The sequence below is a fragment of the Sphingomonas adhaesiva genome (assembly GCF_036946305.1).
GTDB classification, from domain to species: Bacteria; Pseudomonadota; Alphaproteobacteria; order Sphingomonadales; family Sphingomonadaceae; genus Sphingomonas; species Sphingomonas adhaesiva_B.
The window spans coordinates 1-227,295 of record NZ_JAQIJJ010000002.1; the positions used below are offsets into that span (position 1 = coordinate 1).

The window sequence follows — 227,295 nt, forward strand, 5'->3', positions numbered from 1 at the left end:
GGCGGGGATCCATTCGCGCAGGTGGTCGCCAAGAGTCGGACCGGCAGCGGCAATGGATTCCTGCCTTCGCGGGAATGACGGCCAAGAGACGAACAACAGGGAGACGGATGTGACCAACCCTTGCGAGATCGCGTGGTTCTCGCGCTGTGCGACGACGATTACGAGTTCCTGGGCCAGCCCGACCCGCGGCTGCAATCCAGCTGGGAGCATTGCCGCGACATCGTGATGCAGGCGGAAACCGGCGGGTTCGACAATATCCTGCTGCCGTCGGGCTATGCGCTCGGCATCGATACCACCGCGTTTGCCGCCGCGATCGCGACGCTGACGCGCAAGATCCATCCTCCTTATGGCGACCCGCATCGGCGAGACATGGCCGCCGCAGCTGGCGCGCCAGATCGCGACGATCGACCGCATCTCCGGCGGGCGGCTGAAGATCAACATCATCTCCTCCGACATGCCCGGCGAGACGCTGCATCGGCGCCGCGCTATCGCCGCACGGTCGAGGCGATGGAGATATTGAAGACGATGCTCAACAGCGAGCATCTGAACCATCAGGGCGAATTATGGAAGCTGGACATCGATCCGCCGCGCGTCGGCACCGTGTCGGGCAAGGCGCCGCCGCTGTATTTCGGCGGCCTGTCGCCGGACGCGCGCGATGCCCGCGGCGCGGGCGTGCGACGTGTTCCTGATGTGGCCCGACAAGAAGGAGAATGTCGCCGCGATCATCGCCGACATGAAGGACCGCGCGGCGACATACGGCCGCGAGCTGAAGTTACGGCTATCGCGCGCACGTCAATCGTCCGCGAGACGGAGGCCGAGGGCGCGCACCTATGGCCGACCGGCTGTTGTCGAAGCTGACGCGCAGCAGGGGGCGGAAATCCGCGCCAAGTCCGCTCGATTCGACCTCGGTCGGGGTCGCGGCGCAGGCGGCGCTGCGCGAGAATGCGGCGGACGACGGCTATGCCCGAGGAGAATTCTGTGGACCGGCGTCGGGCGCGCGCGCTCGGGCTGCGGCGCGGCGATCGTCGGCGATCCCGATCAGGTGCTCGCCAAGCTGGAGATGTACCGCGAGATGGGAATCGACGCGTTCATCCTGTCCGGCTACCCTCATGCCGCCGAAGCCGATCTGTTCGCGCGCCATGTGCTGCCGAATATCGACCACGCACCGCTGTAAGGGGAAGACGACGTGAACGACGCGGGACGAAGCCATTGGTGGTCGGGATCGGCGGCAACCGTGGGCGGCCCCTCCTCCACCGAACATGCGGCTGCGCATCGCGCTCGCCGCGGCGGAGGCGGAGGGGTATCGCACGCGCCTGTTCGGCGGCGAGGCGCTGGGGCGGCTGCCGCTGTACGATCCGCGCGCACCGGAGCGCACGCCCGAAGAGCAGGACTTCGTCGCGGCGGTGCGCGATGCGTCGGCGGTCATCATCGCCAGCCCCGGCTATCACGGCAGCATCTCGGGCGTGGTCAAGAACGCGCTCGACCTGCTGGAGGAAACCGCGAAGGACGCGCCGCGCCCCTATCTGGGCCGACGTGCCGGTGGGGCTGATCGCGACCGCTTATGGCTGGCAGGCGACGGGGTCGACGATCGCGGCGCTGCGCTCGATCGTCCACGCGCTGCGCGGCTGGCCGACGCCGTTCGCCGCCGCGGTCAATTCGGCACAGACGAAGTTCGATGCCGACGGCGGCGCGAGCGACGCCGCGGTGGTCGAGCAGCTTCGGCTGGGTCGGCAGGCAGGTGGCGCGCTTCGCCCCGGTTGCGGCCAATGCCTGACCGGCGTGACGCGCTCCGCCTGATCGGGCTGGGCGGCGCGGGGCTGGCGACGGGCGCGGCGGCGCAGACCATCGATCTGGGCTTTGCGGGCGGCACCCGCGCGCTGTCGGGCGACTGGCCGCAGAAGGGCACGATGATCGTCCTGCGCGAGCGCGCGCCGCTGCTGGAAACACCGATGGGCGCGATGGATGGGGAGGTCTTCACCCCCAACGACCGCTTCTTCGTGCGCTGGCATTATGCCGACATCCCGCTGTCGGTCGATCCGGGCACGTTCCGCCTGCGCGTCGGCGGCGCGGTGCGCAAGCCGCTGGCCCTGTCGCTCGACGCGCTGCGACGGCTGCCGCGGTATGAGATCGCGGCGGTGAACCAGTGTTCGGGCAATTCGCGCGGGCTGTTCACCCCGCGCGTACCCGGCGCGCAATGGGGCGATGGCGCGATCGGCAATGCGCTGTGGACGGGCGTGCGGCTGCGCGACGTGCTCGACCTCGCCGGGGTCGCGCCGGGCGCGGTCGAGGTGCAGGTCGCCGGGCTCGACCGCCCCGCCGCCCGGGCGCGCCGTGGTTCGCCAAATCGCTCGCCATCGACCATGCGCGCGACGGCGAGGTGATGGTCGCCTTCGCGATGAACGGGCAGGCGCTGCCGCTGCTCAACGGCTTTCCGCTGCGCCTCGTGGTGCCCGGGCTGGTATTCGACCTATTGGATCAAGGCGCTCGACCGGATCGAGGGTGCTGACCGCGCCCGACGCGGGTTACTGGATGGCCAAGGCGTATCGCATCCCCGCGACGCCGGGGGCGAATGTCGCGCCGGGATCGAAGGACTTTCCCACCGTACCGATCGGGAAGATGGTGCCGCGCGCCTTCTTTCACCGGCCCGGCGGGCGATGCGAAGGTGGTGGCGGGCGATCCCTTCTACGTCCGCGGGCTGGCGATGGGCGGCGCGCATGGCGTCGCGCGGGTCGATCTGTCGATGGATGCGGGGCGCGAACGTGGCACGCGCTTCGCTTGGACCGGATCTTGGCAAATATGGCTTCCGGCTGTGGGAGGCGACGCTGCCGGGCTGCGGCCGGGTCGGCTATCGGCTGTGGGCGCGCGCGGCGAACACCGCGGGCGAGGTGCAGGGGATGACGGCAATCTGGAACCCGGGCGGCTATATGCGCAACCCCGCGCCATCGATCGCGGTGCATGCGGCATGAGGGCGCTGTTGTTGCTGCTGCCGCTCGCCGCCTGCTCGGCGCAGCCCGATGCGCCGGCCGCGAACACCGCCGCGGTATCGTCGATCCAGCTGCCGGCGGAGACCGCCGCGCTGCCCGCCACGCCGGCGGGCGAGCTGCTGACCGCACGCTGCACCGCCTGCCACTCCGGCCGACCTCATCACCCGCCAGCCGCCGCTGGATGCCGCCAAATGGCAGGCAACGGTCACCAAGATGCGCGAGGCGTACAAGGCACCGATCGCGCCGGCGGAGGACAAGGCGCTGGTGGCGGCATTGCTGGCGGTGCAGGCGGGACGTTGATCCGCCGCCCCGGATCACGTCCGGGGTGACGACCATATGCCGTGCACCAGCGCGACATATTCCTCCCCGATCACCGCCGGATCGAACTGCCGCAGGTGCGCCGCCACCGCCGCCGCGGGCGGGCGCGGGATCGTTCCCGCCACCATCGCGCGCATCGCCGCCGCCAGCCCCGCGACGTCGCCCGGCGCGACCAGCGTCCCCAGGTGGCCATCGTCGAGCAGCTCGCGCGGCCCGCTGGGGCAATCGAACGAGGCCACGGGGCAGCCGACCGACAGCGCCTCCGCCAGCACCAGCCCGAAGCCTTCGTTGCGCGACGACAGCACGAACCCCGCGGCGCGCGCCATATAGGGGCGCACGTCGGGCACGAACCCCGGCATCGCCACGTCGTCCGCGACCCCCAGCGCGCGCGCCTGCGCCTCCAGCGCGGCGCGCAACGGCCCCTCGCCCCAGGATCAGCAGCGTCGCCCGCCCCGCCAGCCCGGCGGCGTGGAAGGCGCGCAGCAGCGTCGCCTGATCCTTTTGCGCCACCATCCGTCCGGCGTTGACGATCACCGGGCGTGCGAACAGCGCCTCATGTGCGGGATCGATCGCGCCCGCCGCCGCGCGCCTCGGGCAGCGGGTTGTAGATCGTGTGGACGCGGTCCCGCCGGCAGCGCGAACTGCCGCACCACCTGTGCGGCGAGATCGCGCGAGACGGCGTGCGCGGCCACCACGTCGCGATACAGCCAACGCTCCGGCGCGTAGCCCAGCAGCCGCGCGGGGCCAGAAGCGGGCGCGGCGCGGCACCTCCAGCGCATTGTGGACGCTGATCGCGAGGCGCAGCCACGGTCGCCGCTTCGCCGCCAGCCCGGCGATCATCTTGGCGCTGTGGACGAACGCGAACAGCAGGTCGGGACGCGCCGCGTCGACATAGCGCAGCAAATGCGGGAAGGCTGAGCAGCTCGTTGGGCGCGCCCAGGTCGACGCCATGCGCGCGATAGACCGGATGGTTCGCCAGCGCGCCGTCCGCCACCGCGACCACCAGATCGGCGTCGATCCCCGCCGCCGCCAGTCGCCCGGTCACGAACAGCGCGATCCGCTCTGCACCGCCGCCGGCCAGCGACGGCAGGAAGATCGCGACTTTCATGAATCAGGCGGTTAGCACCGGGCGGCGTGACGACCAAAGCCATCGCGATCCTGCTCCACGATTTCAACGCCGGCGGTACGGAGGCGACCGCCTTCCGCCTCGCCGCCGAGTGGATCGCGCTGGGGCATCGCGTCACGATCGTCGCGGGGGCGGCGCGGGGGCGATGCGCGACCGGCGTGCCCGCCGGGGGCGACGGGTGCGCCTGCTGTCGCCCGAAGTGCCGCGCGGCGCCACTTCGCGGCTACGGCTGGGCGCGGCGATGGCGCCGGTGCTGCGCGAGGGTCGCGCCCGACGTCGCCTATCTGACCGGCAATTTCCATTTCTGGCTGGCACCCGCGCTGCGGCGTGCGCTGCCGGACCTGCCGATCGTGGCGAAGATCAGCAACCCGCTACTCCCCGACCTGCCGCGCGCCGTCTCCCCGGTTACGCGCGCGGTGCTGCGCCGCCTCACCGATCCGATCGACGTCCTCGTCGCCATGTCCCCCGAACTCGCCGAGCGCGACCGCGTGCTGCTGCCCGGGCGCCCGATCCGGATCGCGCCCGAGCCCAATCTCGCCACCGGCCACATGCCGCTGCCGCGCGACGCGCCACCACCAGTGCCGCACATCCTCGCGATCGGGCGGATGGAGCGGCAGAAGAACCTCGCGCTCGCCTTGCGCGCCTTCGCCGACCTGCACCGCGAGCGCGTGGCGCGGCTCACCATTCTGGGTGACGGGCCGGAACGACCGCGGCTGGAGGCGCTCGCGCGCCGCCTGGGCATCGCCGACGCCGTGGCGATGCCCGGCTTCGCGCCCGATATCGCGCCCGATCTGGCGCGTGCCTCGCTGCTGCTGCTCACCTCGCGCTACGAAGGCTTTCCGGCGGTGCCGGTCGAGGCGCTGGCGGCGGATGTCCCCGTCGTCGCGACCGATTGCTCGCCGGTGCTGCGCGGGCTGCTCCCCACCCCGCTTCACGGCCGGGTCAGCGCACGGGCCACCCCTGCCGCGCTGGCGACGGCGATGCGCGACACGCTCGCGCAGCCCTTCACCTCCTGCGGGGTGCGTCCCCATATCGTCGCCGGCTACACCGCTGCCGCCGCCGCGCGGCGCTATCTGGAGATCTTCGATGACGCCATCGCCCTCCACCCCGACACGGCCCCTTGTGTTGCCCGATAGCAACACCATCTGACACCCAAGAGCAACAGGGCCTACAGATGAACCTAGAGAAATTCACTGACCGCGCACGCGGCTTCCTCCAGTCGGCACAGACCGTCGCCATCCGCCTGTCGCACCAGCAGATCGCGCCCGAGCATCTGCTGAAGGCGCTGCTGGAGGACGAGCAGGGCATGGCCTCGGGGCTGATCCAGGCCGCGGGTGGTGATCCGCGCCGCGCGCTGACCGAGACCGATGCCGCGCTGGCGCGCATTCCCGCCGTCTCCGGCTCGGGCGCGCAGAACCAGCCGGGGCTGTCGGCGGATGCGGTGCGCGTCCTCGACCAGGCCGAGCAGATCGCGCAGAAGGCGGGCGACAGCTATGTCACCGTCGAGCGGCTGCTGGTCGCGCTCGCGCTGTCGCTCAACACCGCGGCGGGCAAGGCGCTGAAGACCGCCAATGCCACTCCCGAGGCACTCAACGCCGCGATCGTGCAGCTGCGCGGCGGGCGCACCGCCGACACGCAATCGGCGGAGGATCGCTACGACGCGCTCAAGAAGTTCGCGCGCGACCTGACGCAGGCAGCGCGCGACGGCAAGCTGGACCCGGTGATCGGCCGCGACGAGGAGATACGCCGCACGATCCAGGTGCTGGCGCGCCGCACCAAGAACAATCCCGTGCTGATCGGCGAACCCGGCGTCGGCAAGACCGCGATCGCCGAGGGCCTCTCCCTGCGCATCGCCAATGGCGACGTGCCCGACGGGCTGAAGGACAAGACGCTGATGGCGCTCGACATGGGCGCGCTGATCGCGGGCGCGAAATATCGCGGCGAGTTCGAGGAGCGGCTGAAGGGCGTCATCGACGAGGTGAAGGCGGCCGAGGGCGACATCATCCTGTTCATCGACGAGATGCACACGCTGATCGGCGCGGGCAAGTCGGACGGCGCGATGGACGCGTCCAACCTGCTCAAGCCCGCGCTGGCGCGCGGCGAGCTGCATTGCGTCGGCGCGACCACGCTCGACGAATATCGCAAACATGTCGAGAAGGACCCCGCGCTCCAGCGGCGCTTCCAGCCCGTCTTCGTCGGCGAACCCACGGTCGAGGATACGATCAGCATCCTGCGCGGGCTGAAGGAGAAATACGAGCTGCACCATGGCGTGCGGATCACCGACGGCGCGCTGGTGTCGGCGGCGACGCTCAGCAACCGCTACATCACCGACCGCTTCCTGCCCGACAAGGCGATCGACCTGATGGACGAGGCCGCCAGCCGCATCCGCATGGAGGTGGAGAGCAAGCCCGAGGAGATCGAGACGCTCGACCGCCGCATCCTGCGCCTGAAGATCGAGCGCGAGGGGCTGAAGCGCGAGACGGACGCCGCCTCCGTCGACCGGCTGGAGACGCTGGAGGGCGAACTCGCCAATTGGGAACAGCAATCGGCGGAGCTGACCACGCGCTGGCAGGCCGAAAAGGACAAGATCGCGGGCGAGGCGAAGCTGAAGGAACGGCTCGACGCCGCGCGACTGGAACTGGAGCAGGCACAGCGCAGCGGCGATCTCGCCAAGGCGGGCGAGCTGTCCTACGGGCGCATCCCCGCGCTGGAGCGTGAACTGGCGGAGGCCGCGGCCGGCACGCAGGGCGCGATGCTGCGCGAGGAAGTGACCAGCGACGATATCGCGGGGGTCGTCAGCCGCTGGACCGGCGTCCCCGTCGACCGGATGCTGGAAGGCGAGCGCGAGAAGCTGCTGCGGATGGAGGAGGTCATCGGGAAGCGCGTCATCGGCCAGGCCGATGCGGTGCGCGCCGTCTCCACCGCGGTGCGGCGCGCGCGCGCCGGGTTGCAGGATCCGAATCGGCCGCTGGGCAGCTTCCTGTTCCTGGGGCCTACCGGCGTCGGCAAGACCGAGCTGACCAAGGCGCTGGCCGAATTCCTGTTCGACGACGCCAATGCGATGGTGCGCATCGACATGAGCGAGTTCATGGAGAAGCATGCGGTCGCGCGGCTGATCGGTGCGCCGCCGGGCTATGTCGGCTATGAGGAAGGCGGCGTCCTGACCGAGGCGGTGCGGCGCCGGCCGTATCAGGTCGTGCTGTTCGACGAGGTGGAGAAGGCGCATTCGGACGTCTTCAACGTGCTGCTGCAAGTGCTGGACGACGGTCGCCTGACCGATGGGCAGGGGCGCACGGTCGACTTCTCGAACACGCTGATCATCCTGACCTCCAACCTCGGCAGCCAGTATCTGGCCAACATGGGCGAGGGCGAGGACGTCGCCAGCGTCGAGCCGCAGGTGATGGACGTGGTACGCGCGCATTTCCGTCCGGAGTTCCTCAACCGGCTGGACGAGATCATCCTGTTCCACCGGCTGGGGCAGGCGCACATGGGGCCGATCGTCGACATCCAGGTCGGTCGCGTCGGCAAGCTGCTGGCGGACCGCAAGGTGACGCTGGACCTGACCGATGCCGCGCGCGCGTGGCTGGGCCGGGTCGGCTACGATCCGGTATATGGCGCACGGCCCCTGAAGCGCGCGGTACAGCGCCACCTGCAGGACCCGCTCGCCGAGTTGATCCTGCGCGGCGAGGTGAAGGACGGCGCCACGATCCACGTCGACGAGGGCGACGGGAAGCTGGCGCTGTCGGTGGGGTGATCGCTCGGGCGGTTTCCCCGCGGGGGCGGGGATGACGGCGTGGCTGGGACACGCCTTCCCCTGTCCACCGCCCTTCACCTGTGTCATGGAGCGGGCACCATGACCTATCTTCCGACCCGCGCATGACCAGCATCGGCATCTATGGCAGCAACGGCCGCATGGGCCGCGCGATCGCAACGATCGCGGAAGGCGAAGGCGCCGCGGTCGCGGGCGGGGTGGACGCAGGGGGCGATCCGCTGCCGCTGGCGCAGGCCGCCGACGTGCTGGTGGATTTCTCCACCCCCGCCGCGCTGGAGCCGCATCTCGCCGCCGCGGTCGCGGCGCGGACGCCGATCGTCATCGGCACCACCGGGCTGCTCGCCACGCATCAGGCGCTGATCGAACAGGCCGCGGACGAGATCGCAGTGCTCCAGACCGGCAATACGTCGCTGGGCGTCACGCTCCTCAACATCCTGGTGCGCGAGGCCGCGGCGCGGCTCGGCCCCGATTGGGATATCGAGATCGCGGAGATGCACCACCGCCACAAGGTGGACGCCCCGTCGGGCACCGCCTTGCTGCTGGGCGAGGCCGCCGCGGCGGGGCGCGGCACGCGGCTGGCGGAGGTGCGGGTCGACAGCCGCGCCGGGCTGGTGGGTGCGCGCAGCGAGGGGACGATCGGCTTCGCCAGCTTGCGCGGCGGATCGGTGGTCGGCGACCATATGGTCGTCTTCGCGGGCGAGGGCGAGCGGATCGAGATCGGCCACCGTGGCGAGGATCGCAGCATCTTCGCGCGCGGGGCGGTGAAGGCGGCGCTGTGGCTCGCCGGCCGTGCGCCGGGGCGCTACGCGATGGCGGAGGTTCTCGGGCTTTGAGGAAGGCGGACGTCGTCGAATTCTATCGACGGCTTGCGGAAGCCAACCCGCACCCGGAAACCGAGCTGGAATCGGTCAATACCTATACGTTGCTGGTCGCGGTCGTGCTGTCCGCGCAGGCGACCGACGCCGGGGTCAACAAGGCGACGCGCGCCTTGTTCGCCGAGGTCGACACACCCGCGAAGATGGTCGCGCTGGGCCTGGACGGTCTCAAGCAGCACATCAGGACGATCGGCCTGTTCAACACCAAGGCCAAGAACGTCATCGCGCTCAGCGAGGCGCTGATCGCCGACCATGGCGGCGAGGTGCCCGCCGACCGCGACGCGCTGGAGAAGCTGCCCGGCGTCGGGCGCAAGACCGCCAATGTGGTGATGAACGTCGCCTTCGGCGCGGAGACGTTCGCGGTCGACACGCATATCTTTCGCGTCGGCAACCGTACCGGGCTGGCGAAGGGGAAGACGGTGCTGGCGGTGGAGAAGGCGCTCGACAAGGCCACCCCCGCGCCGTTCCGCGTCCATGCGCACCATTGGCTGATCCTGCACGGCCGCTATGTCTGCAAGGCGCGCAAGCCCGAATGCTGGCGATGCATCGAGATCGACCTGTGCGCGTTCAAGCCCAAGACGCCGGCACCCGCCGCCCGGACCGCCGGCAAGGGAGAGTGACCATGCGTGCCCCGATCCTCCTCGCCTGCGCCGCCGCGGCCGCATTCGCCGCCCCCAGCGTCGCGCGCGACCGCAACGCCGTTCCCGCCGCGACGCCCGCGGGCAAGCCGCAGTCGTGCATCCCGATCCAGTCGATCCGCGAGAGCCTGGTGCGCAACGACCGCGTCATCGACTTTCGCACCAACGGCAACCGCTTCTACCGCGTGACGCTGCCGCAATCCTGCCCCGGGCTGGGGTTCGAGCGGCGCTTCTCCTACGCCACCTCGCTCAGCCAGCTGTGCGCGCAGGACATCATCACCGTGTTCACGCAGACGCCGCCGATGCGCGGCGCCAGCTGCGGCCTCGCCCCGTTCCAGCCGGTGACGATCGCGCGCACGCGATAAAAGCAGGGTAGCGCCGCGTTCGCGCGCCTGCTACGCGACGCCCCAGGCACCCGTAGCTCAGCTGGATAGAGCGCTGCCCTCCGAAGGCAGAGGCCACAGGTTCGAATCCTGTCGGGTGCGCCAGCTTTTCCGCCGAATTGTAAAACCGGCTTCGCCTTCCTGTCTCCGCAACCGTCTCCGTTACCTTTGCGGCGGTGCTCGATGATGGCGGCTCGGTGCAACCTGGCCGGCTTCGATTTGATCGAGGCGCGGATGGCTTGCGCATATGCGCGCCGTACCGACGGATGGCCCGTGGGCCACATCCTACGTGATCGTGCATGGTCGTGCGCGACGCCAACGGTTCAAATTGTCGAAGGTGATCGTAAGCTCGGCGAGCGTCGCTTTGTGGTGCACACCCTCTTCCCGTTCCTGCGAACGGATCAACGCTATCGGTCAACGGTGCCTCTCACATTGATGCAGGCACGGCGTTACGCCTTCGCGCGCCTTCGCGATCTATCGCCAGATGGGAGCATTCGTCCCAGTAGCGGCCCGGGCATCGAATGGTGCCGCGGCGGCGAGCATATCGGCTTTGAGGTTCTACGATGACCGCCGGCAGTGAGATGCTGCACGCGGCGTTGGAGTATGCGCGCCGCGGCTGGCCGGTGTTCCCGTGCAACGCGCGGGACAAGACGCCGCTGGTGAAGGCCGATCGCGATGCTGCCGGTAAGCCGATCAAGGGCACTGGCGGAGTGAAGCAGGCGACAACCGACGTCGAGAAGGTCGCAGCGTGGTGGAGGCGCTGGCCCAGCGCCATGATTGGTGTCGCCATGGGCGAAAACGGGCTGTTCGCGCTCGACTTCGACCCGCGCACCGATGAAGCGACCGGCGAAGAATGGACGCTCGAGCGCCTGAAGGCCGAGTTGGAGACGCAGATCGGCGCATCGCTGCCGGCGTCGCTTGCCGTTCGCACGCCGAGCGGCGGAGTTCACGTCTATCTGTCGCAGCCCGCTGAGGGTGCTTCTATCCGCAACCGCGGCAATCTGCCTCGTCACGTCGACGTGCGCGGCGCCGGTGGCTACGTGATCGCGCCTCCGAGCCGGATGATCGATGGTCGCAGCTACCGTTGGCTCCGCGACGATCGGGATGCGCTGATTGCGGAGCCGCCAGCCGGGCTGGTGACGGTTCTGCGTGCCAAGGGTGCCAAAGGTAATGGTCAGTCAGCGAAGCCACAGGGGGATGGGGTAGAGCGCTATGCGTTGGCGGCGTTGGACAGTGAATGTCAGGCAATCCGTAGCGCGGAGGCGGGCAAGCGGCAGGACGCGTTGAATCGCGGTGCGTTTGCAGTTGCGCAGTTGGTGGCGGCCGGAGCGCTGGCGGAACCGTCCTCGCGTATGGCGGTGCTAGCAGCTGCGCTGGCGAACCCTGGAAAGGATGATCAGAGCGCGATCGAGGCCACGGTAGATAGCGGTTGGGCGGCAGGCCTAGCCGCGCCACGCGATCTTACCGGCATCGGCGAGCGGGCGAGAACACCCTATCGCCAATTGTCGATCGGAAAGCCGGCACGATCGGCGCAGCAGGATGCCGGCGAACCGGACGGAGGTGCGATCCATCGTCGGTGTTGCCTGTACCCGATGACGGACTTGGGAAATGCCGAGCGTTTCGCCGAGCGTTACGGCGACCGGGTGCGATACGTCGATAAGATGGGCTGGGTCGCATACGACGGCCGACGTTTCATCCTTGACGGTGCAGAGGCGCTGATCGGCGGATGGGTGCACGAGACGGTCCGAGCAATCCGAGACGAAGCGCGCGTCATGCGCGACAGCGGCCGGCGTGATCTCGGTCAGGTCGACGCACTGGACGATCTGTTCGAGGAGAAGAAGGACGGTAGCGAGGTGCTGCTATCCGACAAGCTATTGGCGTGGGCGCGAGCATCGGAGAGTGCGACCAAGCTCGGTTGCATCGCGGGCATAGCCAAGAACCTGTCGGGTTTCGGCATGACGGTGCAGCCCGAGCATCTGGATCGCGACCCGTTCCTCATCAATGTACAGAACGGCACGCTGGAGCTCGTCTTTCACGAGGATGCGCCGGAGCCGTTCGCACAGCTGCGCTTGCGGTCGCATGATCCGCGCGACCTCATCACCCGCGTCATGCCGGTCGAGTATCGACCCGGTGCGCAGTGCCCGATCTACGATCGCTTCCTTGCCCGTGTGCAGCCGGATGAGGCTATGCGCTTGTTTCTGCACCGCTGGGGCGGTCTGTCGCTGACGGGCGATGTGTCCGAACAGAAGCTGGTGTTCCATCATGGTAAGGGCGCGAACGGGAAATCGACGCTGGTCGATACCTGGGCGACGATCGCGGGCGACTACTCCGGCACAGTGCCGATCGAGACGTTTCTCGATCAGGGTCGAAAGCGAAAAGGATCAGATGCCTCGCCTGATCTGGCCGCGCTGGTGGGTGTGCGAATGCTGCGCACCTCCGAAGCCGAGCGGAACGCGAAGCTAGCCGAGGCGCTCATCAAGCTGGCGACCGGTGGCGAGCCGATCCCGGTGCGTCGGCTGATGCGCGATCCGTTCGACCTCTATCCAGCGTTCAAGATGACAATCTCGGGCAATTACTTCCCGACGATCACCGGATCGGATGACGGCATATGGCGGCGCGTGGCGCTGGTGCCATGGAACATCCAGATCCCCGACGCGGAGAAGGATCGCCAGCTGGGTGCGAAGATGCGCCGTGAGGCGAGTGGCATCCTGAACCGCCTGCTGGATGGGCTGATCGATTGGCGGCTCCGTGGGCTGCAAGAGCCTGACATCGTGCGCACCGCGACGGACGACTATCGGAAGGATAGCGATCCGCTGGGGCGATTCCTCACCGAATGCACCGCGGACGACACGGAGGCGAAGACCAAATCGTCGGTCCTTTATGGCCTCTACGACGCCTGGAGGGCTGCCGTTGGCGAGAACCAATGGACGCAGAAAGGCTTCAGCCTTGCGATGCTCGATCGCGGTTACAAACGCCGTGAGAACAGGGGGATGCAATGGCTTGGCATCCGAATGACGCGGACGGTTAGCGACTTCGAGCAGGCGTCCGACGAAGCTGGCGGTGGTCAGCGATACCATTCCCCGCGCCCCTTGGAGGATGCCGATGACATGCCATTGTAATGCCCTGTTCAAGGGTTCGTTCAAGGGTCATTCAAGGGTCTGTTCAAGGGTGAACCCCGCAGAAATCTGCGGTTCTTCAAGGGTGTCAAGGGTTGCGTGCAACCCTGTGCGTAGCATGTGCGCACATGCGCGCGCGCATGTGCATGAGTATGACTTACACCAATCCTTGAAATCCTTGACACCCTTGTATCTTGTTGAGGAATTTGTAGTTGTTCCAAATACTTACATAGTCCCGCAGGTTCAAGGGACGTGCAAGGGTTGCGGCGATCTGTTCAAGGGTGTCGTCAACCGGCTCGCAGATCGCTTTGCGGCTGACCATGCAGGTCGTCTGTGCTTCTGCCGCACACAGCGGCGCTGGTTCATTCGTGAGGGATTGGCGTGGTTTTGCGACACGCGCCAGTTGTCGTTCAACCTCGCAAGGATCAGCGTGCGCGAGGCGAACATGGGCGCTCGATATGGAAGCGCTGCTGTCACGCAAAAGGTTTTGCGGCGCGCGTCTTTCGACAGCCGGCTGCAATGTGAGGGCTGGTGTCGGATGGCAGCGGCGGGCGACATGGCGCCTAGCACCCCCGGGGGGGGGGGGGTCGAAATCCCAAGGGGGCGCCGCCACCCGGACCACTCATGCTCTCACGTGGAGATTTTTTAATCGTGCAGCGGAATTTCAGGGACGTGGGCATGCTCTCCGGGCCGCTGTAATTGCGCTCTTCCCTCATTCCTTCGGCGCGCAACCTTCCGGGTGGCTTCGCGTCCAGCGAGCCGCTGGGGCGATCGGTGAGCATCCTCCGGTATGCATGTCGCATCGACTGAAAAGGGTGCTGGTCGCCACGATTAATTTCCGCCGATGCCTCGGAGGCGAAATTGCGCACCGGTAGGCTGCGGCAGCTGGTGGCGGAGCCGGGCATGCCCTCCGAGCCGTCGATCCGCTCGCTGATCCGTTCGCGGGCCGATTTCCCGATCCTCGAAAGGGCTGACGGGTCGCACGGCTACGTCTTCGATCTGGACGCGGCCAGTGACTTCGTCCGCGCGCACTGGCGCGACAAAAGGGGGCTGTCTCGAACCGTCCCAACGACGCCGGCCCCTGCGGCCCCAGCGACTGGTGGCGCTACGCGAACCGGAAACCTGTGGGACTTGGCGGCCCTGCCCGGAATGCCATCTCAGCCGACGTTGCGCGCGTTCATCGACGCCCGGATGGATTTCCCGGTCATCACACGAGGCGGCAGGGGGCGTAGCTATCTGCTCGACCTAGACGCAGCAGCTGCCTTCGTGCGCGAGCATTGGAAAGATCGTCGCGCCGACCGCGCGGTCTGCGCATCGCCTGTCGGACGGTCCCGCCCCGGCGATCAGAAGGCGCAAGCTGATCTGCCGGATTTGTTCGCCAGCCTTACCGACGAGGGGGGCAGTGATATGACCTCCCCGGAGCGACGTAGCGCGACTATCGCGCCATCCGTGCGCGATCTTCGCGCAGCACGCGACTTCCTGCGAACAGATCGATGCGGACCGGGCGAGGTAGTGGCCGTCGCGATTGACGCGATCCTTGCCGGCGCGGACCCGAACCGTGCGCTGGGCTTGCGAGGGCATGCAGGGCAGCGATCGGCGCTGATGCTGGACCGCCTTCGGGAACGGAACCGTTTGATCTGCATGCTAGCGCGTCAGCATTTCGACGCGCTGTCGTTGAGCGATCAGGCGCGCGAGGTTGTTGCCGCGGCGTCGGCGTACTGGCGGCGGGCGGCGCGATTGGACACTGGCCTTGCGAGCATGCCGGCGAGCTACGCCGGCACACCGCGGGAATGGCTGTTTCAAATCGCTCGACTGCCGTCCGACGTGCCTAGTGTCCGGACCGTTCGAGCGATCCTGTCATCTGAGCGCCAGCACGTAGGCTGATGGCATTCGGCTCCGTCTATTCCCTGCCAGCGAGTGGACCGATGGGAGGGTTCGGACAGGCCCCGCAACAGGAGGCGAGAATGAGTGCTGTGTTGGGAAAAGCAGCGATGGTGGTGGGCGCGGTGGCGCTTGTGGCGACAGGCGTAGGCGCAATCGCCGGGGCGGCGGGCCTTGCCTCACTCGCGGGGACCGCCGCCACGGTGGCGAAGCTTGCTGGCGTGACCGCAGCAGCGCTGTCGGCCGTATCGCTGTCCACCCGCCAACTTCCGCCCGTGACGGGCACCCAGACTGCATTCAGCGCCAACCCTGATGACGGGCTACCTCTCATCATCGGACGAACGGCGGGTCGAGGTCGCGTCTCGTGGAGGCCATTTCCATGAGCGCTATCGCCATGTTCACAGCGGCGGACGCGTCCTCGATCTACCTCATAACAGACGGGGCCTATTACGACGCGGATGGCCGCGTGCGCGCCAGCAAGTCCAAGGTGACCAAATCCGATCGCCTGCGCATGGCGGTGGCAGTCACAGGCAATGTCGACAGCGGAACGGTGGCGCGCCATCTCGCGTCGGCAGAGACGCAGCGAGAGGCGTTGCAGCGCGTGCCCTCGATCACAAGCAACCTTCACGCCGCTAACGCATACCTATGGCCGCACGACGACGACGCCTGGCACCTTCACCTGATGCTGTTCGTCGCAACGTGGAGCGAGGATCGCGGCGCGGAAGGATGGGTATGCGCTTCCGGCCGCGACTGGCTGGGCGACGATTACGTGCCCGGCTCGCTCGCTGGGGTAAGCGAGCTTTCGTCCCCGCCGATCTCGGACGGCGCGTGGCTGCCCCGCGATCCCGACGAAGGCGCGCGCCGCGTGTTGACCGGGCAGCGGCGATGCATCGATGTGTTCAATGGGCAATGCTGCGTTGGCGGGTTCGGTGAGTTGACGACGGTGGATGGGGATGGCGCGCGAACGGTTCGGCTGCTCGAATGGCCGGACCGGATCGGGGAGCGCATTAGCCTACAAAGTGACGTGGCATGAGCGGCGTCGCCAACGCAGTCGGCAAAGTGGCCGGCGTGGTAGCCGCGGGCGCGCTGGTCGTCGGCGCATTCGCGACCGGGAACCCCGGTCTGGTGGCCCTTGCTGCAAAGGTCGGGTCGATTGCGAGCATCGCCAGTCCTGTCGCTGCCACCAGCCTTCCGGTGCCGAGGAAACCGCTCATGACAGCCATCAACATTTTCGAGGATGGCCATAACGCCTACATCCTTTCCGACACGGCCGTACTGGACGCGAGCGGCAAGGTTGCGTGCTTCGCCAGCAAGGCGTTTGCCTTTCCCGAAGTCCGTATGGCGATCGCGGTCAGCGGTCGCCCGATCATGGCGCCGCTGATCTCGGCCATGGACCGGCATATCCGCGTGCCCACACCCGCGGCGTTCCTCGCAGGCATTCCGGAGGCGTTCGCGGACGTCATGAGGGAGGTTGCGAAGGCCAACCCTGCTGCCGAGGCGACCGGAGGGAACGCCACGCGCCTGTGGATTGCGTCATACGACATGGTGGCTGGCCGCCCGCGGTTACACACGCTCGGCAACAGCCACATCGGCGGTGCCGCGCCTCTGTTGCCGGGCGCGATGAGCGAGATCCGCGACGGTCACAGCAGTCCGCCATTCGACCCCGCGGTTCTGCCGTTCGGCTACATCGCAAACCCAAAGAAAGACGGGCGGCGGGTCATCGAATCCCAACGTCGCTGGCGCTTTCCGGAATATGCCGCAGGCTACGGAGTGGGAGGCCACGCCGAACTTTATACGATCGGTCGCGCGGGTGTGACCTTCGACCGGGTGGCTACATGGCCCCAAGATCGGGTCGGCAAAAGAATCGACGCATAAGGCGGCGAAGATTGCGAGTGGCCGGCTTCGGCAATATCCGCCGTGCGCCAGTGCGATCGATCCTCTCGGCAACTTGCCATCGCGAACCGTAATGGCACCCGGCTCCGCCTATTCGCTGCCAGCGAACGGCGGGATGAGGGATTACGGACACGGGCATTTCCGAGGAGAGCATTGTGGTTTGGTCGGAGAACACTCTCAACGCAGCGGCAGAGCGTATGGACGATTCGCGTGATTTTGCGGTCGGCGTCGCGACGTCATCGCGCGAAAACTACGTGGCAAGGCGACATGCTTTGCAGAAGCGGATCGGATTGGCCATCACGCCTCTGGCCGGCCACGCCGACTATGCCGAACTGGCGGCCAAGCACCTGGATATCGCCAATCGCCGGGCGAAGATCGAGCGGGATGTGCAGAGTGCGCGCACCGAACTGGCGCGAGGAATGGTCGCGTTTCAGAACAGCGGCATCGAGGATGCTGCGCAGGCTATCATCGAGGGCCGCGATGGTGAGGCGTTCCAAGGTTTCGAGGAATTGAGGGCGCGTGCGGCACGGCTTCAGGAGGAAATTAAGGCGTATTCGGAAGCGCTTCGGATCGTGAAAGGTCAGATGGACGCAATCGCCGCTGAGCGTTCGATCGACGCAGCGGAAGCCGCAGCGCCACATCATCGGAAAGTGGTCGCCGAGATCGCTGATGCTTGCGCGATGCTGATCCGAGCGCTGTCCGATGAGAGCATGATCCGGGACATGGTGACGGCCGCCGGCTACGATGCGCGACTGCCGATCTTCAATTTCGACGCCTCGCCGGCCGTGCTGGAGAGGCATGCTCGCGAGTATGTCGGATGACGTGGGACGTCGGCATTCAAGGATATGCCGCGCAATGGGATGTGGTGACGCAGCCGCTTCGATGCCCTCTCACGGGCGCAGCAAGATCACCCGTCCGCTTTGAACGAAACTGCTTCGTGTACGACCCTGCCGAGGTCGAAATCTGGTTCATGCATAGGCCGCTCCAGTCCTACGGCGAAGGTCACGCGCTGGGATTGGAGATCTGGGAAGACGGCTACGGCTTGGCGTTCTCGTTCAAGCCTCCCCAGTCGGCGCGTTCTTTGGTTCGCGGCATTCAGGATGGTCGCTACAGCGAGTGTTCTGTGGGCTTCTCGTACAAATCGCAGGGCGTGGGCGCGTTCGATAGCGTCGATTGGGCGAGGGTCAGAGAGATCAGCATAGCCCCGCGTGGTGCATGCCCCGGAACGCAGTGCTGGACCTCTCACACCCCGCTAAACCGGTTATCGCCCGCTGCGGCAGCGCTCGCACCGCGCTGGCATGCCGGTCGTCTTCAATCGCTGCTGGCGGAAGGCGAGCGCATCATTCGCGCGGGGCAATCCTGAAATGGACGTTCCCGCGCATGCCGCCTTGTGGGCTATGCATCGTCACGCCCTCATGTCGTTGGCTGTCCGGCAGCAGCTGGCGACCATGCTACCGGAGACGCTATTGCAACTGGCAGGTGCGGTTGGGGCATCGGCTCGCGCTACAGCCATTCCGGGGGCAACTCGCCACGGCACCGTTCTCATCCTGCCCATAGTCGGCGTTCTCGCCCCGGCCGGCATGATGACCGGAGGCACGACATACGACGCGATCGAGAGCCAGGTGCGCAACGGCGCGGCAGATCGACAAATCACGGCCATCGTCCTCGACGTGCGAAGTCCCGGCGGGATGGTGTGGGGATGCGCAGAGGCGGCGGATGCGATCTATGAGACGCGCGCGATCAAGCCTATCGTGGCGGTGGCCAGTCCGTACAGCTTCTCCGCTGCTCATTGGCTGGCAACGCAGGCGGGCAGCTACTTCGCCACCAAATCGGGTGAGGTGGGGTCGGTGGGTGTCCGGTCGGGTCACGTCGACATGTCCGGCTTTGAGGGCAAGATCGGCGTCCGCACGACGGTGATCGCATCGTCACCGGAGAAGATCGCGGCACACCCCTACGCACCGCTCAGTGACGAGGATCGCGCGCAAATCCAGGCGTCGGTTGATGAGCAAAGCGGCGCCTTCGTCCGTGCGATTGCGCGCGGACGTAATATGAGAGCTGAGGCGGTTCACACCGTTCACGGATCCGGCGCGACGTTCTCCGCTCGACGCGCGCAAATTGCTGGAGCAATCGACGGTATCGCCTCGCTTCGCGACGCCGTGAGCAGCTGCACCGGTTCGCGGTCGCGCTCGGCTCTGATGCGGCGGCAAGCGGAGGCCATGGAGCAATCGCTGAAGCTGTAGCTTGCGCGTTACAGACCAGGTGGCCGGTGGCCGGGGGCTGAACGGATCAGGCTTGAGCGCCGCACCGGCCGCCTTAGGTGAGGCGGCAGAGGGTGCTGGTGGCGCGCCAAGTTGGGGCATGCCTGATCCGATCGGAGTGCAGCCGGGCGGCGAGGTTGATCGAGGTCCATGGTGACGCGGGCATGTCAGACGCGCATCCGAGTGGTGACGTCAGCCGGGCACGCTGGCGCTGGCGCGTCAATCGACGTGGCCGGGCAGGCTTGAGCGCCGCATTACTTGCTTCCGGCGCTGCGGCCGGCAGATGCGTCCCGCCGCCCGCACGCCTGAACGGCCGGACCGTATCCGGGTTGCGAGGTTGATCCATACTCGTGCTGACCCGGGCATGGCGGGGGTGCGCCTCGAAAGATTACGTCGGCCGGATGCGCTGGCGCGCCGCTGTGGCGGCCGAGGGCCTTGCGGCTGCGGGCGTGTCGGGCGCGCACTCGAGTGGCGACGTCAGCCGGGCGCTCTTATGCTGCTGGCGGCGATCGGGGCGGCCGGGCAGTCCTGAGCGGCGAACTGGTCGCCTCCGGCGCCCCGGCAGGCGAGAGCCAGCCTGTGCTCTGCCGCGACGATCGAAGTGGCTTGTCAGGCCCAACAAAGAAGCCGTCGTCCGCGGGAGCGCGTACCTGAGGTCAGGCCGGCTCAGAGACATATGTGGTGGACGTCCAGCAAGAGGGTAGATGCCATCTTTACGATCGATCTACAGAACGGTCGTTTTATAGACGCGAGGATGAGCGAGATTTTGCGGTACGCAAGTGTCAGCTGGGGCAATCAGCATATAGCCGCACAACGCCCGTGGTTTGAACAGGCCGGCGCCATCGGTGCTCCACTATTTCTCTGACGAGACGCACGCCGTTCAGTCACAGCCGTTTTCCATCTTCTCGTTTTGCAAACGCCCAACCCATTTCGAATGCTCCGTCGAAATGAGCGATTCGATCCGCTCTACCAGAACCTTGAACGCTGCCGAATCATCGATGTCGTCGTAGGGCCCAACCCTGCCCAAATACGTATACTTCTCGTGACGAAGGGCCTCGCAGGTGGAGCGGTACGTAACCCAGTTGTGCTGCCATTGATTAAGTTGTTGAACCGCTTCTATCACCACAATGAGCCCACCTAGAGTGGCGGCAGCCACATTCAAGCCGTAAAGCGCGCAAATTGGAATGGATGAGGCAACTAGGACCTTACCGATAGTAGCACGCTTATGCCAAGCCTGCGCCGAACCGGACTTTGAATCATACCAGCTTATTTGGCTTTCAAGGCGAGCATAACCACTGTCAGGTTCGGTATGCACTTCAGCCACCATTATGCACCTATCTTTCGCATAAGTGCCGGAACATCCCAGACATCCCAGCTGGCTCCGATATCCCTCATAGGCTGAGGCAGCGTGATCGCCTGTGTAAGGCCGGGAACCCCCATTCCGATGATCTGATTGCCCTTAGCAATGCTTTCCCGAAGCTCCCAAGCAACCCATTCGCTGGTGTGGGTCAAACGGTTAAGAATGCATACTGTCACAGAGGTACGAAGAATCTTCTGCCTTATTCTTGATCTGATGTAGGCAGCGTTCGTGCTGTTGTATGCTGACCGAACAGACTCGTCGTAAAACTCTAGATCATAGTTGGGATTCGCCGCGAGAAGACGCAGGCCATTTACCTGCGGCTTGTCCTCAATCCGAAAGCTTATGAAAACGCGCTTCATTCCCCGCCTCAAATCCGATTCGACAGGCAATCCTGACACATCGAACGGGTCGCAGAAAGCGCCCGGAGCACTAAGTACCGGCCAATGCGGTCTGCACGTTCGCGGCTATCGCGGGCAGTCCAGCCAACTCAGCGATAATGGAGTCCACCTGTTTTCGCTCGGATATGAAGCTGTGGATCCCATGCAGCGTGATGCCGCGCCCCGGCCACGTAGCGTGATGGATGGTGATTCCCATCGCCGCAGCTACGCGCATATCCGCCCCATGTGGGGCAACCCCGGTCAGTTGCTCGAACCGCTTCCACGCATCATCGAGCGCCGCACCGAATGAAGCCGCTTCGCGCGACGTCATTTTCCAGAACGTGCCATTGTGACGGCGGTCCACCCCAGGGAAGTAGACGCTGGTGCCAAAATCAGACGGCGTGACGATTAGGCTGCCACCGAGATGCGGAAGCCGTTTTTCCCATTTCCATGTCATCACACCCTCCGAGTCGATCGGGCAAGAGTATCGGCGGCCACATCTGTGTGAAACACTCGCTGTAGCGTTAGCGCAACTCGGCATAGATCGGTCAACCGTCATTGCGAGATGAAGCGGCTGGTCGTCGCGCGCCCCGCCTGATCGCGGGCGTGTATCTCATCCGCCGCGCGGGCGGTGACGCGACGTCACGTCACGATTAGGGGCGACCTTCCGCAGCGCCTCGTTCATGCGCGATTGCCAGCCGAGCCGGTGGCACGCCAGGGAGCCAGCACGTCGTTATTCAGCCGCGGCGCGACCTGCGTGTTGTTCGAAGTGGTGGCCCCCTTCGGACGGCTGCCGTTCGGGAAGGCAGCGGCGAACGCCGGGAAGTCGCTGATGGGGCGGCCGCGGGCGAAGTCCTCCGCGGTCCATTCGGGGTTGGCGTCGTCAAAGACGACCGGGGGCATATCAGAGGTCATGGCGGCGCATCTTCTGCAGATGAGCGCGGCGCAGGTTGATGACGCGGACGACGCTGTTGCGCATCGTCACCCGCCGAGCAATAGCTCACCCCGCCAATCGTGCCGTACAGGCGGAAGCGCGGTTCCTAGAACCGATCGTCCTGCACGAACACGATCCCGGCCACTCAGGCGGCGCCTGCGGGCTGCGCTGGACGCTACGCGCTCGTACTTAAGCGAGTCCAACCGTCATCGAGCGTCGTCAATTTCCAGATCATCGCGGCTGCCTTGTTTGGGAAGTCGATCCGCAACGAGTGATCCGTCTGCATTCGCACAGGCGCGTCGACCTGGTCTGCCACGCGACGCCTCTCAATGCGCAGGTCTGTCCCCTTGGGATAGGGGCGGGTGAATCGTACCGTCATCGATCTGTCCTATGGTGCGACTTTGCGAAGCGCTTCGTTCATGCGCGACTGCCAGCCGGAGCCAGTCGCCCGAAAGCGCGCCAACACGTCCTTATCGACGCGGATCGTGATGCGTTCCTTGTCCGACCCCGGCGGGCGACCGCGGGGCTTTGCGAACGCCGCCAGCACCTCCGGGGGCAGTACCTCCGCGGCCGGGCGAGCGCGGGCGAAATCCTCGTCGGTCCATTCGGGGTTGTCGTCATCGAACACAACGGGGGGCTTGTTAGAGGCCATATCGGCGCATCTCCTTTGCGTGGGCGCGGCGGTAGCTGATGACGCGGACAGCGCCGTCTCGGACGGTGAAGACGAGGCAACGAGCTTGCCCGGCGGCGTACCCAAATGCCCGGAAGCGATCCTCGCCATACTCGCGGCGATTGTCGATGGCGACGGCTGCCGCGGCCAGTTCGAACCCGGCGGCATCTGCCAGCGACAAGCCATGCTTGGCGATGTTCGCAGCGTCTTTCGCAGGGTCGAAAACGATGTTCACGTTTTTATTGTATGCACAAAAATGGCTGCACGCAATGAAGAAGTTGAACAGAATAGTTGCGCTGAACGCTGGGCACCGATCATCGGGGCGGCGGATAGCCTCCCGAAGGCAGCGGCCTTCTGGCGATCCGCTCGCGAGCAGTCGGGGGAGCGTAAACACCTCCACTCCCCTGTGGCCGGCAACCAAGTGCCTGAAACAGGTCAGGACTATCGCTGCGTCGCGGATGCGCACTGAGCATATCGTGCTGGATGGCCAAGCAACGGTGGTCGTTTGCGTGTACCGACTGCTTGTCTGGCCTTAGTAGCTCGTCGAAGATCGTTCCCGCTGACAGCAAGATGATAGCCAGACACAAGCCACGCCAGCCCCGGCCTTCAACAAAGGAGAAAAGGGTTTCCAGCGCAATGAGCGTCGCGACTGCCACGCCCGCCAAGCCAGCGCGGGTGTCAATGGAAGCCGCGGCTATGTCTGGTTGCAAGAAGAACGCCAGCAGGAGGGCGGGCACCCCATAAATCGCAACGATTTCACGGCGAACTTCATTAGATGATCGATCCATGTGACACGCCCTCTGCGAGCGAAGTGGATGGCACGCCATGCCGGCTCATGAAAACCGGAAAGCAAGGTCGCCAGAACGCTCTAAGAAGAAATAGATAGCGCTAGGCCGCCACGTTCGGCACGCTCGACGGAACATGACGCTATCATCCGACACCTCTTGGGCTGATGCCGTTCAAGCGCTTGTCAGTCTAGCCGCGTTTTTTGCGCTTCCAGCTGCTGCGACCACCGTTTGGAGGTGGTGGCGTTATAGCATCAAAGTCACGATGACGCCAATCGACCCCGGCTTCCATGGCAGCTCTAACACGTGGCAGATTGAAATACTTAATCGATCCTTTAGCAAGATTCATAGCTTCGCAGCGATCGTCATTCCTCGACGCCCTGGTATAAATATCGTTTTCGCGACCATCCAAGGCTCTAACGACGGCGGCTTTTACATGAAGGAAGCAAAGCTCTCTGATGGAGCGTTTAGCTTCGATATAGAACGCATTGGCCCGAGAAGAAGAAAGCACTTTCTAGTTCGCGCCACTGGAACTACTGAATTACTTGCCCAAGGCACAAACATAGCCACAAGAAATCGTAGATCTTATAAGGCAGGCACCGCCTCTCCTTCTGATATACTGATCACATCCCACCTCCGCTTGATGATTTTGATGCTCTACTTCGTTCTTGGCACTCTGGTCGTGATCGGTCGACTCTTATATCTTGGGACCTGAATATTTTCGCCAAAGGCGACAATTTATAGCTTTGCCGATTGATCCCACGGCGATCGGCGAGAGGCGGCATTTCGAGGCCAAGGGAACTGAGGGCGGTTTTGACCGGCTCGGCGTCGACCATGCCCGCTTAACCGACCGATATCGTCGATACGCGAAAGATTTTGCGTAAGCTGAACGATGTGTCGTTGGGGCCTGATGGAAGGACGGCAGCATCAATGCGGCGGCATGTCGCGCGGAAGCGATCCCCTTGTGGGAGGATGGCTTGCGCTTAGTGTTCTGAAAAGGCACATAGTCCGTGGGCCTGAGAAACCCGGACCAGTGATAGCGATCGAACCGGTTGGCGCCGGACCTCGATCGTGACGGCAAGCTTGGCGGCTTTGCCTGCGGTTGCGCTTGGCGGCGCACCGACTTCGGCTTCGTAGCCGGGGTCGACGTGTCATGTCCAGCGCGTAAGCGTAAAAGACGTCGGGCTTGTCTCACTGGCAGGTTTCTCAACCCCGGCGACCGGCCGAACCGGTCAACGGCCCTGAGAAAGCCGTGTGCCAGTGAGACGAAATCATGTTCATGGAGAAAATCCCACCGCTAGACCCAAGCGTCGTGCGGGTGGTGCAGCGCGCGCGTCGCCTGGATCGCGCCCAGGTCGAATATGTCGTGGAAAGCCTGATTGCCGTGCTGGACGCGCGTGATGGCGACGTGGACCTTGAGGACAGTGAAGCCAGCGAATGGCAGGTCAACGATCGCGGCCGGCGGCTCGACTATCACAGCATCGGCCAGCATCGCGGCGACGACGATCCTGACACCTGCGATCGAGCATGGATCGAATGGGACGGTCGCGAGCCTTTCGCGAGGCGGCGTGCGCTGCACGAGCTGCTGGGCGACGGCGCCCACGAGGATGACGAGCCGAACGGCGATGAGTGCGACGGCAGCTGGCATGCGGAAGACGAGTTCATGGCGCATGAAGCCGCCGGGCCGGGCTGTGACCTGTCCGATCCGGGTGGCTGCGCTGTCGGTGAGGACGACGAGCCGGGGTGCCTCGAATTGTTCGAGTACCATCGCGTGCGGCTTCGCGCGGCGCGCTCCAGCAAGGACAAGACGTGGGGAGGTAGGGCCTACCGACTGCGCGACCACGACAGGCCGGGGCGGAGTGTGGCGTGGTGACGCCCGCGGAGGCTACCGTGGTCCGCAACATGGTGGATCACGCCGAGGGGCTGCGCCAGCTTTGCCAGCTGGTGGCCACCGCCCTCGATGCCGAGCCGGCGCGCGACGGCATCGGGCACGCAATCGAGGCGCTGGGCTGGATGGCGGGGGAAATCTCCGAGAACCTGTCCATTCTCGCCGATCCAGCAAAAGTTTGATGACCCTGCCCCGCTCGCGGCGCGAGCGGGGCGGCAGGAGCATTCCATGATTTATGGTTTTGACTTTTGCGACCTTTGGTCACATCATGGCTGCATGACGAAGTTGGTATTGTCTCGTGGCGATCTCGTGCAGCTGTCTGGCGCACCGAATGATGCCCTCACCTTCTGGCTCCGGCAGGGCCTGATAGTGCCTATTGAGGCCGCAGACGGTGCGAAGCGTCACCTCAGGTTCGAGCGTCACGAAGCTAAAATCGCTGCGATGCTGGCCAGCGGTCGCAGGGTCGGTCTCAACGTAGATGCCTTACGGGTGCTGTCGTCTGCGCTTCGAACCGCATTCGAATGGATTGAGGCCCACGCGGTTGAGCGGTCCGAATGGGAGGCTATGGTCGACGAAGAAAGCCGGGTGGCCGATTTGGCGCCTGGGCTTGCATCGCAGGATCTTCACAGGGAACCTACCGAGCGCATCAAGGCGCTCGTCGCAGACCTGCTTCAAGGTCCAAGAAACATTCGCGACATCATCTTTAATCTCCTGATCGTTGAGGGGGTGATTTCTCTGAACAGAGAAGATGATGATAGTTGGTCCATAGGGATGATGCCCGACAACGAAGGCAGCCTCCCGTTCGCGACCTGCGTACTTTTCGACATCAAGAAAACTATCGGAAGTATAGTTTGGACACGAGAGGTTGGACGATGAGTCAACTTCTCACTGATGCGCAGGTCGTAGCCGAATTTGGCTTACCGTCTACTCGGACATTACGGACCATGCGAGCGCAAGGACTTCCATTTCTAAGCTTCACCAAGCCCTTTTTATACGACCGCGAGGACGTGGAGCAGTTTATCAAAAATTCGAAAGTTATCACATGCCAAGAGCGAACCGCGGCGCATACCTTACCTTCGTCCGCAAACGGAACAGCTGGTACATCCAGTGGTACGAGAATGGCGCTAAGCGCCAGCGCAGCTGCAGCACGACAGACAGCACAGCAGCTGAAACGCAGCTTGCGACCTTCATCATCGAGCGCGCACGAATCGAACGACCAGATGGGCCGCGTGATCCCAGTCAGTTTCCCGTCGCCGACGCGCTAGCCCTCTACGGCGAGGAGCAAGCGCCACACACAGCCGCGCCGGCTCGGATCGGTTACGCGATTGACGCCCTGCTACCCTTTTGGGGCGAGACAATGGTGAGCGCCATCACGCAAGAGACTTGCCGCGCTTACGTCAAACAGCGGGCTCGATCAGACGCGACTGTCAGGCGAGAACTTGGCGTGTTGCGCGCGGCGCTGAACCTTTCGCATCGGTATGGCCGGCTAACCCGTGTGCCGCACGTCTTCCTTCCGCCTAAACCGGAGGGCAAGGATCGCTACCTGTCCCATGCGGAGGCGGCGCACTTACTCCATGCGGCGGTGCGAACTCGATCGGATACCCGCCTATACCTCCCGCTATTCATCGTCCTGGCGCTTTACACTGGCGCTCGAAAGGAGGCGATCCTCTCGCTTCGCTGGCATCAGGTCGACCTGGCCCGTCGCATCATCCACTTCGATAAGTCGGGCAAGCGCCAGACAGACAAGCGTCAGCGACCGGTTCCAATATCTGATCGGCTATTGACGTTCCTGACGCTCGCGAAGCGTAGAGGATCGGACCTTGGCTACGTCGTGCACCGCGATGGTGAAAGGATCATTGACATCGGCGACGCCCGCAACGGCAGCTTCGGTCGCGCGTGTAGGCGGGCCGGACTGACCGATGTCACTCCTCATACGCTTCGCCACACCTGCGGAACGTGGATGGCGCAAGGCGGCGTTGATCTTTTCATGATCGCCGGATGGCTGGGACACAGCGTCGCGAAGACGACGGAGCTATATGCGCATCACTCGCCGGAGTATCTTGCCAGCGCGCGCAAGGCGATGGATCGGCGGCCATGACACGTCTCCGCTTTGTCCCCGCTTCGTGCGTCGATTCACGGCTTGTTCCGGCCATTGACGCGAAGAAAAGGGGTGGAAATCCTCGTGCTTTGGGTCTAGGCGTGTTCTCCGAAGGCAGAGGCCACAGGTTCGAATCCTGTCGGGTGCGCCATGATATGGTTGCGGCCCCCTGGGCATTCGAAAGGTTTCGCCCATGGCCCGCACCGGCGCCGCGCCGCGCAACGTCGTCTTCATCAGCCGGCAGCGGCTGGTCGGCGCGACCAACGGCAGTTCGGCCTATCTGCTCGATCTGGCGAAGGCGGTGCGCGACGCCGGCTTCGTGCCGCATCTGGTGCAGCCGTCGCCTACCGTGGCGGGACGCTGGCCGGTGCTGTCGCTGCGCCCGGAGATGGACGTGTTCGCCAGCCACCGGATCCGCGGGCTGGTGCGCATCGGGCGGCGCTTCGTCACCCCCGCACCGCACGTCTATGCCGCGATCGCACGGTCGCTGGTGGCGAGCGCGGGGCGGCGGCTGGGGTTCAGCGGCGCGTGGACCGAGGATCGCAAGCTGCCCTATGCGGTCGCCATCCCCTGGACCGCGGCGGATCATCGCTGGCTGGCGCAGGCGGCGCGCGGCAAGGCGGACATCGCGATCGCGGACTACATGTTCTGCGCGGAGGGGATCGCCAGCCTGCCCGACCCGGCGGTGCCCAGCGCGATCGTGATGCACGACCTGTTCCACGCGCGCAAAGGCGGCGGCGCGGATTCGGTCGCGCTGGTGACCCGCGAGCAGGAGGTGACGATGCTGTCGCGCGCCGATGCGGTGGTCGCGATCCAGCCGGCCGAGGCCGCCTTCGTCGCGGAGCATGTGCCCGCCACGCGCGCGATCGTGGCGCCGATGGCCGCCACCCCGGTTGCAGCGCCGCAGCCGGGCGAGCATGACCGATTGCTGTTCGTCGGCAGCAACACCGCGCCCAATGTGGTCGGGCTGCAATGGTTCTTCGACGCGGTCTGGCCCGCGATCCGCGCCGCCTGTCCACAGGCGACGCTGGACGTGGCTGGCACCGTCGGCCGCGCGTTCGACAGCGCGCCCGAGGGGGTGCGGCTGCTCGGACTGGTCGACGATCTCGACCCGCTCTACACCCGCGCCGGGGTGGTCATCTCGCCACTGACCTTCGGGTCGGGGCTGAAGATCAAGCTGATCGAGGCGCTGGCGCGCGGCAAGGCGATCGTCGCCACCACCATCACGGTCGAGGGAGCCGAGCGCGAGACCGAGGACGCGGTCCACGTCACCGACGATGCCGCGCGCTTTGCCGACCATGTCGTCGCGCTCAACCGCGATCCCGCCGCGCGCGCCGCGCTGGCGCAGGCCGCGCTGACCGCCGCGCGCGACCATTATTCGGCGCAGAGCTGCTACGCCGCCTTCGTCGAGTGGCTGCGCAGCGCGGCGCGCTGAGACGTCACATGTTGCCGCGGCCGGTGGATACCACCTTCAATAGCCCGGCGAAGCACAGGAACAGCGATCCGATCCCGGCCAGCCCGACGCCCAGCGCGACGTTCATCTTCTCCTGATGCATCAACACCCAGTCGTCGCGCCCCGGCGTCACCGCGAACGCCCAGCCGATGAACAGCGCCGCGGCGATCCACAGCACGCCGCCGGTCAGCGCGAACAGCGTCGTCAGTCGCGACCGGCTGGTGTAATTGCGCCGCGTCATGCCCTCTCCTCCCCATAAAAGCCGGAACGCCGCGCTCTGATCGGCGCGGTCGCCCCGTTCTAAAACGTCAGCTGCGCGGACAGCAGCCCGCGGTTCTCCGTAAAGCCGAAGCCCTGCACCGGCGACGTGCGCAACTGATGGCTCAGCGTCGCGCGCAGCGAGAGGCGGCGGTTGACCAGATAGCGCGCGCCGAGGCGCCCGCCGAGTTCGTGACTGCCCGCGATCGGCCCGATCGGCTGAAGATCCGAATAGCGCAGATAGCCCGACAGGATCAGGTTGCGCAGCAGCTCATGATCGACCGAGGTGGTCAGCTCGGTCACCTGGTTGCCCGCGACGTTCACCTGCGCCGCCTCGTCGACGCGGCGATCCGCGGTCACCCGGATCGAGGTGAGCGGGGTCACGTTCCACAACAGGTCGCCGCCGAACGACAGGCCGTTGGCGCTGGACAGCCGCGGATCGGAATAACGCTGCGACAGATAGCCGGCTCGCAGCTCGCCATAGAGCAGGCTGGTCAGCTCGAAGCGGAAGCCACCCTCCACGCGCGCGCCGCGCGAATCGCGGATCAGCGCCAGTGGCTGCGTCGCGGTAGGACCATCGTCGGGATAGGCGTTGCGCTGCGCGGTCCCGCGCACCAGCGCACTCACCCCGGGGCGGAATTCATAGGCGATGGTCACGCCCGCGCTCACCGAGTCGACGTTGCGGAACGCCTGCGACGCGAACTCGCCGGTCAGCAGCGTGACATCGTCGTAGCGCAGCCGCGCCGCCGCGAAATTGGCGGTGACATCGATCCGCCCCAGCGACTGCTCCCCCGTCAGCGTGCCGCGCAGCCGGTCGTAGCGCAGCGGCGACCGCGCGCCGATCGGACTGTTGTAGCTGGTGCGGTCCTCCGCACGATGATCGGCATCGAATTGCGCGCTGACCTTCGTATCGCGCGAGATGTCGTAGCGGCCCGACAGCATCGTGCCATATTGCGTGACGTCCTCGCTCGGGACGCGCGCGTGGACGCTCTGGTCGACGAACACCTCGGTCGCCAGCGCATGGCGCGAGAAATTGGACTGCAACCGGGCGCGGCCCTGCACCAGCGCGAAGACGTCGCTCAGGCGGTCGTCGCGCGTCGCGCGGACGTTGTCGGTCGCGATCACGCTGGTCGTGAGCGAGGGGAAGAGGAAGAACGAGCCGATCCGTCCGCCGATCGGATAATATTCGGGGCGGATGCGATCGGCGACGCCGATATTCTCCGGCACCGTCTGGTTGGGGCCGGCATTAGGCTGCGCGGGCGGCAGGTTCTGCGCCGACGAGGGAGCGAGCGACTGGGCCGCCGCGGGCGTGCCCGCGATGGCGAGCGCCACCGTCCCCAACATCACCAAACGCGCCACTCGCTTTCCCCTTGTCGTCTCCGTCGCTTGTAGCGAACGGTGGCGGCCGACCACAAGCCGCCGCGACCGCGGCAAAGGTGGTTAACACGCGATCCACCGTCCCACGTAAGGGCATGTCAATGATGAAGGCACAGAAAGGATCGCGCCCCGTCAAAGGAACCGTCATGGCCCTTCCCCAGCGCCGCTCCTCCGCCGATCCGCGCCGCCGCCGCGCGTTGCGCCCCGGTCGCCTGCGGGCGGTGGGGATGGAAGGCGAGCTGCGCCTCGACGGATCGGCATCGCCCGCCCGCGCGATGCAGCACCAGCTGGTCCATCGCTGGGAACAGGGCGTCGTCGACGACACGTTCGGCCCGCGCTATTCGCGCGCAACGCGCGTCACGCTGCTGATGGGCAGCGCGACGATGCTGTGGGTCGGGCTAGTCATCGCGGTGCGGCTGATGCTCGGCTGACCGATGGCGGCGTCGTTCGGCCTGTGGTGGATCGCGCACAAGGGCGCGCTCGTTACCGCGCTCGGCCTGTCGCGCGACCTGCTGCACCTCGCGATCGGCGGGCTGGCGTTCGCCGTGTTGCTGGGCGTGCTGCGCTCGCGCGCGGGCGCATGGTGCGCGGTGCTCGCGATCGAGCTGACGAACGAAGCGGGTGACCTGATCACGGGGCTGGCGCTCAGCGGCGACGCACGCATCGGCGATACCGTCAGCGATATCGCGCTGACGCTGCTGGTGCCGACGATCCTGTGGTCGTGGCTGGTCGCGATCGATGCCTGGTTCCCGCGCGCGCACCGTCGCCTGGGCGCCACCCGTCGGCGGCGACGGGCCGGACGACGGCGCGCCGCGCGCCCCGCCGTCCTGCCCGCCTGACACCTGCCAGCCGCCCCCTACCAGCCGTCGAACACCGCGCGCACCGCATCGCGCAGGATGTAGATCCCGCCATAACCGGGCGAGGCGGTGTTGATCACGCCGGGATGCAGCCCGTCGCCCGTGGCGACGTCGGAGGTGGCACCCGTGGTGGTGAGGTGCTGGGACGTTGCCCCCGCCCCGCCGTTCCCGCTGATCCACAATCCGCCGTCGCGGGTCGGGACGTTGGCGGCGTTCACCTCCACCGCGTCGGCCGCCTCGAACACCCGATCGACGCCCACGATGTTGCCCGCCCGCAGCGCTGCATTGACCGTGGCGCGCGGTGAGGACGAACCGCCCACGAACCCACTGTTGGTGTGGACGGATTGCGCGCCCGCGGTGCGGAAGCCGTCGGTCGAGGTGGTGCGCGGGGTGAGCGTGGTCCAGGTCACCACCACGCCGGGCACCGCATTCTTGAACCCGCGCGCGATCGTCGAGATGTCGGCCTGGATCTGCGCCGCGCTGCGTCCCCCCGACACATCGTTGATGCCCCAGTCGCAGAAGACGTGGGTCACCCCGACCTTCGCCAGCAACGCCGCGCGCCGGGTGAACGCCGCCGGCAGATTGTACATCGCCGCCGTGCCCGAGATTCCCAGGTTGAGGACCGGGTAGCGGCCCGCCGCGGCCTTCGCGAAATAGCCGGCGTTGCCGTGACCGACCGCCGCCGGGTCGCTGGCGTCGTTCGCCCCCATGATGATGGAATCGCCGACCGCCGCGAAGGCGCGCGCGACCGGCGTCCCGTCGAACCCGGTCGCCTTCACCGCCACCGGACCATAGCCGCGCCGCGTCGCCGATGCGGTGGCGTTGGTGATCGTCCCGCTTTGCGTGCGGTCCACTCCGGTGTTGAAGTCGACCGCGTCGCCCAGCCCCGACGCGCCCGACGCCATGATCAGATAGGCTTGCGGCCAGCGCCCGCCCGACGCCACCGATACCCAGGTGCGCACCCAATAGAGTGCCCCCGCCGGGATCGGCGTCGCCAGCACCGCCTCGTCGCTTTCAGCCAGGCTGGCCGTGCCGCTCGCCGGGATCGCCACCGCCGCGGTGCCGCCGAAGGCGAGCGGGGTGAAGGTGCCGGCGGGATATTCGACCGCGGCCCGGACGGTGATGCTGTTGTAGCCGTCCTGCTCGCTCGTCGCGGTCGCCATCCAGTTGACGAAATAGGCACGCAGGCGGGTCACCGTCGCGCCGGTCTCGTTATAGCTGCCGATGCGCGCGTTGCTGTCGGTGTCGGTGCCGTCCGACCCGGTATAGCCGTTGAAGCCGGGCTGAGCGTGGCGCGACCCCATCAGCAGCGCCGCGGGCGCCGCCGCGGCCGTATCGTCGTTGCCAATCGTGGCGGTCGCGGTCGCCACGTCCAGCGGCACCGTCGCCGTCACCGACAACCGCAGCGTCTCGTCCGCCTCGACCACAGCATCGCCCGCGATCGACAGCGTCACCGTTTTCACCGTCTCCCCCGCCGCGAAGGTGCCGCTGCCCGAGGGCAGCACCCCGCCCGCGAAGTCGCCCGGATCGACCGGCGCAGCGCCGGTGCCCGCCACGCTCCAGCCGAACGCGACACTGCCCGTAAAGCCGTTGCGCGCCAGCGTGACCGTGAAGGTCGCATTCGTCGCGCCCCCCGTCCCCTCTGCGATCAGCGTCGGGCCGGTCACCGTCAATTGCGGCATCGTGCCGCCGCCGGCGCCACCGCGCCGGATCCCCAGGTCAAGCAACCCCATCGCTCACCACTCCCGGGCGGCGAAGCCCTGTCCCGTGGTCGCGCCGACGATCGACACCGCCCCCGCCGGCACGCCGTGGACCGGAAATTCGTAATATTGCCCCGCCGCGATGCGCAGCGCGGGCTGATCCGCCACCGCCGTACCGGTCGGGTTGATCCACAGGTCCGCCGCCGACACGTTCTGGACGAACAATCCGCGCCGCACCGCGTTGGCCGCCGCCAGCACCTGCGCGGTGCCGCCCGCCGCGATCGTACCCGAACGGTCGACATAGGCCACCGTCGTCGCGCGCATCGCCGCGGGCAGCGGGTGCGCATCGTCCACCGCGACCGCCACCGCACCCTGCGCCCCGAAACTCAGCGCCACGCTCGGCACATAGCCGGCCGGTACTTCCACCACGGGATTTCCCATCTGCTTTCCCTCCTCGATCGAATCAGACGTTCTCTCTTTGTTCCCATCGGGGTCGTGTAGGACAGCGCTTTTTTTTGCGGCGCGTGATCGGCGGAATGGCAGGCGGCAGTCGATGTCATCGCATGCTCACGCCATGTTAATCGCGTCCGGTCCACGATATAGGGCAAGACGGGCGGTCACGAGACGATAGGAACAGGGCATGACGCGGGTGACGAAGACGACGGGCGGGGCGATGCTGGCCGCGATGCTGGCGGGCGTGACGGCACCGATCGCAGCCACGGCCCAGACTGCCCCGACCGGCACCGCTCCGGTCGCCACCGCCCCGGCTGCCGCGGCGTCGATCCAGGCGCCCGTCGCGCGCGATACGGAAGCCGGCTATCGGCTGGGCGCGGGCGACAAGCTGCACATCATCGTCTTCGGCGAGGAATCGCTCACCGGCGACTTTTCGGTTTCCAACGGCGGCAGCATCGCCTTCCCGCTGATCGGGACGGTCGAGGCGAGCGGGCACAGCCTGGCCGATGTGCAGGAGATGATCCGCTCGCGCCTCGCGGCGGGCTATCTCAAGGATCCGCGCGTGTCGGTGGAGGTGATGGAATATCGCACCTTCTACATCCTGGGCGAGGTCAACAAGCCGGGCCAGTATCCGTATCGCACCAACATGACCGTCGAGCAGGCGGTGGCGACTGCGGGCGGCTACACCTATCGCGCCAATCGCAAGAAGTTCGTCATGTCGCACGACAATGACGGCAGCGAGACGAAGCTGCAGTTCAAGGACGCCGGCGGGCTGCGCATCCAGCCGGGCGACACGATCCAGATCCTGGAGCGGTTTTTCTGACGCTACGCCGAACGGAGGGTTGCCGCTGAGGCGGCAACAAATTTCCTTACAAAATCGTTATCATTCATGGCCCCTGTCCCAAAACGGGTCATCGCGTCCAAGCAACGCTCCGTCGTGCGCTCGCGACGATCAACAATGCTGTGCGCCCGTGCCATCCCTGCCCTCGGCACCGCAAATACGCGCGGTTACCCCCGTCATATCTCGTCCAAAATGGGTAGCTACACCGCCGGAAGGAGGAAGTAATCCCGATACTATAGCTCAAGGATACTCAAGATCGGACATAATCGTTAACAATTGTAATCTTCATACATCCAAGAAGATACACAATCTTCGCTCGTATATCACTCGATCTTCTATCGAGTATCTTTACGCGACAACGCTTGCGCCCCGCCATCGGCACCGCGTTTACCATGATCGAAAAGAGGCATACCTTCGGAACCAGCCCCACCGTCAGACATTCGACGACCATCGCGGTTAGCGAAATATGAAGATGGGCTTCAAAAGGAGGATACGACATGGCTCTCGTTGATGGTGTGACCACGGCTCCCGATTCGCGCGGCATCGTGCAGGGCAACGGCGGCGCACAGGACAAGGTTGCCGGTGGTTCGGGCAACGATCGCCTGCAGGGCAATGCGGCGTTCAACCAGATGTACGGCGGCGAAGGCAACGACACCTTCATCCTGTCGGCGAAAGGTGCCTATGGCGCTGGCGCGCATCAGGGCCAGTCGAGCGCGTTCGGTGACCAGTTCGCGTACATCACCGACTTCGGTGGCGCCGGCGGCTATTCGTCGACGAACAACGACTTCCTGGCCCTCTCCGGCTTCGGCAAGGCATCGACCCTGACGCTGGTCGACACCCATGCCTCGGGCACGCCGGGCGCGCTGCTGCTGCAATATGCGCTGACCGACAGCAACACCGGCGCGGTGTTCAACATCCTGATCAACTCGGTCAACGGCAAGACGCTCGGCCAGGGCGACTACGCCTTCTATTGATCGCCGACTCAGGTCGAACGAGGGGCGGGACAGCGATGTCCCGCCCCTTTCATTTGACCGTCAGCGGTGGTGCGGGCGGAACGGCACCAGCGTCGCACGCTCGGGATAACCGAAGGAACAGGCGCCACCGCCGCCGGTCGCGGACGACGCGGGGCGCAATGCCCCCGCCATCAGGTCGCCGACCCGCCGCGAGACCGCCGCCGCCCCCTGCGCATTGAGGTGCGCGGGATCCTGGAAGAAATCGCGCCGCGCCAGCAGGTCGTTGACCTCCAGCATCGGTCGCCCGGCATAAAGGCGCATGTCATAGGGCCGCGGCGGCATGCCATAGCCGGGCAGGTACAGGAAATAGACCGGCACGCCCGCCTTGTCCGCCATCTCCAGAATGCCGTTCAAATAGTGGCGCGGCACCGCATATTCGTAACGCTCCAGCGACTCGGGCAGCATGTGCAGGTTCTTGTTGTCGCGGTTCGCCTGGGCTGCCGCGTCCAACTCTGCCGGATCCATCGCCTTGGTCATCGGCGGCGACAGCGCGCGTCCACCGACGTTCACCACGCGCGTGTTGTTCACCGTCGAGCCGTCGTAATTCGCCCGATCGAACCGCGTCTTCAGCCCGAATTCGCGTGGCGCCAGCGATTCGACGCCCAATTGCACCTGCCGGTACGGCAGCCGGATCAGGTCGGCGACGTAATTCTGGTTAAGCAGCATCGGCGCGTCGAGCAGGTCGCGCGTTTCCGCGACATGGGAGAACAGCGGATGCGCCTTGCGCGTCTCGTTCTCGAACACCTCCAGCACGATCGCGCGCGGGCGCCGCGTGCGCAGCAGCTCGCGCGCCACCGCCCAGTGCATGTTGCGACCATAAGAGGGGATCGACAGGTTGGTGACGGTCAGGCAGCGCCCGTCCGGCGCACGCACGCCATCGGCGGCGATCTGCCGGGCGATCGCCAGGCCGTCCAGCCCGTTCATCGTGTGCGACGTGCCGATCAGCACCACGTCGGTCGGTGTCGGATCCGCATGGACGCGCTCGTACACCCAGCCCAGCCGGGCATAGGCCTCGGTCCGCACCGCCTGCCAGCGGACGAACGGATCGTGCGGGATCGCCGCCATCGCGACCAGCGACGCCGCCATGGTCGCCAGCCCGGTCGCGAACAGCTTCGCGGTGGAAACAATGGTCTGCATCGCGTGTCCGATCAGAAGTTGAAGTAGAGGAACACGCCCGGGTCGGGCAGCTTGGCAAAGGCGAAGGCGGCGATGCAACCCAGCGCCGCGGCGGCGACCAGCGGCGACGGCTGGCGCGCGACGGGGCGCAGCCCGTCATGCTCGATCGGCAGCCCCGGGGTCGATTCGGGATAGCGCACGATCTCCAGCACGTTGGGCAGGATGACGACGATCACGACACCCACCGCGACCGCGATCCAGCCGATCGTGCGCGCCACCAGGAAGCCCTGCACCGTGCCCGCGCCGTTCAGCCCCACCATGCTCGACAGCACCGACAGCGCGGAATGGAAGTTCTCGGCGCGGAACAGCACCCAGGCGACGATCACCGCCAGCATCGTGACCAGCCACCCGCCGACGCGCCGCGCGGCATTGTCGCCGGTGCCCATCACCGCGCGCCAGGCGTGGTTGACGATCAGGTAGAAGCCGTGGAGCGCGCCCCAGATCAGGAACGTCCAGTTGGCGCCATGCCACAGCCCGCCCAGCGCCATGGTGGCCAGCAGATTGCCATAGCGCCGCACCGGCCCGCGCCGGTTGCCGCCCAGCGCGATGTACAGATAGTTGCGCAGGAACCGCGACAGCGAGATATGCCAGCGTCGCCAGAAGTCGATGATGCTGGTCGATTTGTACGGCGAGGCGAAATTGACCGGCAGCAGGATGCCGAACATCAGCCCCAGACCGATCGCCATGTCGGAATAGCCGGAGAAATCGAAATACAGCTGAAGCGTATAGCCCAGCGCGCCTAGCCACGCATCGCCGGCCGACAGCAACGCGCCGTCGCGCACCGCGTTGAAGGTGGGATCCGCCAGCAGCGCGAAACCGTCCGCCAGCACCACCTTCTTCGCCAGCCCCATCACGAACACCGCGGTGCCGACCGTCACATACGACCGCGGCAGCCGCCCGGTGCCGGCGGCGGCGAATTGCGGCAGCATCTCCTTGTGGTGCGTGATCGGCCCCGCGATCAGGTGCGGGAAGAACAGCACGAACAGCGCATAATCGACGAAACTGTCCGCCGCCTTCCCGTCGCGCCGGCTCTCGACCAGATAGGCGATCTGCTGAAAGGTGAAGAAGCTGATCGCCAGCGGCAGGACGATGCGGCCGACATGCCAGTCGATCCCGGTCAGCGCGTCGACCGTGCTGACGAAGAAATTGGCGTATTTATAATAGCCCAGCAGCAGCAGGTTGGCGATCACGCCGACGCCCAGCAACATGCTGGCGCGTGTCCCGTGCCGCTCCATCACGCGGCTCCACCAGAAATTGACGACGATCGACCCGCTGACCAGGAAGACGTAGCGCCAGTCCCACCAGCCGTAGAAGGCCAGCGACGCCAGCACCATCCACGCCTTGGCCGCATATTGCCGCTCGGACAGCCGCAGCCAGTGATAGACGATCAGCGAGACCGGCAGAAACGCGAAGATGAAGACCAGCGACCCGAACAGCAATGTTGATGCCCCCCTCGGGCGTATGGTGCCGACGATCGGACGCACCGTTACCGGTGAGCACGCGATCCTCGCCTAAGTCCTCTTACCGCGGCGTTATCGCCCTCACCCTTCCGGCGCTACGCGCCTCCCTCCCTCTCCCGTTGGGAGAGGGAAAGCCAGGATGACGTCAGTGCTCGCGTCCGCTGCGCCACAGCGCCTGGTTCAGCGGCTCGATCAGATATTGCAGCATCGTGCGCTTGCGCAGCGGGATCAACACCTGGACCGGAAGGCCCGGCTTGATCCCCGCACCCGCCCCCTTCAGCTTCTTGACCTCCGCGATGTCGGTCGCCGGGACCGTCACCTCCCCGGTGTAGAAGCGCATGCCGGTGCGCTCGTCGCTGAAGCTGTCGGCCGACAGCCGCGACACCTCGCCGTCGAACACCGGCATGTCGCGCTCGTGCAGCGTGACGAAGCGGATCTCCGCCTTCTGCCCGACATAGACATCGTCCGCGTCATTGGGGTTGATCATCGCCTGGATCGTCAGCGGGGCAGCATCCGGCACGATCTCCATCAGCTTCTGCCCCGGTGCGATCACGCCGCCGACGGTGAAGACGTTGAGCCCCACCACCTGCCCGGTCGCAGGCGCGCGAATCTGCGTCTGGTCCAGCTGGTTGCGCAGCGCCTGCCACTTCGGCGCCAGCTCGCCCAGCTGCTCGTCGTTGCGGCGCAGGTCCGCCGAGACCTGTTGCAGGTTCTGCGAATCGAGCGCCAGCGCCTGCATCTGCGTCTCGCCGATCTGCTCGCGTGCGGCCGCGCTGCTCGACGACAGGCTGGCACGGTCGCTCGCCACGCTGGCGCGCGCGCGCTCCAGCTCGCGGACGCGGTTGATGCTGGCATAGCCCTTGTCGACCAGCGTCTGCATCCCCGCCAGCTGGTCGTCGAACAGCGCGCGCTGCTTCTCGTTCTCGGCCAGCTGCTCGCCGACGCCGCCGATCCGCTGGCGCAGCTGTGCCGCCTGTTGCCCCAGCACGCGCTTCTGCGCGCCGATCGCGCCGCGCCGCGTCGCCAGCGTGCTGACCTGGAGCCGCATCGCGTCGTCGGCCAGCTTCTTGTCCTCGCCGGTCAGCGTCGCGAACGACGCCGGCCGCGCGATCGAGGCCTGCCCGTCCCGCTCCGCCAGCAGCCGGGCACGCTCCGCCTGCAACTGGATGACCTGCGCCGCCAGCGCACGCTCGTTAGCGACCACTTCGGCGCCGGCCAGCTCGATCAGGACGTCGCCCGCCTTCACATGCTGCCCCTCGCGCACGTGCAGCGCGCTGACGATACCGCCGTCGCGATGCTGCACCGCCTGGCGGCTGCCGACGACGCTGACCGTCCCCTCGGCATAGGCCGCCGCATCCAGCCGGATGAAGGCCGCGAAGCCCAGGAACACGCCGAAGAACAGCAGCACGATCAGCCAGCCGACGCGGATGTCGCGCGCCTCCTGCGGATTGCCGACCTCCGGATCGGTACTGAGATAGCCGCCCGGCAGCGCCAGTTGGCCGGCGGAATTTGCGGGTACGATGTCGTTGGACATGATGGGTTACTCGGCCGCGTCGGCGGTGGTGGGGGCGGTGGTGGGGGCGGTTGAAGGAGCGTCGTTCTGACCGTCGGGCGCGGGCTTGGGACCGCCCGGACCGGGGTTCGGCGCACCCTGCGGGCCACCGGGTCCAGCGACGGTCGGCGGCGGGCCGTTGAGCTGGCCCAGCACGGTATCGCGCTCGCCAAAGTTCTGGACCGTGCCGTTGCGCATCACCAGCAGCTTGTCGGCATTGGCCAGGATGCCCGCACGGTGCGCGATCACCACCAGCGTCACGCCCTGCGCGCGCAGCTCGGTCAGCGCCTGCGACAGCTTCATCTCGCCATCGGCGTCCAGCGAGGCATTGGGTTCGTCGAGGATCACGATCGAAGGATTGCCGAACAGCGCACGCGCCAGCGTCACCCGCTGTGCCTGCCCGACCGACAGCCCGCCGCCATTCCACGCCAGCTCGGTGTCATAGCCCTTGGGCAGCCGCACGATGAAGTCGTGCGCACCGCACGCCTGCGCGGCGCGGATCACTTCCTCGTCGACCGACCCCGGCTCGACCAGTTCGGTGCGGAAGCGCGCGATATTCTCCTTGATCGTGCCGCGGAACAGCACCGGCTCCTGCGGGACATAGCCGATCGCGGTGCCCAGCTGCTCCTGCGACCAGGTGCGCAGGTCCGCGCCGTCCAGCCGCACCGCGCCCTGCGCGATCGGCAGCACGCCGACCATCGCCTTCACCAGCGTCGACTTGCCCGCGCCGCTGGGGCCGACCACGCCCAGCATCTCGCCCGGGGTCAGCGCGAAGGTGACGTTGCCGATCAGCAGCCGGTCGCCGCCCGGTGCCGCGACGCCCAGCCCCTCGACCGAGATCGCGCCGGTGGGCGTCGGCAGCGCGGTCGGGCTGCGCACGTCGCCGCGGCGTTCGAACAGGTCGATGATCTGGTTGTAGGCGGCGCGCGACTGGATCAGGTTCTTCCACGCGCCGTTGATGAGCTCGATCGGCTGCAACGCGCGCGAGATCAGCAGCGACGCGGCGAAGATCGCGCCCGCCGAGATCTGCTGCTCGATCGCCAGCAACGCGCCCAGACCCAGTGCCAGCGACTGGAGCAGCAGGCGGATCGCCTTCACGAACGAGGCATAGCCCGCGCTCTTGAAGTTCGCCTGCCCGACGATCGCGGTGCTCTCCAGCCGGTCGCGCAGGTGGCGGTGCATCACCGCCTGTCGCATCCCCAGCGCGCTGATGACGCCCGCCGACCCCAGCGAGGTATCGATCCCGGCATAGGCCAGCTGCGCGCGCTGGTTGGCCTCCTTGGTCGGCTCCGAGGTCGCGCGTTCGTTGAGCCACGACAGCCCCGCCAGCACGATCGCGCCGACCAGCGCCATCGCGCCCAGCGCGGGATGGATGATGAAGCAGACCGCGATGTAGATCGGTGCCCAGGGTGCATCGAACAGCGCCAGCACGCCGATCCCGGTCATCGTCTGGCGGAACACGTCGAACTCGCGCAGCACTACCGAGGTGCGCGCGCCGTTGGTGCCGACCGAGGTGTGGAGCAGCGCCTCCAGGATCGACGCCGACAGCATCCGGTCCAGCCGCGCGCTGGCGCGCACCAGCAGACGCGTGCGAACCAGGTCGAGCAGCGCGATGGTGGCGACCGCGGCGACGAAGATCAGCGTCAGCATCGCCAGCGTCACCGTGCCGCGGGTCGGCACGACGCGGTCGTACACCTGCAGCATGTACAGCGTCGGCGCGAGGTACAGGACGTTCAGGAAGGCGCTGAAAATCGCGGCATTGACGAAGTAGCGGCGACAGGCCGCCACCGCTGCCCGAACGGGCGCCGCCACCATCTTCCTGTTATCGATCGACATCCGTCTTCCCGTTCCTGCCGCGCCCCGCCGCGCATCCGTCGGCGGCAGCGATACGTCAGTTCACATAATAACCAGTGAACTTCTTGTGATAGCCATAGGCATCCGCATGCCCGGTGCTGGCATATTGGCGGATGTCGACCATCGACAGCGCCACGCCCGCGATCCGCGCATCGACCTGGTCCAGCGTGTCGATCGTCGCCTGCACCGCCTTCATCGCGGTTTGCCGCCACCGCGAGATGATGAGCGTGGCGTCGGCATGGCGCGCGATCGCGCGGGTATCGACCACCCCCAGCACCGGCGCGGTGTCGACGATCACCACCTCGAACTCCGCGCGCAACAGCCCGAACAGCCGCTCGACACGCTCGCTGGTCAGGTGATTTTCGGTGCTGGCGATCCCGGCGGTCGGCAGGATCATCAGGTCGGTCGCATTGTCCTTCACCAGCGCCTGCGACAGCGGCAGCGTGCCGTCCAGCACGCGCATCAGCCGTTCCTCATGTCCGGGCAGCAGCAGGTCGGTGACCGAGTGGCGGCGCAGGTCGCCATCGACCAGCACCGTCTTCGTCTTCCCCATCGCCAGCACGCGCGCCAGGCAGATCGACAGCGTCGTCTTGCCCTCGCGCGGCAGCGCGGAGGCGATCGCGACGACGCGCGACTGGCCTTCCTTGCGCCGCGTCGCGAACGCGCCGACCGATCGCAGCGCCTCCGCGAAGGAGGAGAAGGGATGCGTCAGGATATAGACGTGCGGCGGCGTCGAGCGATTGTCGCGCCCGACCGCGGACTTCAGGTCCGGGATCGCGCCGGCATAGGCGACGTCCAGCCGGTCCTCGACATCCTCGCGGGTGGAGATGCTGCCGTCGAGATATTCCGCCACCGCCACCGCGACCAGCCCGGCCGCGATCGCGCCGATCAACCCCATTATCAGCCCCAGCTTCATATTGGGGGAGCTGGGCGAATCGGGCAGCCGCGCCAGCGACGAAATGCTGGCGTCGGCCTGCGGCAGGTTGGCGGTCGCCGACGTCTCCTTCGCGCGTTGCAGGAACGCGGCGTAGATCGCGCGGCTCGCCTCCGCCTTGCGCTGAAGCTCCAGCAGCCCGACCTGCGCGGTGCTGTTCGCCACCAGCGCGCCGCGCGCCTGCCCGCGGCTCGCCTGGAGCGACGACAGCCCCTGCTGCGCCACCTCGACATTGGCGCGCAGCGTGGAGATGATGCGCTCGCGCTCCGCCGAAATCTGGCTGCGCACGTCGGCCAGGTTCTGCTGCGCCTTCTTCACGTCGGGGTGCAGGTCGCCATAGCGCGACTGGAGCGAGGCGAGCTGCGCGCTCGCGGTCGCCTCCTGCTCGCGCAGGACGCGGATCGTGTCGGACGCCAGCACCGCACCGATGTCGGCGCCGCCGCCGCGGCTCACCTGCCCGCGCGCCGCCGCCAGCTTGCCGCGCTCCTGCGCCAGCCGCGATTCGGCCTCGGCGATCTGCTGGTTGAGCTGCGACACCTCCTGCTCGGCCATGGTCGCGCCCTGCGCGCTCATCAGGTTGTTGGCGATCATGTAGCGCTGGACCGCGGCGTCGTCCGCCACCGCCTGCTTGCGCAGCTCGACCGCGCGATTGCCGACGAAGTCCGCCGCATTCTCGCTCAGATTCGCGCGGTGCGCCATCTGGATCGCGATGAACTCGGTGGCGAAGGCATTGGCGATCGCGGTCGCCTTGGCCGGATCCTTCGACTTGGCGGTGATGTCGATGACATAGGTCAGCCCGGCGCGGTTGACGTACACGTTGGCCAGCAGCGCGGAGGTCGCCGCCCGCTCGCGCGCATTGGCGCCGCGCTGGCCCTGCCCGTCCGGCGCGGCCGGCACCTCGTCCGCCACGAACTCGGGATCGCGATCCAGCTTCAGCCGGCGCACCACCGCCAGCGCGGTCGCGGGCGAGCCGATGATCTGCGTCTCGGTATCGACCACGTTGGTGTCCGCGGGCAGCCCCTGCACCACAGACTGCAGGTCGATCGCGTCGTTCTTGCGCGGCTCGATCAGGACGCGCGCGGTCGCGGTATAGCTGGGCGTCGCCAGCTTGAGCGCGACCACCACCGCGGTCAGCACCAGCAGCGCCGCACCGACGAACACCCACAGCCGGCGCCGGAACACCATCATCAGATATTTGGGATCGGGCAGCAGCGACCGGCCGGACCGTCCCCGCTCGCGCGAGAAGCCGTAATTGCGCTCGTCAGCCTCGGTCACGCTCGCCATGCCTCAACATACCTTCTCGATTGCGGTCGCAGCGAGCCGGGACAGGGTGCGGGCCGGACGGGCCGGACCGAATCGCGTCACGATCGCAAGCCTCCTTCGTCCGGAATCGCTTCCAGGCGATTGCCGCACACGCCATGCGGATATTGCATCACCCCGGGACCGGCAAGGAAAAGTCAAAGAAGACACCGGCCAACACCCCTGATCGCGGTAGCGCGATCGCGGCGTCGCCCCGGTTGTGGCGGCCCAATCCTTACCATGCGGTGTCCGCCACATGACCCGGCCGCCATATACGGCGGCAACAGGCAGGACGCGGATAGCCGTTCCATCATGAGACACCCCCCGCAGCATGGTCGCCCACCTGTCCCAATTTGGCAAGGACCGTGGCGTTAACCATGTCTGCGCCGTTGCGCGAATCGGCGCTCGCCGTGACCCCTCGTGACATCACAAGGACTTAGGGGGATCACAATGTCGCTTCTCGCCAACTGGCTGAACTCGGTCTTCGGCACCATCACGATCGGCACGCTGAAGTCGGACCAGATCTCCGGCACCGCTGGCAAGGACACGATCATCGGGCTGTGGGGCAAGGACTGGATCTACGGCGACGGCAAGCCGCAGCCGGGCATCGCCAAGGCCGATTTCGGCAGCGACGCGACGTGGCAGGCGCTGTCGTCGGACAAGACGTCGTTCGACCTGGTCGGCATGGACGTCAAGGCGACCGGCGGCGTGTTCAGCCACTTCCAGTTCGGGCAGGTCAACGCGCTGGGCATCCTGTCGCCCAACGACGATCCCACGAAGATCTACGCGCACGAGATCGACACCTATGTCGACGCCGCCGAGCACGTCACGATGAACTTCGAAATGGCGCAGTCGGCGGTCACCATCACGCTGCAGCAGATGTACAAGGGCATCTTCTTCAGCTGGGATCTGGTGCCGGAGAAGGTTGTCGCCACGGTGCAGTTCACCGACGGCACCTCGGCGCAGCAGACGGTGCTCGCGGTCGCCACCGCGCAGCCGGGCGAGGTGCAGCTGACGCTGAAGTCGGAGGATTTCGGCGGCCGCATGATCGCCGCGGTCGACCTGACCGCCAGCACGGAGCTGGCGCCGCAGCGCCCCGACCTGCCGGACGTGTACAAGAACTCCTATGACGCGACCCATCCCTATTCCACCTTCGTGCTGAAGGACGTCAGCTACCTCGCCGATCCGACCGCGTCGGTCGGCGGCAACGACAAGCTGTTCGGCGGCTTCGGCAACGACAAGCTGTGGGGCGGCGCGGGCGACGACTGCCTGGTCGGCGGCTGGGGCAACGACCTGCTGGTCGGCGGCTCGGGCAACAACACTTTGTGGGGCGGCGCGGGCTGCGACACCTTCGCGTTCGGCTGGCAGTCGAAGGGCTGCGACGTCGTGAAGGATTTCGAAAAGGGCTATGACAAGATCAAGCTGATGGACGGCATCACCATCCTGAGCATGGACTATTCGAAGGCCGGCACCACGCTGCACCTGTCGTCGGGCGGCAACGTCCTGCTGGCGGGCGTCAAGATCAACGACTGGCACACGATCATCTGATCCCGGCATCTGATCCCGGCATCTGATCCCGGCATCTGATCGGGTCGCCTGATCCAACCCGTTTCCCGGGGGAAGGCCCGTCGCGCGAACCATCGCGCGGCGGGTCTTTTTTTGAAGGGCGACAAGAAAGAGGACGGCGGATCGCTCCGCCGCCCCCTTTTCATATCGCGACGGGGCAAGGCGATACGGATCGCCCCGCCCCGCCCTCGCGTCACATCAGCCAGTTGCCCGACACGTTGCCGCTGGCGTCCAGATAGCCCTTCGCGGTCAGCGAGGCGATCGTCCAGTTCTCGATCGTCACCGAGCCGCCGGCAAAGGACACCCGCACCGCATCGACGGTGCCGTCGTTGTTGGTGTCGACATCGCCCAGCGTCCGCGCACCCGATGCGCCACCGCCGGTGGCGGCCAGCTTGCCCAGGAACGCGGTCACGTCGAAGTCGCCGCCCGGCACCGCCAGCGCGGCATCGGTGGTGAAGACGATCTTGTCGAGCAGCGGATCGAAATCGACGATCCGGTCGGCACCCGATGTCGCGGTGAAGAAGAACGTGTCGCGTCCCACGCCGCCACGCAGCGCGTCCGCGCCCGTGCCGCCGATCAGGAAGTCGTCGCCGTCGCCGCCCAGCAGGCTGTCCGCCCCGTCGCCGCCGAACAGCGCATCGTTGCCGGCATCGCCCTGGAGATAGTCGTTGCCGCCCAGCGCGACGATCACGTCGTTCCCCGCGCCGCCGATCAGGCGGTTCGCGACGTTGCTGCCGCTGACGATGTCGTTGAACGCGGTGCCGATCGCATTCTCGAACGCGTTCATCGTGTCGCCGGTCGCGCCCAGTCCACCGCGCCCGGTGGCCAGGTCGATCCGCACCGCCGCGATGTCGGTGGCGTAGCTGACGGTATCGATCCCCGCGCCGCCGTTCATCGCGTCCTTGCCGCCGCCGCCGTTGATGACATTGTCGCCGGCGTCGCCCTTGATGTAATCGTCCTTGGTCGAGCCGATGATGTTCTCGATACTGACGAGCGTGTCGTTGCCCGCCTTGCCGATCGTCAGGTCGATGTAGAGCCCCCTGGACGAGGTGACGAAGCTGGCGGTGTCCCTGCCGCCGCGGCCGTCGAGCACATTCGCCGCCTCGTTGGCGATCAGCAGGTCATCACCGCCGCCGCCGACCGCATTCTCGATGATCGTGTTGTACGCGATCGAGATGTTGTCCTTGAACAGCGAGCTGGTGATCCCATACTCCTTCTTCAGGTCTTCGTAGAAGTCGTATTGCGCCTGGGTGCGCGCGGGCAGCCCGGCGGCGGCGCGTGCGGCGTTGACCTCCTCCAGCGTCAGGAACTTCGCGGCCCCGCCGCCCGAGCTGAACGCGCCGGGGTTGAGGTCGATCGTCGACGGCGTGTTCCAGCCGGAGAAGTCGATCGTATCGTTGCCGCCCGCGTCGTAGATGGCGACGATCGGCCGCGTGTTCTGCGTGAAGTCGAACTCCGCACGCCCCGCGGTCGAGTTGAAGCCATAGACGGTGTTGCCGGTCCGCGTCGTCGGATCGGCACCATAGATGCGCTGGATCGCGGCGATGTCGTGGATCAGCGGGGTCGCGGCATAGGCGAAGTTGAGCAGCGTGAAATCGATGTGCTGCGCGCCCGTCTCATACGCATCGAAATAGCTCATGATGCTGTACTGGCGCGAATCCTGCGCGAAGAAGGCGTCGTTCTTGTACGTGATCGGATCGGGCACGCCGTCGCCGTCACTGTCGTCAAGCGCGTCGTAGTCGCCGGGATGGCTCAGCCCCAGCGCATGGCCGACCTCGTGGACGATCGTCGTCTTGGCATAATAGCTGTTGGTCAGCGGCGAGAAGTTGGACGACACGAAGCCGTCGATCCACACATCGCCCGACAGGCGACCGATCTTGTTGAAGTTGTACTGCGTCTTGTATTCGGCGTCATAGATGTTGCCGAACGGCAGATAGGCATAGGCCTGCGCACCGCCCGTATCGGTGTTGCCGAAGGTGATGTCGGCGTCGCCCGACTTCGTTTCCTTGAACTTGATGTTGATGAGGTCGTCCCACAGTCCCATCGTCTGGCGCGCCAGCTCGATCTGACCGGCGTTGAACGCGGAGAAGGTCGCGGCATTCGCCTCGCCGAACGAATCGGTGCCGTCCTCGTTGACGTAATAGCTGTTCTGCACCTCCTGGATGTTCTTCCAGAAGCCGAAGTTGAGCACCCCGTCGCTCAGCTCGCCATATTGGTTCAGATACCAGCTCTGGCCGGTACGGTTCAGATTCTGCGCGATCTGCGTCACGTTCCAGATCGGCTTGCCCAGATAGCTGCCCCCGGCGCTGGGATCGAGCGAGGCGGCGACCCCCGTCTCGCCGTAATCGCTCGGCCAGTCGCGCTCCGCTTCCGGTCCCTTTGCAACCCCTGTCATGTTCTTTCTCCCGTTACGCTCTGGCCCGTTACGTTCTGGCCCGTTACGTTCTGGGTGGTGCGGCCACCCGTCCTCTCCCCGGCCGGGCGGCGTTCCGCCACGGCAGGGCATCGCCAAGGGCGCGTGTCAGCACCTCCCGCATCGCCCCGGCTCCCTGGGGCGATGAGGACAGGATCAGGCCGCCGCGAACATAGGCCCCCTGGGATTCGTCATATGCCTGCGCGGGTTCGATCCGCAGCGTCAGCGTGCGGTCGGCCTCCAGCGTCAGCATGATGTTGATGGTGCCCGCCTCCGCGGCGGGCCGGTCGGCGCGCACGACCGGGATGGGTGCGCCGCGGCGCACCTCGTCCAGCGCGTCGGCGCACCATGCGGGAACGGTCGTATCGGGGGCGACGCAGACCAGCGCGATCCGCTCCATGCCGCGCCACAGGTTGGCCGGCGTCGTCGCGGGAGGGGAGGTGATCGCCACTCCCGCCGTCATCAATCCTGGAAGGGCATTCACCCAGTCGGGCAAGCAGGCACTCCGTTCACGCAGGCCATATGGTTGGCCAGCGCGACGGCACAGTCAATCGGATGTTAACGATATTTGGGCGCGATTTCGGCACGCCCCGAAGGAAGCTGACCGACCGCGCGCGTCAGTCCAGCATCAGCCGGTCGAACGCCTGCTGGTAATAGCTCGGCTGCGTCTCCGCGACGCGGGCGCGCTCCATCTCCAGATAGTGGAGCGGCACCCAGAAGCGGATGCCGTCGATCGGCGCGTCGAACCGGTCGGCATCGCCCTGCGCGCGCGTCGCCACATAGTCGAGCAGCTGGCCCAGCTTCTGGAACTGTGCCGCGGGCATCGCGACGCGCACCTCCGGGTCCATCGTGGCGGTCGCCTTGATGATACGCTGCGCCTCGTCGCGCGCGGCCTGAAGGATCTGAATCTGGTCGTCCGATGGCATGGGCATATCGCTCCTTGCCGGCGATCATAGCCTTGCGATGGTAAACGACGCGTTGACGCTCACCGCCGGTCGAGCGGCTGGCCCGAATCCTTCCACCGGTCGAGCACCTGCGACTCGGGCAGCACGGGCGCCGCGGCGGACGCGCGACGCGGCACGGCAACGACCGGCGCCGGGATCGGCGTCGAAACCGCCACGGGCGCCACGATCGCCACCGCCTCGGCCGGAGTCGGAGCGGTCGGATGCGGTCCCGGCAGTGGCTCGTGCCCGCGATAGCGTTGCGCGAAGGCGGCGCGCGTTCCCCAATAGCCCTTCCAGCGGTGGAAGAAGTGGGCGCCCACCGCATCGGTCATCACCAGCCCGCGGTTCCACGCCGGGGTCACCGCGAAGGTGTGGTAATGCGTCGCCAATCCGACCGGCGCATACACCGCGCCCGCCAGCGCCGCCGCCGCGACGCGGGTCGCGCGCGCCCAGCCGCCCCGCGACGGCGCGCGCGCCATTGCGCCGTCGCACGCGAAGCTGAACTGGCAGCCGGCCCGCTCCGACCCTTGATAGACCACGCCGCACACCGTTGCGGGAAAGGCGGGATGGCGCACGCGGTTGAGCACCGCCTGCGCCACCGCGCGCTGGCCGTCGACCGGCTCCGACCCCGCCTCGTAATAGATCGCCGCCGCGAGGCATTCGACCGCCCGCCCGCGATCCGCCGCGGCGATGCCGTGGAGCGAGAAGGGCGCCGCCGCGACCACGCCGGTGTCCGCCGCCGCCGATACCACGGGCGTCGGCGGCAGCGGCGCGGTCCCGGTGGCGCCGCGCGCGGGTGACGGCAGGGGCATGCGATCGACCGGCGCCACGATCGCGGCGGGCACCGCCCGGCTGACCAGCGGCCGGGGTGCCGCGGTCGCGCGCGGTGCCAGCAGCAGCAACGCCGCCTGTGCCGCGAACGCCCCCGCCGCGACGATCGTCGCCGCCGTCACCGCCGCCAGCGCCCGGCGCGCGTGCGCCACGGTCAGCGTCGGCAGGAACGGGGCATCGGGCGTCACGCGCATCTCCCGCGCGCCCGCGGATCGCAGCGCGCCGGTCACCGGCCCTAGTGCGACGCGGTTACTTTTCCTTTTCGCCGCGCGAATTGGCGAACAGCACCGCGGCCGCCACCGCGGCCGAGCCGATCCCCACGCCCAGCCACGTCTTGCCGATCTGCCACCGGCGCGCACGCGCCTGCGCCTCGCTCTTGCCGGTGGCGGCTTCCTCATGCGCCTTGGCGGCGGCGACGGTGGCCAGGATCTCGTTGGGTTCGTTGGTGTCGTCGGTCACGCAGACTCTCCTTTGGCGGCGCCATAGCGCGCGCGGAACGTGGTGGCGAACCCCGCCAGCGTACCGCCGGCGATCGCCGCACGCAGATCGGCCATCAACGCCTCGTAGAAGGCGATATTATGTTCGGTCATCAGCATCGCCCCCAGGATCTCGCCGCTGCGCACCAGATGATGGAGGTAGGCGCGCGTCCAGGTGGCGCACACCGCGCACCCGCATTCGGGATCGAGCGGTCCCTGATCCTCGTTGAAGCGCGCGTTGCGGATGTTGATCGGCCCGGACCGCGTGAACGCCTGCCCCGTGCGCCCCGACCGCGTCGGCATGACGCAGTCGAACATGTCGACCCCGCGCTCCACCGCGCCGACGATGTCGTCGGGCTTGCCCACCCCCATCAGGTAGCGGGGCTTGTCCGCGGGCAATTGCCCCGGCGCATAATCGAGGCAGCCGAACATCGCCGCCTGCCCCTCGCCCACCGCCAGCCCGCCGATGGCATAGCCGTCGAACCCGATGTCGGTCAGCGCGTCCGCGCTCGCCTTGCGCAATCCTTCGTCCAGCGCGCCTTGCTGGATGCCGAAGATCGCATTGTGCGCGGCATGGTCCTCTCCCCCGTCGAACGCGTCGCGGCTGCGGCGTGCCCAGCGCATCGACCGCTCCATCGCCGCCGCCTGCACCTCGCGCGTCGCGGTGGTCGGCACCAGTTCGTCGAACGCCATCACGATATTGCTGCCCAGCAGCCGCTGGATCTCGATCGAACGCTCCGGCGTGATGAGGTGTCGCGTCCCGTCGAGATGGCTGGCAAACGCCACCCCCTCTTCCGACCGCTTCGTCAGCTCCGACAGGCTCATCACCTGATAGCCGCCCGAATCGGTCAGGATCGGCCGTTCCCATCCCATGAAGCGGTGCAGCCCGCCCAGCCGCGCGACCCGCTCCGCACCGGGGCGCAGCATCAGGTGATAGGTGTTGCCCAGGATGATGTCCGCACCCGCGCGCTCGACATCGGCGGGCTTCATCGCCTTGACCGTCGCGGCGGTGCCGACCGGCATGAACGCGGGCGTGCGAATGACGCCGCGCTCCATCGCGATCTCCCCGGTGCGCGCCGCGCCATCGGTGGCGTGAATCGAGAAGGCGAAACGGGTCACTGCATATCGTCCGGCGTGTCGTTGGGGGGCGTGGTGGTGGGCGGAGGCGGCCCGCGCCGCCCGCGGCCCCTGGGCGGCGCGTCCTTCCCGTCCGGGCGCCGCCCCGCGGTGGGGCCGCGCGCATCGACCGGCGCGGTGCGATAGGTGATCAGCTCGGCACGGCTGATCGTCTTGCTGCCATCCTTGTCGTAGCGCGCGAACAACCGCGAGAACTGGTCCTGCAACTCCTCCAGCGTGATCTGCCCGTCATTGTCGCGGTCGACCTCGAACGGGCTGGGCAGCGCGTTGCGATCGCCCAGGAACCGCTCCGCCCAGTCGGCGAAGGCGATGTAGCGCAATTTGCCGGTATGCGCGGTGTCGATCGCCTCGAACGAGGCACGCACGCCCGCCAGCACCTCCGACCGGTCGACCAATGCATCGCCATCGCTGTCGAAGGTCGCGATCATCATCGCGACCGGCTCCACCACCATGGTCGCGGGCGTCTGCGGCTGTGCGGGCTGCGGCCCCTTCACCACGATCGGCGGCCCGTCCTGCTGGGGAGCGGCGGCGGCGGCCAGTGCCAGGAACAACGCGATCATGCCCGCCCCCGTGGCAGAGGCGGGGCGGCGTTGACAAGCGCTGGCGTGGCCTGAACCGTCATGCCGGACGTGATCCGGCATCCATCGACCCGCAGGCGCTGCGCTCGCGGAGGGATGGACCCCGGGTCAAGCCCGGGGTGACGACGATCGTATGGCAAGGTCGCCCACCCCGACCACCCCGTCATCCCGGACTGGTTCGATGCTTGTCCCATTCAGACAAGCGCGCCACCCCGGCGAAGGCCGGGGTCCAGTCGGGAAGGTCGCGGTGACGACGCACAGCGCTCGCCAACCCCCGTTCCCCGACTGGACCCCGGCCTTCGCCGGGGTGGCAGGAAGAATCCTTGTTCGAAGGGAATCAGCACCGATCAAGACCGGGGTTCAAGGCTCCGCGCGATCCGGCCGGTGGCGCGCGCGGATCCTGGAAACCGGGACACGCCCGGCAGGACGGGAGAGGTCAGTCCTCCCCCTCCAGCGCACGCTTCGGCGCGGGCACCGCCGCCGCCGCGCCCGCCTCCCCCGCCACCGCGGCGATCAGCTGCACCGCATTGTACGGCTTGGCCAGCACCGCGGCGCCCGGCAGCGTGCCCGCCACGCCGGCAGTGTCGCCGCTCGCCACCACCACGCGCACGCCGGGGCGGATCGTGCGGGCGCGCTCGGCCAGTTCGATCCCGGAGCAGCCCGGCAGATGGATGTCCGTCATCAGCACGTCGATCGGTGCGGTCTGGAGCGCGGCCATCGCCTCCTCCGCGCTCGCCGCCTCGACCACGACATGCCCGCCGTCCTGCAACACCTCCGCGGTGGCGGCGCGGATCAGCGCATCGTCCTCCACCAGCAGGACCGTCCGCCCGGCGGCGACCGGCGCCGGCATCGCGACGGGCGGCGTCGCGACGGGTGCCGCCGCCGCCTGCCGCCGCTGGCCCTGGTTGGCGAGCACATGGCGGAACTTCCGTGCCAGCGCCTCACGCGTGTACGGCTTCGACAGCAGCTCGACGCCCGGGTCCAGCCGCCCGCCATGAACGATCGAATTCTCGGTATAGCCGCTGGTGAACAGCACCGCGATGTCCGGCAGCCGCTCGCGCGCCTTGCGCGCCAGCTCGGGGCTCTTCAGCGTGCCGGGCATCACCACGTCGGTGAACAGCAGGTCGATCGGGATCCCGCTCTCGATCACGTTCAGCGCGCTCTGCGCATCGACCGCCTTCAGCACGCGATAGCCGAGATCCGCGAGCAGCTCGACGACGGTGGCGCGGACCTCGTCGTCGTCCTCCACCACCAGCACCGTCTCGGTCCCGCCGGTGATCGGGCCGGTATCGACCGCGACCTCGACGTCCTCGCTCTCCATCGCGCGCGGCAGGTACAGCTTGATCGAGGTGCCGTGGCCCGGCTCCGAATAGATCTTCACATGCCCGCCGGATTGCTTGACGAAGCCATAGACCATCGACAGCCCCAGCCCCGATCCCTTGCCCTCGGCCTTGGTCGAGAAGAACGGCTCGAACACCTTGTCGACGATCTCGGGCGCCATCCCGCTGCCGGTATCGGTCACCGCCAGCATCACATATTGCCCCGGCGTCACCTCGTCATGGGTGCGCGCATAATCGTCGTCGAGATGCGCATTGGCCAGTTCGATCGTCAGCTTGCCCTGCCCGTCCATCGCGTCGCGCGCATTGATGGCGAGGTTCAGCAGCGCATTCTCGATCTGGCCGGGATCGATGAAGGTGTTCCACAACCCGCCGCCGACGATCGTCTCGATCTCCACGCCCTCGCCGATCGCGCGGCGCAGCATGTCGTCCATCCCGCCCACGAACCGCGTGACGTTGACCACCTTCGGCTCCAGCGCCTGCCGCCGCCCGAACGCCAGCAGCTGCGACGCCAGCCGCGATCCGCGGGACACGCCCGCCATTGCATTGGCGACGCGCGTCTCCGCGCGCTCGTTGCCCGCGACGTCCTTCATCAGCAGTTGCAAATTGCCCGACACGACCTGGAGCAGGTTGTTGAAATCGTGCGCGACGCCGCCGGTCAGCTTGCCGACCGTCTCCATCTTCTGCGCCTGCGCCAGCTTCGCCTCGGCCGCGCGCCGCGACTCGATCTCGGCGATGACGCGCGCCTCCAGCGTCTCGTTCAGCTGGCGCAGCTGATCCTCGGCGCGCTGGCGGTGGCGCACCTGCCGTTCCAGCTGTTCGGCATGGTCGCGCAGCGCCGCCTCGGCCGCGCGCTGGTGGGTGATGTCGGTGTGGACGCCGACCCATTCCGCGATCTCGCCGCGCTCGTCCAGCCGCGGCACGCCGCGCACCGCGAAGGTGCGCCACGTCCCGCAATGCCGCCGCACGCGATGCTCGAAGACGAAGGTCGACTTGCCCGCCACCGCGCGCTGCCATGCCGCGATCGTCGGCTCGGCATCGTCCGCGTGGATCGCATCGGCCCAGCCATAGCCGTCATATTCGGCCTGCGTCTGCCCGGTCAGCATCGCCCAGCCGGGCTGCTCCCCGGTCATCCGCCCGTTGGCATCGTTGGTCCACAGGACGCCGTGCATCGCCTCCATCGCGGAGCGGAAGCGCGCATTGGCGTCCGCCAGCGCCGACACGTTCGCCGCCAGCCGCCGTTCCAGCAGCAGCCGGTCCGTATTGTCCAGCGCGGTGCACATCACCCCGCCGACCGCGCCATCGGCATCATAGACGGGGGTATAGAACAGGTCGAGGAACACCTCCTCCGCCACGCCGCCGCGCACCAGCGTCATCGGCTGGTCGCGATAGGACAGGGTTTCGCCCGCAAAACCGCGCGCCAGCACCGCGCGGTTCCAGTCCCAGATCTCCGGCCAGATGCCGGGCACCGTCCCGCCCAGCGCGCGCGGATGGTTGGCGCCCGCGATCGCGCTATAGGCGTCGTTGTAGATCATGATGTGGTCCGCGCCCCACATCAGCACCTTGGGCACCGGGGAGTTGACCACGTTGGACACGGTCGCGCGCAGCTCGCGCGACCAGCCCGCGATCGCACCCAGCGACGTGGCGGCCCAGTCGAACCCGCGCACCAGCGCCCCCGTCTCGCCCCCGCCGATCGGCCAGGCGCCGATGGTGACAGCAGAATCAAGCACATGCGGGGGGTGAGGCTGCGTCATCCCATTCACCTGCGCGTCGTCCGCCAAGCTGTCAATCGCGCACCTACCCGGTGGCCGTCAGGACCGCGCACCTCGTCGCGAAGCGCCGGCGCCGAGACGTGATCGAGTATGTTCACCGTCACCCCGGACTTGATCCGGGGTCCCGCTTCTGCCGGCGTCGATAAGAGCGGGATCCCGGATCAAGTCCGGGATGACGAGGGGAGGAGAGACCGTCTCGACCAGACAAGGCGCACCCGGCCTGATCCTAACGCCCCAGCCAGCGCTCGCGGAAGCGCTTCTGCGCCGCGGTCGGCACCTGCCCCGCCGTCTCCATCCGCACGATCGCGACCGCGGGGTCGGCGGCGACGGTCAGCTCCGCCTGCCGCGTGCGCCCGCGCTGGACGAAGCGGACCGGCACGCGCGCGCCCGGCGTCAGCCGCGCCAGCGCCGCGTCCCAGTCGGCGACGCCGGCGATCCCCGCGTCGCCCAGCGCCAAGATGCGATCGCCCTTGTCGGCCCCGGCCGCGTACAGCGGCGATCCGACCATCGGCGCGCCGGCGAGCGTCACCCCGCCCTCTACCGCCGTCACCCTGGCGGCGCCGATCCAGCCCTTGCCGGCGTTGGCGGCGCGTACCACCAGCCCCGCCTGCGCCAGCAGCGGCGCCGCATCGGGCAGCGCATGGCCGGTCACCGACGCGGCGAAGAAGGCACCCGCGAACGCCGCATCCCCCGTCACCTCCGCCAGTGCGCGGCGCAGGTCGTCGGGCCGGTACGGTGTTTCGGTGCGGCCATAGGTGCGCCACAGATGGCGCATATAGTCGTCGAGCGACAATGCGGGAAAACGCTGCCGGATCGACAGGTCCAGCAGCAGCGCGACGACCGCGCCATAGGGATAATAGGACAGATAGGCCTGCGGGCTGACCGGATCGATCGGCGTCGCCGCATCCGCCAGCGGCGCGCGGATGCTCGCCTCCTGCGGCCCGGCGAAGGCACGCGCGGGCGAGCGCAGGATATAGTCATATTGCCCCGACATCTCCGCCAGGAAGCCGTCGACATCGATCAGCCCGGCGCGCCGCAGCATCATCGGGCCGTAGTAATTGGTGAATCCTTCCGCGACCCACAGCGACGGCGTGGCATTGGCGCGGGTGAAGTCGAACGGCTCGATCTCCGCGGGGCGCATCCGCTCGACGTTCCAGGCGTGGAGGAACTCGTGCGAGATCGTCCCCAGCTGATCGCGGTTCCTGCCGTCGAGCGGGGTCGGCGTGGTGACGATCGTGGAGTTGCGATGTTCCATCCCGTCGCCGCCGATCTGCGGCATGTAATCGGCGATGAAGGTATAGCTGCCGCCGTCGAACCGCGGCCATTCGCCGAACAGCGCGGCATGCTGCGGCACCAGCCGCTTCACCTGCGCGGCCAGCGCGTCCATGTCCGCCGCCGTGCCGGGATGGTGCGCGGCGATGCGCATCAGCTGGTCGCCCACCTTCCACTCGCGCACCATATGCGCCGACAGCTCGGTGGGGCTGTCCATCAGATATTGCAGGTCGCGCGCGCGGTACACATTGGGCGCGCCCGCGACCGGGATCAGCTGCGTCGCGATCCTCCAGGACGGATCGGCGGGGGTGAAGGCGACCTCGACCGGCGCGGCGTCATAGCCGGTCGCCCACATCATCGTCGCGGGCATGTTCAGGTGCGCGTGCTTCGCGTCGATCTGGTCGTAGGTGCCGTCGCCGCGATCGCCGAACAGCGAATAGGTGACGCTGACGGTGCCGTCATGGCCCGCCACCTGCCAGCCATAGGGGTCGCTGCGCGTCACCGCCAGCGCGCGCCCGGCGCCGTCGACCGCGCGCACGTCGAACACGTTCTTGGCGAATTCATGCAGCGCATAGCGTCCGGGCGACGATCGCGACATCTGCACCCGCAGCGGGCCGGCGGGCACGTTGCGCCACGTTGCGGTCACGCGCGCGAGATGATGCGCGGGATCGGGAAAGGTCACCGCATAGCGGACCGGCGGCGCCTCCTGCGCCTGTGCCGCGCCCGCCGCCAGCATCACCATCGCCCCGATCGCCGCCCGCATGCCCACCCCCGTCGTTCCGCCCGACGATAGCGTTCCCGGCCGCCGCGACGCAACATCGCAGCCCGTGCCGTGTTCTCAACGCGTTACAGCGAAAGGAACCCGGATGCGTCCCCGCCTGAAGCCGCTCGACCAGCAGGTCATGCTCATCACCGGCGCCAGTTCCGGCATCGGCCTCGCCACCGCGCGCAGGGCGGCGGCGGCGGGTGCGCGCGTCATGCTGGTGGCGCGCGACGGCGACGCGCTGGCACGGATCGCGCGCGAGATCGGCGCCAATGCGGACTTCGCCACCGCCGACGTCACCGACCTGCACGACGTGCAGCGCGCCGCGAGCAAGGCGGTGGAGCGGTTCGGGCGCATCGACACCTGGGTCAACGCCGCCGGGGTGGCGATCTATGCCAAGCTGGTCGACACGCCGATGGACGAGCATGAGGCGCTGTGGCGCACCAATTACGTCGGCACCGTCCACGGCTGCCTCGTCGCCGTCGAGCACCTCCAGCGCGCGGGCGGCGCGCTGATCTCGCTCGGCTCGATCGTGTCGGACATTCCGACCGCCGGAATGGGCGCCTATGCCGCGTCGAAACATGCGGTGAAGGGCTATATCGGCTCGCTGCGGATCGAGGTCGAGGCCGATCGCCTGCCCATCTCGGTCACGCTGGTGAAGCCGTCGGGCACCGATACGCCGGTGGCGCAGCACGCCGCCAATCATCTCGACGGCGAAGCGCTGCTGCCCCCGCCCGTGTACGACCCCGACCTGGTGGCGCGCGCGATCCTCGACGCCGCGGTGCGCCCGACGCGCGACGTGACGGTGGGCGGCGTCGGCAAGCTCCAGGTGCTGACCGCGCAGCATTTCCCCGTCCTGCTCGATCGCTTCGGCGCCGCGCTGCTGCCGTGGCTGCGCGATCCCGGGCGGGCGAAGACACCGGGCGACAACCTGACGGCGCCGCAGGGGAACGATGGCCGCGAGCGCTCCGGCGTCCAGCCCGGCCGCCGCACCAGCCTCTACGCCACCGCCGGCCGCCACCCCGCGCTGACCGCGACCGCGGTGGGCGCGACGCTGGGGCTGGCCGCGCTGGCGGGGCTGGCGCGGCGGCGCTGACCGTGACCCCACCCCAACCGTCATCCCCGCGGAGGCGGGAATGTGGATTCACGTTTGAAGTGCACCGGTTGAGGCTTGGAGAAATGCCTCGGCGGGGGTTTGGAAGTCGAGGCATTTTCTGGGCGTGTCGTTGAGCCGCTGGGCATAGGCACGCAATTGTGCGGGCGAGAGGTTGTCGAGGTTGGCCTTGCGGGGCAGGAAGCGTCGCAAGCGACCGATGGTGTTCTCGATGCCGCCTTTCTGCCAGGGGCTGCGCACGTCGCAGAAGAAGGTCTGCAGGCCGAGGTGATGCAGGCGCTGATGCTCGGCAAACTCTGTTCCGTTGTCGAAGCTGATGGTGCGGCGGAGCACCTGTGGAACGTCGCGGAGTTGGCGTTCGATGCGCTGTGCGGTGATCGCTGCTTTGCGCGTGGGCGGGTGGTCGAGCAGGGTGAAGCGGGTGGTGCGCTCGTGCAGGACGAGGATGTTGTGGCCGTAGGCGGCGAACAGCATGTAGTCGGCTTCCAGTGACCGGGCTGCTGGCGCGTCGTCGCCTCGGCCGGGCGCTCGGTGAGGGGGCGGCGCTGGCGGATGAAGCTGGCCGGGCTGCCGCCCTGCATGCGGTACCGACCGCGCCGGGACTTGGCGCGGGGCAGCAGGCGGTGCCAGTAATCCTTCTGGCCTGAGCGATGATAGACGAAGCGGTAGATTGACTCGTGGCTGATGACGGTGCGACCCGTCTCGCGCGCCAGCCGGCCGGCGATCTGCTCGGGCGAATGTCCCATCGCAAGGCTTTGCCTCACCTGGTCCCGCAGGTCCGGTTGGCGCACCAGCTTGAAGCGGCAGTCCCATCGTCGTCGCCGCTGCGCCAGTTCGTGCGCGCGCGCTGGCGCATAGCCGCCAGGCCAGGCCCTGGTCGCACGGCTGTTGCGACTTACCTCTCGGCTGACCGTCGTGTGGCAGCGCCCGATCGCCGCGCCGATCCGCCGCGATGACCAGCCCGCCTCCCGAAGCCGCGCAATCTCCATCCGCTCGTCAAGGCCGAGCTGCCTGTAGCTGTGTCCCATCGCGCCACCACCCTATCGGTGGTGCACTTCTTTCGTGAGTCCGGGGGATCCATACGCGCAGGTCGTCGCAAGAGGCGAAACGCCAGCGTCAATGGATCCCCGCCTTCGCGGGAATGACGCAAGAAGCCCTAATCCGCCATCGTCCCCCCGCCCGGCAGCCCGCTCAGCTCGGACACGAAATCATACCGGTCGCCGCGATAGACCGAGCGCGTGAACTCCACCGCCTCGCCCTGCGCGGTGCGGGTGACGCGTTCGATCCGCAGCACCGCCGCATTCTGTCGCGTGCTCAAGATCCCCGCCTCGGTCGGCGTGGCGAGGCAGGCACGCAGCCGCTGCGTCCCCATCGCCGGGGGCACCCCCGCCGCCGTCAGCGCGGCGTAGAGCGATGTCCCGATCGCCTCCAGCCGCGGCAGGTGCTGCGCCGGGACCACCGCATGTTCGATCGCCAGCGGCTCGCCCCCCGACAGGCGCACGCGCCCCAGCCGCGCCACCCGCGTGCCCGGCGGGATGCCCAGCGCCGCGGCCTCCTCCTCGGTCGGCTCGCCATAGCTCTTGCTGATCCAGACCGTGCCCGGATCCTCGCCGCGCGCACGCGCATCGTCGCTGAAGCTGGACAGTACCGATCCCGCCGCATCGATCCGCCGCGCGACGAACGTGCCCGATCCCTGCTTGCGGACCAGCACGCCCTCCGCGATCAACTGCTCGATCGCCTTCCTGACGGTGACGCGCGACATGCCCGTCATCGCGCTCAGGTCGCGTTCGGACGGCAGCGCATTGCCCGCGTCGATCGCCCCGCTCGCCAGATGCTGGCGCAGGTTGCGCGCCAGTTGCAGGTAGAGCGGCGTCGCATCCGCCTCGCGCGCGGCGAGCAGCTCACGCATCGCGATACGCCCGCATCGCCTCGCGCAGCGTGTCGTGCCGCGCCACCAGCGCCGCGGCCTCAGCCGGCGCGGCGCCCAGCGCGATCAGCACGCCGGCGCGGATCTCCTCGCCCCCCGCGGACAGCGCGGCGGCGGCGATGTCGGGTGCGACGCCTGCGATCTCCGCCACCATCCGCTGCGCACGGTCGCGCAACTTGTCGTTCGAGACGCGCATGTTGACCATCAACCCGTCATGGACCAGCCCGCGTCGCAGCATGATCGCAGTCGACAGCATGTTGAGCACCGCCTTCTGCGCCGTGCCCGCCTTCATCCGCGTCGATCCCGCGATCAATTCGGTGCCGGTATCGACCAGCAGCGCATGTTCGGCATCGCCCAGCAGCGGCGCACCGGCATTGTTGGCGAGCGCGATCGTCAGTGCCCCCGCTGCCCGCGCCGCCGCCACCGCCGCGCGCGTGAACGGCGTGCGCCCGCTGGCCGCCACCGCGACCAGCACGTCGGCCGCACCCAGTCCGGCCGCCGCCACCGCGCGCCGCGCGGCATCGCCGTCGTCCTCCGCACCCTCCGCCGCCTCGGTCAGCGCGGACAGCCCGCCCGCCATCAGGAACACCAGCCGCTCCTGCGGCCAGTTGAACGTCGGATACAGTTCCACCCCGTCCTGCACCGCGATTCGCCCCGACGTACCCGCACCGGCATAGGCCAGCCGCCCCTCGCGCCCCAGCCGCGCCGCGGCGGCGTCCGCGGCGGCGGCGATCGCGGGCACCTGCGACTGGACCGCGGCCACCGCGGCGAGCTGCCCCTCCCACATCGCCTGGACCGCATCCGCGATCGGCCAGACGTCGATATGCGCGAAGCGGGGATCGTTGGTTTCGGTGCTCATGATGCCATTATCAGACCACGATCCTCGCCATCCTGTAAAGATGACCGGCGGTTATGGCCGTACCATTCGGATACCATTGAACCATCATGTGGCGATGGTAGAGCGGGTTCATGACAGGTTTGACCACGCTGATGCGCACCGAGATGCTGGAGGCGCCGCTGCGCGTTCGCGAGCAATTGGCGCGCAACGCCGATCCGATGCGCGCGGCGGGCGAGCGGCTGCGCGCGCTCGCCCCGCCCTTCGCCGCGACGCTGGCGCGCGGCAGCTCCGACCAGGCCGCCGCCTTCGCCAAGGTGCTGCTGGAAACACGCGCCGGCGTACCGGTGCTGAGCCACTCGCCCTCGATCGGGTCGCTGTACCATGCCACCTCCGCGCGGTTCGCGGGCGTGCCGCTGATCGCGATCTCGCAATCGGGCCGCAGCCCGGACCTGATCGCCGCCGCGCGCGAAGCGCAACGTCAGGGCGCGATCGTCGTCGCGATCGTCAACGATGCCACGTCGCCGCTCGCCGGGCTGGCCGATATCGCGATTCCCGTCCATGCCGGCGCGGAACGCAGCGTGGCGGCGACCAAGTCGCTGATCGCGACGCTGGTGGCGCTGGTTCACCTAGCGGCGGAGTGGAGCGGCGACGCCACACTCCATGCCGCGCTGGCGACGGTCGCCGACCGGCTCGATACCGCCGCGGCGCACGACTGGGGCGCGGCGGTGCCGCTGCTGGCCGATGCCGCCTCGCTGCTGGTGCTGGGCCGCGGACCGACGCTGCCGATCGCGGGCGAGGCGGCGCTGAAGCTGAAGGAGACCTCCGGCCTCCATGCCGAGGCGTTCAGCGTGGCGGAGGTGGCGCACGGGCCGATGACGCTGATCGGGGCGGACGATCCGGTGCTGCTCTTCGCCCCCGCCGACGCCGCGCGGGCGGGCGTGGCGGAGCGCGTCGCCGATTTCACCGCGCGCGGCGCGCGGGTGATCGCCACCGGCCCGCGCGACGCGGTCGGCGGCGCGTCGCTGATCCTGCCCGCCGCGGACGAAGGCGACGACGCTTTCGTCGCCGCGATCGCGGGGTTACAGGCCTTCTACGGCCTCGCCGAGCACCTCGCGCGGGCGCGCGGTCGCGATCCCGACCAGCCGCCGCATCTGGCGAAGGTGACGAGGACGTTGTGATGCAAACACCTTTCAGTTCCCCGGCGCAGGCCGGGGTCCAGTTGGGAGCGGTCACCGCATCTCGCGAAGCGCCCGTGGCTGGACCCCGGCCTGCGCCGGGGAACAAGCAGGCCCTCACCGGCGCCCGCATCGTCCTCCCCGATGGCGTGGCGGAGGGGTGCGCGCTGCTGCTCGACGGCACCCGCATCCTCGACATCGTGCCCGACGCCGCCATTCCCGCCGCGGCCGAGCGCGTCGACCTCGCCGGCGGCTGGCTGCTCCCCGGCTTCATCGATACGCAGGTGAACGGCGGCGGCGACGTGCTGTTCAACGACGCGCCGACGGTCGAGGGCATTCGCGCGATCGCCGCGGCGCACCGCCGCTATGGCACCACCGGGCTGCTGCCGACGCTCATCAGCGATCGCCCCGCGACGGTCGACGCCGCCCTCGCCGCGGGCGAGGCCGCGCTGGCCGCGCACATCCCCGGCGTGCTGGGCCTGCATATCGAAGGGCCGCACCTCAACCCCGCCAAGAAGGGCATCCACGACGCGACCGTCTTCACGCCGATCGACGCGGACGTGATCGCGCGGCTGACCGCGCCGACAGCGGGCGTGCGCGTGGTAACGATCGCCCCGGAACTGACCGACGATGCGACGATCCGCGCGCTGGCCGATGCCGGCGTGATCGTCGCCGCCGCGCACAGCATGGCCGATTACGACCGCACCTGCGCCGCGATCGGCGCCGGGCTGGCGGGGTTCACGCATCTGTTCAACGCGATGACCGGCCTCGGCAGCCGCGAGCCGGGGATGGTCGGCGCCGCGCTGGAGGATCGCGCCACCCGGTTCGGGCTGATCGTCGACGGCGTCCACGTCCACCCCGCCACCTGCCGCATCGCGCTGGCGGCGCGTGGGAGCGACGGCGTGATGCTGGTGACCGACGCGATGCCGCCGGTCGGCGGCCACGCGGGCGGGTTCACGCTGATGGGGCAGGACATTCGCGTCGTCGACGGCACCTGCCGCGGCCCCGACGGCACGCTGGCCGGCTCCGCGCTCAGCATGGCACAGGCGGTGCGCAACGCGATCGACCTGATGGGCTGCTCGATCGTCGAGGCGTCGCTACTGGCGAGCGGCAACCCCGCCGCCTTCCTGCGCATGGCCGACGTGCGCGGCGCGATCCGCCCGGGGCTGATGGCCGACCTGGTACATTGGGACGACGACCGCCGGGTGACTGCGACATGGATCGCGGGCGAGCGGTCGGATGTGGGGGAGTAGGGCTTCTTCGTGCTCCTGCGCAGGCAGGAGCCCAGGGTTGTTTGTCCCATAAAGCGTTGCTCTGCTTGGCTCTAGGCTCCTGCCTACGCAGGAGCACGGCGTTGCGCAGGGCGAACGGAAGTGGTCAGTTACTCTCACACCCCCTAAGGCACGCCCATGCTGCGCCGGATCCTCGCCGTCTTCGAGCCCTTCGTCCTGATGCTGCTCGCGACCGTCGCGATCGCCTCGATCCTGCCGCCGGTCGGCGCCGCGGCGACGGGGTTCGGCTGGGCGGCGGATGCGGGGATCGTGTTGCTCTTCTTCCTCCACGGCGCGAAGCTGTCGCGCGAGGCGATCGTCGATGGGCTGCGCAACGTCCGCCTCCATGCCGCGGTGTTCGCCACCACCTTCATCCTCTTCCCGCTGCTGGGGCTGGGGATCACCGCCCTCCCCCCGTTCGCTTCGCTGCTCGATCCGCTGCTGGCGTCGGGGGTGCTGTTCCTGACACTGCTGCCCTCGACGGTACAGTCGTCGATCGCCTTCACCTCGATCGCGCGCGGCAATGTCGCGGCGGCGGTGTGCAGCGCCAGCTTCTCCAACCTCGCCGGGATCGTCGTCACCCCGCTGCTCGTCACGCTGCTGATGAAGGGGGCGGGGCACGCGCATGTCTCGCTGGCGCAGGTCGAGGGGATCGTGCTCCAGCTGCTCGCCCCCTTCGTGATCGGCCATCTGTCGCGCCCGTGGACCGGGGCATGGATCGCGCGGCGCAAGACGTTGGTGACGACGGTCGATCGCGGCTCGATCCTGCTGGTCGTCTATACCGCGTTCGGCGCGGCGGTGGCGGACGGGCTGTGGCACCGCGTGTCGGGGACGGACCTCGCGGTGCTGCTCGCGATCTGCGGCGTGCTGCTCGCGATCGTGCTGGCGGCGACATGGTTCGCGGCCAGGGCGCTGCACCTGCCGCGCGCCGATGCGATCGTGCTGCTGTTCTGCGGGTCGAAGAAGAGCCTCGCCTCGGGCGTGCCGATCGCGGGCGTGCTGTTCCCCGCGGTGCAGGTGGGCATGGTGATCCTGCCGGTGATGCTGTTCCACCAGATCCAGCTGATCGCCTGCGCGGTGATCGCGCGACGGCTGGGGGCTTCTGAGCCGTCACCCCGGACTTGATCCGGGGTCCCGCTTTCGCGCGATGACGGTGAAGAAGCGGGACCCCGGGTCAAGCCCGGGGTGACGAAGCCTTCTTCTCCGCACGGAAGCGATGGAGCAGCGGCTCGGTATAGCCGCTCGGCTGCGCCTCGCCCTCGAACACCAGCGCGCGCGCCGCCTGGAACGCCAGGCTGTCCGCCTCGCGTCCCGCCATCGGTTCGTACAGCGCGTCGCCCGCGTTCTGCGCATCCACCTTCGCCGCCATCCGCGTCAGCGCCGCATCCGCCTCCTCGCGCGTGGCGACGCCGTGCCGCAACCAGTTCGCCATATGCTGGCTGGAGATGCGCAGCGTCGCGCGATCCTCCATCAGCCCGACGTCGTGGATATCGGGCACCTTGGAACAGCCCACCCCCTGATCGACCCAGCGCACGACATAGCCCAGGATGCCCTGCGCATTGTTGTCCAGTTCCTCGCGCACCTCGTCCGCCTGCCAGTTGCGCCCGATCGCGACCGGCACGTCGAGCAGCGCGTCCAGCCCCGTCACGCCTTCCTCACGCCGCGCGTCCTGTCGCGCGAAGACATCGACCTCGTGATAATGCGTCGCGTGCAGCGTCGCCGCGGTCGGCGACGGCACCCAGGCGGTATTGGCACCGGTCATCGGATGCGCGCTTTTCTGCTCCAGCATGTCGGCCATGCGATCGGGCGCGGCCCACATGCCCTTGCCGATCTGCGCCTTGCCCGACAGGCCGCAGGCGAGCCCGATCTGAACGTTGCGATCCTCATACGCCTTGATCCACTGGGCGTTCTTCATCTCGCCCTTGCGGATCATCGGCCCGGCGCGCATCGACGTGTGCATCTCGTCCCCGGTGCGATCCAGGAAACCGGTGTTGATGAAGACGATACGGTCCTTCACCGCATGGATGCATGCCGCCAGATTGGCCGAGGTGCGCCGTTCCTCGTCCATCACGCCGACCTTGATCGTGTGCCGCGCGAGGCCCAGCAGGTCCTCGACCGCGTCAAACAGGCGGTCGGTGAAGGCGACCTCCTCCGGCCCGTGCATCTTGGGCTTGACGATATAGATCGAGCCGGTGCGGCTGTTGCGCCCCTGATCGTGCATCGCGATCAGGCTGGTGACGATCGCGTCGAGGATGCCCTCCGGCGCCTCGCCGCCGTCCGCCAGCCGCACCGCGGGCGTGGTCATGAGGTGGCCGACGTTGCGCACGAACATCAGGCTGCGCCCCGGCAGCGTGAAGGCGGTGCCGTCGGGCGCGACATAGTCGCGGTCGGGGTTCAGCCGCCGCGTCATCGGCTGCCCGTTCTTCTCGAACGTCTCGGCCAGATCGCCCTGCATCAGTCCCAGCCAATTGGCATAGGCCGCCACCTTGTCCGCCGCATCGACCGCCGCGACCGAATCCTCCAGGTCCGCGATCGTCGTCAGCGCCGATTCGAGCACCACGTCCGCCAGTCCGGCGGGATCGTCGCGCCCGATCGGATGCGCCCGGTCGATCACCAGCTCGATATGCAGGCCATGATGGCGCAGCAGCAGGTTGTCGCCCGCGCGCCCGACCAATTGCGAGGGGTCCGCCAGCACCGGCGCACCGCCGTGCCAGTCGGCCCAGCTCCCTTCCGCCAGCGGCACGCTGCGGTCGAGGAACGCCTTGGCCCAGGCGATCACCTGCGCGCCGCGGGTCGCGTCATAGCCCTTTCCGGCCGGCGCGCCCGGCAACGCGTCGGTGCCGTACAGCGCATCGTACAGGCTGCCCCAGCGCGCATTGGCGGCATTGAGCAGGAAGCGGGCGTTGAGGATCGGCACCACCAGCTGCGGCCCGGCCGAGGTCGCGATCTCCGCATCGACGTTGGTCGATCCGATCGCGAACGGTGCCGGCTCCGCGACCAGATAGCCGATGTCGCGCAGGAACGCCTGATAGTCAGCCTGGTCGATCGGTTGCCCGCTCCGGTCGTCGTGCCACATGTCGATCTTGGCCTGCAACGCGTCGCGCACCGCCAGCAGTCGCGCATTCTCCGGCGCGAAGGTGGCGAAGATGCCGGCCACGCCGCGCCAGAAGGCATCGGCGTCGATCCCCGTCCCCGGCAGCGCGCGCGCTTCCACGAACGCCGCCAGCTGCGCCGCCACCTGTAGCCCCGCGCGATCCTCGTACCGTTCCGCCACATCCGTCTCCTGTCCGTTGCGCCTATCCTAGACGCCCCGCCACCACTTCGGTAGCGGCCGGGATCGCCAAACACCTTTTCCCGTGAGGAACGAATGGACCCGGATTATGCGCTATTCGCGAGCATCGTGGAGGCCGGCAGCCTGAGCGCAGCGGCGCGCGCGCTCGCCATCTCGCCGGCGATGGTGTCGAAGCGGCTGGCGCGGCTGGAAGCGCGGCTGGGCGTGCGGCTGGTTCACCGCACCACACGCCGGCTGTCGCTGACACCAGCGGGCGAGGCGTTCCATGCCGACCTGACCGTCATCCTCCAGTCGCTGCGCGAGGCGGAGCATCGCGTGATGGGCACCAGCGCGCATCCCGCCGGGCGGCTGCGCGTGTCGGCGCCGACCTCGTTCGGGCGGCTCCACGTCACGCCGCATCTCCACGCCTTCCTGGCGGCGCACCCTCGCGTCGCGGCCGAACTGGACCTGACCGACGCCTATGTCGACCTGATCGCGCAGCGCATCGATGTCGCGATCCGCATCGCCGCCGATGTGCCCACCAGCCTCGCCGCGCACCGGCTGGGGCGCAACCGCCGCGTGCTGTGCGCGGCGCCGGCCTATCTGGCGCGGCACGACATGCCCGTCACGCCGGGCGCGCTGTCGACCCACCGCCTGCTCGCGGCGGAGGGGCAATGGCCGTGGCGCCTCGTCGGCCCCGCCGGGCGTCGCCGCGCGGTCGACGGGGTCAGCCATGTCCGCACCCACTCCAGCGAGGTGGTGCGCGAACTCGCGCTGACCGGCGTCGGCATCGCGCTGCGCTCGCTATGGGACGTCGGCGACGCGCTGGCGGCGGGGGCGCTGGTGCGCGTGCTGCCGGAATGGGAGGGGCCGGACGACCTCGCGATCTGGGCGGTCCATCCGCGTGCCGCCGCAGTGCCGCCCGCGGTGACGGCGTTCGTGGCGTTCCTGAAGGACACGATCGATCCGGAGCGATGGGAATGACAATGGACCGTCACCCCGGGCTTGACCGGGGTCCCGCTTCTTCTGCCACATCGGGAAGAAAGCGGGACCCCGGATCAAGTCCGGGGTGACGCACACCGATGATAGTATCGATTGACACCATCCCCGCGCCGCGTCACATTGGTTTCATCCGTTACCATATTCGACGAAGGCGCGCATCATGGACCATATGGACGTCAACCCGATGGGCCTCGACGGGTTCGAATTCTGCGAGTTCACCTCGCCCGACCCCGATCGCATGGCCGCGCAGCTGGAGCAGTTCGGCTTCGTCGCCGCGTCGCGCCATCCGACGCGCGACGTGGTCCGCTACAAGCAGGGGCGGATCAACCTGCTGCTGAACCGTATGGAGCAGGGGCAGGCAGCCGCGTTCCGCGCCGCGCACGGCCCGTCCGCCAGCGGCATGGCGTTCCGCGTGCAGGACGCACGCGCCGCCTATGACGCCGCGCTCGCCCGCGGCGCCAAGCCCGCCGACGCGTCGCAGAGCGCGCTGGGCGAGGGCGCCTATGTCCTCCAGGGTATCGGCGGCTCGCTCCTCTATCTGGTCGACCGCCACGGCGCGGCAGGCACGATCTACGACGATTGGGAACAGGTACCCGGCGCGGCAGAGGCCGAAGCGGAGAACAATGTCGGTCTCGACCTGCTCGACCACCTCACCCATAACGTCAACCGCGGCCAGATGCGGGTGTGGGCCGAATTCTACGGCCAGATCTTCGGCTTCGAGGAGCAGAAGTATTTCGACATCAAGGGCAAGGCGACCGGTCTGTTCAGCCAGGCGATGATCGCCCCCGACCGCGCGATCCGCATCCCGCTCAACGAAAGCCAGGACGACAAGAGCCAGATCGAGGAATTCATCCGCGAATATAATGGCGAGGGGATCCAGCACCTCGCGCTGACCACCGACAATATCTACGAAACGGTCGAGAAACTCCGCGCGCGTGGCGTGAAGCTTCAGGACACGATCGAGACCTATTACGAACTGGTCGACAAGCGCGTCCCCGGCCATGGCGAGGATCTGGCGCGGCTGAAGAAGAACCGTATCCTGATCGACGGCGACGTCGGCGAGGAGGGCATCCTGCTCCAGATCTTCACCGAGAACATGTTCGGTCCGATCTTCTTCGAGATCATCCAGCGCAAGGGCAACGAGGGGTTCGGCAACGGGAATTTCCAAGCCTTGTATGAAAGCATCGAGCTGGACCAGATCCGGCGCGGCGTCATCACGGTCGACGCCTAGCGTCGACCGGATGCGCGCACGAAGGTGCGCGGCCGCGCCCGGCCGGCACGGCCAAGCCGGCCCATCGGGCACGGCTTTGCCGGGTCCGACGGGCCGGCGGTTGGGGGAGCGAAACGGAAGCCCATTAAGGTCCGTCACCCCGGACCTGATCCGGGGTCCCGCTTCTTCTTCAACCGTCGCAAAGAAGCGGGACCCCGGCTCAAGGCCGGGGTGACGGCAGGACAGCCCCTCCCGCCTCCGCGGGGATGACGTAAGCAGGCGAACGAAGGCAGGAGAGGACGAAGATGACCTACCACCCCCGGCTTCGCCAACCACGTCGCGACCGAGGCTGTGCGCGGCGCCCTCCCGATCGGCCGCAACTCGCCGCAGCGCACTCCCTTCGGCCTCTATGCCGAGCAGCTCTCCGGCACCGCCTTCACCGCGCCGCGCAGCGAGAACCGCCGCAGCTGGCTCTACCGCCTGCGTCCCACCGCGCAGCACCCGCCGTTCACCCGCTACGAGGGCGCCCCGCACCTCAAATCCGCGCCGTTCGACGACGTGCCGCCCAGCCCCAACCGGCTACGCTGGGACCCGCTGCCGCTCCCCGCCACCCCCACCGACTGGCTCGACGGCCTCGTCAGCTACGGCGGCACCGGCAGCGTGGCGGAGCAGAGCGGCGTCGGCATCCACCTCTACGCCGCCACCGCCGACATGGAGCGCACCTTCTTCTCCGCCGATGGCGAGTTGCTGATCGTGCCCCAACAGGGCCGGCTCGCGATCGATACCGAGCTGGGGCGCATCGACGTGGCCCCGCTCCAGATCGCGCTGATCCCGCGCGGCGTCCGCTTCCGCATCCGACTGCCCGATGGCGCGGCGCGCGGCTATGTCTGCGAGAATTACGGCGCGCTGTTCCGCCTCCCCGATCTCGGCCCGATCGGTGCCAACGGCCTCGCCAACGCGCGTGATTTCGAGACGCCGGCGGCGTGGTTCGAGGACGTGGATGCCCCGTTCGAGGTCGTCCAGAAGTTCCAGGGCACGCTCTGGACCACCACGCTCGACCATTCGCCGTTCGACGTGGTCGCGTGGCACGGCAATCTCGCGCCGTATCGCTACGACCTCACCCGCTTCAACACGATCAACACGGTCAGCTTCGACCATCCCGACCCGTCGATCTTCACCGTGCTGACCGCGCCCAGCGACACGCCGGGCACTGCCAATTGCGACTTCGTGATCTTCCCGCCGCGCTGGATGGTCGCGGAGGACACGTTCCGCCCGCCATGGTTCCACCGCAACGTCATGAGCGAGTTCATGGGCCTCATCACCGGGGCCTATGATGCGAAGGAAGGCGGCGGGTTCGCGCCAGGCGGCGCCAGCCTGCACAACCAGATGAACGGCCACGGCCCCGATCAGGCGACGCACCAGAAAGCCACCACCGCCGACCTCACGCCGGTGAAGATCGCCGACACCATGGCCTTCATGTTCGAGACGCGCCACGTCGTCCGCCCCACGCGCTGGGCGATGGAGACGCCGACGATGCAGCTGGATTACGACGACGTCTGGACGGGCTTCGCGAAGGCGCAACTGCCGTGATCCTCCACGGCTATTGGCGGTCGAGCGCCGCCTATCGCGTCCGCATCGCGCTGGCGCTGAAGGGCGTCGCCTACGATCAGGTGCCGCACGACCTGCGTCGCGGCGAGCAGCGCGACCTCGGCACGCTCAACCCGCAACCGCTGGTGCCCGCGCTCGATACCGGGGACGGCGTACTGACGCAGAGCCCCGCGATCCTCGAATGGATCGAGGAGACATGGCCGGCGCCACCACTCCTCCCCGGCGCGCGCAAGGACCGCGCGATCGTGCGCGCGATGGCGGCGATCGTCGCGTGCGACATCCATCCGATCAACAATCTGCGCGTCCTCAACGCGCTGCGCGGCGACCTGTCCGCGAATGAGGCGACGGTGCAGCGCTGGATCGCGCGCTGGATCGCGGACGGTTTCGCCGCGCTGGAGGTGCTGATCGCGCGCCACGGTGCGGGCTTTGCGTTCGGCGACACGCCGACGCTGGCGGACTGCCATCTGGTGCCGCAGGTCTATGGCGCGGAGCGGTTCGCGGTCGACCTGTCCCCTTATCCCGCGCTGATGGCGGCGGCGGAACGCGCGCGCGCGCTCGCCGCCTTCGCCGCCGCGCATCCGGCGGTGCAGCCGGATGCCGACGCGGCATGACGGATCGCGCATGACCGACACCGAACGCCTCACCACCACCCCCGCCGGCGTCACGCTCGGCCCGCTCGACCTCATCCCCGACAACAATGCGCGCGGCTTCGTCCTCCAGATGCGCGCCGGCCGTTTCCACGGCTTCGTCGTCCGGCGCGGCGACAGCGTCTTCGGCTATGTCGACCGCTGCCCGCACATGGGACTGCCGCTGGCGCAGACGCTCGACGATTATCTCGCCCCCGACGGGTCGGTGATCGCGTGCAGCTGGCATGCGGCGCTGTTCCGCGTCGAGGACGGGGCGTGCGTCGGCGGCCCCTGCGCAGGGCAGCGGTTGACGCCATGGCCGGTGACGGTGGTCGACGGGATGGTGACCACGGGCGTATAGCGCCGCGCATGGATCTCCTCGCCCAGTTGCGCGGCATCGTCGGGCGCCGCCATGTCCTGACCGGGGCCGCCCGTACTCGCCGCTTCGCCACCGGCTATCGCCATGGCGCGGGCGAGGTGCTGGCGGTGGTGCGCCCGGGCACGCTGGTGGAGCAATGGCGCGCGCTTGCCGCCTGCGTCGCTGCCGATGTCATCGTCATCGCGCAGGCCGCCAACACCGGGCTGACCGGCGGCTCCACCCCCTACGGCGCCTACGACCGCCCGGTCGTGCTGATGAACCTGACGCGGATCACCGGCATCCATGTGATCGACGGCGGGCGGCAGGTCGTGTGCCTGCCCGGCGCGACGCTCGACCGGCTGGAGCGCGTGCTGGCGCCGCTGGGACGCGAGCCGCATTCGGTGATCGGCTCGTCGTGCATCGGCGCGTCGGTGATCGGCGGCGTGTGCAACAATTCGGGCGGCGCGCTGGTGCGTCGCGGTCCCGCCTATACCGAACTGGCGCTCTATGCCCGCGTGGATGAGGACGGGCGGCTCACGCTGGTCAACCATCTCGGCATCCCGCTCGGCGACGAAGCGGAGGCCATGCTGGGGCGCGTCGAACGCGGCGACCTGCCCGCGACCCCCAGCGACGCGCGCGCATCGGACGACCGTTACGCCGCGCACGTCCGCGCCACCGATGCGGATACGCCCGCGCGCTTCAATGCCGATCCGTCGCGGCTGTTCGAGGCGTCGGGCAGCGCGGGCAAGGTAATGCTGTTCGCGGTTCGGCTCGACACCTTCCCGCGCGATGGCGAGACCGCGACCTTCTACATCGGCACCGACGATCCGGCGCGCCTCACCGCGCTGCGCCGCGCGATGCTCGCCCCCGACCTGCCGCTGCCGATCTCGGGCGAGTACGTCCACCGCACCGCGTTCGACGTGGCCGATGTCTATGGCAAGGACACGTTCCTCGCGATCCGGCGCCTCGGCACCGCGCGCCTGCCGGCATTGTTCGCGCTGCGCGGCTGGTTCGATCGCGTCACGCGCCGCCCGCACCTCGGCGACCGCCTGCTCCAGCGCGTGTCGCAGCATCTGCCCGACCACCTGCCGCCGCGGATGCGCGACTATCGCGACCGTTTCGCGCACCACCTGGTCCTCAAGGTCGCCGATGCCGGCATCGCCCCGACCCGCAACTGGCTCGCCACCCACATGCCCGACGCGCATTTCGAATGTACCGCGGACGAGGCGCAGGCGGCGTTCCTCCACCGTTTCGCGGTCGCCGGTGCCGCCGTCCGCTATCGTGCGGTCCATGGCGGCGAGGTGGTCGCGCTCGACTTCGCGCTACGCCGCAACGACGACGACTGGACGCGCGACCGGACCGGCGGCGCCGCGCCCGCGATCGAACACGCCTTGTTCTACGGTCACTTCTTCTGCCACGTCTTCCATCACGATTATATCGTGCGCGCCGATGCCGACGTCGCCGCGGTCGAACACGCGATCCACGCCGCGCTCGACGCATGCGGTGCGGAATATCCCGCCGAGCACAATGTCGGCCACCTCTATGCCGCCAAGCCCGCGCTCGCCGCGCATTACCGCACGCTCGATCCCTGCAACGCCTTCAACCCCGGCATCGGCCACACGTCGCGCACGAAAGGCTGGCGCTGACCTGTCGTCATCGCACCGGATACCCACTCCAGCGCTTGATCGTGCGGATCGCGAAATAGGTCCGCATCGCCGCCACCTCGGGCAGTTGCGACAGGCAATTGCGGTGGATGTCGTCGAAATGCCTGAGGTCGCGCGCCGCGATCCGCAGCACATAGTCCGCGTGCCCCGCCATCAGGTCGCACTCCAGGATCTCGTCGTAGCGCATCACCGCGGCCTCGAACCGCTCCAGCACGTCGCGGTTCTGGCTGGTCAGCGAAATCTCGACCAGCGCTTGCAGGTCCAGCCCGATCCGCACCGGATCGAGCCGCGCATGATAGCCCTCGATCACGCCCGCCGCCTCCAGCGCCTTGATCCGTCGCTGGCAGCTCGACGGCGACAGCCCGGCATCCGCCGCCAGCTCCGCGATCGAGCGGCTGGAGTCGTGTTGCAGCAGCGCAAGCAGCGCGGCATCCGCGCGGTCGAACGAAATTCCCATGACGGCGCAGAATAGCGGGAGGATCACCCACCACAAGCCAATGATGCCGTCACTTTGCGCACTTTCGTCACGCCGCTACGGCTATACCACCGCCGACCACATGAGCAGGGACATCGGCATGATCGTAGGCACGGTACGCGAGATCAAGACGCACGAATATCGCGTCGGCCTGACGCCGGAGAGCGCGCGCGAACTGGTGGCGCACGGGCATGAGGTGCTGGTCGAGAGCGGCGCGGGTGTCGGCATCGGCTCCAGCGATCAGGATTATGCCGCCGCCGGGGCGAAGCTGCTGCCGACGGCGAAGGCGGTGTTCGACGCCGCCGAGATGATCGTCAAGGTGAAGGAGCCGCAGCCGGTCGAGCGCGCGATGCTGCACCCCGGGCAGATCCTGTTCACCTACCTCCACCTCGCCCCGGATCCAGAGCAGGCGAAGGACCTGATCGCCTCGGGCGCGACCTGCATCGCCTATGAGACGGTCACCGACCGCACCGGCGCGCTGCCGCTGCTGAAGCCGATGAGCCAGGTCGCGGGCCGCATGTCGATCCAGGCCGGCGCGACCGCGCTGGAGAAGGCGAACGGCGGGCGCGGCGTGTTGCTGGGCGGCGTGCCCGGCGTGCGTCCGGGCAAGGTTGCGATCCTGGGCGGCGGCGTCGTCGGCTTCAACGCGGCGCAGATGGCCGCGGGCCTCAGTGCCGACGTCACCATCCTGGACCGCAGTCCAGAAGTGCTGGAACGCCTCGCGATGCATTTCGAGGCGCGCGCCAAGACGCGCTTCGCCAATGCCGCCAACGTCGCGGAATGCGTCGCGGAGGCCGACCTCGTGATCGGCGCGGTGCTGGTCGCGGGCGCCGCCGCGCCGAAGCTGGTGTCGGCGGCGATGCTCAAGACGATGCAGCGCGGCGCGGTGCTGGTCGACGTCGCGATCGACCAGGGCGGCTGTTTCGAGACGAGCCGTCCCACGACGCATGCGGAGCCGACCTATATCGTCGACGACGTGGTCCATTATTGCGTCGCCAACATGCCGGGCGCGGTCGCGCGCACCAGCACCTATGCGCTCAACAACGTGACGCTGCCGCACGCGCTGCGCATCGCCGACCTCGGCTGGAAGGACGCGCTGCGCCGCGATCCGCACCTCGCCGCCGGGCTGAACGTGTGGGATGGCAAGATCACCTATCCCGCGGTCGCCGAGGAACTGGCGCTGCCCAGCGCCACGCTGGAGACCGCGCTGGCGTGAGTATTCCGCGCTCCTGCGAACGCAGGAGCCCAGGGTTCCACGCGCAACAGGTGCTGCTCTGCGTGACCCTGGGTTCCGGCGTTCGCCGGAACACGGCATCCTCCGACAACTTGCCCAAACCGCCCCGCCCGCATAGTCAGTCGCGATGACCGACACGCTCACCGCCCCCATCGACACCACCGGCGCCGCGCGCCTCGCCCGCCGCATGGAGCGCGGCGCGCGCTTCCTGGGTGCGGAGGTCGCGATCATGGCCGGCGCCATGTCCTGGGTGTCGGAGCGCCATCTGGTGGCCGCCATGTCCAACGCCGGCGGGTTCGGCGTGATCGCGTGCGGCGCGATGACCCCCGACCTGCTCGACAGGGAAATCGCCGCGACCAAGGCGCTCACCGCGCGCCCGTTCGGCGTCAACCTCATCACCATGCATCCTCAGCTCGACGAGCTGATCGCGGTCTGCGCGCGCCATCGGGTCGGCCATGTCGTGCTGGCGGGCGGGCTGCCGCCGAAGGGATCGCTGGAGGCGATCAAGGCCGGCGGCGCCAAGGTCATCTGCTTCGCCCCCACGCTGGCGCTGGCGAAGAAGCTGATCCGCTCCGGCGTCGATGCGCTGGTGATCGAGGGAATGGAGGCCGGCGGGCATATCGGCCCCGTCTCCACCAGCGTGCTGGCGCAGGAGATGCTGCCCGAGATCGCGGAGGCCGTCCCCGTCTTCGTCGCCGGCGGGATCGGCCGCGGCGAGGCGATCGCGGGCTATCTCGACATGGGCGCGGCGGGCGTCCAGCTCGGCACGCGCTTCGTCTGCGCGACCGAGTCGATCGCGCACGCCAAATTCAAGAAGGCGTTCATCCGCGCCAGCGCGCGCGACGCGGTCGCCAGCGTCCAGATCGACCCGCGCCTGCCCGTGATCCCGGTGCGCGCGCTGAAGAACGCCGGCGGCGAATTGTTCACCGCCAAGCAGCGCGAGGTCGCGCAATCGCTCGACGAGGGCAATGTGGCGATGGCCGAGGCGCAGTTGCAGATCGAACATTACTGGGCCGGCGCGCTGCGCCGCGCGGTGATCGACGGCGATGTCGAGCATGGCAGCGTCATGGCAGGCCAGTCGGTCGGCATGGTGACGAAGGAGGAACCGATCGCCGACATCATCGCCACGCTGATGGCGGAGGCGGCGCAGGCGCTGGACAAAAGGGCGAAATAAATAGCCCCTCCCCTGAAGGGGAGGGGCTTTTCAGGTCGCTACAACACCCACCGCCACACCCCCGCGGCCCATCCCGCCAGCGGCCAATGCGCCCAGGTCGCCACCAGCCAGACCACCAATCCCCCACCCAGCGCATGGCCGCCCAGCCCGCGCACCCGCAACCCGCGCGCGAACGGCACGAAGCTGGTCCGCCGCTCCCATTCCGGCCAGAAATCCGGTTGCAGCCGCGCCTTCTTGCGATCCTGCGCCCACGCCCCCACCAGCGCCAGCACGATGATCGCGCCCGCCAGCACCACGTTCGACGGATCGGGATAGACCAGGATGTGCGCCACGCCCCATAGCGCGAATCCCCACATCATCGGATGCCGCGTGATCGCGAACACGCCACGCGGCTCCGGCACCGGCCTCGCGCGCCCGGTGGGATCGGGCAGTGCGGGGTTCCTCACCAGCGATCCCATGAACAGCACGCTCGCCACCAGCATCACGACGGTCGCGACCACCCACAGCCCGTCGCCGACCGGCCATAGCGGCACGCCGGCGGGCGCGGCGCGATAGGCGAACGCCAGCCACGCCAGCGTCACCGCCGCGACGAGCGAGTACACGCCCAGGAAGCCGCCCTCGCCCACGCGCGCCACCAATGGCGCGCGCAAGGGATGCGACAGGAGGAAGTGCGTCCCCACGAACGCGATGGCGGCCAGCGTCACTTCCTCCATGTCGTCACTCCCTTATTGCACGCCGTGCATCCACTTGCGGATCAGCGGCGACAGCCCCAGCAGCACGACACCGATCGCCGCGGCGGCGAGGCCGATCGTCCAGAACACACCGTTATAGGTATCCAGGCTGACCTTCAGGTTGGTCACCTGCCCGCCGACCGTGTCGACGCTGGCGACCTGCGCCACCACGCCCGCGACATATTGCGCGACCGAGATCGACAGGAACCACACGCCCATCATCAGCCCGACGATGCGCGCGATCGACAGCTTGGTGATCATCGACAGCCCGACCGGCGAGATGCACAGTTCCGCCAGCGAGTGGATCAGGTACAGCCCGGCCAGCCACCAGACCGCGACCTTATAGTCCGGCCCCGCAAAGCGGCTGCCCCACACCAGGAACAGGAAGCCCGCGCCGACGCCGACCAGCGCGATCCCGAACTTGACCGGGATCGACGGCTCCTTCCCCGCCGCGGCCAGCTTCGTCCACATCGCCGCCATCACCGGCGCGAAGGCGACGATGAAGAAGGCGTTGAAGAACTGCGTCTGCCCGGCCGAGATCGAGAACAGCCCGAACACCGACAGGTCCGTGTTGCGGTCCGCGAACAGCGTCAGCGACGATCCCGCCTGCTCGAACAACGTCCAGAAGACGACGTTGAACACGATCAGCACCATCGCCGCCAGCATCATCTGGAACTCGGTGCGCGTGCCCTTCGCCCAGGACCAGGCCAGGATCGCGGGCACCCCGACCAGGAAGGTGCCGAACAGCAGCTTCCCCATCAGCGGCAGCGCCAGCACATAGCCCAGCATCCCGGCGCCCGCGACCGGCGCAGGGGCGTTCATCAGGTTGGTGAAGAGGAGATAGAACACCGGCACGCCGATCAGCGACGCGGCATAGATGCCCAGCGCGCGATCCTTCTCGCCCGGCTTCACCGGAGGCTCGCCATAGCCGGCGAGGCGCCCGCCGTCGAACTGGATCAGGATCCAGCTGAACAGCATCCCGAACGCGGCCAGCCCGAACCCTGCCCACCAGCCGATCGTGGTGGCCAGCAGCGGACACAGCAATTGCGAGAACAGCGACCCCAGGTTGATCCCCATATAGAAGATCGTGAAGCCGGTATCGCGGCGCCGGTCGCCCGGCGCGTACAGTTCACCCACCATGGTCGAGATGTTGGGCTTGAAGAAGCCGTTGCCGACCGACACCATGCACAAGGCCAGCAGCATCAGCGCGACGTAGAACGGGCTGCGGTCCGCCTCCGACTGGAACGCGCCCGGTGCCACGGTGCGCGCGGTGGCGCCCGCGGGGTCGAGCAGTGCGACGGTGCCGTCGTCGTTGCCGCGGATCGCCAGCCGCTGCGCACCGTCGATGACGTAGCGCGTCTCCACTCCGTCGCGCTGGTCGACCGCCACCTCGTAGCGCTGGCCGTCGACCACCGCATAGGGCTTTGCGGTCTGCCCCCCGAAGCAGAGCGTGAAATAGCCCAGCGCCATCAGCAGCGCGCCGAACTTCACCGCGCGCTTGGCGCCGAGATACTGGTCCGCCAGATAGCCGCCGATCAGCGGCGTCAGATAGACGAGCGCGGCGAACCCGCCGTACAGGCCGGTGGCGGCCCGGTCGCCGAACAGGAAATGCTTGGTCAGGTACAGCGTCAGCAGCGCGCGCATGCCGTAGAAGCCGAACCGCTCCCACATCTCGGTCGTGAACAGCCGCGCCAGCTGACGGGGATGGCCGAACCATGTCGCCTCGCGCGCGGGGTTGACGTGGGTGATGTCCGGCTCGCGCGGATTGTCCGCGGTTGGGGTTTCCACCATCGAAAAGGGACGCTCCTACAAACATCGCGCCACCCGATGGCGGCGCGAACTGGTTGCGGCGGAGACTAGCGACAAAGCGGGCGCTGTAAATATGGTGCGCGTCCGGCTATTTCCCGCGCGATGTTCAACGACACCTCCTCGGCCCTCGCGCTGCTCGCCTCGCGCCGCTCGGGCAAGCCGCGCGACCTGATCGCCCCCGCCCCCGACCGCGCGCAGCTGATCGAGATGATCCGGATAGCCGGGCGCACCCCCGACCACGGCAAGCTGGCGCCGTGGCGCTTCGTGATCGTCCCCGACGACCGCCGCGACGCGCTCGCCGCGCTGCTGGTCGATGCCTATCGCGCGGAACGGCCGGAGGCGAAGCGCGTCGAGCTGGACGCGATGGAGCAATTCGCGCGTCAGGCACCCGCGCTGGTCGTGGCGCTGTTCAGCCCGCGCACCGACAGCCACATCCCGATGTGGGAACAGGAGCTGTCGGCGGGGGCGGCGTGCATGAACCTGCTCCACGCGGTCCATGCGCATGGTTTCGCAGGCGGATGGCTGACCGGCTGGCCGGCATTTTCCGATCGCGTGAGGGACGCCTTCGGCGCCGCGCCGGATCGGATCGCGGGGTTCATGTTCATCGGCACGCCCAGCCGCCCGCTGGAGGAACGCCCGCGCCCCGACACGGCGACGCTGTGGAGCGAGTGGGCAGGCTGATCACCCTCACCCTTCCCACCGCCTGCGGCGGCGGGCCCCTTCCCTCTCCCGCTGGGAGAGGGAGGGAGGCGCGGAACGCGCCGGAAGGGTGAGGGCGACGTAAGCCCTACTCCGCCGCCTCCAGCGCGACGCTGTCGTCCAGCGGCTGCGTGAGCCGCGACAGCATCTCGCGCGGCACCACCTGCCACACGCTCGCCATCGTGCGCTCCCAATCCTCCAGCAGCCCGCGCGACCAGCGGCTGTCGGTCGCCACCGCATGTTCCGCGATCAGCGCGCGCAGCACTTCCTCCCAATGCGCGGAGGCGACGCGCTGCCACACGATGCTTTCCGGATTGGCGCGCCGTGCGAAGGTGCCGCTGGCGTCGTAAACGAATGCCATGCCGCCGGTCATCCCGGCGCCGAAGTTCGCGCCCACCTCGCCCAGCAGCACCGCGGTGCCACCGGTCATATATTCGCAGCCATTGGCACCGCAGCCCTCGACCACGACGGTCGCGCCCGAGTTGCGCACCGCGAACCGCTCGCCCGCCTGCCCCGCCGCGAACAATTTGCCCGAAGTGGCGCCATAGAGGACGGTGTTGCCCAGGATCGTATTATCCTGGCTGACCAGTGGCGAGGACACCGCCGGGCGCACCACGATCGTGCCCCCCGACAGCCCCTTGCCGACATAGTCGTTGGCGTCGCCGAACACCTCCAGCTTCACCCCGCGGCACAGGAAGGCGCCCAGCGACTGCCCCGCCGACCCGCGCAGCCGGATCGTGACATGCCCGTCCGCGAGCTTCGACATGCCGAACGTCCGTGTGATCTCGCTCGACAGCCGCGTGCCGACCGCGCGGTGCGTGTTGCGCACCGAATAGGTCAGCTGCATCTTCTCGCCGCGCGAGAAGACCGGGGCGGCATCCTTGATGATCTGCGCGTCGAGGCTGTCGGGCACCTCGTTGCGGAAGGTGCTGAGCGAGAAGCGCCGCTCGGCATCGGTCGCGTCGACCTTGGCGAGGATCGGGTTGAGGTCGAGGTCGTCGAGATGTTCCGCGCCGCGGCTCACCTGCCGCAGCAATTCGGTGCGCCCGATCACCTCGTCCAGCGAGCGCACGCCCAGCCGCGCCAGGATGTCGCGCACTTCCTCCGCGATGAAGGTCATCAGGTTGATGACCTTCTCCGGCGTGCCGACGAACTTGTCGCGCAGCTTCTGGTCCTGCGTGCAGACGCCGACCGGGCAGGTGTTCGAATGGCACTGGCGCACCATGATGCACCCCATCGCCACGAGGCTCAGGGTGCCGATGCCGAACTCCTCCGCGCCCAGGATCGCCGCGATCACGATGTCGCGCCCGGTCTTCAGCCCACCGTCCGCGCGCAGCTTGATCCGCCCGCGCAGGCCGTTGAGCGTCAGCACCTGGTTGACCTCGGAAAGCCCCATTTCCCACGGCGTGCCGGCATATTTGATCGAGGTCTGAGGGCTGGCCCCCGTTCCCCCGACGTGGCCGGACACGAGGATGACATCGGCATGCGCCTTCGCCACGCCCGCCGCGACCGTGCCGATCCCCGCCGAGCTGACCAGCTTCACGCACACCCGCGCACGCGGATTGATCTGCTTCAGGTCGTAGATCAGCTGCGCCAGATCCTCGATCGAATAGATGTCGTGGTGCGGCGGCGGCGAGATCAGCGTCACGCCCGGCGTCGCATGGCGCAGCTTGGCGATGAACTCGGTCACCTTGAACCCGGGCAGCTGCCCGCCCTCGCCAGGCTTGGCGCCCTGCGCGACCTTGATCTCGATCTCCTCGCAGGCGTTGAGATATTCGGCGGTGACGCCGAACCGGCCCGACGCGATCTGCTTGATGACCGAATTGGCGTTGTCGCCATTGTCATAAGGGACGTAGCGCGACTTGTCCTCGCCGCCCTCGCCCGACACGGCCTTCGCGCCGATCCGGTTCATCGCGATCGCCAGCGTCTCGTGCGCCTCGGGCGACAGCGCGCCCAGCGACATGCCCGGCGTCACGAAGCGCTTGCGGATCTCGGTGATCGCCTCGACCTGATCGACCGGCACGCCTTCGTTGGGGAAGTTGAACTGCAACAGGTCGCGCAGGTAGATCGGCGGCAAGTCCGCCACCCCGCGCGAGAATTGCAGGTAGCTGGAGTAACTGTCGGTCGCGACCGCGGTCTGCAACAGGTGCATCAGCTGCGCCGAATAGGCATGCGCCTCCCCGGTGTGGCGCTGGCGATAGAAGCCGCCGATCGGCAGCTTCGCCACGCCCGCGTCGAACGCCTCCTCGTGCCGGTCGGTCGCGTTGACGTGGAGCGAGGCATAGCCCTCGCCACTGATCTTCGCAGGCATGCCGGGGAACAGGTCGTTGACCAGCGCGCGGCTCAGCCCCACCGCCTCGAAATTATAGCCGCCGCGATAGCTGGAGATCACCGCGATCCCCATCTTGCTCAGGATCTTGAGCAGCCCTTCCTCGATCGCCTTCTTGTGGCGCTTCAGGCATTCCTCGATGCCCAGGTCGCCGAACAGCCCACGCGCCTGCCGGTCGGCGATCGCCGCCTCCGCCAGATAGGCGTTCACCGTCGTCGCCCCGACGCCGATCAGCACGGCATAATAATGCGTGTCGAGGCATTCCGCCGCGCGCACGTTGACCGAGGCATAGGAACGCAGGCCGCGCCGGACGAGATGCGTGTGCACCGCCGCCGCCGCCAGCACGCCCGGGATCGCAACGCGATCGGCCGAGATATGCTCGTCGGTCAGGAACAGCTCGCTCTTGCCCTCGCGCACCGCCTGTTCGGCCTGGTTGCGGATACGCTGGATCGCGGCGCGCAGCTTCTCCGCACCGCCACCCGCCTCGAACGTACAGTCGATATCCGCCGCGGCATTGCCGAAATACGCCTTCAGCCGCGCCCAGTCGGTCGAGGTCAGCACCGGCGAATCCAGTACCAGCACGCGCTCGCGCCGGTCCTCGGTATCGAGGATGTTGGCGAGGTTCCCGAACCGCGTCTTGAGGCTCATGACATAGCGTTCGCGTAGCGGATCGATCGGCGGGTTGGTCACCTGTGCGAAATTCTGACGGAAGAACTGGCTGATGAGCCGCGGCTTGTCGGAGATGACCGCCAGCGGCGTATCGTCCCCCATCGATCCGATCGCCTCCTTCGCCGTCTCCACCATCGGCGACAGGATCAGCTCCATGTCCTCCAGCGTCTGTCCGGCGGCGACCTGCCGCCGCGTCAGGTCGGCACGGTCGTAACGCGTCACGCTGTCGGCGGGCGCGGGCGGCAGATCGTCCATCAGCGAGAATTCGCCGATCATCGCGGCATAATCCTGCTCCGCGGCGATCCGGTCCTTCACCTCGCGGTCACGCAGCACGCGGCCCTCCAGCAGGTCGACCGCGATCATCTGCCCCGGCCCCAGCCGCCCCTTGGCGACCACGGTGCTCTCCGGCACGACGACCATCCCCGCCTCGGACCCGACGATCAGCAGGCCGTCGGCGGTCTGGGTGTAGCGCAGCGGGCGCAGCGCGTTGCGGTCGACGCCGCCCACCGCCCAGCGGCCATCGGTCATCGCCAGCGCGGCGGGGCCGTCCCACGGCTCCATCACGGAGGCGAGATACTGGTACATGGCGGCATGCGCGGGCGGCATGTCGTCGGCATAGGCCTCGGGCACCAGCATCAGCTTCGCGGTCGGCGCATCGCGCCCGGAACGGCAGATCGCCTCGAACGTCGCGTCCAGCGCCGCGGTGTCCGACGCGCCGGCCGGGATCACCGGCTTGATATCCTCCGAATGCTCGCCGAACGCGATCGACGCCATGCGAATCTCGTGGCTCAGCATCCAGTTCTTGTTGCCGCGGATCGTGTTGATCTCGCCGTTATGCGCCAGGCAGCGGAACGGCTGGGCCAGCCACCATTGCGGGAAGGTGTTGGTGGAATAACGCTGATGGAAGATCGCGACCCGGCTCTCGAAGCGCTTGTCGGTCAGGTCGGGATAGAAGACCGACAGGCTCTCCGCCAGGAACAGCCCCTTGTAGATGATCGACCGGCAGCTGAGCGAACAGACGTAGAAGCCCTGGATCTGCGCCGCGATCACGCGCTTCTCGATGCGGCGGCGGATCAGGTACAGGTTCTTCTCGAACTCCTCGACCGATGCCTCGTCGGGCATCGGCCCGGCGATCATGATCTGCTCAATCTCGGGGCGCGTCGACTGCGCCTTCAGCCCGATGACGCTGACGTCGACCGGCACCTGCCGCCAGCCGTAGATGGTATAGCCCGCCTCGATGATCGCGCTCTCCACGATCGTGCGGCACGTCTCCTGCGCGCCCAGATCGGTGCGCGGCAGGAAGATCATGCCCACCGCCAGCCGGTTGGGCAGCACCTTGTGCCCGCCCGCCGCGATCGCATCGTCGAAGAAGCGCACCGGCAGGTCGACATGGATGCCGGCGCCGTCGCCAGTCTTGCCGTCGGCATCCACCGCGCCGCGGTGCCACACCGCCTTCAGCGCGTCGATCGCGGACTGCACCACGCGGCGCGACGGCTTGCCATCGGTCGCCGCGACGAGACCGACGCCGCACGCATCGCCCTCGTAATCGGGGCGGTACATGCCGTGGGTGGCGAGATACTGGCGGGGATCGGTCATGGTATCAGCCCCTCTGACTGAAGCAGCGAAATGATGCGGCGCGTGCCGGCGATGAGATCGGGAAGGTCCCGCCAGGCCAGATTGGCGCGTTCGGCCTGTTTGGCGGGTCGAGTCGGATAATCGTGCGCCAACACGTTCCGCGTGGTGCCCAGCTCGATCCAGCGATCGGCGCTGGCGATGCCGCCCAACGCCTCAATCCGCCGGAACTGGTTTTGCGCCGATAGGCCCGCGATCGTCTCGCCGGACAGGAACAGCAGGCCGCGGAACAGCTTGCGGGAAGTCATGTCGTAGAGCTGGTCGAACATCCGCAACAATGCGTGGAGCCGTTCGCGTTCCTCGTCTTCCCACCGCATGAGCGTCGCGCCCTCAAGCGGAAACAGTGACGCCATCCGGGCGATCAGCCGCTCGGCGTGCGCAGCAAGATGCTCTGCGGCGACCGCCGCCTCCTGCGTCGCTTCCTGAACCTCGTCGCGCGTCACAGGATGATACCCTCACGACGCGCCGCACGATCGATCCAGCGCGGCGGAGCGCCCCGCGCAGCGACGACGACGTCGATCTGCTCCTCGTCGAGCGCCCTCCAGATCGAGGCGCGAAACCGTACCTCGTGATCGAGATCGGCGACCGCCGGGTCGGCTTCGACATGGAGGTCGATGTCACCCCCCCGCGCGCGCATCGTCCGTCCTGCTGCCGAACAGGCGCACGATCGCAGACGGACCAAACGCCTCCAGCGCCGCCGCCTTGATCGCGCATACCTGATCCGCGGTCAGCCTCACGCCGCCACCTTCTCCGCCCCGGCAGCCGCCTTGGCCTTCGCCTTCAGATGGTTGTGCATCGTCGCCGCCACGTCGCGCCCGTCGCGGATCGCCCACACCACCAACGACGCACCGCGCACGATGTCGCCCGCCGCGAACACGCCATCGAGGCTGGTCATCAGCGTCTTGCTGTCGACCAGCACCGTGCCCCAGCGCGTCACGCCCAGTTCCGGCGCATCCCACAAATGCGGCAGCTCCTCCGCATCGAAGCCCAGCGCCTTGATGACCAGATCGGCGGGCATATCCTCCGCCCCGCCCGGATCCACCTCCGGCGCGCGGCGGCCGCTGGCATCCGGCGCGCCCAGCCGCATCCGATTGGCGCGCACCGTCGCCACCTGTCCCTCGGCGCCGTCGAACGCTGCGGGGGCGGAGAGCCAGACGAACTCGACGCCCTCCTCCTCGGCATTGGCGACCTCGCGCTGCGATCCGGGCATGTTGGCGCGGTCGCGGCGATACAGGCATTTCACGCTCCGGGCGCCCTGGCGGATCGCGGTGCGGACGCAGTCCATCGCCGTATCGCCGCCGCCGATCACGACAACATTCTTGCCCTGTGCGTTCAGCCGGCCATCCTCGAAAGCGGGCACCGCATCGCCGAATCCCTTGCGATTGGACGCGATCAGATAGTCCAACGCGGGCACCACACCCGCCAGATCATTGCCGCCGACCTCGATCGCGCGCGCCTTGTACACGCCGGTGGCGATCAGCAGCGCGTCATGACGCCCGCGCAATGCGTCCAGCGTGGCGTCGCGACCCACCTCGAACCCCTCGTGGAAGGTAATTCCACCCTCCTTCAGCCGCTCGATCCGGCGCATCACCACCGGCTTTTCCAGCTTGAACCCGGGAATTCCATAGGTCAGCAGCCCGCCCGCGCGGTCGTGGCGGTCATAGACATGCACCTCATAGCCGTGAGCGCGCAGATATTCCGCCGCGGTCAGCCCCGCCGGACCGGCGCCGATCACCCCCACCGACTGCCCGCGCGCGGGGCCGGGCACCAGCGGCTCGACCCAGCCTTCGGCCCAGGCGGTATCGGTGATGAACTTCTCGACCGACCCGATCGTCACCGCGCCATGGCCGGTGAACTCGATCACGCAATTGCCCTCGCACAGCCGGTCCTGCGGGCAGATACGGCCGCAGATCTCGGGCATGGTCGAGGTGGCGTTGGACAGCTCATACGCCTCGCGCAGCCGCCCCTCCGCGGTCAGCCGCAGCCAGTCGGGGATATGGTTGTGCAGCGGGCAATGCACCGAGCAATAAGGCACGCCGCATTGCGAGCATCGCCCCGCCTGATCCTCCGCCGCGACCACCGCATAGCGTTCCGCGATCTCGCGAAAGTCCTCGGCACGATCCCCGGCCGCCCGCTTGGCGGGATAGGATTGCGCGCGATCAACGAACTTCAGCATGTCAGCCATCGTGGTCCTCCAAGGCCCACGTCTCACACATGGCACCCCGTGTCACGCAGATTCAAGCAGATGAGTAAGTCTTGCTGACCTACTTAATCGTCAGATATCGTGCTTTCTAGCTTGATGAGAATTGATCGCAGTAATATAGGTCCGGTTTAATCCTCAATGCAGCGCAAGAAGGGCCAGAGCGATCGTTCCGGCAACGATTCGATACCATGCGAAGGGTGCGAAGCCATGCCGCGTGACGATCGCCATGAACCAGCGGATCACCGCCAGTGCGACGATGAAGGACACCACGAATCCGATCGCGATTGCGGAGAAATGCGCATTGCCCAGATCGTGGCGGCTCTTCCACAAGGCCAGCGTGGTCGCGCCCAGCATCGTCGGGATGGCGAGGAAGAAGCTGTATTCCGCCGCCGTCTCCTGATCGATACGCATCGCCCGCGCGCCCATGATCGTCGCACCCGAGCGGCTGACGCCCGGGATCATCGACAGGCATTGCACCACGCCGATCCCCAGCGCGACGCGCCACCCCATCGCCTCCACCGACGTCTTCTCCGCCGGCGGGATCGTCCGCTCGATGAACAGGATCGCGATCCCGCCGACGATCAGCGCCACCGCGACCACGAACGGCCCGGTCCCCGGCGCCTCCAGCAGCGCACGGATCGCGGAATAGGCGATCATGCCGACGACCGCCGAGGGCAGGAACCCCAGCAGGATGTTGCGCGTGAAGCGCAGCGCGGCGGGGTCGCGTCGCAACAGCCCCTCGCCCACGCGCACGAACCGCCGCCAGAACAGCACGATCACCGCCAGGATCGCGCCCAGCTGGATCACGATATCGAACGTCGCATCCGCTTCCTTCAGCCCCAGCAGCGCGCCCGCCAGCACCAGATGCCCGGTCGAGGAGACGGGGAGGAACTCGGTCACCCCCTCGACGATGCCCAGCAGGACGATGGTCAGAAGATCGTTCACAAGGGGCCTTTCGACGAGGGGATGGGCGTTCAGCCGCGCGCGTGCTGGATCAACCCGAAGCGGCCGGCGCGGCGATAGCGCACCAGCCAGCCCGGCGCGACCGCGTCCAGCGGGGTCTGCGTCACGCCCAGCGCGGACAGCCCCTCGACCTGCGACGACACCACCGAATCATGCCCCAGCATCTTCCACTGGTCGGCGGAGATCGGCGTCCCCGGCAGCGACGCGAGCAGTCCACCCAGCGCATCGGGCAGCGGCAGCAGCCGCGGGGTGCGGCCGATGTGCTGCGCGATCCGCTCGTGCAGCTCCTGCATCGTCAGCACCTCCGGCCCTCCCAGCTCGAACGTGCGGCCGCCGAACGCCGCCTCGTCGCCCAGCGCCGCGACCGCGGCCTGCGCCACGTCGCCGACATAGACCGGCTGGAAACCGCGCCGTCGCGCGCAACACCGGCACCACCGGCAGCGCCGCGATCATCCCGGCGAAGCGGTTGATGAACTGATCCTCGCGCCCGAAGACGGTGGAGGGGCGCAGGATCGTGGCATGCGGCGCGGCGGCGCGCACCGCACCCTCGCCCGCGCCCTTGGTCCGCGCATAGAGCGAATCGCCGTTCACGTCGGCGCCGATCGCGGAGACATGGACCAGCGCGGCACCCTCGTCGGTGGCTGCCTCCGCGATCGCGCGCGCGCCGTCGACATGGATGCGGTGCAGGTTGCCGTCGAACACGCCGACCAGGTTCACGACCGCGGCGGCGCCCTGGACGGCGCGCGCGATCGTCGCAGGCCGCGTCACGTCGGCCGCGACGAACTGCGTCTGCCCCAACCCGCCCAGCGGTTTCAGAAAGAACGCCTGCCGCGGATCGCGCTGCGCCACGCGCACGCGTGCCCCGGCCTTAAGCAGCGCCTGCGCGATATACCGCCCCAGGAACCCGCCGCCCCCCGATCAGCGTCACCAGCTTGCCGTCCATCGTCCTTCACCCGCAGCCTTGAGCCTGCACGCGCCTTGCCCGCCCCGCCCCGCGAAGACAAGGCTTGCGGGGCACCGGCAGGACGGCGGCGCCCGCTGCCGAACGCGCGACACGAAAAAAGAGGTGTTGACAGCCCCGCCACCCGCCCCCTAGAGGCGCCGGCCTACCCCGTGCCCAGATGGCGGAATTGGTAGACGCACCAGCTTCAGGTGCTGGCGATCGCAAGGTCGTGGAGGTTCGAGTCCTCTTCTGGGCACCATTCACCCTAGGCTACTGAAAAGCCTAGGAAATAGCTGAGAAACGACGGTTTTTACAGGCGGCTGTTACAGATGTAACAGGGGCTGAAAGCCATGTGTACCTATCTCGCTAAGCGCGGTTCGACTTACTATTTTCGACGGGCAATCCCCGTTGAGCTACGGCCTGCCCTTGGGGGTCGGGCTGAGTTCATGCTGTCGCTACGGTCCAAGGATCGGGCAGAGGCCAAGCTCCGCATCCCTGCTCACACTGTCGAGACGGACAAGCTGCTAGCCGATGCTGCCCGGTCCCTAGCTGGCAAGCCTGCCCCTAGGCCGAAAGCTCCCCGGTCCCCTGCTCAGATCGAGCGGGAGCGGACCCGATGGGAACAGGAGCAGGAGCAAGCGGACTATGTAGCCGATGAGCTATTCGCCACGGACATGGAGGCTGAGGCCCTGTCCCCGATTATGGATGCCCTGAGCGCCGGTAAGGAACCTGAGGGATCGCTAGCCGACATAGCTAGGGCTGGCAGGCTGCTAGTGGAGCATGAGCGGGAGACAGCCGGGGCAGATCGGGAAGCCCTGATAAACTCTCTTCATGCTCGGTTCGGCCAGAATGCCCGCGCATCGGAAAGCCGAAATCAGGCCGTTGAGTACAGCGACGATGCCAGCGCCAATGAGGGCAAGGGCAAATACTTAGATACAGATATCCTCGACGGGTGGGCCGCTGAGCGTAAGCCGTCGCCCCGTGGCAAGGATGCCTACTGGCGGGATGCCAAGCTGTTCAATTCCATGATGGGCCGTAAGTCCGTCGAGCTAATCACCAAGGCCGATGTGATGGCCTACAAGCGCAAGCTGATAGCGGACCCTGCCCGGTCACAGGTGAATGTGCGGGATCGACTGGCCTACCTGCGGACCCTGCTAGAGTGGGCAGCGCAAGAGGATATCGTACCCGTCAACGTTGCCCGTGATGTGAAGATGGCCGTCACGGAGCGGGGAGAGAAGCGTAAGGACTTCTCTACCGATGACCTCAATGCCCTGTTTGCTGGCCCGGTTCATGCCAAGGGCGAACGGCCCAAGGGCGGATATGGGGAGGCTGTCTATTGGCTGCCCCTGATAGCCCTGTTCATGGGTGCGCGTCGGGAAGAGATAGGCCAGCTACGGGTGCAGGACGTGAAGCCCGTTGCCTACATAGACGCTGACGATAACCGGCAAGAGGTATGGTGTATCGACATTACAGATACGCCAGATGATGACGCCTTACCTAATCAGATCAAGAATGAGGCAAGCAATAGGCTTGTCCCGCTGCATCCCAAGCTAATCGAGCTAGGGTTTATCGACTATGTGCAAAAGCTGCCGGATCAGACTGGCCGCGTATTCCCCGGCTTGAAGGCCGTAGGCATTGGCAAGAAACTAACCGACAAGGTAGGCCAGTGGTTCAGCCGCTATAAGCAGGATTGCGGGATTGAGGATAAGGCCAAGGTCTTCCACTCATTCCGCCATACATGGAAAACCCACGCTGTAGATGCCGGTATCCCTGAGCGGGTATGCCGACAGTTCCAAGGGCATGAAGGTAAAGACGCTGCGGACAAGTACGGGGCTGCTCCATCTATGAGGGTAATGGTAGCGGCTATTGCATCTTATCGGGTGCCGGGACTGGTCATTCCCAAGCCTTGAACGAACCGGACATACAGATACCCATTCCTGCCCCAGAGAAGCCCGTCAGGACTCATTCGGGATCGGTCGGGTTCTGTAGGCCGGGATGAGCTATCGCCTCTCAGCGACTCTCCTAGGCCGGTTCTCAGGCATTCGGCCCGAGCGGTACGCCAGCCTCACGGCGGGCAGCTTCCCCGGTCGGGGTCACTCGGTATCCCGTGCCGGTCGCTGAATAGCCCACGTCCCCTATCGGGGTGCCATTGGATCGACGGGCTGCATCCCCGGTCAATCCTACCCGGATGCCGGTCACGTCCTGCCCGCCCTTGTAGGGATCATAGCCGGTCATGCTCTGCCCCGTCTGAGGGCCGCTAGGAGCCTGATTGACGAGGGTATAGCCGGTCGGACCCTGTACCCACTGCGGACGCGTTGCCGGTGCCTGAGCGGGCGCGCTGGGAGCCTGAGTGGCGGGAGCCGGGAGGCCATTGAAGCCGAATGAGCTATTGGCCGTCTGGCCCGGTGCGAGCGTAGCGGCGTCGGGAACGTCAGGCGTTTCGGCAAAGGCTTCGGACGTGCTGCCTAGCGCATCCTCAATCGTCCAATTGGCTGCATCGGCCTCGGTCACTTCGCCCTTGCTGATAGCCAATGCCTTGGCATCCTCAAGGATCATGGGAGCCAAGCTATCAAGGTGACTGTCATCACCGCTGTTATTGTAGTCAGTCAGCGCCTTGTCATACAGCGCAACGGTAGCATCATCGCTATTGTGGATCAGATCAACTGCAAGATGCAGCGTATTCCCCATAGCAGGGACACGGGCAATGAAGCCATCAATAGCATTCTTGTAAGCGATATTAGCAGGATAGCCTTTAGCCAATTCATCCTGAGCTTGCTTCTGTACAGTGCGAGGATTGTGACCATGTACAGCGATCAGGGATAGAGCTGCCTTGACCTTGATAGCCTGACGGGGAGTTAGTGCGGTCATGTGTTTTCTTTCAGCATATCGAGAATGTGTGGCCTTGCCGGTTTGGTTGAGGGGATCGGATCAACATCGCCTAGGGTCGGGATAGGCGGAATAATCCCCTTACGGATGGCGGCGGCGAGGTATTGGAAGGCAAACTTGCAATCATTGGCCCTGAGGTACGGACGGCCAGCAGCGTCCCAGAGCGCGTGAATGTCCCCGGCCATGCGACGGGCTATGCCTTGAGCATCCTGTGGCAGGTCGTAGATTGCAGGCGTTACGGGATTGTCAGAGAGACTAGGCCAGCCTGCTTCATGCTCAGCAGCAGCCCTTGTCAGCAGCACGGATAGGTTAGCAGCCTCAACGGGGATGAAGGCGGAAGCTAAGGCCCTGCCCGCATCCTTCATCAGCCATACCGATACTGCGGTCCATTCTACATGAGCCTTGGCAGCATGGGCATAGGAGCCTGCCCGGTTCATCAGATCATCTAGCGTTGTAGGGATCAAACGAACCTTGGGTACATAGTCGGGGCGGGATGGCTTAGGTGCCGCTCCCGTTCCCCAGTCATGCAGATCAGGCATTAGATACGGCCAAAGCCTTCTCCAACATATCCACGCTGCTTAGCTCGCAAGTAGATATCCATAGCCTCGGCAGGCTTACCGGGGGCAAGGGCCATGATGCTAGCGGGAATAGCATGGGGCTTCTGCGTTAGCAGATACTCATAGGCATCATCATCCAGCGCAGCAAAGCCATCGCATTTATGCTGCTTCGGCAGACTAGCCTTGGCCTGCATGTCCCAAGTATCTTTCATATACTTGATCGTGAAAGCGGTACGCAGCAGATTATCACCCGGCTCTACCTCAACGCGGATATCAGAGAAGCGGGCAAGCCGTAGATTGCGGGCCTCTACTTGTTCGTCAGCGAGGGCAGTAGCGAAGCGATCCTTGGCATCCTTCAATGCCCGGTCAATCTCATTGGCCTTATCGATAGCAGGCTTACCGACTAGATCGATAGTCGAGTTTACCTTGAGCAAGTCAGCACTGAGGGTTTCAATCTCGATGGCGATAGCAGCAAGGGTGTCTTTGTTGGTGGTCATGGCTTTTCCTTGAAAAGATTTGGGTGATTATCGACGGGGGGCAAAGGCACCAACGCCTCGCTTCTCATCACGGTAATTGTGGATCGTGCCGGTATCGGCATCAGCAGCGGCCATCAGCTTAGCAATGGACGGACGGCCAGCGGGCTTACGCTCTGCATAATCAGGAAGCGGGACGCCAAGCACATCAAGAGCTAGGCGGAAGCCGGAACGGATACGGCCATCTACTCCCTCGACATGACTTGCAACGCGAGGATCATATAGGCGACTAAGGTCAATAGACGTGGTGGTCATGGATAATCCTTCGATTTAATGGAGTAACTTTGTCAAAACTTACAGAGAGATGCCCCGCTTACGGATAAGCAAACGGGAAAAGGCAATTTGTGATTACGGGAAGGGTACGCCTGCTACCTACCGACAAGGGCAATGCTATAGGTAGCAGGCTGGCATTGCTCAGGGCCGATGGGCATTGGATTGATGAGCAATGCGTATAGGTGAGGATCATTCCTCAGATAGGCTCAGGCAGATACGCAGCTGCTGTTCCAGAAAGCATGACCGTAAAAGAGAACAGTAGCCACTCTGAGCCTATCGGAAGAATGATGATCGCGTGTGTGGCATTCACGGTATCAAGCCGTAGAGTACCAAGGATACATACTGCTATAGTATGATCGTTAGATTTGAGAGATGTAGCTGTATCCCGTGGTCCCCCCGGACAGATAGATAATCGGATTGAGTAAATCCGTTCTGTCACTATGGAGAAGCACATACAGCAGCATGATCGTTGAGTTTGATTAGCGCAGCTTGTATTGCCCGTGGTCCGATACCGCATGCCATCCTGTTAAGATGGCACACCCCGTCGCTCTTAAGCTAAGCCTTACGGCTCTGTGGTATCTACAGTTACGTACTGTCAGACGTGCCCCCGGCCTAAACGGGAACTGGCGATGATGAATGGTGATTTGCCTAACGGTAACGAAAAGGCGGTGAGGGTATCTCTGCCATACGGTAACGAATTTACCGGGTAAATTGGCGGGAGGTTTCCCATGCTATACGGTAGTGAAATGCCGTCAGACTTATGGCGCAACATAGGCCAGCCTCTCACAGCCCCGTACAGAGCCATTCGGGTATCCCGGCTAGGTCGATGCCCTGAGCCTCCCATATCGACTCCTGTGGCCGTCTCTGTCCGATCTAGCGGGCCTCCAATCGAGCAAGGGCCTTGTGCAGGCTGGCGGGATGCCACTTGCCCCCGGCTGGCGAAGGGATCGCGCGGCTATTCAGGGCCTCGACCATCTTGCGAACCGATAGCCCCTCAGCCTTCAAGGCCAGGAGGTCAGCAGCGATAGGCTCTAGCCGGTCCATAGCCTCAGCCTGATTGCGGGCAGCTAGTACCTTGCCATGCTTGCCTAGCTCGGTCCCCCGATCCTTGGCAGCGGCTAGCGCGGCCTTGGTCCGTTGGCTGATTACCTCAGCCTCCTTCTCTGCCAGTGCGGCGAATAGGTGTAGCTGGAAGCGATCAGCGTTCGGCATATCAGCGACGGCGAACTCTACGCCCGTCTCCATCAGCCCCGATATGAAATGGACATTGCGGGCAAGCCTATCGAGCTTGGCAATAATCAGGCCAGCCTTCTCCCGCTTGGCTGTGGCGAGGGCAGCGACAAGCTCAGGCCGCTTGGACAGGGCATTAGCTCCCTTGCCCGTCTCAACCTCGATATGCTCCCCGATCAGGTCAACGCCATTGGCAGCAACGTATCGGGCCACTGCCTCCCGCTGAGCCTCTAGCCCTAGGCCGCTCTTGCCCTGCTTATCCGTGCTAACGCGGAGGTAGGCGACAGCCTTGGTCATCTTGCGAAGGTTCATAACGGCCAGTCCTGTTCACGGGTCAACGAACGTATACCCATGAACAGTTAGGAGGGCAAGCCGTTCCCGCTGCCATCGTCATCGATCTAGCTGGGATGGAGCTTGGCTGTAATGACACGCTAGGCAGGGATGGAGAACCACGCGCGATAATGCAGGTCGGGCAGGCGTGTCATAATCGCAGGTCCGGGCAGGCCGGGTATACGGGGGAAAGACCGCTCCCTCCGCTTTGATCTACCCTCTCGCATATCTCTAGCAATTTCAGGCCGTAGGCGGTTCGCCACCTTTGCCCTTTTTCGGCAGTATCCTCGGGGCTTGAGCGTAAAGCCGATCAATCAGGTAATACAGCCCGTGAAGAGTAGTGACGAGCATACTAGAGACGATCATAGAGTATGCCACGATAGGCACCGCCTTAATCCACCTAACGTCGATACTCGTCTGCATTCTGTCATTTGCCTTTGTCCAAAGGCTGCTAGCCCACGGCGCGAACGTAGGTGCAATCAATGTAATCAATATGGACAATACAGCGACCAGAAGGGCCAATGCCGAAAGATAGCCGAATAATGCACAGACATATTCTCTCCGGCTAAGCTCTTCCTTTTCGCCTGTATCACCGGGGGCTAAGACCTTGCCCTTCTTGATCGGAGAGTCGAGGTCGCCAAGAGCCGACGCGAAGGTAGCGACAGCAAGGAGAGCAGCTATATAAAAGCCCGCCAATACGGAGGCGAAGGTCCCTAGCTTATCCACAAGGCCGCTAGGACCAAAGAAATTAAGGCTGTCGAAAAATGCGAACGGTGCACCGATTGCCAGTGCTATAACGACTGTTGCCAATCCATCCCTGAGAAACAGCGGCCAGCCACGCTCGGTGGTCAGCCGTAGATACAAGAATGGGAACGAGATGATGTTCACTGTATAGCCTCAGGGCGCATTAGGTCTATGCACCTATCAATCACCTCGTCTTGCAGTTCGACGCTGCAAGGGGACAATTCATTCTTAAGTAGAATCTCGTCTGACTTCACGAACAATATCTCTTTTGCCTCCTGTTCACGCTCTAGGGCGATCGTCTTGGACCGCTTGTTGCCTAGATCGATCTCGATGTTAAAATCCTCCTAGCCATCGGCTCTAGCCTCGGCTACAAGGGCTGTAACTTTATCCTGCCAGTCATCAGCTTCAATTTTGCCTTTGACCTTCAAGCGCATAACGTCATTCATCGGCTCCCAAAGGCCATCGGCGTCAACATATTTCGCCGGCGCTGGTTTGATGAAGGTGATGAAATCGATCTTGCCTTGTTTAAGGGCATTGCCAATAGTTTCGGACTTAATTCCTTCAGCCTTAACTATCGTCCTCGTTTGCACTGTCTTTATCTTACGTTTTCCGACCTCATAGTCGTATAGATAATCATTCAGCGTTTGAGCTATGATCTGTTGGACATACGATATGTTGATGCCCGGTATCTCCTCAAGGTTCGCGTCGTAACGACCTTCTTCGATAGCTCTTGTGCTTATGACCAGGTGAGCGGAGACAGACTGCTCCTCTCCATCCTCCTTTTCAGCCTGCCTCACTGTTAAGCCGCCATCGCCTCGTTTCCTATAAATAGGATCGGCGGCGTCTGGGCTTCCTCGGTGGAATAGCAGAGCCAAAACTTCGCGCTCAGGGAAGTGCTGAACCTTGATAAGCTCAATCACGTCCTTGTTTCTCATGGTGATGAGCGCAGTTCCCGCCGCCCGCTTCTTCTCAAGAGCATCAAGCACACTGTACTCACCATCGTCTGCGAACAGCGGGAGCGTAGGCGCAGCCTTATGAGCCGGTCGGAACACAAGGTGGTAGCGTCGAACAAACCGTGAGAACTTTTCAAGGAACATGCGCGTCTCCAGTGGGCGGATCAAAGCACGGACGCACTCGCACCGACAAGCGCAAAGAGCGCCTGAGCCTCTTGCCTCAACCTGCCCCCACCTGTTACATCAGGCATTGCCAACAGTGACAGCGGCCTAGATAAAAGCCGTTGTTTCTCAGTGCGTTAGGAGGGTCGCCGTAAAATCCTCTTCTGGGCACCATTTCCCTCGGGAGGCATTCCCGAGGGTCATCACGACAAGAACCGACGAAATACCCGACAGCATCCTCGCTGTCGATCGTCAGGCGCGCCCGGCCACCGCCCCCCGGCGGTGACGCCACAGCAGCCATGCGCCGCCGCTCAGCAGCAGCGCATCGACGATCGTGCCGGTTGATGTCCACGGGACGCGTGTCAGGTGGATCATCGCGAGCACCACGCCCGCACCGCCCGATGTCGCGCGCAGCCCGGCGGCGAGGCGCGATGCGGGCGGGCGGGCGGCGCCTGCGCCCACGAGCAGAAGCACCGTCGTCACCAGCCACACCGCCACCGCCGTCCTGCCCGCCCCGGCGACGGCGGTCGCCGCGGCGAGCAGGAGCGCCAGCGGCTGGCCCCAGGCCACCGCGGCCCACAGCCGCTCCCAGCGCGGGTCCGCACGGCCCTTGTCGCGCCGCCGCGCCAGCCAGATCGTCACGCCGCTGGACGTCACGACGCACAGCGCCAGCCCCAGCAGGCCGTAGAGCACGCGCACCGCGACCCCGCCGTACCAGCCGAAATGGAGCTGCCCGATGCCGCCCAGGATGCGCGTGCCCACGACCAGGTCGCGCGGATGCTGGTCCTTCACCACCGCGCCGCGCGCATCGAACACGGTTGTGTCCTGCGGCACCAGCAGGCGGTCGCGCACCGACACGATCGTCACCCGCGCATCGGAGCGCCCGGCACGCTCGACGATGATCTGGTGCGGGGTCGCCCCCGGTGCCCGACGCTGCGCCTCCGCCAGCAGCGTGGCGAGCGGCGGCAGCGGCGCCGCGGCACGATCGACGGCGGGCGGCGCGTCGATGAACAGCCCGTACACGCGCGTGGTGTCCCCGCGGTAGAGCAGCATCGCGAGCACCCCGACGATCAGTGTGCTGAGCCCCAGCAGTGCCCCGGTCAGCGCGATGACCACATGGAAGGGCAGCGCCCAGATACCCAGGCGATTGTGCAGGTCCGCCTCCTGCAGGCGACGCGCGCCGCCCAGCCGCAGGTGAAAGGCGTCCTTGAACATGCGTGGGTGCGCGAGGAGGCCCGACACCAGCGACGACAGCAGCGCCACGCCGGCCAGCCCGACGATGAACGCGCCCCAGCGGCGCGGCAGGTGCAGGGCGATGTGGAGGTCGAGGAGGAAGTCGGCGAACGGCGTCGCCTTCGCCGCCAGCGCGCCATCGGACGCGATGCCCCATTCGCGCTCGAACGCCGGGCTGTAGGCGACCAGCGTCGCCCCCGGCTCCGCGCCGGACGGCAGCCCGATGTAAAGCCCCGCATCGGGCGGGGCGAGACGGCGCGCCGTCGCGACCGCGCGATCCAGTGCGGGTGCGGCGATCACGGCGGCGCGCGGCTGCCCGGGCTGCTCCCAGCGTTCCAGATCGTGGACGAACACCGCCAGCGTTCCCGTCAGGCAGACGAGATAGATCACCGCGGCGAACGCCAGCCCCAAAATGCCATGCCCGCTGAGCACCGCGCGCACCGTCGCGGGCGACAACGGCCATCCCCTGGTGCGCGCGGCGGTCATGCCACGCCTCGCACATAGGCGAGCGCGAACCCGGCGACCGTGGTGCCGGCCAGCACCGCCAATGCGCGCAGCAGCCGCTGGTCGGCCAGCGTCCAGGTCATCGCCAGCGCCCAGCCCAGCGGCATCAGCAGCCCGGCGACGATGATGCGGGTCCGCGCATCGCCCGGTGCCCAGGCGGCGTAGCAGAAGGCGACCCCCATCGCCGCGGTCATGCCGAGCGGCCCGGCAAGCAGGAACTTCAGTCCGCCGCGCCACAGACGCGACGGCCCCTCCAGCGGCTCGGGCGCGAGGCTGTCGCGCGCGGCGCGGCCGGCGCGGCGGACGCGACCGTGCGCCACCACCAGCAGCGCGCCCGCCGCAGCGCCCGCGATCGCGGCGGCGGTGCCCCTGACCGCGCCGTCCGCCAGCGCGGCAGCAATCAGCGCCGCCAACAGGATGCTCCACCCCCGCCGCGACCCGTCCCGGCCGGCGGGTGCGCCGATCGGCCCAGGCCCGGCGCAGCAGCGTCGCCCCGCCGGCCCCGCCCGCCAGCCCGAGCACGGCCGCCAGCATCACAGGTGCAGCTCGGCCCCGAGGCCGAACGTCTGCGGATCGCCCAGGATCGCGCGGTTGCCCGCGGCGAAGTCATATTGCTTGTACCGCTCGTCCAGCAGGTTGCGTGCGAAGGCGAACAGCGTCCAGCGATCGGCGTCATAGCCGAGCCGCGCATTGACCAGGGTGCGCCCCGGCAGCCGCCCCTGCCCCTGCGTCACTCCCGTCTCGGTAAACACCGCGCTGCGGTAGTTGACGTTCACATTGCCGACGATCCGCGCGACGCGCGCGTTCACCCCGCCCGCCAGCGTCCAGCGCGGCGCATAGGGGAATTGCGATCCCGCCAGATCGACGCTGACGGTGCCGCCGCTGGGCAGGACGAAGGAGTCGAACTTCGTGCGCACATGCCCTACCGAGGCATAGGCCTCCACGCCCGGCACGATGCGCCCCTGCGCCTCCACCTCGACGCCATAGAGGTGCGACCGGCCGGCGTTGACGGTGTTATAGTCGTAGATATTGTTGCCGAAGAGGACGTTGGTCTGCTGATCGGTCCAGTCGACGTAGAAGACGTTGGCGTTGAGCGTCAGCCGCCCGCCCCACCAGCGCGAGCGCAGCGATCCTTCGTAGTTCCAGCTATATTCCGGGTCATAGGCGACGAGGATGCCGCGCGCCGGATTCTGGCTCGACCCGCCCGAGCGATAGGCGCGCTGGACGGTGAACGCAGTGGTGAGATCGGGCGTCCATTCCATGCTGATCCCCGCCTTGGGCAGGAAGGCGTCGAACGAGCGCGCGTTGCTCGCCGCCGCGGACGAGGCGTCGTCGACCAGCCCCAGCACGCCGCGGTTGATCGCGGTCACCGCGAGGAACAGCGGCGTTCCCGCGGCGCCGAAAGCGGCGGGGTTCGGCAGCGTGCCGTTGAACGTGGCGATGCTTTCCGCGGCATAGCGGTTCGCCTCGTGATCGTAGCGCGCGCCCGCGATCAGCGAGAGCCGGTCGGTCAGGCGGAAGCGCGCATCCGCGAACCATGCGGCATTGCGCACCAGCTGCGGCTGATCCCCGGTGTACAGGACGGGGATGACGGGCAGCGCGGCGGCATAGGCACTGGCGATCTGCGTCGCCGCCGCCGCCGGGAAGCCGCCGCTGCGCAACAGCGCGGTGATCGTGGCGACCGGCGTCGGGATGTTGAGGCGGTTGTTGGCGTCCAGCCCGCCGGAGCGGCGATATGCCCAGGCACCGACCACCCCGCTCAACCGCCCGCCCTCGTAATTGACGCGCAATTCCTGCGTCCAGGTGCGGAAGCGATTGAGATTGTCGATGACCTGCGCATTCTCCGGACCGCCGTCGCCGTCCTGCACCGCGTGCGAGGTCACGCGATTGTACGACGTCACGCTCGACAGCCGCAGCCCGGGTGCGATGTCGTAGCTGGCGTTGAGCACCGCGATGTCCGCGGCGATGTCGCCGCGGCTGGGCGCGTTCCCGGTCGCGACGCGCGTGCGATAGAAATCGGGCGTGTCGGTGCGGGCATATTCGTACAGGTAACCGCCGTCGCGGCGCACGCGGTTGTAGCTCCCCCGCACCTCCAGCCCGGGCAGCGCGGTCGGCGTCCATGTCAGCTTGCCGCGCAGGTTGAGCGTGCGCAGCGCATCGTCATATCCGCCGCGGGTCACGTTGCGGATGACACCGCGATCGTTGCGGCGCTCACCCGACAGCCGGAAGCCGAGCTGGTCGGCGACGATCGGGCCGCCGATCGCGGCGGAGAAGGTGCGATCGTTGCGGTCGGTCCACAGCACGCGCGCATCCGCGCCATAGTCGGTAGTGGAGGCGTCGCGCGTGGTGAGCACGACCGCCCCCGCCAGCGCGTTCAACCCCTGGATCGTCGATTGCGGTCCGCGCAGGATCTCCACCTGCGCGATATCCCACAGATCGGTCGGGCCGCCGAACAGCGCCACGCTGGGGATCGGTGCGCCATCGACATAGACCGTCGCGGTATCGGCGTTGCCGCCGGCGCCGATGCCGGTGTTGGTGATGCCGCGGATCGTGAAGCCCGCCGCGCCATAGGTTTCGGCGACATTGGCGGTGCGGTTGTACACGTCCTGGATCGTCTGGATATTCTCCTGCTCGATCCGTGCCGGGGTGGTCACCGCGATGCTGGTGGCGGTTTCCTGCAACGTGCGGTTGGCCTTTTCGCCGGTGACGACGATGTCGTCGCCGGACGATCCGTCATCCGGTGCCGATTGCGCGCGGGCGGCGGTGGCGGCCAGCATCGCGCATCCGCCAAGCAGCATCAGAATGGTTCTCATTAGCAATCCCCCTTTCGATGCGCCATGCCGCCACGGCATTTGCGAGTCAATCGCATTTAACCGTTGCCGGGGGGCGCCGGATCGGCGGGTGCGAACGGCATTTCCCGCAAGCGCGCGTTGGGCTAGGGTGGCTGCCATGCCGAGTGCCACCATCCCCGCCGCGACGCCCGACGGCGTGATCGCGCCGGCGCGCTCGGCGTTCCTGAGCGGCGGCGGCGCCTGCGCCGACCTGATCGCCGCCACCGACTGGACATCGACCTCGGCGGGACCGCCGGCGCACTGGCCGTCCTGCCTGAAGGCCACGGTAGCGATCATGCTGCGCGCGCGCGTGCCGATGGCGATGCTCTGGGGTCGCGACGGCATCCTGCTGTACAACGATGCCTATGCGGCCCTCGCGGGCGCACACCCCCCCGCGCCGTTCGGCACCGCGATCCGCGATGCCGGGCCGGGCGCGGCCGGGTTCGACGAGCAGGTCGTGCAGGCGGTGCTCGCGGGGAGGACGCTGCGCTGCCACGATCGCCAGCTGACGCGCCAGCGCGACGGCCGCGCCGAGCAGGTGTGGATGGACCTCGACTATTCGCCCGTACTCGACGAGGACGGTGTCCCCGCCGGCGTGCTGTGCATCCTCGCCGACACCACCGGGCGTGTTGCGGCCGAGCACCGCGCCGGCTTTCTGCTGTCGCTGTCGGACGAATTTCGGCTGCTGCGGACCCCGGCCGAGATCATGGCGCTGGCCGCGGAGCGCGTCGGCGAGCGGATGGGCGCCAGTCGCGTCTTCTATGCCGAGATCACCACACGCGGCTGGATGACGGTGGAGCGCGATTATGCGCGCGGCGTCGCCTCGATCATCGGCGTCCATTCGCTGGAGAGCTTCGGTCCGGACCTGCTCGCCGCCTATCGCGCCGGCGCCCCCGTCGTGGTGCGCGACGTCGGCGGCGACGAGCGACTGAGCGAGGGCGCGCGCTGCGGCCTTCAGGCCCGCGAGGTGGGCGCGTTCGTCGACGTCGTCCTCTTCCAGGAAGAGGAATGGGTCGGGCTGCTCGCGGTCCAGAATGCGACGCCGCGCGACTGGACCCCGGCGGAGGAAAGCCTGATCCAGGAGGTGGGCGAACGCGTCAAGGCGGCGGTCGAGCGCGCGCGTGCCGAGGTCGCGCTGCACGAGATGAAGGACACGCTGGAGCGGCTGGTGGCGGACCGCACCGCGGAGCTGCGCCGCTACCACGCCATCGTCGACGCCACCGCGGCACCGATCTGCGCCTTCGATACCGCGCACCGGCTGATCGCGTTCAACCGCGCGCACAATGATGAATTTCGCCGCGTCAACGGCTTCGACACCCGAATCGGCGACGTCTTCCCGGATCAGTTCATCCCGGAACAGGCGATCACGATGCGCGCCAACATGGATCGCGCGCTGGCGGGCGAGACCTTCACCGTGGTGGCGGCGTTCGGGCGACCGGAATATGGCCAGCCCGCGTGGGAGATCAGCTACACCCCGCTGCGCGATGCCGCCGGCGAGGTGATCGGGGCCTTCCACCAGGCCACCGACATCTCCGCGCGGTTGACCGCCGAAGCCGAGCTGGAGATCGCGCAGGACGCGTTGCGCCAGAGCCAGAAGATGGAGGCGATGGGCAGCCTGACCGGCGGCGTGGCGCACGATTTCAACAACCTGCTGACGCCCATCATCGGCTCGCTCGACCTGCTGATGCGCAAGGGCGTGGGGGACGTGCGGGAACGCCGGCTGATCGACGGCGCGCTGCAATCGGCCGAACGGGCGAAGACGCTGGTCCAGCGCCTGCTCGCCTTCGCACGCCGCCAGCCGCTGCAACCGACCGCCGTCGACCTGGGCCTGCTGGTCGCCAGCATGACCGATCTGGTCGAATCCACGCTGGGGCCGACGATCGCGCTGCACCTCGACCTGGCGCCGGGGCTGCCGCTGGCGCGCGCCGACGCCAACCAGCTGGAAATGGCGCTGCTCAATCTGGCGGTGAACGCGCGCGACGCGATGACCGATGGCGGCGAGCTGACCATCGCGGTCGCGCACCGCTGCTGCGGCGAGGGCGATGCGGCGGGGCTGGCCGCGGGTCATTATGTCGGGCTGACCGTGCGCGACACCGGGCATGGCATGGACGACGCCACCCGGTTGCGCGCGATCGAGCCGTTCTTCTCCACCAAGGGGGTCGGCAAGGGCACCGGGCTGGGCCTGTCGATGGTCCACGGACTGGCGGCGCAGCTGGGCGGCGGGCTGGCGATCGACAGCGCGCCGGGATGCGGCACCGCGATCACGTTATGGCTGCCAATCAGCACGCTGCCCGCCCCACATCCGGACACGGTCGCGGACGCGATACCGCTCGCCCCCCTGGCGCGCGGCACCGTCCTGCTGGTCGAGGACGAGGAACTGGTGCGGATGAGCACCGCCGACATGCTGATCGATCTCGGCTATGCCGTCGCCGAGGCGTGTTCGGGGCAGGAGGCGATCGAGCTGGTCCGCGCCGGGCTGCGCCCCGACCTGCTGGTGACCGACCATCTGATGCCCGGGATCACCGGCGCGCAGCTGGCCCGCACGCTGCGCGACGATCTGCCCGGGCTGCCCACGCTGATCGTGTCCGGCTATGCCGAGGCGGACGGGATCGCGCCCGACCTGCCGCGACTGACCAAGCCGTTCCGCAACACGGAGCTGGCGGCCAGCCTGTCCGCGCTCGTCGCATCGTCCACCGCGCGCGCCTGATCGCCCGCCGTTGAACGATCCGCGCCGGCGATCATTCAACCGGCGTATCGGCACCGGCGCGGAGCGACCACGATGAAGACCAGCGGCAACACCATCCTGATGACGGGCGGCGGAAGCGGGATCGGCGAGGCGCTGGCCCACCGCTTCCACGATCGCGGCGACACCGTCATCATCGCGGGGCGTCGACAGGACGCGCTCGATCGCGCCGCCGCGGGACGCGACCGCATCCACACGATGACGCTCGACGTCGAGGATCCCGCCGCGGTGAACGCTTTCGCGCAGCGGGTGGTGGCTGATTTCCCGTCGTTCAACGTGCTGTTCAACAACGCCGGCGTCATGATGTTCGAGGATTTGACCGCGTCGCGCGACCTGTCGGACGCGGAGGCGACCGTCGCGATCAACATCCTCGGCCCGATTCGTCTGACCAACGCGCTGATCGACCATCTGGTGCGCCAGCCCGATGCCGCGATCGTCACCGTCACCTCCGGGCTCGCCTTCGTGCCGCTGGTCGCTGCGCCGACCTATTCGGCCAGCAAGGCGGCGATCCATTCCTATAGCGTGTCGCTGCGCACCCAATTGGCGGGCAAGGTCGAGGTGATCGAGCTGGCGCCGCCGGGCGTCCAAACCGACCTGACCCCCGGGCAGGCGAACCGCCCCGGCTATATGCCGCTCGACGCCTTCGCCGATGCGGTCGCGGCACAATTCGCACAGGTGCCGACCCCGCGCGAGATCCTGGTCGACGAGGTGCAGTTCCTGCGCCAGGCCGAACGCGAGGGCCGCTTCGACGCGACACTGACGACGTTGACCGAGCGCGCCGCGCAGCAGCGCGCCGCCGGCGGCAGCTGACGCTGGCGTTGCCAGTCGCGCGGTGATCCGCGAAGGACGGGACCGTGCTGTTCCGTCCGCTCACCGGCCTGCGCCTGCTGCTGCCCGCGATCGTCCCGTCGTGGCGCTTCTTCGACGCGGTCGGCGACAGCCCGCGGATCGATTACGCGCTGCTCGCCGCGCCCGATGGCGATACGATGGACTGGATCGAGGTTCGATCCCGCCCCGCCACGGCGTCGCCCGGCGCGATGCTGCGGCGGCTGGTCTGGAACGCGGAGTGGAACGAGGCGCTGTTCCTCACCAGCCTCGCCGAGCGGCTGCTGACCAGCGACGATCCCCGCACCGTCGCGCATAGCGAGCGCGAACTGCTGCTACGCGTCGCGCGGCGATGCACCGCGGATCCGTCCGCATGGCTGCGCCTCCGCATCCGGCTGGTCCGGCGCGACGACGAGCGCGTCGTCCATGTCTCGGACGCCTGTCGTCTTGCGGACCTGATGGTCCGATGACGCTCGAGGGGGCGATCGGGCTGACCGCCGCAATGATGGCGCTGGCGTTCGTCCAGCAGAGCGCCGAGCATCTGCGCCCCGCCGCGCGCCGCGCCGAGCGGTGGCTGTTCGTGCCGCGGCTGGTGCTGTCGCTGCTGCTGTTCGCCGCGGTCGCGATCGGCCATGCGCCGCCGCCGGTGCTGCTGCTGGCGCTGGTGGCGAACCATGTGCTGATCCTGCCCTTCTTCAACGGCCCCTATAACGGCGGCGCGGACAGGATGAGCCTGCTGATCCTGCTGTGCGTCACCGCCACGACGCTGCTGCCGGAGGTGCGCTGGCGCGAGGCGGCACTGGGCTATCTCGCGATCCAGTTGCTGCTCAGCTACGCGATCGCGGGGTGGGTGAAGATCGCCAACCCGGCGTGGCGAGGGGGCGAGACGCTGCGCGACGTCTTCCTGTTCTCCGCCTATCCCGCGGGCGAGAACGTCCGCCGCCTCGCCGACCGCCCGCGGCTGCTGTTCGCGGCGGGATGGGCGGTGATGCTGTTCGAACTGGCCTTTCCGTTCGCGATGCTGTCGCGCCCGGCACTGGTCGCGGCGCTGGTCGTGGCGGCGCTGTTCCATCTCGCCAACGCCTGCCTGTTCGGGCTCAACCGCTTCTTCTGGATCTGGCTGTGTGCCTATCCGTCGATCCTGTGGTTGCAGGATCGGGTGATCGGGTAACTGGCCAATCTACAGCCTCTCTCCTTTAGGGGAGGGGTTGGGGTGGGGCTGTCATGAGCCACGGGCGATGGTCTCTGTGAGACACCCCCCACCCCCATCCCCTCCCCTGAAGGGGAGGAGCTTTTTCTGGCTTCCCCGCGCGACTCTACCCCTCGCAGCGCTCCGGATGCTTGCGGCATTCGCGAATCCTTTTCTGCTCGGCCTCGTCGCGCTTGCGCATCTGGCGGACGTATTTCTCGTCGCGCTCCTTCTCGCTGGTGGTCATCATGTCGACGGTGCCGCCGACCGCCTTGCCCGCCAGCTTCACCGGCGCGGTGACGACGTTCGCCACCGTGCTGACGCACCCGCCCGTCGCCAGCATCAGGCCGGCCGCGGCCAGCACGCCCATGATACGCATGTCACTTCACTCCCCGCCCCGTGGCGGCCACCCCCATAGCAGGAAAGTCGGTAAAGAACCCGTCGATCCCCTGCGCCAGCGCCGAACGGATCTCCGCCACCACATCGCCATGCGCGCGCGGATCGGTGCCGCGGCGGAAGCGCTCGGGCAGGAAGTAATTCTCCGCGCGATAGGTCCAGGGATGCACCTTCAGCCCCGCGGCATGCGCGTCCGCGACCAGGGTGCTGGGCGCGGTGCCGTTCCACAGCATCGCCTTGTTCGGCCCGATGCCATAGGCATAGCGCGCCACCGCGCGCAGCCCCTCCGGCGTGGTCATCGCGGCATAACTGGGCTGCGCCCCATCCGCCGGCGCGCCGCTGCCGTCCATCAGCTGGATCAGCCGCACCTTCGTCATCCCCGCCAGCCGCTTGAGATTGTCCACCTCGAACGACTGGAGGAACACCGGCGCCTCGCGGCTGTCCCACCCCGCCTCGCGCAGCGCCTTCACCACCAGTGCGTCGGTCGGATGGCCGATCGCGGCGAAATAGGTCGGGTGCTTCGTCTCGGGATAGATGCCGACATGGTTCGCCTTGGCCAGCGCGATCACCTCGGCGAAGGTCGGGATCGTCTCCTGCCCGTCATAGGCGGTGTTGCCGGGGCGAAGCTGCGGCAGCCGCTCCTTGACGCGCAGCGTCTTCAGCTCGGCGAGCGTGAAATCCTCGGTGAACCAGCCGGTCAGCGTCTGGCCGTCGACCGTCTTCGTCGTGCGCCGCGACGCGAATTCCGGGTGCTGCGCGACATCGGTCGTCTCCGAAATCTCATTCTCGTGCCGTGCCACCAGCACGTCGTCCTTCGTCGGCACCAGATCGGGTTCGATCACGTCCGCGCCCTGCTTGATCGCGAGCGTATAGCTGGCGATGCTGTGTTCCGGTCGCTCGCCGCTGGCGCCGCGATGCGCAATGATAAGGGGAGAGGACGTTGCCGACATCGCCACCTTCTGCCCGGTCGCGCAGGCCGACGCCAGCACGCCCGCGGCCATGGCGATGAGAATGGTTCGCACGGACCTCAACCCGCGCGACGGAGTTTCACCCGGGATACCGAAAGGCTGGTCCATGCACTTCACCATCAACGGAAAATCCTATGAGGCGGAGGTCGACATCCGCACCTCGCTGCTCGACCTGGCCCGCGAGCATCTCGGGCTGACCGGCAGCAAGAAGGGCTGCGACCACGGCCAGTGCGGGGCGTGCACCATGCTGGTGAACGGCCGCCGCATCAACGCGTGCCTCACGCTCGCCGTGATGCATCAGGATGACGAGATCGTGACGATCGAGGGGCTGGGCAGCGTCGGCGACCTGCATCCGATGCAGGACGCGTTCGTCCGCCACGACGGATATCAGTGCGGCTATTGCACGCCGGGGCAGATCTGCTCCGCGGTCGGCATGCTGGACGAGGTCGCGAAGGGCTGGCCCAGCCATGCCAGTGCGGACCTGACCCGTGTCGCGCTCGACGATGCGGAGATCAGCGAGCGGATGAGCGGCAACATCTGCCGCTGCGCCGCCTATCCCAATATCGTCGATGCGATCCGCGAGGTCGCCAGCACCAAGGTGGACGCATGAAGACCTTCGACTATGCCCGCGCCGCGAGCGTGGAAGAGGCGGTGCGCGCCGGCGGGCGGTTCATCGCGGGGGGCACCAACCTGCTCGACCTGATGAAGTTGCAGGTGGAAACGCCCGAGAAGCTGGTCGACATCAGCCGCCTCGACCTGAACCGGATCGAGGAGCGCGAGGACGGCGGGCTGACGATCGGCGCCTTGGTGCCCAACAGCGACCTCGCCGCCGATCCGCGCGTCATCGCGAAATACGAGGTGCTGAGCCGCGCGCTGCTCGCCGGTGCCTCGGGCCAGCTGCGCAACAAGGCGACGACCGGGGGCAATTTGCTCCAGCGCACGCGCTGCTATTATTTCTACGACACCGCCGCGGGCTGCAACAAGCGCGAGCCGGGCAGCGGGTGCGAGGCGATCGGCGGGTTCAACCGCATCCACGCGATCCTGGGGACCAGCGACCAGTGTATCGCCACCCACCCCGGCGACATGCCGGTGGCGATGCGCGCGCTCGACGCGGTGATCGTGACGCAGGCGACCGATGGCGACAAGCGGCGTATCCCCATCGCCGACTTCTACCGCCTGCCCGGCGACACGCCGCAGGTGGAGAATGTGCTGACGGCCGGCGAGCTTATCACCCATGTCGAGCTGCCCGCGCCGCCCGCGGGCCGGCAGGTCTATCGCAAGGTGCGCGACCGCGCCTCCTATGCCTTCGCGTTGGTGTCGATCGCGGGCGTGGTCGAGGTGAAGGACGGCCGCATCGCGTCCGCCGCGCTCGCCTTCGGTGGGCTGGCGCACATGCCGTGGCGCGATGCCGCGGTGGAAGCGGCGCTGGTCGGGCAGGAGCCGTCCGACGCGGCGTTCAACGCCGCTGCGGACGCGCTGGTGAAGGACGCGCGCGGGTTCGGGTCGAACGACTTCAAGATCCCGTTGGTGCGCCGCACGCTGATCGCCACGCTGCGGGAGCTGACGCAATGAACCTGATTTCCAAGATCCTGGGCCGCGACGACACGCGCAGCCTGACGATGGATCAGCCGCATCCCGACAGCCTGCTCGACACCGGCGCGCAGGGCGTGATCGGCCGGCCGCTCGATCGCGTCGAGGGGCCGCTGAAGGTATCCGGCCGCGCCACCTATGCCGCGGAATATCCGGCGGAGAAGCTCGCCTATGGCGTGCTGGTGCGCGCTACCTTCGGCTCGGGCACGATCACCGACGTCGTCACCGACGCGGCGCGGTCGGTGGCGGGCGTGATCGACATCGTCACCGATTACCCGACCTTCATCCGCAATCCGCAGCAGGGCGGCGAGACCAAGGCGCCGACGCAAGGGGTCGAGAAGGTCGATTACTTCGGCGAGATCGTCGCGATCGTCGTCGCCGAAACCTTCGAGGCCGCGCGCGAGGCGGCGCAGCTGGTGACGGTGACCCACGAACCCATCAAGGGTGCGTTCGTGTTCGAGGCACATCGTACTGAGGCGGAAACGCCGCCGCCCGACCAGATCCCGCCGCGCACCGAGCAGGGCGATGTCGACGCCGCGATGGCACAGGCCGCGTTCACGCTCGACGCCACCTATACCACGCCGAGCCAGAATTCCGCTGCGATGGAGCCGCACGCCTCGATCGCGGAGTGGAAGGAGGACGGCACCTTGCTGCTCCACGGCGCGTACCAGATGGTGGCGTCCGACCAGATGCAGCTCGCCAAGGCACTGGGCGTGGGCGAGGACAAGGTGCGGATCATCTCGCGCTATGTCGGCGGCGGGTTCGGCTCCAAGCTGGGCATCGCGCCGGAGAGCGTCGCCGCCGCGATCGCCGCGAAGAAGCTGGGCCGCCCGGTCAAGGTCGCGATGGCGCGCCAGCAGGTGTTCGACGCGACCGTCCGCCGCTCCAATACCGAACAGCGCATCCGGCTGGGCGCGGACGCCGACGGCCGGCTGACCGCGATCGCGCATGAGACATTGGTCAGCAACCTGCCGGGTGAGGATTTCTTCGAACCCGCCGGCATGGGGACACATTTCGCCTATGCGGGCGAGAACCGGCTGGTCGATCACAAGATCGTGCGGCTCAACTGGCTGCTGGCGGGATCGATGCGCGCGCCGGGCGAGGCGGTGGGGATGCTGGCGCTCGAATCCGCGATGGACGAACTCGCCGAGACGATCGGTATCGACCCGATCGAGCTGCGCCGCCGCAACGAGCCGTCGCAGGATCCCGAGAAGCAAGTCCCCTTCTCCTCGCGCTCGCTGGTCGCGTGCATGGACAAGGGTGCGGAGCTTTTCGGCTGGTCGGATCGCAAGACCCGGCCCGCGAGCGACCGCCGCGGCGAATGGTGGCACGGCATCGGCATGGCCGCGGCGGTGCGGTCGAACATGCTCCAGAAGTCGTCGGCCTCGGTCGAGCTGACCACCGACGGGCGCGCAATCGTGTCGACCGACATGACCGATATCGGCACCGGCACCTACACCATCCTGGCGCAGATCGCGGCGGAGACGCTGGGGCTGCCGCTCGACCGCGTCATCGTCCATCTGGGCGATGGCGCCGCGCCCCCGGCGGCGGGATCGGGCGGATCGTGGGGGGCGGGATCGTCCGGCTCCTCGGTCTATCTCGCGTGCGAGGGGATCCGCGAAAAGCTGGCCAAGGCGATGGAGGTTGCACCTGAGGAACTGACGCTGAAGGACGGTCGGGCCATCGCGCAGAACCGCGCGGTGGACGTCACCGAACTGGTCGGCGAGGGCATCACCGTCACCGGCGAGATCGCACCGGGCAAGCAGGAGAAACTGTTCAACCAGGCCAGCTATGGCGCGCATTTCGCCGAGGTGAAGGTCAACGCCGTCACCGGCGAGATCCGTGTCGAGCGGATGCTGGGCGTGTTCGCCGCCGGGCGCATCCTGAACGCCAAAACCGCGCGATCGCAATGCCTGGGCGGCATGACCTTCGGCATCGGCGCCGCTTTGTCGGAGGAGCTGGTCCACGATCCGCGCAACGGCAAGGTCGTCAACCGCGATCTCGCCGAATATCACGTCCCCGTAAACGCCGACGTGCCGCAGCTCGACGTCCATTTCGTGGAAGAGCGCGACATCCACGCCAATCCGATCCATGCCAAGGGGATCGGCGAACTGGGTATCTCCGGCGCGGGCGCGGCGATCGCCAATGCGATCTACAACGCCACCGGCGTGCGCGTGCGCGACTTCCCGATCACCTGCGACAAGCTGCTGGAAGGATTGCCGGACTGAGCGGGCGCGGCTTATGATATCGCTCAGGATCCCCCCTCCGTTCGTGCTGAGGAGGCACTGAGCCTGCCGAAGTGCCGTCTCGAAGCACATGCGTTGCGCGTCCTCTTCGAGACGAGGCTTCGACAGGCTCAGCCTCTCCTCAGGGTGAACGGGGTTGGGTGAACGAACGGAGGGGCAGATGACCGAACAGGCGATCGACACCGCGGAGCGCCCCGGCGCGCTCGCCCGCGCCCGGCAGGGTGTGCTCGGCGCCCCGATCGCGCGCGTCGAGGGGCCGTTGAAGGTCACCGGCGCCGCGACCTACGCCTATGAACATGCGCCGGAGGGGACGCTCTACGCCGCGATCGTCGGCGCGCCGGTCGGCAGCGGGGCGCGTGGCCTGGATCGACGACGCCGCGGCCAAGGCGCTTCCCGGCGTCGTCGCCGTCATCCACGACGATCCGCGCATCCCCGCGGGCGAGGGCAACTCCCGCGCGATGCCGTCGCAGGGCACCGACCGCATCTTCCACCACGGCCAGCCGGTGGCGATCGTCGTTGCGGAGACGCAGGCCGCCGCGCGCGAGGGCGCGACGCTGGTCCGGGTCGAAGTGGACGCCAAGGAGGGCCGCTTCGACATGGCGACGGAGCCGGTCCAGCGCGATCACAAGCTGGGCTTCCTGCCCGCGATCGACATCGGCGATGTCGAGGCCGCGCTGGCCGACGCCGAGGTGACATTCGACGCCACCTACGAGACCCCCGTCCACTTCCCTGCCGCGCTGGAGCCGCATGCCTCCACCATCTGGTGGGAGGGCGACGTGCTGACGGTGCGCTCCAGCAACCAGGTGATCGGCGGCGCGCAGGGCACGATCGCCAAGGCGATGGGACTGCCCGCGGAGCGCGTCCGCGTCCTCGCCCCCTATGTCGGCGGCGGCTTCGGCGGGAAGACAGGGGTCGGGCCGGAGGTCGTCATGGCCGCGATCGCCGCGGAGAAGCTGCGTCGCCCGGTCAAGGTCGCGCTGCCCCGCCGCGACACCGCCTATCTGGTCCATCACCGCAGCGCGACGACGCAGCGCGTCCGCATTGCATGCGACAAGAACGGGCGCATCGCCGCCTTCGCGCATGAAGGCGTCGCGGCGCAGAACGACGACAGCGCGTTCCTGGAGCCGATCCCGTTCGGCTCGATCCCGCTCTATGCCGGTGCGGCGCGACGCTTCCGCACCGATCTGGTCCGCGTCGACCTGCCGCCCACCGGCGCGGTGCGCGCGCCGGGCGAGGCGATCGGCACCTTCGCGGTGGAATGCGCGATGGACGAACTCGCCGAGCGGCTCGACCTCGATCCGATCGAGCTGCGCCGCCGCAACGAACCGGAGCGCGATCCCACCAGCGGCAAGCCCTTCTCCACCCGCAAGATGCTGGAATGCTATGACGAGGGCGCACGCCGCTTCGGCTGGCCCGATCGCGTCCCCGCGCCGGGCAGCGTGCGCGAGGGCGACTGGCTGATCGGCATCGGCATGGCCGCCAGCCTGCGTGGCAATTTCACCGTCGAGGCGGCGGCGACGGTACGGCTGGAGGCGAACGGCCGCGCCGCGGTCGAATGCGACATGACCGATATCGGCACCGGCACCTATACCATCCTGGCGCAGACCGTGGCGGAGATCCTGGGCCTGTCGCCCGGCGAGGTCGACGTGCGGATCGGCGACACCAACTATCCCAAGAGCGCCGGCTCCGGCGGGTCGTTCGGCGCCGGCAGCGCGGCCTCGGCCGCGGCGCTGGCGTGCGAGGATATCGTCGCCGAACTCGCGCGCCGGATGAACGCCGCGCCCGAGGAACTGTCGCTCGCCGACGGCTGCGTCACCGCGGACGGGCGGCAGGTACCGCTCGCCGAACTGGTCCGCGGGCAGCCGATCACGGGCGAGGGCAAGAGCCGTCCCGGCGCACAGGCGAAGAAGACCAGCCAGGCCAGCCACGGCGCGCAATTCTGCGAGGTGGCGGTCAACGCGGTCACCGGCGAGGTGCGCGTGCGCCGGATGCTGGGCGTGTTCGACGTCGGCCGCGTCCTCAACCGCGCGACCGCGGGCAACCAGATCGTCGGCGGAATGGTATGGGGCGTCAGCTACGCGCTGGGCGAGGCGGCGGTGGTCGACACCCGCACGGGACGATTCGTGAACCCCGATTTCGGCGAATATCACGTCGCGGTGAATGCCGACGTGCCGCAGATCGAATGCCATTTCATCGAGGAGATCGACGATGCCGCCAACCAGGCCGGCGCGAAGGGTGTCGGCGAGCTGGGCATTTCGGGTGCCGGCGCGGCGGTGGTCAACGCGATCTACAACGCCACCGGTATCCGCACCCGCGAGGTGCCGGTGACGCTCGACACGCTGCTGGCGGGGTTGCCGGCGGTCTGAAACAATCACCCTCACCCTTCCCACCCGGCTACGCCGGGCGGGCCCCTTCCCTCTCCCGCCGGGAGAGGGAGGGAGCGGCAAAGCCGCGGAAGGGTGAGGGCGCACGAGAAAGCAAAGACATGGCCGACAACGATTCCGTCCTCGCCGCCGCCCGCGACTGGAAGGGTGCGCGCCTCGCGCTCGCCACCGTCGTCTCGACCTGGGGCAGCGCGCCGCGTCCGCGCGGCAGCCATATGCTGGTGCATGAGGACGGCCGCTTCGAAGGCTCCGTCTCCGGCGGCTGCGTCGAGGGCGAGATCCTCGACACCGCCGCGCGCGTCATCGCGGGCGAACCGTTTCAGGTGAAGACCTATGGCGTTGCCGACGACAGCGCATGGGAGGTGGGGCTGCCGTGCGGCGGACAGATATCGGTCATGGTCCAGCCGGTCTCCGCCGAAGGCTTCGACCCCGAATTGTTCGACCGGATCGCGGAGGCGCGCGACGCCGGCCGCGCCCTGACCGTCACCACCGACCTCGCCAGCGGCCATGCCGACCTGCGCCCCGTGGAAACGGGCGAGGTGTTCGCCAACCGCTACGACCCGCCGCGCCGGCTGTTGATCGTCGGCGCGGTGCAGATCGCGCAGTCGCTCGCCGCGCTCGCCGCGACGCTGGGGATCGAGACGGTGGTGATCGACCCGCGCGGCCGGTTCCTGACCGAGGAGCGGTTCCCCGGCGTCACGCTCGACGATCGCTGGCCCGACGAGGCCGTGGCGGCGTGGACGCCCGGCCCCTCGACCGCGGTGGTGACGCTGAGCCACGATACCAAGATCGACGACCCCGCGCTGGTCGCGGCGCTTGCCGCCGACACCGCCTATGTCGGCGCGCTCGGCAGCCGCAAGAGCCATGCCGCGCGGCGGGAGCGCCTGACGCAGATGGGCGTTGATGCGGATCAGCTCGATCGCATCGATGGCCCCGTGGGGATCGACATCGGTGCGATCGGCCCGGCGGAGATCGCGCTGTCGATCGCCGCCGCCATGGTGGGAGCGTTCCATGATCGCCGTTGAAGATACCGTCCTCATCCTCCTCGCGGCCGGCCGGTCGGAGCGGTTCGGCGATGTCGGCAGCAAGCTGGACCAGCCGTTCCTGTCACGCCCGCTGGGGCTGCATGTCGCGGTCGCGCTGGAAGACATGCCGTTCAAGCGGCGCATCGCGGTGGTCGACGGGTGCCGGCTCGATTACGCGCAGCACGGCTTTACCGTGCTCCACAACGAGGATCCCGACCGCGACATGGCCTCGTCGGTGCGGATGGGGGTGGAATGCGCGCGCGCGCTCGACGCGCATGCGGTGCTGATCGCGCTCGCCGACATGCCGCGCGTCACCGCGTCGCACATCTATCGCCTGATGGATGCCGCCGACAGCGAGGACGCGGTGGTCGCGTCGAGCGACGGCGTGTCGCCCAGGCCACCCGCGCTGTTCGGGCGCGCCCGCTTCGACGACGTGCTCGCGATCAGCGGCGATCAGGGCGCGCGCGACCTGATCCAGGCCGGGCGCCACGTCGTCACCAACGCAGCCGAGCTGATCGACGTCGACACGCGCGAGGACCTGAAGGAGCTACAACGGCTGGTCCACGCGCCGGAGCCGTTGAACCGGATGGATTCGCACGCGATCCGCAAATAGGTTCGTCACCCCGGACCTGATCCGGGGTGACGAAAGTTATTCGTGCCGCAACGCGTCGATCGGGTTCAGCGCCGCCGCGCGGCGTGCGGGGAAATAGCCGAACACCACCCCGATCACCGCGGAGATCGCGAACGCCACCAGGTTGATCTGCGGGTCGAACGTCCACGGCACCTGCAACAGCGGGGTCAGCCCCGCGATCACCCCCTGCGCGATCACCAGCCCGATCAGCCCGCCCAGGCACGATAGCACCACCGCCTCGACCAGGAACTGCAACAGCACCTCGCGCGCGACCGCACCGATGGCGAGGCGGATGCCAATCTCGCGCGTGCGTTCGGTGACGCTCACCAGCATGATGTTCATGATGCCGATCCCGCCCACCACCAGGCTGATCGCCGCCACCGCCGCGACGATCCGGGTCAGCGCGGTGGTGGTGCCGGTCAGCGTGTCCGAAATCTGCTTGGTGTCGAAGATGTTGAAATTGTCCTCGCGCCCGCCGTCGATGCGACGGCGCTCGCGCAGCAGGTCGGTGATCCCGGCCTGCACGGTCGCGGTGGCATAGGCCTGGTCCACCCCCACCAGCATCAGCCGGACGTCGCGATTGCCGGTGAAGCGGCGTTGCACCGCCTTGATCGGCATGATGACGACATCGTCCTGATCGCCGCCGAACCCGGCCTGCCCGCGCGTCGACAGCAATCCGATCACGTCGCAGCTGACGTTGCCCAGCCGGAAGCGCTGCCCCACCGCATCGCCGCCGCGGAACAGGTTCTGGCGCACGGTATTGCCGATGATGCACACCGCCTTGCCCGCCTGCTCCTCCGCCGGGGTCCATTGCCGCCCGGCGACCAACGGCCACGGCTGGACCTGGAAATAGGCGGCGGTGGTCCCGTTGATCGTGGTCGACCAGTTCGCACCTTCGTAGATCGCGGTGGCGGTCGACTGCGCCTGCGGGGCGACCGCGGTGACGCCCGCGATCTGCTCCGCGATCGCGCTCACGTCCTCCGGCGCGAAATCGGGCGGACGCGGCCCGCCGCCGCCGCGGCCGAAGCCCTGACCGGGGCGGATCTGGAGGATGTTGGTGCCCAGCGCCGCGATCTGCGACTGCACCGCCGCGGTGGTCGCCTTGCCCAGCGTCACCATGGTGACGACCGCGCCGACGCCGATGACGATGCCGAGGATGGTCAGGAACGACCGCAGCAGATGCCGCCGGATCGAGCGGATCGCGAGGAGGAAGGTGGTGCCGAGCATCCTAACGCCCTCTCCCCTGGCCAGGGGAGAGGATAGCGAAGCTTGCGAGCCTGCTCGCTAGCGCAGCTTGGTGAGGGGTGGTGCGCGCCGCGGGCGCGCGCGGCGCATCGCGCCGCTCACCCCTCACCCAACTGCGACTAGGCGGCACGGCCGCCAAGTCTCCGTATCCCTCTCCCCTTGCAGGGGCGAGGGCGACATGTGTCCTCACGCCACCGCCTCCCCCTGCGCGTGCGTCTCGATCCGCTCGACCAGCCCGTCCTTGAAATGCACCAACGTCCGCGCGAACGCCGCCATGTCGGGTTCGTGCGTCACCATCAGCACGGTGATCCCGACGTCGCGGTTCAGCCCAGTCAGCAATTCCATGATCTCCACCGAGCGTTCCGAATCGAGGTTGCCGGTCGGTTCGTCCGCCAGCAGCACGTCGGGCTCGGTCACGATCGCGCGCGCGATCGCGACGCGCTGCTGCTGCCCGCCGGACAGTTCGGCGGGCGTATGGTCCCACCATTGGTCGAGGCCCACCTTCTCCAGCGCGGCCATCGCGCGGTCACGCCGCGCGCGCTTCTCGTCGCCGCGATACAACAGCGGCAGTTCGACATTCTCCAGCGCGCTGGTGCGCGACAGCAGGTTGAACCCCTGGAACACGAAGCCGAGATAGCGCCGCCGCAGCAGCGCGCGCTGGTCGCGGTCCAGCGTCTCGACATGGTGCCCGCGGAACAGGAACGTGCCCGCGCTCGGCACGTCCAGACAGCCCAGGATGTTCATCGTCGTCGACTTGCCGGAGCCGGACGGCCCCATCACCGCGACGAAATCGCCCGCCACGATGTCGAGGTCGATGCCCTTGAGCGCGTGGAACTGCGTCGCCCCGGTGCCATAGACCTTGGTGACGCCACGCAGCGCGATGAGCGGGTCGGCGCTACTGGCCACCGGCCCCGCCCGCCGCGCGCCGCCGCTGCCCGCCGCTGCCACTGGAACCGCCGCCACCTGCGCCCCCACCTGCGCCATCGCTCGACAATTGCCCGGTGATGACCGGCATCCCCGCGGTCAGCCCGCCCGACAGCACCTCGGTCTGCGATCCGTTGGTGTCGCCGGTGGTGACCTGGACCGCGCGCGGCTTGCCGTCGTCGCCGACGACGTACAGCGTCTGCGTCGCGCCGCGGCCGACCTGCGCGCTGCGTTCCGCCCCGCCACCGCCGCGACGCGGCCCGCGCGGGATGATCGACCCGGTGATGCCTCCGCCGCTCGCCCCCGCCCCGCTCGACGGCTTGAAGCGGAAGGCGGCGTTGGGGACCAGCAGCACGTTGCGCTTGTCCGCGGTGACGATGTCCGCGGTCGCGGTCATGCCGGGACGCAATTGCAGCGTCGGGTTGGAAACGGTCAGGTCGGCGGCATAGGATACCACCTGCCCGGTCGTGCTGGTCGTGCTGCTGCCGGTCGTGGAGGTGGAGGACGTCGCGTTGCTGACCGTCAGGTTCGACCCCAGGTCGACGCGCGTGATCGTCGCCGGGAAGGTGCGGCCGGGGAAGGCATCGACGGTGAAGCTGGCCTTCTGCCCGTTGCGCACCTCGCCCACGTCGGCCTCGTCGATCGCGACCTCCAGCTTCATGCGCGTCAGATCCTCGGCGATCACGAACAGCGTCGGCGTGTTGAACGACGCGGCCACGGTCTGGCCGGGGTCGACCTGCCGCGCCAGCACCACGCCGTTGACGGGGGAGCGGATGATCGCGCGCGCGCGCTGCGTCTGCGATTGCGACAGCTGCGCGCGCGCCGCGGTGACATTGGCCTCCGCCACCTTCAGCGCGGCGACCGCGCGCTGCGCATCGGCCTGCCCGGTCTGCAGCTCGGTCTTCGACGGGACGCGACCGTTCGACAGGCGGTACACTTCCTGCAACCGTGCCAGCTGCGCCTGAGTCTCGGCGACGGTGGCGCGGGCCTGGTTCACCTGCGCCTCGTTCGCGGCGAGCGTGGCCTGACCGGCGCGGATCTGGTCGTCGATCTGTTCGGGATCGATCAGCGCCAGCGGCTGGTTCGCCACGACGCGGTCGTTGACGTCGACCACCACGCGCGTGACCAGCCCGGAGAGCTGCGAGCCGACCGTCACCTGATTGGTCGGCGCCAGCTTGCCCGTCGCGGACACGGTGACGGTCAAGTTGCCGCGCTGCGCCGGGGTGGTGGCATAGCGCACGTCCTGCCCGCCGCCGAACACGCAGCGCGACAGCACCAGCAGCAGCAGCACGACGCCCGCCGCCACCAGCGCCCATTTCGCCCAGCGGCGCCACGCCGGCTGCGGCTTCACCCCCAGGAAATCGTCGAGTGCGGTATCGGCCATCAGGGGGTTCCTGCGGGAACGGAAGAGGGGGTGGCGGGCGCCGTGGGCACGATCGCGGCGTCCCAGCCGCCGCCCAACGCCCCGAACAGCTGGACCAGCGCCGTCGCCGCATCGGCGCGCGCCTGCGCCACGCCGTTGCGTGCGGACAAGGCGGCGGCCTCCTGCTGGCTCAGCGTCGTGAAATCGGTCAGCCCGCTGCGATACAGGCTGCGCGACAGGATCGCGGCGGCATCGGCGGCATCCGCCGCGGTCGCCAGCGTCGCCTCGCGCCGCTGCGCGGTGTCGAGCGCGACGACCGCATTCTCGACATCCTCCAGCGCGGTCAGCACCGTCCCCTTGTACGCGGCGAGCGCGGCATCGGCGGCGGCGCGCTGCCCGCGCACCTGGCTGCGCAGCCGCCCGCCGTTGAAGATCGCCTGCGTCACCCCCGCGAACAGCCCGCCGGTAACGGTGTCGAGCAGGCTGCCGATCGTGCCGGCACGCGTGTTGATGTTCCCGCTGATCGCCAGATTGGGGTAGAGCGCGGCCTCCGCCACCCCGATCCGCGCGGTCGCACCGGCCAGCTGCCGCTCGGCCGCGCGCACGTCGGGTCGCTGGCGCAGCACGTCCGCGGGGATGCCGACGCCCTGCGCGGGCAGCCCGACCGGGATCGCCCGCACGCTGGCCATCAACGGCTTCAGCGCACCCGGCGCCTGCGCGGTCAGCACGCCCAGCCGCGAGACGGCTGCATTATATTGCTGCTCCAGCGTCGGGATCGTCGCCGCGGTCTGCGCGCGCTGGACCCGCGCCTGTTCCTGATCGAGCGAGGACACCAGCCCGGCCTGCACGCGGAACCCGGCGATCTCCAGATTGTCGTCCTGCAAGGCGAGCGATGCACGCGCGTTCGCCAGCTGCGCCTGATACAGCCGCGCCAGCACGTAATTGCGCGCCACCTCCTGCTCGACCGACAGCAGCGTCGTGGCATAATCGAACCCGGACGCCTGATAGTCCGCGCGGCTCGCCTCGATCGTGCGGCGCACCTCGCCGAACAGCCCCAGCTGATATTGCGCGCTGGCGCCCAGCGAGAAGTTGTTGGCCCCGCCCCCGCCGACGTTCTGGACGGTGCCGTCGGGCAGCGTGATCGTCTGCCCGCCGCCCGCCAGCGTCTCCGACCGGCTATAGCCCGCAGTACCGCTGACGCTGGGAAGCAGGTCGGCGCGGCTCTGCACCAGCGCCTCGCGCGCCTGGCGCAGCCGCGCCACCGCCTGCGCCACGTCCAGATTGGCGGCCGCGGCCCGCTCGACCAACTGCCCCAGCACCGGATCGTCGAACCGCCGCCACCAGCGCGTCAAATCCTCGCGCGTCGGCGCGGCGGGGACGGAGAAGGCGGCGGGCACACCAAGCTCGGCCGGCGTCTGCGGGCGATAGTCCGGCCCCACGCTGCACCCCGCCACCGCGAGCGACAGGAGGGGGACGAGGGGGCGGCAGCGCATGCCGTCGTGCATGAAGGGGGATGACGGGCGCGTAAAGGCCGAAACTGTCGCGATATGTCGCGGGTTTGACACGTTCTCGCCGTCATGCCGGACTTGACCCGGCATCCAGGGCGCCGCGCCCCTCACCTGGATTGGCGCGCGGAACCCTGGACCCCGGGTCAAGCCCGGGGTGACGGTGTACGTGGGGCGACCGTGCGCGCCTACTCCAGTTCGAGGATCACCTGATCGACCGCTAGGCTCTCGCCGGCCTTGGCGCTGACCGTCTTTACCGTCGCGGATTTCTCGGCGCGCAGGATGTTCTCCATTTTCATCGCCTCGACCACCGCCAGTGCCTGACCCGCCTCGACCCGATCGCCCTCGGCCACGTCCAGCCGCACCAGCAGCCCCGGCATCGGCGCGATCAGGAACTTGGAGAGATCGGGCGGCACCTTCTCGATCAGATGCCGGGCATAGCCCGCAATCCGCGCCGGCAGCGCACGCACCTTGTGCGCCGCGCCGCGTGCGGTCAGCGTGAAGCCGGCGCGCGTCGGCGCGACCTTCACCGTCACCCCGCCGACCCGCGCGGTGCGATCCAGCGAGGCGTAGTCGACCGCATCCGGCAGTGCCTTGCCATCGACCGACACCGTGCCGTCCGCCAGTACCACGCGATGGTCGCGCTTGCCGACGCGCACCACCCATTCGGTCGGTGCCGCCAGCGCGTGACCCAATTGCCCGTCGATCGAGCGCGCGCGCGCCGCCTTGTCGTGCGCCGCCACCGCGGCGACGCCGGCCAGCGTCGCGACCAGCGCATCGTCCGCCGGCGCGCCATGGAACCCCTCGGGATATTCCTCCGCGATGAACCCGGTGGTGATGTTGCCGGAGCGGAAGCGCGGATGCTGCATCAGCGCGGAGAGGAAATCCAGATTCGTCCCCGGCCCCTCGATCTCGAACGCGTCGAGCGCGGCGACCTGCCTGTCGATCGCCTCCTCGCGCGTCTTCCCGTGCGTTACCAGCTTGGCGATCATGGGATCGTAGAACATGCTGACCTCGCCACCCTCGCGCACGCCGTCGTCGACGCGCACGCCCGCACCGGCCGCGGGCGGACGATAGCGCACCAGCCGCCCGATCGACGGCAGGAAGCCGCGATACGGATCCTCGGCATAGACGCGGTTCTCGACCGACCAGCCGTTGATCTTCACATCCTTCTGCCCAAACGACAGTTTCTCGCCCGCCGCGACGCGGATCATCTGCTCGACCAGATCGAGCCCGGTGATCTCCTCGGTGACGGGATGCTCGACCTGAAGGCGGGTGTTCATCTCAAGGAAATAGAAGCTCTCGCCGGTCTTGTCCGCGCCGCTGACGATCAGCTCGACCGTGCCGGCGCTGAAATAGCCGACCGCACGCGCCAGCGCGACCGCCTGCTCGCCCATCGCCTTGCGCATCTTCGGCGTCACGAACGGCGATGGCGCTTCCTCGACCACCTTCTGGTGGCGGCGCTGCACCGAACATTCGCGCTCGTTGAGATAAACGATATTGCCGTGCTGGTCGCCCAGCACCTGGATCTCGATATGCCGCGGGCTTTCGATGAACTTCTCGATGAAGACGCGGTCGTCGCCGAACGACGCCAGCCCCTCGCGCTTGGTCGCCTCGAAGCCTTCGCGCACGTCCTTCTCGGACCAGGCGAGCCGCATCCCCTTGCCGCCGCCGCCCGCCGACGCCTTCATCATCACCGGATAGCCGATGTCGTTGGCGATCTTCACCGCGGCATCGGTGTCCGCGATCTCCCCCAGGAAGCCGGGAACGACGTTGACGCCGGCCTGCTTCGCCAGCTTCTTCGACTCGATCTTGTCGCCCATCGCGGCGATCGCCTTGGGCGGCGGCCCGACGAAGGCGATGCCCGCGTCCGCGCACGCTCTGGCGAAGCTCTCGCGCTCGCTGAGGAAGCCATAGCCGGGGTGGATGCAGTCCGCGCCGGTCTCCTTCGCCGCCAGCAGGATCAGGTCCGCCTTGAGGTAGCTTTCCGCCGCCGGCGCCGGCCCCAGTCGCACCGCCTCGTCCGCCATCAGTACGTGCGGGCTGCGCGCGTCCGCGTCCGAATAGACCGCGACCGTCGCGATCCCCATCTTCTTGGCGGTGCGGAACACCCGACACGCGATCTCGCCACGATTGGCGACCAGGATCTTCTTGAACATCCTCTACCCTCTTCCGGTCCGTGATCCCGTGGCGGTTCGCGCCCGGCTCAGATTACGTCCTCGTCACCCCGGGCTTGACCCGGGGTCCCGCTCACTTCCTGCCCGCCGAAGCAGCGGGACCCCGGATCAAGTCCGGGGTGACGATACTTCGTCGGCTCATTCCGCCGCCTCGCACGCCCGCGCCCGCATCGGTTCCTCGGCCTGCATCGCACGCACGCCCAGCTTCGCGAACAGCGCGGCGTCGGCGCTGTCGCCGCGGTTGCCGGTGGTCAGCAGCTTGTCGCCGGTGAAGATCGAATTCGCACCCGCCATGAAGCACAAGGCCTGCGTCGCCTCCGACATGCTCTCGCGCCCCGCCGACAGCCGCACCATGCTGAGCGGCATCGTGATCCGCGCGACCGCGACGGTGCGGACGAACTCGATATCGTCGATCTTCGCGAGCGGCGTGTCCGCCAGCATGTCGCCCAGCACCGTGCCCTTCACCGGCACCAGCGCGTTGACCGGCACGCTTTCGGGATGCCGCGGCAGCGTGGCCAGCGCATGGACGAAGCCGACGCGATCCTCGCGCGTCTCCCCCATGCCGACGATCCCGCCGCAGCACACGTTGATCCCCGCCTGACGGACGTTCTCCAGCGTCTCCAGCCGCTCGCCGAACGTCCGCGTGGTGATGACCTCGCCATAACGCTCGGGCGAGGTGTCGATATTGTGGTTGTAATAGTCGAGCCCCGCCGCGGCGAGCCGGTCCGCCTGCGCCGGGGTGAGCATCCCCAGCGTCATGCAGGTCTCCATTCCCATGCCGCGCACGCCCTCGACCATCTGGACGATCGCGTCCATGTCGCGGTCCTTGGGGTTGCGCCACGCCGCGCCCATGCAGAAGCGCTGCGATCCGGCGTCCTTCGCCTCCGCCGCGCGCTGGAGCACCGCCTGCACGTCCATCAGCCTGGTCGCCTTGACCCCGCTGTCGGCGGCGACCGATTGCGAGCAATAGCCGCAATCCTCCGGACAGCCGCCGGTCTTGATCGACAGCAGCGTGCACAATTGCACCTCACCCACCGCATGATGCGCGCGATGCACCGTCTGCGCGCGGTACATCAGCTCGTCGAACGGCAGGTCGAAGAGATCCGCGATTTCGTCACGGGTCCAGTCGGTACGGGTCGTCATTCTGCGGCTTCCTCCTGCGGGGGCATGTTGTGCCCCAGCAGCCGTAGCACGTCTTCGGCCGCCGCGATCAGGTTCGTCCCCGGACCGAAGATCGCCTGCACGCCCGCGTCGAACAGCGCCTGATAGTCCTGCGCGGGGATCACGCCGCCCGCCACCACCTTGATGTCGGGCCGCCCGGCCTCGCGCAGATGGCCGATCAGCTCGGGGATCAGCGTCTTGTGCCCGGCCGCCAGACTGGACGCGCCGACGACGTCGACGTCCTTCTTCAACGCCAGTTCGGACGCCTCCTTGGGTGTCTGGAACAGCGGGCCGGGCACCACCTCGAAGCCGAGATCGCCGAACATGCTGCTCACCAGATTGGCGCCGCGGTCGTGCCCGTCCTGCCCCATCTTGGCGACGAACATGCGCGGACGACGGCCCAGCCGGCGCTCCACCGCCTCGACCCCGCGCAGCAGCCGCGCCCAGCGTGCATCCTCCTGATAGGCACCACCATAGATGCCCTTCACCGGCGTCGGCTGCGTGCCGTAGCGACCGAACACATCCTCCATTGCGCTGGAAATCTCGCCTAGCGTCGCACGCCGCCGCGCGCACTCGACCGCCAGTTCCAGCAGGTTGCCGTCGCCCTTCGCGCCCTCGCGCAGCGCATCCAGCGCGGCGCGGCAGGCGTCCTCGTCACGCTCCGCCTTCATCTTGTTGATGCGGCGGATCTGCGCCTCGCGCACCGCGTGATTGTCGACATCGAGGATCTCGATCGGATCCTCGTTATCCTTGCGGTATTTGTTGACGCCGACGATCACGTCCTCGCCGCGATCGACCCGCGCCGCACGCGCGGCGCTGGCTTCCTCGATCATCGCCTTGGGCCAGCCCGCGCCGACCGCCTTGGCCATGCCGCCCTCGCGCTCGACGCGCGCGATGATCTCCCAAGCATCGTCGACCAGCCGCTTCGTCAGCGCCTCGATATAATAGCTGCCGCCCAGCGGATCGACGACATTGCACATGCCGGTCTCCTCCTGGATCACCAGCTGCGTGTTGCGCGCGATCCGGGCGGAGAAGTCGGTCGGCAGCGCGATCGCCTCGTCCAGCGCGTTGGTGTGGAGCGACTGCGTCCCCCCCAGCATCGCCGCCATCGCCTCGATCGTGGTGCGCATGACGTTGTTGTACGGGTCCTGCTCGGTCAGCGAGACGCCGCTGGTCTGGCAATGCGTGCGCAGCATCTTGCTGCGCTCGTCCTTCGCGCCCAGCTGCGTCATCACGCGATGCCACAGCACGCGCGCGGCGCGCAGCTTCGCGATCTCCATGAAGAAATTCATGCCGATCGCGAAGAAGAAGCTGAGCCGCCCGGCGAACTTGTCGATGTCCAGCCCGCTGGCGACGCCGTATTTCACATATTCCATGCCGTCGGCGATGGTGAAGGCCAGCTCCTGCACCTGCGTCGCGCCGGCCTCCTGCATATGATAGCCGGAGATGGAGATGGAATTGAACTTCGGCATCTCGCGGCTGGTATAGCCGAAGATGTCGCTGATGATGCGCATGCTGGGTTCGGGCGGGTAGATATAGGTGTTGCGGACCATGAACTCCTTCAGGATGTCGTTCTGGATGGTCCCGTCGAGCAACTTGCGCTCGACCCCCTGTTCCTCGCCCGCAACGATGAAGAAGGCGAGGATCGGGATCACCGCGCCGTTCATCGTCATGCTGACCGACATCTGGTCGAGCGGGATGCCGTCGAACAGGATCTTCATATCCTCGACGCTGTCGATCGCCACGCCCGCCTTGCCGACGTCGCCGGTCACGCGCGGATGGTCGCTGTCATAGCCGCGGTGCGTGGCGAGGTCGAACGCGACCGACAGCCCCTTCTGCCCCGCCTTCAGGTTGCGGTGATAGAAAGCGTTCGACTCCTCCGCGGTCGAGAAGCCGGCATATTGCCGGATCGTCCACGGCCGCCCCGCATACATCGACGCGCGCACCCCGCGCGTGAACGGCGCGAAGCCGGGCAACCCCGGCTCCCAGTCGCCGACGTCGTCGGCGGTGTAGAGCGGCTTGACGTCGATCCCCTCCGGCGTCGCCCAGGTGAGGTCCTTGCCCTTCACCTCCTTCGCCGCGGCGGCCGCCCAGGCGTCGATCGTCGGCGCGCTCCGGGCAGGCGCGGGGGACGACACGGGCTTGGGCGCCGCGCCGCTATCCTCGCCGGTGTTGGTCTCGATCATGGGGTCGTTGCTCATAGCTCTTCCATCGGCCTCCAGCCGAACAGGGCGTCGCGCATATCGCTCGCGAAGCCGTGGACATTTCCGCCGCGCGGGTTGGCGCCCGCCACGCGGCCCTGGTCGTGCGCGCGGTCGATCGGGGCGCCGCGCACCGCACAGGCCAGCAGCGTGCCGACCCCGCCGTGCCCGACGAACAGCGTCGGCCGCACCTCCTGCCCCGCCAGCGTCTCGCGGATCGCGGCGACGATCCGCGTCTGGGCGTCGCGCGCTGTCTCCCATCCGCGCACCGACACGTCGGGGGTGGCGAAGAAGGCGTCCGCGGTCGCCTCGAACTCGTCGGGCGGCAGGAAGCCGGTGGCGGAGCGATCGTTCTCGCCCATGTCGCGACCGACCTCCACCGCCACGCCGATCGCGTCACCGATCAGCCGCGCGGTTTCCTGTGCCTTGTCCTCGTCGCTGCTGACGATCCGCTCGACGTCGCGCAGCCATGCGCGATCGCGGATCGCCTCCACCCGCGCGCGCCCTGCCGCGGACAGACCCCAGCGCGGCACCGGCACCGCGGGGTCGATCCGCACCTCGGGGTGCGACAGGTAGAGCGCGACGCTCACTTACTTGCCCTGGAACGCCGGCTTGCGCTTCTCCAGGAAGCTGCGCCCGCCTTCGCGCGCATCCTCGCTGCCGCCGGCGATCCGCTGTCCCTCGGCCTCGGCACGCAGCACCTCGTCGAACGTGCCGTCCAGCGCGGTCATGATGTTGCGGCGCATCGTCGCCAGCGCCACCGTCGGTCCCGCGGCCAGACGGGTGGCGAGCGCCAGCGCCTCGTCCTGCAACGCGGCATCCTCGACCGCCTTGTAGATCAGGCCCCATTCCTGCGCCTGGTCCGCGCCGATCCGCTCGCCCAGCATCATCATCTGCGTCGCGCGCGCCTTGCCGATCGCCTTCGTCAGCAGCCACGTCGATCCGCCGTCGGGGACCAGCCCGATGTTGACGAACGCCTGGAGGAAATAGGCCGACTTGCCCGCGAACACGAAGTCGCCCGACAGGCCGATCGAGCAGCCCACGCCCGCCGCCGGGCCGTTCACCGCGGTGACGACCGGCACCGGCAGCCGCATGATCTGGCTGAGCGCGGGATTGTAATAGTTCATCAGCGCACGGTGGCTGGCGTCGCCACCCTTCACCGCGCTGTCCGCTCCGCGCGCCTGCAGGTCCGCGCCCGAGCAGAAGGCACGCCCCGCGCCGGTGATCAGCACCGCGCGCGCGCCCTGCAGATCGTACAGCGCGACCGACAGGTCCTCCGCCATCTGGAGCGAGGCGGCGTTGAGCCGCTCCGGCCGGTTGAGCGTAACGACGAGGACGTCGCCCTTCTTCTCGGTCAGGATCGTTTCGTAATCGGCCATATCCGCTCTCCTCTTCCAATTGCCGTTCGTGGTGAGGAGAGGCTGACCCCGGACCTGATCCGGGGCTCCTCTCGAACCACCCGTCCTTCGAGACGCCGCTTCGACAAGCTCAGCAGCTCCTCAGGACGAACGGAGTGTCCTCAATGAGCCTCCTTCGGCTCTTCCATCAGTTCCACCAGCATCCCGCCGAAATCCTTGGGATGAACGAAGACGATCGGCGTCCCGTGCGCACCGATCCGCGGCTCGCCCAGCACGGTCGCACCGTTTTCCTTCAGATGCGCCACCGCGGCATGGATGTCGGGCACCTCGAAACAGACGTGATGCTGCCCGCCCGCCGGGTTCTTCTTCAGATAGCCCGCGATCGGGGAGTTCTGGTCATACGGCTCGATCAGTTCGATCTGCGTATTGGGCGCGTCGATGAAGCATACCTTCACCCCCTGCGCCTGCAGGTCGAACGGCTCGCCGATCGCCTCCGCGCCGAGCAGCGTGCGATAGGTTTCGATCGACTTGGCAATCGACGGTGTCGCGACGCCGACATGGTTGAGGCGGCCCAGGTTCATCGTCATTTCACTCCTCCTCGCCCCGGGGGCGGGGACCGCCGCGCAACGCAACGTTTGCGGCCAACCCCCTCCACCAGCCTGCGGCTGGTCCCCCTCCCCGTTCCGGGGAGGATGTCACAGCGGGATATTGTCATGCTTCTTCCACGGATTTTCGAGGCTCTTGTGCCGCAGCTTGCGCAGCCCCAGCGCGATCCGGCGGCGGGTCGAGTGCGGCTGGATCACCTCGTCGACGAAGCCCTTGCTCGCCGCCACGAACGGATTGGCGAAGCGCGCCTCATATTCCGCGGTCTTCTCCGCGATGCCGACCTCGTTCAGCCCGCGGAAGATGATCTCCACCGCGCCCTTGGCGCCCATCACCGCGATCTCCGCGGTCGGCCAGGCGTAGTTCAGATCGCCGCGCAAATGCTTCGACGCCATCACGTCATAGGCGCCGCCATAGGCCTTGCGCGTGATGACGGTGATCTTGGGCACGGTCGCCTCGGCATAGGCGAACAGCAGCTTCGCCCCGTGCTTGATGATCCCGTTATGCTCCTGCGCGGTGCCGGGCAGGAAGCCGGGGACATCGACGAAGGTGACGATCGGGATCTCGAAAGCGTCGCAGAAGCGGACGAAGCGCGCGCCCTTGCGGCTGGAATTGATGTCGAGCACGCCCGCCAGCACCATCGGCTGGTTGGCGACGATGCCGACGGTGCGCCCCTCGACGCGGCCGAAGCCGGTGATGATGTTGCCGCCATGCGCGGGCTGCACCTCGAAGAAATCGCCTTCGTCGACGACCTTCCGGATCAGCTCGTGCATGTCGTAGGGCTGATTGGCGCTCGCCGGGATCAGCGTGTCGAGGCTTTCCTCGATACGGTCCCAGGGGTCGTCGGTCGGCCGTTCCGGCACGCCGTCCCGGTTCGAGGCAGGCAGGAAGTCGATGAAGTCGCGCGCCGCCAGCAGCGCCTCGATATCGTCCTCGAACGCGACGTCGGCGACGCTGGTCTTGGTGGTGTGCGTCACCGCGCCGCCCAGCGCCTCCTGCGTCACCACCTCGTTGGTCACCGTCTTCACCACGTCGGGGCCGGTGACGAACATGTAGCTGGAATCCTTCACCATGAAGATGAAGTCGGTCATCGCCGGCGAATAGACCGCACCGCCCGCGCACGGCCCCATGATGAGGGAGAGCTGCGGCACCACGCCCGATGCCAGCACGTTGCGCTGGAACACCTCGGCATAGCCGCCCAGCGACGCCACGCCTTCCTGGATGCGCGCGCCGCCGCTGTCGTTGAGGCCGATCACCGGCGCACCGACCTTCATCGCCATGTCCATGATCTTGCAAATCTTCTGCGCATGCCGCTCCGACAGCGAGCCGCCGAAGACGGTGAAATCCTGCGAGAAGACGAACACCAGCCGCCCGTTGATCGTCCCCGATCCGGTGACCACGCCGTCACCCGGCACCACCTGATCCTGCATCCCGAAATCGACGCAATTGTGCTCGACGAACATGTCGAGCTCCTCGAAACTGCCTTCGTCGAGCAGCACGTCGAGCCGCTCGCGCGCGGTCAGCTTGCCCTTGGCATGCTGCGCGTCGATGCGCTTCTGCCCGCCGCCGATCCGCGCGGCGGCACGGCGCTTCTCCAGTTCCGCGATGGTGGACGACATCCAACTCTCCTTCTGGCGCGAGGGGCCTTCCTGCCCGCGGTCGGCGCACAGGGCAAATGTGAAGTTGCGAAGTTGCGAATGGATGATTTGCGAATTATCTGTGCCGTTCGTGCTGAGGAGGCACTGAGCTTGTCGAAGTGCCGTCTCGAAGCAGCGTTGCGCATGCCCTTCGAGACGGGGCTGCGCCCCTCCTCAGGGCGAACGGACGAACGGTTAGCATCATGACTAGCACCCGTCTCTACGCCGGACAGCAGCTGCGCACGCTCCGCCGCACCGCCGCGCTCAACCAGCGGGCGATGGCGGCGCGGCTGGGGCTGTCGGTCAGCTATCTGTCGCAGCTGGAAAGCGACGAACGTCCGCTGACCGCCGCGGTCACCGCGGCGCTGGCGCAGCATTTCCCCGCCGCGCTGGCGGGTATCGAGGGCGAGGTCCCTGCCCGTCGCCTCGCCGCGCTGGCGCAGGCGCTGGCCGACCCGACCGTCGCGCCGATGCCACCGGAGGAGATCGCGCGGCTGGCGGAGGAGCGTCCCGACGTCGCCGACCGGCTGATCGCGCTCCACGCCGCCAAGCGCGCGACCGAGGAACGCGTCGCGCTCGCGGAAGAGGCGATGACCGCCGGCGTCGGCGGACGCCTTCCGTGGGAGGCGGTACGCGACTGGTTCCACGACGCGGGCAATTACGTCGACCTGCTCGATCGCGCGGCGGAGGTGCTGGCGGGCGATCCGGCCGCTCGCCTGCGCGACCTGGGCGTCGCCATCGCCATCGATGCGGACGAGGACGCGCCGCTCGCGCGGTTCGATGGCGCGAGGCTGACGCTCAACGCCGCCTTGCCGGCGGAAAGCCGCGCCTTCCTGATCGCGCATCGCGTCGCCGCGATCGCCTTCGCCGACCCGATCGCCGCGATCGTGGAGGAGGCGCCGCTGGCGCAGCCGCAGGCACGGCGGCTGCTGTCGATCGGGCTCGCCAATTATGCCGCGGGCGCGCTGGTCATGCCCTATCGCGCTTTTCGCGCCGAGGCGCGCCGCGTGCGCCACGATATCGACCGGCTGTCGCGCCGCTTCGGCGTCAGCTTCGAACAGGCGTGCCACCGCCTCTCCACGCTGCAACGCCCGGGCGAGGAGGGCATCCCCTTCTATTTCTGCCGCGTCGACATGGCGGGCAACATCACCAAGCGCCATTCCGCCACCCGGCTCCAGTTCGCGCGCTTCGGCGGGGCGTGCCCCTTGTGGCATGTCCATGAAGCCGTCGCGATCCCCGACCGCATCCTGGTCCAGCATGCCGAGACGCCCGACGGCGTGCGCTATGTCTCGATGGCCAAGGGGCTGGTGAAGCCATCGGGCCGGTTCGCGCGGAGCCCGCGCCGTTATGCGGTGGCGCTGGGGTGCGAGGCGACGCATGCCGCCGACTTCGTCTATGCCGATGCAGTCGATGCGCGCGGCCTCGCGACGCCGATCGGGATCAGTTGCCGGCTGTGCCCGCGCACCGACTGCGACCAGCGTGCCTTCCCCCCCACCGACCGCGCGATCGCGGTCGAGGGGGAGGTGCGCGGCGTGGTGCCGTATCGGGTGGTGTAACGCGCTATATCCGCCAGCGGATCGTGGCGCCGATCGTGCGCGGGTCGCTGGGCGTGCCGACGATCAGCCCGGAATTGCCCGCCTGCACCGTCACGTTCTGGATGTAATCGGCGTCCAGCAGGTTGCGCGCCCACAGGATCGCCTCGGTCCCGTCGGCGAAGCGATAGCCGATGTTGGCGTTGGTCAGGTTGTAGCCGCGGATATAGGTGAAGCGCGACAGCGCCGGATCGCCGTCGAATCCGCTGCGCGAGGCGGTGTCGACATGGACGAACAAGGCCCCGCGCGCATAATCCAGCCCCGCGGTCAGCGCGAAGCGCGGCAGCGAGGCGAGCCGCCGCCCGGTCAGGCTGCACCGCGTCGTCGCCGCGGTCTGCACCTCCAGCGGGCACGGCCCCGCGGGATAGTCGCTGTAGCGCCCGTCCGACCAGGCGAAGGCGGTACGCGCGCTCAACCCCGGCAGGATCAGCGCGACCACGTCGGCCTCGACGCCCTTCACCGTGACGCGCGGGATGTTCGACAGGTAGCCGCGCAGCTGCGCCGTCTGCGTCAGCGAATTCTCCACGATCGTCGCCTGGAAATCGCGTACCTTGGTATAGAAGCCGTCGATATTTGCGGTCACGCGCCCGCCGAACAGCGTGTTCTTCAGCCCGATCTCATAGGTTTCGTTGCGCTCCGGGCGGACCACCGCGGTGGCGAGGACGGGATTGTTGTTCGTGTCGAGCGGCAGGCCGGACATGTTGATCCCGCCCGATTTGAACCCGCGGGCGTAGCTGGCATAGGCCAACGTCGCGCCGGTCGCCTGCCACGCGAGATTGGCGCGGCCCGACAGGCTGCCGTCGCTGTCGTGCGCCTCGTAGTTTTGCGGGCGCAGCACGCCGAGGCGGGCGCTGACCAGCGCGGCGTTGGTGGTGGCGAGGCCGCCGGAGACGGTGGTGGCGTAATAACCGTCCTTCTCCTCCTGCGTATAGCGCAGGCCGACGGTCGCGGTCAGCGTGGGGAGGAAGCGCCAGTTCGCCTCGCCGAAGGCGGCGTAGCTGAGGCTGCGGAAGTCGGTGCGGCCGTCCTGGCCGTAGCCGTCGAGCAGGTTCGTCGGCACAGGGGTATTGTTCGCCCCCGTCGTCGTGCCGATCAGATATTGTGCCGCCGCGGGACCATAGATGCTGATCGGCCGCCCGGTCAGCCGCTGGCGGAAGCCGTAGAGCCCGACGACATAGGACAGCGGCCCCTCGCCGTTGGAGGCGAGGCGCAGTTCCTGGCTGTACTGGTCCTGCCGCGACGGAATGTGCTGCGACAATTGCACGGGCAAGCCGGTGTAATCGCGGTCGTTTTCCGCATCCCAGTTCCAGAAGCGCCACGCGCTGACCGAGGTGAGCGTGACCGGCCCCAGGTTCCAGTCGGTGATCGCGGCGACCCCGCCTTCGTTGGTGTCGACGCCCAGCGGTCCGTCGATATCGGTCAGGCGATCGTAGGCGTTGGTGCTGGGGGGCGCATAGCCGAATTGCGCCGCCAGCCCGTTGGGACCGTCGAACTGGCGGGTGGGGCTGCGCTGGCTGGTGCCGGTGCGCAGATAGACCTGCGTGCAGCAATAGGCCTGGAAGTTGGTGAAGTCGGCGCTGACACGCATCCGGATCGTATCGTCCGGCTTGAACAGCAGCTGCCCCCGCACCGCCTGCGTCCCCAATGTATTGGCGTCGCGACCCGTGCGGATGTTGGCGATAACGCCGTCGCGACGTGTCGAAACCCCCGACACGCGATAGGCGATGGTGTCGGTAAGCGGTCCTGAGGCCCAGCCTTTCGCCTGGACGAAGTTGAAATCGCCATAGGACAGTTCGGCGAATCCCTCGCGCGTGAAGGTCGGCGCGCGGGTGGTGATGTTGAGCGCGCCCGCGGTCGTGTTCTTCCCGAACAGCGTCCCCTGCGGCCCGCGCAATTCCTCCACCTGCTCGATATCGGCGAAGTCGAACGCCGCGGTGGCGGGGCGCGCGTGATAGACCTGATCGACGTAGAAGCCGACGCCCGGCTCCAGCCCGTCGTTCGCCTGGCTGACCGCGACGACGCTGGAGCCCAGCCCGCGGATCGTGAAGGCGGTGTTGCGCGGGTTGGCCGAGCTGTAGTTCAGCGTCGGGATCAGCGTGGTCAGCGCCTGCGTGTTGACGGTGTAGCTCTGGTCGAGGAGCGCGCCGCCGACCACCGAGAGCGCGGCGGGGACGCGCTGCGCATCCTCCGCGCGGCGGCGCGCGGTGACGACGACTTCGGGGAGGCGGGCGGGGTCGGCCTCGGTATCTGCCGGTTCGGCATGAGCGGGGGCGGCGGGCAGCAGCGCGATGGTCGCGCCCAGGAGAGCGGCGAGGCGCTTCGACATCGGTGGATATTCCCCTTTTTGGTTATATCCGAGTGTATATCGATGCTGTATCGGGGCGTATATAGCCGGTTTCTGGCCCCTCCCTTTCAAGGGAGGGGTTGGGGGTGGGTGGAGGCTTGGTGATACGGAGGGGCTGGGCGCGCGGCGGCCGTATCGTCAGGACGCCACCCACCATCATCGGGTGATCCATGCCCCGCATGGATCAAAAATGCCCGGGGGGCATTTCGACCCGATGATCCCCTCCCTTGAAAGGGAGGGGAGGAACTTGGTTCGTCACCCCGGACTTGATCCGGGGTCCCGCTATATCAAAACCTCGTAGAAGAAGCGGGACCCCGGCTCAGGGCCGGGGTGACGCGTGCGAGGGTCAGGCGGCTTCGTCGTAGGGGATGCCCGCCGCCGCGGCGAGGAGGCGTTTTTCGAGGGTGCGGACGCGCGCGCCGGGTGCCAGCTTGTCGCCGGTCAGGTCGGTCAGGTAGAAGACGTCGACCGCGCGCTCGCCATAGGTGGCGACGTGCGCGGAGTGGATCGTCACCTTCGATACGAACAGCGCATAGGCGAGCTGGTTGAGCAGCGCGGGCCGGTCGCGCGCCGCCACCTCCACCACGGTGAAGCGGTTGGACGCCTTGTTCTCCACCAGCACGCTGGGTTCGATGCGAAAGGCGTCGGCGCGGGTGCGCGGCAGCGGCTTCGCCTTCAGCCGGTCGGTCATCTTGCCGCGCCCGGCGAGCGCATCGGCGATCGCGGTCTTCAGCCGGTCGAGCTGCCCCGCCTCGGCGAAAGGGCGGCCCAGCGGATCCTGTACCAGGAAATTGTCGAGCGCCATGCCGTCGCGCGTGGTGTGGATGCGCGCGTCGATGATGTTCCCGCCCGCGACATGGATCGCGCCCGCGATGCGGCTGAACAGCCCGGGGTGGTCGGCGGCATAGACCGTCACCAGGGTCGCGCCGCGCTCCGGATAGACATGCGCGTCGATTGACAGCGGGACGTCCTGCACCCCCGCGACGAAGGCGGCATTGTGCGCCAGCACGTCGCCCGGCTCCGCGATCCAATAGGCCTCGGGCAGGCGGCGCGCATAGGTGGCGAGCGTCTCCGCGCTCCACCCCATCGCCACGCGCAGCCCCTCCTGCTTGGCCTCCAGCCGCTCGCCGCGCCCGCGCTGCTTGTGGCCGAGCCGCAGCACCTCCTCCGCGGCATCGTACAGGTCGCCGAGCAACTGCCCCTTCCACCCGTTCCACGTCCCCGGCCCGACCGCGCGGATATCGACCACCGTCAGCACCAGCAGCAGCCGCAACCGCTCCGGGCTTTGCACCACCTCCGCGAAGTCGAGGATCGTCTTGAAATCGGCCAGGTCGCGCTTGAACGCGGTGGCGGACATCAGCAGGTGCCAGCGCACCAGCCACGCCACCGTCTCCGTCTCCGCGCGCGTCAGCCCGAAGCGCGGGCACAGCCGCTCCGCCACCTCCGCGCCCAGGATCGAGTGATCGCCGCCGCGCCCCTTGGCGATATCGTGCAGCAGCACCGCGACATACAGCACGCGGCGCGACACGATCTGCTCGATCAGCGCGCTGGGCAGCGGATGGTCCGCCTTCAGCTCGCCCTTTTCCAGCCGCGCGACCAGGCCGATGGCGCGGATGGTATGCTCGTCGACGGTATAATGGTGGTACATGTCGAACTGCATCTGCGCCACGACGCGCGCGAAATCGGGCACGAACCGGCCCAGCACGCCGGTCTCGTTCATCCAGCGCAGCACCAGCTCGGGATCGTTGCGGCTGGTCAGCAGGTCGAGGAACAGCGCATTGGCGCGCGCATCGCGCCGGACCGAGGCGACCAGCTTCGCATCGCGCGTCGCGCAGCGCAGTGCGAGCGGATGGATCTCCGTCTTCTGCTGCGCGGCGATCGCGAACACCTCGACCAGCCGCACCGGATCGTCGCGGAAGAACGCATCATCGGGCAGCGCGATGCGCCCGCGGTCCAGCACGAAGCCGTTCAACCGCCGCGGCGCGCGCGTGATCTTCGGCAGGCGCGCACGCCGCGAGTAACGCTCCTCCAGATGCGCCAGGAACAGGCCGGTCAGCGACCCCACGGTGCGCGCCTGGAGGAAATAGAATTGCATGAAGCGTTCGACCGCGGGCTTGCCCGGCCGCGCGGCGTAGCGCATCCGCTCCGCGATCTCGCGCTGGTAATCGAACGTCAGCCGGTCCTCGCCGCGCCCCGCGATCAGGTGGAGGTGGCAGCGCACCGCCCACAGGAAGTTCTCGGCACGGTGGAACAGGCGATATTCCTCGCGCGTGAACAGACCCAGCTCGACCAGCTCGACCGCGCGCTGGACGTCATAGGCGTATTTCCCGATCCAGAAGAGCGCGTGGAGATCGCGCAGGCCGCCCTTGCCCTCCTTCACATTGGGTTCGACGACGTAGCGCGTGTCGCCCATGCGAACGTGACGCTGGTTGCGCTCCTCCAGCTTGTCGGCGATGAACTGCCGCTCCGTGCCCGCCCGCACGTCGTCGCGGAAGCGGCGCGAGGTTTCGGCGTACAGCGCCTCGTCGCCCCAGACATAGCGCCCCTCCAGCAGCGCGGTGCGCACGGTGACGTCGGCCTTCGCCTGGCGCACGACATCGTCCATCGAGCGGCTGGAATGGCCGATCTTCAGCCCCAGGTCCCACAACGTGTAGAGCATCGATTCGATCGCCTGCTCCGCCCAGGGCGTCTGCTTCCACGGCGTGACGAAGCCGATGTCGACATCGGAGAAGGGCGCCATCTCGCCGCGGCCATAGCCGCCGACCGCGATCAGCAGCAGCCGCTCCGCCGCGGTCGGATTGCTGAGCGGGTACAGCCGCTGCGTCGTGAAGTCGGCCAGCGCGATCAGCAGCCGGTCGACCAGATAGGCCTGCGCGTTGGCCGCCTCCAGCCCGCGCGACGGGTTCGCCTCCAGCCGCCGCGCGATCTCCGCGCGCCCGGCGTCGAGCGCGGCGCGCAGCACGCCGCTGGCGGCCTTGCGCGCCGCGGCCTTCTCGACGGGATCGATCCGCGCCAGCGCCTCGGCGAGCGCGCGATGGTCGACGATGGCACGACGGTGGGGGAGGTGATCGAAACGGCCGCTCATGCGCGCGGCATAATGGATCGGGGGCGTGGCGTCGCCCCCTGGCGCGCAGATCGTCACCCCGGGCCTGACCCGGGGTCCCGCTCATATCGCGGCGTCGCAGAAGAAGCGGGACCCCGGATCACGTCCGGGGTGACGCACCTACTCCTCCCGCGCCAGCGCCTTCAGCCGGTACAGCGTGTCGAGCGCCTCGCGCGGGGTGAGCGCGTCCACGTCGAGCGCCTCCACCTCGGCCCGGATCGCGTCGCATTGCGCCTCCTCCGCCTGCGCGGCGGCGGCGAACAGCGGCAGGTCGTCCAGCCCCGCGGCCAGCCCGCCGGTCTTCGCGCGCCCCGCCTCCAGCTTGGCCAGCACCGCCTTGGCACGCTGCACCGTGGCGGGCGGCATGCCGGCGAGCCGCGCGACGGCGAGGCCGTAGCTGCGGTCGGCGGGGCCGTCGGACACTTCGTGGAGCAGCACCAGCTCCCCCTTCCACTCGCGCGCGCGGACGTGGTGGAGCGACAGCGCGTCGCAGCGTTCGGCCAGCCGCGTCAGTTCGTGGTAATGGGTCGCGAACAGGCAGCGGCAGCGATTGTCCTCATGGATCGCCTCCACCACCGCCCAGGCGATGGCGAGCCCGTCATAGGTGGAGGTGCCGCGCCCGACCTCGTCGAGGATCACGAAGCTGCGCTCGGTCGCCTGCGCGAGGATGGCGGCGGTCTCGACCATCTCGACCATGAAGGTGGAGCGGCCGCGCGCGAGATTGTCCGACGCGCCGACGCGGCTGAACAGCCGGTCGACCAGCCCCAGCCGCGCCGCCGACGCGGGGACATAGGCGCCCGCCTGCGCCAGCACCGCGATCAGCGCGTTCTGGCGCAGGAAGGTCGACTTGCCGCCCATGTTCGGCCCCGTTACCAGCCACAGCCGCGAGCGGTCGCCGAGCACGCAGTCGTTGGCGACGAAGCGGTCGCCGCTCCGCGCCAGCGCCGCCTCGACCACCGGGTGGCGGCCGTCGCGCACGTCGAAGCAAGCCTCCCCGGCGAAGGCGGGGCGCGTCCAGGCACCCTCGACCGCGCGCTCGGCGAGTGCTGCGGCGACATCGATGCGGGCGAGCGCATCGGCGGTGGCGGCGACGGCCTCCCGGCTCGCCAGCGCCTGCGCGGTGAGATCCTCCAGATGCGCCGCCTCCGCCGCCAGCGCGTGCGCGCCCGATTGCGTCACGCTGGCGGCGACCTCGTGCAGCTCGGGCGCGTTGAAGCGGACCACGCCGGCCAGCGTCTGGCGATGGGTGAAGCCCGAATCCGCCGTCATCAGCGGGTCGGCGAATTTGGCCGGCACCTCGATATGATAGCCGAGCACGCCATTGTGGCGGATCTTGAGCGCGGCGATCCCGGTGCGCTGGCGGAAGGTCGCCTCCAGCGCGGCGATGGCGCGACGCCCGCCGCTGCCCGTCTCGCGCAACGCGTCGAGCGCGCTGTCGTAGCCCGCGGCGATATAGCCGCCGTCGCCCGCGTCGATCGGCGGCGCTGGCACCAGCGCGCGCTTGAGCAGGTCGATCAGCGCGCCATGGCCGCGCAGCCGCGGTGCGATCTCCGCCAGCAGCGCGGGCGCGGGCTGGATCGCGCCGAGCCGGTCGCCCAGCGCCCAGGCGGCATCGAGGCCGTCGCGCAGCTGCCCCAGATCGCGCGGACTGCCCCGCCCCGCCGCCAGCCGCCCCAGCGCGCGGCCGATATCGGGCAGCGCGCGCAGCGCGGCACGGGTGCGCTCACGCAATGCCGCATCGTCGTGGAACAGCGCGACCAGATCGAGCCGCGCGTCGATCGCGGCGCGCTGCATCAGCGGCGCGCCGATGTCGGCGGCCAGCAACCGCGCGCCGGCGCCCGTCACGGTGCGGTCGACCGCGTCGAGCAGGCTGCCCTTGCGCTGCCCCGATGCGGTCGCGGTCAGCTCCAGGCTCTCGCGCGTGGCGGCGTCGATCGCCATCGTGTCGGCCGATGCCGCCAGCACCGGCGGGCGCAGGAACGGCAGCTGTCCCTTGGCGGTATGGTCCAGATACGCGACCAGCCCGCCCGCCGCGGCCAGCTCCGCGCGCCCGAACCGCCCGAACCCGTCGAGCGTGGCGACCCCGAACAGCCGCTTCAGCCGCGCCTCGCCAGCAGCACTGTCGAACTCGCCGCGCGGGCGCCAGACGGTGGCGGGCACGTCGCCGCCCTCCGCCGCGACCACCTCCGCCGCGGCGAGGCGCGCGAGTTCGGCGCCCAGCGCCGCGGGGGCGCAGGCGATCACCTCGAAGCGGCCGGTCGAGACGTCGGCGGCGGCGACCGCCACCTCGCCGCCTGCCTCGCCCACCGCGACGCACCAATTGGCGGCGCGTGCGTCGAGCAACGTCTCCTCGGTCAGCGTGCCGGCGGTGACGACGCGCACGATCGCGCGGTTGACCAGCGCCTTCGACCCGCGCGCCTTGCGCGCCGCCTCGGGGCTTTCGGTCTGTTCGGCGATGGCGACGCGGTGGCCGGCCTTGATCAGCCGCTGGAGATAGGCGGTCGCGGCATGGACCGGCACGCCGCACATCGGCACCTTCTCGCCCGCATGTTCCCCGCGCGCGGTCAGCGCGATGTCGAGCACCTGGCTGGCGATGCGCGCATCGTCGAAGAACAGCTCGAAGAAATCGCCCATGCGGTAGAAGAGCAGGCAATCCTCCGACTCCGCCTTGAGCGCGTGATATTGCGCCATCATCGGCGTGGGGGCGGGGGTGGTCGTCATGCAGGGTCAGTCCGGGAGGCGCGCGCCGTGGCGGACCGCCAGGATCGAGACGATGTTACCATCGGTTTCATAACGCAGGATATATGGTGCAACGGTCGTCAGCTCCCGCAGCCCGTCCTCCGCAGGACGTCCGCGATGGGGGAAATCAGAAAGGCTGTCGCCTAGAGCAAAGAGGCGGTTGGCGATCCGCTCCGCGGCGGCAGGATTGAACTGTTCGATGTATGATACGATCAGGTCGACTTCCTCCAGCGCCTGATCGGTCCATTCAACGATCGCCATTGCGCGCGGCGAGCCACTCCTTGAAGGGCAAGCGATTCGCCTTCCCCCACGTCATCAACCACTCCTTGACGACCTCATGCGAATGGACGCGCCCAGCCGCCACATCCGCGCGCGCGCGCGCGATCGCAGCCGCCTCGGCATCGCGATCACGCTCCTCGAAGATGGTGGGCTCATGCTTCATGCGCGCAACATAATCCACAGCGCCACTGATGGCCATGCCCCGGTTTGACCGCAAGCAACGGGATGCGCGCGCCGCGCCCGCGCGATACACCGGCGCACATGCTCTACCGCACCATCATCCCCTCCCCGGTCGGCACGCTGACATTGGTCGCGAGCGATGCGGGACTCGTCGCGATCCTGTGGCCGGACGATGCGCCCTGGCGCGTGCGGCTGGCGGCGGCGCAGGAGGCGCCCGACCATCCCGTCCTCACTGCCGCCGCCACGCAGCTGGCGGAATATTTCGCGGGCACGCGCACCGCGTTCGACCTGCCGCTGGCGCCGGTCGGCACCGATTTCCAGCGCGCGGTATGGCGCGCGCTGGACGCGATCCCCTATGGCGAGACGCGCAGCTATGCCGATATCGCGCGCACCATCGGGCGCCCCACCGCGACGCGCGCGGTGGGTGCCGCCAACGGGCGCAACCCGATCTCGATCGTCACGCCCTGCCACCGCGTCATCGGCGCGTCCGGCGCGCTGACCGGGTTCGCGGGCGGGCTGGCGGCCAAGCAATTGCTGCTGACGCTCGAAAGACGAGATACTTAGCGCTCGGCCGTTTCCATTTTCCGCCGCTTTCCCTAAGGGCACGCGCATGACCGACGATCGCGCGCCCGCCCCGGTTCCGACCGAAGACCGCAACCTCCAGTTTTCCGAGCGCGAAGCGCTGCTGTTCCATTCGGAAGGGCGCCCCGGCAAGATCGAGATCATCGCCTCCAAGCCGATGGCGACGCAGCGCGACCTGGCGCTGGCCTATTCGCCCGGCGTCGCGGTGCCGGTACAGGCGATCGCGGACGATCCCGCCACCGCCTATGACTATACCGCCAAGGGCAATCTGGTCGCGGTGATCTCCAACGGCACCGCGATCCTGGGCATGGGTAACCTCGGCGCGCTCGCGTCGAAGCCGGTGATGGAGGGCAAGGCGGTCCTCTTCAAGCGCTTCGCCGATGTCGACGCGATCGACATCGAGCTGAAGGGCGAGGACGTCGACCGCCTGATCGATGCGATCGAGTTGATGGAGCCGAGCTTCGGCGGGATCAATCTGGAGGATATCAAGGCGCCCGAATGCTTCATCATCGAGCAGACGCTGCGCGAGCGGATGAACATCCCCGTCTTCCATGACGACCAGCACGGCACCGCGATCATCTGCGCCGCGGGCCTCCTCAATGCCTGCCTGCTGACCGGGCGCAACCTGGCCGACGTGAAGGTGGTGGTGAACGGCGCGGGCGCGGCGGCGATCGCGTGCACCGAGCTGATCAAGGCGATGGGCGTGCGCCACGACAACGTGCTGATCTGCGACCGGTCGGGCGTGATCTACCAGGGCCGCGACAAGGTGAACCAGTGGCAGTCGGCGCATGCCGCCAACACCGATCGCCGCACGCTGACCGAGGCGCTGGCGGGTGCCGACGTGTTCCTGGGCCTGTCCGCCGCGGGCGCGCTGAAGCCCGAGATGGTCAAGGACATGGCGCCCGCGCCGATCATCTTCGCGATGGCCAATCCGGAGCCGGAGATCCGCCCCGAACTGGCCAAGGCGGCGCGCCCCGATGCGATCATCGCCACCGGCCGGTCGGACTATCCCAACCAGGTCAACAACGTGCTGGGCTTCCCCTTCATCTTCCGCGGCGCGCTGGACGTGCGCGCCACCGCGGTGAACGAGGAGATGAAGATCGCCGCGGCGCAGGCGATCGCCGAGCTGGCGCGCGAGCGCGTGCCGGAGGAGGTCGCCGCCGCTTATGGCGTGCGCCATTCGTTCGGCCCCGACTATATCATCCCCGCGCCGTTCGATCCGCGGCTGATGGAGGTCGTTTCGATCGCGGTCGCCAAGGCGGCGATGGATTCGGGCGTCGCGACCAAGCCGATCCTCGACATCAACGCCTATCGCGAGGCGCTGCGCGCGCGGATGAACCCGACCACGTCGGTGCTCAGCCTCGCCTATGAAGGTGCCAAGGCGCATCCCAGGCGCGTGCTGTTCGCGGAAGGCGAGGAGGAGGTCGTCCTGCGCGCCGCGATCGCGTTCAAGGAGGGCGGCTATGGCACGCCGGTGCTGGTCGGGCGCGACGACGTGTACGAGCGGCTGCGCGCGCTGGGCGTCGAGAAGCCCGAGGAGTACGAGCTGCACAACAGCCGCGTCTCGCCGCTGGTGCCGCGGATGGTCGACTTCCTCTATGCGCGGCTCCAGCGCCGCGGCTTCCTGCGCCGCGAGGTGGAGCGGATGATCAACCAGGACCGCAACATCTTCGGTGCGGTGCTGCTCCAGCTGGGCGAGGCGGATGCGATGATCACCGGGGTCACGCGGCCCTGGGCGCAGTCGATGCGCGAGGTGAAGCGCGTGATCGACGCAGCACCCGGGCGCACCGCGTTCGGCATCCATGTGCTGGTCGGCCAGTCGCACACCGTGTTCATCGCCGACACGACGGTGAACGAGCGTCCTAATGCCGAAGAACTGGCCGATATCGCGGAGCAGACCGCGGCGGTCGCACGGCGCATGGGGCATGAGCCGCGCGTCGCGTTCCTGAGCTATTCCACCTTCGGCAATCCCGCGGGCCAGTGGCTCGACAATATCCGCGAGGCGGTCCACGTGCTGGACCAGCGGCAGGTGGGCTTCGAATATGAGGGCGAGATGTCGCCCGACGTCGCGCTCAATCCGAAGCAGCTGGCGAACTATCCGTTCGCGCGGCTGTCCGGCCCGGCCAACGTGCTGGTGATGCCGGGGCTGCAATCGGCCAACATCTCCGCCAAGCTGCTGCGCGAACTGGGCGGCGACGAGATGATCGGGCCGATGCTGGTCGGCATGGAGAAGCCGGTGCAGATCGCGCCGATGGTGTCGACCGCGAGCGAGCTGGTGACGCTGGCGGTGCTGGCGGCGGGCGGGATCGCGCGGTGATGCGGGACGCGGCGATCGACGAGGCACCCGACCCCGATCCGCTCGCCGCGCTCGAATATCTGCTGGCGGAGCGGTTCGACGATGCGATGCTGCTGTCGGAGCTGGACGGCTATCTCGCGGCGCTGATCGTCGGTCCCGACACGGTGCCGCAGTCGCGCTGGCTGCCGCGCATCTGGGGCGGCGGCCCGTCGTTGCTGACGGACGAGGCGGAGGCGCAGCGCTTCGTCGACCTGTTGATCCACCATTATGAGGAATTGCGCCGCAATATCGCAGGCGGTGCGTTCGAGCCGCTGGTCGACGTGGACGAGCGCAGCGGCGAGACGATGTGGGAGCTGTGGATCGAGGGCTTCGCGCAGGGCATGGCGCTGGCGCCGGCCGGGTGGAACCGGCTGCGCGTCACGCGCGACCCGGATGGCGCCGCCGCGATGGCGGGGATCAGCCGGCTGGTCGCGATCGCCGACCGCCTGATCGAGCTGACGCGCGAGGAAGAGGACGAATATGACCGCACCGCGACGACGCTGATCGCGGGCTGGGTGCCGATGATCGACCGTTGGCGGTTGACGCACGACCAGGGGCCGGCAACGCGCGCACCGGGGCGCAACGATCCCTGCCCGTGCGGATCGGGGAAGAAGCACAAGAAATGCTGCCTCGCCCCCGCATGACCGCATGACCGCCTGTGGCCGCGACGACACGGCAGGGGGGCGAACCGTTTCGCAGGCGACAGCGATGGCACAAACCGCGCGCTGGTGCTTTGTGACCTCATGCCGGAGAGAGAACCCGTTGTCGCGATTGGATTTCTGACCCGGCACGACCTTCATGTGCTGGGCACCGGCTTCCATCGCCTGTTCCCCGTCGCACAGGACGACGTCTTCGCCGACCTGCTCGACCGGCTCGATTCGGTCGAGGCGACGCCGCATCGCGACGGGGTGCTGATCCGCGATGCGGGCGGGACAAAGCGCCACCGCGACTGATGCGCGGAACCCCAATGCTTTCAAGGGATTGAATCGCCCTCGCAACGAGGGGACGTGAAGACCATGGCGGCGCGTGCTTACTGGCAGGGGCAGATCCGGCTGGCGCTGGTGTCGATCCCGGTGGAAATCTATTCCGCGACCCGGTCGGGCGCGTCGATCGCCTTCCGCCAGATCCACGAACCCAGCGGCAAGCCGGTCAAATACGAGAAGGTCGTTCCCGGGCTGGGCGCGATCGACACCGACGAGATCATGAAGGGGTTCGAGATCGAGAAGGGCGAATATGTCCTGCTCGATCAGGACGAGATCGACGCGGTGAAGCTGGAATCGAAGAAGACGCTGGAGCTGACCCAGTTCGTCGACGCCGGCGACATCGACGTCCTCTATTACGAAAAGCCCTATTTCGTCGTCCCCGCCGACGACCTCGCGGAGGAGGCGTTCATCGTGCTGCGCGAGGCGTTGAAGCGGACGAAGAAGGTGGGGCTGGGCCAATTGGCGATGCGCGGGCGCGAATATGTCGTCAGCCTGAAGCCGTGCGGTCGCGGCATGGTGCTGGAAACGCTGCGCTATGCCGACGAGGTGCACAAGGCGCAGGGCTATTTCCGCGACATTCCCGATGCCAAGCCCGACACGGAACTGCTCGAACTGGCCGAGGCGCTGATCGAGAAGAAGGCGGGGCCGTTCGATCCGCAGGGGTTCCACGACCGCTATGTCGATGCGCTGAAGGGCCTGATCGAGCGCAAGCGCAAGGCAAAGGGCCGCAAGATCATCGAGGACAAGGACGAGGGCGGCGGGCGCTCCGGATCGAACGTGGTCGACCTGATGGCGGCGCTGAAGAAGTCGATGGAAGGCGGCGCGGCGGCGGCGAAGAAGGCGCCCGCGAAGAAGCCCGCCGCGCGCAAGGTGCCGGCGAAACCGGCGGCGAAGAAGCGTGCTTGAGGCACGCCCACACGCGTCACCCCAGCGAAGGCTGGGGTCTCTCGCGGCGAGTGCATCGTTTTCCACTGGGAGATCCCAGCCTTCGCTGGGATGACGCAGCTGTCCGACCCCCTCGCCCCCTATAACGCCAAGCGCGACTTCACCCGCACCGCGGAGCCGGCCGGCACGCTCGCGCCCGGCCATGGCAACAGCTTCATGGTGCAGAAGCATGACGCGACGCGGCTGCACTGGGACTTCCGGCTGGAGATCGGCGGCGTGCTGAAGAGCTGGGCGGTGACGCGCGGCCCCAGCCTGGACCCCGACGAGAAGAGGCTGGCGGTGCGCACCGAGGACCATCCGCTGTCCTATGCCACGTTCGAGGGGACGATCCCCGCGGGCGAATATGGCGGCGGCACGGTGATGCTGTGGGACCGCGGCACCTGGGCGCCGATCGCGGGCAAGAGCGCGAAGGACCTGGAGAAGGGCCACCTCCACTTCGTGCTCGATGGCGAGCGGATGAAGGGCGAGTGGCTGCTGATCCGGCTGAAGCCGCGGGGGAAGGAGAAGCGCGAGAATTGGCTGCTGCGCAAGATCGACGATGCGCAGGCGGGCGGGACGGACACGTTGACGGAAACCGCGCTGACCAGCGTCGCGACCGGACGGACGATGCAGGAGATCGAACGCAACGATCCTCCCCTTGCAGGGGAGGGGGACCGCCGCGCGAAGCGCGGTGGTGGAGGGGTGGCCCGGCCCGCGAGCGGCGACACCCCTCCACCACCGGCCTCCGGCCGGCGGTCCCCCTCCCCCTCCGGGGGAGGAATCCCCCCCTTCCAACCACCCCAGCTGTGTACGTTGGTGGATAGCGTCCCCACCGGGAGCGACTGGATCCACGAGGTCAAGTACGACGGCTATCGCGCGCTGGTCGCGACCGGCGGGGGCAAGGCCAGGGTGTTCACCCGCTCCGGGCTAGACTGGAGCGACACATTCGCCGGGATCGCGGAGGCCGCGTCCGCGCTACCGCCGGCGCTGATCGATGGCGAGATCGTCGCGTTCAAGGACGGGCGGCCCGACTTCTCGACGCTGAAGGGCGCCATTTCCGCGGGCGGGGAGATGACCTTCTTCGCGTTCGACCTGCTGTCGCTGGAGGGCGAGGACCTGCGCGCCTTGCCCAATGTCCAGCGCAAGGAGCGGCTGCGCGGGCTGCTGGCCGGTGCCGACCCGCACCTGCACTTCGCCGAACATGTCGCGGGCGCGGGCGAAAGGCTGTTCGAGGCGATGTGCCGCGAGGGCTATGAGGGCATTGTCTCGAAAAAGGCCGACGCGCCGTACCGCGGGCAGCGCACGCAGGCGTGGCTGAAGATCAAATGCACGCGCCGGCAGGAGTTCGTGATCGTCGGCTGGCTGCCGTCGGACAAGAACCGCGGGCTGCGCTCGCTGCTGCTGGGCGTGTACGAGGACGGCAGGTTGCGCTACGCCGGCAAGGTCGGCACCGGCTTTTCCACCGACACGCTCCACGACCTGCGCACCCGGCTGGACCGGCTGGCGCGCAAGACCGCGACGGTCGAGGCGCCGCGCGCGGCGGTGCGGGGCGCGCATTGGGTAACGCCCCGGCTGGTGGCCGAGATCGCCTTTACCGAGACGACACCCGACGGCGTGCTGCGCCACCCGAGCTTCCTGGGGCTGCGCGGCGACAAGCCGGCGAAGGAGGTGGTGATCGAACGCCCCGCGCCCGCCACCTCTGCCGCGCCGGCCAGTACGGTCAAGGTGTCGAGCCGCGACCGCCTGATCTTCCCCGAAAGCCGCGTCACCAAGGGCGATCTGGCGGATTATTACGCACGCATCGCGCCGGTGATGCTGCCCTGGGTCGCCCATCGCCCGGTCAGCCTGGTGCGCTGTCCACAGGGACGCGCGAAGCAATGCTTCTTCCAGAAGCATGACGCCGGGTCGTTCGGCGAGCAGGTCCACACAGTGCCGATCCGCGAGAAGGACGGATCGACCGAGGATTATCTCTATGTCGACAGCGCCGACGGGCTGGTCGCCTGCGTCCAGATGGGGACGATCGAGTTCCACGGCTGGGGCGCGCAGGTCGCGGATGTGGAGAAGCCCGACCGGCTGGTGTTCGACCTCGACCCCGACGAGGGGCTGGATTTCGGCGATACCAAGAGGGCGGCGGAGCATCTGAACGCGCAACTGGCCGAACTGGGGCTGGCGAGCTTCGCGATGCTGTCGGGGGGCAAAGGCGTGCATGTCGTCGTGCCGCTGACCCCGCAGGCGGAATGGCCCGCGGTGAAGGACTTCGCCGACCGCTTCGCGCGCGCGCTGGCGCAGGCGGAGCCGGATCGGTTCGTCGCGACGATGAGCAAGGCGAAGCGCAAGGGGCGCATCTTCATCGACTGGCTGCGCAACCAGCGCGGCGCGACCGCGATCCTGCCCTATGCCGCCCGCGCCCGCGCCGGCGCGCCGGTGGCGGCGCCGGTGACGTGGAGCGAGCTGCGCGACATCGACACCGCGGCGCGGTGGAGTGTGACCGATCTGGACGAACTGCTGGACCGCGCCAACGGGCGCGCGCTGAAGGGCTGGGGCGTGGCGGAGCAGGTGTTGCCGGATTTGTAAGTGTCTGGCGTCGTCCCCGCACGGCACCGTCATCCCCGCGGAGGAGGGGATGTGGATTCACGTTTGAAGTGCACCGGTTGAGGCTTGGAGAAATGCCTCGGCGGGGGTTTGGAAGTCGAGGCATTTTCTGGGCGTGTCGTTGAGCCGCTGGGCATAGGCACGCAATTGTGCGGGCGAGAGGTTGTCGAGGTTGGCCTTGCGGGGCAGGAAGCGTCGCAAGCGACCGATGGTGTTCTCGATGCCGCCTTTCTGCCAGGGGCTGCGCACGTCGCAGAAGAAGGTCTGCAGGCCGAGGTGATGCAGGCGCTGATGCTCGGCAAACTCTGTTCCGTTGTCGAAGCTGATGGTGCGGCGGAGCACCTGTGGAACGTCGCGGAGTTGGCGTTCGATGCGCTGTGCGGTGATCGCTGCTTTGCGCGTGGGCGGGTGGTCGAGCAGGGTGAAGCGGGTGGTGCGCTCGTGCAGGACGAGGATGTTGTGGCCGTAGGCGGCGAACAGCATGTAGTCGGCTTCCCAGTGACCGGGCTGCTGGCGCGTCGTCGCCTCGGCCGGGCGCTCGGTGAGGGGGCGGCGCTGGCGGATGAAGCTGGCCGGGCTGCCGCCCTGCATGCGGTACCGACCGCGCCGGGACTTGGCGCGGGGCAGCAGGCGGTGCCAGTAATCCTTCTGGCCTGAGCGATGATAGACGAAGCGGTAGATTGACTCGTGGCTGATGACGGTGCGACCCGTCTCGCGCGCCAGCCGGCCGGCGATCTGCTCGGGCGAATGTCCCATCGCAAGGCTTTGCCTCACCTGGTCCCGCAGGTCCGGTTGGCGCACCAGCTTGAAGCGGCAGTCCCATCGTCGTCGCCGCTGCGCCAGTTCGTGCGCGCGCGCTGGCGCATAGCCGCCAGGCCAGGCCCTGGTCGCACGGCTGTTGCGACTTACCTCTCGGCTGACCGTCGTGTGGCAGCGCCCGATCGCCGCGCCGATCCGCCGCGATGACCAGCCCGCCTCCCGAAGCCGCGCAATCTCCATCCGCTCGTCAAGGCCGAGCTGCCTGTAGCTGTGTCCCATCGCGCCACCACCCTATCGGTGGTGCACTTCTTTCGTGAGTCCGGGGGATGACGGGTGGGGAGAGGAGGCGCTTTCCCGCCGTCGTCACCCCTGGCTTGACCCGGGGTGACGGAAGGGTGCATTTCCTTTGTCTTGCACCGCAGCATCCCCTACGGTCGCGCGCCGCCATGAGGGGGAGTGAATTGGCGACGCAGCCCGCCTTGTTCGATGCCGCGATCCATGCGCGCCGCTGGGCGGAGCGTTATTGCGCCGGCGCGGCCCCGGCGGACGTGCTGCACGACGCGGCCGACGCCGCCTGGCTGGCGATGCTGGAGGAGCTGTCCGCGGTCGCGGGCGACGACCTGGGCCATGCGCGCGAGCGGGTGCAGCGCCATGCCGCCGACATCGGCACCGGCTTCCGCATCATCGGCGAGGAAGCGGAGCGCCCCTGGCCGGTCAGCCCGGTGCCGCTGCTGATCGAGGCCGACGACTGGGCGACGATCGAGCGCGGCGTCGTCCAGCGTGCGGGGTTGCTGGAGACGATCCTCGCCGACCTCTACGGCCCCGCCACCCTGGTCGCGCGCGGGCATGTCCCCGCCACCGTCGTCACCGGCAGCCCCTATTACCTGCGCCCGCTGGTCGGGCTGCCGCCTCCCGGCGGGCATCACCTGCACTTCGTCGCGTTCGACCTGGGGCGCGGGCCGAGCGGCGAGTGGCGCGTGCTGGCGGACCATCTGCGCGCGCCGGTCGGCGCGGGCTATGCGCTGGAGAACCGGCTGGCGGTCAGTCGCACCTTGGGGGGCCTACAGAACCGGCTCAACGTGCGCCGCCATGCGCCGTTCTTCGCCGCGTTCCGCGCCGGCCTCGCGGCATCGTGCCATCGCGCCGACCCGCGCATCGGGCTGCTGACGCCGGGGCGGTACAATCCCAGCTATGCCGAACAGGCGCATCTGGCGCGCTACCTGGGCTTCCTGCTGGTCGAGGGCGACGATCTCGCCGCGCTGGAGGATCGCCTCTACGTCCGCACGATCGGCGGGCTGAAGCGTATCGACGCCCTGTGGCGGCGGCTCGACCCGCGGCTGCTCGACCCGCTGGCGTTCGATTCGCACTCGCGGATCGGGGTGCCGGGGCTGATCGACAGCTGGGCGCAGGGCAATGTCGTGCTCGCCAATGCGCCGGGCGCGGGCGTGCTGGAAAGCCGCGCGTTCGGCGCCTTCCTGCCGCAGCTTTCCACCCGGCTGACCGGCGCCGACCTGATCCTGCCCAATATCGCGACCTGGTGGTGCGGGCAGCCGGCGGAGGCGGCGCATGTCGCCGCCGAACTCGACACGTTGCTGCTCTCCTCGGCGTTCGGCGCGCGCACCCTGGGCCTGCCGCGCGACGCGCAGGTCGCGGGCACGGACCTGACCCGCGACGAGCGCGCCGCGCTGCTGGACGACATGACGCGCCGGCCGCAGGATTATGTCGGGCAGGAGGTCGTCCGGCTGTCGACCATGCCCGTCGTCATCGGCGACGCGCTGGAGCCGCGCCCCTTCACGCTGCGCGTCTTCGCCGCGCGTGACGCCGATGGCCGGTGGCAGGTGATGCCGGGCGGGTTCGCGCGGATCGGCGAGCATCCCGATCCGCGCGCCGCGGTGCTGGGCGAGGGGACATGGTCCGCCGACGTCTGCGTCCACGGTCCCGATCCGGTCGCGCCCGTCTCGCTGCTGCCCGCGACCGACTCGGTCCATGTGCGGCGCAACCCGGGCACCCTGCCGAGCCGGGTGGCGGACAATTTCTTCTGGCTGGGCCGCTACCTGGAGCGCGGCGAGGCGCTGCTGGCGGTGATCCGCGTGATGCTGGGCAATTCGATCGACGCCGATGCCGGCGCCGCGCTGGGCGCGCCCACGGTCGGGCGGCTGGTGGGGGAGATCGTCAACGCGGGCGCCGCGCCGCATCCCGACACGCTGCGCCGCGCCGACCTGACGCAGATGGCGCGCACCGCGATGGAGGCGCCCGGCGACGAATGGCAATCGGTCGCCGCGATCAACGCGCACGCACGCCGCATCGCCGCGGGATCGCGCGACCGGCTGTCGGCGGACATGTTCCGGCTGCTCGACGCCCCCTTCCCCACGCATCGCGGGATGCTGGACCGCGCCGGCTCGCTCCAGCGCCGCTATGCCGCGATCGCCGGCCTGTCGGCGGAGCATATGGGGCGTACCGCGGCATGGCGGTTCCACGACCTGGGCCGCCGCGTCGAGCGCGCGATGGCGGTGACGCGCGCCGCACGCGCCTTCGGCATGGCGGGCGCGTCGCTCGACGATCTGTCGACGCTGCTCGATTTGGGCAATAGCCAGATCAGCTATCGCCAGCGCTATCTGACCGGGATCGCGCGCGTGCCGGTGGTGGACCTGACCCTGCTCGACCCCGGCAACCCGCGGGCGCTGGCGTTCCAGGTGGAGGCGATCCGCGACCATCTGGCGCGCCTGCCCGTGCTGGACGACGACGGCATGGCGGAGGCGCAGCAGATGGAGGCGACCGCGCTCCACGCGCTGGTGTCGACCGCGCAGGCGACGACGCTGGACGCCGACCTGTTGTACGAGGTGGAGCGGCGGCTGGCGCGCGTGTCGGAGGCGATCGCGCGGCGCTATTTCCTGCAGGGCGCGGAGCCGCTGCGCGCCAGCGGACTGACGCTGGCGTGATGCGCTACGACATCCATCACGTCACCCGCTTCGCCTATGGCAATGCGGTGCGGTTCGCGCGCTGCAACCTGCGGCTGAAGCCGATCGACTGGCCAGGGCAGACGCTGGAGCATTACGATCTGGTCGTCGCCCCGTCCGGCCGCGCCACCCCGGCGCGCGCGGAGGCCGGACTGGCGCATGTCACCCGGCTGGTGGTGGAGGAGCCGGTACGCCGGCTGACGATCGAGAGCCGCGCGCGGATCGCGGTCGACCGGCTGGTGCCGGTGCCGGCCGCGGACGATCCGACGCTGGGCGAGGTCGCGGCGCTGGCGCGCGCGTCGGGCGACCTGTCCGCGGCGGGGCCGGCGGCCTATCTCTACCCCTCGCCGCTGATCCCGCTCGACCGCGAGATCGCGGACTGGTGCGCGCCCGATCTGTCGCCGGGGCGCAACGCGCTGGAGGCCGGTATCGCGCTGGCGCGGCGGATCCAGCGCGAGTTCACCTTCGACGGCACCGCCACGCTGGTCGACACCCCCCCGCACGAGGCGTTCCGGCATCGGCGCGGCGTGTGCCAGGATTTCGCGCAGATCATGATCACCGGCCTGCGCGCCGCCGGGCTGCCCGCGGCCTATGCGTCTGGCTATATCCGCACCATTCCGCCGCCCGGCGAGGAGCGGCTGGTCGGGGCGGATGCCACCCATGCCTGGGTCTTGCTGTGGTGCGGGCCGGCGCGCGGCTGGGTCGGCGTCGATCCTACCAACGGCATCTGGATGGCGGGCGACCATATCGTCGTCGCGATCGGGCGCGACTATGCGGAGATCGCGCCGGTCGACGGCGTCGTGCTGGGCGCCGGCGCGCAGGACATGGAGGTCAGCGTCGATGTCGCACCGCTGGCGAGCGCAGACGATTGCGCTGTGGCGGTGGCTGCCCCACATAGCTGAGTAACACACCAACCGGGGATAACATGGCCGATCCTTATGCGACGCTGGGCGTGGCGCGCGGCGCCAGCGAAGCTGACATCAAGAAGGCGTATCGGAAGCTCGCCAAGGAGCTGCATCCCGATCGCAACAAGGACAATCCCAAGGCCGCGGAACGCTTTTCGCAGGTCACCTCCGCCTATGACCTGCTGACCGACAAGGACAAGCGCGCGCGCTTCGACCGCGGCGAGATCGACGGCGACGGCAATCCCGCCTCGCCGTTCGGGTTCGGCGGATACGGGGGCGGGGGCGGGAACCCGCGCGGCGCGCCCGGCGGCGGCGGCTTCCGCGCGCAGCAGTTCGATTTCGGCGCGGGCGAGAGCGCCGACGTCTCCGATTTGTTCGAAGGGCTGTTCGGCGGGCGCGGCGGCGGCGGGGGCTTCGCGAGCGGGTTCGGCCGCCGTGCCGCGCCGCCCGCCAAGGGAGAGAACATCGCCTATCGCCTGCCGGTCGCCTTCACCGATGCCGCGTCGCTCGCGCCGCAGCGGGTGACGCTGGGCGACGGGCGCACGATCGACCTGAAGCTGCCCGCGGGTGTCGAGACCGGCACGCAGATGCGCCTCGCCGGCAAGGGGGAGCCGGGTCCGGGCGGGCCGGGCGACGCGATCGTCACGATCGAGGTGCAGCCGCACCGCTATTTCACGCGCGATGGCGACGACGTCCGCCTCGACCTGCCGATCACGCTGCGCGAGGCGGTGGAGGGCGGCGCGGTGAAATGCCCCACGGTCGAGCGCCCGGTGATGATCACCGTCCCCGCCGGCAGCACGTCGGGCAAGACGCTGCGGCTGAAGGGCAAGGGCTTCCACCGCAAGGGCGGCGAGCGCGGCGACCAGCTGGTGACGCTGGTGGTCGACGTGCCCGCCGACGATGCCGCGCTGAAGGCGTTCGTCGCCGGCTGGAACGGCGGCGGGAACCCGCGCGAGGGGATGGGCGTCTGAGCAGGCGTGACCGATGACGGCCCGATCGCGCTGACGCCCGAGGATCGTGGCCGCCATCACGGCGCCGCACGCCGCCGGCTGGACCGCCAGCTGGCCCGCGTGCGGCCGGGCCGATACACCTGGGAAGTGCTCAAGCGCGCGCTGATCGGCGTCTATAACGACGGCTTCATGCACGCGGGCAACCTCGCCTATCTCGCGCTGATGACGGTGTTCCCCTTCTTCATCGTCGCCGCCGCGATCGCCTCGCTGTTCGGGCAGAGCGCGGAGGTGCAGCATGGCGTCGCCAGCTTCCTCTCCGTCCTGCCGCCCAATGTCGCCGACATCCTGAGGAAGCCGATCGCCGATGTGCTGGTGGCGCGCACCGGCTCGCTGCTGTGGCTGGGCGCGCTGATCGGGCTGTGGACCGTCGGCAGCTTCGCGGAGACGATCCGCGACATCTTCCGCCGCGCCTATGGCACGCGCAGCACGCAGTCGCTGTGGCGCGCGCGGCTGGGCCTCAGCCTCGCGATCATCGCCTCGGTGGTGATGGCGCTGTTCGCCTTTCTGGTACAGGGGCTGCTGACCGCGGCGGAGCAGTTCATCTATCGCCTGCTGCCGGTGGCGCAGGAGGTGGCGAGCTGGCTGGGGATCGCGCGGCTGGTGCCGGCCGCGATCATGTTCGGCGCGCTGTACATGCTGTTCTATTCGGTGACGCCGGGCAAGTACCGCCGGTCGGACAGCCGCAAATGGCCCGGCGCGCTGTTCACCACCATCTGGTGGGTCAGCATGACCGCGGGCCTCCCCTTCGTGCTGGCGCAGCTGGGCGGCTACGATCTGACCTATGGCAGCCTCGCGGGCGTTGTGGTGATGCTGCTGTTCTTCTATCTGATCGGGCTCGGCCTCGTCTTCGGCGCGCATCTGAACGCCGCACTGGCGGAGCCGCCGGATCCGGTAGTAGAGGGGCCGGTAACGAACGAAGAGGCGGTGACGGCGTGAACGGATTGATGGCGGGCAAGCGCGGGCTCATCATGGGACTGGCGAACGACAAGTCGCTGGCCTGGGGCATCGCGAAGCAGCTGAGCGAGGCGGGCGCGGAGCTGGCCTTTTCCTATCAGGGCGCGGCAATGGAAAAGCGCGTGCGTCCGCTGGCGGAGCAACTGGGCGTCGCGCGGCTGTTCGACTGCGACGTGTCCGACATGGACGCGCTGGACGCCACCTTCGCCGCGCTGGCGCAGGAATGGCCGACGATCGACTTCGTCGTCCACGCGATCGGCTTCTCCGACAAGTCGCAGCTGCGCGGCAAGTTCTACGACACCACGCTCGACAATTTCCTGATGACGATGAACATCTCGGCTTATTCGCTGGTCGCGGTGGCGAAGCGCGCGCGCGCGATGATGCCCGAGGGCGGCTCGATCGTGACGCTGACCTATTATGGCGCGGAAAAGGTCATCCCGCATTACAACGTGATGGGCGTGGCCAAGGCAGCGCTGGAAACCAGCGTGAAGTATCTCGCGGTCGACCTGGGGCCGGAGAACATCCGCATCAACGCCATCTCCGCCGGCCCGATCCAGACGCTGGCGGCGCGCGGCATCGGCGACTTCAACTATATCCTGAAGTGGAACGAGCTGAATTCGCCGATGCGCCGCACCGTCACGATCGAGGATGTCGGCGGCGCCGGCCTGTACCTGCTCTCCGACCTCGCCAGCGGGGTGACCGGCGAGGTGCATCATGTCGACGCCGGCTATAACGTCATCGGGATGAAGGCGGAGGACGCGCCCGATATCGCGCTGGCCTGACGCGGCCGGGATGGGAATCGCGATCCGCCCCGCCGGCGCGCCCGATGTCGCCGCGATCGACGCGCTGCTGCGCACCAGCTTCCCCGCGCCGGACGATGCCGATCTGGTGCGCCGGCTGTGCGTCGACGGCGACATGGTGCTGATGCTGGTCGCGGTGGAAGAGGAAAGCGGCGCGCTGGCGGGCGCGATCGCGTTCAGCCGGATGCAGGTCGTCGTCCACGACAAGCCCGTCCCCGCGGTCGCGCTCGCCCCGCTGGCGGTCGCGCCCGCGTGGCGGCGGCAGGGCGTCGCGGAGGCGCTGGTGCAGGCCGGGCTGGAGGCGCTGGAGACGGCCGGCGTGGTGCTGTGCTTCGTGCTGGGCGAGCCGGACTATTACGAACGCTTCGGCTTCCACGCCGATTATGCGCGCAATTTCGCCTCGCCCTATGCCGGCGATTATCTGATGGCGATGCCGCTGCAGGGCGGGCTGATGCCGTGCGGGGTGCGCGGCGCGGCGGAGCATGCCGGGGCGTTCGCGGCGCTGGGGTGACTAGAAGCCAGTTTCCGTCACCCCGGACCTGATCCGGGGTCCCGCTTCTCTTCCGTCGCAGCAGAAGCGGGACCCCGGCTCATGGCCGGGGTGACGGACGTTTCGCCCCCTGTCCTCCCCGCGCGCGATCTGGCATGGCGCGCGCCATGAGCTTCAACACCTTCGGCCGCGTGTTCCGCTTCACCACCTGGGGGGAGAGCCATGGGCCGGCACTGGGCGCGGTGGTCGACGGGTGCCCGCCGGGCATCGCGCTGTCCGAGGAGGACATCCAGCCGTGGCTCGACAAGCGCCGCCCCGGCCAGTCGCGCTTCACCACGCAGCGGCGCGAGCCGGATCAGGTGCGCATCCTGTCGGGCGTGTTCGAGGGGCGTACCACCGGCACCCCGATCAGCCTGATGATCGAGAATGTCGACCAACGGTCGAAGGATTATTCCGAGGTCGCGCTCGCCTATCGCCCCGGCCATGCCGATTATGCCTATGACGCCAAATACGGCTTTCGCGACTATCGCGGTGGCGGACGGTCGTCGGCGCGCGAAACCGCGGCGCGGGTCGCGGCGGGCGCGGTGGCGCGGGCGGTCGTGTCGCAGGTGCGCATCCGCGCCTGGGTGGAGGCGATCGGCGGCGATACGATCGACGCGGCGAACTTCGACGATGCGCAGGTCGACGCCAACCCCTTCTTCTGCCCCGATGCCGCCGCCGCCGCGCGCTGGGAAGCGACGGTGGACGCCGCGCGCAAGGCGGGATCGTCGCTGGGCGCGGTGATCGCGTGCGAGGCGATCGGGGTGCCGGCCGGCTGGGGCGCGCCGCTCTATGCCAAGCTGGACAGCGAACTGGCGGCGGCGATGATGAGCATCAACGCGGTCAAGGGCATCGAGATCGGCGACGGGTTCGCCGCCGCGGCGCTGTCGGGCGAGGAGAATGCGGACGCGATGCGCCCGGGCGAAAACGGCCCCGCCTTCCTCGCCAATCACGCCGGCGGGATCGCGGGCGGGATCGCGACCGGGCAGCCGATCCGCGTGCGCGTCGCGTTCAAGCCGACCAGCTCGATCCTGACGCCGGTCCCCACCGTGACGCGCACCGGCGAGGCGACCGAGATCATGACGAAGGGCCGCCACGATCCCTGCGTCGGCATCCGCGGGGTGCCGGTGGTGGAGGCGATGATGGCGCTGGTGCTCGCCGACCAGATGCTGCTCCACCGCGCGCAATGTGGATGACGCCGCCGGAAAGATCGTGACGGCTGGGGCCAAGTCGTTCGGCGAGTGATGCAAGAATCCGGATCGTTGCGCGTCCGACGTGATCTTTCCTGACCCACGTTGCCGACTCCGTCCATCGGCCGGAACATCGCGCCCCTGCGCGTCGTTGACCTGTCCGCATACGTAGGAGAGATCACGATGCGACACTATATTCTGGCGACCGCGGTCGCCGCGGTGATGTTGCCCGGTGCAGCGATGGCGCAGACGGTGGGTGGCACCGGTGGCGTGGGCGGCACGGTCGGCTCGACCATGGGGCAGACCGGCGGCACCGTCGGCGGCACGATGGGCGGACAGGTCGGCGTGCCCGACGCCACCACCTCGATGGAGCGCGCGCAGGACACCACCACGCGCGCGACGCAGCGGACCAAGGATCGCGCCGCAAAGACGACGAATCGTACCCGCGACAGCGCGCGCCGTACCGGCGACATGGCGCGTGACACGACGACCGGCACCAGCGCCGATGCGACCGTGGGTGCCGACACGACGACGACCATGTCGCCCGGCGGCACCGCGACCGGTACGACCGGAAGCGCCGGGACGACGGTGACGACCCCGCCGGGAACCGCCGGTGCGACGGTCGGCGGGACGACGGGAACGACCACCACGCCGCCGCGCTGATCGCTTTTTGAAAGCCCCTCCCCTTCAGGGGAGGGGTTTGGGGTGGGGCAGTCACGAGCGACAGTCTCGGTGAGACCTCCCCCACCCCCAACCCAGCGGCAGGTAAACGATCCCCCGGATCGTTTAGGTCATGCCGGGGGCATGACCGACCTGCCACTCCTGAAGGGGAGGGGCTCTTTCATCCCTCAATCCGCGAACGGATCGCGTACCAGGATCGTGTCCGCGCGTTCCGGGCTGGTCGATACCAGCGCCACGGGGCAGCGGATCAGCTCCTCGATCCGGCGGATGTACTTGATCGCCTGTGCCGGCAGGTCCGCCCAGCTGCGCGCGCCGGCGGTCGACTGCTGCCAGCCTTCCATCGTCTCATAGACCGGCTCGACCGCCATCTGGTCCGCGGCATGCGACGGGAAATAATCCAGCACCTCGCCGCGCAGGCGATAGCCGGTGCAGATCTTCACCTCGTCGAATCCGTCGAGCACGTCGATCTTGGTCAGCGCGATCCCGGTGATCCCGCCGACGGCGGCCGATTGCCGCACCAGCACCGCGTCGAACCAGCCGCAGCGGCGCTTGCGCCCGGTGACGGTGCCGAACTCATGCCCGCGCTGCCCCAGCCGCTCGCCGGTGTCGTCGGCCAGCTCGGTCGGGAACGGGCCGGAGCCGACGCGCGTGGTATAGGCCTTGGCGATCCCTAGCACGAAGCCGACCGCCGCCGGCCCCAGCCCCGATCCGCCCGCGGCGGTGCCGGCGATCGTGTTGCTCGACGTCACGAACGGATAGGTGCCGTGGTCGATGTCGAGCAGCACGCCCTGCGCCCCCTCGAACAGGATGCGCTTACCGCCTTCCTTGGCCGCGTTGAGATCGCGCCATACCGGCTTGGCGAACGGCAGCACGAAGGCGGCGATGTCGCGCAGCTCGGCGACCAGCGCGTCGCGGTCGATCGGCGGCTCGCCGAAGCCGGCGCGCAGCGCGTCGTGATGCGCGGTCAGCCGATCGAGCTGCGGCCCCAGATCGTCGAGATGCGCCAGATCGCACACGCGGATCGCGCGGCGGCCGACCTTGTCCTCATAGGCCGGGCCGATGCCGCGCCGCGTCGTACCGATCTTGCCCGCGCCCGACGCATCCTCGCGCAGCCCGTCCAGGTCGCGGTGGAACGGCAGGATCAGCGCGCAGGTATCCGCGATGCGCAGCGTTTCCGGCGTGGCGACGACGCCCTGGGCGCCCAGCCGCTCGATCTCTGCCTTCAGCGCCCAGGGATCGAGCACCACGCCGTTGCCGATCACCGACGGGGTACCGCGCACGATCCCCGACGGCAGCAGCGACAGCTTATAGACGTTCTCGCCCACCACCAGCGTATGGCCGGCATTGTGCCCGCCCTGGAAGCGGACGACGACATCGGCGCGCTCCGCGAGCCAGTCGACGATCTTGCCCTTGCCCTCGTCGCCCCATTGCGCGCCGATGACTGCTACATTGGCCATGGATACAGGTCTCCGCCTGCCGGGCGAACCCGCGCGCCCTTCGACAGGACTCGGCGCGCGAGTGGTTCAGCGATGTGCGGGCAGGCGGTTAGCCGCGACGGCGCGAGAGGTCAACGCCGTGCGGCCCGGGTCGTCACTTCTTCGCGGGGGGTTCCGCCGCCAGCGCCTTGTCCTTCTGCGCGGCGGGATCGACCGAGGGCGCGCCCGACGCCGGCGTGCCTTCGTTGGCGATATCGGCGGTGTCGCCCTTCGCCGCGTCGGTCACGTTGGCGACCGCGCCATCCTTGGGCGCCGCGGCGCCCGCCGCCGGGGCGGCCGGCAGCGGCAGGTTGGAGCCCTGCTGGTTCAGATAGGCGATGATGTCCGCGCGATCCTTGGGATTGCCCAGGCCGGCGAAGGTCATCTTGGTGCCGTTGGCGAACTTGCGCGGGCTCGTCAGCCACGCGTCCATCTTGTCGAAGTCCCAGCTGCCGCCAACCGCCTTCAGCGCGTCGGAGAAGGCGAACCCGCCCTTGCCCTGCGCGATCCCCTCGCCCAGCGTGGCGTACAGGTTCGGCCCGATGCCGTTGGCGCCGCCCTGGTTGATCGTGTGGCAGGCGGCGCACTTCTTGAAGACCTCGGCGCCCTTGGCCGGGTCCGCGGTCGCCAGCCGGGTCGCGATCGGCTCCGCCGCCTCGCCACCGCCGCCGCCGGCTTCCTCGACGCCCTCGATCGCATAGCCCATCTTCTCGGGACGTTCGCCGTGGAACATCATGCCACCCACGATCGAGAGCCCCAGCGCCGCACCCGCACCTGCCAGCACCCAGCCCGCAATCGTGTTGTTCCGATCGTCCATGTCGCGCTATCCGCCCCTCTTGATTGCCCACCCCATAGAAAAGCCCCGTCCGCACCGCAAGCGCTTGAGCGAAGACGCTGCGTCTTCTACCCCGCGCGGCCATCATGGACAGCTATGCCGCCCCCGCCCGCTCGCTCGTCGCCGCTTTGGCGGAGGCCGCCGCCGCCGATCCGTCGCGCGCCGTCGCCTTTCAGGGTGCGCCCGGCGCCAACAGCCATGTCGCGGTGGCGGAGGCGTTTCCCGACGCACTGGCGCTGCCGTGCTTCAGCTTCGACGATGCGCTGGACGCGGTGAAGGACGGCCGCGCCGACCGCGCGATGATCCCGATCGAGAATTCGCTCCACGGCCGCGTCGCCGACATCCACTTTTTGCTGCCCGAAAGCGGGCTGGTCATCACCGGCGAGCATTTCCTGCCGATCCGCCACGCGCTGATCGGGTGCGGCCCGCGCGACGGCGTGCGCCAGGCGATGAGCCATCCGCAGGCGCTGGGGCAATGCCGCCACTGGCTGAAGGCGCATGGGATCGAGCCGGTGAACTATGCCGACACCGCCGGCGCCGCCGCGGTGGTCGCGGAACTGCGCGACCCGGCGGTCGCCGCGCTCGCCCCGCCGGGCGCCGCCGCGCTCTACGACCTCGACCTGCTGGCGACCGATATCGCCGACGCCGACCACAATATGACGCGCTTCGTCACGCTGGCGCGGGGCACGAAGCCGCTGGTCGGCGAGGGGCCGTGGATGACGACCTTCATCTTCGAGGTGCGGAACGTCCCCGCCGCGCTCTACAAGGCGATGGGCGGGTTCGCGACCAACGGCGTCAACATGACGAAGCTGGAAAGCTATCAGCGCGGCGGCAGCTTCGCGGCGACCGAATTCTTCTGCGACGTCGAGGGGCGGCCGGGCGATCCGGCGTTCGATCGTAGTATGGAGGAACTGGGGTTCCACTGCAAATGGGTGCGGGTGCTGGGGACCTATGCGCAGGCGCGCGCGCGGGGGTGACGTTCTAGCCCCTCCTCTTTAGAGGAGGGGTTGGGGTGGAGAGGTGTCTCACCGAGACCGACGCGTTTGAGGCTTCTGACTGCCCCACCCCAACCCCTCCCCTGAAGGAGAGGGGCTTTTCTTAGGCTCTCACCGCCGCATGCGCCGCCTTCAGATCCGCCACGAACCGCGCATATTCCACCTCCTTCGCCGCCTCGTCGGGCAGGCGCAGCAGATAGCTGGGATGCACCGTGATCCACGCCTCGCCGCCGTCCGGCAGCCGGTGCGCGCGGCCGCGCTCGCGCGCGATCGTCATCGTCCTGCCGAACAGGCTGCGCGCCGCGGTCGCGCCCAGCGCCACCGTTACCTTCGGCCGCAGCAGCATCTGTTCCTGCTCGATCCACCAGCGGCACGCGTCGATCTCGCCCGCGTCGGGCTTGGCATGGATGCGGCGGCGCCCGCGCGGCTCGAACTTGAAATGCTTGACCGCGTTGGTGACATAGGTTTCCGCCCGCGTGATCCCCGCCGCGGCCAGCGCGCGGTCGAATACCTGCCCCGCCGGCCCGACGAAGGGATGGCCGGCGAGATCCTCCTGATCGCCCGGCTGCTCGCCGACGAACATCATGCCGGCATCCAGCGGCCCCTCGCCGAACACCGTCTGCGTCGCGGGCTTGTAGAGCGGGCAGCGGGTGCAGCCCGCGGCTTCCTCGCGCAGCGCCTCCCACGCGGCGGTCACGTTGCCGCCGATCCCCATCCCGATCTCCGTCCGTGAGGTCGCGATCATCCCGCTCTCCCGTGCCTGCGCGCTCGCCAGCAACTGCGGCACCAGCGCGGTTTCCGGCATGTTCTTCCAGTATTTGCGCGGCATCTCCTTCAGCATCGCGCCGACCTTGACGCGCGCGGGGTTGAAGATGCTGGCGTAATAGGTCTTCCACACCTCCTCGACCGGATCGCCCTCCGGCGCGTCGCCGCGGGTGGCGCCCGGCCCCTGCGACAGCGCCGCGCCGTCCCAGTGGAGCGACACCTCCGGCGTCAGGATCGACCAGCGCATGCTGGCGAAGCGGTTGACGAAGAAGGCGGCGTTGGCGCGCACGATATGATGCTCGGGCTCGAACCAGGCGACGTAGCGGGTTCCGCCCTCCTCCTCCACCGAGCGAAAGCGGAGAAAGGCGCGCATCTTGTGGATGTCGCGCCGCACCGCCTTGGCCAGCCCCTCCAGCCGGCGCACCAGCGGATCGGCATGATCCTCCGCCAGCTTCGGCGTGTCGCGCAGCCGCCACAGCATCGTGTACAGCAGCGCGAACCGCTCCGGATCGTGATGGAGCGCGGCATCGTTGGCGAGCGACAGAAACGCGCGCGAGACGCGCAGCGCGGGGCCTGTCGGATCGGCGCGGGGGGCGGGCGCGGCGGGATCCGCGAACAGGTCGGTCGAGGCGTCGCCCACCTGCCAGACGACACGATCGGGCGGCACCTCGCCTGCGATCAACCCGCGCGCGGCATCGCGCCACGCGTCGACATCGTCGGGCGCCGGGAGGGTGACGGTGCGCATCTACACACCCATTCCGTCATCCCAGCGACGGCTGGGATCTCCCGGTGGCGAGCGATCCGTCCGCCCCGTGAAGACCCCAGCCTTCGCTGGGGTGACGGATGGGCGGCGCGTCACTCCCGCTCGTCTCCGCCTGGCGGGTTGGCGCGCGCCAGTTCCAATTCCTCGGGCTTGCGCTCCTCATAGGTCTCCGCCAGCCGCTCCTCGGTCGCGGCGTCCAGCTCCTTCTCGGCGGCGGGGAACATCTCTTCCTCCTCCTCGTCGATATGATGCTCGTAGCGGTGGCGCATGTGGAAGAACTTCGACTCCCACTCGTCCGACGCGAAATCGAGGTCCATCATCTCGCCCAGCAGGTCGTCGACCTCCTTGTGCTCCGATACCGAGTGGCGCGCATCGTCGCGCAGGTCGGGGTTGCCCAGCATCTCGGCATAGAGCGATTCCTCCTCTGCGGCGGCGTGGCTCTGCACCTCCAGCCGGAAGTCCTCGAACAGCTTGCGGCGCTTCTTCGCGTCGCCCTTCAGTTCGGCGAGTTCCTTCAACATCGTGCGCTGCTTGTCATGATCGCGCTTGAGATCGGCGTAGATTGCGGCGGTGGCCATCGAACGTCTCCTTCGTCGCCGACAGCGCACGACCGGCGCGCCCGTTTCACCCGCGAATCATTCTCACGCCGCGAACAATTCCAGTTGCTGCGTCTTCGCCTTGGGCGCCACCAGCGGCTTCAGTTCCGCACGGTCGGCCAGCACCACCGGGCGCCAGTCCTCGGTGACGATGAACGGCCGCACCCGCGCGATCGACACCGTCAGCCGCGCCACATCGTCGAGCCGCAACCGCCGCCAGCGCCGCGCCGCCAGGATGCTCGCCACCGCCTTGGTCCCCAGCCCGGGCACGCGCCACAGCATTTCGCGCGGCGCACGATTGACGTCGACCGGAAAGCGATCGCGGAACTTGAGCGCCCAGGCGAGCTTGGGATCGATGTCGAGCGGCAGCATTCCCGTCGCGGCATCGGTGGCGGCGACCACCTCCGCGGGCTGAAAGCCGTAGAAGCGCATCAGCCAGTCGGACTGGTACAGGCGATGTTCGCGCATCAGCGGCGGGCGCTGCAACGGCAGCACCGCGGAGGCATCCGGGATCGGGCTGAACGCCGAATAATAGACCCGCCGCAAGCCGAAGCGATCGTAGAGCGTGGACGCCTTGGTCACGATGTCGCCATCGGTCGCGGCATCGGCACCGACGATCATCTGCGTCGATTGCCCCGCGGGCGCGAACTTCGGCGCGGACCTGTAGCGCTTCTTCGCATCGGCCGTATCGACGATCGCGCTCTTCATGTCGCGCATCGCGCCCTCGATCCGCGCGCCATCCTTTTCGGGCGCGAGCCGCTTCAGCCCGCCCGCGGTCGGCAGCTCGACATTGATCGACACGCGGTCGGCGTACAGCCCGGCGCGATGCACCAGCTCCGGATCGGCATCGGGGATCGTCTTGAGGTGGATATAGCCGCGGAAATGATGATCCTCGCGCAGCGATCGTGCCACCTCGACGATCTGCTCCATCGTATAATCGGATGAATGGATGATGCCCGAGGAGAGGAACAGCCCCTCGATATAATTGCGGCGGTAGAAGGAGAGCGTGAGGTTCACCACCTCCTGCGCGGTGAATCGCGCACGCCGCACGTTCGAACTCTTGCGGTTGATGCAATAATGGCAGTCGAAGATGCAGCTGTTGGTCAGCAGGATCTTGAGCAGCGAGATACAGCGGCCGTCGGGCGCATAGGCGTGGCAGATGCCCATCCCCTCGGTCGAGCCGAGCCCCTTGCCGTCCTTCGAATTGCGCTTCGCGGTGCCGGACGATGCGCAGGACGCATCGTATTTCGCGGCATCGGCGAGGATCTCCAGCTTCTGGCGGGTGTCGAGCTGCGCCATGCGTTCGATGTATGTTCGCATCCCCGGCTTGTCGAGGGCGAACCGTACTGCCATGGATCAAGTCCATGCCCCCGCGCGCGCGCCTTCCCCGCCTCATCGATCGCATCGGTCCCAACGGGCCGTATCTGGCGCTGGCGCTCACCTGCCTGATCGGCTGGGGGTTCAAGGCGCATTGCGGCGCGGGATGGACCGGGGCGGAGCAATATACCACCGGCTGCTACAGCGATGCGGTGCCCTTCTGGGGGTTGCGCGGGCTGGCGGACGGCAAGGTGCCGTATTTTCAGGCGCGGATGGAATATCCGGTGCTGACCGGCGCGCTGATCTGGGTCGAGGCGCTGGCGACGCGCCTCATCACCGGCGCGCGCGCCGATGCGGCGGATTTCCTGAACGTCGTCGTGCTGGGCAATGCGATCCTCGCCTTCACGATCCTGGAGATGATCCGCAACGCGGGCGTGTCGCTGGCGCGGCAATATGGCTGGGCGCTGGCGCCGCCGCTGGTGCTGTATCTGGGGCATAATTGGGACCTGCTGGCGGCAACGTTCGCGGTCGCGGCGATGCTGGCGGCGCGGCGCGGGGACGGCGTGCGCGCCACCGCGCTGGCGGCGCTGGGAGGCGCCGCGAAGCTGTTCCCCGTGCTGATGCTGCCGCTGCTGGGGCTGGGCGCGCTGTTTGCCCCCGGGCAGGGCGCGCGGCGGCGGATCACCGGCGCGGCGACGCTGGTGGTGGTCGCGGTTGTCGCGTGGGGCGCGGTGAACCTGCCGGTCGCCGCCGTCGCGTTCGAGAACTGGCGCGAATTCTACGCCTTTTCCAGCGAACGCCCCGGCACCGCGGCAAGCGTATGGGAATTGATGGCGCAGTTCGGCTGGTGGGTGACCGACCTGCCGACGCGCAACCTGTGGTCGTTCCTGCTGTTCGCGGCCGGCGCGGCGACGATCGTCGCGGTCGGGTGGCGGCGGCATGCGGCACATCCGTGGCTGCTGTTCACCCCGGTGCTGGCGTGGTTCCTGCTGACCAACAAGGTGTGGTCGCCGCAATTCGACCTGTGGCTGTGGCCGATGCTGGTGCTCACCGGCACGCGCATGCGCCCGATGATCGTGTTCCTGCTGGGCGACGTGGCGGCCTATTTCGCGGAATTCTGGATGTTCGCGGGGATGGAGGGCGCGTCGCCCTCCGCCACCAACGCCGACCTGCTCGCCGCCGCGATCGTGCGCGGGGTGGCGATGCTGTGGCTGATCCATGCCGCGATACGCGATCCGGCGCCGGAGTGGGTCGGGTTCTCGCGAAGCCGCGACGACGCCACGATGTAGCGCCCGGCGCGGAGCGCCTTTCCATGGTTCGCGCAGAGGACGCTGAGTGAGTAGCGCTCGGCGCACCCGAAGCGCGCCCTCTTCGTGTCTTCGCGGCTTCGCGAGAGAAAATGGTTCACGCGGAGGCGCGGAGGCGCAGAGAGGGACTGCGCAACCCCTCGGCGTCCTCCGCGTGCTCTGCGCGAACCCTATAAATGAGCCGCCCATGGCGGCTCGGAACCTCGCAACGCGCGCAACACCTCCGCGTCTCCGCGCCTCCGCGTGAACCGATTTCACTCCGCCGCGAGCAATTCCGCCGCCTGGAGGTCCACCGACACCAGCCGGCTCACCCCCTTTTCCACCATCGTCACCCCGAACAATCGGTGCATCCGGCTCATCGTCACCGCATTGTGCGTTACGATCAAGTAGCGGGTGTCGGTTTCCTGCGTCATCCGATCCAGCAGGTCGCAGAATCGCTCGATATTCGCATCGTCCAGCGGCGCATCCACCTCGTCCAGCACGCAGATCGGCGCCGGATTGGTCAGGAACAATCCGAAGATCAGCGCCACCGCGGTCAGCGCCTGCTCGCCCCCCGACAGCAATGTCAGCGATTGCAGCCTTTTGCCCGGCGGCTGCGCCATGATCTCGAGCCCCGCCTCCAGCGGATCGTCCGAATCGACCATCGCCAGATGCGCCTGCCCGCCGTCGAACAAGGTCGTGAACAGCCGCCGGAAATGCCCGTCGACCGCCTCGAACGCCGCCAGCAGCCGCTGCCGCCCCTCGCGGTTGAGCGTGCCGATCGAGCCGCGCAGCCGGTTGACCGCCTGCCCCAGTTCCTCCCGCTCCGCCGCGGTGGCGCTGCCGGTCGCCTCCAGCTCGGCGAGTTCGCGTTCGGCGACCAGATTGACCGGCCCCAGCCGCTCGCGGTCCAGCGTCAGCCGTTCGTGCGCCTGCGACTCGGCCTGCGGGGTCGCCACCGTCGTGCTGTCGAACCCCGCCTTGGCCGGCAGCACCGGCGCGGGGCATTCGAATCGCTCGCCCGAGACGCGCCCCATCTCGATGCGGCGCAGTTCGTGGTTCTCGGCGCGTGCCGCCGCGCCCGCGCGTGCCTCGCGCGCGGCAGCCAGCGCCTCGTTGGCGCGCGCCTGCGCGGCATCGGCGGCGCGCACCGCCATGTCCGCGTCGCGCTCGGCCGCCTGCGCCGCCTCCGCCGCCGCGCTCGTCTCGCGATGCGCCACCTCCAGCGCGGCGATCTCCGCGGTCAGCTGTGCCGGGCGATCGACCAGCTTGGCGAAATCCGCGCTCAAATCCGCCGCGCGCCTGTCCATGTCGCCGATACGCCGCGCCGCCTCGCCCGCGCGCGCGCGCCAGCCCTTGGCCTCCGCGCCGCCCGCCGCGCGCCGCTCGCGCGCGGTCGCCAGCGTGCGGTCGTGCGAGGTGCGGTCGGCGCGCGCCAGCGCCACCTGCGCGCGCGCCGCCTGCGCCTCCGCCTGGAGCCGCGCGACATCGCCCGCGGCGCCGCTGCCGTCGGGCAGCGCCGCCAGCGCGGCGCGCGCCGCATCGCGCTCGCGCTCGGCCTCCGCCACTTCCGCCGCGGCACGCTGCCCGCGCGCGTCGAGGTCGGCGCGCTGCCCCGCCAGCCGGTCGAGCTGCGCGGTCGCGCGATCCTCGTCGCGCTGCGCGGTGCGGGTCTCGTCCTCCGCGGTCGCCAGCAGCGTGCGCGCCGACTGCGCCGCGGCGCGCGCGCGCGCGATCCGCTCGTCCACCGCGGCGCGCCGCTGCGTCGCCTGCGCCACCGCCGCCTCCGCCGCTGGGCGTTCGTGCTCGATCGCGGCCAGCCGGTTGCGCCGCTCCATCCGCTCCGCCGCTGCCGCGCCGCCGCCGGTGGTGATATAGCCGTCCCAGCGCCGCAGCCGCCCCTCGCGCGTCACCAGCCGCTGGCCGGGGGCGAGCGGCTGGCCTGAATCCGCCTCGACCAAGAAGATTTGTGCCAACCGGCGCGCCAGCACCCCGGGCGCGGTGACGCGCGCGGCGAGCGGCAGCGTGCCGACTGGGGGCGGCGGGTCGGTCGATCGCGTCGCCGAGCCGCGCCAGTCCGCCAGCGAGGATTCGAGATCGTCGCCCAGCGCCGCCGCCAGCGCACGCTCGAACCCCGGCTCGGCGCTGATCGCGTCGACCAGCCGGTCGCCCGCCTCGCGCGTGGCGCGGGTCAGCGCCGCCGCCTCGCCATCCAGCGCCGCCAGCGCGGCGAGCGCGGCGGCGCGCGCCGCCTCGGCAGGATCGCGATCCTCGCGCGCCTCCGCCTCGCTGGTGTCGGCCCAGTCGAGCGCGGCGCGCGCCCTGGCCGCGCGGTCGCGCGCCGCGACCTGCTGCGCCGCCGCCGCGTCGCGTGCCGCCTCCAGCACGGCGGGATCGTCGAGCGCGGCGAGCGCGCGCGCCACCTGCTCGCCGTCCCGCACCGCGCGGTCGTGGCGCGCCTGTGCCGCCGCCAGCGCGGCGGCCGCCACGCGCCGCTCCGCCGCTTCCGCCGCCTGCGCCGACAGCGCCTGCGCCAGCGTCACCTCGACATCGCGCGCGGCGCGTTCCGCGTCCGACAGCGCCTGTTCCAGTGCGGGCACCGCCTCGCTCGCCTCGGCGATGCGGCGGTCGAGATCGGCCGCTTCCTCGACCAGCCGCGTCAGCGCCTCGGCGGCATCATGCGCCAGCGCATCCTCGCGCGCGCGATCCTCCGCGATGCGCTTCGCGGTCGTCTCCATCTCCAGCAGGCGGCGCTGGAGCCCGTGGCGCTGCTCGCGCGCGCGGGTCAGCTGGTGCCCCGCCTCGCCCGCGCGGTCGCGCGCCGCCAGCGCCGCGGCACGCGCGGTCGCCAGCGCCGCCGCGGCATCGCGCTGCGCCGCCAGCGTCGCCTGCTCCGCGGTGGTGGCGTCCGCCACCGCGCGGTCGGCGGCGGCGGCCTCCGCCTTGGCCGCCTCCGCCGCCTGCGCCGCATCGCGCGAGCGCGCGTAGATCATCCGCGCCTCGGCGACGCGGATCCGCTCGGACAGCAGGCGATAGCGTTCTGCCGCGCGCGCCTGTCGCCGCAGCGCCGCGACGCGCGTCGCCTGGTCCGCCATCAGTTCGTCGAGCCGCACCAGATTGGCCTCGGTCGCGCGCAGCCGCGTCTCGGCATCCTTGCGCCGGACGTGGAGGCCGGCGATCCCGGCGGCCTCCTCCAGCATCGCGCGCCGCTCGCCCGGCTTGGCGGCGATGATCGCGCCGATGCGGTTCTGGCTGACCAGCGCCGGCGAATGCGCGCCGGTGGCCGAATCGGCGAACAGCAATTGCACGTCCTTTGCGCGCACGTCGCGTCCGTCGATCCGGTACGCGCTGCCCGCGCCACGCTCGATCCGGCGGACGACCTCGCTCTCGCTCGCGCCGTCCGGTCCGTCGACCTCGGCCAGCAACGCCACCTCGGCGAAGTCGCGCGGCGGGCGCGTCGCGGTGCCCGCGAAGATCACGTCCTCCATCCCGGCGCCGCGCATCGACTTCGCGCTGTTCTCGCCCATCGTCCAGCGCAGCGCTTCCAGCAGATTGGACTTACCGCAGCCATTAGGGCCGACGACGCCGGTCAGCCCCGGCTCGATGCGCAAATCGGCCGGGTCGACGAAGCTCTTGAACCCCGTCAGCCGCAGCCGCTTGATGCGCATCGCCCGCCCCTGTCCGTGGGGATCAGGCGCCCGCGTTCTTCAGCGCGCCCTCGACCGCCTGCCACGTCACCGCATTGTCCAGCTTGTTGCCGTTCAGGAAGAAGGTTGGCGTGCCGGTGACGCCGGCGTTGCTGCCCGCGTCCATATATTTCACCAGCGCGTCGATCTGCTTCTGATCGGTCAGGCAGGCGCGCGCCTGCGCCTCGGTCAGGCCGCGCTGCCTGGCGAAATCGATGAAGCCCAGCTTCTCCGCCCAGGCGGTGAAGATCTTCGCCGGCGGCTGGCCCTGCAACTGCTGCTGGAACTGGCCCGCGTCCTCCATCTTCGGCAGCACCTCCGGCTGGGCGGCGAACATCTGCTCCAGCATCGGGAAGAACGGCTGCGGCCCGGCGCAGCGCCCAATCAGCGCGGGCGCGAAATCGGGCGCGCCATGCACCAGGAACTCGCGGAACTCATAGGACACCTTGCCCGCCTTGACGTAATTGTCGATCAGCGGGCGCATGCCGGTGTTCGCGAACGCGCCGCAGGTGGGGCACAGCCGCGAGCCGTATTCGACCAGCTTCAGCGGCGCGTTCGGATTGCCCATCACGTAACCGCCCTCCGGCGTTGGCGCGACGGTCTGGGTCCAGTCCTGCCCGGCCGGTGCGGTCACCGCGGCGACCGAATTGGCGGGCGCGGTGACATTGCCGTCGCCGCCCGAACCGCACGCGGCCAGCAGCGCCGCGGGGACCATCGAGAGGATCGCGATACGCTTCATCATGTCACTCCATCACTTCGCGCCGGCGGCGCGCAATTGCGGTTGCAGCTGAGCCCAGCCGACGTTCTGCACCAGCCGGCCGTTGATCGCGAAGGCGGGCGTGCCCTGCACCGCACCCTGCGGCCCGGTGGCCGTCGCCTCCGACACCGCGATCACGCGCTTCACCGCGGCGTCGCTGGCGAAGCAGGCGTCGATCGCGGCAGCAGGCGCACCGGCGGCGCGCGCGATCGCGGTCAGCCCGGCGCCGTCCGCCATCGCCTTCATCTGCGCCAGCTGCGGCCAGCTGGCGATCCGGTCGCGATTGCCCTCGCCCCATTCACCCGCGCGCCCGATCCACTCCGCCTGCTGGGCGAAGACGCGCTCGTGATAGGCAGGAAAGGCGCGCGGACCGACGCAGCGCGCCAGCGTCGCGGCGATCAGGTCCAGCCCGTCATGGACTTGGTTGCGCACCTCGACGCTGGTCGAGCCGGAGCGCACCATCGCCGCCACCGTGGCGCGCGATTCGGCGGCGTAATGCGCGCAATGCGGGCAGGTGTAGCTGACATATTCGACCAGCTTCACCCGCGCCCTGGGGTTACCGGTCAGATAGCTGCCGGTCGCAACCGGGGTGACCACGGCGGTCCATGGGCGGGGCGCAGCGGCGGTCAGCGGCGCGGCGAGCAGGGCGAGCGCCGCGCAGATAAGGAAACGGCGCATCAGCGGACCTTCGGCAGATTGAGCGGCGGGGCGGCGACACCGGCGGCCAGCGCCTCCAGCACCGCCTTCAACTCAGGGTCGGCGATCGTCTTCAGCGTCTCGCCCATCTCCGACGGGGCCGGCGCCAGCGACGGGGGCGCGCGACGTTCGGGGCGCTTGGTCACCTCGCCCTGGCGGATCGCGACCTTCACCACCGCGGCATAGCCGAAGAAGCGGTTCACCCGCTCGATGATCTCCGGCGTCAGATGCGTCATCATCGGCGCGTGCGCGCCGCGCACCACCAGCGTCAGCGTGCCGTCCTGCTTCTTTCCCATCGGAAAACGGATCGATTCGGGCGTGCTGACCGCGGCCAGCCGCTCGCCGACGATCTCCGGCCAGCGCGTGACCACCGCCGACTGGACGAAGCCGAAGCGACGGAACGCCGCGCCGCCGATCGCGGGCAACAGCTCGGCGACCGCGCGCGAGCGGTTCTGGCGCTCGGGTTCGGCCTTGGGGGGCTTTGCGGTGGGGGCGCGGTCGCGCTTGCTCATTTACCGCCCCATGCCATAGCCGGGGCATGGACGCCAAGCGCCGCGACATCGCACCGAAGCTGCTCGACTGGTACGATCGTCATCGCCGCGACCTGCCGTGGCGCGCCGCCGCGGGTGCGGCGCCCGATCCCTATCGCGTCTGGCTGTCGGAGGTGATGCTACAGCAGACCACCGTCGCCACCGTGCGCCCGCGCTTCGCCGCCTGGGTCGAACGCTGGCCGACCTTCGCCGACCTCGCCGCGGCACCGGACGAGGACGTGATGGGCGCCTGGGCGGGGCTGGGCTATTATGCCCGCGCGCGCAACCTGCTCGCCGCCGCGCGCACGATCGCGCGCGATCACGCCGGGCACCTGCCCGACACGGAGGCGGCGCTGCGTGCGCTGCCGGGGTTCGGCGACTATACCGCCGCCGCGGTCGCCGCGATCGCGTTCGGACGGCGCGCGGTGGTGGTCGACGCCAATGTCGAGCGCGTGGTGGCACGGCTGTTCGCGATTCGCGACCCCCTGCCCGCGGGCAGGCGCGCGATCCGCGCCGCCGCGGACACGATCACGCCCGACGCGCGCGCGGGCGACTTCGCGCAGGCGATGATGGATCTCGGCTCGGCGATCTGCACGCCGCGCAAGCCCCGCTGCCTGTTATGCCCGATCGCCGGGGATTGCGACGCGCTCGCCGCCGATACGCCCGAAGCGTTTCCGGTCAAGAAGCCCAAGGCGGCGCGGCCGCATCGCCACGGCACGATCTTCTGGCTGGAACGCGACGGCGCGGTGCTGCTGGTGCGCCGCCCCGACAAGGGGCTGCTGGGCGGGATGCGCGCGCTGCCGACCGGCGCGTGGAGCGATGCGCCGCCGGGGCTGGCGGACGCGCCGACAGCGGCCGACTGGCGCCTGCTCGACGAGCAGGTCAGCCACGGCTTCACGCATTTCACGCTCGATCTTGCACTCGCCGTCGCGCGGACGCATCACGCGGTAAATATGGGCGAATGGTGGCCGATCGCACGGCTGGACGAGGCGGGATTGCCCACCTTGTTCGCCAAGGCGGCGGATGCAGTGAGGAGAGCGGGATGAGAGGCACGAGATGGATGCTGGCCGGCGCGATGCTGCTGGCCGCGGGCGGCAGCGCGCTGGCGCAGCAGCAGGCCCCTGTAGCGGCCCCGACGCCCCCCGCACCCGCCGCCAGCACCGGATCGATGCTGCCCGCCACCCAGGCGCTGTTCGACGGCTATGTCGCGCAGAAGCGCGTGCCGGGTATCGTCGGCGCGTTCGGGGTGGGCGACTGGCCGACCGCGTTCGTCGCCTCGGGCCGGATCGCCTATGACGCATCCGCCCCCGCCGCCGGCCCGGACAGCCTGTGGCGCGTCTATTCGATGACCAAGCCGGTCACCGCGATGGCGGCGATGATCCTGATCGAAGAGGGGAAGATCGGGCTCGACGACCCGCTGTCGAAATACTTCCCCGCCTTCGCGCACATGCGCGTGCTGACCAGCCCCGACACCTCGCTCGATTCGCGCCCGGCAACGAAGCCGATCACGATCCGCGAGCTGCTGACGCATACCGCGGGACTGGGCTATAACATCAACGCCAAGGGGCCGCTGCTGAAGGAATATGAGCGGCTCGGCATCCTGCCGGCGCAGCTCAACGCGCCGACCGAGGCGCAGGCGCGCGCGGTGCGCCCGACGACGCTGGCCGAGTTCGCGAACCGCGTCGCCACCGTACCGCTGATCGCGGAGCCGGGGACGACATGGCATTATTCGATCGGGCTCGACGTGATGGGCGCGGTGATCGAGAAGGCGAGCGGGATGCCGTTCGACCGCTTCGTCCAGACGCGATTGTTCGATCCGCTGAAGATGACGTCGACCTTCTGGCAGGTGCCGGCGGCGGAGACGGCGCGGTTCGCCACCAATTACGCGGTGGTCAACGGGCAGAGCCTGCCGATCGACCCGGCGGCGACCTCGCCCTATCTCCAGAAGCCCAGCTTCCCCTATGGCGGCGCGGGGCTGGTGTCATCGGCGCGCGATTACGACCGCTTCCTCCATATGGTGCAGGACGGCGGCATCCTGGACGGCGTGCGCGTGCTGAAGCCGGAGACGATCGCGCTCGCCACTTCCAACCTGCTGCCCGCGGGCGTGACCTTCACCGGGGTGACGCCGGGGGCCAACACCAACGCCGGCTATGGCGCGGGCGGCTATGTCATCCTCGCCGACAAGCCCGGCGTGATGGCGGGCACCTGGGGCTGGGACGGCGCGGCCAACACCGTGGCCTGGGCCAATCCGACGCGGCGCATGCGCGGGGTGGTGATGGTCAACATCTTCCCGCCCGGCTCGCTGCCGCTGCGCGCCGAGCTGCCGCGCGCGCTGATGACGGACGCGATGCGGATGAACGGCGCGGCCGGGGCGCTCAAGTGATCGCCACAGTCATTCCTGCGCCGGGCTTCACCGGCGGGCTGCTCGACCGCGCCGACCATCTGCGCCACGATGCCGATGCCTTTGCCAGCGCGATGGGCAATTGGCAGGCGCGGCTGCTCAAGCTCCACGATTTCGAGCCGGAGGTGACCGACGACGGCCGGCTCGGCTGGACGATGCTGACCGAGGCGCCGGACGAGGCGGAGTTCGTGTTGCTGGGCCTCGACAACGGCCGCCCGCGCTTCGCCGCGGTGATGCCGGGGCAGGCCGCGCCGCCGCCGTTCCGCTCGCCCAATTTGTTCGCGGTGCTCGACCAGCTCCAGCCGGGCGAGGCGGCGACCTTCGCCGCGGCACGCTCGCTGATCGACTGGCACGCGCGCCACCCGTTCTGCGCGCGCTGCGGCGGGGCGACCGCGATCTTCCGCGCCGGCTGGGGCCGCCGCTGCGACGCGTGCGGCGCGGAGCATTTTCCGCGCGTCGACCCGGTCGTCATCATGATCGCCGAACATGACGGGCGCGCGCTGCTGGGGCGCCAGCCGTCATGGCCGCGCGGGCGCTATTCGGCGCTGGCGGGTTTCCTGGAGCCGGGCGAATCGATCGAGGAAGCGGTCGCGCGCGAGATTTCGGAGGAGGCGGGGATCGCGGTGAGCGACGTCCGCTATATCGCCAGCCAGCCGTGGCCCTTCCCGTCGCAGCTGATGATCGCGTGCGTCGCGACCGCGGCCCACGACGCGCTGACGCTCGACATCAACGAGCTGGAGGATGCGATCTGGGTCACCCGCGACGAGGTGCGCGCCGCGCTGGCGGGCGAGGACGCGCCGTTCCTGGCGCCGCCGCCCTACGCGATCGCGCATACGCTGCTGGCGGCGTGGGCGGAGGGATAGTCGCTACCCCGTCATCTCACGTCACCCCAGCGAAAGCTGGGGTCTCTCCGTTGTAGTAGCGTAGCGCTCGCCACCGAGAGACCCCAGCTTTCGCTGGGGTGACGCTTGGGGGTGATGTAGAGGTCACAACTCCCGCGGGTCCGGCCCCAGCCGGCCGCCCGCGTCGTCCATCGCGTCGATCGCGGCCACGTCCGCCTCGCCCAGCCGCACGTCGCGCGCACGCCAGTTGCTCTCCAGATGGTCGGGGTCCGCCGCCTTGGGGATCACCGACAGCCCCTTCGCCAGATGCCAGGCGATGATGACCTGCGCCGGGGGTCGCGCCCACCCGCTCCGCGATCTCCACGATGCGCGCGTCCTTCAGCGTCGCCCCCTGCCCCAGCGGGCTCCAGCTCTGCGTCACGATGCCGTGCGCCGTGTTATAGGCCTGCACCTCGCGCTGCTGGAACGTCGGGTGCAGCTCGATCTGGTTGACCGCGGGTGTCATCCCGGTGGCGTCGATGATCGCGTCGAGATGCTCGGGCAGGAAATTGGACACGCCGATCGAGCGCGCCTTGCCCGCGTCGCGCAACGCCACCAGTCCCTTCCACGCCTCGACGAACTTGCCGCCCGCAGGATGGGGCCAGTGGATCAGGTACAGGTCCACCGCCTCGCGCCCCAGCAGCGCCAGGCTGGCGTCGAGCGCGCCCGCCGCGTCGCCATGCTGGTCGTGCCACAGCTTGGTCGTGATCCAGACGTCGTCATGCCCCAGCCCGTCGCCGACGCCGCGCTCGTTATGATACAGCGCCGCGGTGTCGATCAGGCGAAAGCCCAGGTCGATCCCGGCGCGCACCACCGGTGCCACCTGCGAATCGGGGATTTGATAGGTGCCCAGCCCCAGCTGGGGCATGGCGCGGCCATCGTTGAGGGTCAGGTCGGTCATCCGCGTCGAACCGTTGCTGGCGCGCGCGGTTCCCCTATTCGCGCTTCCCTTTCGCCGCCACCTGTCGCAGGGGCGCGTCCATGGTCGAGAAGATCCTTGCCGCGCTGGCGCTGTTCGCCGTCTCCGTGATCCGCGCCGGCGGCTATTGGGGCGTCGCGTTGCTGATGGCGATCGAGAGCGCGTGCATCCCGCTGCCGTCCGAAATCATCATGCCCTTCGCGGGCTATCTGGTGTCGACCGGCGAGATGAACCTGTTCCTCGCCGCGACCGCGGGCGCGCTGGGGTGCAACATCGGCTCGGTCGTCGCCTATGAGATCGGGCGCCGCGGCGGACGGCCGATGGCGGAGAAGTTCGGCCGTTACGTGCTGATCGGCCCGGGCGAGCTGGACCTGGCCGACCGCTTCTTCAACCGCTGGGGCGCGTGGGCGATCCTGATCGGGCGGATGCTGCCGGTGATCCGCACCTTCATCGCCTTCCCCGCGGGGGTGGCGCGGATGAAGCTGATCCCGTTCCACGTCTATACCTTCGTCGGCAGCTGGCCGTTCTGCCTGCTGCTGGCGTGGATCGGGGCGACGCTGGGCGACAAATGGAACAGCGATCCGCGGCTGAAGGCCTTCTTCCACCGCGCCGATGCGGCGATCGGCGTGGTGCTGGTCGCGGCGGTGGCCTTCTACATCTGGCACCGGGTGAAGGGGATGAAGAAGGCGGGCTAACCTCGCCCCACCCACCACGTCAGAACCCCCGTTTCGCCGCCAGCGCGCGCAGCTGGTCGTCGCGCCCCGGCGCCAGCTGCGCGACGCGCTTCTCATAGGCCTCGACCGCCGCCACCCCCGCGCGCTCGGGCGAGCCGGCATCGAACGGCGGCATGGGATCATATTCCAGCGACAGCTGCACCGCGCGCGCATGCGCCTCGCCGCGGATCAGCGCCGTCAGCGTCAGCGCGAAGTCGATCCCCGCGGTCACCCCGCCGCCGGTGACGCGGTTGCGATCCACCACGACGCGCTCCGCCACCGGCTCTGCACCGAACAGCGGCAGCATGTGGCGCTGCGCCCAATGGCACCCGGCGCGATAGCCATGGAGCAGCCCCGCCGCGCCCAGCACCAGCGATCCGGTGCACACGCTCGTCACCCATGTCGCCTCCGCGCCGACCCGGCGGACCCAGTCCATCGTCGCGTCGTCGGCGATCGCGCGATGCGTCCCGAACCCGCCGGGAATGCAGAGGATGTCGGCCGCCGGCACCTCCGCGAAGGTCGCGGTCGGCAGGATCGAAAAGCCGGCGTCGGTCGGCACCGGCTCCAGCGTCGCGGCGACCAGGTCGAGCCGGGCATGGCCCAGCCGCGACAGCACCTGCGCCGGACCGGTCAGGTCCAGCTGGGTCACCTCGGGAAACAGCAGGAAGGCGATATGCAGCGGGTCGGTCATGCCACAGGCTCCTCGACGGGAAGAATGCCCAGGCGCGCGGCGATCAGTGTCGCGCTCCCCCGCGGTGCTCCACGAATGCGCCAGTCACGCGACCGGGTGAACGATATCGACCCGCGTTCGACATGTCACGGGACATCGTTGGCGGTCTTCGCCGCGGCGCGCTGCTCGCGCTTCCACCGCGTCGCATTCTGCACCACGCAGCCGCTGGCACTGTTCGCCCCCACCGTCGAGCAGGTGCCGACGCCGACCGCGCCGACGTCCTGATTCGCCTGCGCCTTGGCCGCCCAGGCCTGGTTCTCGGGCGTCACCTCGAAGGTGCGCAATTCCTTGGGGATGCGGAACTGTTCCTCGGCGGGGCGGCGCGAGCAGACCACGATCTCCTCGCCATTGGCGTTGGTGGGGCAGCGTTCGTTGCCATAGAGCACCAGCACGCCATTGACCGGCGCGCTGCGCGAGGTGCCGCCCGCCACGCCGCTCGTCTTCGGCGCACGCACCGTCCCGGGCGAGGGCGGCCCGGCCTGCGCCAGCGCTGCCGCGGGCAGGAACGCGGCCAACATCAGCGGAAGGGCGACAGCACGCATCGGGTCAGATCCTCTTGGCGGTGGCGATGGCGATGCGGCATCCCAGCCGGATCGCGGCGGACAGCAGCGGATAGGCGGGCGCATCCTCCGCGCCGCTGGCCAGCGCGGTCTCGCGATGTTCCAGCTCCTCCGCCTGGAACTCCGCGATGGCATGCGACAGCTCGGGGTCGCTGTCGCCCAGCTCGCGCAGCTGGTCCTCGTAATGTTGGTCGATCTCGGTCTCGACCGCGGCGGTGCACGCCATCGCCGCCTCCGGCCCGATCGCCGCGGTGACGGCCCCCAGCGCGAAGCCGGCGACGTCCCAGAAGGGCTGGAGGATCGTCGGGCGCACGCCGCGCTCCGCGATCATCCGGTCGAAGAAGGCGCGGTGCCGCTCCTCCTGCAACGCCATCGCGGAGATCTTGCGCGCCATCGGCGAGCGCTGCCCCATGATCGCCAGCTGCCCGGCGTAGATGCGCGTCGCGCCATATTCGCCGGCCTGGTCGACCCGGATCATCGTATCGGTGGCACGGGGGCGATCGCCCGGCTTCCACCCCATCACCGCCTCCTCAGCTGGATCGCGATCAGCGCGGCACCGATCAGCGAGACGACCGCATTCCATCCCGCCAGCGACACGCCCAGAAGCGTCCACTGCGCCGCATCGCACCGAACGATCGGCGCGGCGAGCAGGTCCTTCAGCGCCTGATCGGGCGACAGTCCGGCGGTGGAGACGGTCTGGGTGCAGGCGGTGATGCCCTGCCACCAATGGTACTCGACCCCGGCGTGGAAGACGCCGATCAGCCCGGACACCGCGACCAATGCCGCCGCGCCCGCCACCAGCGTCGCCTTGCCGCGCGGCCCGCCGATGACGAAGGCGAGCGCGGCGAACGCCAGCGCGCCGTAATGCGGCCAGCGCTGCCAGTGGCACATCTCGCACGGATAGAGGTGGCCGATCAGCTGGAACGCCCAGGCGCCGGCGAGCAGCGCGCCGGGGATGAGCAGCGCGAGCAGCCGCGCGGTGCGGAGGTGGCGGGTCATGCCCTTCCCCCGTCATGCCGGGCTTGTCCCGGCATCCAGGGTTCTGCGCGACTCACTGCGGTTCGACGCGCGGAACCCTGGACCCCGGAACAAATCCGGGGTGACGGGGTGGTGGAGGGCGGCGTCGCGAACACGTCACCCCGGGCTTGACCCGGGGTCCCGCTGCCTCGCAACGGCGGGAGGAAGGAAGAAGCGGGACCCCGGCTCAAGGCCGGGGTGACGGAGTAGGAAGACGTCACTTCTTCCCCTCCGGCTTGGCCATTGCCTGCGTCACCGCGGCGACCTGCTGCGCGCCGCCCAGCCGCGCGATCGTCTTGAGCGCATACCACAGCTGGAAATCCTCGACGCCCTGCTTCTTCAGCGTCTCCGGCGTGGCGGTGAAGCGCGGGTCGTCCTTCACATCCTCTTCCAGCACCGCATTGTCGGGCGCCTTGATCTCGTTGATCAAATGGCGGCGCAGGTCGCTCTCGCGGAATACCGGGCGGTTCTTGTAATCGGGGTCGGAGAGCTGCGGCACGCGGATATCGGGCTCGATCCCGCCCTCCTGCACGCTGCGCCCCGATGGCGTGAAATAGCGCGCGGTGGTCAGCCGCAGCGCGGTGCGCGGCCCCAGCGGCAGCAAGGTCTGCACCGATCCCTTGCCGAACGTCCGCTCGCCCATCACCAGCGCGCGGTGATGGTCCTGCAACGCGCCCGCGACGATCTCGCTGGCGGATGCGGTGCCCGCATCGGTCAGCACGATCACCGGCAGGCCGTGCGCATCGTCGCCGGGCTTGGCATAATAACGCTGCGTATTGGCCGCCTCGCGCTCGCGCTGCGACACGATCTCGCCGCGCTCCAGGAACGAGTCCGCCACCGCGATCGCCTGATCCAGCAACCCGCCGCCATTCTCGCGCAGGTCGACGACATAGCCCAGCGGGCGGTGCCCCAGGGCCTTGTCGATCGCCATGATCGCGGCGCGGGTGTCGGCACCGGTCTGTTCGGAGAAGGTGTTGATGTTGATATAGCCGACGTCGCCCTTCACCTCCCATTTCACCGGGCGCTGGACGATCACCTCGCGCACCAGCGTGACCATGATCGGCTTGTCGCGGCCCGGGCGCACCAGCGTCAGCGTCACCTTGCTGCCCGGCTTGCCCCGCATCTGCGCGGTCGCCTCGTCCAGCGTGCCGCCGTAGATCAGCTTGCCGTCGATATGCGTGATATAGTCGCCGGACTTGATGCCCGCGCGGCCCGCGGGCGTATCCTCCTGCGGTGCGACCACCTTCACCGCGCCATCCTCCATCGACACGGTCAGCCCCAGCCCGCCGTAGCTGCCCTGCGTCTGGATGCGCAGGTTGTCGAAATCGGACCCGTCGACATAGCTGGAATGCGGATCGAGCGCGGCGAGCATGCCGTCGATCGCGCCCTTCATCAGTTGCTGGTCGGTGACCTTGTCGACATATTCCGCCTTCACGCGGTTATAGACGTCGAGGAACTTGTCCAGCTCGCGGTAACTGACGGTGTCGGCGGCGGCCATCGCCCCGGTGGCGACGGGGACCATCGCGATTCCGGTGACCAGGGCGGCGGCCTGAAGCAGTCGGGACTTCATACGAACGGATCGATCCTGCGACGAAAGGAGGCGGAACGCGGGTGTAGCGGAAAGGCAGGCATGGTCAAAGCGGGCGCACCAGACTTCCGTTCGCCCTGAGGAGAGGCTGAGCGAAGTCGAAGCCTCGTCTCGAAGGGCAAGCGCCAGCATGTGCTTCGAGACGGCATTTCGACAGGCTCAATGCCTCCTCAGCACGAACGGGGGTGGGAATGGGGCATTGCAACTGAACCGCCGCTGAGCGCTCATCCCACCAGCCGCGCGATATCCATCGGCCGCCCCTGCCGGCGCAGCTCCACCGTCACCTGCGCGCCGTCGTTGACCGCGGCGCGCCCGATCGGTGCCCCGGCTGCCACGACCTGTCCCGGGCGCACCGCCAGCGCGCCCAGCCCGGTGACGAGCGTCGTCCAGCCCGCGCCATGATCGATGATGACCACCCCGCCATAGCTGCGGAACGGGCGGGCATAGCCGATCCGTCCGGCCGCGGGCGCCACCGCCGCCGCGCCGGACGTCACCGCGAAGGTCAGCCCGCGCGCACGCACCCCGTCGCCGGACACCTCGCCCAGCCCGGTCACCAGCCGCCCCGCGACCGGCAGGCGATAGGCCGGTGGCTGGCCGGACGCGACCGCGGCGGCGGCGGCGGGGGGACCGGGCAGCGCGATGACGTCGCCCAGCACCGCCTGCTCCCCGCCGATGCGCGCCACGCGCTCGCCCGCGTCGCGCGCCGCCTCGCCCAGCGCCAGCGCGCGTTCGTCGCCCGCCTCCGCCGCGCCGTCGAGCGCCGCCAGCTGCTCGCGCGCCTCGACCAGCCGCCCGCGCCCGTCCTCCAGCGCGCGCGCCGCCACCTCCGCGCTGTCCTGCAGGGTACGGGTACGCGCCAGTTGCGCGCGCAGCGTCGCGGTGCGCGCGCGCAATGCGGGCAAGGTGGTGCCCAGCACCGCCTGGACATGGACCAGATCGCCGACGCTGCCGGGGCGGACCAGCGTGACCAGCGCGGGGCGCCGCGCCAGCGTGGCAAGCGACCCCAGCGCGTCGGCGACCGGTGCCTGCTGCGTCGCCAGCGCGCGGCGCTGCTCCCCCAGCAGCGCGCCGATCAGCGTCGCGCGGGTGCGCCCCGCGGCGATCTCCGCCTCCGCCGCGGCGACGCGCGCCGCCACCGCCCGCTCCTGCCAGCGCGCGCGTTCGGCCGGGTCGGTCGCGGCATCGGCGCGCGCATCGAAGGCGCGCGCCTGTCGCTGCGCCGCCAGCACCGCCGCCTTGGCGCGGCGCAGGTCGTCGCCGGTCGCGGCGGCCAGCGCCGCGCCCGTCGCGGCCAGCGCGATCGCACCGGCCAGAAGGATGCGCGCGCGCCTCATCCCCCGCGCCTCATCCTTCACGATGATAGGGATGGTTGGCGAGGATGCTGGTGGCGCGGAACAATTGCTCCGCCAGCATCGCGCGCGCCAGCAGGTGTGGCCAGGTGGCGCGCCCGAACGACAGGAGCAGGTCGGCCTCGCCGCGCTCCGCATCGGAAAAGCCGTCCGCCGCGCCGATCAGGAAGCGCGCCTCGCGCACGCCGTCGTCGCGCCACCGGCCCAGCCGCTCGGCGAACGCCATCGACGCCAGCACCTCGCCCTTCTCATCCAGCAGGATGCGGCGGCCCTGTGCGGCGGGTCGATCGGGCTCGCGCCCGCCGCGGTCGGGCAGTTCGCTGACGCGGGTCGGCCAGGCGACGCGCTTCATATAGCGGTCGACCAGCTCGGCCTCGGGCGATCGCCCGATCCGCCCGCGCGCGACGATGTGGAGCAGCATGTCAGCCGCGTCGGGCGGTCAGGCGGCCCCGGCTGCCGGTGCGGGCGCATCGCCGAACGACCACATCCGCTCCAGATTGTAGAAGCTGCGCACCTCCGGGCGGAACAGATGGACGATCACGTCGCCGGCGTCGATCAGCACCCAATCGGCATTGGGCAGCCCCTCGATCCGCGCGGAACGCCCGGTCTCGCCCTTGATCCGCTCGGCCAGCTTCGACGCCATCGATGCGACCTGTCGCGTCGAGCGCCCGCTGGCGATCACCATATGGTCCGCGATCGACGATTTGCCCGCGAGCGGGATCGAGATCGTGTCCACCGCCTGATCGTCGTCCAGCGACTCCAGGACAAGCTTGTGCAGCGCCTCGACCGTATCCGTGGCGGACGGTTCGGGGGCAGACGGGTCGGTGGCGGGCAAGATGGCTCCTCAGATTGCCGGTACGGAAGGGGATATGGGATCGACGACATGCCGGTGCCAGTCGGGATCCTGCGCGCGCAGCTGCGTCGCGGATGTCGTGTCGGGGCGGAACCGCAGCAGCACCAGCGCCGGAACGCTCCATTCGGCCCAGTCACATGCCTGGCGTGCGGGCCGCCGAAAGCGCCGCAGCCACGCCATCGCGGGCGCCGCGAGGGCACGCGCATCATAGCCGGGGCGCGCCACCACCGCAATCGGCATCGTGCGCGCGATCCGGCGCCACTGCCGCCAGCGATCGAACTGCGCCAGATTGTCCGCCCCCATGATCCAGATGAAGCGCGTCCGCGGATAGCGCCGCACCAGCGTGGCGAGCGTGTCGACGGTATAGCGGGTGCGCAGCCGCGCCTCCACATCGGTGGCGCGGATCGGCGCGCGGCGTGCCATCGCGCGCGCCGAGGCGAGCCGCGCGGCGAGCGGCGCCATCCCCGCGGCGGGCTTCAGCGGGTTGCCCGGCGACACCAGCCACCACGCCTCGTCCAGGTCGAGCGCACGGATCGCCGCGAGCGTGACGTGGCGATGCCCGCGATGCGCGGGGTTGAAGGAGCCGCCGAGCAGCCCGACGCGGCGGGTCATGGCTTCCAGTCGGAAGCGGCATGAACGACGCGACGGATCTCGACCATGTCGTCGAGCGCGACGTAGAGGAGCACATAGGGCGTGGTCGGCACGCGCCACTTGCGGACCGCACCCAGACCCTCGACTGCCGCCCCCAGACGCGCGAACCCTTGCAACGGTGCGACAGCCTCTTCCAGCCGCCGAACGATCTCGTCCGCCAGGTGCGGATCGATGCGATCATAGTGTTCGGCGATGTCGAAGATGTCGTCCTGCGCGCGCAGCGACCAGATCGTCCGCATCAGGCGGGGCGCACGCGGCTGTCCCGCCAGCGCCGCAGATTGGCGAGCAGCGTATCATGTTCGACATAGTCGCCGCGCCGGATCTGTTCCTCTCCGACCCTGACGAAGGCGGCCAGATCCGCCTCGCTCTCCGCCACCCGCCGGATCGCCTCGGCCGCGAAGGCATCGCGCGACATGCCGCGTGCCGCCGCCAGTTCCTCCACCAGCGCCAGCGTCGCCGCGTCGAGCGGCGCGGTGATCGAGACGGGCGCGTTCACGGCCGCACCTGCCCGGTGCCGCGACCGATCCATTTGTACGTCGTCAGCCCCTCCAGCGCGACCGGGCCGCGCGCGTGGAGCCGCCCGGTCGCGATCCCGATCTCCGCACCCAGCCCGAACTCGCCGCCATCGGCGAACTGGGTCGAGGCGTTCCACAGCACGATCGCCGAATCGACCTCCGCCAGGAAGCGCTCCGCCACCGCCGCGTCGCCGGCGACGATCGCGTCGGTATGATGCGATCCGTGGCGGTCGATATGCGCCAGCGCGCCCTCCACCCCGTCGACCACCGCCACCGCGGCGATCGCATCGAGATATTCGGTGTCCCAGTCGGCATCGTCCGCCGCCGCCATCCCGGGCCGCAGCGCCTGCGCCGCCGCGTCGCCGCGCAGCACGCACCCGGTGTCCGCCAGCGCCGCCAGCAACGCGGGCGCATCGGCAAAGGCGCGATCGATCAGCAACGTCTCCATCGCGCCGCACACGCCGGTGCGCCGCATCTTCGCATTGACCGCCACCGCGCGCGCCATCGCGGGATCGGCCGACGCATCCACATAGACGTGGTTGATGCCGTCGAGATGCGCCAGCACCGGCACCCGCGCCTCCGCCTGCACCCGCGCGACCAGGCTCTTGCCGCCGCGCGGGATGATGAGGTCGATCGCGCCGTCCGCCGTCAGCATCGCCCCCACCGCCGCGCGATCGGTCGTCGCCACCAGCTGCACCGCATCCGCAGGCAGCCCGGCGGCGACGATCCCCTCGACCATCGCGGCATGGATCGCGCGGTTGCTCTCCACCGCCTCCGATCCGCCGCGCAGGATGACGGCATTGCCCGAGCGCAGGCACAGCGCCGCCGCATCCGCGGTGACGTTGGGGCGGCTTTCGTAGATGATGCCGATCACCCCGATCGGCACGCGCACGCGCGACAGCCGCAACCCGTTGGGCCGCTCGCTGCGGTCGATCACCTGTCCGACCGGATCGGCCAGCCCCGCCACCGCCGCGACGCCGTCCGCGGTCGCCGCCAGCCGCTTGTCATCCAGCCGCAGCCGGTCGAGCATCGCCGCGCTCAGCCCCGCCGTCTCGCCGCGCGCCACGTCCGCGGCGTTGGCCGCCAGGATCGTCGGCGCCGCGGCGCGGATCGCGTCGGCGGCCATCGTCAGCGCGCGTGCCTTGGCGGTGTCGTCGGCGCGGGCGAGCAGCCGCGCGGCATCGCGGGCGCGTGCGGCCATGGCAGCGATCAGGGCGGTGGGGGATTGCGCATCAAGCATGATAATTAGCCTATCACGCCACGCCTCCCGACCTCAACGCACTACAGTGGCTCCGCCTGCAAGGGCGCGGGCGCGGCGCAGTCGCCCTCGCGCATCGTCGCGGCGGGCCGCGCGCGGCCCATCGTCCAGTTCGCCTGCATCCGCACCCGCGGATTGGGCGCGCACCAGATTTCGCCGGTCGCGTTGATCGCGGTGACCCAGATCAGATTATGCTCCTGCCCGTAATCGATCACCGCAATCGCATAGCCCGGCCCCTTGTCGAGCACATGGATGGGAAGCGGGGGATCGAGCTGTTGAAAGGACATGGCGCAAAACACCTTGAGGTTCAGCCATGTAACCGACATGCGTCAGGTACGGTTCCGGCCATGGCGGCGGCCTGGCGCACACCTATATTGCCGGGATGACCGACATCGTTCCCGATCGCCGCCGTTTCCTGACGCTCGCCGGGCTGGGCACACTGGCGCTCCCGCTGATCGCCTGCGGCACGCGCAGCGCCGCGGCGGCGGAGCGCTTCCCGGTGACGAAGACCGATGCGCAATGGCGCGCGCAGCTCGGCCCCGCGGCCTATGGCGTGCTGCGCGAGGAGAATACGGAGCGCCCCTTCTCCAGCCCGCTCAACGACGAGCATCGCGCCGGCACCTTCGCGTGCAAGGGCTGCGCGCAGCCGCTGTTCGCGTCGCGGACGAAGTTCGACAGCGGCACCGGCTGGCCCAGCTTCTGGGCGCCGCTCAAGGATGCGGTGGCGACGCGGCGCGACGGATCGCTGGGAATGGTGCGGGTCGAGGTACACTGCCGCCGCTGCGGCGGCCATCTGGGGCACGTCTTCGACGACGGCCCGCGCCCGACGGGGAAGCGCTATTGCATGAACGGCGCGGCGATGACGTTCCGGGCGGGGTAGCCGGTCACGCCTCTCGCCCGTTCGCCCTGAGGAGCCGTTGAGCCTGTCGAAACGGCGTCTCGAAGGGCGCTGATGCTTCGAGACGAGGCTTCGACGTCGCTCAGCCTCTCCTCAGCACGAACGGAGGTCGACTAACCGGCCGCTCAGTTCGCCGCGATCGACACCGGCACGGTGGCGGCGGTGGCGATCGTCAGCGGGGGCAGCGCCTCGTCGGTCGCCACCGGTGCCTTGCCCGAATAGATGAAGCCCGCGACCGGATAGCTGGTGGTGCCCAGCCCGCCGACCGCCGCGAACCACACGCGCACCTTGCTCCAGTCGCCCGCCTCGGACACGTCCACCGCGCGCACGTCGCGCTCGATCCCGCCGCGGCGCGACCAATTGGCATGGGTCAGCAGCACCTCGCGCGCGCTCACCACCTTGCTGACCATCGCGACATGACCGACCGGCATCGACCGGACCGCCTTGAACGCCATTACCGCGCCGACCTGCGGCGTGGCGCCGCGCTCGTAACGGCCGGCGGCCTGGCCCCACCAGGTGTTGGCATTGCCGCGGATCTCGATCCCCGAGACCTCACGCGCGAACGGCGCGCACTGCAGATAGCCTGCCTGTGCTGCGGTCGCCGTCATCAGGGCGCACGATGCCACCAGCGCAAAACGCGCTGCCAATGCCTTCAACGTCAAGGGTGACCCCCCGGTCTCGAATGAACGAGTGTGGCGCTACCGGGGGTTTGCGCGGGCGGCAATCGCCGCGCCGGGCGGATCGGATGAACGGGGCGTGACCGGCGACGAACGGACGGAACGTGCGACGAAACACCTCATCGCACCCGAAATCGCCCTGCAAACGTTACCGAAACCTTTACGCGAACGGCTCGCGCGGGGCCGAATCGATTACCGGCGCGCCGGCCAGCTTCGCCATGCGCAGTTCATGCTCGCGCCGGCCGAACGGGAAGCGGGTGTAGAAGAATGCCGCCACGACGTTGAACCCGACATAGCAGCAGGCGTAGATCAGCGTCAGCCGGTCGAGCACGGCGGGCGCGACCTGCCCCGGCACCGCTTTCTCCGGAAAGCCCGCCGCCGCCAGGATCAGCCCGCAGACGAAGATGCCGATGCCGCTGGTGCATTTCTGGACGAAGAAGCCGCCGGCGAAGAACACCCCCTCCGACCGGCGGCCGGTGCGGATCTCCGAATCCTCGACCACGTCGGCCAGCATCGACGCGCCCAGGATATAGGCGGTCACCCCGCAGGCGGTGCCCATCGTCGCGAAGACGAACAGCAACGGCAGCATCGCCGGATCCCCCACCGTTGGGAAGACCCCCACCAGCCGCAGCCAATAGGGCGTGGTGCCCAGCGTGACGCTGAGCAGCGCGGCAGTCGCGGCGGCGCGCGGCTTGGCCAGCCGCGCGCCGATCCGCGGCGCCGCGACGAAGGCGCACATCACGCCCGCGAACAGCGACATGCTGAAATAGACGAAGGTCGCGCCGCGGAATCCCCAGACGAAGCTGTAGAGATAGTTGGACAGCGCATAGACCAGCCCCTGCCCGGTATAGGCGCACACGCCCGCCAGCATCAGGATCGCGAAGGCGCGGTTCTTCACCGTTTCCGCGATCTCGGCGAAGCTCTCCTTCAGCGACTGCGCGCGATGCTCCTGCTTGGGCAGATAAGGGATCTCCTTGTGCGTGCCGAGCGCGGAGATCAGGATCGTCAGCCCCATCATGATCGACCCCGCGATCGCGAAGCCGCGATAGCCCGCGGGATTGAGCAGGCCGTTGGGGTAGCCGGGTGCCGGCGCCAGGAAATACATATAGGCCGACACCAGCATCAGCAGCCCGCCGGCCCAGCCGAACAGATAGCGATAGGCCATGATCCGCGTGCGCTCGTCATAATCGCCCGACAGTTCGGCGGCGAGCGCCTGGCTCGGCACCTCATAGGCGCTGACCGCGGAGCGCACGATCACCGCGACGACGAACAGCCACCCCAGCACCATCTGGTGCGAGGCGGTCGGCGGGTTCCACAGCAGCAGCCAGCCGAGCATGATCGGCAGCGCCGCGCCGTACATCCACGGATGCCGCCGCCCCCAGCGCCCGCGCGTGCGGTCGGACAGGAAGCCGATCGTCGGATCGACGAAGGCGTCGATGATGAGCGCGCACATCACGACGAACCCCACGGTCGCCGCGGGCACCCCCACCACCTGATTGTAGAACAGCAGCAGGAAGGTGCCGAACCCCGAATCCTTCACGCCATAGGCCGCCGCCCCTAGCCCGTAGCTGGCCATCGTGCCGGGGGTCAGCCGGCGCACCATCGGCGCGCTCGACGCCGGGGTCGCCCCGGCCGCCTCGACCGCACCGGGGGCGGTCACTGGAACGCCTCCAGCGCGGCGAACAGCGACGGCTGCGTCTCGTCCCAGCTGGCGCGCGTGCCGATCGTCAGCCCGCCGTCGACCAGGATGTGCGTGCCCGTCACGAAGGCGGCATCGTCGCTGGCGAGATAGGCGACCGCGGCGGCGATATCCTCCGGCCGCCCCGCGCGCTTCACCGGCTGCGCTGCGGCGGCGACGTGCGCGATCGCCTGGTTGGCGGCCTGTCGCTTGTCCTCCGGCACGTCGAGGTGGCGGGTGAAGATGTTGGTGGTGATGAAGCCGGGCACCACCGCATTGACGCGGATGTTGTGGCGCGACAGCTCCGCCGCGGCCAGCTTCGTCAGATGGAGCACGCCGGCCTTGGCGGTCGAATAGGCGATCGGCGCATAGCCCGATCCCAGCGCGGAGACGCTGGAGGTGTTGACGATCGCGCCGCCGCCGCGCGCGGTCATCAACGGCGCGGCATGGCGGATGCCCAGCGCCACCGAGCGCAGCAGCAAGGATTGCGTGCGGTCCCAGTCGGCGGCCCCGATCTCGTCGATCCGCTCGCGCGCGCCACCCGCGCCGGCATTGTTGAACACGATATCCAGCCCGCCGGCATCATCCGCGGCCCGCATCAGCGCGGCGATGGCGGCATCGTCGGTGACGTCGGTAGGGAGGAAATAGATGCGCCCGTTGGAGGTCGCGGCGATCTCCTCGCCCGCGGCCGCATCGATATCGCCGATCCAGACCTCGGCACCTTCCTCCACCAGCCGAAGCGCGGTGGCGCGCCCGATGCCCGATGCACCGCCCGTCACCACCGCGCGCTTACCCTGAAGCCGCATCCCAATCTCCTGCGAACGGCCGGTGTCCGGCTCTTTCAACAGCATAGTATGGGGTTTCCGCGCGTCAACACAGCGTCGTTCGAATATTGGGTTTGCCCTGCCGCCAGCTTCGTCATAGACCGCGCGCATGGCACTGGACCCGGAAACCTTCGACGCCCTGATCGACAACATCCGCCGCTTCGTCGCGGAGCGATTGCGCCCGCTGGAGGCGCAGGTCGAGGCCGACGACGCCATCCCCGCCGCGGTCGTGCAGGACATGCGCGACATGGGGCTGTTCGGCCTGTCGATCGCGGAGGAATATGGCGGCCTGGGCCTCAACATGCTGGAGGAAGCACGCGTCGCGATCGAGCTGGGGCGCACCACGCCCGCGTTCCGCAGCAACTTCGGCACCAACGTCGGCATCGGATCGCAGGGTCTGGTGATGGCCGGCACCCCCGAACAGAAGGCGGAATGGCTGCCGAGGATCGCCAGCGGCGACATCATCACCAGCTTCGCGCTGACCGAGCCCGACGTCGGCAGCGATTCGGGCAGCGTGAAGACGCGCGCGGTGCGGGACGGTGACGTGTATCGCCTGTCGGGGACCAAGCGCTACATCACCAATGCCGATCGTGCCGACCTGTTCACGGTGATGGCGCGCACCGGCGACGAGCCGGGCGGGCGCGGCGTCTCCGCCTTTCTGGTGCCGCGCGACCTGCCCGGCGTCTCGATCGGAGAGCCCGAGAAGAAGATGGGGCAAAAGGGCGCCAAGGTCGCCGATGTCAATTTCGACGACGCCCCCGTCCCCGTCGCCAACCGGCTCGGCGCGGAGGGCGAGGGCTTCAAGATCGCGATGCGCGTGCTCGACCGCGGGCGGCTGCACATCTCCGCGGTGTGCGTCGGCGTGGCGGAGCGGCTGATCGCCGATTGCGTCGCCTATGCCGGCGAGCGCAAGCAGTTCGGCAAGCCGATCGCCGAGCATCAGCTGATCCAGGCGATGATCGCGGATTCGAAGACCGAGGCGCTGGCCGCGCGCGCTTTGGTGCTGGAAACCGCCGCCGCGAAGGATGCGGGCAAGGACGTGGTGATGGAGAGCGCCGCCGCAAAATATTACGCCAGCGAGATGGTCGGCCGCGTCGCCGACCGCGCGGTGCAAATCTTCGGCGGGGCGGGCTATATCGCCGATTACGGGATCGAGCGGCTGTACCGCGACGTGCGGCTGTTCCGCATCTACGAAGGCACCAGCCAGATCCAGCAGATCATCATCGCGCGCGAGACGATGAAGCGCGGCGGGTAAGCTGCCCTCATAGCCCTCTCCCCTGCGGGGAGAGGGTTGGGTGAGGGGCAGCCACAAGCGACGCCGTTCGGGGCGGCCCCTCACCCCGGCCCTCTCCCCGACGGGGAGAGGGAGTAAGTAGAATGAACACCACCAACCTGTTCCGCCTCGACGGCCGCGTCGCGCTGGTCACCGGGGGCAGCCGCGGCATCGGCAAGATGATCGCCGCGGGCTTCATCGCGCAGGGCGCGACCGTCTATATCTCCAGCCGCAAGGCACCGGCCTGCGAGGAAACCGCCGCGGAACTGGGGCCGAAGTGCCTTCCGCTGCCGATGGACGTCTCGACGGTCGACGGCTGCCGCGCGCTCGCCGCGGCGCTGGCCGAGCGCGAGGAGCGCCTCGACATCCTGGTCAACAACGCGGGCGCCGCCTGGGGCGTGCCGTTCGAGGAATTCCCGGAGAGCGGCTGGGACAAGGTGATGGACCTCAACGTCAAGTCGCCCTTCTTCCTGACGCAGGCGCTGCACGGGCTGCTCAAGGCGGGTGCGGCGACCGGCACCGTCGCCAAGGTCATCAACATCACCTCGATCGACGGTCTGCGGCTCAATCCGTGGGAGACGTACAGCTATCACGCGTCCAAGTCGGCGCTGATCTATCTCACCAAGCGAATGGCGGCACGACTGGTGAAGGACGGGATCAACGTCACCTCGATCGCGCCCGGCGCCTTCGCCAGCGAGATGAACCGCGCCGCGCGCGACCATGGCGACGCGATCGCCAAGGGCATCCCCGCGCGCCGCATCGGCACGGACGAGGACATGGCCGGGACCGCCATCTATCTCGCCAGCCGCGCGGGCGATTATGTGATCGGCGAGACGATCGCGGTCGACGGCGGGCTGGTCCATGCCGCGCTGGGCACCAGCATCGACGCATAGCTCGCCCCAGGAACGCACGCACCGCGGCCATCGTTCTGATCCGAAAGGAGAGTGACGATGGCCGACACCCCGATCAAGCCCACCACCGAAACCGATCGCCCCAATCTGTCCACCGAGCATCAGCGCGACGGCGACGCACGCCGCCCGTCCGACACGCTGGACAAGGGTCAGCCGAACGAGGAAACCGTGCCGCGCAAGTCCCACCTGCTGGGGGATGAATGACCGTCGACCTGCGCGCCACCGTTCGCCTGCGTGCGCGGACGATGCGGCTTCTGTCGGTTCCGCTGGGCGATGAGGCGGGCTGATCGCGGATCGGGGCGACCTCACACCGCATCGGCTGGCGTAGCCCATCCGTCATGCCGAAAAGAGAAAGGTGGAGGGGCTTCTGTTGCCCGGTGCCCTCCGAACCGCTGGATTCCCCTTCTGTTGCCCGGTGGGGTCCGACCGCGCTATTTTGGTGTAACGTCAGGCCGTTAGGCCATCAGTTACGCCGCAATCGCGAGTGCTTCGTTATCGTTGGCACTTGTGTAATGGGCCGTTGCGGTGGTCCCATTCCGAGCGAAGACAGCGCTTTTCAATACACGTCGATCCTGGTTCGGCCCCGTCATCGCAGCTGAGCCACCCGGCGGCACGCCTCACGCGTGTCGCCATGCGGAACAGCTGCGGTGGTGGAGCCGCCGGGTACTGCCCCCGGGTCCGCTGCATCTATTGCACGCCGCGATTTATCGCCATAGCCGGGTGGAACCCGGCCTGACCCATATAGGGCGGCCGTTCGCCCGAGAAAAGCCCGGCGTGGCCCTGACAGCGCCACAATATCCCTGTAGGAGATAGGACATGCTTACCCAGCGGTCCCGTTACGCCCTGCGCTCGATGCTGTTCCTCGCCACCGCGCCCGCCGCCTCGCCGCCGATCCCGATGACGAAGATCGCCGCGGAGGCGAACGTCCCGCGCAAGTTCCTGGAGCTGATTCTCGCCGATCTGCGCGATGCCGGCCTGCTCCACAGCACGCGTGGCAAGATGGGCGGCTATCGCCTGTCGCGCCCGGCGCACCTGATTTCGCTGGGCGAGATCATCCGCATCATCGAGGGGCCGCTGGCGCTGGTCCCCTGCGTCAGCCGCACCGCCTATCGCCCGTGCAACGATTGCAAGAGCGAGGCCGATTGCGCGATCCGCCACGCGATGATGCGGGTACGCGACGAAACGGCGCGGATCCTCGACGGCACCAGTCTGGCCGATGCGGTGGCGGAGGATCTGGCGGCGGCCTGATCGCCTGCCTGGCAAATGTCGTCACCCCGGACTTGATCCGGGGTCCCGCTTCTTGTGCGACCTCGGGTAAAAGCGGGACCCCGGATCAAGTCCGGGGTGACGTGTAGCTTTCGTCCCGCGAGCGAAGCCGTTACCCCGCGAACCATGACCGCGCTGCTGCCCACCACCGATACCGACGCCGCCGCCGAGCTGGAGCGGCTGGCCGAGGAGATCGCGCGCCACAATCGCCTGTACCACACCGACGACGCGCCCGAGATCAGCGACGCCGATTACGACGCGCTGGTGCGCCGTAACGCCGCGATCGAGCGCGTTTTCCCCGCGCTGGTCCGCGCCGATTCGCCCTCGCTCCAGGTCGGTGCCGCCCCGGCGGCGCATCTCGCCAAGGTCGCGCATGCGCGCCCGATGATGAGCCTCGACAACGCCTTCTCCGACGAGGAGGTGGCGGAGTTCGTCGCGCGCGTCCGCCGCTTCCTGAAGCTGCCCGACGACGCCGAGGTGGCGCTGACCGCCGAACCCAAGATCGACGGCCTGTCATGCTCGCTGCGCTACGAGGACCGCCGGCTGGTACAGGCGCTGACCCGCGGCGATGGCGCGGTGGGGGAGGACGTGACCGCCAACGTCCGCACCATCGCCGACATCCCGACCACGCTGCCCGCATCCGCCCCCGACGTGTTCGAGGTGCGCGGCGAGGTGTATATGGAAAAGGCCGCCTTCGCCGCGCTCAACGCGCGGCTGGCCGACGAGGCGGCGGCGGCGGGCAAGGAACCGCGCCGCTTCGCCAATCCGCGCAACGCCGCCGCCGGATCGCTGCGCCAGAAGGATGCGAGCGTCACCGCGCAGCGCCCGTTGCGCTTCCTGGCGCATGGCTGGGGCGAGGCGAGCGCCTTGCCTGGCGACACGCAAGCCGCCGTGGTGGCGACGTTGCGCGACTGGGGCTTTCCCGTCGCAGATACCTTCGCCCGATGCACGGGCGCCGACGCCGCGCTGGCGATCTATCGCGCGATCGAGGCGCAGCGCGCCGACCTGCCGTTCGACATCGACGGCGTGGTCTATAAGCTCGACCGGCTCGACTGGCAGGCGCGGCTGGGCAGCGTCGGGCGCGCGCCGCGCTGGGCGATCGCGCACAAATTCCCCGCCGAGCGCGCGCAGACCGTGCTGGAGGCGATCGACATTCAGGTCGGCCGCACCGGCAAGCTGACCCCCGTGGCGCGGCTCCACCCCGTCACCGTCGGCGGCGTCGTCGTGACGAATGCGACGCTCCACAACCGCGACGAGATCGCGCGGCTCGACGTGCGCGTCGGCGATCGCGTGGTGCTGCAACGCGCCGGCGACGTCATCCCGCAGATCGTCGAGGTGCTGCCGCGCGACACGGACCGCGCGCCGTTCGTCTTCCCGGACCATTGCCCGCGCTGCGGCAGCGAGGCAGTGGCGGAGGAAGGCGAGGTCGACGTGCGCTGCACCGGCGGGCTCATCTGCCCGGCGCAGCGGCGGGAGCGGCTGAAGCATATCGTCAGCCGCGGCGCACTGGACATCGACGGGCTTGGCGAGAAGACATTGGTCGAGTTCCTCGACCTCGGCTGGATCGCGGAACCCGCCGATATCTTCCGCCTCGCCGCGCATCGCGACGAGCTGGTCGGGCGCGAGGGGTGGCAGGCGAAATCGGTCGACGCGCTGCTCGCTGCGATCGCGGCGAAGCGCGCACCCGATGCGGCGCGGCTGCTGTTCGGGCTGGGCATCCGCCACATCGGCATCGTCACCGCGCGCGACCTGCTCAAGCGCTACCAGACGCTGCCCGCGCTCGCCGCGCTGGCGGATGAGGTGATCGCGTTGCGCGACACCTTCCCCGCGGCGCTGGGCGAGACCGAGGCGAAGCACCGCACGCGGCTCGACAAGGCGATCGCGGACCTGATCGGGGTGGAGAATGTCGGCGCCGCGGTCGGCCATGCGCTGGCCGATTTCTTTCACGAACCGCACAATCGCGCCGTATGGGACGACCTGCTGGGCGAGGTGTCGCCCCCGCCCTTCCATGTCGAGACTCGCGCGTCCGAGGTGTCGGGCAAGACCGTCGTCTTCACCGGCACGCTGGAGACGCTGAGCCGCGACGAGGCCAAGGCGCAGGCCGAGTCGCTGGGCGCGCATGTGTCCGGATCGGTGTCGAAGAAGACCGACCTGCTGGTCGCCGGCCCCGGCGCGGGGTCGAAGGCGAAGAAGGCGGCGGATCTGGGCATCCGCGTGGTCGACGAGGCGGGATGGATCGCGATCGTGGCGGAGGCGGCGGGCTGAGGCCGCCGTGCTCCTGCGAAGGCAGGAGCCCAGGGTGATCGACCGTGACGGGCGTTGCCGGAACACGGCGGGGATCGCCCGGGCCTCCTTCATCGTCATGCCGGGCTTGTCCCGGCATCCAGGGCTCCACGCACCTTGCCATCGTTGGAGTCGCTTTCGACCGACCTTGTTCACCCTCACCCTTCCGCGGCTACGCCGCTCCCTCCCTCTCCCAGCGGGAGAGGGAAGAGGCGCCGAAGGCGACGAAGGGTGAGGGCGACAACCGCGAATCGAATGCGACTCTAGCGCTTGGCCCCCGGGTCAAGCCCCGGGTCACGACCGGTCACCCGATCCCTTAACCATTCCCGCGTACACCGCCGCGCATGTACCACGACCCCGCGCTCGCCACTGCCGCCCGCGTGCCGCTGCGTCCCGCCTCGGCGGTGTCGCACGGTGTCGGTCTCGCGGGTCTGGCCGGGCTGGTCGCGTGGCTGGTGGTCACGATCCATTATCGCATGGACGGCCCCTATGCCGCGCTGGTCGGCGTCGCGGCCTGCGGCGTGCCGATGGTGCTGTGGTCGCTGCTGGTCGATCGTGTCCACCGCAACCCGTCCACCGGGATCGACTGGCATGCGCCACGCGCGTGGAGCGCCTCGCTCGACGTCAGCCTGACGAAGCTCGCCGGGCTGTGGCTCACCTGGGCCGGGATCGCGCTGATCTATGCCACCGGGCGCTTCTATGGGGAGATGCCGTTCGCCTTCGCGATGTGGTGCCTGACCGCCGCCGCGCCCGCGCTGTTCGTGTTGTCGATCCCCTATGTGCTGTGGCTCGACCGCCATCTGGCGGATCCGCGCGACGGGGCGTGGCATCTGGGCGCGTGGCTGCTCGGCACCGGCACCGCCGATGTGGCGCAGATCCAGGCGCATCTGCGCGCCTGGGCGGTGAAGGCATTCTTCCTCGCCTTCATGCTCGCGATCGTGCCCGGCGGGTTTGGCGAGTTCGTCGCGATGGACCCGCGCGCCGCGCTCGCCGATCCGGTGCGGCTGGCCAATTGGCTGATCACCTTCATGTTCGTGGTCGACGTCGCCTTCGCGACCGTCGGTTACCTGCTGACGATGCGCCCGCTCGACGCGCATATCCGCTCCGCCAATCCGTTCATGGCGGCATGGACCGCGGCGCTGATCTGCTATCCGCCGTTCATCATGATGGATGACGGGCGACCGTTCGACTATCGCCCCGGCACCGCGGACTGGACGCACTGGATGCAGGGGCATCCGCTATTGCTGGCGATCACCGGCGCGGTGCTGGTCGCGCTGACCGGCATCTATGCCTGGGCGACGGTGGCGTTCGGCTTGCGCTTCTCCAACCTCACCAACCGTGGCGTGCTGACGCACGGCCCCTATGCCTGGTCGCGCCATCCCGCCTATCTGGCGAAGAACCTGTTCTGGTGGATCTCGACGATCCCGCTGCTGTCGACCGGGTCGCTGGTCGATGCCGCGCGCGCGACGATCCTGCTCGGCGTCGTCAGCGGCATCTATTACTGGCGCGCGAAGACCGAGGAGCGGCATTTGCGCGAGGATCCGGCGTATCGGGACTATGATGCGTGGATCGAGGCGCACGGTGCGGTACCGCGGTTCCTGCGCTGGGCGCGGGGATCGTCGTCACCCCGGGCTTGACCCGGGGTCCCGCTTCTCCCGCAACGTCCCGATCAAGCGGGACCCCGGATCAAGTCCGGGGTGACGCGAAGATCAGAACTTCGCCTCGTCGTACACCTTGCTGACGTCGCCGCCCCAGGCGCCGTGATAATGTTCCAGCAGCACTTCCGCCGGCACCTTGCCGGTCCGCACGATCTCGCGCAGCGGGTCGAGGAACCCGGTCTCGTCGTCGCCCGCGCCATTGGTCCCCGCGCGCGCCGCCAAGCCGGCATGCGCGATGTCCAGCACCTGCCCCGCGATATCGCGCAACTGCCCGCCGCCCGGGATCGGCGCCGACAGCCCCAGCTTCGGCACCGCATCGCGCAGCGCCTGCCGCTCGTCGAGCGTCCACCGCTTCACCACGTCCCACGCCGCGTCCAGCGCGCCGCGGTCGTACAGCAACCCGACCCAGAACGCCGGCAGCGCGCAGATCCGCCCCCACGGCCCGCCATCCGCGCCACGCATCTCCAGGAAGGTCTTCAGCCGCACCTCGGGAAAGGCGGTCGACAGATGGTCGTTCCAGTCGTCGATCGTCGGGCGCTCGCCCGGCAGCACCGACAATTCGCCCTTCAGGAAGTCACGGAACGACAGCCCGGCGGCGTCGATGTAACGGCCCTCGCGATAAACGAAGTACATCGGCACATCGAGCATATAGTCGGCGTAGCGTTCGTAGCCGAAGCCGTCCTCGAACACGAACGGCAGCATCCCCGTGCGCGCGGGGTCGGTGTCCGACCAGATATGGCTGCGATAGCTCAGATACCCGTTGGGCTTCCCTTCCGTGAACGGCGAATTGGCGAACAGCGCGGTTGCCAGCGGCTGAAGTGCGAGGCCGACGCGGAACTTCTGCGCCATGTCCGCCTCGCTGGCATAGTCCAGGTTCACCTGGATCGTGCAGGTGCGCAGCATCATGTCCAGCCCCATCGTGCCGACGCGCGGCATGTGGCGCAGCATGATGGCGTAGCGGCCCTTGGGCATGATCGGCAGCTCGTCGCGGCGCTTGTCGGGCCACATCCCCAGCCCCAGGAAGCCGACGCCCAGCCGCTCTCCCGCGGCCTTCACCTGCTGCAAATGGCGCCCGGTCTCGGCACAGGTCTGGTGGAGGTTGTCGAGCGGCGCGCCCGACAGCTCGAACTGCCCCGCCGGCTCCAGGCTGACCGATCCGTCCGCGCCGGTCAGCGCGATGATGTTGCCGCCCTCCTCGACGGGCGTCCAGCCGTGCTGCTCCAGCTCCATCAGCAGCGCGCGGATGCCGCCCGGCTCGCCCCAGGACGGGGCATGGTGATCGGCGGTCGAGTAAACGAACTTCTCGTGCTCGGTGCCGATGCGCCAGCGGTCCGCCGGCTTCTCCCCGCCCGCGAAATGGGCGATGAGCTCGTCGCGCGATCCGATGACCGCTGCGTTGCTGTTCGAAACGGTCTTCGTCGACATGAGGCGCGCCTTACTCGCGGATGAACGGGTGCGCTAGGGGGTGCGCTGCCTGTCTTGATCCCGGACGAACCGTCCTCGTCACCCCGGACTTGATCCGGGGTCCCGCTTCTACATCACGTGGCGCAAAGAGAGGAAGCGGGACCCCGGCTCAAGGCCGGGGTGACGGGTGCCTCACCAATCCCCCGCCGCGGCCATCCACACCGCGACCGCCGCCGCCGCCGCGGTTTCCGCGCGCAGGATGCGCGGGCCGAGCGCGATCGCCACCGCCTGCGGATGGCCACGGATCAGCGCGCGCTCGTCGTCGTCGAACCCGCCTTCCGGTCCGATCAGGATCGCCGCGGCGCCGGGCCGCGCGCGCATCGCCACGGCGGCGGGTTCGCCCCCCGTCTCGTCGGCGAAGAACAAGGCGCGCTCCGCGGACCAGTCGCGCAGCAGCGCGGGCAGCTTTACCGCGTCGGCCACCTGCGGCAGCGCGGTGCGCCCGCATTGCTCCGCCGCCTCGATCATCTGCGTGCGCAGCCGGTCGGTGTTGGGGCGGTCGACCACGGTGCGCCGCGTGACGACGGGGACCAGCCGGTCGACCCCCAGCTCGCACGCCTTTTCCGCCAGCCAGTCGACCCGCCCCTTCTTCAGCGGCGCGGCGCACAGCCACAGGTCGGGCACCGCCTCGCGCTCGCGCAGCCGCTCGGTCACGTCGAGCGCCACGTCGCGCCGCCCCGCCTGCGTCACCTGCGCCAGCCATTCGCCGGTGGCGTCGTCGAACAGCTTGACCGCATCGCCCGGCTTCGCGCGCATCACCGTGGCGAGATAATGCGCCTGTGCGCCATCCAGCCGCAGCGCACCGGGCGCGAGCGGCGCCTCCACGAACAACCGCGGGGTGGACCGCGGCGGCCAGGCCGGTTCGGCGCCCATCACCCTCTTCCCCTCACCTCTTGCCCCGCACGATCAGCATCCGCGCCACCCAGAACAGGATCGCGCCGACCAGCGCAATCCCCACCACGCTGCCCGCGATCGCGCCCGCCACCTTCAGGATGGCGAAGAACAATGCCTCGAAGAACCGGCCGATCGCGACCGACAGATGGATCACTTGCGCGCGGGAGTGCCCGCCACCCGCGTCCAGCGCTGCTCGCGACAGCCGAAGCCCGCGAACAGGCAGCCCTGCACCACCAGCGTATCGCGCCCGGCAAGCCGCAGCGTACCGTCCACCTCGGTGCCGAGATCGGGGACGAAGACGCTGCCGGACCATGTCCCGTCGCCGTCGGGCTCGACATGGAGCAGCGGGGTGCCGACCAGCCGGTCGGTCCCGCCACGCGCGGCATCGGCGCGCGCTTTGGCATCGGCGGCGACGACGGTGCCGCATACCCCCGGCTCGCCGCGACAGCGCTCGATCCGGATGCGCACGCTGTCGCCCGCGTTGCGCCATGTGCCCGCCAACGGATCCGCGGCCGGCGCCGCGGCGAGGGCGAGGAGGGAGAGAAACATCATGCCGGGAAGATAGGAGGGCGGGGTGGCGGAGATAAGGCATGTGGTGCGCCCATATCGCCGTCGCTCCTGCGCAGGCAGGAGCCCATGTCTGTCACGTGTCGCGGCACCTGGTCACAGGAGGGGCGGCATCCGCATCGACCGTTTCGACGCACGATGCAGACATTGGCCCCTGCCTGCGCAGGGGCGACGGGATGGCCAAAGCACGCTATCGCCTCCCCATGACCGCCGCCCCCGACATCGTCCCCGACACCGAACACCGCGGGCTGCTGTCGCTCCTCCCGCCGCGCGCGCGCGCCTTCGCGTCGCTGGCGCGGTTCGACCGGCCGATCGGCTGGTGGCTGCTGTTCTGGCCCGGCGCCTGGGCAGTCGCGCTGGCGGGCGAGATCGTCGCGCGCTGGACATTGGTCGCGTGGCTGTTGCTGGGCAGTATCGCGATGCGCGGTGCGGGCTGCGTCTATAACGACATCGTCGATCGCGATCTGGACGCCAGCGTCGCGCGCACGCGGCATCGCCCGCTCGCCAGCGGCGCGGTGTCGATGCGCGCGGCGTGGATCTGGCTGGTGGCGCTGTGCCTGATCGGCTTCGTCGTCCTGCTCCAGCTGCACTGGGCGGCGGCGATCGTGTCGCTCGCCGCGCTGGCGCCGGTCGCGGCCTATCCGTTCATGAAGCGGATCACCTGGTGGCCGCAGGCGTGGCTGGGGCTGGTCTTCTCCTGGGCGGCGCTGGTGGGCTGGACCGAGAGTTGGGGCACGCTCGCGGCGCCGGGGCTGTGGCTCTATGCCGGCACCATCTTCTGGGTGATCGGCTATGACACGATCTACGCGTTGCAGGATCGCGAGGATGATGCGCTGGTCGGGATCGGCTCCTCCGCGCTGGCGATGGGGCGGCATGTCCGCGCCGGGGTCGCGATCTGCTATGCGGTCGCGCTGACCGGCTGGGGCGTCGCGATATGGCAGGTGCGCGCCGACCCGCTCGCGCTCGCCGCGCTGCTGCCGGTGGCGTTGCACCTCGCATGGCAGGTGGCGACGCTGAACACCGATGACGGTGACGGCGCGCTCCGTCGCTTCCGCGCCAATCGGTTCGCCGGGCTGCTGATGTTCCTCGCCTGCGCGGCGGTGGGCACGCGGGTCTAGCAACGCCCCGCCCCACCCCCTAAGTCGAGACGATGCTGACCCCCGATCAGGCGCAGGAGCGCGCCCACGACATCGTCCGCCGTGCCACCGCCGCCGGGGCCGATGCCGCCGACGCCGTCTTCGCCGCACATGCCTCGACCGACGTGTCGGTCCGGCTCGGCAAGCTGGAGGATGTCGGCCGGTCGGAGGGCGAGGATCTGGGGCTGCGCGTCTTCGTCGGGCAGCGCTCCGCCAGCGTCTCCACCTCCGACCTGTCGTCCGCGGCGATGGACGCGCTGGTCGAGCGGGCGGTGGCGATGGCGCGCGAGGCGCCGGAGGATCGCTGGGCGGGGCTGGCGCCGAAGGAGCGCCTGCTCCACGGCGCCGCGCCGCTGCTGGACCTCGCCGATCACGCGGCCGTCACCCCGCTGGAGCTGCGCGAAGCCGCGATGGCCGCGGAGGATGCCGCGCGCGCGGTCGCCGGCGTCACCAACAGCGAGGGCGGCGGCGCCTCGGCGGCGTCGAGCGTCTGGGCGCTCGCCACCAGCCACGGCTTCGCGGGCGCCTATGCCACCACCGGCTATGGCCTGTCCGCCAGCGTGATCGCGGGCGAGGGCGCCGGGATGCAGCGCGATTATGCGCACCATTCCAGCCGCCACCACGCGCGGCTCGACACGCCCGACGCGATCGGGCGTCTGGCGGGCGAGCGTGCGGTGGCGCGGCTGAATCCGGCGCGCATCGCCAGCGGCGCGATGCCGGTCGTGTTCGATCCGCGCGTCGGCGCCAGCCTGATCGGGCATCTCATCTCCGCCATTTCCGGCGGTGCGATCACGCGGCGCACCAGCTTCCTGCTCGATGCGATGGGGACGGCGGTGTTCGCGCCCGGCATCACCATCTTGGACGATCCGCAGCGTCCGCACGGCCTGCGCTCGCGCCCGTTCGACGGCGAGGGGCTGCCGGTCGGTCCCGCCGCGATCGTCAGCGACGGGATGCTGGAGACATGGCTGCTCGATTCCGCCTCCGCGCGACAGCTGGGGCTGGAGCCGACCGGCCATGCCGCGCGCGGCATCGCGGGCGCGCCCGGCGTGTCGAGCAGCAACCTGTATATGGGGGCGGGCAAGGTGCCGGTCGCGACGCTGATCGGCGACATTGCGCGCGGCGTCTATATCACCGAGCTGATCGGCCAGGGCGTCAATGCGGTGACCGGCGACTATAGCCGCGGCGCGGCCGGTTTCCTGATCGAGAATGGCGAGATCACGCGTCCCGTCGCGGAGCTGACCATCGCGGGCAATCTGAAGGCGATGTACGCGCAGCTGACGCCGGCCAACGACCTTGTCTTCCGCTACGGCGTGAACGTGCCGACGCTGCGGGTGGACGGGATGACCGTCGCGGGTGGCTGACGCCGACGCCTCGCTGCCCGCGCTGGCGGATGCGGTCGCGGGCGTCGTGCGCGAGGCGGCGGCGATGGCCTTCGCGCGCTGGCACACCGCGTTCGCGCGGTGGGAGAAGGCGCCGGGCGAGCCGGTCTGCCAGGTCGACCTCGACGTCGACCGGCTGCTCCACGAGCGGCTGTCCGCGCTGGTGCCGGACGCCGGCTGGCTGTCGGAGGAGACCGCCGACAATCCCGCGCGCCTCGCACGGCGGCGGGTGTGGGTGGTCGATCCGATCGACGGCACGCGCGACTATATCCGCGGGCGCCCCGGCTGGTGCGTGTCGGTGGCGCTGGTGGAGGCGGGGCATCCGCTGATCGGCGTGCTCGACGCGCCCGCGCGCGACGAGGTGTGGCGCGCGGTGGCGGGGGCCGGCGCGACGCGCAACGGCGTCCGCGTGACGGCGGGCGGGCGCACAATGCTGGCGGGATCGCGCGCGCCGGTCGATGCCTTACCCAAGGCGGACCGCGATTTGGTGGCGGTGGAAAAGCCCAATTCGATCGCGCTGCGCATCGCGATGATCGCCGCCGACCACGCCGACCTGGTCGCGACGCTGCGCTGGGGCAATGAATGGGACATCGCCGCCGCGGTGCTGTTGGCGGCGGAGGCGGGCGCCCGCGTCAGCGACGCGCTGGGCGCGCCGCTGATGTTCAACAAGGCGGACCCGCGGGCCTATGGCGTGCTGGTGAGCGCGGCGGGGATCCACGACGCGGCGGTGGAAAGGCTGGCGGGGCGAGCGCGCGCGGCGATGGGGTGAGACCGCCATATCCAGCAGGCCTCTTTCTAACCCCTCCCCTTCAGGGGAGGGATAAGAGGTCAGTTAATGCCCACATCCTCACGCTCCAGCGCGTCGAGGAACCGGTCCGCCCACCACGTCACATCGGTGTCCTGCACCCCGGCCATCAACCGTTCCCAGCGGCGGATGCGCTCGTCCCTCGGCATGCGCAGCGCCTGCCAGATGGCGTCGGACACCTCCTCCGCGCTGTACGGGTTGACCAGCAGCGCGTCGGTCATCTGCTCCGCCGCGCCGGCGAAGCGCGACAGCACCAGCACGCCGGGATCCTCCGGATCCTGTGCAGCGACATATTCCTTCGCCACCAGGTTCATCCCGTCGCGCAGCGGGGTCACCAGCCCGATCTTCGCGGCGCGATAGATGCCGGCCAGCTGGTCGCGCGGATAGCCCTGGTTGACGTAGCGGACCGGCACCCAGTCGACATCGGCATATTCGCCGTTGATCCGCCCCGACAGCCCCTCCAGCGACTGGCGGATGCGCTGGTAGCTTTCCACCGACACCCGGCTGGGCGGCGCGATCTGGAGCAGGAACACCTCCTTGCGCTCCTCCGGATGCTCGATCAGGAAGCGTTCGTAGCCGAGAAAGCGCTCCTCCAGCCCCTTCGAATAGTCGAGCCGGTCGACGCCGACGATCATGTCGCGCCCGGTCGCCGAATCGCGCATCCGGCGATAGGCGAGCCGCGCCGGCACGCTCTTCGACATGTCGGCGAAGGCGGCGGCGTCGATCCCGATCGGGCAGGCCATCAGCCGCACCGACCGCTCGCCCAGCCGCGCCACCCCGTTCTCGATCGTCGCGCCCATGTCGTGGGTGGCGAAATCGCAGAAGGATTCCAGCCACTCCTCGGTATGGAAGCCGATCAGGTCGTAGGCGAACAGCGCCTCCACCAGCTCGCGCGCATTGGGCAGCGTCCCCAGCAGGCGGCGCGGCGGCCAGGGGATGTGGAGGAAGAAGCCGATGCGGTTGGCGCAGCCGCGCGCGCGCAGCTCCGCCCCCAGCGGGAACATGTGATAATCCTGGATCCAGACGACGTCGTCGGGCTCGATCAGCGGGCGGACGGTGTCGGCGAAGCGCTGGTTGGTGCGCTGGTACCCGCCCGCGAACTCGCGCTCATATTCCGCCAGATCGATGCGATAGTGGAACAGCGGCCACAAGGTCCGGTTGGCATAGCCGTCGTAATATTCCTGGACGTCCTGCTCCTCCAGGTCGACGGTCGCGGTGGTGACGCCGTCGCTGCGCTGGAAGTTGATGTGCCCGGTGAACTCCGCGGTCTGCTCCCCCGACCAGCCGAACCACAAGCCGCCGCGCGCGCGCAGCGCCGCCGCCATCGCCACCGCCAGCCCGCCCTGCGCCGCCGATGTCGATCCGCTGGGGGCACTCACGCGATTGGAAATGACGATCAGACGGCTCAACGAATGTGACTCCACGGTTTGCTCAACATGCCGGCGCAGTTGATCATGCCGACCAGCGAATAGGTCTGCGGGTAATTGCCCCACAGCTCTCCGGTGGTCGGCTCGATATCCTCCGACAGCAACCCGGCGGCGGTACACCGGGACAGCATCTCCTCGAACAAGGCGCGCGCCTCGTCGCTGCGCCCAGTTAGGAATAACGCCTCGATCAGCCAGAAGGTGCAGAAATTGAACGCTGTTTCCGGCAGGCCGAAGTCGTCCTCGGTATCGTAGCGCAACATGGTGGAGCCGCGCCGCAGCCCTTTCTCGATCGCGGTCAGCGTGTCGACGAAGCGCGGATCGTCCGCCGACAGGAAGCGCAGGTCGAGCAGCTGGAGCACGCTGGCGTCGAGATCGTCGCCCGCGAAGGTCGCCGACATGCGCCGCGTATCGGGGCGCCACGCCGCATGTTCGATCCGCTCGCGGATGATCGCGGCCCGCTCCGCCCACATCCGCTGCCGCTCCGGCAGGTTCAGCCGCTCGGCCGCATTGGCGAGCCGGTCGCACGCCGCCCAGCACATCGCGGAGGAATAGGTGTGGACGCTCTGGCGCGTGCGCAGCTCCCACAGCCCCGCATCCGGCTGATCGTGATAGGCCCAGGCGCGGTCGCCGACGCGCTCCAGCGATTCGAAATCCTCCACGCCCGCAAGGCGGAACAGCCGCTGGTCGAAGAAGGCGTGGACGCTGCACAACACGATCTGGCCATAGGCATCGTGCTGGATCTGCTCGGCGGCCTGGTTGCCGACGCGCACCGGCCCCATGCCGCGATAGCCGGGCAGGTCGGGGGCGACCCGCTCGGGCAGCTGCGGCTCGCCCAGCACGCCGTAGAGCGGCTGGATATGGCTCGCCGCATCGCCGTGCGTCGCCTCGTCGACGATGTTGCGCAGATAGCCGAGATAGCCTTCCAGCACGTCGAGCGCGCCGAGCCGGTTGAGCGCCTGCACCGTATAATACGCATCGCGAATCCAGCAGTAGCGATAGTCCCAGTTGCGCTGCGACCCGGCATGTTCGGGGACCGAGGTGGTCAGCGCGGCGACGATCGCGCCCGTCTCCTCATGCTGGCACAATTTCAGCGTGATCGCGCAGCGGATCACCACTTCCTGCCATTCCAGCGGCACGGCGAGCCCGCGCACCCACGTCTGCCATTCCTGCGTCGTGCGATAGAGCATCAGGTCGACGGTGCTGGCGAGATCGCCCTGGAAGCTCTCGTCCGGCCCCAGGAAGAAATGCAGCGGCGCCTCGACGCGGAACGACCGTTCCTCGCGCACCATCGCGATCGGCGCGGTGGTGGTGAGGCGCAGCGACAGCGTGTCGAGCAGGAGCCGCAAATGGTTGGAGCCGCCGATCTGCTCGCGGCACCCCCCACCCCAGCCGCAGGTCGGGCGCAACGCGACGCGCACCCGCGGGCTGCCCGCGACCGGGCGCACGATGCGGGCATAGGCGACCGGGCGATAGGTCCGCCCCTCGCGCTGGAACCGGGGGCAGAAATCGATCACCTCGATCGCGCCGCCATGCGCGTCGGTGTGGCGGGTGACCAGGATGGGGGTGTTGCGGATATATTCCTGCTCCACCGACACCACGTCCTCCAGCGTGATCGCCCAATAGCCGGCGGATGGCTCCTCCCCGCCCAGCAGCGCGGAGAACAGGGGATCGCCGTCGACCCGCGGCACGCAGCCCCAGACGAAGCGCCCGCTGCGGTCCACCAGCGCGCTCACCTGGCAATTGCCGATCGGCCACAGGTCCAGCGTCGTCGTCATCGTGCCTCCCTACCAGCCAGGTCGAGCCAGCCGAGCGCGGCGACGACATCGTCGACGCGATAGCCGGCAGCGGTATCGCGGGGCGGACCGACGAGGATGCCCACGCCGCCCAGCGCGCGCGCGGCCCGGAAACCCGCTTCGTCGGTCACATCGTCCCCCATGAACACAGGACGCGCACCCCGGCGTGCGGGTTCCGCCATCAGCAGATCGACCGCGGCGCCCTTGTCGCGCCCCTTCAGCCGCAGCTCGACCACCATCTTGCCGTGCTGGACGACCAGATCGTGCGCGCCGGCCAGTTCGTCCGCCAGCCGCGCGGCATCGTCGCCCGCCGCGGGGGCGCGGCGATAATGGAGGCCGACGCCGAACGGCTTGTCCTCCACCAGCAACCCCGGATGCCGCCGCGCCAGCGCGTGTGCGGCGTCCAGCGCCGCATCCAGCGCGGCGGGGCGATCGGGCGCGGCGACGGCGCCGTCGACGCCCGCGATCTCCAGCCCGTGGCTGCCCGCGACCGGCCAGGCGGCGGGCGCCAGCAGCGCGCGCACCTCCGCCACCGGCCGCCCGGTGACGATCGCGACGCGCCCGTCGAGCGCGCGCGCCAGCCGCTGGAGCAGCGCGGGGACGGTGGCGGCGACGGTGACCGCATCGGGCGAATCGGCGATCTCCACCAGGGTGCCGTCGAAATCGAGGAACAGGCTGGCGCCCGTCAGCAGGTCCGCGGGCGGCGGGGGGAGGAGCATGTCCGGCATGCGCCGCTAACTGGCGCGTCGCCGGGGGTGGCGCAACCGTCGTTAATGACTCCCTCTCCCCTCCGGGGAGAGGGTTGGGGTGAGGGGTCGGGGTCTCACCGAGAACGACCTCTCTGCGAGGCACCTGCCCCTCACCCAACCCTCTCCCCGCAGGGGAGAGGGCTTTTGTTCTTAGCCCAACGTCGACACATCCACCGTCAGAGTCGGCACCGGCACCGGCGTGACCATCACCCCGCTCCGCCACCGATCATATGCCACGAAGAAATCGGTGAACGGCCGCTCCAGCGCCGCCAGCCGCTCGCTCGCGAACGCGGGCAGGGTCGCGGGCGTCACCGCTTGCGCATCCGTCAGCGTCTGCGCGGCGACCGCGCAGAAGCCGGCGCGCGCGAAATCCTGTGCGAAGAAATTGTACAGCCGCGTCGCCTGGTCGTCGTAGCGGTCGCGCCAGTCGCGCGCGCCGGCCGCCTTATACTCGCCCTCCAGCGCGGTCTGCGCGGTGGCGAAGGCGGCCTTCTGGCGGCCGAGCAGCGCGTTATAGTCGGCGACCATCGTCGCTTCCTGCGCGCCGCGACAGGCGAGCGCCGCGACGTTCAGCGCGCTGCGCAAATGCCATATCGCGCCCGCGGCGGACAGGTTGCGGTTGGGCGTGGCCCAGCCGCCGTCGGGCAGGCGCGCGGGGATGATCATGCCGGGGCGTCCGCCCGGCGGCATCGGTGCCGGGGTCAGCACCGGCGGCGGCGGTGCGGGCGGGACGACCGGGGTCGGCGCGCGGGCGCATGCCGCGACCACCAGCAGCGCCGCGAACGGCCACCAACGCTTCACCATGACCCCACCCCCTGAACGCTACCGGGCATTGCCCTGCGTTTACGGGAAGGGTGAACCCGGCGGCAACCCGATCGGGTCCGTCCGGGGCCGGTGAGCGGTCAGGTGGGCGATCAGGCGGCGCGGCGCTGGATGCCGGCGAGCAGGTCGCGCGCGGCGCGCTGCGCCGTCGCGATCTCGCGCGCGGTCATGTCCTCGGAGATCTCCGCGCGCGCCGACAGCGCCGCCTCGACCCCGCGCACCGCGGCGAGATTGAACCATTTGTGCGCCTCGACCAGGTCGAACGCGGCCCCGGCGGTGCCGGTGGAATAGGCCACGCCCAGATCGTAGGCGGAGTCGCCGCAACCCCGGCGCGCATCGGCGATGCGTCGGTCGAGCAGCACGGTATCGAACTTCGTCACCATGTCGAGAAACCCTGTTGATCCATTTCTGGACCACGGGTTTCGCCCGAACGCCCTCACCAAATGGTTAAGGCGGTTAACTGAGATTCTTACAATAATTCGTTACGTTACTGGATCGACGGCAAGGTTGTCGATCAGCCGGGTATGGCCGATCCGCGCCGCCGCCAGCAATTGCCGCCGGCGCCCGGGCGCCGGATCCGCCGCCAGCGTCTCGGCATCGACCAGCGAGACGTAATCGACCGCGAACCCGGCCGCGGTCAGCGCGGCCGCCGCATCCGCCACCGCCTTCGCCGCATCGCCGCCGCCCAGGATGGCGCGCGCGGCGACCCCCAGCGCGCGGGGCAGCGCGACCGCCTTCTGCCGCTCCTCGGGCAGCAGATAGACGTTGCGCGACGACAGCGCGAGGCCGTCATCCTCGCGCTGGGTCGGCACGCCGGTGATCTCGATATCGAAGTCGAGGTCGGCGACCATGCGGCGGATCACCGCCAGCTGCTGGAAATCCTTCTCGCCGAAATAGGCGCGGGTGGGGCGGACCTGGTTGAACAGCTTGGCCACCACCGTCGCCACGCCGTCGAAATGGCCGGGGCGCGCGGCGCCGTCGAGCCCCTCGCTGACGCCCGCGACGCTGACGTTGGTGGCGAAGCCGTCGGGATACATCGCCTCCACCGGGGGCAGCCACAGCATGTCGCAGCCCGCATCGGTCAGCATCGCGATGTCGCCGGTCTCCTTGCGCGGGTAACGCGACAGGTCCTCGTTGGCGCCGAACTGCTTCGGATTGACGAAGATCGACGCGACCACGCACGCCCCCGGACGGCGTGCGGCCTCCACCAGCGCGATGTGCCCGGCATGCAGCGCGCCCATCGTCGGCACGAGCGCCACCTCGCGCCCGTCCGCGCGCGCGGCCCCCAGCGCGTCGCGCATCGCGGCGAGATCCCGATATACTTCCACCAATTAGCCCCCGGCCATTATCACTCGAAACTCGCGGCGGCGCGTTCTATGATCGCGGCCAAGGGCAATCAATCAGGGATGCGACGAATTGTCGGAGAGTGTGCCGAAGACGCACGTCATCGTGTTCGCCAACGAAAAGGGCGGCACGGGCAAGTCGACCACCGCGGTCCATGTCGCGATCGCGCTGGCGGCGAAGGGCGCGCGCGTCGCGTGCATCGACCTGGACCATCGCCAGCGCACGCTGGGCCGCTACCTCGACAATCGCGAGGCGACGGTGACGCGCGCCGGTATTGACCTGCCCTGCCCGCGCCATGAAACGGGCGACGGGCGCGCGGACGGGAACTTCCCCGGGCTGTTCCAGGAATTCACGCAAGGCTACGACTTCCTGGTGATCGACACGCCGGGGCGCGACGATCCCGCGGCGCGGATCGCCGCCGCGCTGGCGGACACGCTGGTGACGCCGATGAACGACAGCTTCGTCGACTTCGACCTGATCGGGCAGGTCGATCCGGAGACGTTCAAGGTGACGCGCCCCAGTTTCTATTCGGAGCTGATCTGGGACGCGCGCAAGGCGCGCGCGCGCGAGGACGGGACGACGATCGACTGGGTCGTGCTGCGCAATCGCCTGCAATATCTGGAGGCGCGCAACATGCGCCGCGTGTCGGAGGCGCTGGACCAGCTGGCGCGGCGCGTCGGCTTCCGCATCATCCCGGGGCTGGGCGAGCGCGTGATCTATCGCGAGCTGTTCCCCAAGGGGCTGACGTTGCTCGACGCCAAGGCGTTCGGCGGGATGGGGCTGAGCCATGTCGCCGCACGGCAGGAATTGCGCGAGATGATGGCGGCGCTGGCGCTGCCCGAGGTGGCGATGCCGCTGTTCGCGGAGTGAGGCGATGAAATGGATCGTCGCCGCCGCGATCATCGCTTTGGTGTGGTGGCTGCTGCGCAAGCCCGCGCCGCGCCGGCCCTCCGCGATCGCGCAGGCCCGCGGGCTGCTGGGCGTGGCGCGGGACGCCGACGCCGCGACGATCCGCGCCGCGCACCGCCGGCTGGTGGCGGACGTCCATCCCGACCGCGGCGGATCGGCGGAGGCGACGCGCCGCGCCAACGCCGCGCGCGACCTGCTGCTGGAACGGTTGCGGGACGATGGATGAGCCTCCTTCCCGTCACCCCAGCGAAAGCTGGGGTCTCTGCGTGGCTGGCGTGACGCGCGCCACCAAAAGATCCCAGCCTTCGCTGGGATGACGAGAGCAACCAGGCAGATCGTGTCATGACCCACCATTTCGACCCCGTCATCCTGCGCGAATACGATATCCGCGGCACCGTCGGCGCCAACCTCCACCCCGCCGACGCGCAGGCGATCGGCCGCGCCTTCGCCACCCGCGTCCGCGCCGCGGGCGGGCGGCGGGTCGCGGTGGGCTATGACGGGCGCACGCATTCGCCCGCGCTGGAGGCGGCGCTGGTGGAGGGGCTGGTCGCGTCGGGCGTCGATGTCGTGCGCATCGGGCTGGGGCCGACGCCGATGCTCTATTATGCCGAGGCGACGCTAGAGGTGGACGGCGGCATACAGGTAACCGGCAGCCACAATCCCCGCGAGGACAATGGCTTCAAGCTGGTACTTCGCCACGACAGCTTCTTCGGCGCGGATATCCAGGACCTGGCGCGGATCGCCGCGGCGGGGGCGTGGACCGACGGGACCGGCAGCGTCGAACAGGCGGATGTCCGCGCGCTGTACGTCGGGCGGCTGATGGCCGGCTATGCCGGGGGCACGTTCCGCATCGGATGGGACGCGGGCAACGGCGCCGCCGGCCCGGTCGTCGAGCAGCTGGTCCAGCATCTGCCGGGTGAGCACCATCTGCTGTTCTGCGATGTCGACGGTGAATTCCCCAACCATCATCCCGATCCCACGGTCGAGGACAATCTGCGCGACCTGAAGGCGCTGGTCGCGGACAAGAAGCTCGATTTCGGCGTGGCTTTCGACGGCGACGGCGACCGGATCGGCCTGATCGACGCGCACGGCCGCGTGCTGTGGGGCGACGACATCCTGTCCATTCTGGTGCCATCGACGCTCGCCGAACTGCCCGGCGCGACGATCGTCGCCGACGTGAAGTGCAGCGACACGCTGTTCGACACGATCGCCGCGGCGGGCGGCACCCCGGTGATGTGGCAGACCGGGCACAGCCGGATGAAGGCGAAGCTGAAGGAACTGGGCGCACCGCTGGCGGGCGAACTGTCCGGCCATATGTTCTTCGCGCACGACTATTACGGGTTCGACGACGCGCTGTACGCCGCGGTGCGGCTGATCCGCGCGATCCATCTGTCGGGACGCTCGCTGGCCGAACTGCGCGAGGCGATGCCGCCGCGCTGCGCGACGCCCGACGTGCGCGTCGCGGTCGCCGAGGCGCGCAAGGAGGCGGTGGTGGCGGAGGTCGCCGAACGGCTCGCCGCCGCGGGCGCGCGGGTCGACACGACCGACGGACTGCGCGTGTCCGAGGCCGACGGCTGGTGGCTGCTGCGCGCGTCGAACACGCAGGCCTCGCTGACGCTGCGCGCGGAGGCGCGCGACGCGGCGGGGCTGGCGCGGTTGCTGGACGCGATCGATGCGCAGCTGGGGGCGAGCGGAATACGTAGATAGCCCCTCCCCTTCAGGGGAGGGGTTGGGGTGGGGCAGTCACAGGCGGAGCTCTCTGCGAGGCTCACCCCACCCCCATCCCCTCCCCTGAAGGGGAGGGGCTTTAATCGCTCTCCACCGACAACTCACCGATTCGGCGGCACCGGCAGCCACGACAGGTCGAGCCCGGCCATGCGATCGACGTAATTCGCCGCGCGCACCAGCGCGGGTTCGTCGAGGATCGTCACCCGCCCCGCGTTGCGCGCGATCAGCGCCTGGTCCTCCAGCTGGCGCAGCATACGGTTGACGTGCACCGCGGTCAGCCCGGTGGCGTCGCCGATCTCCTCCTGCGTCAGCCCCAGCGAGAAGGCGGCACCGATCGACGGATCGCAGCGCCGCATCCGGTCGCGGATGTCGAGCAGCACCGCGGCGACGCGCGCGCGTGCCGAGGTGCGCCCCACCCCCGCCAGCCGGTCGGTCAGCGCGGACCGCTCCACCTGCTCCAGCCCCGCGATGGCGAGCGCGACGCGCGGGTGGCGGTACATCAGGTCGGCCAGCTGGGTGCGGTCGATCGACGCCACCACGCTGTCCGCCAGCGCCACCAGCGTCTGCGGCGCCTTGCCATAGGCGACCACCGCCATGCCGATCATGTTACCCGGGAACAGGAAGCGCAGCACCTGCCGGCTGCCGTCGTCCAGCAGCACATAGGCCATCATCATCCCGCTCTTCAGCGCGAACAGCTCGGTCGAGCGGTCGTTCTCGCGCACCAAGGTGGTGCCGCGCCGGACAATGCGCTCGCGCTCCAGCAGGCGTTCCAGCGCCCGCCGCTCGTCCGGCGTCACGTCCAGAATGTCGCCGATCTGATCGGCGAAGCTACGCACTGGCACCCGTCTGTTGTCCCCCGGTTTGTTCCGGGTCGTTACGCGGGTGCCGGGCGCGCGCGCATTAAACCCGATCAAGCGGGAAAAAAGGCCGTGCCGGCGCGCGCGGCGGCGCGGCGTGCCGGTACGCTCGCTTGGCGGTGGCCGCGGCATTGGATAGAGCATGGCGCCATGGACCGTATCCTCATCCGCGGCGGCCGCCGCCTGAACGGCAAGCTGCCCATTTCCGGGGCAAAGAATGCCGCCCTGACGCTCATGCCCTGCGCGCTGCTGACCGACGAGCCGCTGACGCTGCGCAACCTGCCGCGGCTGGCCGACGTCGACGGCTTCGGCCACCTGCTCAACCAGCTGGGCGCATCGACCACGATCGAGGGCAGTCGGCCGGAGGATTTCGGCCGCGTGATGACGATCCGCGCCGGCCAGCTGACCTCGACCGAGGCGCCCTATGATATCGTGCGCAAGATGCGCGCCTCGATCCTGGTGCTCGGCCCGATCCTGGCGCGTGCGGGACAGGCGCGGGTGTCGCTGCCCGGCGGGTGCGCGATCGGCAACCGCCCGATCGACCTCCACCTGAAGGCGCTGGAGGCGATCGGCGCGCATCTGGAGATGAGCGCGGGATATGTCACCGCGACCGCGCCGGGCGGACGCCTGTCGGGGGGCAAGTACAGCTTCCCGATCGTGTCGGTCGGCGCGACCGAGAACGTGCTGATGGCCGCGGTCACCGCGAAGGGCGGCAGCCGGATCCAGAATGCGGCGCGCGAGCCGGAGATCGTCGATCTGTGCCGCTGCCTGGTCGCGATGGGCGCGCAGATCGAGGGGATCGGCACCGAGACGCTGGAGATCGAGGGCGTCGACGAGCTGCACGGCGCCACCTATGCGGTGATGCCCGACCGGATCGAGGCGGGCAGCTATGCCTGCGCCGCCGCGGTCACCGGGGGCGAGGTGGAGCTGATGAACGTCACCCCCGCCGATATGGGCGCGACGCTGGACGCGCTGCGCGAGGCGGGCGTGGGGATCGAGGAGCGCCGCAGCTCGATCCTGGTCACCAGCGACGCGCAGCTGAAGCCGCTGACGCTGTCGACCGCGCCCTATCCGGGTTTCGCCACCGACATGCAGGCGCAGTTCATGGCGATGCTGTGCAAGGCGGCGGGCGCCAGCATGCTGACCGAGACGATCTTCGAGAACCGCTACATGCACGTGCCCGAGCTGGCGCGGATGGGGGCGGACATCCAGGTGCGCGGGCGCACCGCGGTGGTGCGCGGGGTCGACCGGCTGGTCGGCGCGCCGGTGATGGCGACCGACCTGCGCGCGTCGATGAGCCTGATCATCGCAGGGCTGGTCGCGGATGGCGAGACGTCGGTATCGCGCGTCTATCACCTCGACCGCGGGTACGAGCGGCTGGAGGAGAAACTGTCCGCGGTCGGCGCCGATATCGAGCGCGACGGCGGCGGCTGATTGTTAAACGGACACCTTGTCCGGTTAAGCGCAGGCGCCTAGATGCGCGCGCATGACCGACGCCACCGATGACGACGACTCGCCACAACGCCGCAAGCTGAGCGGGCGTGCCAGGCTGATCCTGCTCGCGCTGGCGGCGATCGTGCTGATCGTCGGCGGGATCTGGTTCGTCCGCTACCAGACGGTGGGCCAGTATCGGCAGGACACCAACGACGCGCGGGTCGAGGCGGACATGGTCACCGTGGCGCCGCGCGTCGCGGGGAACGTGGCGCAGCTGCTGGTGGCGGAGAATCAGGACGTCGCCGCGGGCCAGCCGCTGCTGCGGATCGATCCGCGCAACGCGCGCGCGCAGGCGGCACAGGCGCAGGCGCAGATCGCGGTCGCCGCCGCGCAGGCCGATGCGGCGCGCGCGCAGGTGGCGGAGCAACATGCCACGATCGCGCAGACGCGGGCGCAGCTCGACGCCGCGCGGGCCAAGGCGGCCTATGACGCGGGCGAGGTCGCGCGCTATCGCCCGCTCGCCGCCTCGGGCGCGGAGACGCGCCAGCAGCTGGCGCAGCTGGAGGCGACCGCGCGCCAGTCCGCCGACAATGTCCGCGCACAGGCCGCCGCGCTGGCGGTGCAGCAGCGCCGCGTCGCCGCGTTGCAGAGCCAGGTGCGGCAGGGCGAGGCGCAGGGTCAGGCGGCGCGCGCGCAATTGTCCGCCGCCGACGTCGACGTCGGCGCCACCATCCTGCGCGCGCCGATCGCGGGGCGCGTCGGCGACCGCACCGTGACGGTGGGGCAATATGTCCAGCCGGGCATGCGGCTGATGTCGATCGTCCCGCTCCAGTCGCTGTACGTCACCGCCAATTTCAAGGAGACGCAGCTGGCGCTGATGCGCCCCGGCCAGCCCGCGCGGATCAAGGTGGATGCGCTCGACGGGCTGGAGATCCAGGGCCGCGTCGCCAGCATCGCGCCCGGCACCGGCGCGCAATTCTCGATCCTGCCGCCGCAGAACGCGACCGGCAATTTCACCAAGATCGTCCAGCGCGTGCCGGTACGCATCGCGATCGCCGCCACCCCGGCCGCGCGCCGCCTGCTCGTCCCCGGACTGTCGGTGACGGTGACGGTCGACACGATCGGCGCCAAGGGCGAGATGGACCGCATCCGCGCGCAGCAGGACCGCTGACGTGGCGAGCGCCGCCGCCGCCGCCGCGAACCCGCCCGCCGAACGCGCCGACCTGACCGCGTGGCTGGCGGTGGCGGCGGGGACGCTGGGCGCGTTCATGGCGACGCTCGACATCTCGATCGTCAATTCCGCGCTGCCCACGATCCAGGGCGAGATCGGCGCCAGCGGGACCGAGGGGACGTGGATCGCCACCGCCTATCTGGTCGCGGAGATCGTCATCATCCCGATGGCGGCGTGGCTCGAGCGCGTGTTGGGCCTGCGCACCTTCCTGCTGATCGCGGCGGGGCTGTTCACCGCCTTCTCCGTCTTGTGCGGCGTCTCCACCACGCTGTCGATGATGATCGTCGGGCGCGTCGGGCAGGGTTTTACCGGCGGCGCGATGATCCCGACCGCACAGGTCATCATCGCGCAGCGGCTGCCGCCGGCGCAGCAGCCGATCGGCATCGCCGCCTTCGGCGTCACCGCGATCCTGGGGCCGGTGCTGGGGCCGCTGATCGGCGGGTGGCTGACCGAGAACATCAGCTGGCATTATGCCTTCTTCATCAACGTGCCGATCTGCGCGATCCTCGTCACGCTGCTGCTGGTCGGGCTGCCGCATCGGCGCGCGAAGCTGCACCTGATCGCGCAGGCCGACTGGCTGGGCATCGCCGGGCTGGCGCTGGGGCTGGGCGGGCTGACCGTGATGCTGGAGGACGGGCAGCGCGAGCAATGGTTCGCCTCCGGGCTGATCCGCGCGATGTTCGTCACCTCCGCGGTCGGCTTCCTGCTGCTGGCGCTGGGGCAGCTGACCGCGGCGCGCCCGATCATCAAGCTGCGGCTGCTGCGCGACCGGCAGTTCGGATCGGTCGCGCTGATGGGAATGGTGCTGGGCGTCGTCCTCTACGGCACCAGCTATGCCATCCCGCAGTTCCTGGCGACGCTGGCGGGCTATAACGCGCTACAGGCGGGCAAGGTCGTGCTGCTGTCGGGGCTGCCGAGCCTGTTCATGATGGCGATCGTGCCGATCCTGCTGGTGCGCGTCGACATCCGCATCGCGGTGGCGGCGGGGCTGCTGATCATGGCCGGCTCCTCCTTCCTCGACGCGCATCTGACCGCGGCGTCGACCGGCGGCGATTTCACCGTGTCGCAGCTGATGCGCGGCGTGGGGCAGATCCTGGGGATGCTGTTCCTCAGCCAGGCGACGGTGCGATCGGTGCCGCCGGAGGATGCCGGCGACGCGTCGGGCCTGTTCAACGCGGTGCGCAACCTGGGCGGCAGCTTCGCGCTGGCGGGCATCTCGATCCTCCAGGACAAGCGCCTCTATTTCCATTCGCGCCGGCTGGAGGAGGCGATGCCCGCCAACGACGCCGGCGTGCAGACCTATGTCGGCGGGCTGTCGCAGCAGGTGGGCGACGCCACAGCCGGGCTGCGGCTGCTAGGGCAGCAGGTCCAGGCACAGGCGCTGGCGATGACCTATAACGACATCTTCTGGATCATGGGGGTGGGCACGCTCGCCGTCCTGCCGCTGGTCCTGTTCCTGCGTCCGCTGCCTAGGAGCAGCGGGCCGGCGATGGTGCATTGATGCGATACCTTGCTCTCCTCCTCTCCGCCGCGGCGCTGGCGGGATGTACCGTCGGCCCCGATTACGCCGGCCCGCCCGCCGCCGCCGCCGATGCGGTCGCGCGCGGCACCTTCGTGCGGAACGCGCAGGCCGATGCGGCGCCCGTGCTCGCACGCTGGTGGGAGGCGCTGGGCGACGCGACGCTCACCGCGCTGGTGGACGACGCGCTGGCGCACAGCCCGACGATCGATCAGGCGACCGCGCGCATCCGCGAGGCGCAGGCGAAGCTGGGGCAGCAGCGCACCGCCGCGCTGCCCTCCGCCAGCGCCAATGCCACCGTCCTCAACGCGCGCCTGCCGGGGATCGCCGGCGGGGGCGGCAGCACCGACCTCACCTTCTACAACGCCGGTGCCAATGCCTCGTGGGAGCCGGACCTGTTCGGCGGCACGCGCCGCGGGGTGGAGCAGGCGCGCGCCAACGTCGGCGCACGCACCGCCGACCTGGCCGATGCGCAGGTGTCGCTGTCCGCGCAGGTGGCGCAGGCCTATGTCGACCTGCGCGACGTGCAGGAGCGCATCCGCCTCAACGCCGCCGCCGCGCAGCTGCAACAGCAGCAGCTGGCGCTCACCCGCCAGCGCTTCGCCGCGGGCACCGCGTCGCAGCTGACCGTCGAGCGGCTGGGCAACCAGCTGGAGAATACGCAGGCGCAGGCGATCCCGCTCGCCGCGCAGCGCGACGAGCTGCTCGACCGGCTGGCGCTGCTGACCGGGCGCGCGCCGGGGGCGCTGGATGCGACGCTGGCGCCCGCCGCCGCGATCCCGCTGCCGCCACCGCGCGTCGCGGTCGATACGCCCGCCGCGCTGATCGCGCGCCGCCCCGACGTGCGCGCGGCGGAGCGCCAGCTCGCCGCCGCCACCGCGGGGATCGGGGTCGCCAAAGCGAAGGAGCTGCCCGGCATCCGCTTCCTGGGGCTGCTGGGGCTGGGCGGCACGTCGCCGGGCGACGTGCTCGACCCGGCCAAGCTGACGACGCTGGTGGCGCCGTCGCTCAGCTGGTCGTTCCTCGACTTCGGCCGCAACCGCGCCGCGACCCGCGCGTCGGAGGCGCAGCGCGATCAGGCCGATGCCGCCTATCGCCAGACGGTGCTGGCGGCGTTGCAGGATGCCGAGGCGTCGCTGTCGCGCTTCGCCAACGCGCGGCTCCAGCTGGCGCAGCTGATCCAGGCGGAGGCCAGCGCGACGCGCGCCGCGACGCTCAACCGCCAGCGCGTCGCGGCGGGGACCAGCACGGTGATCGATCAGCTGGAGATCGAGCGCCAGCAACTGTCCGCGCGCATCGCGCTGTCGCAGGCGCGCGCCGGGCTAGCGGAGAGCTATATCGCGGTGAACAAGGCGCTGGGGCTGGGGTGGAGGGAGTCGAAGGAGTGACGCCAATCCCCCTCCCCTTCAGGGGAGGGGTTAGGGGTGGGGCAGTGAACGGCCTCTCTGCGAGACCCCGCCCCACCCCCTACCCCTCCCCTGAAGGGGAGGGGCAAGAAGAAGAACCTCGCGGCATCAACCCCCGCATCAGCATTGCCAGCGCGGTCGCCCGTTGCGCCTCGCCTTCGTCCTCCGCCAGCTGCGGGCGCAGCAGCCCGCCGAGCATCCGCACCGCCAGCACCACCTCGCGCGCGGTCGCCGTCGCGGACAATTCGCCGCGCGCCTGTGCCGCCATCACCGCGGGGGTGACGACGCGCTCCAGCCGCTCGCCCAGCGCGCGGAAGGCGGCGATGTTCTCCGCATCGACGTGCAGCTCCAGCGCGATCCGCGCGAACAGCCCGGAGGCGCGCGCGCCCTCGCGCACCATCGCGCCGATCGTCTGCGCGATCGGTCGCGCGGGGTCGATCATCGCCTCCATCCGGTCGATCTCGCGCGCGAAGATGGCGAGCGCCAGCGCCTCGCGGTCCTTGAAGTTGCGGTACAGCGTCGCGCGGCCGACCCCGGCGCGTTCCGCGATCGTCTCCATCGCGACGCCATAGCCCTGTTCCTCGAACGCCGCCGCCGCCGCGAGGATCAGCGCCTCGCGCCGCCGCGTCGCGTCGCGGCGCGGCGCGCGCTTCGTCTCACTCATAGGCGCCGCGCCGCATGACATAGTCGCGCGTCTCGTAGGGCGGCGACAGCCCCTCCACCCAGGCGCCGTGCGCATGCGTCAGCGCGACCAGCGCCATCGCCTCGTCGCCGGGCCAGCATTGCACGCGCACCTCGTGACGGTGGAGGTCGCGGTTGGGCTCCATCATCACCCAGGCCAGCGGGCGCGCGGACGTGGCGCGCGCACCCGCCCCCGCCATGGCGGCACGGATCCGCTCGCGCGCAGCGGCGGGCAGATATTGCCACACCACCGAATGCATCAGCACGCGGGTGACGCCGTCCTCCTGCGGCTCCGCCAGCTGCGCCTCGACCCAGTCGGCGGCATCGCCCGGCACCAGATCGACCGGTGCAGCGCGCACCATCGCGATCGCGGTGTCGAGCCGTGCCAGCCGCGCGTCATTGTCGACCCAGACATAGCCCGCCAGCCGCTCCGCCTGTGCGGGATCGGCGACATCCACCGGCGCGATATCGACGCCGCGCGCGCGGACCACCTCGATCGGCACGGCGGGCGGGGCAACACCGCGCCATTCGGGCCGGATCAGCAGCGGCGACGCCGCCGGCCCGGCCATCACGCCGCCCAGATCGAACCGCATCCGCCCGATCAGCAGGTTCAGCCCTGCGCTCGATCCGATCTCCAGCACCTCGACGCGCGGCCCGAACGCCTGTGCGACGTGGAGCAGCCCGGTCATCAGCCCGGCCGATCGTGCCGCCTCGTTGGTCTGCGGCGGTCCGTCGAGCCACGGCAGCAGCGCCGCATCGTGGCGCGCCACCGCGCTGGCGGTCGCCGAATCGTCGCCATCCGCGAACATCCGCGCCAGCTCGGCGTCGCCGCCGCGCCGCAGCAGCGCGTGGAGCCCGCCGACCAGCCGCAGCACCAGCGCATCCGCCACCGGCTCGCCCGCCCAGTCGAGCACGCGGCGCCCGGTTTCGGTGTCGCGCGACAGCACCCGCCCCAGCGCGCGCGATACCGCCGCGGTGCGCGGCGCGGCCATCGCATCGCAATATTGCGCCTGCACCTCGAACGATGCGCGGTTTTCCGCCTCGGTTGCCATGTCGACTCCTCTCACGGCGGTCATTGCGCCCCCCGCCCCCCTCCCGTAAAGCCCGCGCCATGGCTGAACCGATCGTGATCGCGGTGCCCAAGGGACGCATCCTGGGCGAGGCGCTGCCGCTGCTCGCCGCGGCGGGCGTGGTGCCGGAGGCGGCGTTCCGCGACCCCGACAGCCGCGCGCTGCGCTTCGCGACGCAGGATCCGGGCATCGAGCTGATCCGGGTGCGCGCGTTCGACGTCGCCACCTTCGTCGCGCATGGCGCGGCACAGCTGGGCATCGTCGGCTCCGACGTGCTGGCCGAGTTCGACTATGCCGAACTGTACGCGCCGGTCGACCTCGACATCGGCCATTGCCGGCTGTCGGTCGCCGAACCCGCCGCGCTGGCCGCGACCGACGATCCGCGCGGGTGGAGCCATGTGCGCGTCGCGACCAAATATCCGCATGTCACCGCCGCCTATTTCGCGCGGCAGGGCGTGCAGGCGGAATGCATCAAGCTGAACGGCGCGATGGAACTGGCGCCGACGCTGGGCCTCGCCACGCGCATCGTCGACCTCGTCTCCTCGGGCCGCACGCTGAAGGACAATGGCCTGGTCGAGGTGGAGGAGATCATGCCCGTCTCCGCGCGGCTGATCGTCAACCGCGCGGCGATGAAGACGCGCGCGCACGTCTTCCCGCTGGTGGAGGCGTTCCGCGCCGCGGTGGGCGCGCGCGCGGCATGATCCGGCTGGACACGCGCGACGCGGATTTCGCCGCGCGCTTCGACGCCTTGGTCGACGATCGCCGCGAGACCGCGACCGATGTCGCGCGCGACGTCGCCACGATCATCCGCGCGGTGCGCGACGAAGGCGATGCCGCGCTGCGCGCCTTCACGCAGAAGCTGGACCGCCACGACCTGGACGCCACCGGCTGGCGCATCGACGCCGCGGCCTGCGCCGCGGCGTTCGACGCGCTGGAGCCGGAGCTGCGCGGCGCGCTGGAACTCGCCGCGGCGCGCATCCGCGCCTATCACGAGAAGCAGCGGCCCGAGGACAGCGCCTTCACCGACGCGGCCGGCGTGCGGCTGGGCGCGCGGTGGCGTGCGGTGGATGCGGCGGGCATCTACGTCCCCGGCGGGCGCGCGGCCTATCCTTCCACCTTGCTGATGAACGCGATCCCCGCGCGCGTCGCCGGCGTCGGGCGGCTGGTGGTCGTCACGCCGACCCCCGACGGCGAGGTCAACCCGCTGGTGCTGGCCGCCGCGCATCTGGCGCAGGCGGACGAGGTGTGGCGCGTCGGCGGGGCGCAGGCGATCGCGGCGCTCGCCTATGGCACCGATCGCATCGCGCGCGTCGATGTCGTCACCGGCCCCGGCAACGCCTGGGTCGCGGAGGCCAAGCGGCAGGTCTATGGCGTCGTCGGGATCGACATGGTCGCCGGGCCGAGCGAGATCGTCGTCGTGGCGGACGGCGCCAACGATCCCGAGTGGATCGCCGCCGACCTGCTGAGCCAGGCCGAGCATGACACCACGACGCAGTCGATCCTGTTCACCGACGATGCGGCCTTCGCGGACCGCGTCGCCGACGCGGTCGAGCGCCAGCTGGCCGATCTGCCGACGCAGGCGGTCGCGCGCGTCGCATGGGACGACAATGGGGCGATCGTCGTCGTGCCCGCGCTGGAGGATGCGATCCCGCTGGTCGATCGCCTCGCCCCGGAGCATGTCGAGTTGGCGTGCGACGACCCGCAGGCGCTGTTCGACCGGCTGCGGCACGCCGGCTCCGCCTTCCTGGGGCGGCACACGCCCGAGGCGATCGGCGATTATGTCGCCGGCCCCAACCACGTCCTGCCGACCGGGCGGCGCGCGCGCTTCGCCAGTGGCCTCGGCGTGACCGACTTCATGAAGCGGACCAGCTTCCTCCAGCTCGACGAAACCGCGCTGAACGAGCTTGGCCCCGCCACGATCGCGCTCGCGACCGCGGAGGGGCTGCCCGCGCATGCGCGATCGGTCGCGCTGCGGATCCGCACCAATCGGTGAGGGGTGACGAACCCCGCGGTTGGGCGTAAGGGCCGCCGCCATGTCCCGACCCGCCACCAACACCCCAGCCGCCCGTACCAAGGCCCGCGCCGCCGCGCGCCTCGCCGCCGTCCAGGCGCTGTACCAGCATGAGATGGAGGGGACCGCGATCCCCGCCCTGCTCCACGAATTCCACCAGCACCGGCTGGGCGCCACGATCGAGGACGTCGAATATGCCGACGCCGACGTCGACTTCTTCGACGACGTGGTGAAGGGTGCCGACGCCCGCCGCGACGAGATCGACGCGCGGATCGCGGGGAAGCTGGCCAAGGGCTGGTCGCTCGACCGGCTCGACCGGCCGATGAAGGCGATCCTGCGCGCCGGCACCTATGAGCTGCTGGCACGCGCCGACGTGCCGGTGGGCGCCGCGATCAGCGAATATGTCGACGTCGCGCACGCCTTCTACGAAAAGCGCGAGGCGGGGTTCGTCAACGGCCTGCTCGACGCAATCGCCAAGGAGGTGCGCCGCTGACGATGGCGGACATCGTCAACCTCAACCGCGCCCGCAAGGCCAAGGCGCGCGCATCGAAGGAGGCGCAGGCCAGCGCCAACCGCGCCGCCTTCGGCCGGACGATGGCGCAGAAGGCCGCGGACGCGGAGGAGACCGCACGGCGGAATGCGCTGCTCGATGGCGCGAAGCGGGAGGATTGAGGCAGGCGAGCCGATGCACGATGCGCCGCGCGTCGAATAGTGGCGAAGGAAGAAGCCGGTCGTTGCGCCGACAATGCGCGATAGATATTGCGCGTGGACCATGTGGTGGCTGCCGCTCCCGACGCCTGGCTGGTCGCCGAATTTTCTCACGGAGAGCTTCGGATGGGCGATGATCGTGCGCGCCTGAACGGTCATCGCGACGCGCTGATGCGGCGCGGCCTGTCTTTCATCCGTCGTGCGCGTCGCTTTCAGGCAGCGATCAACGTCATTTGCGTCATGGGTGGTGCGTCGCTCGCGGGTGTCGGCGGCGCCATGGACGGCGGATTGATGCCCGACACTGGCAACGGGTTGCTCACGGTTAAAGGGCTATGCGTCTGGTTCGGGCTCGGCTTGGTGTTTGTGGGCGGTGTGATTCTGCTGTTGCTTCAAGACGAGGCACCGGCGCTGCTCGCCCGGGCAGCGGCGCTGGAAAGCGAGGCGCAACGACATCTTGATGTTCGGGATGCCTTGCACGCGCGGCTGGACAGCTTGGCCCAGCTTGACCTGAAGCGGCTGGCTCTGATCGATGCGAACCGCTCGATGCGCGAGGCTTTGGAGAACGCCCTGCTGATCCCAGCAGCCGACGTCCCGAGATCGCTTCAGGCAATGCTGGAGGCAGCACGGCGCTTCACGCTTGCCTCGATCGGGTTCGGCATCGACGAGCAATGGGCCATCTCCATCTTCCAGGTGAAAGGAGATCGGCTGGTACGGATCGCCGCGATCCGGGCGGATCAATTGCCGCCCGCTCATGCGGCGCGAAGCTGGGCTCGGCACGAAGGGTTCGTGGGCGAGGCGTGGGGTCGCGATCGGGAGATGATCATCGCCGACAGTGCCGAGTCCGGCATTACCGAAGCCTATCCCGTGCCCGCACCGCTGCGACGGGCGTATGACGCGGAACGCTATCGCTCGATGGCGGCAATTCCCGTCCGGCTGGGCTCGACCGGGATCTGGGGCGTGGTGGCTGCGTCCACCAGTTGCCCGGAGCGTTTCAAGCGCGATCCGGGCAACAAGCAGGTGCAGGCCGTCGATACTGTCCGCCTGATCGCGCGCATGACCGGCCTGACCGCCGCCGCCTTCAAGCGGAGCGGACATTGAGCTTGGCGCGTTGGCGCGGACATGATACAAAATTCCTGCAAGGAGCCCCCGCCCATGAAAATCGGCATGGAACAGGACCCGATCGAGGATCTCGATCGGGAGGAAGAGCGTGCGATCGCCGCCGCCGTGCAGGCTCGGTTCGGTCAGGGTGACCTTCAGGCCGCGTTGCGCGAGGTGGATCGTCTGGCCGCGATGCGGCTCAGGATGCATGAGCGGGTCACGCGTCTCTACGCATAGGGAACGAACGAATCTGACGGAAGCACTCCGAAGGCCAGCCACGCCTTTGGACCGGTGAAGTTGGAGCGGGCGGAAAAGCAGTGTTTCACGGTGAAGTGGTGAGACACCGACGTTCGCGCTGATGTCAGCCGCGTCGGTCGGTGACGGCAAGCTTGCTGAGCCTACGCCGACTATTATGGCTGCGATTGCCCAAAATGACCGAAGCCGATTTCCTCGCCCGCCTGCGCACGCTGCCGCTCCATCCTGGCGCGCATGACCTTGCCGACGATACCGCCGCGCTCGCCGGGCTGACGATCACCACCGATACGTTGGTGGAGGGTGTCCACTTCCTGCCCCACGACCCCGCCGGCGATGTCGCGTGGAAGCTGGTGGCGACCAACCTGTCCGACCTTGCCGCCAAGGGGGCGCGGGTGGAGGGAATCCTGCTCAACTATCCGCTGCGCGACGCGGCGTGGGATGCCGCGTTCCTCGACGGACTGGCGCAGGCGCTGGCGGCGTTCGGCTGCGCGCTGCTGGGCGGGGATACGGTGACGCTGCCCGCCGGCGCGCCGCGCGTGCTGACCGTCACCGCCTTCGGTGCGGAGGCCGCCGCGCCGCCGCGGTCGGGTGCGCGCGACGGCGACGCGCTCTACGTCACCGGCACGATCGGCGATGCCGGTGCGGGGCTGGCGATCGCACGCGCCGGGCACGGCGATGCCGTATTGCTCGCGCGCTATCGCCGCCCGCGACCGCGGCTGGCGGAGGGGCGCGCGCTGGCGCCGCTGGTCCATGCGATGATGGACGTGTCGGACGGGCTGCTGATCGATGCCGCGCGGATGGCGGCGGCGAGCGGGCTGGCGGTCGCGGTCGAGCTCGGCGCGGTGCCGCTGGCGCGCGGCGTCACCGACGCGCTGGCCGCCGCGACCGCGGGCGACGATTACGAGCTGCTGTTCGCCGCCGCGCCCGATGCCGCGCTGCCGGTCGCCGCCACCCGCGTCGGCACCTTTTCCGCGGGTGCGGGGCTGACGCTAACCCAGGATGGCGACAACGTCCCGCTGCCCGCATCGCTGGGGTATCAGCACGGGTTGCGCTGACGCGGCTGCGTGTTAGCCTCCTTTCCCAAGCGGACGACCGGCAACAGACCGGGCGACGCGCCAAACCAGGAGGGATGCAAGGCATGACGATCGTCACCCTTGCCATGGTCTGCGGCGTCATCGCCGTACTCTATGGCTTCGTTACCAGCCGACAGGTTCTCAGCGCATCGCCCGGCAACGAGCGGATGCAGGACATCGCCAGCGCGATCCAGGAAGGCGCGAAGGCGTATCTGACGCGGCAATATTCCGCGATCGCGGTGGTCGGCGTGGTGGTGGCGATCGTGCTGCTGTTCACGCTGGGCACGCTGTCGACGGTCGGCTTCGTCATCGGCGCGGTCCTGTCGGGCGTGGCCGGGTTCGTCGGCATGAACATCTCGGTGCGCGCCAACGTGCGCACCGCGGAGGCGGCGCGGTCGTCGTTGCAGGGTGGCCTCACCATGGCGTTCCGCTCCGGCGCGGTGACGGGGATGCTGGTCGCGGGGCTGGGGCTGCTCGCGATCGCGGGCTTCTTCTGGTATCTGACCGGCCCGGCGGCGCTGCTGCCCAACGATCGCCGCATCGTCGAGGCGCTGACCGCGCTGGCATTCGGCGCGTCGCTGATCTCGATCTTCGCGCGGCTGGGCGGCGGCATCTTCACCAAGGCGGCCGATGTCGGCGCCGACCTGGTCGGCAAGGTCGAGGCGGGCATTCCGGAGGACGACCCCCGCAACCCCGCGGTGATCGCGGACAATGTCGGCGACAATGTCGGCGACTGCGCGGGCATGGCCGCCGACCTGTTCGAAACCTATGTCGTGACGCTGGGCGTGACGATGGTGTCGATCGCGCTGCTGATCCAGGCCGATGCCGCGGAACTGGCACGATTGATGAGCCTGCCGCTGGCGGTGGGCGGGGTGTGCATCATCACCTCGATCATCGGCACCTATATGGTGCGGCTGGGCGGCAGTGGATCGATCATGGGCGCGCTGTACAAGGGGTTCTGGACGTCCGCGCTGCTGTCCGTCCCCGCGATCTGGTTCGCGACGCAATGGACGCTGGGCGACATGAACGCGGTGATCGGGGGCGCGGGCTTCCTCGACGGCGGGGCCGGCGCCGCGCCGCTGGCGGATGCCACCACGCGCGGCGACAGCGCGGTCGCCGGGCTGCCCGCGGCATCGGGCTTCACCGGCATGGACCTGTTCTGGTGCATGATGATCGGGCTGGCGGTGACCGGGCTGATCGTGTGGATCACCGAATATTACACCGGCACCAGCTATCGCCCGGTCAAGTCGATCGCCCGGGCGAGCGAGACCGGGCACGGCACCAACGTGATCCAGGGGCTGGCGATCAGCCTGGAGGCGACCGCGCTGCCGACGATCGTGATCGTCATCGCGGTGATCGCGGCGTACAAGTTCGCGGGGATCATCGGCATCGCCTTCGCCGCGACGTCGATGCTGGCGCTGGCCGGCATGGTCGTCGCGCTCGACGCCTATGGCCCGGTGACCGACAATGCCGGCGGCATCGCGGAGATGGCGGGGCTGGACGACGAAGTGCGGCACAAGACCGACGCGCTCGACGCGGTCGGCAACACGACCAAGGCGGTGACCAAGGGCTATGCGATCGGCTCCGCAGGCCTCGCCGCGCTGGTGCTGTTCGGCGCGTACACGACGGACCTTGAGACCTACTTCCCCGACCTGACCGTCGATTTCTCGCTGGGCAATCCCTATGTCATCGTCGGGCTGCTGCTCGGCGCGCTGCTGCCCTATCTGTTCGGCGCGTTCGGGATGACCGCGGTGGGCCGTGCGGCAGGCGCGGTGGTGGAGGAAGTGCGCGGGCAGTTCCGCGACAATCCCGGCATCATGCAGGGCACCAGCCGCCCCAATTACGGCCGCACCGTCGACCTCGTCACCCGCGCCGCGATCCGCGAGATGATCGTGCCGTCGCTGCTGCCGGTGCTGTCGCCGATCGCGCTGTACTTCATCGTCACCGTGGTCGACGGGCAGGCATCCGGGTTCGCCGCGCTGGGCGCGATGCTGCTGGGCGTGATCGTCTCCGGGCTGTTCGTCGCGCTGTCGATGACGTCGGGCGGCGGCGCGTGGGACAATGCCAAGAAATATATCGAGGACGGCAACCACGGCGGCAAGGGATCGGAGGCGCACAAGGCAGCAGTGACCGGCGATACGGTGGGCGATCCGTACAAGGACACCGCCGGGCCGGCGGTGAACCCGATGATCAAGATCACCAATATCGTCGCGCTGCTGCTGCTGGCCGCGCTGGCCACGCACGCGGGGGGGTGAGGCGGCCCGGCGCACCCTTCCGTTCGCCCTGAGGAGAGGCTGAGCCTGTCGAAGCCTCGTCTCGAAGGGGCATGCGTTGCGCTTGTGCTTCGAGACGGCACTTCGACAAGCTCAGTGCCTCCTCAGCACGAACGGAGGGGGGACGCCAGCAGCCAAGCCGCTACGCACACGGAACAACCGTCGGCGTCCATCGCTTCACCGCAGGTGACGGACGCCCATCCCCCGCCCTCCCGCTTCCCGCTGCATCTTCAGATGCTGACCGGGTTCGCGATCGGGCTGACCGGCGGGCTGATCGTCCATGCGACCGCGGGCGATGCCGGCTGGGTCGACACCCTTACCGCCTATGTCACCGGGCCGATCGGGCAGCTGTTCCTGCGGCTGCTGTTCATGCTCGTCATCCCGCTGCTGTTCGCAGCATTGGTGACCGGCGTGGCGGAGATGGGCGACATCGCCGCGCTGAAGCGGATCGGCGTGCGTACCTTGCTCTACACCGTGGCGCTCACCACCGCCTCGGTCGTGCTGGCGCTGGTGCTGGTCAACGTCCTGCGCCCCGGCGACGGGATCGACCCCGCGCAGGCGCGCCAGATGCTGGCGCAGGCGGGCGAGGGCGCCGCCGCGATCGTGCGGCAGGGGAAGGACCATGCCGGCGGGGTGCAAGGCGTGCTGGCGATCATCCCGTCCAACGCGATCCGCGCCGCGGCGGACGACGATATTCTGGCGTTGATGGTCTTCGCGCTGGCGATCGGCATCGGCACGGTGCTGGTGAAGAACGAGAAAACCGAGGCGTTCCTCCACGCGGTCGAGGGGCTGCTGGAGATCACGATGACGCTGATCGGCGTCGTCATCCGGCTGGCGCCGATCGCGGTGGCCTGTTTCATGTTCAACCTGACCGCGCAGTTCGGCGCCGACATCCTGATCCGGCTGGGCGCCTATGTGGGCACGGTGCTGGCCGCGCTGTCGATCCAGTTGCTGGTGGTCTATTCGGCCGCGGTGTGGCTGGCGGCGGGGATGTCGCCGCTCACCTTCTTCCGCGGCATCCAGCAGGCGATGGTGATGGCCTTCTCCACCGCCTCGTCCAATGCCACCTTGCCGACCTCGCTGCGCGTCGCGGAGAGCGAGCTGAAGCTGCCGCGCAAGATCGCGCGCTTCGTGCTGACGATCGGGGCGACCGCGAACCAGAACGGCACCGCGATCTTCGAAGGCGCGACGGTGCTGTTCCTGGCGCAGTTCTTCGGCGTCGAGCTGTCGCTGGCGCAGCAGGCGATGGTGCTGGGCATCTGCATCCTCGGCGGGATCGGCACCGCGGGGGTGCCGGCGGGATCGCTGCCGGTGATCGCGCTGATCCTGGGGATGGTGGGCGTGCCGCCGACCGCGATCGGCATCGTACTGGGCGTCGACCGCTTCCTGGACATGTGCCGGACGATGCTGAACGTGTCGGGCGATCTGGCGATCGCGACGATGGTCGCCGGCCGCGCCCGAGAATAGCGCAGCTATTCGAGGACCGGCGCGGCCGCCGGCCGGCGTGCGGGCGGTCCAGCCCGCACGACCGACGACGCGGCTTTGCCGCGGCGTGGTATCGGTTCACGCGAAGACGCGAAGACGCAAAGAGGATGCGCCTGTCGCTCTGCTCCGCGGCAGCAACATCTGCCATCTTCCCGTCCTCGAAGACTGGCCGCTGCGCGGTCGGAACGTCGCCGCCAAGGCAACCTCTCTGCGCCGCCGCGCCTCCGCGTGAACCCCATCCCGGCTTGCCCTAATCGCCGCCACGTCCCATATCGCGATCAAAGCCGCGCCCCGCGCGCCGGCAACTCCGGCGCTCGCCTTCCCTTTTCCCGCCGTCTCGGCTATGGGCGCGCGCATTCAACGCGAAAGAGACACCGTTTGGCGAAAGAAGAACTCCTGGAAATGCGCGGGCAGGTGGTGGAACTGCTGCCCAATGCGATGTTCCGCGTCCGGCTGGAAAACGATCACGAGATCCTGGGCCATACCGCGGGCAAGATGCGCAAGAACCGCATCCGCGTCCTCGTCGGCGACGAGGTGCTGGTGGAACTGACCCCGTATGACCTCACCAAGGGGCGGATCACCTACCGCTTCATGCCCGGTCGCGGCGGCCCCGGCCCGTCCTGATCCTGTCCCCGTCGGTAACGGCGGGTATCCATGACCGATCTCGTCCTCGCCTCCTCCTCGCCGCGGCGCCGCGACCTGCTCGCGCGGATCGGCGTCGCGCCCGCGCGCGTCCATGCGCCCGCGATCGACGAGACGCCGCACGCCGGCGAACTGCCGCGCCGCTATGCGCTGCGCCTCGCGGAGGAGAAGGCGCGCGCCGTGCCGCGCGCGGCGGGCGAGGCGGTGCTGGCGGGCGACACCACGATCGCGCTGGGGCGCCGCATCCTGGCCCCGGCGGAGAGCGAGGATGTGCAGCGCGACCTGCTGCGGCTGCTGTCCGGGCGCCGCCACCATGCGCTGTCCGCGGTGTGCGTGATCGCGCCCGACGGCATCGCGCGCACCCGGCTGGCCGATACGATCGTCGCGTTCAAGCCGCTCTCCCCCGCGGAGATCGACGCCTATGTCGCGTGCGGCGAGGGGCTGGGCAAGGCGGGCGGCTATGCGATCCAGGGGCGGGCGGAGGCGTTC

At 68.8% G+C, this 227,295-nt stretch carries 203 protein-coding genes, 2 tRNA genes, 1 other RNA gene, 6 pseudogenes and 1 riboswitch (1 of these 213 only partly in view); of the genes and pseudogenes, 105 read left to right on the forward strand and 107 right to left on the reverse strand.

The window, feature by feature from the left end; all coding sequences use genetic code 11:
- Positions 1-655: 655 nt before the first annotated feature.
- From PGN14_RS00135 to PGN14_RS00160, 6 genes and pseudogenes are all read left to right on the forward strand, one after another.
- Positions 656-1,174 (forward strand): LLM class flavin-dependent oxidoreductase, encoded by a 519-nt coding sequence (locus PGN14_RS00135; RefSeq protein WP_335297372.1) that lies wholly within the window; start codon positions 656-658, stop codon positions 1,172-1,174.
- 35 nt (positions 1,175-1,209) lie between these two features.
- Positions 1,210-1,774 (forward strand): annotated as a pseudogene (locus PGN14_RS00140) (NADPH-dependent FMN reductase).
- A 253-nt stretch (positions 1,775-2,027) separates the two neighbouring features.
- Positions 2,028-2,381, forward strand: a pseudogene (locus tag PGN14_RS00145) (molybdopterin-dependent oxidoreductase); the annotation flags it as partial.
- Complete coding sequence (locus tag PGN14_RS00150) at positions 2,381-2,506, forward strand: molybdopterin-dependent oxidoreductase (RefSeq protein ID WP_335297373.1); 126 nt, start codon at positions 2,381-2,383, stop codon at positions 2,504-2,506. The pseudogene PGN14_RS00145 and the gene PGN14_RS00150, both read left to right, overlap by 1 nt.
- A 253-nt stretch (positions 2,507-2,759) precedes the next feature.
- Positions 2,760-2,966, forward strand: a complete 207-nt coding sequence (locus tag PGN14_RS00155) for a hypothetical protein (RefSeq protein WP_335297374.1) — start codon at positions 2,760-2,762, stop codon at positions 2,964-2,966.
- Positions 2,963-3,313: a hypothetical protein gene (locus PGN14_RS00160; protein ID WP_335297375.1), complete on the forward strand. Its 351-nt coding sequence runs from the start codon at positions 2,963-2,965 to the stop codon at positions 3,311-3,313. Before PGN14_RS00155 ends, PGN14_RS00160 begins: the two co-directional genes overlap by 4 nt.
- Here the strand turns inward: PGN14_RS00160 and PGN14_RS00165 are convergent.
- Together PGN14_RS00165 and PGN14_RS00170 are read right to left on the reverse strand one after the other, a co-directional pair.
- The gene (locus PGN14_RS00165) at positions 3,299-3,718 is read right to left on the reverse strand and encodes a glycosyltransferase (protein WP_335297376.1); all 420 of its coding nucleotides are present in this window, start codon (positions 3,716-3,718) and stop codon (positions 3,299-3,301) included. The genes PGN14_RS00160 and PGN14_RS00165 overlap by 15 nt on opposite strands.
- Before the next feature lie 137 nt (positions 3,719-3,855).
- Positions 3,856-4,410, reverse strand: a complete 555-nt coding sequence (locus tag PGN14_RS00170; RefSeq protein WP_335297377.1) for a hypothetical protein — start codon at positions 4,408-4,410, stop codon at positions 3,856-3,858.
- 26 nt (positions 4,411-4,436) lie between these two features.
- On the opposite strand from PGN14_RS00170, the gene PGN14_RS00175 reads away from it, so the two are divergent.
- The 13 genes from PGN14_RS00175 (at position 4,437) to PGN14_RS00235 (ending at position 19,226) form a co-directional block, all read left to right on the forward strand.
- Positions 4,437-5,564: a glycosyltransferase gene (locus tag PGN14_RS00175; RefSeq protein WP_335297378.1), complete on the forward strand. Its 1,128-nt coding sequence runs from the start codon at positions 4,437-4,439 to the stop codon at positions 5,562-5,564.
- Between the two features lie 38 nt (positions 5,565-5,602).
- The gene (gene clpB, locus PGN14_RS00180) at positions 5,603-8,182 is read left to right on the forward strand and encodes an ATP-dependent chaperone ClpB (RefSeq protein ID WP_335297379.1); all 2,580 of its coding nucleotides are present in this window, start codon (positions 5,603-5,605) and stop codon (positions 8,180-8,182) included.
- Between the two features lie 122 nt (positions 8,183-8,304).
- The gene (dapB, locus tag PGN14_RS00185) at positions 8,305-9,033 is read left to right on the forward strand and encodes a 4-hydroxy-tetrahydrodipicolinate reductase (RefSeq protein ID WP_335297380.1); all 729 of its coding nucleotides are present in this window, start codon (positions 8,305-8,307) and stop codon (positions 9,031-9,033) included.
- Positions 9,030-9,695: an endonuclease III gene (gene nth, locus PGN14_RS00190; RefSeq protein WP_335297381.1), complete on the forward strand. Its 666-nt coding sequence runs from the start codon at positions 9,030-9,032 to the stop codon at positions 9,693-9,695. The genes dapB and nth overlap by 4 nt, the downstream gene beginning before the upstream one ends.
- A gap of 2 nt (positions 9,696-9,697) precedes the next feature.
- Positions 9,698-10,078, forward strand: coding sequence for a hypothetical protein (locus PGN14_RS00195; protein WP_335297382.1), 381 nt, complete (start codon positions 9,698-9,700; stop codon positions 10,076-10,078).
- 46 nt (positions 10,079-10,124) lie between these two features.
- Positions 10,125-10,201: transfer RNA gene (locus tag PGN14_RS00200), tRNA-Arg, on the forward strand.
- A gap of 458 nt (positions 10,202-10,659) precedes the next feature.
- Positions 10,660-13,215 (forward strand): phage/plasmid primase, P4 family, encoded by a 2,556-nt coding sequence (locus PGN14_RS00205; protein WP_335297383.1) that lies wholly within the window; start codon positions 10,660-10,662, stop codon positions 13,213-13,215.
- Positions 13,216-14,115: 900 nt separating this feature from the next.
- Positions 14,116-15,096, forward strand: coding sequence for a hypothetical protein (locus PGN14_RS00210; RefSeq protein WP_335297384.1), 981 nt, complete (start codon positions 14,116-14,118; stop codon positions 15,094-15,096).
- Positions 15,097-15,472: 376 nt separating this feature from the next.
- Positions 15,473-16,126, forward strand: coding sequence for a hypothetical protein (locus PGN14_RS00215; protein ID WP_335297385.1), 654 nt, complete (start codon positions 15,473-15,475; stop codon positions 16,124-16,126).
- Positions 16,123-16,968, forward strand: a complete 846-nt coding sequence (locus tag PGN14_RS00220; protein WP_335297386.1) for a hypothetical protein — start codon at positions 16,123-16,125, stop codon at positions 16,966-16,968. Before PGN14_RS00215 ends, PGN14_RS00220 begins: the two co-directional genes overlap by 4 nt.
- 215 nt (positions 16,969-17,183) lie before the next feature.
- On the forward strand, positions 17,184-17,807 hold the full coding sequence (locus PGN14_RS00225; RefSeq protein ID WP_335297387.1) for a hypothetical protein: 624 nt from the start codon (positions 17,184-17,186) through the stop codon (positions 17,805-17,807).
- Positions 17,804-18,349, forward strand: a complete 546-nt coding sequence (locus tag PGN14_RS00230) for an HK97 family phage prohead protease (protein ID WP_335297389.1) — start codon at positions 17,804-17,806, stop codon at positions 18,347-18,349. The genes PGN14_RS00225 and PGN14_RS00230 overlap by 4 nt, the downstream gene beginning before the upstream one ends.
- A complete protein-coding gene (locus PGN14_RS00235; protein ID WP_335297390.1) occupies positions 18,285-19,226 on the forward strand; it encodes a S49 family peptidase in 942 nt (313 codons plus the stop codon). Before PGN14_RS00230 ends, PGN14_RS00235 begins: the two co-directional genes overlap by 65 nt.
- Before the next feature lie 898 nt (positions 19,227-20,124).
- Here PGN14_RS00235 and PGN14_RS00240 read toward each other — a convergent pair.
- The 6 genes from PGN14_RS00240 to PGN14_RS00260 form a co-directional block, all read right to left on the reverse strand.
- Positions 20,125-20,571: a DUF4231 domain-containing protein gene (locus tag PGN14_RS00240; RefSeq protein ID WP_335297391.1), complete on the reverse strand. Its 447-nt coding sequence runs from the start codon at positions 20,569-20,571 to the stop codon at positions 20,125-20,127.
- Entirely contained in the window at positions 20,571-20,963 is a 393-nt protein-coding gene (locus PGN14_RS16800) for a TIR domain-containing protein (protein ID WP_443019420.1), read from the reverse strand. The genes PGN14_RS00240 and PGN14_RS16800 overlap by 1 nt, the downstream gene beginning before the upstream one ends.
- 70 nt (positions 20,964-21,033) lie before the next feature.
- A complete protein-coding gene (locus tag PGN14_RS00245; RefSeq protein ID WP_335297392.1) occupies positions 21,034-21,438 on the reverse strand; it encodes a hypothetical protein in 405 nt (134 codons plus the stop codon).
- A 224-nt stretch (positions 21,439-21,662) separates the two neighbouring features.
- Complete coding sequence (locus tag PGN14_RS00250) at positions 21,663-21,896, reverse strand: BrnA antitoxin family protein (protein ID WP_335297393.1); 234 nt, start codon at positions 21,894-21,896, stop codon at positions 21,663-21,665.
- Positions 21,897-22,303: 407 nt separating this feature from the next.
- Positions 22,304-22,543, reverse strand: coding sequence for a BrnA antitoxin family protein (locus PGN14_RS00255; protein ID WP_335297395.1), 240 nt, complete (start codon positions 22,541-22,543; stop codon positions 22,304-22,306).
- A gap of 13 nt (positions 22,544-22,556) precedes the next feature.
- The gene (locus PGN14_RS00260; RefSeq protein WP_335297396.1) at positions 22,557-22,979 is read right to left on the reverse strand and encodes a BrnT family toxin; all 423 of its coding nucleotides are present in this window, start codon (positions 22,977-22,979) and stop codon (positions 22,557-22,559) included.
- A gap of 656 nt (positions 22,980-23,635) precedes the next feature.
- Between PGN14_RS00260 and PGN14_RS00265 the strand changes: the two genes are divergently transcribed.
- The 6 genes from PGN14_RS00265 (at position 23,636) to PGN14_RS00290 (ending at position 28,791) form a co-directional block, all read left to right on the forward strand.
- On the forward strand, positions 23,636-24,085 hold the full coding sequence (locus PGN14_RS00265) for a hypothetical protein (protein ID WP_335297397.1): 450 nt from the start codon (positions 23,636-23,638) through the stop codon (positions 24,083-24,085).
- 558 nt (positions 24,086-24,643) lie between these two features.
- On the forward strand, positions 24,644-25,243 hold the full coding sequence (locus tag PGN14_RS00270; protein ID WP_335297398.1) for a hypothetical protein: 600 nt from the start codon (positions 24,644-24,646) through the stop codon (positions 25,241-25,243).
- A 17-nt stretch (positions 25,244-25,260) separates the two neighbouring features.
- Positions 25,261-25,440, forward strand: a complete 180-nt coding sequence (locus tag PGN14_RS00275) for a hypothetical protein (protein ID WP_335297400.1) — start codon at positions 25,261-25,263, stop codon at positions 25,438-25,440.
- Positions 25,441-25,486: 46 nt separating this feature from the next.
- Entirely contained in the window at positions 25,487-26,134 is a 648-nt protein-coding gene (locus PGN14_RS00280; RefSeq protein WP_335297402.1) for a hypothetical protein, read from the forward strand.
- A 166-nt stretch (positions 26,135-26,300) separates the two neighbouring features.
- Positions 26,301-27,356: a tyrosine-type recombinase/integrase gene (locus tag PGN14_RS00285; RefSeq protein ID WP_335297403.1), complete on the forward strand. Its 1,056-nt coding sequence runs from the start codon at positions 26,301-26,303 to the stop codon at positions 27,354-27,356.
- Positions 27,357-27,549: 193 nt separating this feature from the next.
- Positions 27,550-28,791, forward strand: coding sequence for a glycosyltransferase (locus tag PGN14_RS00290; protein ID WP_335297404.1), 1,242 nt, complete (start codon positions 27,550-27,552; stop codon positions 28,789-28,791).
- Positions 28,792-28,795: 4 nt separating this feature from the next.
- On the opposite strand, the gene PGN14_RS00295 is transcribed toward PGN14_RS00290, so the two are convergent.
- Both PGN14_RS00295 and PGN14_RS00300 read right to left on the reverse strand, forming a co-directional pair.
- Positions 28,796-29,050, reverse strand: a complete 255-nt coding sequence (locus PGN14_RS00295) for a hypothetical protein (RefSeq protein ID WP_335297405.1) — start codon at positions 29,048-29,050, stop codon at positions 28,796-28,798.
- Positions 29,051-29,109: 59 nt separating this feature from the next.
- Entirely contained in the window at positions 29,110-30,426 is a 1,317-nt protein-coding gene (locus PGN14_RS00300) for an outer membrane beta-barrel protein (RefSeq protein ID WP_335297407.1), read from the reverse strand.
- A gap of 164 nt (positions 30,427-30,590) precedes the next feature.
- On the opposite strand from PGN14_RS00300, the gene PGN14_RS00305 reads away from it, so the two are divergent.
- Together PGN14_RS00305 and PGN14_RS00310 are read left to right on the forward strand one after the other, a co-directional pair.
- Positions 30,591-30,875 (forward strand): hypothetical protein, encoded by a 285-nt coding sequence (locus PGN14_RS00305; protein ID WP_335297408.1) that lies wholly within the window; start codon positions 30,591-30,593, stop codon positions 30,873-30,875.
- Positions 30,876-30,878: 3 nt separating this feature from the next.
- Positions 30,879-31,283, forward strand: coding sequence for a hypothetical protein (locus tag PGN14_RS00310; protein WP_335297409.1), 405 nt, complete (start codon positions 30,879-30,881; stop codon positions 31,281-31,283).
- 17 nt (positions 31,284-31,300) lie between these two features.
- Here PGN14_RS00310 and PGN14_RS00315 read toward each other — a convergent pair whose 3' ends face one another.
- Together PGN14_RS00315 and PGN14_RS00320 are read right to left on the reverse strand one after the other, a co-directional pair.
- Positions 31,301-33,034, reverse strand: a complete 1,734-nt coding sequence (locus PGN14_RS00315) for an SGNH/GDSL hydrolase family protein (RefSeq protein WP_335297410.1) — start codon at positions 33,032-33,034, stop codon at positions 31,301-31,303.
- Positions 33,035-33,037: 3 nt separating this feature from the next.
- Positions 33,038-33,430 carry a hypothetical protein gene (locus PGN14_RS00320; protein ID WP_335297411.1) on the reverse strand — a complete coding sequence of 131 codons (393 nt, stop codon included), beginning with the start codon at positions 33,428-33,430 and terminating at the stop codon, positions 33,038-33,040.
- A gap of 211 nt (positions 33,431-33,641) precedes the next feature.
- Between PGN14_RS00320 and PGN14_RS00325 the strand changes: the two genes are divergently transcribed.
- Both PGN14_RS00325 and PGN14_RS00330 read left to right on the forward strand, forming a co-directional pair.
- Positions 33,642-34,277 carry a polysaccharide biosynthesis/export family protein gene (locus tag PGN14_RS00325; RefSeq protein WP_335297412.1) on the forward strand — a complete coding sequence of 212 codons (636 nt, stop codon included), beginning with the start codon at positions 33,642-33,644 and terminating at the stop codon, positions 34,275-34,277.
- Between the two features lie 515 nt (positions 34,278-34,792).
- Positions 34,793-35,269, forward strand: a complete 477-nt coding sequence (locus PGN14_RS00330; RefSeq protein WP_335297413.1) for a hypothetical protein — start codon at positions 34,793-34,795, stop codon at positions 35,267-35,269.
- Between the two features lie 60 nt (positions 35,270-35,329).
- On the opposite strand, the gene PGN14_RS00335 is transcribed toward PGN14_RS00330, so the two are convergent.
- The 5 genes from PGN14_RS00335 to PGN14_RS00355 form a co-directional block, all read right to left on the reverse strand.
- A complete protein-coding gene (locus PGN14_RS00335; RefSeq protein WP_335297414.1) occupies positions 35,330-36,445 on the reverse strand; it encodes a hypothetical protein in 1,116 nt (371 codons plus the stop codon).
- Positions 36,446-36,456: 11 nt separating this feature from the next.
- A complete protein-coding gene (locus PGN14_RS00340; protein WP_335297415.1) occupies positions 36,457-37,923 on the reverse strand; it encodes an MBOAT family O-acyltransferase in 1,467 nt (488 codons plus the stop codon).
- A gap of 166 nt (positions 37,924-38,089) precedes the next feature.
- Complete coding sequence (locus PGN14_RS00345) at positions 38,090-39,478, reverse strand: HlyD family type I secretion periplasmic adaptor subunit (RefSeq protein ID WP_335297416.1); 1,389 nt, start codon at positions 39,476-39,478, stop codon at positions 38,090-38,092.
- 6 nt (positions 39,479-39,484) lie between these two features.
- Entirely contained in the window at positions 39,485-41,332 is a 1,848-nt protein-coding gene (locus PGN14_RS00350; protein ID WP_335297417.1) for a type I secretion system permease/ATPase, read from the reverse strand.
- 55 nt (positions 41,333-41,387) lie between these two features.
- Positions 41,388-43,568 carry a GumC family protein gene (locus PGN14_RS00355; protein WP_335297418.1) on the reverse strand — a complete coding sequence of 727 codons (2,181 nt, stop codon included), beginning with the start codon at positions 43,566-43,568 and terminating at the stop codon, positions 41,388-41,390.
- 465 nt (positions 43,569-44,033) lie between these two features.
- Between PGN14_RS00355 and PGN14_RS00360 the strand changes: the two genes are divergently transcribed.
- Positions 44,034-45,131, forward strand: a complete 1,098-nt coding sequence (locus tag PGN14_RS00360) for a M10 family metallopeptidase C-terminal domain-containing protein (protein WP_335297419.1) — start codon at positions 44,034-44,036, stop codon at positions 45,129-45,131.
- Positions 45,132-45,342: 211 nt separating this feature from the next.
- On the opposite strand, the gene PGN14_RS00365 is transcribed toward PGN14_RS00360, so the two are convergent.
- The 9 genes from PGN14_RS00365 to PGN14_RS00405 all read right to left on the reverse strand — a co-directional run bounded on the left by PGN14_RS00365 (position 45,343) and on the right by PGN14_RS00405 (position 56,672).
- Positions 45,343-47,544, reverse strand: coding sequence for a M10 family metallopeptidase (locus PGN14_RS00365; protein ID WP_335297420.1), 2,202 nt, complete (start codon positions 47,542-47,544; stop codon positions 45,343-45,345).
- Between the two features lie 43 nt (positions 47,545-47,587).
- Entirely contained in the window at positions 47,588-48,013 is a 426-nt protein-coding gene (locus tag PGN14_RS00370; RefSeq protein WP_335297421.1) for a hypothetical protein, read from the reverse strand.
- A gap of 166 nt (positions 48,014-48,179) precedes the next feature.
- Entirely contained in the window at positions 48,180-48,488 is a 309-nt protein-coding gene (locus PGN14_RS00375) for a hypothetical protein (RefSeq protein WP_335297422.1), read from the reverse strand.
- A 59-nt stretch (positions 48,489-48,547) separates the two neighbouring features.
- Positions 48,548-49,525: a cell wall hydrolase gene (locus PGN14_RS00380; RefSeq protein WP_335297423.1), complete on the reverse strand. Its 978-nt coding sequence runs from the start codon at positions 49,523-49,525 to the stop codon at positions 48,548-48,550.
- A gap of 61 nt (positions 49,526-49,586) precedes the next feature.
- A complete protein-coding gene (locus PGN14_RS00385) occupies positions 49,587-49,796 on the reverse strand; it encodes a hypothetical protein (RefSeq protein ID WP_335297424.1) in 210 nt (69 codons plus the stop codon).
- Positions 49,793-50,932, reverse strand: a complete 1,140-nt coding sequence (gene tgt / locus PGN14_RS00390; protein WP_335297425.1) for a tRNA guanosine(34) transglycosylase Tgt — start codon at positions 50,930-50,932, stop codon at positions 49,793-49,795. The genes PGN14_RS00385 and tgt overlap by 4 nt, the downstream gene beginning before the upstream one ends.
- The gene (locus PGN14_RS00395) at positions 50,929-51,510 is read right to left on the reverse strand and encodes an EF-hand domain-containing protein (RefSeq protein WP_335297427.1); all 582 of its coding nucleotides are present in this window, start codon (positions 51,508-51,510) and stop codon (positions 50,929-50,931) included. The genes tgt and PGN14_RS00395 overlap by 4 nt, the downstream gene beginning before the upstream one ends.
- Before the next feature lie 454 nt (positions 51,511-51,964).
- Positions 51,965-54,619: a response regulator gene (locus PGN14_RS00400; protein ID WP_335297428.1), complete on the reverse strand. Its 2,655-nt coding sequence runs from the start codon at positions 54,617-54,619 to the stop codon at positions 51,965-51,967.
- Positions 54,620-54,863: 244 nt separating this feature from the next.
- Positions 54,864-56,672, reverse strand: coding sequence for a M61 family metallopeptidase (locus PGN14_RS00405; protein WP_335297429.1), 1,809 nt, complete (start codon positions 56,670-56,672; stop codon positions 54,864-54,866).
- A gap of 103 nt (positions 56,673-56,775) precedes the next feature.
- Here PGN14_RS00405 and PGN14_RS00410 point away from each other — a divergent pair, with 103 nt between their 5' ends.
- A complete protein-coding gene (locus tag PGN14_RS00410) occupies positions 56,776-57,768 on the forward strand; it encodes an SDR family oxidoreductase (RefSeq protein ID WP_335297430.1) in 993 nt (330 codons plus the stop codon).
- Positions 57,769-57,816: 48 nt separating this feature from the next.
- Here the strand turns inward: PGN14_RS00410 and PGN14_RS16805 are convergent.
- The 3 genes and pseudogenes from PGN14_RS16805 to PGN14_RS00425 form a co-directional block, all read right to left on the reverse strand.
- Positions 57,817-58,814 (reverse strand): annotated as a pseudogene (locus PGN14_RS16805) (IS30 family transposase).
- 128 nt (positions 58,815-58,942) lie between these two features.
- Positions 58,943-59,695, reverse strand: coding sequence for a GntR family transcriptional regulator (locus tag PGN14_RS00420; RefSeq protein WP_335297432.1), 753 nt, complete (start codon positions 59,693-59,695; stop codon positions 58,943-58,945).
- Positions 59,688-60,572: an N-acetylmuramic acid 6-phosphate etherase gene (locus PGN14_RS00425; RefSeq protein ID WP_335297433.1), complete on the reverse strand. Its 885-nt coding sequence runs from the start codon at positions 60,570-60,572 to the stop codon at positions 59,688-59,690. Before PGN14_RS00425 ends, PGN14_RS00420 begins: the two co-directional genes overlap by 8 nt.
- 110 nt (positions 60,573-60,682) lie before the next feature.
- On the opposite strand from PGN14_RS00425, the gene PGN14_RS00430 reads away from it, so the two are divergent.
- The 3 genes from PGN14_RS00430 to PGN14_RS00440 all read left to right on the forward strand — a co-directional run bounded on the left by PGN14_RS00430 (position 60,683) and on the right by PGN14_RS00440 (position 64,122).
- Positions 60,683-61,729 carry an SIS domain-containing protein gene (locus PGN14_RS00430; protein WP_335297434.1) on the forward strand — a complete coding sequence of 349 codons (1,047 nt, stop codon included), beginning with the start codon at positions 60,683-60,685 and terminating at the stop codon, positions 61,727-61,729.
- 74 nt (positions 61,730-61,803) lie between these two features.
- Positions 61,804-62,979, forward strand: coding sequence for an N-acetylglucosamine-6-phosphate deacetylase (gene nagA / locus PGN14_RS00435; RefSeq protein WP_335297435.1), 1,176 nt, complete (start codon positions 61,804-61,806; stop codon positions 62,977-62,979).
- A 156-nt stretch (positions 62,980-63,135) separates the two neighbouring features.
- Positions 63,136-64,122 carry a bile acid:sodium symporter family protein gene (locus PGN14_RS00440; RefSeq protein WP_335297436.1) on the forward strand — a complete coding sequence of 329 codons (987 nt, stop codon included), beginning with the start codon at positions 63,136-63,138 and terminating at the stop codon, positions 64,120-64,122.
- Between the two features lie 49 nt (positions 64,123-64,171).
- Here the strand turns inward: PGN14_RS00440 and PGN14_RS00445 are convergent, their stop codons facing one another.
- Entirely contained in the window at positions 64,172-66,271 is a 2,100-nt protein-coding gene (locus PGN14_RS00445) for a malate synthase G (RefSeq protein WP_335297437.1), read from the reverse strand.
- A 93-nt stretch (positions 66,272-66,364) separates the two neighbouring features.
- Between PGN14_RS00445 and PGN14_RS00450 the strand changes: the two genes are divergently transcribed.
- The 6 genes and pseudogenes from PGN14_RS00450 to dld all read left to right on the forward strand — a co-directional run bounded on the left by PGN14_RS00450 (position 66,365) and on the right by dld (position 72,718).
- Complete coding sequence (locus tag PGN14_RS00450; RefSeq protein ID WP_335297438.1) at positions 66,365-67,252, forward strand: LysR family transcriptional regulator; 888 nt, start codon at positions 66,365-66,367, stop codon at positions 67,250-67,252.
- A gap of 178 nt (positions 67,253-67,430) precedes the next feature.
- On the forward strand, positions 67,431-68,501 hold the full coding sequence (hppD, locus tag PGN14_RS00455; RefSeq protein WP_335297439.1) for a 4-hydroxyphenylpyruvate dioxygenase: 1,071 nt from the start codon (positions 67,431-67,433) through the stop codon (positions 68,499-68,501).
- Between the two features lie 300 nt (positions 68,502-68,801).
- A pseudogene (hmgA, locus tag PGN14_RS00460) lies at positions 68,802-70,070 on the forward strand (homogentisate 1,2-dioxygenase); the annotation flags it as partial.
- Positions 70,067-70,699 carry a maleylacetoacetate isomerase gene (gene maiA / locus PGN14_RS00465; protein WP_335297440.1) on the forward strand — a complete coding sequence of 211 codons (633 nt, stop codon included), beginning with the start codon at positions 70,067-70,069 and terminating at the stop codon, positions 70,697-70,699. The pseudogene hmgA and the gene maiA, both read left to right, overlap by 4 nt.
- A 10-nt stretch (positions 70,700-70,709) precedes the next feature.
- On the forward strand, positions 70,710-71,075 hold the full coding sequence (locus tag PGN14_RS00470) for a Rieske (2Fe-2S) protein (RefSeq protein WP_335297441.1): 366 nt from the start codon (positions 70,710-70,712) through the stop codon (positions 71,073-71,075).
- Between the two features lie 8 nt (positions 71,076-71,083).
- On the forward strand, positions 71,084-72,718 hold the full coding sequence (gene dld / locus PGN14_RS00475; protein WP_335297442.1) for a D-lactate dehydrogenase: 1,635 nt from the start codon (positions 71,084-71,086) through the stop codon (positions 72,716-72,718).
- A 7-nt stretch (positions 72,719-72,725) separates the two neighbouring features.
- Here dld and PGN14_RS00480 read toward each other — a convergent pair whose 3' ends face one another.
- The gene (locus PGN14_RS00480; RefSeq protein ID WP_335297443.1) at positions 72,726-73,193 is read right to left on the reverse strand and encodes an Lrp/AsnC family transcriptional regulator; all 468 of its coding nucleotides are present in this window, start codon (positions 73,191-73,193) and stop codon (positions 72,726-72,728) included.
- A gap of 118 nt (positions 73,194-73,311) precedes the next feature.
- On the opposite strand from PGN14_RS00480, the gene ald reads away from it, so the two are divergent.
- Positions 73,312-74,427 (forward strand): alanine dehydrogenase, encoded by a 1,116-nt coding sequence (gene ald, locus PGN14_RS00485; RefSeq protein ID WP_335298010.1) that lies wholly within the window; start codon positions 73,312-73,314, stop codon positions 74,425-74,427.
- Between the two features lie 205 nt (positions 74,428-74,632).
- Positions 74,633-75,619, forward strand: coding sequence for an NAD(P)H-dependent flavin oxidoreductase (locus tag PGN14_RS00490; protein WP_335298011.1), 987 nt, complete (start codon positions 74,633-74,635; stop codon positions 75,617-75,619).
- 38 nt (positions 75,620-75,657) lie between these two features.
- On the opposite strand, the gene PGN14_RS00495 is transcribed toward PGN14_RS00490, so the two are convergent.
- Both PGN14_RS00495 and PGN14_RS00500 read right to left on the reverse strand, forming a co-directional pair.
- Positions 75,658-76,332 (reverse strand): NnrU family protein, encoded by a 675-nt coding sequence (locus PGN14_RS00495; protein WP_335297445.1) that lies wholly within the window; start codon positions 76,330-76,332, stop codon positions 75,658-75,660.
- 12 nt (positions 76,333-76,344) lie between these two features.
- Positions 76,345-78,141: a peptide MFS transporter gene (locus PGN14_RS00500; protein ID WP_335297446.1), complete on the reverse strand. Its 1,797-nt coding sequence runs from the start codon at positions 78,139-78,141 to the stop codon at positions 76,345-76,347.
- 120 nt (positions 78,142-78,261) lie between these two features.
- Between PGN14_RS00500 and PGN14_RS00505 the strand changes: the two genes are divergently transcribed.
- Entirely contained in the window at positions 78,262-78,840 is a 579-nt protein-coding gene (locus PGN14_RS00505) for a nitroreductase family protein (protein ID WP_335297447.1), read from the forward strand.
- Between the two features lie 106 nt (positions 78,841-78,946).
- Here PGN14_RS00505 and gltB read toward each other — a convergent pair whose 3' ends face one another.
- The 6 genes and pseudogenes from gltB to PGN14_RS00535 all read right to left on the reverse strand — a co-directional run bounded on the left by gltB (position 78,947) and on the right by PGN14_RS00535 (position 87,597).
- On the reverse strand, positions 78,947-83,452 hold the full coding sequence (gene gltB / locus PGN14_RS00510; protein WP_335297448.1) for a glutamate synthase large subunit: 4,506 nt from the start codon (positions 83,450-83,452) through the stop codon (positions 78,947-78,949).
- Positions 83,449-83,931, reverse strand: coding sequence for a hypothetical protein (locus PGN14_RS00515; protein ID WP_335297450.1), 483 nt, complete (start codon positions 83,929-83,931; stop codon positions 83,449-83,451). The genes gltB and PGN14_RS00515 overlap by 4 nt, the downstream gene beginning before the upstream one ends.
- Positions 83,928-84,125 carry a hypothetical protein gene (locus PGN14_RS00520; protein WP_335297451.1) on the reverse strand — a complete coding sequence of 66 codons (198 nt, stop codon included), beginning with the start codon at positions 84,123-84,125 and terminating at the stop codon, positions 83,928-83,930. The genes PGN14_RS00515 and PGN14_RS00520 overlap by 4 nt, the downstream gene beginning before the upstream one ends.
- A gap of 96 nt (positions 84,126-84,221) precedes the next feature.
- A complete protein-coding gene (locus PGN14_RS00525) occupies positions 84,222-85,673 on the reverse strand; it encodes an NAD(P)-dependent oxidoreductase (protein ID WP_335297453.1) in 1,452 nt (483 codons plus the stop codon).
- Between the two features lie 153 nt (positions 85,674-85,826).
- On the reverse strand, positions 85,827-86,636 hold the full coding sequence (locus PGN14_RS00530; RefSeq protein WP_335297455.1) for an undecaprenyl-diphosphate phosphatase: 810 nt from the start codon (positions 86,634-86,636) through the stop codon (positions 85,827-85,829).
- A 29-nt stretch (positions 86,637-86,665) separates the two neighbouring features.
- Positions 86,666-87,597: pseudogene (locus PGN14_RS00535) on the reverse strand (complex I NDUFA9 subunit family protein).
- Between the two features lie 172 nt (positions 87,598-87,769).
- Here PGN14_RS00535 and PGN14_RS00540 point away from each other — a divergent pair.
- From PGN14_RS00540 to PGN14_RS00545, 3 genes and pseudogenes are all read left to right on the forward strand, one after another.
- Positions 87,770-87,856, forward strand: a tRNA-Leu gene (locus PGN14_RS00540).
- 91 nt (positions 87,857-87,947) lie between these two features.
- Positions 87,948-88,121, forward strand: a pseudogene (locus PGN14_RS16810) (DUF6538 domain-containing protein); the annotation flags it as partial.
- Positions 88,122-88,370: 249 nt separating this feature from the next.
- Positions 88,371-89,507 (forward strand): site-specific integrase, encoded by a 1,137-nt coding sequence (locus PGN14_RS00545; RefSeq protein ID WP_335297457.1) that lies wholly within the window; start codon positions 88,371-88,373, stop codon positions 89,505-89,507.
- A 124-nt stretch (positions 89,508-89,631) separates the two neighbouring features.
- Here the strand turns inward: PGN14_RS00545 and PGN14_RS00550 are convergent, their stop codons facing one another.
- The 9 genes from PGN14_RS00550 to PGN14_RS00590 form a co-directional block, all read right to left on the reverse strand.
- Positions 89,632-90,465, reverse strand: a complete 834-nt coding sequence (locus PGN14_RS00550; RefSeq protein WP_335297458.1) for a hypothetical protein — start codon at positions 90,463-90,465, stop codon at positions 89,632-89,634.
- Positions 90,462-91,022, reverse strand: coding sequence for a hypothetical protein (locus PGN14_RS00555; RefSeq protein WP_335297459.1), 561 nt, complete (start codon positions 91,020-91,022; stop codon positions 90,462-90,464). Before PGN14_RS00555 ends, PGN14_RS00550 begins: the two co-directional genes overlap by 4 nt.
- Positions 91,022-91,537: a hypothetical protein gene (locus tag PGN14_RS00560; protein WP_335297460.1), complete on the reverse strand. Its 516-nt coding sequence runs from the start codon at positions 91,535-91,537 to the stop codon at positions 91,022-91,024. The genes PGN14_RS00555 and PGN14_RS00560 overlap by 1 nt, the downstream gene beginning before the upstream one ends.
- 1,182 nt (positions 91,538-92,719) lie before the next feature.
- Positions 92,720-93,373, reverse strand: coding sequence for a recombinase family protein (locus PGN14_RS00565; RefSeq protein ID WP_288456853.1), 654 nt, complete (start codon positions 93,371-93,373; stop codon positions 92,720-92,722).
- Positions 93,374-93,646: 273 nt separating this feature from the next.
- Positions 93,647-94,294, reverse strand: a complete 648-nt coding sequence (locus PGN14_RS00570) for a hypothetical protein (protein ID WP_335297461.1) — start codon at positions 94,292-94,294, stop codon at positions 93,647-93,649.
- A gap of 200 nt (positions 94,295-94,494) precedes the next feature.
- The gene (locus PGN14_RS00575; RefSeq protein WP_335297462.1) at positions 94,495-95,247 is read right to left on the reverse strand and encodes a hypothetical protein; all 753 of its coding nucleotides are present in this window, start codon (positions 95,245-95,247) and stop codon (positions 94,495-94,497) included.
- A gap of 270 nt (positions 95,248-95,517) precedes the next feature.
- A complete protein-coding gene (locus tag PGN14_RS00580) occupies positions 95,518-96,984 on the reverse strand; it encodes a PepSY-associated TM helix domain-containing protein (protein WP_335297463.1) in 1,467 nt (488 codons plus the stop codon).
- Positions 96,981-97,415: a hypothetical protein gene (locus tag PGN14_RS00585; protein WP_335297464.1), complete on the reverse strand. Its 435-nt coding sequence runs from the start codon at positions 97,413-97,415 to the stop codon at positions 96,981-96,983. Before PGN14_RS00585 ends, PGN14_RS00580 begins: the two co-directional genes overlap by 4 nt.
- Before the next feature lie 120 nt (positions 97,416-97,535).
- Positions 97,536-99,815, reverse strand: coding sequence for a TonB-dependent receptor (locus tag PGN14_RS00590; protein ID WP_335297465.1), 2,280 nt, complete (start codon positions 99,813-99,815; stop codon positions 97,536-97,538).
- Positions 99,816-99,951: 136 nt separating this feature from the next.
- Here PGN14_RS00590 and PGN14_RS00595 point away from each other — a divergent pair, with 136 nt between their 5' ends.
- The 4 genes from PGN14_RS00595 (at position 99,952) to PGN14_RS00610 (ending at position 104,572) form a co-directional block, all read left to right on the forward strand.
- Positions 99,952-102,540: a GAF domain-containing hybrid sensor histidine kinase/response regulator gene (locus PGN14_RS00595; protein ID WP_335297466.1), complete on the forward strand. Its 2,589-nt coding sequence runs from the start codon at positions 99,952-99,954 to the stop codon at positions 102,538-102,540.
- A 72-nt stretch (positions 102,541-102,612) separates the two neighbouring features.
- Positions 102,613-103,386 (forward strand): SDR family oxidoreductase, encoded by a 774-nt coding sequence (locus PGN14_RS00600; protein WP_335297467.1) that lies wholly within the window; start codon positions 102,613-102,615, stop codon positions 103,384-103,386.
- A gap of 44 nt (positions 103,387-103,430) precedes the next feature.
- Positions 103,431-103,871, forward strand: coding sequence for a hypothetical protein (locus PGN14_RS00605; RefSeq protein WP_335297468.1), 441 nt, complete (start codon positions 103,431-103,433; stop codon positions 103,869-103,871).
- The gene (locus tag PGN14_RS00610; protein ID WP_335297469.1) at positions 103,868-104,572 is read left to right on the forward strand and encodes an HTTM domain-containing protein; all 705 of its coding nucleotides are present in this window, start codon (positions 103,868-103,870) and stop codon (positions 104,570-104,572) included. Before PGN14_RS00605 ends, PGN14_RS00610 begins: the two co-directional genes overlap by 4 nt.
- Before the next feature lie 145 nt (positions 104,573-104,717).
- On the opposite strand, the gene PGN14_RS00615 is transcribed toward PGN14_RS00610, so the two are convergent.
- Both PGN14_RS00615 and PGN14_RS00620 read right to left on the reverse strand, forming a co-directional pair.
- On the reverse strand, positions 104,718-104,969 hold the full coding sequence (locus PGN14_RS00615; RefSeq protein WP_335297471.1) for a hypothetical protein: 252 nt from the start codon (positions 104,967-104,969) through the stop codon (positions 104,718-104,720).
- 1 nt (position 104,970) lies between these two features.
- The gene (locus tag PGN14_RS00620) at positions 104,971-105,936 is read right to left on the reverse strand and encodes a glycerophosphodiester phosphodiesterase (protein WP_335298012.1); all 966 of its coding nucleotides are present in this window, start codon (positions 105,934-105,936) and stop codon (positions 104,971-104,973) included.
- A 124-nt stretch (positions 105,937-106,060) separates the two neighbouring features.
- Here PGN14_RS00620 and PGN14_RS00625 point away from each other — a divergent pair, with 124 nt between their 5' ends.
- The 6 genes from PGN14_RS00625 to PGN14_RS00650 all read left to right on the forward strand — a co-directional run bounded on the left by PGN14_RS00625 (position 106,061) and on the right by PGN14_RS00650 (position 113,812).
- Positions 106,061-106,564: a 2Fe-2S iron-sulfur cluster-binding protein gene (locus tag PGN14_RS00625; protein ID WP_335297472.1), complete on the forward strand. Its 504-nt coding sequence runs from the start codon at positions 106,061-106,063 to the stop codon at positions 106,562-106,564.
- Complete coding sequence (locus PGN14_RS00630) at positions 106,561-107,526, forward strand: FAD binding domain-containing protein (RefSeq protein ID WP_335297473.1); 966 nt, start codon at positions 106,561-106,563, stop codon at positions 107,524-107,526. Before PGN14_RS00625 ends, PGN14_RS00630 begins: the two co-directional genes overlap by 4 nt.
- Positions 107,523-109,772 carry a xanthine dehydrogenase family protein molybdopterin-binding subunit gene (locus tag PGN14_RS00635; RefSeq protein WP_335297474.1) on the forward strand — a complete coding sequence of 750 codons (2,250 nt, stop codon included), beginning with the start codon at positions 107,523-107,525 and terminating at the stop codon, positions 109,770-109,772. The genes PGN14_RS00630 and PGN14_RS00635 overlap by 4 nt, the downstream gene beginning before the upstream one ends.
- Positions 109,773-110,146: 374 nt before the next feature.
- Positions 110,147-112,156 (forward strand): xanthine dehydrogenase family protein molybdopterin-binding subunit, encoded by a 2,010-nt coding sequence (locus PGN14_RS00640; RefSeq protein ID WP_335297475.1) that lies wholly within the window; start codon positions 110,147-110,149, stop codon positions 112,154-112,156.
- Between the two features lie 119 nt (positions 112,157-112,275).
- Positions 112,276-113,199, forward strand: coding sequence for an XdhC family protein (locus PGN14_RS00645; protein ID WP_335297476.1), 924 nt, complete (start codon positions 112,276-112,278; stop codon positions 113,197-113,199).
- The gene (locus tag PGN14_RS00650) at positions 113,186-113,812 is read left to right on the forward strand and encodes a nucleotidyltransferase family protein (RefSeq protein WP_335297478.1); all 627 of its coding nucleotides are present in this window, start codon (positions 113,186-113,188) and stop codon (positions 113,810-113,812) included. The genes PGN14_RS00645 and PGN14_RS00650 overlap by 14 nt, the downstream gene beginning before the upstream one ends.
- Before the next feature lie 36 nt (positions 113,813-113,848).
- Here PGN14_RS00650 and PGN14_RS00655 read toward each other — a convergent pair whose 3' ends face one another.
- From PGN14_RS00655 to PGN14_RS00705, 11 genes are all read right to left on the reverse strand, one after another.
- Positions 113,849-115,057 carry an ABC transporter permease gene (locus PGN14_RS00655; RefSeq protein WP_335297479.1) on the reverse strand — a complete coding sequence of 403 codons (1,209 nt, stop codon included), beginning with the start codon at positions 115,055-115,057 and terminating at the stop codon, positions 113,849-113,851.
- A 204-nt stretch (positions 115,058-115,261) separates the two neighbouring features.
- The gene (locus PGN14_RS00660; RefSeq protein WP_335297480.1) at positions 115,262-116,059 is read right to left on the reverse strand and encodes an ABC transporter ATP-binding protein; all 798 of its coding nucleotides are present in this window, start codon (positions 116,057-116,059) and stop codon (positions 115,262-115,264) included.
- Positions 115,971-117,383 (reverse strand): efflux RND transporter periplasmic adaptor subunit, encoded by a 1,413-nt coding sequence (locus PGN14_RS00665; RefSeq protein WP_335297481.1) that lies wholly within the window; start codon positions 117,381-117,383, stop codon positions 115,971-115,973. Before PGN14_RS00665 ends, PGN14_RS00660 begins: the two co-directional genes overlap by 89 nt.
- Positions 117,383-118,855 carry an efflux transporter outer membrane subunit gene (locus PGN14_RS00670; protein WP_335297483.1) on the reverse strand — a complete coding sequence of 491 codons (1,473 nt, stop codon included), beginning with the start codon at positions 118,853-118,855 and terminating at the stop codon, positions 117,383-117,385. Before PGN14_RS00670 ends, PGN14_RS00665 begins: the two co-directional genes overlap by 1 nt.
- A gap of 200 nt (positions 118,856-119,055) precedes the next feature.
- Positions 119,056-121,026 (reverse strand): acetyl/propionyl/methylcrotonyl-CoA carboxylase subunit alpha, encoded by a 1,971-nt coding sequence (locus PGN14_RS00675; protein WP_335297484.1) that lies wholly within the window; start codon positions 121,024-121,026, stop codon positions 119,056-119,058.
- A 156-nt stretch (positions 121,027-121,182) separates the two neighbouring features.
- Positions 121,183-122,187 (reverse strand): biotin synthase BioB, encoded by a 1,005-nt coding sequence (gene bioB / locus PGN14_RS00680; protein WP_335297485.1) that lies wholly within the window; start codon positions 122,185-122,187, stop codon positions 121,183-121,185.
- Positions 122,184-124,406, reverse strand: a complete 2,223-nt coding sequence (gene scpA, locus PGN14_RS00685; protein WP_335297486.1) for a methylmalonyl-CoA mutase — start codon at positions 124,404-124,406, stop codon at positions 122,184-122,186. The genes bioB and scpA overlap by 4 nt, the downstream gene beginning before the upstream one ends.
- A complete protein-coding gene (locus PGN14_RS00690; RefSeq protein ID WP_335297487.1) occupies positions 124,403-124,996 on the reverse strand; it encodes a histidine phosphatase family protein in 594 nt (197 codons plus the stop codon). Before PGN14_RS00690 ends, scpA begins: the two co-directional genes overlap by 4 nt.
- The gene (locus PGN14_RS00695) at positions 124,997-125,785 is read right to left on the reverse strand and encodes an enoyl-CoA hydratase-related protein (protein ID WP_335297488.1); all 789 of its coding nucleotides are present in this window, start codon (positions 125,783-125,785) and stop codon (positions 124,997-124,999) included.
- 140 nt (positions 125,786-125,925) lie between these two features.
- Positions 125,926-126,345 carry a methylmalonyl-CoA epimerase gene (mce, locus tag PGN14_RS00700; protein ID WP_335298013.1) on the reverse strand — a complete coding sequence of 140 codons (420 nt, stop codon included), beginning with the start codon at positions 126,343-126,345 and terminating at the stop codon, positions 125,926-125,928.
- A gap of 114 nt (positions 126,346-126,459) precedes the next feature.
- Positions 126,460-127,986, reverse strand: a complete 1,527-nt coding sequence (locus PGN14_RS00705) for an acyl-CoA carboxylase subunit beta (protein WP_335297489.1) — start codon at positions 127,984-127,986, stop codon at positions 126,460-126,462.
- Positions 127,987-128,207: 221 nt separating this feature from the next.
- Between PGN14_RS00705 and PGN14_RS00710 the strand changes: the two genes are divergently transcribed.
- Positions 128,208-129,560 (forward strand): helix-turn-helix domain-containing protein, encoded by a 1,353-nt coding sequence (locus tag PGN14_RS00710; RefSeq protein ID WP_335297490.1) that lies wholly within the window; start codon positions 128,208-128,210, stop codon positions 129,558-129,560.
- 4 nt (positions 129,561-129,564) lie between these two features.
- On the opposite strand, the gene PGN14_RS00715 is transcribed toward PGN14_RS00710, so the two are convergent.
- The 5 genes from PGN14_RS00715 to PGN14_RS00735 all read right to left on the reverse strand — a co-directional run bounded on the left by PGN14_RS00715 (position 129,565) and on the right by PGN14_RS00735 (position 138,260).
- Positions 129,565-131,922: a TonB-dependent receptor gene (locus PGN14_RS00715; RefSeq protein WP_335297491.1), complete on the reverse strand. Its 2,358-nt coding sequence runs from the start codon at positions 131,920-131,922 to the stop codon at positions 129,565-129,567.
- A 364-nt stretch (positions 131,923-132,286) separates the two neighbouring features.
- Positions 132,287-135,025 carry a [protein-PII] uridylyltransferase gene (locus tag PGN14_RS00720; RefSeq protein ID WP_335297492.1) on the reverse strand — a complete coding sequence of 913 codons (2,739 nt, stop codon included), beginning with the start codon at positions 135,023-135,025 and terminating at the stop codon, positions 132,287-132,289.
- A 138-nt stretch (positions 135,026-135,163) separates the two neighbouring features.
- Positions 135,164-137,737, reverse strand: coding sequence for a DNA mismatch repair protein MutS (mutS, locus tag PGN14_RS00725; protein ID WP_335298014.1), 2,574 nt, complete (start codon positions 137,735-137,737; stop codon positions 135,164-135,166).
- Positions 137,738-137,770: 33 nt separating this feature from the next.
- Positions 137,771-138,043 (reverse strand): type II toxin-antitoxin system RelE/ParE family toxin, encoded by a 273-nt coding sequence (locus PGN14_RS00730; protein ID WP_335297493.1) that lies wholly within the window; start codon positions 138,041-138,043, stop codon positions 137,771-137,773.
- Positions 138,030-138,260 carry an antitoxin gene (locus PGN14_RS00735; RefSeq protein ID WP_335297494.1) on the reverse strand — a complete coding sequence of 77 codons (231 nt, stop codon included), beginning with the start codon at positions 138,258-138,260 and terminating at the stop codon, positions 138,030-138,032. The genes PGN14_RS00730 and PGN14_RS00735 overlap by 14 nt, the downstream gene beginning before the upstream one ends.
- A gap of 26 nt (positions 138,261-138,286) precedes the next feature.
- Between PGN14_RS00735 and PGN14_RS00740 the strand changes: the two genes are divergently transcribed.
- The 6 genes from PGN14_RS00740 to ligD all read left to right on the forward strand — a co-directional run bounded on the left by PGN14_RS00740 (position 138,287) and on the right by ligD (position 145,639).
- Positions 138,287-138,805, forward strand: a complete 519-nt coding sequence (locus PGN14_RS00740) for a methylated-DNA--[protein]-cysteine S-methyltransferase (protein WP_335297495.1) — start codon at positions 138,287-138,289, stop codon at positions 138,803-138,805.
- 46 nt (positions 138,806-138,851) lie between these two features.
- The gene (locus PGN14_RS00745; protein ID WP_335297496.1) at positions 138,852-141,140 is read left to right on the forward strand and encodes an NADP-dependent malic enzyme; all 2,289 of its coding nucleotides are present in this window, start codon (positions 138,852-138,854) and stop codon (positions 141,138-141,140) included.
- On the forward strand, positions 141,140-141,802 hold the full coding sequence (locus tag PGN14_RS00750; RefSeq protein ID WP_335298015.1) for a UPF0149 family protein: 663 nt from the start codon (positions 141,140-141,142) through the stop codon (positions 141,800-141,802). Before PGN14_RS00745 ends, PGN14_RS00750 begins: the two co-directional genes overlap by 1 nt.
- 156 nt (positions 141,803-141,958) lie before the next feature.
- A complete protein-coding gene (locus tag PGN14_RS00755; protein WP_335297497.1) occupies positions 141,959-142,111 on the forward strand; it encodes a hypothetical protein in 153 nt (50 codons plus the stop codon).
- Positions 142,112-142,174: 63 nt separating this feature from the next.
- Complete coding sequence (gene ku, locus PGN14_RS00760; RefSeq protein ID WP_335297498.1) at positions 142,175-143,047, forward strand: non-homologous end joining protein Ku; 873 nt, start codon at positions 142,175-142,177, stop codon at positions 143,045-143,047.
- A 90-nt stretch (positions 143,048-143,137) separates the two neighbouring features.
- Entirely contained in the window at positions 143,138-145,639 is a 2,502-nt protein-coding gene (gene ligD / locus PGN14_RS00765) for a DNA ligase D (RefSeq protein WP_335297499.1), read from the forward strand.
- A gap of 57 nt (positions 145,640-145,696) precedes the next feature.
- Here ligD and PGN14_RS00770 read toward each other — a convergent pair whose 3' ends face one another.
- Positions 145,697-146,695 (reverse strand): IS30 family transposase, encoded by a 999-nt coding sequence (locus PGN14_RS00770; protein WP_335297500.1) that lies wholly within the window; start codon positions 146,693-146,695, stop codon positions 145,697-145,699.
- A 167-nt stretch (positions 146,696-146,862) separates the two neighbouring features.
- Here PGN14_RS00770 and PGN14_RS00775 point away from each other — a divergent pair, with 167 nt between their 5' ends.
- From PGN14_RS00775 to PGN14_RS00810, 8 genes are all read left to right on the forward strand, one after another.
- Complete coding sequence (locus PGN14_RS00775; protein ID WP_335297501.1) at positions 146,863-149,355, forward strand: circularly permuted type 2 ATP-grasp protein; 2,493 nt, start codon at positions 146,863-146,865, stop codon at positions 149,353-149,355.
- Positions 149,355-150,275: a transglutaminase family protein gene (locus PGN14_RS00780; RefSeq protein ID WP_335297502.1), complete on the forward strand. Its 921-nt coding sequence runs from the start codon at positions 149,355-149,357 to the stop codon at positions 150,273-150,275. Before PGN14_RS00775 ends, PGN14_RS00780 begins: the two co-directional genes overlap by 1 nt.
- A gap of 23 nt (positions 150,276-150,298) precedes the next feature.
- Positions 150,299-151,249 carry a DnaJ C-terminal domain-containing protein gene (locus PGN14_RS00785; RefSeq protein ID WP_335297503.1) on the forward strand — a complete coding sequence of 317 codons (951 nt, stop codon included), beginning with the start codon at positions 150,299-150,301 and terminating at the stop codon, positions 151,247-151,249.
- A gap of 6 nt (positions 151,250-151,255) precedes the next feature.
- Positions 151,256-152,224, forward strand: a complete 969-nt coding sequence (locus PGN14_RS00790) for a YihY/virulence factor BrkB family protein (protein WP_335297504.1) — start codon at positions 151,256-151,258, stop codon at positions 152,222-152,224.
- A gap of 8 nt (positions 152,225-152,232) precedes the next feature.
- Positions 152,233-153,024, forward strand: a complete 792-nt coding sequence (fabI, locus tag PGN14_RS00795; protein ID WP_335298016.1) for an enoyl-ACP reductase FabI — start codon at positions 152,233-152,235, stop codon at positions 153,022-153,024.
- Positions 153,025-153,034: 10 nt separating this feature from the next.
- Positions 153,035-153,553, forward strand: a complete 519-nt coding sequence (locus PGN14_RS00800; protein WP_335297505.1) for a GNAT family N-acetyltransferase — start codon at positions 153,035-153,037, stop codon at positions 153,551-153,553.
- 146 nt (positions 153,554-153,699) lie between these two features.
- Positions 153,700-154,767: a chorismate synthase gene (gene aroC / locus PGN14_RS00805; RefSeq protein ID WP_335297507.1), complete on the forward strand. Its 1,068-nt coding sequence runs from the start codon at positions 153,700-153,702 to the stop codon at positions 154,765-154,767.
- Between the two features lie 177 nt (positions 154,768-154,944).
- The gene (locus PGN14_RS00810; protein ID WP_335297508.1) at positions 154,945-155,424 is read left to right on the forward strand and encodes a hypothetical protein; all 480 of its coding nucleotides are present in this window, start codon (positions 154,945-154,947) and stop codon (positions 155,422-155,424) included.
- Positions 155,425-155,609: 185 nt separating this feature from the next.
- On the opposite strand, the gene PGN14_RS00815 is transcribed toward PGN14_RS00810, so the two are convergent.
- Both PGN14_RS00815 and PGN14_RS00820 read right to left on the reverse strand, forming a co-directional pair.
- A complete protein-coding gene (locus PGN14_RS00815) occupies positions 155,610-156,899 on the reverse strand; it encodes an adenylosuccinate synthase (protein ID WP_335297509.1) in 1,290 nt (429 codons plus the stop codon).
- A 133-nt stretch (positions 156,900-157,032) separates the two neighbouring features.
- Positions 157,033-157,734, reverse strand: coding sequence for a c-type cytochrome (locus PGN14_RS00820; RefSeq protein WP_335297510.1), 702 nt, complete (start codon positions 157,732-157,734; stop codon positions 157,033-157,035).
- Positions 157,735-157,838: 104 nt separating this feature from the next.
- Here PGN14_RS00820 and PGN14_RS00825 point away from each other — a divergent pair, with 104 nt between their 5' ends.
- The gene (locus PGN14_RS00825; RefSeq protein ID WP_335297511.1) at positions 157,839-158,729 is read left to right on the forward strand and encodes a prephenate dehydratase; all 891 of its coding nucleotides are present in this window, start codon (positions 157,839-157,841) and stop codon (positions 158,727-158,729) included.
- A gap of 121 nt (positions 158,730-158,850) precedes the next feature.
- Here the strand turns inward: PGN14_RS00825 and PGN14_RS00830 are convergent, their stop codons facing one another.
- From PGN14_RS00830 to PGN14_RS00840, 3 genes are all read right to left on the reverse strand, one after another.
- Positions 158,851-160,257, reverse strand: a complete 1,407-nt coding sequence (locus PGN14_RS00830; protein WP_335297512.1) for a UdgX family uracil-DNA binding protein — start codon at positions 160,255-160,257, stop codon at positions 158,851-158,853.
- 110 nt (positions 160,258-160,367) lie between these two features.
- Positions 160,368-160,853, reverse strand: coding sequence for a hemerythrin domain-containing protein (locus PGN14_RS00835; RefSeq protein WP_335297513.1), 486 nt, complete (start codon positions 160,851-160,853; stop codon positions 160,368-160,370).
- A gap of 63 nt (positions 160,854-160,916) precedes the next feature.
- A complete protein-coding gene (locus PGN14_RS00840; protein ID WP_335298017.1) occupies positions 160,917-162,170 on the reverse strand; it encodes a putative DNA modification/repair radical SAM protein in 1,254 nt (417 codons plus the stop codon).
- 65 nt (positions 162,171-162,235) lie between these two features.
- Between PGN14_RS00840 and PGN14_RS00845 the strand changes: the two genes are divergently transcribed.
- Entirely contained in the window at positions 162,236-163,477 is a 1,242-nt protein-coding gene (locus PGN14_RS00845; RefSeq protein WP_335297514.1) for a hypothetical protein, read from the forward strand.
- A gap of 272 nt (positions 163,478-163,749) precedes the next feature.
- Here the strand turns inward: PGN14_RS00845 and PGN14_RS00850 are convergent, their stop codons facing one another.
- Genes PGN14_RS00850 through PGN14_RS00865 form a run of 4 tightly spaced genes read right to left on the reverse strand, consistent with a single transcriptional unit; the run spans position 163,750 to position 169,125 of the window.
- Positions 163,750-167,142: a chromosome segregation SMC family protein gene (locus PGN14_RS00850; RefSeq protein WP_335297515.1), complete on the reverse strand. Its 3,393-nt coding sequence runs from the start codon at positions 167,140-167,142 to the stop codon at positions 163,750-163,752.
- A 22-nt stretch (positions 167,143-167,164) separates the two neighbouring features.
- The gene (locus PGN14_RS00855; RefSeq protein WP_335297516.1) at positions 167,165-167,902 is read right to left on the reverse strand and encodes a thioredoxin domain-containing protein; all 738 of its coding nucleotides are present in this window, start codon (positions 167,900-167,902) and stop codon (positions 167,165-167,167) included.
- Between the two features lie 9 nt (positions 167,903-167,911).
- The gene (locus PGN14_RS00860) at positions 167,912-168,595 is read right to left on the reverse strand and encodes a DsbA family protein (RefSeq protein ID WP_335297517.1); all 684 of its coding nucleotides are present in this window, start codon (positions 168,593-168,595) and stop codon (positions 167,912-167,914) included.
- Positions 168,595-169,125 carry a DUF721 domain-containing protein gene (locus PGN14_RS00865; protein WP_335297518.1) on the reverse strand — a complete coding sequence of 177 codons (531 nt, stop codon included), beginning with the start codon at positions 169,123-169,125 and terminating at the stop codon, positions 168,595-168,597. The genes PGN14_RS00860 and PGN14_RS00865 overlap by 1 nt, the downstream gene beginning before the upstream one ends.
- 26 nt (positions 169,126-169,151) lie before the next feature.
- Here PGN14_RS00865 and mutY point away from each other — a divergent pair, with 26 nt between their 5' ends.
- Genes mutY through nudC form a run of 3 tightly spaced genes read left to right on the forward strand, consistent with a single transcriptional unit; the run spans position 169,152 to position 172,407 of the window.
- A complete protein-coding gene (gene mutY, locus PGN14_RS00870; protein ID WP_335297519.1) occupies positions 169,152-170,189 on the forward strand; it encodes an A/G-specific adenine glycosylase in 1,038 nt (345 codons plus the stop codon).
- The gene (locus PGN14_RS00875; protein WP_335297520.1) at positions 170,186-171,526 is read left to right on the forward strand and encodes a serine hydrolase domain-containing protein; all 1,341 of its coding nucleotides are present in this window, start codon (positions 170,186-170,188) and stop codon (positions 171,524-171,526) included. The genes mutY and PGN14_RS00875 overlap by 4 nt, the downstream gene beginning before the upstream one ends.
- 11 nt (positions 171,527-171,537) lie before the next feature.
- Complete coding sequence (nudC, locus tag PGN14_RS00880; protein ID WP_335298018.1) at positions 171,538-172,407, forward strand: NAD(+) diphosphatase; 870 nt, start codon at positions 171,538-171,540, stop codon at positions 172,405-172,407.
- Positions 172,408-172,423: 16 nt separating this feature from the next.
- Here the strand turns inward: nudC and PGN14_RS16815 are convergent, their stop codons facing one another.
- Positions 172,424-173,326 (reverse strand): aldo/keto reductase, encoded by a 903-nt coding sequence (locus tag PGN14_RS16815; protein ID WP_443019426.1) that lies wholly within the window; start codon positions 173,324-173,326, stop codon positions 172,424-172,426.
- 80 nt (positions 173,327-173,406) lie between these two features.
- Here PGN14_RS16815 and PGN14_RS00895 point away from each other — a divergent pair, with 80 nt between their 5' ends.
- Complete coding sequence (locus PGN14_RS00895; protein ID WP_335297521.1) at positions 173,407-174,039, forward strand: DedA family protein; 633 nt, start codon at positions 173,407-173,409, stop codon at positions 174,037-174,039.
- 19 nt (positions 174,040-174,058) lie between these two features.
- Here PGN14_RS00895 and PGN14_RS00900 read toward each other — a convergent pair whose 3' ends face one another.
- The 13 genes from PGN14_RS00900 to PGN14_RS00960 all read right to left on the reverse strand — a co-directional run bounded on the left by PGN14_RS00900 (position 174,059) and on the right by PGN14_RS00960 (position 182,865).
- Positions 174,059-174,748, reverse strand: coding sequence for a DJ-1/PfpI family protein (locus PGN14_RS00900; RefSeq protein WP_335297522.1), 690 nt, complete (start codon positions 174,746-174,748; stop codon positions 174,059-174,061).
- Between the two features lie 19 nt (positions 174,749-174,767).
- A riboswitch (ZMP/ZTP riboswitch) is annotated at positions 174,768-174,846 on the reverse strand.
- A 27-nt stretch (positions 174,847-174,873) separates the two neighbouring features.
- Positions 174,874-175,329: a hypothetical protein gene (locus tag PGN14_RS00905; protein ID WP_335297523.1), complete on the reverse strand. Its 456-nt coding sequence runs from the start codon at positions 175,327-175,329 to the stop codon at positions 174,874-174,876.
- Positions 175,330-175,333: 4 nt separating this feature from the next.
- Entirely contained in the window at positions 175,334-175,867 is a 534-nt protein-coding gene (locus PGN14_RS00910) for a demethoxyubiquinone hydroxylase family protein (RefSeq protein ID WP_335297524.1), read from the reverse strand.
- Positions 175,867-176,346 carry a disulfide bond formation protein B gene (locus PGN14_RS00915; protein WP_335297525.1) on the reverse strand — a complete coding sequence of 160 codons (480 nt, stop codon included), beginning with the start codon at positions 176,344-176,346 and terminating at the stop codon, positions 175,867-175,869. The genes PGN14_RS00910 and PGN14_RS00915 overlap by 1 nt, the downstream gene beginning before the upstream one ends.
- A gap of 235 nt (positions 176,347-176,581) precedes the next feature.
- Positions 176,582-177,934: a S41 family peptidase gene (locus PGN14_RS00920; protein WP_335297526.1), complete on the reverse strand. Its 1,353-nt coding sequence runs from the start codon at positions 177,932-177,934 to the stop codon at positions 176,582-176,584.
- Between the two features lie 242 nt (positions 177,935-178,176).
- Positions 178,177-179,286, reverse strand: coding sequence for a murein hydrolase activator EnvC family protein (locus PGN14_RS00925; RefSeq protein ID WP_335297527.1), 1,110 nt, complete (start codon positions 179,284-179,286; stop codon positions 178,177-178,179).
- A gap of 10 nt (positions 179,287-179,296) precedes the next feature.
- Positions 179,297-179,722, reverse strand: coding sequence for a 23S rRNA (pseudouridine(1915)-N(3))-methyltransferase RlmH (locus PGN14_RS00930; RefSeq protein ID WP_335297529.1), 426 nt, complete (start codon positions 179,720-179,722; stop codon positions 179,297-179,299).
- Between the two features lie 18 nt (positions 179,723-179,740).
- Positions 179,741-180,136 carry a ribosome silencing factor gene (gene rsfS, locus PGN14_RS00935; RefSeq protein ID WP_335297530.1) on the reverse strand — a complete coding sequence of 132 codons (396 nt, stop codon included), beginning with the start codon at positions 180,134-180,136 and terminating at the stop codon, positions 179,741-179,743.
- 9 nt (positions 180,137-180,145) lie between these two features.
- The gene (locus PGN14_RS00940) at positions 180,146-180,766 is read right to left on the reverse strand and encodes a nicotinate-nucleotide adenylyltransferase (protein ID WP_335297531.1); all 621 of its coding nucleotides are present in this window, start codon (positions 180,764-180,766) and stop codon (positions 180,146-180,148) included.
- Positions 180,763-181,044, reverse strand: coding sequence for a type II toxin-antitoxin system RelE/ParE family toxin (locus tag PGN14_RS00945; protein ID WP_335297532.1), 282 nt, complete (start codon positions 181,042-181,044; stop codon positions 180,763-180,765). The genes PGN14_RS00940 and PGN14_RS00945 overlap by 4 nt, the downstream gene beginning before the upstream one ends.
- The gene (locus PGN14_RS00950) at positions 181,044-181,301 is read right to left on the reverse strand and encodes a hypothetical protein (protein ID WP_335297533.1); all 258 of its coding nucleotides are present in this window, start codon (positions 181,299-181,301) and stop codon (positions 181,044-181,046) included. The genes PGN14_RS00945 and PGN14_RS00950 overlap by 1 nt, the downstream gene beginning before the upstream one ends.
- Positions 181,298-182,560 carry a glutamate-5-semialdehyde dehydrogenase gene (locus tag PGN14_RS00955; protein ID WP_335297534.1) on the reverse strand — a complete coding sequence of 421 codons (1,263 nt, stop codon included), beginning with the start codon at positions 182,558-182,560 and terminating at the stop codon, positions 181,298-181,300. The genes PGN14_RS00950 and PGN14_RS00955 overlap by 4 nt, the downstream gene beginning before the upstream one ends.
- 41 nt (positions 182,561-182,601) lie before the next feature.
- Positions 182,602-182,865, reverse strand: coding sequence for a hypothetical protein (locus PGN14_RS00960; RefSeq protein ID WP_335297535.1), 264 nt, complete (start codon positions 182,863-182,865; stop codon positions 182,602-182,604).
- A gap of 95 nt (positions 182,866-182,960) precedes the next feature.
- Here PGN14_RS00960 and msrB point away from each other — a divergent pair, with 95 nt between their 5' ends.
- Positions 182,961-183,458, forward strand: coding sequence for a peptide-methionine (R)-S-oxide reductase MsrB (msrB, locus tag PGN14_RS00965; RefSeq protein WP_335297537.1), 498 nt, complete (start codon positions 182,961-182,963; stop codon positions 183,456-183,458).
- Positions 183,459-183,601: 143 nt separating this feature from the next.
- Here msrB and PGN14_RS00970 read toward each other — a convergent pair whose 3' ends face one another.
- From PGN14_RS00970 to PGN14_RS00980, 3 genes are all read right to left on the reverse strand, one after another.
- Positions 183,602-184,084 carry a CHAP domain-containing protein gene (locus PGN14_RS00970; protein ID WP_335297538.1) on the reverse strand — a complete coding sequence of 161 codons (483 nt, stop codon included), beginning with the start codon at positions 184,082-184,084 and terminating at the stop codon, positions 183,602-183,604.
- 229 nt (positions 184,085-184,313) lie between these two features.
- Positions 184,314-185,813 carry an MFS transporter gene (locus PGN14_RS00975; protein ID WP_335297539.1) on the reverse strand — a complete coding sequence of 500 codons (1,500 nt, stop codon included), beginning with the start codon at positions 185,811-185,813 and terminating at the stop codon, positions 184,314-184,316.
- Complete coding sequence (locus PGN14_RS00980) at positions 185,810-186,637, reverse strand: SDR family NAD(P)-dependent oxidoreductase (RefSeq protein WP_335297540.1); 828 nt, start codon at positions 186,635-186,637, stop codon at positions 185,810-185,812. Before PGN14_RS00980 ends, PGN14_RS00975 begins: the two co-directional genes overlap by 4 nt.
- A gap of 127 nt (positions 186,638-186,764) precedes the next feature.
- On the opposite strand from PGN14_RS00980, the gene PGN14_RS00985 reads away from it, so the two are divergent.
- From PGN14_RS00985 to PGN14_RS00995, 3 genes are all read left to right on the forward strand, one after another.
- A complete protein-coding gene (locus PGN14_RS00985) occupies positions 186,765-187,910 on the forward strand; it encodes an acyl-CoA dehydrogenase family protein (protein WP_335297541.1) in 1,146 nt (381 codons plus the stop codon).
- Between the two features lie 122 nt (positions 187,911-188,032).
- Positions 188,033-188,821: an SDR family oxidoreductase gene (locus PGN14_RS00990; protein WP_335297542.1), complete on the forward strand. Its 789-nt coding sequence runs from the start codon at positions 188,033-188,035 to the stop codon at positions 188,819-188,821.
- Between the two features lie 57 nt (positions 188,822-188,878).
- A complete protein-coding gene (locus tag PGN14_RS00995; RefSeq protein ID WP_335297543.1) occupies positions 188,879-189,043 on the forward strand; it encodes a hypothetical protein in 165 nt (54 codons plus the stop codon).
- 189 nt (positions 189,044-189,232) lie between these two features.
- Here PGN14_RS00995 and ssrA read toward each other — a convergent pair.
- Positions 189,233-189,610: a transfer-messenger RNA gene (gene ssrA / locus PGN14_RS01000) on the reverse strand.
- A gap of 45 nt (positions 189,611-189,655) precedes the next feature.
- Between ssrA and PGN14_RS01005 the strand changes: the two genes are divergently transcribed.
- From PGN14_RS01005 to PGN14_RS01015, 3 genes are all read left to right on the forward strand, one after another.
- Positions 189,656-190,087 carry an RrF2 family transcriptional regulator gene (locus PGN14_RS01005; RefSeq protein WP_335297544.1) on the forward strand — a complete coding sequence of 144 codons (432 nt, stop codon included), beginning with the start codon at positions 189,656-189,658 and terminating at the stop codon, positions 190,085-190,087.
- A gap of 144 nt (positions 190,088-190,231) precedes the next feature.
- Complete coding sequence (gene ligA / locus PGN14_RS01010; RefSeq protein WP_335297545.1) at positions 190,232-192,370, forward strand: NAD-dependent DNA ligase LigA; 2,139 nt, start codon at positions 190,232-190,234, stop codon at positions 192,368-192,370.
- 362 nt (positions 192,371-192,732) lie between these two features.
- Positions 192,733-194,025, forward strand: coding sequence for a methyltransferase family protein (locus PGN14_RS01015; protein WP_335297546.1), 1,293 nt, complete (start codon positions 192,733-192,735; stop codon positions 194,023-194,025).
- A 72-nt stretch (positions 194,026-194,097) separates the two neighbouring features.
- Here the strand turns inward: PGN14_RS01015 and PGN14_RS01020 are convergent, their stop codons facing one another.
- The 4 genes from PGN14_RS01020 to PGN14_RS01035 all read right to left on the reverse strand — a co-directional run bounded on the left by PGN14_RS01020 (position 194,098) and on the right by PGN14_RS01035 (position 196,956).
- Positions 194,098-195,471, reverse strand: a complete 1,374-nt coding sequence (locus PGN14_RS01020) for a glutamate--cysteine ligase (RefSeq protein ID WP_335297547.1) — start codon at positions 195,469-195,471, stop codon at positions 194,098-194,100.
- Positions 195,472-195,642: 171 nt separating this feature from the next.
- A complete protein-coding gene (locus PGN14_RS01025; protein ID WP_335297548.1) occupies positions 195,643-196,383 on the reverse strand; it encodes a 16S rRNA (uracil(1498)-N(3))-methyltransferase in 741 nt (246 codons plus the stop codon).
- Between the two features lie 13 nt (positions 196,384-196,396).
- Entirely contained in the window at positions 196,397-196,558 is a 162-nt protein-coding gene (locus PGN14_RS01030; protein WP_335297549.1) for a hypothetical protein, read from the reverse strand.
- Positions 196,555-196,956 (reverse strand): DUF2147 domain-containing protein, encoded by a 402-nt coding sequence (locus tag PGN14_RS01035; RefSeq protein ID WP_335297550.1) that lies wholly within the window; start codon positions 196,954-196,956, stop codon positions 196,555-196,557. The genes PGN14_RS01030 and PGN14_RS01035 overlap by 4 nt, the downstream gene beginning before the upstream one ends.
- A gap of 218 nt (positions 196,957-197,174) precedes the next feature.
- Between PGN14_RS01035 and ubiA the strand changes: the two genes are divergently transcribed.
- From ubiA to PGN14_RS01050, 3 genes are read left to right on the forward strand one after another with little or no spacing between them, the layout of a single operon-like run.
- Complete coding sequence (gene ubiA, locus PGN14_RS01040) at positions 197,175-198,089, forward strand: 4-hydroxybenzoate octaprenyltransferase (protein ID WP_335298020.1); 915 nt, start codon at positions 197,175-197,177, stop codon at positions 198,087-198,089.
- Positions 198,090-198,121: 32 nt separating this feature from the next.
- A complete protein-coding gene (locus PGN14_RS01045) occupies positions 198,122-199,468 on the forward strand; it encodes a TldD/PmbA family protein (RefSeq protein WP_335297552.1) in 1,347 nt (448 codons plus the stop codon).
- Complete coding sequence (locus PGN14_RS01050; RefSeq protein ID WP_335297553.1) at positions 199,461-200,255, forward strand: 3'(2'),5'-bisphosphate nucleotidase CysQ; 795 nt, start codon at positions 199,461-199,463, stop codon at positions 200,253-200,255. The genes PGN14_RS01045 and PGN14_RS01050 overlap by 8 nt, the downstream gene beginning before the upstream one ends.
- A gap of 59 nt (positions 200,256-200,314) precedes the next feature.
- Here the strand turns inward: PGN14_RS01050 and otsA are convergent, their stop codons facing one another.
- The 6 genes from otsA to panC all read right to left on the reverse strand — a co-directional run bounded on the left by otsA (position 200,315) and on the right by panC (position 206,410).
- Positions 200,315-201,700, reverse strand: coding sequence for an alpha,alpha-trehalose-phosphate synthase (UDP-forming) (otsA, locus tag PGN14_RS01055; protein WP_335297554.1), 1,386 nt, complete (start codon positions 201,698-201,700; stop codon positions 200,315-200,317).
- Positions 201,697-203,493 carry a glycoside hydrolase family 15 protein gene (locus PGN14_RS01060; RefSeq protein WP_335297555.1) on the reverse strand — a complete coding sequence of 599 codons (1,797 nt, stop codon included), beginning with the start codon at positions 203,491-203,493 and terminating at the stop codon, positions 201,697-201,699. Before PGN14_RS01060 ends, otsA begins: the two co-directional genes overlap by 4 nt.
- A complete protein-coding gene (gene otsB, locus PGN14_RS01065; protein WP_335297556.1) occupies positions 203,490-204,230 on the reverse strand; it encodes a trehalose-phosphatase in 741 nt (246 codons plus the stop codon). The genes PGN14_RS01060 and otsB overlap by 4 nt, the downstream gene beginning before the upstream one ends.
- A gap of 180 nt (positions 204,231-204,410) precedes the next feature.
- The gene (locus tag PGN14_RS01070; protein WP_335297557.1) at positions 204,411-205,064 is read right to left on the reverse strand and encodes a hypothetical protein; all 654 of its coding nucleotides are present in this window, start codon (positions 205,062-205,064) and stop codon (positions 204,411-204,413) included.
- Positions 205,065-205,174: 110 nt separating this feature from the next.
- Positions 205,175-205,465, reverse strand: coding sequence for a hypothetical protein (locus PGN14_RS01075; protein ID WP_335297559.1), 291 nt, complete (start codon positions 205,463-205,465; stop codon positions 205,175-205,177).
- Between the two features lie 99 nt (positions 205,466-205,564).
- The gene (gene panC / locus PGN14_RS01080) at positions 205,565-206,410 is read right to left on the reverse strand and encodes a pantoate--beta-alanine ligase (protein WP_335297560.1); all 846 of its coding nucleotides are present in this window, start codon (positions 206,408-206,410) and stop codon (positions 205,565-205,567) included.
- Positions 206,411-206,510: 100 nt separating this feature from the next.
- On the opposite strand from panC, the gene PGN14_RS01085 reads away from it, so the two are divergent.
- From PGN14_RS01085 to pgmG, 3 genes are all read left to right on the forward strand, one after another.
- On the forward strand, positions 206,511-207,296 hold the full coding sequence (locus tag PGN14_RS01085; protein WP_443019428.1) for a division plane positioning ATPase MipZ: 786 nt from the start codon (positions 206,511-206,513) through the stop codon (positions 207,294-207,296).
- A 4-nt stretch (positions 207,297-207,300) separates the two neighbouring features.
- Positions 207,301-207,561 (forward strand): J domain-containing protein, encoded by a 261-nt coding sequence (locus PGN14_RS01090; RefSeq protein WP_335297562.1) that lies wholly within the window; start codon positions 207,301-207,303, stop codon positions 207,559-207,561.
- Positions 207,562-207,677: 116 nt separating this feature from the next.
- Entirely contained in the window at positions 207,678-209,042 is a 1,365-nt protein-coding gene (pgmG, locus tag PGN14_RS01095; protein WP_335297563.1) for a phosphoglucomutase/phosphomannomutase PgmG, read from the forward strand.
- Positions 209,043-209,164: 122 nt separating this feature from the next.
- On the opposite strand, the gene PGN14_RS01100 is transcribed toward pgmG, so the two are convergent.
- Positions 209,165-209,899, reverse strand: a complete 735-nt coding sequence (locus PGN14_RS01100; protein WP_335297565.1) for a Crp/Fnr family transcriptional regulator — start codon at positions 209,897-209,899, stop codon at positions 209,165-209,167.
- 171 nt (positions 209,900-210,070) lie between these two features.
- On the opposite strand from PGN14_RS01100, the gene murA reads away from it, so the two are divergent.
- Genes murA through PGN14_RS01120 form a run of 4 tightly spaced genes read left to right on the forward strand, consistent with a single transcriptional unit; the run spans position 210,071 to position 215,492 of the window.
- Positions 210,071-211,354, forward strand: coding sequence for a UDP-N-acetylglucosamine 1-carboxyvinyltransferase (murA, locus tag PGN14_RS01105; protein ID WP_335297566.1), 1,284 nt, complete (start codon positions 210,071-210,073; stop codon positions 211,352-211,354).
- A 52-nt stretch (positions 211,355-211,406) separates the two neighbouring features.
- Positions 211,407-212,525, forward strand: a complete 1,119-nt coding sequence (locus PGN14_RS01110) for an HlyD family secretion protein (protein ID WP_335297568.1) — start codon at positions 211,407-211,409, stop codon at positions 212,523-212,525.
- 1 nt (position 212,526) lies between these two features.
- Positions 212,527-214,086 carry an MDR family MFS transporter gene (locus PGN14_RS01115; protein WP_335297569.1) on the forward strand — a complete coding sequence of 520 codons (1,560 nt, stop codon included), beginning with the start codon at positions 212,527-212,529 and terminating at the stop codon, positions 214,084-214,086.
- Positions 214,086-215,492 (forward strand): efflux transporter outer membrane subunit, encoded by a 1,407-nt coding sequence (locus tag PGN14_RS01120; RefSeq protein WP_335297570.1) that lies wholly within the window; start codon positions 214,086-214,088, stop codon positions 215,490-215,492. Before PGN14_RS01115 ends, PGN14_RS01120 begins: the two co-directional genes overlap by 1 nt.
- A 79-nt stretch (positions 215,493-215,571) precedes the next feature.
- On the opposite strand, the gene PGN14_RS01125 is transcribed toward PGN14_RS01120, so the two are convergent.
- Complete coding sequence (locus PGN14_RS01125) at positions 215,572-216,174, reverse strand: TetR/AcrR family transcriptional regulator (protein ID WP_335297572.1); 603 nt, start codon at positions 216,172-216,174, stop codon at positions 215,572-215,574.
- Positions 216,167-217,243 carry a DUF2332 domain-containing protein gene (locus PGN14_RS01130; protein WP_335297573.1) on the reverse strand — a complete coding sequence of 359 codons (1,077 nt, stop codon included), beginning with the start codon at positions 217,241-217,243 and terminating at the stop codon, positions 216,167-216,169. Before PGN14_RS01130 ends, PGN14_RS01125 begins: the two co-directional genes overlap by 8 nt.
- A 59-nt stretch (positions 217,244-217,302) precedes the next feature.
- Between PGN14_RS01130 and hisG the strand changes: the two genes are divergently transcribed.
- The 11 genes from hisG to PGN14_RS01185 all read left to right on the forward strand — a co-directional run.
- Positions 217,303-217,962 (forward strand): ATP phosphoribosyltransferase, encoded by a 660-nt coding sequence (hisG, locus tag PGN14_RS01135; protein WP_335297574.1) that lies wholly within the window; start codon positions 217,303-217,305, stop codon positions 217,960-217,962.
- Entirely contained in the window at positions 217,959-219,254 is a 1,296-nt protein-coding gene (gene hisD, locus PGN14_RS01140; RefSeq protein WP_335297575.1) for a histidinol dehydrogenase, read from the forward strand. Before hisG ends, hisD begins: the two co-directional genes overlap by 4 nt.
- A 40-nt stretch (positions 219,255-219,294) precedes the next feature.
- Entirely contained in the window at positions 219,295-219,765 is a 471-nt protein-coding gene (gene nusB, locus PGN14_RS01145) for a transcription antitermination factor NusB (protein WP_335297576.1), read from the forward strand.
- A 2-nt stretch (positions 219,766-219,767) separates the two neighbouring features.
- Positions 219,768-219,944 (forward strand): DUF4169 family protein, encoded by a 177-nt coding sequence (locus PGN14_RS01150; RefSeq protein WP_335297578.1) that lies wholly within the window; start codon positions 219,768-219,770, stop codon positions 219,942-219,944.
- Positions 219,945-220,037: 93 nt separating this feature from the next.
- The gene (locus tag PGN14_RS01155) at positions 220,038-221,078 is read left to right on the forward strand and encodes a GAF domain-containing protein (RefSeq protein ID WP_335297580.1); all 1,041 of its coding nucleotides are present in this window, start codon (positions 220,038-220,040) and stop codon (positions 221,076-221,078) included.
- Between the two features lie 66 nt (positions 221,079-221,144).
- On the forward strand, positions 221,145-221,315 hold the full coding sequence (locus PGN14_RS01160) for a hypothetical protein (protein WP_335297581.1): 171 nt from the start codon (positions 221,145-221,147) through the stop codon (positions 221,313-221,315).
- A 194-nt stretch (positions 221,316-221,509) separates the two neighbouring features.
- Positions 221,510-222,388, forward strand: coding sequence for a thiamine-phosphate kinase (gene thiL, locus PGN14_RS01165; protein ID WP_335297582.1), 879 nt, complete (start codon positions 221,510-221,512; stop codon positions 222,386-222,388).
- An 83-nt stretch (positions 222,389-222,471) separates the two neighbouring features.
- Positions 222,472-224,661, forward strand: a complete 2,190-nt coding sequence (locus PGN14_RS01170) for a sodium-translocating pyrophosphatase (RefSeq protein ID WP_335297583.1) — start codon at positions 222,472-222,474, stop codon at positions 224,659-224,661.
- 252 nt (positions 224,662-224,913) lie between these two features.
- Complete coding sequence (locus PGN14_RS01175; RefSeq protein ID WP_335297584.1) at positions 224,914-226,146, forward strand: dicarboxylate/amino acid:cation symporter; 1,233 nt, start codon at positions 224,914-224,916, stop codon at positions 226,144-226,146.
- Positions 226,147-226,542: 396 nt separating this feature from the next.
- Entirely contained in the window at positions 226,543-226,788 is a 246-nt protein-coding gene (infA, locus tag PGN14_RS01180; RefSeq protein WP_022685627.1) for a translation initiation factor IF-1, read from the forward strand.
- 30 nt (positions 226,789-226,818) lie between these two features.
- Positions 226,819-227,295, forward strand: partial view of a Maf family protein gene (locus PGN14_RS01185; protein ID WP_335297585.1) — the 5' portion only. 96 nt of this gene lie beyond the right edge of the window; 477 of the gene's 573 nt are visible here — the first part of the coding sequence; it begins with the start codon at positions 226,819-226,821; its stop codon lies beyond the right edge, outside the window.

What these genes read in the sequence shown, in the direction of transcription:
- PGN14_RS01120 (WP_335297570.1), top strand. Translation starts at nt 214,086, where the DNA reads ATGCGATACCTTGCTCTCCTCCTCTCCGCCGCGGCGCTGGCGGGATGT.
- PGN14_RS01045 (WP_335297552.1), top strand. Translation starts at nt 198,122, where the DNA reads ATGCTGACCCCCGATCAGGCGCAGGAGCGCGCCCACGACATCGTCCGC.
- PGN14_RS00310 (WP_335297409.1), top strand. Translation starts at nt 30,879, where the DNA reads ATGGCGGCGTCGTTCGGCCTGTGGTGGATCGCGCACAAGGGCGCGCTC.
- PGN14_RS00560 (WP_335297460.1), bottom strand. Translation starts at nt 91,537, where the DNA reads ATGACCACCAACAAAGACACCCTTGCTGCTATCGCCATCGAGATTGAA.
- PGN14_RS00150 (WP_335297373.1), top strand. Translation starts at nt 2,381, where the DNA reads ATGGTCGCCTTCGCGATGAACGGGCAGGCGCTGCCGCTGCTCAACGGC.
- PGN14_RS00855 (WP_335297516.1), bottom strand. Translation starts at nt 167,902, where the DNA reads ATGATGAAGCGTATCGCGATCCTCTCGATGGTCCCCGCGGCGCTGCTG.
- PGN14_RS00290 (WP_335297404.1), top strand. Translation starts at nt 27,550, where the DNA reads ATGGCCCGCACCGGCGCCGCGCCGCGCAACGTCGTCTTCATCAGCCGG.
- PGN14_RS00865 (WP_335297518.1), bottom strand. Translation starts at nt 169,125, where the DNA reads ATGAGCAAGCGCGACCGCGCCCCCACCGCAAAGCCCCCCAAGGCCGAA.
- PGN14_RS00245 (WP_335297392.1), bottom strand. Translation starts at nt 21,438, where the DNA reads ATGACATGGAAATGGGAAAAACGGCTTCCGCATCTCGGTGGCAGCCTA.
- PGN14_RS00325 (WP_335297412.1), top strand. Translation starts at nt 33,642, where the DNA reads ATGACGCGGGTGACGAAGACGACGGGCGGGGCGATGCTGGCCGCGATG.
- PGN14_RS00635 (WP_335297474.1), top strand. Translation starts at nt 107,523, where the DNA reads ATGAACCTGATTTCCAAGATCCTGGGCCGCGACGACACGCGCAGCCTG.
- PGN14_RS01035 (WP_335297550.1), bottom strand. Translation starts at nt 196,956, where the DNA reads ATGATGTTTCTCTCCCTCCTCGCCCTCGCCGCGGCGCCGGCCGCGGAT.
- PGN14_RS01015 (WP_335297546.1), top strand. Translation starts at nt 192,733, where the DNA reads ATGTACCACGACCCCGCGCTCGCCACTGCCGCCCGCGTGCCGCTGCGT.
- PGN14_RS00630 (WP_335297473.1), top strand. Translation starts at nt 106,561, where the DNA reads ATGAAGACCTTCGACTATGCCCGCGCCGCGAGCGTGGAAGAGGCGGTG.
- PGN14_RS00210 (WP_335297384.1), top strand. Translation starts at nt 14,116, where the DNA reads ATGCCCTCCGAGCCGTCGATCCGCTCGCTGATCCGTTCGCGGGCCGAT.
- PGN14_RS01025 (WP_335297548.1), bottom strand. Translation starts at nt 196,383, where the DNA reads ATGGGCGCCGAACCGGCCTGGCCGCCGCGGTCCACCCCGCGGTTGTTC.
- PGN14_RS01170 (WP_335297583.1), top strand. Translation starts at nt 222,472, where the DNA reads ATGACGATCGTCACCCTTGCCATGGTCTGCGGCGTCATCGCCGTACTC.
- PGN14_RS00820 (WP_335297510.1), bottom strand. Translation starts at nt 157,734, where the DNA reads ATGGACGATCGGAACAACACGATTGCGGGCTGGGTGCTGGCAGGTGCG.
- PGN14_RS00810 (WP_335297508.1), top strand. Translation starts at nt 154,945, where the DNA reads ATGCGACACTATATTCTGGCGACCGCGGTCGCCGCGGTGATGTTGCCC.
- PGN14_RS01150 (WP_335297578.1), top strand. Translation starts at nt 219,768, where the DNA reads ATGGCGGACATCGTCAACCTCAACCGCGCCCGCAAGGCCAAGGCGCGC.
- PGN14_RS00480 (WP_335297443.1), bottom strand. Translation starts at nt 73,193, where the DNA reads ATGGGAATTTCGTTCGACCGCGCGGATGCCGCGCTGCTTGCGCTGCTG.
- PGN14_RS00625 (WP_335297472.1), top strand. Translation starts at nt 106,061, where the DNA reads ATGCACTTCACCATCAACGGAAAATCCTATGAGGCGGAGGTCGACATC.
- thiL (WP_335297582.1), top strand. Translation starts at nt 221,510, where the DNA reads ATGACCGAAGCCGATTTCCTCGCCCGCCTGCGCACGCTGCCGCTCCAT.
- PGN14_RS00980 (WP_335297540.1), bottom strand. Translation starts at nt 186,637, where the DNA reads ATGCGGCTTCAGGGTAAGCGCGCGGTGGTGACGGGCGGTGCATCGGGC.
- PGN14_RS00225 (WP_335297387.1), top strand. Translation starts at nt 17,184, where the DNA reads ATGGACGATTCGCGTGATTTTGCGGTCGGCGTCGCGACGTCATCGCGC.
- PGN14_RS00970 (WP_335297538.1), bottom strand. Translation starts at nt 184,084, where the DNA reads ATGACGGCGACCGCAGCACAGGCAGGCTATCTGCAGTGCGCGCCGTTC.
- PGN14_RS00650 (WP_335297478.1), top strand. Translation starts at nt 113,186, where the DNA reads ATGATCGCCGTTGAAGATACCGTCCTCATCCTCCTCGCGGCCGGCCGG.
- aroC (WP_335297507.1), top strand. Translation starts at nt 153,700, where the DNA reads ATGAGCTTCAACACCTTCGGCCGCGTGTTCCGCTTCACCACCTGGGGG.
- PGN14_RS00730 (WP_335297493.1), bottom strand. Translation starts at nt 138,043, where the DNA reads ATGGCGATCGTTGAATGGACCGATCAGGCGCTGGAGGAAGTCGACCTG.
- PGN14_RS00945 (WP_335297532.1), bottom strand. Translation starts at nt 181,044, where the DNA reads ATGCGGACGATCTGGTCGCTGCGCGCGCAGGACGACATCTTCGACATC.
- PGN14_RS01060 (WP_335297555.1), bottom strand. Translation starts at nt 203,493, where the DNA reads ATGACGACGACGCTGGACCTGTGGCCGATCGGCAATTGCCAGGTGAGC.
- msrB (WP_335297537.1), top strand. Translation starts at nt 182,961, where the DNA reads ATGACCGACATCGTTCCCGATCGCCGCCGTTTCCTGACGCTCGCCGGG.
- PGN14_RS01075 (WP_335297559.1), bottom strand. Translation starts at nt 205,465, where the DNA reads ATGGTGACGAAGTTCGATACCGTGCTGCTCGACCGACGCATCGCCGAT.
- PGN14_RS00655 (WP_335297479.1), bottom strand. Translation starts at nt 115,057, where the DNA reads ATGCTCGGCACCACCTTCCTCCTCGCGATCCGCTCGATCCGGCGGCAT.
- fabI (WP_335298016.1), top strand. Translation starts at nt 152,233, where the DNA reads ATGGCGGGCAAGCGCGGGCTCATCATGGGACTGGCGAACGACAAGTCG.
- PGN14_RS00345 (WP_335297416.1), bottom strand. Translation starts at nt 39,478, where the DNA reads ATGTCCAACGACATCGTACCCGCAAATTCCGCCGGCCAACTGGCGCTG.
- PGN14_RS00750 (WP_335298015.1), top strand. Translation starts at nt 141,140, where the DNA reads ATGCGGGACGCGGCGATCGACGAGGCACCCGACCCCGATCCGCTCGCC.
- PGN14_RS01175 (WP_335297584.1), top strand. Translation starts at nt 224,914, where the DNA reads ATGCTGACCGGGTTCGCGATCGGGCTGACCGGCGGGCTGATCGTCCAT.
- PGN14_RS00845 (WP_335297514.1), top strand. Translation starts at nt 162,236, where the DNA reads ATGCCCCCGCGCGCGCGCCTTCCCCGCCTCATCGATCGCATCGGTCCC.
- PGN14_RS00555 (WP_335297459.1), bottom strand. Translation starts at nt 91,022, where the DNA reads ATGCCTGATCTGCATGACTGGGGAACGGGAGCGGCACCTAAGCCATCC.
- PGN14_RS00205 (WP_335297383.1), top strand. Translation starts at nt 10,660, where the DNA reads ATGACCGCCGGCAGTGAGATGCTGCACGCGGCGTTGGAGTATGCGCGC.
- PGN14_RS00780 (WP_335297502.1), top strand. Translation starts at nt 149,355, where the DNA reads ATGCGCTACGACATCCATCACGTCACCCGCTTCGCCTATGGCAATGCG.
- PGN14_RS00895 (WP_335297521.1), top strand. Translation starts at nt 173,407, where the DNA reads ATGGTCGAGAAGATCCTTGCCGCGCTGGCGCTGTTCGCCGTCTCCGTG.
- PGN14_RS00815 (WP_335297509.1), bottom strand. Translation starts at nt 156,899, where the DNA reads ATGGCCAATGTAGCAGTCATCGGCGCGCAATGGGGCGACGAGGGCAAG.
- PGN14_RS00835 (WP_335297513.1), bottom strand. Translation starts at nt 160,853, where the DNA reads ATGGCCACCGCCGCAATCTACGCCGATCTCAAGCGCGATCATGACAAG.
- PGN14_RS00195 (WP_335297382.1), top strand. Translation starts at nt 9,698, where the DNA reads ATGCGTGCCCCGATCCTCCTCGCCTGCGCCGCCGCGGCCGCATTCGCC.
- PGN14_RS00745 (WP_335297496.1), top strand. Translation starts at nt 138,852, where the DNA reads ATGACCGACGATCGCGCGCCCGCCCCGGTTCCGACCGAAGACCGCAAC.
- PGN14_RS00960 (WP_335297535.1), bottom strand. Translation starts at nt 182,865, where the DNA reads ATGTCCTTTCAACAGCTCGATCCCCCGCTTCCCATCCATGTGCTCGAC.
- PGN14_RS00250 (WP_335297393.1), bottom strand. Translation starts at nt 21,896, where the DNA reads ATGACCTCTGATATGCCCCCGGTCGTCTTTGACGACGCCAACCCCGAA.
- gltB (WP_335297448.1), bottom strand. Translation starts at nt 83,452, where the DNA reads ATGACCGATCCCCGCCAGTATCTCGCCACCCACGGCATGTACCGCCCC.
- PGN14_RS00495 (WP_335297445.1), bottom strand. Translation starts at nt 76,332, where the DNA reads ATGGAGGAAGTGACGCTGGCCGCCATCGCGTTCGTGGGGACGCACTTC.
- PGN14_RS00230 (WP_335297389.1), top strand. Translation starts at nt 17,804, where the DNA reads ATGACGTGGGACGTCGGCATTCAAGGATATGCCGCGCAATGGGATGTG.
- PGN14_RS00375 (WP_335297422.1), bottom strand. Translation starts at nt 48,488, where the DNA reads ATGCCATCGGACGACCAGATTCAGATCCTTCAGGCCGCGCGCGACGAG.
- PGN14_RS00420 (WP_335297432.1), bottom strand. Translation starts at nt 59,695, where the DNA reads ATGCGTGAGCTGCTCGCCGCGCGCGAGGCGGATGCGACGCCGCTCTAC.
- PGN14_RS00620 (WP_335298012.1), bottom strand. Translation starts at nt 105,936, where the DNA reads ATGTCGGCAACGTCCTCTCCCCTTATCATTGCGCATCGCGGCGCCAGC.
- PGN14_RS00365 (WP_335297420.1), bottom strand. Translation starts at nt 47,544, where the DNA reads ATGACAGGGGTTGCAAAGGGACCGGAAGCGGAGCGCGACTGGCCGAGC.
- PGN14_RS00775 (WP_335297501.1), top strand. Translation starts at nt 146,863, where the DNA reads ATGAGGGGGAGTGAATTGGCGACGCAGCCCGCCTTGTTCGATGCCGCG.
- PGN14_RS00770 (WP_335297500.1), bottom strand. Translation starts at nt 146,695, where the DNA reads ATGGGACACAGCTACAGGCAGCTCGGCCTTGACGAGCGGATGGAGATT.
- mutY (WP_335297519.1), top strand. Translation starts at nt 169,152, where the DNA reads ATGGACGCCAAGCGCCGCGACATCGCACCGAAGCTGCTCGACTGGTAC.
- PGN14_RS00740 (WP_335297495.1), top strand. Translation starts at nt 138,287, where the DNA reads ATGCGCGCGCCGCGCCCGCGCGATACACCGGCGCACATGCTCTACCGC.
- PGN14_RS01090 (WP_335297562.1), top strand. Translation starts at nt 207,301, where the DNA reads ATGAAATGGATCGTCGCCGCCGCGATCATCGCTTTGGTGTGGTGGCTG.
- ligA (WP_335297545.1), top strand. Translation starts at nt 190,232, where the DNA reads ATGACCGCGCTGCTGCCCACCACCGATACCGACGCCGCCGCCGAGCTG.
- PGN14_RS00915 (WP_335297525.1), bottom strand. Translation starts at nt 176,346, where the DNA reads ATGACCCGCCACCTCCGCACCGCGCGGCTGCTCGCGCTGCTCATCCCC.
- PGN14_RS01130 (WP_335297573.1), bottom strand. Translation starts at nt 217,243, where the DNA reads ATGGCAACCGAGGCGGAAAACCGCGCATCGTTCGAGGTGCAGGCGCAA.
- PGN14_RS00990 (WP_335297542.1), top strand. Translation starts at nt 188,033, where the DNA reads ATGAACACCACCAACCTGTTCCGCCTCGACGGCCGCGTCGCGCTGGTC.
- PGN14_RS00525 (WP_335297453.1), bottom strand. Translation starts at nt 85,673, where the DNA reads ATGGCTGACATGCTGAAGTTCGTTGATCGCGCGCAATCCTATCCCGCC.
- PGN14_RS00565 (WP_288456853.1), bottom strand. Translation starts at nt 93,373, where the DNA reads ATGACCAAGGCTGTCGCCTACCTCCGCGTTAGCACGGATAAGCAGGGC.
- PGN14_RS00425 (WP_335297433.1), bottom strand. Translation starts at nt 60,572, where the DNA reads ATGAGCACCGAAACCAACGATCCCCGCTTCGCGCATATCGACGTCTGG.
- PGN14_RS00675 (WP_335297484.1), bottom strand. Translation starts at nt 121,026, where the DNA reads ATGTTCAAGAAGATCCTGGTCGCCAATCGTGGCGAGATCGCGTGTCGG.
- pgmG (WP_335297563.1), top strand. Translation starts at nt 207,678, where the DNA reads ATGACCCACCATTTCGACCCCGTCATCCTGCGCGAATACGATATCCGC.
- clpB (WP_335297379.1), top strand. Translation starts at nt 5,603, where the DNA reads ATGAACCTAGAGAAATTCACTGACCGCGCACGCGGCTTCCTCCAGTCG.
- ald (WP_335298010.1), top strand. Translation starts at nt 73,312, where the DNA reads ATGATCGTAGGCACGGTACGCGAGATCAAGACGCACGAATATCGCGTC.
- PGN14_RS01160 (WP_335297581.1), top strand. Translation starts at nt 221,145, where the DNA reads ATGGAACAGGACCCGATCGAGGATCTCGATCGGGAGGAAGAGCGTGCG.
- PGN14_RS00315 (WP_335297410.1), bottom strand. Translation starts at nt 33,034, where the DNA reads ATGGGGTTGCTTGACCTGGGGATCCGGCGCGGTGGCGCCGGCGGCGGC.
- PGN14_RS01005 (WP_335297544.1), top strand. Translation starts at nt 189,656, where the DNA reads ATGCTTACCCAGCGGTCCCGTTACGCCCTGCGCTCGATGCTGTTCCTC.
- hisD (WP_335297575.1), top strand. Translation starts at nt 217,959, where the DNA reads ATGATCCGGCTGGACACGCGCGACGCGGATTTCGCCGCGCGCTTCGAC.
- PGN14_RS00295 (WP_335297405.1), bottom strand. Translation starts at nt 29,050, where the DNA reads ATGACGCGGCGCAATTACACCAGCCGGTCGCGACTGACGACGCTGTTC.
- PGN14_RS00350 (WP_335297417.1), bottom strand. Translation starts at nt 41,332, where the DNA reads ATGTCGATCGATAACAGGAAGATGGTGGCGGCGCCCGTTCGGGCAGCG.
- PGN14_RS01110 (WP_335297568.1), top strand. Translation starts at nt 211,407, where the DNA reads ATGACCGACGCCACCGATGACGACGACTCGCCACAACGCCGCAAGCTG.
- PGN14_RS00440 (WP_335297436.1), top strand. Translation starts at nt 63,136, where the DNA reads ATGCTGCGCCGGATCCTCGCCGTCTTCGAGCCCTTCGTCCTGATGCTG.
- dld (WP_335297442.1), top strand. Translation starts at nt 71,084, where the DNA reads ATGGATCTCCTCGCCCAGTTGCGCGGCATCGTCGGGCGCCGCCATGTC.
- PGN14_RS00160 (WP_335297375.1), top strand. Translation starts at nt 2,963, where the DNA reads ATGAGGGCGCTGTTGTTGCTGCTGCCGCTCGCCGCCTGCTCGGCGCAG.
- mutS (WP_335298014.1), bottom strand. Translation starts at nt 137,737, where the DNA reads ATGATGGCGCAATATCACGCGCTCAAGGCGGAGTCGGAGGATTGCCTG.
- PGN14_RS00860 (WP_335297517.1), bottom strand. Translation starts at nt 168,595, where the DNA reads ATGCGCCGTTTCCTTATCTGCGCGGCGCTCGCCCTGCTCGCCGCGCCG.
- PGN14_RS00670 (WP_335297483.1), bottom strand. Translation starts at nt 118,855, where the DNA reads ATGCGCTGCCGCCCCCTCGTCCCCCTCCTGTCGCTCGCGGTGGCGGGG.
- PGN14_RS00710 (WP_335297490.1), top strand. Translation starts at nt 128,208, where the DNA reads ATGACTAGCACCCGTCTCTACGCCGGACAGCAGCTGCGCACGCTCCGC.
- PGN14_RS00665 (WP_335297481.1), bottom strand. Translation starts at nt 117,383, where the DNA reads ATGGCCGATACCGCACTCGACGATTTCCTGGGGGTGAAGCCGCAGCCG.
- PGN14_RS00825 (WP_335297511.1), top strand. Translation starts at nt 157,839, where the DNA reads ATGGACAGCTATGCCGCCCCCGCCCGCTCGCTCGTCGCCGCTTTGGCG.
- PGN14_RS00995 (WP_335297543.1), top strand. Translation starts at nt 188,879, where the DNA reads ATGGCCGACACCCCGATCAAGCCCACCACCGAAACCGATCGCCCCAAT.
- nusB (WP_335297576.1), top strand. Translation starts at nt 219,295, where the DNA reads ATGTCCCGACCCGCCACCAACACCCCAGCCGCCCGTACCAAGGCCCGC.
- otsB (WP_335297556.1), bottom strand. Translation starts at nt 204,230, where the DNA reads ATGCTCCTCCCCCCGCCGCCCGCGGACCTGCTGACGGGCGCCAGCCTG.
- PGN14_RS00405 (WP_335297429.1), bottom strand. Translation starts at nt 56,672, where the DNA reads ATGCGGGCGGCGATCGGGGCGATGGTGATGCTGGCGGCGGGCGCGGCA.
- PGN14_RS00410 (WP_335297430.1), top strand. Translation starts at nt 56,776, where the DNA reads ATGCGTCCCCGCCTGAAGCCGCTCGACCAGCAGGTCATGCTCATCACC.
- murA (WP_335297566.1), top strand. Translation starts at nt 210,071, where the DNA reads ATGGACCGTATCCTCATCCGCGGCGGCCGCCGCCTGAACGGCAAGCTG.
- ubiA (WP_335298020.1), top strand. Translation starts at nt 197,175, where the DNA reads ATGACCGCCGCCCCCGACATCGTCCCCGACACCGAACACCGCGGGCTG.
- PGN14_RS00925 (WP_335297527.1), bottom strand. Translation starts at nt 179,286, where the DNA reads ATGAGGCGCGCGCGCATCCTTCTGGCCGGTGCGATCGCGCTGGCCGCG.
- PGN14_RS00720 (WP_335297492.1), bottom strand. Translation starts at nt 135,025, where the DNA reads ATGAGCGGCCGTTTCGATCACCTCCCCCACCGTCGTGCCATCGTCGAC.
- PGN14_RS00830 (WP_335297512.1), bottom strand. Translation starts at nt 160,257, where the DNA reads ATGCGCACCGTCACCCTCCCGGCGCCCGACGATGTCGACGCGTGGCGC.
- PGN14_RS00360 (WP_335297419.1), top strand. Translation starts at nt 44,034, where the DNA reads ATGTCGCTTCTCGCCAACTGGCTGAACTCGGTCTTCGGCACCATCACG.
- PGN14_RS00610 (WP_335297469.1), top strand. Translation starts at nt 103,868, where the DNA reads ATGACGCTCGAGGGGGCGATCGGGCTGACCGCCGCAATGATGGCGCTG.
- PGN14_RS00590 (WP_335297465.1), bottom strand. Translation starts at nt 99,815, where the DNA reads ATGAGAACCATTCTGATGCTGCTTGGCGGATGCGCGATGCTGGCCGCC.
- PGN14_RS00520 (WP_335297451.1), bottom strand. Translation starts at nt 84,125, where the DNA reads ATGCGCGCGCGGGGGGGTGACATCGACCTCCATGTCGAAGCCGACCCG.
- PGN14_RS00940 (WP_335297531.1), bottom strand. Translation starts at nt 180,766, where the DNA reads ATGACCCGCCGCGTCGGGCTGCTCGGCGGCTCCTTCAACCCCGCGCAT.
- PGN14_RS00220 (WP_335297386.1), top strand. Translation starts at nt 16,123, where the DNA reads ATGAGCGGCGTCGCCAACGCAGTCGGCAAAGTGGCCGGCGTGGTAGCC.
- PGN14_RS00595 (WP_335297466.1), top strand. Translation starts at nt 99,952, where the DNA reads ATGCCGAGTGCCACCATCCCCGCCGCGACGCCCGACGGCGTGATCGCG.
- hisG (WP_335297574.1), top strand. Translation starts at nt 217,303, where the DNA reads ATGGCTGAACCGATCGTGATCGCGGTGCCCAAGGGACGCATCCTGGGC.
- mce (WP_335298013.1), bottom strand. Translation starts at nt 126,345, where the DNA reads ATGAACCTGGGCCGCCTCAACCATGTCGGCGTCGCGACACCGTCGATT.
- PGN14_RS00470 (WP_335297441.1), top strand. Translation starts at nt 70,710, where the DNA reads ATGACCGACACCGAACGCCTCACCACCACCCCCGCCGGCGTCACGCTC.
- PGN14_RS00550 (WP_335297458.1), bottom strand. Translation starts at nt 90,465, where the DNA reads ATGACCGCACTAACTCCCCGTCAGGCTATCAAGGTCAAGGCAGCTCTA.
- scpA (WP_335297486.1), bottom strand. Translation starts at nt 124,406, where the DNA reads ATGAGCAACGACCCCATGATCGAGACCAACACCGGCGAGGATAGCGGC.
- PGN14_RS00705 (WP_335297489.1), bottom strand. Translation starts at nt 127,986, where the DNA reads ATGTCGTCCACCATCGCGGAACTGGAGAAGCGCCGTGCCGCCGCGCGG.
- PGN14_RS00285 (WP_335297403.1), top strand. Translation starts at nt 26,301, where the DNA reads ATGCCAAGAGCGAACCGCGGCGCATACCTTACCTTCGTCCGCAAACGG.
- PGN14_RS00615 (WP_335297471.1), bottom strand. Translation starts at nt 104,969, where the DNA reads ATGCGTATCATGGGCGTGCTGGCCGCGGCCGGCCTGATGCTGGCGACG.
- PGN14_RS00575 (WP_335297462.1), bottom strand. Translation starts at nt 95,247, where the DNA reads ATGTTCCTTGAAAAGTTCTCACGGTTTGTTCGACGCTACCACCTTGTG.
- PGN14_RS00715 (WP_335297491.1), bottom strand. Translation starts at nt 131,922, where the DNA reads ATGTCGAAGCGCCTCGCCGCTCTCCTGGGCGCGACCATCGCGCTGCTG.
- PGN14_RS00840 (WP_335298017.1), bottom strand. Translation starts at nt 162,170, where the DNA reads ATGGCGCAGCTCGACACCCGCCAGAAGCTGGAGATCCTCGCCGATGCC.
- PGN14_RS00430 (WP_335297434.1), top strand. Translation starts at nt 60,683, where the DNA reads ATGACAGGTTTGACCACGCTGATGCGCACCGAGATGCTGGAGGCGCCG.
- PGN14_RS00235 (WP_335297390.1), top strand. Translation starts at nt 18,285, where the DNA reads ATGCCGGTCGTCTTCAATCGCTGCTGGCGGAAGGCGAGCGCATCATTC.
- PGN14_RS00450 (WP_335297438.1), top strand. Translation starts at nt 66,365, where the DNA reads ATGGACCCGGATTATGCGCTATTCGCGAGCATCGTGGAGGCCGGCAGC.
- PGN14_RS00955 (WP_335297534.1), bottom strand. Translation starts at nt 182,560, where the DNA reads ATGCTTGATGCGCAATCCCCCACCGCCCTGATCGCTGCCATGGCCGCA.
- PGN14_RS00660 (WP_335297480.1), bottom strand. Translation starts at nt 116,059, where the DNA reads ATGGCGCAGGTGGGGGCGCAGGTGGCGGCGGTTCCAGTGGCAGCGGCG.
- ku (WP_335297498.1), top strand. Translation starts at nt 142,175, where the DNA reads ATGGCGGCGCGTGCTTACTGGCAGGGGCAGATCCGGCTGGCGCTGGTG.
- PGN14_RS00330 (WP_335297413.1), top strand. Translation starts at nt 34,793, where the DNA reads ATGGCTCTCGTTGATGGTGTGACCACGGCTCCCGATTCGCGCGGCATC.
- bioB (WP_335297485.1), bottom strand. Translation starts at nt 122,187, where the DNA reads ATGACGACCCGTACCGACTGGACCCGTGACGAAATCGCGGATCTCTTC.
- PGN14_RS00215 (WP_335297385.1), top strand. Translation starts at nt 15,473, where the DNA reads ATGAGCGCTATCGCCATGTTCACAGCGGCGGACGCGTCCTCGATCTAC.
- PGN14_RS00910 (WP_335297524.1), bottom strand. Translation starts at nt 175,867, where the DNA reads ATGGGGTGGAAGCCGGGCGATCGCCCCCGTGCCACCGATACGATGATC.
- PGN14_RS00695 (WP_335297488.1), bottom strand. Translation starts at nt 125,785, where the DNA reads ATGGCCGATTACGAAACGATCCTGACCGAGAAGAAGGGCGACGTCCTC.
- PGN14_RS00270 (WP_335297398.1), top strand. Translation starts at nt 24,644, where the DNA reads ATGTTCATGGAGAAAATCCCACCGCTAGACCCAAGCGTCGTGCGGGTG.
- PGN14_RS00240 (WP_335297391.1), bottom strand. Translation starts at nt 20,571, where the DNA reads ATGGTGGCTGAAGTGCATACCGAACCTGACAGTGGTTATGCTCGCCTT.
- PGN14_RS00875 (WP_335297520.1), top strand. Translation starts at nt 170,186, where the DNA reads ATGAGAGGCACGAGATGGATGCTGGCCGGCGCGATGCTGCTGGCCGCG.
- PGN14_RS00930 (WP_335297529.1), bottom strand. Translation starts at nt 179,722, where the DNA reads ATGCTGCTCCACATCGTCGCGCGCGGGCGGATCGGGCGATCGCCCGAG.
- PGN14_RS00580 (WP_335297463.1), bottom strand. Translation starts at nt 96,984, where the DNA reads ATGACCGCCGCGCGCACCAGGGGATGGCCGTTGTCGCCCGCGACGGTG.
- PGN14_RS00400 (WP_335297428.1), bottom strand. Translation starts at nt 54,619, where the DNA reads ATGACGCAGCCTCACCCCCCGCATGTGCTTGATTCTGCTGTCACCATC.
- PGN14_RS01020 (WP_335297547.1), bottom strand. Translation starts at nt 195,471, where the DNA reads ATGTCGACGAAGACCGTTTCGAACAGCAACGCAGCGGTCATCGGATCG.
- PGN14_RS16815 (WP_443019426.1), bottom strand. Translation starts at nt 173,326, where the DNA reads ATGACCGACCTGACCCTCAACGATGGCCGCGCCATGCCCCAGCTGGGG.
- PGN14_RS00490 (WP_335298011.1), top strand. Translation starts at nt 74,633, where the DNA reads ATGGAGCGCGGCGCGCGCTTCCTGGGTGCGGAGGTCGCGATCATGGCC.
- PGN14_RS00850 (WP_335297515.1), bottom strand. Translation starts at nt 167,142, where the DNA reads ATGCGCATCAAGCGGCTGCGGCTGACGGGGTTCAAGAGCTTCGTCGAC.
- ligD (WP_335297499.1), top strand. Translation starts at nt 143,138, where the DNA reads ATGACGCAGCTGTCCGACCCCCTCGCCCCCTATAACGCCAAGCGCGAC.
- PGN14_RS01070 (WP_335297557.1), bottom strand. Translation starts at nt 205,064, where the DNA reads ATGGTGAAGCGTTGGTGGCCGTTCGCGGCGCTGCTGGTGGTCGCGGCA.
- PGN14_RS00735 (WP_335297494.1), bottom strand. Translation starts at nt 138,260, where the DNA reads ATGGCCATCAGTGGCGCTGTGGATTATGTTGCGCGCATGAAGCATGAG.
- PGN14_RS00135 (WP_335297372.1), top strand. Translation starts at nt 656, where the DNA reads ATGCCCGCGGCGCGGGCGTGCGACGTGTTCCTGATGTGGCCCGACAAG.
- PGN14_RS00600 (WP_335297467.1), top strand. Translation starts at nt 102,613, where the DNA reads ATGAAGACCAGCGGCAACACCATCCTGATGACGGGCGGCGGAAGCGGG.
- PGN14_RS00800 (WP_335297505.1), top strand. Translation starts at nt 153,035, where the DNA reads ATGGGAATCGCGATCCGCCCCGCCGGCGCGCCCGATGTCGCCGCGATC.
- PGN14_RS00280 (WP_335297402.1), top strand. Translation starts at nt 25,487, where the DNA reads ATGATTTATGGTTTTGACTTTTGCGACCTTTGGTCACATCATGGCTGC.
- PGN14_RS00905 (WP_335297523.1), bottom strand. Translation starts at nt 175,329, where the DNA reads ATGCGTGCTGTCGCCCTTCCGCTGATGTTGGCCGCGTTCCTGCCCGCG.
- PGN14_RS00920 (WP_335297526.1), bottom strand. Translation starts at nt 177,934, where the DNA reads ATGAAGTCCCGACTGCTTCAGGCCGCCGCCCTGGTCACCGGAATCGCG.
- PGN14_RS01125 (WP_335297572.1), bottom strand. Translation starts at nt 216,174, where the DNA reads ATGAGTGAGACGAAGCGCGCGCCGCGCCGCGACGCGACGCGGCGGCGC.
- dapB (WP_335297380.1), top strand. Translation starts at nt 8,305, where the DNA reads ATGACCAGCATCGGCATCTATGGCAGCAACGGCCGCATGGGCCGCGCG.
- PGN14_RS00170 (WP_335297377.1), bottom strand. Translation starts at nt 4,410, where the DNA reads ATGAAAGTCGCGATCTTCCTGCCGTCGCTGGCCGGCGGCGGTGCAGAG.
- PGN14_RS00500 (WP_335297446.1), bottom strand. Translation starts at nt 78,141, where the DNA reads ATGGTGGAAACCCCAACCGCGGACAATCCGCGCGAGCCGGACATCACC.
- PGN14_RS00305 (WP_335297408.1), top strand. Translation starts at nt 30,591, where the DNA reads ATGGCCCTTCCCCAGCGCCGCTCCTCCGCCGATCCGCGCCGCCGCCGC.
- PGN14_RS00645 (WP_335297476.1), top strand. Translation starts at nt 112,276, where the DNA reads ATGGCCGACAACGATTCCGTCCTCGCCGCCGCCCGCGACTGGAAGGGT.
- PGN14_RS00785 (WP_335297503.1), top strand. Translation starts at nt 150,299, where the DNA reads ATGGCCGATCCTTATGCGACGCTGGGCGTGGCGCGCGGCGCCAGCGAA.
- PGN14_RS00505 (WP_335297447.1), top strand. Translation starts at nt 78,262, where the DNA reads ATGTTCAACGACACCTCCTCGGCCCTCGCGCTGCTCGCCTCGCGCCGC.
- hppD (WP_335297439.1), top strand. Translation starts at nt 67,431, where the DNA reads ATGGACCATATGGACGTCAACCCGATGGGCCTCGACGGGTTCGAATTC.
- PGN14_RS16800 (WP_443019420.1), bottom strand. Translation starts at nt 20,963, where the DNA reads ATGAAGCGCGTTTTCATAAGCTTTCGGATTGAGGACAAGCCGCAGGTA.
- PGN14_RS00265 (WP_335297397.1), top strand. Translation starts at nt 23,636, where the DNA reads ATGACGCCAATCGACCCCGGCTTCCATGGCAGCTCTAACACGTGGCAG.
- PGN14_RS00335 (WP_335297414.1), bottom strand. Translation starts at nt 36,445, where the DNA reads ATGCAGACCATTGTTTCCACCGCGAAGCTGTTCGCGACCGGGCTGGCG.
- PGN14_RS00395 (WP_335297427.1), bottom strand. Translation starts at nt 51,510, where the DNA reads ATGATCGCGTTGTTCCTGGCACTGGCCGCCGCCGCCGCTCCCCAGCAG.
- PGN14_RS00900 (WP_335297522.1), bottom strand. Translation starts at nt 174,748, where the DNA reads ATGACCGACCCGCTGCATATCGCCTTCCTGCTGTTTCCCGAGGTGACC.
- PGN14_RS00985 (WP_335297541.1), top strand. Translation starts at nt 186,765, where the DNA reads ATGGCACTGGACCCGGAAACCTTCGACGCCCTGATCGACAACATCCGC.
- PGN14_RS00355 (WP_335297418.1), bottom strand. Translation starts at nt 43,568, where the DNA reads ATGGCGAGCGTGACCGAGGCTGACGAGCGCAATTACGGCTTCTCGCGC.